General features: G+C 75.1%; 200 protein-coding genes, 4 tRNA genes, 1 other RNA gene and 5 pseudogenes (1 of these 210 only partly in view). 90 read left to right on the top strand and 120 right to left on the bottom strand.

The genetic code is table 11. The annotated features are described in order from the left end of the window. Positions 1-140 precede the first annotated feature (140 nt). From nirD to ACF053_RS07645, 3 genes are read right to left on the bottom strand one after another with little or no spacing between them, the layout of a single operon-like run. Entirely contained in the window at positions 141-464 is a 324-nt protein-coding gene (gene nirD, locus ACF053_RS07635; protein WP_391953003.1) for a nitrite reductase small subunit NirD, read from the bottom strand. Next, positions 461-2,995 carry a nitrite reductase large subunit NirB gene (gene nirB, locus ACF053_RS07640; RefSeq protein WP_391953004.1) on the bottom strand — a complete coding sequence of 845 codons (2,535 nt, stop codon included), beginning with the start codon at positions 2,993-2,995 and terminating at the stop codon, positions 461-463. The genes nirD and nirB overlap by 4 nt, the downstream gene beginning before the upstream one ends. A gap of 1 nt (position 2,996) precedes the next feature. Then, complete coding sequence (locus ACF053_RS07645) at positions 2,997-4,175, bottom strand: NAD(P)/FAD-dependent oxidoreductase (protein WP_391953005.1); 1,179 nt, start codon at positions 4,173-4,175, stop codon at positions 2,997-2,999. 342 nt (positions 4,176-4,517) lie between these two features. On the opposite strand from ACF053_RS07645, the gene ACF053_RS07650 reads away from it, so the two are divergent. Next, positions 4,518-5,297, top strand: a complete 780-nt coding sequence (locus tag ACF053_RS07650) for a sulfite exporter TauE/SafE family protein (protein ID WP_391953006.1) — start codon at positions 4,518-4,520, stop codon at positions 5,295-5,297. Between the two features lie 58 nt (positions 5,298-5,355). Here the strand turns inward: ACF053_RS07650 and ACF053_RS07655 are convergent, their stop codons facing one another. Further along, a complete protein-coding gene (locus tag ACF053_RS07655) occupies positions 5,356-5,991 on the bottom strand; it encodes a class F sortase (RefSeq protein ID WP_391953007.1) in 636 nt (211 codons plus the stop codon). A gap of 220 nt (positions 5,992-6,211) precedes the next feature. Beyond that, positions 6,212-6,781: a hypothetical protein gene (locus tag ACF053_RS07660; RefSeq protein ID WP_391953008.1), complete on the bottom strand. Its 570-nt coding sequence runs from the start codon at positions 6,779-6,781 to the stop codon at positions 6,212-6,214. A 228-nt stretch (positions 6,782-7,009) separates the two neighbouring features. Here ACF053_RS07660 and ACF053_RS07665 point away from each other — a divergent pair, with 228 nt between their 5' ends. The 5 genes from ACF053_RS07665 (at position 7,010) to ACF053_RS07685 (ending at position 14,563) form a co-directional block, all read left to right on the top strand. Continuing rightward, on the top strand, positions 7,010-7,606 hold the full coding sequence (locus ACF053_RS07665) for an NADPH-dependent FMN reductase (RefSeq protein WP_391953009.1): 597 nt from the start codon (positions 7,010-7,012) through the stop codon (positions 7,604-7,606). A 12-nt stretch (positions 7,607-7,618) separates the two neighbouring features. Then, positions 7,619-9,352, top strand: coding sequence for an ABC transporter ATP-binding protein (locus ACF053_RS07670; protein WP_391953010.1), 1,734 nt, complete (start codon positions 7,619-7,621; stop codon positions 9,350-9,352). Further along, the gene (locus ACF053_RS07675) at positions 9,349-11,304 is read left to right on the top strand and encodes an ABC transporter ATP-binding protein (RefSeq protein WP_391953011.1); all 1,956 of its coding nucleotides are present in this window, start codon (positions 9,349-9,351) and stop codon (positions 11,302-11,304) included. The genes ACF053_RS07670 and ACF053_RS07675 overlap by 4 nt, the downstream gene beginning before the upstream one ends. 143 nt (positions 11,305-11,447) lie before the next feature. Further along, a complete protein-coding gene (locus ACF053_RS07680; protein WP_391953012.1) occupies positions 11,448-12,158 on the top strand; it encodes a SanA/YdcF family protein in 711 nt (236 codons plus the stop codon). A gap of 329 nt (positions 12,159-12,487) precedes the next feature. Continuing rightward, positions 12,488-14,563: a molybdopterin oxidoreductase family protein gene (locus ACF053_RS07685; protein WP_391953013.1), complete on the top strand. Its 2,076-nt coding sequence runs from the start codon at positions 12,488-12,490 to the stop codon at positions 14,561-14,563. Here the strand turns inward: ACF053_RS07685 and ACF053_RS07690 are convergent. From ACF053_RS07690 to ACF053_RS07705, 4 genes are all read right to left on the bottom strand, one after another. Further along, the gene (locus tag ACF053_RS07690; RefSeq protein WP_391953014.1) at positions 14,523-14,960 is read right to left on the bottom strand and encodes a gamma-glutamylcyclotransferase family protein; all 438 of its coding nucleotides are present in this window, start codon (positions 14,958-14,960) and stop codon (positions 14,523-14,525) included. The two genes, ACF053_RS07685 and ACF053_RS07690, sit on opposite strands and share 41 nt — an antisense overlap. Continuing rightward, a complete protein-coding gene (gene cutA, locus ACF053_RS07695; RefSeq protein ID WP_391953015.1) occupies positions 14,957-15,277 on the bottom strand; it encodes a divalent-cation tolerance protein CutA in 321 nt (106 codons plus the stop codon). The genes ACF053_RS07690 and cutA overlap by 4 nt, the downstream gene beginning before the upstream one ends. 103 nt (positions 15,278-15,380) lie before the next feature. Next, complete coding sequence (locus ACF053_RS07700) at positions 15,381-16,193, bottom strand: arylamine N-acetyltransferase family protein (protein ID WP_391953016.1); 813 nt, start codon at positions 16,191-16,193, stop codon at positions 15,381-15,383. Between the two features lie 219 nt (positions 16,194-16,412). Further along, the gene (locus ACF053_RS07705) at positions 16,413-17,156 is read right to left on the bottom strand and encodes an aquaporin (protein WP_391953207.1); all 744 of its coding nucleotides are present in this window, start codon (positions 17,154-17,156) and stop codon (positions 16,413-16,415) included. Between the two features lie 135 nt (positions 17,157-17,291). Between ACF053_RS07705 and ACF053_RS07710 the strand changes: the two genes are divergently transcribed. The 6 genes from ACF053_RS07710 (at position 17,292) to ACF053_RS07735 (ending at position 25,137) form a co-directional block, all read left to right on the top strand. Further along, complete coding sequence (locus ACF053_RS07710; protein ID WP_391953017.1) at positions 17,292-18,092, top strand: hypothetical protein; 801 nt, start codon at positions 17,292-17,294, stop codon at positions 18,090-18,092. A gap of 128 nt (positions 18,093-18,220) precedes the next feature. Continuing rightward, entirely contained in the window at positions 18,221-19,015 is a 795-nt protein-coding gene (locus ACF053_RS07715) for a sirohydrochlorin chelatase (RefSeq protein ID WP_391953018.1), read from the top strand. A gap of 54 nt (positions 19,016-19,069) precedes the next feature. Next, a complete protein-coding gene (locus ACF053_RS07720; protein WP_391953208.1) occupies positions 19,070-20,458 on the top strand; it encodes a deoxyguanosinetriphosphate triphosphohydrolase in 1,389 nt (462 codons plus the stop codon). Between the two features lie 117 nt (positions 20,459-20,575). Continuing rightward, entirely contained in the window at positions 20,576-21,853 is a 1,278-nt protein-coding gene (locus tag ACF053_RS07725) for an NAD(P)/FAD-dependent oxidoreductase (RefSeq protein ID WP_391953019.1), read from the top strand. 39 nt (positions 21,854-21,892) lie between these two features. Then, the gene (dnaG, locus tag ACF053_RS07730) at positions 21,893-23,791 is read left to right on the top strand and encodes a DNA primase (protein ID WP_391953020.1); all 1,899 of its coding nucleotides are present in this window, start codon (positions 21,893-21,895) and stop codon (positions 23,789-23,791) included. A gap of 35 nt (positions 23,792-23,826) precedes the next feature. Beyond that, positions 23,827-25,137: an RNA polymerase sigma factor gene (locus tag ACF053_RS07735; RefSeq protein ID WP_391953021.1), complete on the top strand. Its 1,311-nt coding sequence runs from the start codon at positions 23,827-23,829 to the stop codon at positions 25,135-25,137. A 38-nt stretch (positions 25,138-25,175) separates the two neighbouring features. On the opposite strand, the gene ACF053_RS07740 is transcribed toward ACF053_RS07735, so the two are convergent. The 5 genes from ACF053_RS07740 to ACF053_RS07760 all read right to left on the bottom strand — a co-directional run bounded on the left by ACF053_RS07740 (position 25,176) and on the right by ACF053_RS07760 (position 31,154). Further along, complete coding sequence (locus tag ACF053_RS07740) at positions 25,176-25,517, bottom strand: hypothetical protein (protein WP_391953022.1); 342 nt, start codon at positions 25,515-25,517, stop codon at positions 25,176-25,178. A 27-nt stretch (positions 25,518-25,544) separates the two neighbouring features. Beyond that, positions 25,545-27,470 carry an ABC transporter ATP-binding protein gene (locus ACF053_RS07745; RefSeq protein ID WP_391953209.1) on the bottom strand — a complete coding sequence of 642 codons (1,926 nt, stop codon included), beginning with the start codon at positions 27,468-27,470 and terminating at the stop codon, positions 25,545-25,547. Then, positions 27,467-29,203 (bottom strand): ABC transporter ATP-binding protein, encoded by a 1,737-nt coding sequence (locus ACF053_RS07750; protein WP_391953023.1) that lies wholly within the window; start codon positions 29,201-29,203, stop codon positions 27,467-27,469. The genes ACF053_RS07745 and ACF053_RS07750 overlap by 4 nt, the downstream gene beginning before the upstream one ends. Before the next feature lie 147 nt (positions 29,204-29,350). Further along, positions 29,351-30,790 (bottom strand): FGGY family carbohydrate kinase, encoded by a 1,440-nt coding sequence (locus tag ACF053_RS07755; protein ID WP_391953024.1) that lies wholly within the window; start codon positions 30,788-30,790, stop codon positions 29,351-29,353. Positions 30,791-30,854: 64 nt separating this feature from the next. Further along, positions 30,855-31,154, bottom strand: a complete 300-nt coding sequence (locus ACF053_RS07760; RefSeq protein ID WP_058942219.1) for a hypothetical protein — start codon at positions 31,152-31,154, stop codon at positions 30,855-30,857. Positions 31,155-31,338: 184 nt separating this feature from the next. Between ACF053_RS07760 and ACF053_RS07765 the strand changes: the two genes are divergently transcribed. From ACF053_RS07765 to ACF053_RS07775, 3 genes are all read left to right on the top strand, one after another. After that, positions 31,339-31,411 (top strand) — tRNA-Asn (locus ACF053_RS07765). 5 nt (positions 31,412-31,416) lie between these two features. After that, positions 31,417-31,489 (top strand) — tRNA-Asn (locus ACF053_RS07770). Positions 31,490-31,666: 177 nt separating this feature from the next. Then, positions 31,667-31,740: transfer RNA gene (locus tag ACF053_RS07775), tRNA-Ile, on the top strand. A 738-nt stretch (positions 31,741-32,478) separates the two neighbouring features. Here the strand turns inward: ACF053_RS07775 and ACF053_RS07780 are convergent. Then, complete coding sequence (locus ACF053_RS07780) at positions 32,479-33,861, bottom strand: hypothetical protein (RefSeq protein WP_391953025.1); 1,383 nt, start codon at positions 33,859-33,861, stop codon at positions 32,479-32,481. Positions 33,862-34,211: 350 nt separating this feature from the next. Here ACF053_RS07780 and ACF053_RS07785 point away from each other — a divergent pair, with 350 nt between their 5' ends. Next, positions 34,212-34,406, top strand: a complete 195-nt coding sequence (locus ACF053_RS07785; protein WP_058942221.1) for a hypothetical protein — start codon at positions 34,212-34,214, stop codon at positions 34,404-34,406. A gap of 10 nt (positions 34,407-34,416) precedes the next feature. Here the strand turns inward: ACF053_RS07785 and ACF053_RS07790 are convergent, their stop codons facing one another. From ACF053_RS07790 to ACF053_RS07835, 10 genes are all read right to left on the bottom strand, one after another. Further along, positions 34,417-35,802 carry an MFS transporter gene (locus ACF053_RS07790; protein WP_391953026.1) on the bottom strand — a complete coding sequence of 462 codons (1,386 nt, stop codon included), beginning with the start codon at positions 35,800-35,802 and terminating at the stop codon, positions 34,417-34,419. Between the two features lie 124 nt (positions 35,803-35,926). After that, positions 35,927-36,496, bottom strand: coding sequence for a GNAT family N-acetyltransferase (locus ACF053_RS07795; RefSeq protein ID WP_391953027.1), 570 nt, complete (start codon positions 36,494-36,496; stop codon positions 35,927-35,929). After that, a complete protein-coding gene (locus ACF053_RS07800) occupies positions 36,456-37,418 on the bottom strand; it encodes a homoserine O-acetyltransferase/O-succinyltransferase family protein (protein ID WP_391953028.1) in 963 nt (320 codons plus the stop codon). Before ACF053_RS07800 ends, ACF053_RS07795 begins: the two co-directional genes overlap by 41 nt. Positions 37,419-37,446: 28 nt before the next feature. Then, positions 37,447-38,652, bottom strand: a complete 1,206-nt coding sequence (locus ACF053_RS07805) for an O-succinylhomoserine sulfhydrylase (RefSeq protein ID WP_391953029.1) — start codon at positions 38,650-38,652, stop codon at positions 37,447-37,449. A 23-nt stretch (positions 38,653-38,675) separates the two neighbouring features. Continuing rightward, positions 38,676-39,392, bottom strand: coding sequence for a TenA family transcriptional regulator (locus tag ACF053_RS07810; protein ID WP_058942226.1), 717 nt, complete (start codon positions 39,390-39,392; stop codon positions 38,676-38,678). A gap of 41 nt (positions 39,393-39,433) precedes the next feature. Then, positions 39,434-40,753 (bottom strand): aminotransferase class I/II-fold pyridoxal phosphate-dependent enzyme, encoded by a 1,320-nt coding sequence (locus ACF053_RS07815; protein ID WP_391953030.1) that lies wholly within the window; start codon positions 40,751-40,753, stop codon positions 39,434-39,436. 5 nt (positions 40,754-40,758) lie between these two features. Further along, positions 40,759-42,270, bottom strand: coding sequence for a hypothetical protein (locus ACF053_RS07820; RefSeq protein WP_391953031.1), 1,512 nt, complete (start codon positions 42,268-42,270; stop codon positions 40,759-40,761). After that, positions 42,267-43,841: an L-tyrosine/L-tryptophan isonitrile synthase family protein gene (locus tag ACF053_RS07825; RefSeq protein WP_391953032.1), complete on the bottom strand. Its 1,575-nt coding sequence runs from the start codon at positions 43,839-43,841 to the stop codon at positions 42,267-42,269. Before ACF053_RS07825 ends, ACF053_RS07820 begins: the two co-directional genes overlap by 4 nt. 9 nt (positions 43,842-43,850) lie before the next feature. Beyond that, entirely contained in the window at positions 43,851-45,146 is a 1,296-nt protein-coding gene (locus tag ACF053_RS07830; protein ID WP_391953033.1) for an MFS transporter, read from the bottom strand. A 312-nt stretch (positions 45,147-45,458) separates the two neighbouring features. Further along, on the bottom strand, positions 45,459-48,722 hold the full coding sequence (locus ACF053_RS07835) for an AfsR/SARP family transcriptional regulator (protein ID WP_391953034.1): 3,264 nt from the start codon (positions 48,720-48,722) through the stop codon (positions 45,459-45,461). Positions 48,723-49,017: 295 nt separating this feature from the next. Here ACF053_RS07835 and istB point away from each other — a divergent pair, with 295 nt between their 5' ends. After that, positions 49,018-50,346, top strand: coding sequence for an IS21-like element helper ATPase IstB (istB, locus tag ACF053_RS07840; RefSeq protein WP_391953210.1), 1,329 nt, complete (start codon positions 49,018-49,020; stop codon positions 50,344-50,346). A gap of 202 nt (positions 50,347-50,548) precedes the next feature. Here the strand turns inward: istB and ACF053_RS07845 are convergent, their stop codons facing one another. Beyond that, complete coding sequence (locus tag ACF053_RS07845) at positions 50,549-50,962, bottom strand: organic hydroperoxide resistance protein (RefSeq protein WP_391953035.1); 414 nt, start codon at positions 50,960-50,962, stop codon at positions 50,549-50,551. A 97-nt stretch (positions 50,963-51,059) separates the two neighbouring features. Between ACF053_RS07845 and ACF053_RS07850 the strand changes: the two genes are divergently transcribed. Continuing rightward, positions 51,060-51,569 carry a MarR family winged helix-turn-helix transcriptional regulator gene (locus tag ACF053_RS07850; RefSeq protein ID WP_391953036.1) on the top strand — a complete coding sequence of 170 codons (510 nt, stop codon included), beginning with the start codon at positions 51,060-51,062 and terminating at the stop codon, positions 51,567-51,569. A gap of 130 nt (positions 51,570-51,699) precedes the next feature. Here ACF053_RS07850 and ACF053_RS07855 read toward each other — a convergent pair whose 3' ends face one another. The 3 genes from ACF053_RS07855 to ACF053_RS07865 form a co-directional block, all read right to left on the bottom strand. Further along, entirely contained in the window at positions 51,700-53,049 is a 1,350-nt protein-coding gene (locus ACF053_RS07855) for a carboxyl transferase domain-containing protein (RefSeq protein ID WP_391953037.1), read from the bottom strand. Next, positions 53,042-54,628: an acyl-CoA synthetase gene (locus ACF053_RS07860; RefSeq protein WP_391953038.1), complete on the bottom strand. Its 1,587-nt coding sequence runs from the start codon at positions 54,626-54,628 to the stop codon at positions 53,042-53,044. Before ACF053_RS07860 ends, ACF053_RS07855 begins: the two co-directional genes overlap by 8 nt. A gap of 343 nt (positions 54,629-54,971) precedes the next feature. Continuing rightward, the gene (locus ACF053_RS07865; protein WP_391953039.1) at positions 54,972-56,015 is read right to left on the bottom strand and encodes a rod shape-determining protein; all 1,044 of its coding nucleotides are present in this window, start codon (positions 56,013-56,015) and stop codon (positions 54,972-54,974) included. A 271-nt stretch (positions 56,016-56,286) separates the two neighbouring features. On the opposite strand from ACF053_RS07865, the gene ACF053_RS07870 reads away from it, so the two are divergent. Then, complete coding sequence (locus ACF053_RS07870; protein WP_391953040.1) at positions 56,287-56,535, top strand: SCO4226 family nickel-binding protein; 249 nt, start codon at positions 56,287-56,289, stop codon at positions 56,533-56,535. 122 nt (positions 56,536-56,657) lie between these two features. Continuing rightward, positions 56,658-57,524, top strand: a complete 867-nt coding sequence (locus tag ACF053_RS07875; RefSeq protein ID WP_391953041.1) for an SCO2400 family protein — start codon at positions 56,658-56,660, stop codon at positions 57,522-57,524. 298 nt (positions 57,525-57,822) lie between these two features. Here ACF053_RS07875 and ACF053_RS07880 read toward each other — a convergent pair whose 3' ends face one another. Then, positions 57,823-58,284: a MarR family winged helix-turn-helix transcriptional regulator gene (locus ACF053_RS07880; protein ID WP_391953042.1), complete on the bottom strand. Its 462-nt coding sequence runs from the start codon at positions 58,282-58,284 to the stop codon at positions 57,823-57,825. A gap of 90 nt (positions 58,285-58,374) precedes the next feature. Between ACF053_RS07880 and ACF053_RS07885 the strand changes: the two genes are divergently transcribed. From ACF053_RS07885 to ACF053_RS07895, 3 genes are all read left to right on the top strand, one after another. After that, positions 58,375-59,394 (top strand): NADP-dependent oxidoreductase, encoded by a 1,020-nt coding sequence (locus tag ACF053_RS07885; protein WP_391953043.1) that lies wholly within the window; start codon positions 58,375-58,377, stop codon positions 59,392-59,394. Between the two features lie 64 nt (positions 59,395-59,458). Beyond that, on the top strand, positions 59,459-59,881 hold the full coding sequence (locus ACF053_RS07890) for an organic hydroperoxide resistance protein (protein ID WP_391953044.1): 423 nt from the start codon (positions 59,459-59,461) through the stop codon (positions 59,879-59,881). Between the two features lie 236 nt (positions 59,882-60,117). Continuing rightward, the gene (locus ACF053_RS07895; RefSeq protein ID WP_391953045.1) at positions 60,118-60,921 is read left to right on the top strand and encodes an EI24 domain-containing protein; all 804 of its coding nucleotides are present in this window, start codon (positions 60,118-60,120) and stop codon (positions 60,919-60,921) included. An 83-nt stretch (positions 60,922-61,004) separates the two neighbouring features. On the opposite strand, the gene ACF053_RS07900 is transcribed toward ACF053_RS07895, so the two are convergent. The 3 genes from ACF053_RS07900 to ACF053_RS07910 form a co-directional block, all read right to left on the bottom strand. Further along, positions 61,005-61,832 (bottom strand): carbon-nitrogen hydrolase family protein, encoded by an 828-nt coding sequence (locus ACF053_RS07900; protein ID WP_391953046.1) that lies wholly within the window; start codon positions 61,830-61,832, stop codon positions 61,005-61,007. 51 nt (positions 61,833-61,883) lie between these two features. Further along, the gene (locus tag ACF053_RS07905) at positions 61,884-63,305 is read right to left on the bottom strand and encodes a pyroglutamyl peptidase (protein WP_391953047.1); all 1,422 of its coding nucleotides are present in this window, start codon (positions 63,303-63,305) and stop codon (positions 61,884-61,886) included. A gap of 62 nt (positions 63,306-63,367) precedes the next feature. Continuing rightward, the gene (locus ACF053_RS07910; protein ID WP_391953048.1) at positions 63,368-63,952 is read right to left on the bottom strand and encodes a TetR/AcrR family transcriptional regulator; all 585 of its coding nucleotides are present in this window, start codon (positions 63,950-63,952) and stop codon (positions 63,368-63,370) included. 147 nt (positions 63,953-64,099) lie between these two features. Here ACF053_RS07910 and ACF053_RS07915 point away from each other — a divergent pair, with 147 nt between their 5' ends. After that, entirely contained in the window at positions 64,100-66,532 is a 2,433-nt protein-coding gene (locus ACF053_RS07915; RefSeq protein WP_391953049.1) for a beta-glucosidase family protein, read from the top strand. A gap of 16 nt (positions 66,533-66,548) precedes the next feature. Here ACF053_RS07915 and ACF053_RS07920 read toward each other — a convergent pair. Further along, positions 66,549-67,584: pseudogene (locus ACF053_RS07920) on the bottom strand (aldose epimerase family protein). 26 nt (positions 67,585-67,610) lie between these two features. Continuing rightward, entirely contained in the window at positions 67,611-68,489 is an 879-nt protein-coding gene (locus tag ACF053_RS07925; protein WP_391953211.1) for a GDSL-type esterase/lipase family protein, read from the bottom strand. A 274-nt stretch (positions 68,490-68,763) separates the two neighbouring features. Between ACF053_RS07925 and ACF053_RS07930 the strand changes: the two genes are divergently transcribed. Further along, positions 68,764-69,258: a DUF3145 domain-containing protein gene (locus ACF053_RS07930; protein WP_058942246.1), complete on the top strand. Its 495-nt coding sequence runs from the start codon at positions 68,764-68,766 to the stop codon at positions 69,256-69,258. Between the two features lie 120 nt (positions 69,259-69,378). Here the strand turns inward: ACF053_RS07930 and fabF are convergent, their stop codons facing one another. The 5 genes from fabF to ACF053_RS07955 form a co-directional block, all read right to left on the bottom strand. Continuing rightward, positions 69,379-70,641 (bottom strand): beta-ketoacyl-ACP synthase II, encoded by a 1,263-nt coding sequence (fabF, locus tag ACF053_RS07935; RefSeq protein ID WP_391953050.1) that lies wholly within the window; start codon positions 70,639-70,641, stop codon positions 69,379-69,381. Positions 70,642-70,707: 66 nt separating this feature from the next. Then, positions 70,708-70,956 (bottom strand): acyl carrier protein, encoded by a 249-nt coding sequence (locus ACF053_RS07940; RefSeq protein WP_058942248.1) that lies wholly within the window; start codon positions 70,954-70,956, stop codon positions 70,708-70,710. Positions 70,957-71,039: 83 nt separating this feature from the next. After that, a complete protein-coding gene (locus tag ACF053_RS07945; protein ID WP_391953051.1) occupies positions 71,040-72,041 on the bottom strand; it encodes a ketoacyl-ACP synthase III in 1,002 nt (333 codons plus the stop codon). A 23-nt stretch (positions 72,042-72,064) separates the two neighbouring features. Beyond that, positions 72,065-72,988 (bottom strand): ACP S-malonyltransferase, encoded by a 924-nt coding sequence (locus ACF053_RS07950; protein WP_391953212.1) that lies wholly within the window; start codon positions 72,986-72,988, stop codon positions 72,065-72,067. Positions 72,989-73,078: 90 nt separating this feature from the next. Further along, positions 73,079-74,263 (bottom strand): PucR family transcriptional regulator, encoded by a 1,185-nt coding sequence (locus ACF053_RS07955; RefSeq protein ID WP_391953052.1) that lies wholly within the window; start codon positions 74,261-74,263, stop codon positions 73,079-73,081. Positions 74,264-74,323: 60 nt separating this feature from the next. Between ACF053_RS07955 and ACF053_RS07960 the strand changes: the two genes are divergently transcribed. Beyond that, positions 74,324-75,016 (top strand): pirin family protein, encoded by a 693-nt coding sequence (locus ACF053_RS07960; protein ID WP_449336530.1) that lies wholly within the window; start codon positions 74,324-74,326, stop codon positions 75,014-75,016. 447 nt (positions 75,017-75,463) lie between these two features. On the opposite strand, the gene ACF053_RS07965 is transcribed toward ACF053_RS07960, so the two are convergent. Then, positions 75,464-76,297 carry a serine hydrolase domain-containing protein gene (locus ACF053_RS07965; protein WP_391953054.1) on the bottom strand — a complete coding sequence of 278 codons (834 nt, stop codon included), beginning with the start codon at positions 76,295-76,297 and terminating at the stop codon, positions 75,464-75,466. Between the two features lie 67 nt (positions 76,298-76,364). Between ACF053_RS07965 and ACF053_RS07970 the strand changes: the two genes are divergently transcribed. Both ACF053_RS07970 and ACF053_RS07975 read left to right on the top strand, forming a co-directional pair. Then, complete coding sequence (locus tag ACF053_RS07970; RefSeq protein ID WP_058942254.1) at positions 76,365-76,838, top strand: MerR family transcriptional regulator; 474 nt, start codon at positions 76,365-76,367, stop codon at positions 76,836-76,838. Next, positions 76,835-77,854, top strand: a complete 1,020-nt coding sequence (locus ACF053_RS07975) for an aldo/keto reductase (protein ID WP_391953055.1) — start codon at positions 76,835-76,837, stop codon at positions 77,852-77,854. Before ACF053_RS07970 ends, ACF053_RS07975 begins: the two co-directional genes overlap by 4 nt. Positions 77,855-78,201: 347 nt before the next feature. On the opposite strand, the gene ACF053_RS07980 is transcribed toward ACF053_RS07975, so the two are convergent. The 7 genes from ACF053_RS07980 to ACF053_RS08010 all read right to left on the bottom strand — a co-directional run bounded on the left by ACF053_RS07980 (position 78,202) and on the right by ACF053_RS08010 (position 85,890). Further along, complete coding sequence (locus tag ACF053_RS07980) at positions 78,202-79,395, bottom strand: acyltransferase family protein (RefSeq protein ID WP_391953056.1); 1,194 nt, start codon at positions 79,393-79,395, stop codon at positions 78,202-78,204. Further along, positions 79,392-80,423, bottom strand: coding sequence for an alpha/beta hydrolase (locus ACF053_RS07985; protein ID WP_391953057.1), 1,032 nt, complete (start codon positions 80,421-80,423; stop codon positions 79,392-79,394). Before ACF053_RS07985 ends, ACF053_RS07980 begins: the two co-directional genes overlap by 4 nt. Positions 80,424-80,705: 282 nt before the next feature. Continuing rightward, a complete protein-coding gene (locus ACF053_RS07990; protein WP_391953058.1) occupies positions 80,706-81,386 on the bottom strand; it encodes a response regulator in 681 nt (226 codons plus the stop codon). A gap of 19 nt (positions 81,387-81,405) precedes the next feature. Next, a complete protein-coding gene (locus ACF053_RS07995; RefSeq protein ID WP_391953059.1) occupies positions 81,406-82,782 on the bottom strand; it encodes a sensor histidine kinase in 1,377 nt (458 codons plus the stop codon). A gap of 107 nt (positions 82,783-82,889) precedes the next feature. Beyond that, on the bottom strand, positions 82,890-83,747 hold the full coding sequence (locus ACF053_RS08000; RefSeq protein ID WP_391953060.1) for a DUF4429 domain-containing protein: 858 nt from the start codon (positions 83,745-83,747) through the stop codon (positions 82,890-82,892). Positions 83,748-83,838: 91 nt separating this feature from the next. Continuing rightward, a complete protein-coding gene (locus ACF053_RS08005) occupies positions 83,839-85,047 on the bottom strand; it encodes an alpha/beta hydrolase (RefSeq protein ID WP_391953061.1) in 1,209 nt (402 codons plus the stop codon). 138 nt (positions 85,048-85,185) lie between these two features. Next, positions 85,186-85,890: a TetR/AcrR family transcriptional regulator gene (locus tag ACF053_RS08010; RefSeq protein ID WP_391953062.1), complete on the bottom strand. Its 705-nt coding sequence runs from the start codon at positions 85,888-85,890 to the stop codon at positions 85,186-85,188. A gap of 114 nt (positions 85,891-86,004) precedes the next feature. Here ACF053_RS08010 and ACF053_RS08015 point away from each other — a divergent pair, with 114 nt between their 5' ends. Both ACF053_RS08015 and ACF053_RS08020 read left to right on the top strand, forming a co-directional pair. Beyond that, positions 86,005-87,615, top strand: coding sequence for an MFS transporter (locus ACF053_RS08015; protein WP_391953063.1), 1,611 nt, complete (start codon positions 86,005-86,007; stop codon positions 87,613-87,615). 363 nt (positions 87,616-87,978) lie between these two features. Beyond that, positions 87,979-88,296, top strand: a complete 318-nt coding sequence (locus ACF053_RS08020; RefSeq protein WP_391953213.1) for a peptidase inhibitor family I36 protein — start codon at positions 87,979-87,981, stop codon at positions 88,294-88,296. Here ACF053_RS08020 and ACF053_RS08025 read toward each other — a convergent pair. After that, positions 88,277-89,131: a potassium channel family protein gene (locus tag ACF053_RS08025; protein WP_391953064.1), complete on the bottom strand. Its 855-nt coding sequence runs from the start codon at positions 89,129-89,131 to the stop codon at positions 88,277-88,279. The two genes, ACF053_RS08020 and ACF053_RS08025, sit on opposite strands and share 20 nt — an antisense overlap. Positions 89,132-89,212: 81 nt before the next feature. Further along, positions 89,213-91,960, bottom strand: a complete 2,748-nt coding sequence (gene aceE, locus ACF053_RS08030) for a pyruvate dehydrogenase (acetyl-transferring), homodimeric type (RefSeq protein ID WP_391953065.1) — start codon at positions 91,958-91,960, stop codon at positions 89,213-89,215. A gap of 434 nt (positions 91,961-92,394) precedes the next feature. Here aceE and ACF053_RS08035 point away from each other — a divergent pair, with 434 nt between their 5' ends. The 6 genes from ACF053_RS08035 (at position 92,395) to ACF053_RS08060 (ending at position 96,981) form a co-directional block, all read left to right on the top strand. Continuing rightward, positions 92,395-92,832: a DUF3052 domain-containing protein gene (locus tag ACF053_RS08035; protein WP_058944894.1), complete on the top strand. Its 438-nt coding sequence runs from the start codon at positions 92,395-92,397 to the stop codon at positions 92,830-92,832. A 103-nt stretch (positions 92,833-92,935) separates the two neighbouring features. After that, a complete protein-coding gene (locus ACF053_RS08040) occupies positions 92,936-93,394 on the top strand; it encodes a peroxiredoxin (protein WP_391953066.1) in 459 nt (152 codons plus the stop codon). A 206-nt stretch (positions 93,395-93,600) separates the two neighbouring features. Beyond that, on the top strand, positions 93,601-94,176 hold the full coding sequence (locus tag ACF053_RS08045; RefSeq protein ID WP_391953067.1) for a TerD family protein: 576 nt from the start codon (positions 93,601-93,603) through the stop codon (positions 94,174-94,176). A 137-nt stretch (positions 94,177-94,313) separates the two neighbouring features. Then, positions 94,314-94,889, top strand: coding sequence for a TerD family protein (locus tag ACF053_RS08050; protein ID WP_391953068.1), 576 nt, complete (start codon positions 94,314-94,316; stop codon positions 94,887-94,889). Positions 94,890-94,989: 100 nt separating this feature from the next. After that, positions 94,990-96,123, top strand: a complete 1,134-nt coding sequence (locus ACF053_RS08055; RefSeq protein WP_391953069.1) for a DUF475 domain-containing protein — start codon at positions 94,990-94,992, stop codon at positions 96,121-96,123. Between the two features lie 117 nt (positions 96,124-96,240). After that, on the top strand, positions 96,241-96,981 hold the full coding sequence (locus ACF053_RS08060) for a TerD family protein (protein ID WP_058944898.1): 741 nt from the start codon (positions 96,241-96,243) through the stop codon (positions 96,979-96,981). A 34-nt stretch (positions 96,982-97,015) separates the two neighbouring features. On the opposite strand, the gene ACF053_RS08065 is transcribed toward ACF053_RS08060, so the two are convergent. Further along, positions 97,016-98,089, bottom strand: coding sequence for a TerD family protein (locus ACF053_RS08065; RefSeq protein ID WP_391953070.1), 1,074 nt, complete (start codon positions 98,087-98,089; stop codon positions 97,016-97,018). Between the two features lie 296 nt (positions 98,090-98,385). Here ACF053_RS08065 and ACF053_RS08070 point away from each other — a divergent pair, with 296 nt between their 5' ends. The 3 genes from ACF053_RS08070 to ACF053_RS08080 all read left to right on the top strand — a co-directional run bounded on the left by ACF053_RS08070 (position 98,386) and on the right by ACF053_RS08080 (position 103,108). After that, a complete protein-coding gene (locus ACF053_RS08070; RefSeq protein WP_391953071.1) occupies positions 98,386-99,573 on the top strand; it encodes an HpcH/HpaI aldolase/citrate lyase family protein in 1,188 nt (395 codons plus the stop codon). A gap of 161 nt (positions 99,574-99,734) precedes the next feature. After that, positions 99,735-102,278, top strand: a complete 2,544-nt coding sequence (locus tag ACF053_RS08075; RefSeq protein WP_391953072.1) for a phosphoribosyltransferase domain-containing protein — start codon at positions 99,735-99,737, stop codon at positions 102,276-102,278. After that, complete coding sequence (locus ACF053_RS08080; protein WP_391953073.1) at positions 102,275-103,108, top strand: HAD family hydrolase; 834 nt, start codon at positions 102,275-102,277, stop codon at positions 103,106-103,108. The genes ACF053_RS08075 and ACF053_RS08080 overlap by 4 nt, the downstream gene beginning before the upstream one ends. A gap of 131 nt (positions 103,109-103,239) precedes the next feature. Here the strand turns inward: ACF053_RS08080 and ACF053_RS08085 are convergent, their stop codons facing one another. Then, positions 103,240-103,461 (bottom strand): FmdB family zinc ribbon protein, encoded by a 222-nt coding sequence (locus tag ACF053_RS08085; protein ID WP_391953074.1) that lies wholly within the window; start codon positions 103,459-103,461, stop codon positions 103,240-103,242. Between the two features lie 327 nt (positions 103,462-103,788). Between ACF053_RS08085 and ACF053_RS08090 the strand changes: the two are divergent. Then, positions 103,789-103,980: pseudogene (locus ACF053_RS08090) on the top strand (ATP-binding cassette domain-containing protein); the annotation flags it as partial. Positions 103,981-104,087: 107 nt separating this feature from the next. Here ACF053_RS08090 and ACF053_RS08095 read toward each other — a convergent pair. Together ACF053_RS08095 and ACF053_RS08100 are read right to left on the bottom strand one after the other, a co-directional pair. Beyond that, entirely contained in the window at positions 104,088-105,461 is a 1,374-nt protein-coding gene (locus tag ACF053_RS08095) for a hypothetical protein (protein WP_391953075.1), read from the bottom strand. A 76-nt stretch (positions 105,462-105,537) separates the two neighbouring features. Next, positions 105,538-106,263 (bottom strand): DUF4097 family beta strand repeat-containing protein, encoded by a 726-nt coding sequence (locus tag ACF053_RS08100; protein WP_391953214.1) that lies wholly within the window; start codon positions 106,261-106,263, stop codon positions 105,538-105,540. Positions 106,264-106,465: 202 nt separating this feature from the next. Between ACF053_RS08100 and ACF053_RS08105 the strand changes: the two genes are divergently transcribed. Continuing rightward, positions 106,466-106,540 (top strand) — tRNA-Val (locus tag ACF053_RS08105). An 81-nt stretch (positions 106,541-106,621) separates the two neighbouring features. On the opposite strand, the pseudogene ACF053_RS08110 reads toward ACF053_RS08105, so the two are convergent. Continuing rightward, positions 106,622-107,314 (bottom strand): annotated as a pseudogene (locus ACF053_RS08110) (tyrosine-type recombinase/integrase); the annotation flags it as partial. Between the two features lie 1,083 nt (positions 107,315-108,397). Here ACF053_RS08110 and ACF053_RS08115 point away from each other — a divergent pair. Beyond that, positions 108,398-108,718, top strand: a complete 321-nt coding sequence (locus ACF053_RS08115; protein WP_391953076.1) for a 4a-hydroxytetrahydrobiopterin dehydratase — start codon at positions 108,398-108,400, stop codon at positions 108,716-108,718. Between the two features lie 395 nt (positions 108,719-109,113). After that, complete coding sequence (locus ACF053_RS08120) at positions 109,114-109,677, top strand: RICIN domain-containing protein (protein ID WP_391953077.1); 564 nt, start codon at positions 109,114-109,116, stop codon at positions 109,675-109,677. Between the two features lie 208 nt (positions 109,678-109,885). Here ACF053_RS08120 and ACF053_RS08125 read toward each other — a convergent pair whose 3' ends face one another. Then, the gene (locus ACF053_RS08125; RefSeq protein WP_391953078.1) at positions 109,886-110,185 is read right to left on the bottom strand and encodes a DUF2087 domain-containing protein; all 300 of its coding nucleotides are present in this window, start codon (positions 110,183-110,185) and stop codon (positions 109,886-109,888) included. A 76-nt stretch (positions 110,186-110,261) separates the two neighbouring features. After that, positions 110,262-111,197, bottom strand: coding sequence for a peptidoglycan recognition protein family protein (locus tag ACF053_RS08130; RefSeq protein ID WP_391953079.1), 936 nt, complete (start codon positions 111,195-111,197; stop codon positions 110,262-110,264). A 392-nt stretch (positions 111,198-111,589) separates the two neighbouring features. Between ACF053_RS08130 and ACF053_RS08135 the strand changes: the two genes are divergently transcribed. After that, positions 111,590-111,937, top strand: a complete 348-nt coding sequence (locus tag ACF053_RS08135; RefSeq protein WP_391953215.1) for an endonuclease VII domain-containing protein — start codon at positions 111,590-111,592, stop codon at positions 111,935-111,937. A 463-nt stretch (positions 111,938-112,400) separates the two neighbouring features. Here ACF053_RS08135 and ACF053_RS08140 read toward each other — a convergent pair whose 3' ends face one another. Further along, positions 112,401-112,883 carry a hypothetical protein gene (locus tag ACF053_RS08140; protein WP_391953080.1) on the bottom strand — a complete coding sequence of 161 codons (483 nt, stop codon included), beginning with the start codon at positions 112,881-112,883 and terminating at the stop codon, positions 112,401-112,403. A gap of 1,164 nt (positions 112,884-114,047) precedes the next feature. Between ACF053_RS08140 and ACF053_RS08145 the strand changes: the two genes are divergently transcribed. Further along, positions 114,048-114,122, top strand: a complete 75-nt coding sequence (locus ACF053_RS08145; protein WP_391953216.1) for a 50S ribosomal protein bL37 — start codon at positions 114,048-114,050, stop codon at positions 114,120-114,122. 19 nt (positions 114,123-114,141) lie between these two features. Here the strand turns inward: ACF053_RS08145 and ACF053_RS08150 are convergent, their stop codons facing one another. Next, positions 114,142-114,690 (bottom strand): flavoprotein, encoded by a 549-nt coding sequence (locus ACF053_RS08150; protein ID WP_391953081.1) that lies wholly within the window; start codon positions 114,688-114,690, stop codon positions 114,142-114,144. A gap of 209 nt (positions 114,691-114,899) precedes the next feature. Here ACF053_RS08150 and ACF053_RS08155 point away from each other — a divergent pair, with 209 nt between their 5' ends. Then, on the top strand, positions 114,900-115,160 hold the full coding sequence (locus tag ACF053_RS08155; protein ID WP_391953082.1) for a DUF2277 domain-containing protein: 261 nt from the start codon (positions 114,900-114,902) through the stop codon (positions 115,158-115,160). Here the strand turns inward: ACF053_RS08155 and ACF053_RS08160 are convergent. From ACF053_RS08160 to ACF053_RS08190, 7 genes are all read right to left on the bottom strand, one after another. Then, positions 115,114-115,737, bottom strand: coding sequence for a DedA family protein (locus ACF053_RS08160; RefSeq protein ID WP_391953083.1), 624 nt, complete (start codon positions 115,735-115,737; stop codon positions 115,114-115,116). The genes ACF053_RS08155 and ACF053_RS08160 overlap by 47 nt on opposite strands. A gap of 135 nt (positions 115,738-115,872) precedes the next feature. After that, positions 115,873-116,316 carry a DoxX family protein gene (locus ACF053_RS08165; RefSeq protein WP_391953217.1) on the bottom strand — a complete coding sequence of 148 codons (444 nt, stop codon included), beginning with the start codon at positions 116,314-116,316 and terminating at the stop codon, positions 115,873-115,875. A gap of 62 nt (positions 116,317-116,378) precedes the next feature. Next, positions 116,379-118,358, bottom strand: a complete 1,980-nt coding sequence (locus tag ACF053_RS08170; protein WP_391953084.1) for an FAD/NAD(P)-binding protein — start codon at positions 118,356-118,358, stop codon at positions 116,379-116,381. 39 nt (positions 118,359-118,397) lie between these two features. Then, positions 118,398-120,143, bottom strand: a complete 1,746-nt coding sequence (locus ACF053_RS08175; RefSeq protein ID WP_391953085.1) for an alkaline phosphatase D family protein — start codon at positions 120,141-120,143, stop codon at positions 118,398-118,400. Between the two features lie 117 nt (positions 120,144-120,260). Beyond that, positions 120,261-120,470, bottom strand: a complete 210-nt coding sequence (locus tag ACF053_RS08180; protein ID WP_391953086.1) for a DUF397 domain-containing protein — start codon at positions 120,468-120,470, stop codon at positions 120,261-120,263. Between the two features lie 39 nt (positions 120,471-120,509). Further along, the gene (locus tag ACF053_RS08185; RefSeq protein WP_391953087.1) at positions 120,510-120,719 is read right to left on the bottom strand and encodes a DUF397 domain-containing protein; all 210 of its coding nucleotides are present in this window, start codon (positions 120,717-120,719) and stop codon (positions 120,510-120,512) included. Further along, entirely contained in the window at positions 120,716-121,543 is an 828-nt protein-coding gene (locus ACF053_RS08190; protein WP_391953088.1) for a helix-turn-helix domain-containing protein, read from the bottom strand. The genes ACF053_RS08185 and ACF053_RS08190 overlap by 4 nt, the downstream gene beginning before the upstream one ends. Positions 121,544-121,650: 107 nt before the next feature. Here ACF053_RS08190 and ACF053_RS08195 point away from each other — a divergent pair, with 107 nt between their 5' ends. Genes ACF053_RS08195 through ACF053_RS08205 form a run of 3 tightly spaced genes read left to right on the top strand, consistent with a single transcriptional unit; the run spans position 121,651 to position 122,602 of the window. Continuing rightward, positions 121,651-121,920, top strand: a complete 270-nt coding sequence (locus ACF053_RS08195; protein WP_391953089.1) for a hypothetical protein — start codon at positions 121,651-121,653, stop codon at positions 121,918-121,920. Further along, a complete protein-coding gene (locus ACF053_RS08200) occupies positions 121,917-122,174 on the top strand; it encodes a DUF7848 domain-containing protein (RefSeq protein ID WP_391953090.1) in 258 nt (85 codons plus the stop codon). Before ACF053_RS08195 ends, ACF053_RS08200 begins: the two co-directional genes overlap by 4 nt. After that, positions 122,171-122,602 (top strand): hypothetical protein, encoded by a 432-nt coding sequence (locus tag ACF053_RS08205; protein WP_391953091.1) that lies wholly within the window; start codon positions 122,171-122,173, stop codon positions 122,600-122,602. The genes ACF053_RS08200 and ACF053_RS08205 overlap by 4 nt, the downstream gene beginning before the upstream one ends. A 472-nt stretch (positions 122,603-123,074) precedes the next feature. Here the strand turns inward: ACF053_RS08205 and ACF053_RS08210 are convergent, their stop codons facing one another. Then, positions 123,075-123,731 (bottom strand): HNH endonuclease family protein, encoded by a 657-nt coding sequence (locus ACF053_RS08210; protein WP_391953092.1) that lies wholly within the window; start codon positions 123,729-123,731, stop codon positions 123,075-123,077. Positions 123,732-123,919: 188 nt separating this feature from the next. Between ACF053_RS08210 and ACF053_RS08215 the strand changes: the two genes are divergently transcribed. Beyond that, on the top strand, positions 123,920-124,672 hold the full coding sequence (locus ACF053_RS08215; protein WP_391953093.1) for an ABC transporter permease: 753 nt from the start codon (positions 123,920-123,922) through the stop codon (positions 124,670-124,672). 524 nt (positions 124,673-125,196) lie between these two features. Then, on the top strand, positions 125,197-125,781 hold the full coding sequence (locus ACF053_RS08220) for a TMEM165/GDT1 family protein (protein ID WP_391953094.1): 585 nt from the start codon (positions 125,197-125,199) through the stop codon (positions 125,779-125,781). 30 nt (positions 125,782-125,811) lie between these two features. Here the strand turns inward: ACF053_RS08220 and ACF053_RS08225 are convergent, their stop codons facing one another. Together ACF053_RS08225 and ACF053_RS08230 are read right to left on the bottom strand one after the other, a co-directional pair. Further along, the gene (locus ACF053_RS08225) at positions 125,812-126,492 is read right to left on the bottom strand and encodes an HAD-IA family hydrolase (protein ID WP_391953095.1); all 681 of its coding nucleotides are present in this window, start codon (positions 126,490-126,492) and stop codon (positions 125,812-125,814) included. Positions 126,493-126,782: 290 nt separating this feature from the next. Continuing rightward, complete coding sequence (locus ACF053_RS08230) at positions 126,783-128,066, bottom strand: peptidoglycan-binding domain-containing protein (RefSeq protein ID WP_391953096.1); 1,284 nt, start codon at positions 128,064-128,066, stop codon at positions 126,783-126,785. 164 nt (positions 128,067-128,230) lie between these two features. Here ACF053_RS08230 and ACF053_RS08235 point away from each other — a divergent pair, with 164 nt between their 5' ends. After that, positions 128,231-130,276, top strand: a complete 2,046-nt coding sequence (locus ACF053_RS08235) for an MDR family MFS transporter (protein ID WP_391953097.1) — start codon at positions 128,231-128,233, stop codon at positions 130,274-130,276. Between the two features lie 13 nt (positions 130,277-130,289). Here the strand turns inward: ACF053_RS08235 and ACF053_RS08240 are convergent, their stop codons facing one another. From ACF053_RS08240 to ACF053_RS08280, 9 genes are all read right to left on the bottom strand, one after another. Continuing rightward, complete coding sequence (locus tag ACF053_RS08240) at positions 130,290-130,817, bottom strand: GNAT family N-acetyltransferase (RefSeq protein WP_391953098.1); 528 nt, start codon at positions 130,815-130,817, stop codon at positions 130,290-130,292. A 4-nt stretch (positions 130,818-130,821) separates the two neighbouring features. Beyond that, positions 130,822-131,505, bottom strand: coding sequence for an O-methyltransferase (locus ACF053_RS08245; RefSeq protein WP_391953099.1), 684 nt, complete (start codon positions 131,503-131,505; stop codon positions 130,822-130,824). 216 nt (positions 131,506-131,721) lie between these two features. After that, complete coding sequence (locus ACF053_RS08250) at positions 131,722-132,129, bottom strand: aggregation-promoting factor C-terminal-like domain-containing protein (protein WP_391953100.1); 408 nt, start codon at positions 132,127-132,129, stop codon at positions 131,722-131,724. Positions 132,130-132,371: 242 nt separating this feature from the next. Beyond that, positions 132,372-133,340 carry an ECF transporter S component gene (locus ACF053_RS08255; protein ID WP_391953101.1) on the bottom strand — a complete coding sequence of 323 codons (969 nt, stop codon included), beginning with the start codon at positions 133,338-133,340 and terminating at the stop codon, positions 132,372-132,374. Continuing rightward, a complete protein-coding gene (locus ACF053_RS08260; protein ID WP_391953102.1) occupies positions 133,304-135,172 on the bottom strand; it encodes an ABC transporter ATP-binding protein in 1,869 nt (622 codons plus the stop codon). Before ACF053_RS08260 ends, ACF053_RS08255 begins: the two co-directional genes overlap by 37 nt. Before the next feature lie 9 nt (positions 135,173-135,181). Then, entirely contained in the window at positions 135,182-136,276 is a 1,095-nt protein-coding gene (locus ACF053_RS08265; RefSeq protein ID WP_391953103.1) for an energy-coupling factor transporter transmembrane protein EcfT, read from the bottom strand. Next, a complete protein-coding gene (locus ACF053_RS08270; RefSeq protein WP_391953104.1) occupies positions 136,273-136,992 on the bottom strand; it encodes an SCO2322 family protein in 720 nt (239 codons plus the stop codon). Before ACF053_RS08270 ends, ACF053_RS08265 begins: the two co-directional genes overlap by 4 nt. Beyond that, positions 136,989-138,281 carry a prenyltransferase/squalene oxidase repeat-containing protein gene (locus ACF053_RS08275; RefSeq protein WP_391953105.1) on the bottom strand — a complete coding sequence of 431 codons (1,293 nt, stop codon included), beginning with the start codon at positions 138,279-138,281 and terminating at the stop codon, positions 136,989-136,991. Before ACF053_RS08275 ends, ACF053_RS08270 begins: the two co-directional genes overlap by 4 nt. A gap of 583 nt (positions 138,282-138,864) precedes the next feature. After that, positions 138,865-139,452 (bottom strand): TetR family transcriptional regulator, encoded by a 588-nt coding sequence (locus ACF053_RS08280; RefSeq protein ID WP_391953106.1) that lies wholly within the window; start codon positions 139,450-139,452, stop codon positions 138,865-138,867. Between the two features lie 243 nt (positions 139,453-139,695). On the opposite strand from ACF053_RS08280, the gene ACF053_RS08285 reads away from it, so the two are divergent. The 3 genes from ACF053_RS08285 to ACF053_RS08295 are packed head-to-tail and all read left to right on the top strand — an operon-like array spanning position 139,696 to position 142,875. Then, entirely contained in the window at positions 139,696-141,015 is a 1,320-nt protein-coding gene (locus ACF053_RS08285; protein ID WP_391953107.1) for a glycosyltransferase family 4 protein, read from the top strand. Between the two features lie 58 nt (positions 141,016-141,073). Further along, on the top strand, positions 141,074-141,808 hold the full coding sequence (locus ACF053_RS08290) for a class I SAM-dependent methyltransferase (RefSeq protein ID WP_058943494.1): 735 nt from the start codon (positions 141,074-141,076) through the stop codon (positions 141,806-141,808). Next, on the top strand, positions 141,805-142,875 hold the full coding sequence (locus ACF053_RS08295) for a prenyltransferase (protein WP_391953108.1): 1,071 nt from the start codon (positions 141,805-141,807) through the stop codon (positions 142,873-142,875). Before ACF053_RS08290 ends, ACF053_RS08295 begins: the two co-directional genes overlap by 4 nt. Before the next feature lie 83 nt (positions 142,876-142,958). Here the strand turns inward: ACF053_RS08295 and ACF053_RS08300 are convergent, their stop codons facing one another. The 3 genes from ACF053_RS08300 to ACF053_RS08310 all read right to left on the bottom strand — a co-directional run bounded on the left by ACF053_RS08300 (position 142,959) and on the right by ACF053_RS08310 (position 145,530). After that, positions 142,959-143,816, bottom strand: a complete 858-nt coding sequence (locus ACF053_RS08300; RefSeq protein ID WP_391953109.1) for a DUF5336 domain-containing protein — start codon at positions 143,814-143,816, stop codon at positions 142,959-142,961. A gap of 99 nt (positions 143,817-143,915) precedes the next feature. After that, positions 143,916-144,839 carry an N-acetylmuramoyl-L-alanine amidase family protein gene (locus tag ACF053_RS08305; protein WP_391953110.1) on the bottom strand — a complete coding sequence of 308 codons (924 nt, stop codon included), beginning with the start codon at positions 144,837-144,839 and terminating at the stop codon, positions 143,916-143,918. Between the two features lie 10 nt (positions 144,840-144,849). Then, positions 144,850-145,530, bottom strand: a complete 681-nt coding sequence (locus tag ACF053_RS08310; protein WP_391953111.1) for a class I SAM-dependent methyltransferase — start codon at positions 145,528-145,530, stop codon at positions 144,850-144,852. 143 nt (positions 145,531-145,673) lie between these two features. Here ACF053_RS08310 and ACF053_RS08315 point away from each other — a divergent pair, with 143 nt between their 5' ends. From ACF053_RS08315 to ACF053_RS08325, 3 genes are all read left to right on the top strand, one after another. Next, positions 145,674-147,224 (top strand): MFS transporter, encoded by a 1,551-nt coding sequence (locus ACF053_RS08315; protein ID WP_391953112.1) that lies wholly within the window; start codon positions 145,674-145,676, stop codon positions 147,222-147,224. Between the two features lie 349 nt (positions 147,225-147,573). After that, positions 147,574-148,323, top strand: a complete 750-nt coding sequence (locus ACF053_RS08320; protein WP_391953113.1) for a GNAT family N-acetyltransferase — start codon at positions 147,574-147,576, stop codon at positions 148,321-148,323. A 296-nt stretch (positions 148,324-148,619) separates the two neighbouring features. Beyond that, positions 148,620-149,516, top strand: coding sequence for a MaoC/PaaZ C-terminal domain-containing protein (locus ACF053_RS08325; protein WP_391953114.1), 897 nt, complete (start codon positions 148,620-148,622; stop codon positions 149,514-149,516). Between the two features lie 287 nt (positions 149,517-149,803). On the opposite strand, the gene ACF053_RS08330 is transcribed toward ACF053_RS08325, so the two are convergent. Further along, positions 149,804-150,976, bottom strand: coding sequence for a hypothetical protein (locus ACF053_RS08330; RefSeq protein ID WP_391953115.1), 1,173 nt, complete (start codon positions 150,974-150,976; stop codon positions 149,804-149,806). Positions 150,977-151,442: 466 nt separating this feature from the next. Between ACF053_RS08330 and ACF053_RS08335 the strand changes: the two genes are divergently transcribed. From ACF053_RS08335 to ACF053_RS08345, 3 genes are read left to right on the top strand one after another with little or no spacing between them, the layout of a single operon-like run. Further along, positions 151,443-152,282 carry a Nif3-like dinuclear metal center hexameric protein gene (locus tag ACF053_RS08335; protein ID WP_391953116.1) on the top strand — a complete coding sequence of 280 codons (840 nt, stop codon included), beginning with the start codon at positions 151,443-151,445 and terminating at the stop codon, positions 152,280-152,282. Then, on the top strand, positions 152,279-153,022 hold the full coding sequence (locus ACF053_RS08340) for a zinc ribbon domain-containing protein (RefSeq protein ID WP_391953218.1): 744 nt from the start codon (positions 152,279-152,281) through the stop codon (positions 153,020-153,022). Before ACF053_RS08335 ends, ACF053_RS08340 begins: the two co-directional genes overlap by 4 nt. Before the next feature lie 17 nt (positions 153,023-153,039). Beyond that, positions 153,040-154,470, top strand: coding sequence for a bifunctional RNase H/acid phosphatase (locus ACF053_RS08345; RefSeq protein ID WP_391953219.1), 1,431 nt, complete (start codon positions 153,040-153,042; stop codon positions 154,468-154,470). 88 nt (positions 154,471-154,558) lie between these two features. Here ACF053_RS08345 and eda read toward each other — a convergent pair whose 3' ends face one another. Both eda and yaaA read right to left on the bottom strand, forming a co-directional pair. Then, entirely contained in the window at positions 154,559-155,218 is a 660-nt protein-coding gene (gene eda, locus ACF053_RS08350) for a bifunctional 4-hydroxy-2-oxoglutarate aldolase/2-dehydro-3-deoxy-phosphogluconate aldolase (protein ID WP_391953220.1), read from the bottom strand. Positions 155,219-155,433: 215 nt separating this feature from the next. Continuing rightward, a complete protein-coding gene (gene yaaA / locus ACF053_RS08355; RefSeq protein ID WP_391953117.1) occupies positions 155,434-156,216 on the bottom strand; it encodes a peroxide stress protein YaaA in 783 nt (260 codons plus the stop codon). A 95-nt stretch (positions 156,217-156,311) separates the two neighbouring features. Here yaaA and ACF053_RS08360 point away from each other — a divergent pair, with 95 nt between their 5' ends. Continuing rightward, a complete protein-coding gene (locus ACF053_RS08360; RefSeq protein WP_391953118.1) occupies positions 156,312-157,778 on the top strand; it encodes an RNB domain-containing ribonuclease in 1,467 nt (488 codons plus the stop codon). Here the strand turns inward: ACF053_RS08360 and ACF053_RS08365 are convergent. Together ACF053_RS08365 and ACF053_RS08370 are read right to left on the bottom strand one after the other, a co-directional pair. After that, entirely contained in the window at positions 157,729-158,544 is an 816-nt protein-coding gene (locus ACF053_RS08365; RefSeq protein WP_391953119.1) for a hypothetical protein, read from the bottom strand. The two genes, ACF053_RS08360 and ACF053_RS08365, sit on opposite strands and share 50 nt — an antisense overlap. Beyond that, complete coding sequence (locus ACF053_RS08370) at positions 158,541-159,347, bottom strand: MerR family transcriptional regulator (RefSeq protein ID WP_391953120.1); 807 nt, start codon at positions 159,345-159,347, stop codon at positions 158,541-158,543. The genes ACF053_RS08365 and ACF053_RS08370 overlap by 4 nt, the downstream gene beginning before the upstream one ends. Positions 159,348-159,424: 77 nt before the next feature. Between ACF053_RS08370 and rnpB the strand changes: the two genes are divergently transcribed. Beyond that, positions 159,425-159,823: RNase P RNA component class A (rnpB, locus tag ACF053_RS08375), an RNA gene on the top strand. Positions 159,824-159,936: 113 nt separating this feature from the next. Here the strand turns inward: rnpB and ACF053_RS08380 are convergent. After that, positions 159,937-160,602 (bottom strand): class I SAM-dependent methyltransferase, encoded by a 666-nt coding sequence (locus ACF053_RS08380; protein WP_391953121.1) that lies wholly within the window; start codon positions 160,600-160,602, stop codon positions 159,937-159,939. A gap of 74 nt (positions 160,603-160,676) precedes the next feature. On the opposite strand from ACF053_RS08380, the pseudogene ACF053_RS08385 reads away from it, so the two are divergent. Both ACF053_RS08385 and ACF053_RS08390 read left to right on the top strand, forming a co-directional pair. After that, positions 160,677-160,952: pseudogene (locus tag ACF053_RS08385) on the top strand (XRE family transcriptional regulator); the annotation flags it as partial. A gap of 404 nt (positions 160,953-161,356) precedes the next feature. Further along, positions 161,357-161,680, top strand: coding sequence for a nuclear transport factor 2 family protein (locus tag ACF053_RS08390; RefSeq protein ID WP_391953122.1), 324 nt, complete (start codon positions 161,357-161,359; stop codon positions 161,678-161,680). Positions 161,681-161,817: 137 nt separating this feature from the next. On the opposite strand, the gene ACF053_RS08395 is transcribed toward ACF053_RS08390, so the two are convergent. Together ACF053_RS08395 and ACF053_RS08400 are read right to left on the bottom strand one after the other, a co-directional pair. Beyond that, positions 161,818-162,699, bottom strand: coding sequence for a PhzF family phenazine biosynthesis protein (locus ACF053_RS08395; RefSeq protein WP_391953123.1), 882 nt, complete (start codon positions 162,697-162,699; stop codon positions 161,818-161,820). Between the two features lie 110 nt (positions 162,700-162,809). Then, positions 162,810-163,562, bottom strand: a complete 753-nt coding sequence (locus ACF053_RS08400) for an SDR family oxidoreductase (protein WP_391953124.1) — start codon at positions 163,560-163,562, stop codon at positions 162,810-162,812. A 96-nt stretch (positions 163,563-163,658) separates the two neighbouring features. Here ACF053_RS08400 and ACF053_RS08405 point away from each other — a divergent pair, with 96 nt between their 5' ends. Further along, positions 163,659-165,284, top strand: coding sequence for an alkaline phosphatase D family protein (locus ACF053_RS08405; protein ID WP_391953125.1), 1,626 nt, complete (start codon positions 163,659-163,661; stop codon positions 165,282-165,284). 97 nt (positions 165,285-165,381) lie between these two features. Here ACF053_RS08405 and ACF053_RS08410 read toward each other — a convergent pair whose 3' ends face one another. Further along, positions 165,382-166,386, bottom strand: a complete 1,005-nt coding sequence (locus ACF053_RS08410) for a Gfo/Idh/MocA family protein (RefSeq protein ID WP_391953126.1) — start codon at positions 166,384-166,386, stop codon at positions 165,382-165,384. 64 nt (positions 166,387-166,450) lie between these two features. Between ACF053_RS08410 and ACF053_RS08415 the strand changes: the two genes are divergently transcribed. The 3 genes from ACF053_RS08415 to ACF053_RS08425 all read left to right on the top strand — a co-directional run bounded on the left by ACF053_RS08415 (position 166,451) and on the right by ACF053_RS08425 (position 169,987). Continuing rightward, positions 166,451-167,842, top strand: coding sequence for a multidrug effflux MFS transporter (locus tag ACF053_RS08415; protein WP_391953127.1), 1,392 nt, complete (start codon positions 166,451-166,453; stop codon positions 167,840-167,842). Between the two features lie 568 nt (positions 167,843-168,410). Next, on the top strand, positions 168,411-169,415 hold the full coding sequence (locus tag ACF053_RS08420) for a small ribosomal subunit Rsm22 family protein (protein ID WP_391953128.1): 1,005 nt from the start codon (positions 168,411-168,413) through the stop codon (positions 169,413-169,415). An 83-nt stretch (positions 169,416-169,498) separates the two neighbouring features. Then, positions 169,499-169,987, top strand: coding sequence for a hypothetical protein (locus ACF053_RS08425; protein ID WP_391953129.1), 489 nt, complete (start codon positions 169,499-169,501; stop codon positions 169,985-169,987). A gap of 190 nt (positions 169,988-170,177) precedes the next feature. On the opposite strand, the gene ddaH is transcribed toward ACF053_RS08425, so the two are convergent. Next, complete coding sequence (gene ddaH, locus ACF053_RS08430) at positions 170,178-171,086, bottom strand: dimethylargininase (RefSeq protein ID WP_391953130.1); 909 nt, start codon at positions 171,084-171,086, stop codon at positions 170,178-170,180. Between the two features lie 82 nt (positions 171,087-171,168). On the opposite strand from ddaH, the gene ACF053_RS08435 reads away from it, so the two are divergent. Together ACF053_RS08435 and ACF053_RS08440 are read left to right on the top strand one after the other, a co-directional pair. Beyond that, positions 171,169-171,792, top strand: coding sequence for a TetR/AcrR family transcriptional regulator (locus ACF053_RS08435; RefSeq protein WP_391953131.1), 624 nt, complete (start codon positions 171,169-171,171; stop codon positions 171,790-171,792). Between the two features lie 206 nt (positions 171,793-171,998). After that, positions 171,999-172,748, top strand: coding sequence for a bifunctional DNA primase/polymerase (locus tag ACF053_RS08440; protein ID WP_391953132.1), 750 nt, complete (start codon positions 171,999-172,001; stop codon positions 172,746-172,748). A 201-nt stretch (positions 172,749-172,949) separates the two neighbouring features. Here ACF053_RS08440 and ACF053_RS08445 read toward each other — a convergent pair whose 3' ends face one another. After that, positions 172,950-173,900 (bottom strand): hypothetical protein, encoded by a 951-nt coding sequence (locus ACF053_RS08445; protein WP_391953221.1) that lies wholly within the window; start codon positions 173,898-173,900, stop codon positions 172,950-172,952. Next, positions 173,818-174,765: an FTR1 family protein gene (locus tag ACF053_RS08450; protein WP_391953133.1), complete on the bottom strand. Its 948-nt coding sequence runs from the start codon at positions 174,763-174,765 to the stop codon at positions 173,818-173,820. The genes ACF053_RS08445 and ACF053_RS08450 overlap by 83 nt, the downstream gene beginning before the upstream one ends. Positions 174,766-175,233: 468 nt before the next feature. Here ACF053_RS08450 and ACF053_RS08455 point away from each other — a divergent pair, with 468 nt between their 5' ends. After that, positions 175,234-175,923 carry a PhzF family phenazine biosynthesis protein gene (locus ACF053_RS08455; protein WP_391953134.1) on the top strand — a complete coding sequence of 230 codons (690 nt, stop codon included), beginning with the start codon at positions 175,234-175,236 and terminating at the stop codon, positions 175,921-175,923. Positions 175,924-175,932: 9 nt separating this feature from the next. Here the strand turns inward: ACF053_RS08455 and ACF053_RS08460 are convergent, their stop codons facing one another. Further along, positions 175,933-176,604, bottom strand: coding sequence for a biliverdin-producing heme oxygenase (locus tag ACF053_RS08460; protein WP_391953135.1), 672 nt, complete (start codon positions 176,602-176,604; stop codon positions 175,933-175,935). A 172-nt stretch (positions 176,605-176,776) separates the two neighbouring features. After that, on the bottom strand, positions 176,777-177,634 hold the full coding sequence (gene map, locus ACF053_RS08465; protein ID WP_391953136.1) for a type I methionyl aminopeptidase: 858 nt from the start codon (positions 177,632-177,634) through the stop codon (positions 176,777-176,779). Positions 177,635-177,693: 59 nt separating this feature from the next. Here map and ACF053_RS08470 point away from each other — a divergent pair, with 59 nt between their 5' ends. After that, positions 177,694-177,933 (top strand): hypothetical protein, encoded by a 240-nt coding sequence (locus tag ACF053_RS08470; protein WP_391953137.1) that lies wholly within the window; start codon positions 177,694-177,696, stop codon positions 177,931-177,933. A gap of 141 nt (positions 177,934-178,074) precedes the next feature. On the opposite strand, the gene ACF053_RS08475 is transcribed toward ACF053_RS08470, so the two are convergent. Both ACF053_RS08475 and ACF053_RS08480 read right to left on the bottom strand, forming a co-directional pair. Then, positions 178,075-179,340, bottom strand: coding sequence for an MFS transporter (locus tag ACF053_RS08475; RefSeq protein WP_391953138.1), 1,266 nt, complete (start codon positions 179,338-179,340; stop codon positions 178,075-178,077). Between the two features lie 45 nt (positions 179,341-179,385). Further along, a complete protein-coding gene (locus tag ACF053_RS08480) occupies positions 179,386-179,997 on the bottom strand; it encodes a hypothetical protein (RefSeq protein ID WP_391953139.1) in 612 nt (203 codons plus the stop codon). A gap of 91 nt (positions 179,998-180,088) precedes the next feature. Here ACF053_RS08480 and npdG point away from each other — a divergent pair, with 91 nt between their 5' ends. After that, positions 180,089-180,808, top strand: a complete 720-nt coding sequence (npdG, locus tag ACF053_RS08485; RefSeq protein WP_391953140.1) for an NADPH-dependent F420 reductase — start codon at positions 180,089-180,091, stop codon at positions 180,806-180,808. A gap of 355 nt (positions 180,809-181,163) precedes the next feature. Continuing rightward, positions 181,164-181,334: a hypothetical protein gene (locus ACF053_RS08490; RefSeq protein WP_198549400.1), complete on the top strand. Its 171-nt coding sequence runs from the start codon at positions 181,164-181,166 to the stop codon at positions 181,332-181,334. On the opposite strand, the gene ACF053_RS08495 is transcribed toward ACF053_RS08490, so the two are convergent. Then, positions 181,324-182,157 carry a site-2 protease family protein gene (locus ACF053_RS08495; RefSeq protein WP_391953141.1) on the bottom strand — a complete coding sequence of 278 codons (834 nt, stop codon included), beginning with the start codon at positions 182,155-182,157 and terminating at the stop codon, positions 181,324-181,326. The genes ACF053_RS08490 and ACF053_RS08495 overlap by 11 nt on opposite strands. A gap of 56 nt (positions 182,158-182,213) precedes the next feature. On the opposite strand from ACF053_RS08495, the gene ACF053_RS08500 reads away from it, so the two are divergent. After that, positions 182,214-186,002 (top strand): AfsR/SARP family transcriptional regulator, encoded by a 3,789-nt coding sequence (locus ACF053_RS08500; RefSeq protein ID WP_391953142.1) that lies wholly within the window; start codon positions 182,214-182,216, stop codon positions 186,000-186,002. A 5-nt stretch (positions 186,003-186,007) separates the two neighbouring features. On the opposite strand, the gene ACF053_RS08505 is transcribed toward ACF053_RS08500, so the two are convergent. From ACF053_RS08505 to panB, 3 genes are all read right to left on the bottom strand, one after another. Then, the gene (locus ACF053_RS08505) at positions 186,008-186,907 is read right to left on the bottom strand and encodes an ABC transporter permease (RefSeq protein WP_391953143.1); all 900 of its coding nucleotides are present in this window, start codon (positions 186,905-186,907) and stop codon (positions 186,008-186,010) included. Further along, positions 186,904-187,899: an ATP-binding cassette domain-containing protein gene (locus ACF053_RS08510; RefSeq protein WP_391953144.1), complete on the bottom strand. Its 996-nt coding sequence runs from the start codon at positions 187,897-187,899 to the stop codon at positions 186,904-186,906. The genes ACF053_RS08505 and ACF053_RS08510 overlap by 4 nt, the downstream gene beginning before the upstream one ends. Positions 187,900-188,184: 285 nt before the next feature. Next, positions 188,185-189,072 carry a 3-methyl-2-oxobutanoate hydroxymethyltransferase gene (gene panB, locus ACF053_RS08515; protein WP_391953145.1) on the bottom strand — a complete coding sequence of 296 codons (888 nt, stop codon included), beginning with the start codon at positions 189,070-189,072 and terminating at the stop codon, positions 188,185-188,187. A gap of 142 nt (positions 189,073-189,214) precedes the next feature. On the opposite strand from panB, the gene ACF053_RS08520 reads away from it, so the two are divergent. From ACF053_RS08520 to ACF053_RS08540, 5 genes are all read left to right on the top strand, one after another. Next, entirely contained in the window at positions 189,215-190,834 is a 1,620-nt protein-coding gene (locus tag ACF053_RS08520; RefSeq protein WP_391953146.1) for a DHA2 family efflux MFS transporter permease subunit, read from the top strand. Positions 190,835-190,925: 91 nt separating this feature from the next. After that, positions 190,926-191,708: a TetR/AcrR family transcriptional regulator gene (locus ACF053_RS08525; protein ID WP_391953147.1), complete on the top strand. Its 783-nt coding sequence runs from the start codon at positions 190,926-190,928 to the stop codon at positions 191,706-191,708. 322 nt (positions 191,709-192,030) lie between these two features. Beyond that, positions 192,031-192,978 (top strand): endonuclease/exonuclease/phosphatase family protein, encoded by a 948-nt coding sequence (locus ACF053_RS08530; protein WP_391953222.1) that lies wholly within the window; start codon positions 192,031-192,033, stop codon positions 192,976-192,978. Positions 192,979-193,139: 161 nt separating this feature from the next. After that, a complete protein-coding gene (locus ACF053_RS08535; RefSeq protein WP_391953148.1) occupies positions 193,140-193,985 on the top strand; it encodes a DUF998 domain-containing protein in 846 nt (281 codons plus the stop codon). Continuing rightward, positions 193,982-194,839 carry an alpha/beta fold hydrolase gene (locus ACF053_RS08540; RefSeq protein ID WP_391953149.1) on the top strand — a complete coding sequence of 286 codons (858 nt, stop codon included), beginning with the start codon at positions 193,982-193,984 and terminating at the stop codon, positions 194,837-194,839. The genes ACF053_RS08535 and ACF053_RS08540 overlap by 4 nt, the downstream gene beginning before the upstream one ends. A gap of 193 nt (positions 194,840-195,032) precedes the next feature. Here the strand turns inward: ACF053_RS08540 and ACF053_RS08545 are convergent, their stop codons facing one another. Both ACF053_RS08545 and ACF053_RS08550 read right to left on the bottom strand, forming a co-directional pair. Continuing rightward, the gene (locus ACF053_RS08545; RefSeq protein ID WP_391953150.1) at positions 195,033-195,452 is read right to left on the bottom strand and encodes a CBS domain-containing protein; all 420 of its coding nucleotides are present in this window, start codon (positions 195,450-195,452) and stop codon (positions 195,033-195,035) included. 104 nt (positions 195,453-195,556) lie between these two features. Beyond that, the gene (locus ACF053_RS08550) at positions 195,557-196,654 is read right to left on the bottom strand and encodes a PP2C family protein-serine/threonine phosphatase (protein WP_391953151.1); all 1,098 of its coding nucleotides are present in this window, start codon (positions 196,652-196,654) and stop codon (positions 195,557-195,559) included. 147 nt (positions 196,655-196,801) lie between these two features. Between ACF053_RS08550 and ACF053_RS08555 the strand changes: the two genes are divergently transcribed. Further along, positions 196,802-198,163, top strand: coding sequence for a glutamine synthetase family protein (locus ACF053_RS08555; protein WP_058944461.1), 1,362 nt, complete (start codon positions 196,802-196,804; stop codon positions 198,161-198,163). A gap of 377 nt (positions 198,164-198,540) precedes the next feature. Here the strand turns inward: ACF053_RS08555 and ACF053_RS08560 are convergent, their stop codons facing one another. The 4 genes from ACF053_RS08560 to ACF053_RS08575 form a co-directional block, all read right to left on the bottom strand. Continuing rightward, complete coding sequence (locus ACF053_RS08560) at positions 198,541-199,539, bottom strand: tyrosinase family protein (protein ID WP_391953152.1); 999 nt, start codon at positions 199,537-199,539, stop codon at positions 198,541-198,543. A gap of 1 nt (position 199,540) precedes the next feature. Further along, positions 199,541-199,876, bottom strand: a complete 336-nt coding sequence (locus tag ACF053_RS08565; protein ID WP_391953153.1) for a hypothetical protein — start codon at positions 199,874-199,876, stop codon at positions 199,541-199,543. Positions 199,877-200,202: 326 nt separating this feature from the next. Further along, positions 200,203-200,634 (bottom strand): VOC family protein, encoded by a 432-nt coding sequence (locus ACF053_RS08570; protein ID WP_391953154.1) that lies wholly within the window; start codon positions 200,632-200,634, stop codon positions 200,203-200,205. Continuing rightward, entirely contained in the window at positions 200,631-202,709 is a 2,079-nt protein-coding gene (locus ACF053_RS08575) for a PIG-L family deacetylase (protein WP_391953155.1), read from the bottom strand. Before ACF053_RS08575 ends, ACF053_RS08570 begins: the two co-directional genes overlap by 4 nt. Positions 202,710-203,042: 333 nt before the next feature. Here ACF053_RS08575 and ACF053_RS08580 point away from each other — a divergent pair, with 333 nt between their 5' ends. Next, positions 203,043-206,030 (top strand): bifunctional [glutamine synthetase] adenylyltransferase/[glutamine synthetase]-adenylyl-L-tyrosine phosphorylase, encoded by a 2,988-nt coding sequence (locus ACF053_RS08580; RefSeq protein ID WP_391953156.1) that lies wholly within the window; start codon positions 203,043-203,045, stop codon positions 206,028-206,030. Between the two features lie 292 nt (positions 206,031-206,322). Here ACF053_RS08580 and ACF053_RS08585 read toward each other — a convergent pair. The 3 genes and pseudogenes from ACF053_RS08585 to ACF053_RS08595 all read right to left on the bottom strand — a co-directional run. Then, a pseudogene (locus tag ACF053_RS08585) lies at positions 206,323-207,085 on the bottom strand (phosphatase PAP2 family protein); the annotation flags it as partial. Between the two features lie 60 nt (positions 207,086-207,145). Continuing rightward, positions 207,146-208,216 carry a LacI family DNA-binding transcriptional regulator gene (locus ACF053_RS08590; protein ID WP_391953157.1) on the bottom strand — a complete coding sequence of 357 codons (1,071 nt, stop codon included), beginning with the start codon at positions 208,214-208,216 and terminating at the stop codon, positions 207,146-207,148. A 25-nt stretch (positions 208,217-208,241) separates the two neighbouring features. Next, positions 208,242-210,110, bottom strand: a complete 1,869-nt coding sequence (locus ACF053_RS08595) for a glycoside hydrolase family 13 protein (protein ID WP_391953158.1) — start codon at positions 210,108-210,110, stop codon at positions 208,242-208,244. Between the two features lie 379 nt (positions 210,111-210,489). On the opposite strand from ACF053_RS08595, the gene ACF053_RS08600 reads away from it, so the two are divergent. The 4 genes from ACF053_RS08600 to ACF053_RS08615 all read left to right on the top strand — a co-directional run bounded on the left by ACF053_RS08600 (position 210,490) and on the right by ACF053_RS08615 (position 215,531). After that, complete coding sequence (locus ACF053_RS08600; protein WP_391953159.1) at positions 210,490-211,767, top strand: extracellular solute-binding protein; 1,278 nt, start codon at positions 210,490-210,492, stop codon at positions 211,765-211,767. A gap of 77 nt (positions 211,768-211,844) precedes the next feature. After that, positions 211,845-212,831 carry a carbohydrate ABC transporter permease gene (locus ACF053_RS08605; protein ID WP_391953160.1) on the top strand — a complete coding sequence of 329 codons (987 nt, stop codon included), beginning with the start codon at positions 211,845-211,847 and terminating at the stop codon, positions 212,829-212,831. Then, entirely contained in the window at positions 212,828-213,769 is a 942-nt protein-coding gene (locus ACF053_RS08610; RefSeq protein WP_391953161.1) for a sugar ABC transporter permease, read from the top strand. The genes ACF053_RS08605 and ACF053_RS08610 overlap by 4 nt, the downstream gene beginning before the upstream one ends. Before the next feature lie 109 nt (positions 213,770-213,878). Then, complete coding sequence (locus tag ACF053_RS08615) at positions 213,879-215,531, top strand: glycoside hydrolase family 13 protein (RefSeq protein WP_391953162.1); 1,653 nt, start codon at positions 213,879-213,881, stop codon at positions 215,529-215,531. A gap of 80 nt (positions 215,532-215,611) precedes the next feature. Here the strand turns inward: ACF053_RS08615 and ACF053_RS08620 are convergent, their stop codons facing one another. The 4 genes from ACF053_RS08620 to yczE all read right to left on the bottom strand — a co-directional run bounded on the left by ACF053_RS08620 (position 215,612) and on the right by yczE (position 219,341). After that, positions 215,612-215,986, bottom strand: a complete 375-nt coding sequence (locus tag ACF053_RS08620) for an RNA polymerase-binding protein RbpA (RefSeq protein WP_058941040.1) — start codon at positions 215,984-215,986, stop codon at positions 215,612-215,614. A gap of 277 nt (positions 215,987-216,263) precedes the next feature. Further along, entirely contained in the window at positions 216,264-217,628 is a 1,365-nt protein-coding gene (locus ACF053_RS08625) for an MFS transporter (protein ID WP_391953163.1), read from the bottom strand. Between the two features lie 40 nt (positions 217,629-217,668). After that, complete coding sequence (locus tag ACF053_RS08630; RefSeq protein WP_391953164.1) at positions 217,669-218,448, bottom strand: glycerophosphodiester phosphodiesterase family protein; 780 nt, start codon at positions 218,446-218,448, stop codon at positions 217,669-217,671. Next, a complete protein-coding gene (gene yczE / locus ACF053_RS08635; RefSeq protein ID WP_391953165.1) occupies positions 218,445-219,341 on the bottom strand; it encodes a membrane protein YczE in 897 nt (298 codons plus the stop codon). Before yczE ends, ACF053_RS08630 begins: the two co-directional genes overlap by 4 nt. A gap of 100 nt (positions 219,342-219,441) precedes the next feature. Between yczE and ACF053_RS08640 the strand changes: the two genes are divergently transcribed. After that, positions 219,442-220,947, top strand: coding sequence for an SCO1417 family MocR-like transcription factor (locus ACF053_RS08640; protein ID WP_058941037.1), 1,506 nt, complete (start codon positions 219,442-219,444; stop codon positions 220,945-220,947). A gap of 340 nt (positions 220,948-221,287) precedes the next feature. On the opposite strand, the gene ACF053_RS08645 is transcribed toward ACF053_RS08640, so the two are convergent. Together ACF053_RS08645 and ACF053_RS08650 are read right to left on the bottom strand one after the other, a co-directional pair. Further along, positions 221,288-222,853 (bottom strand): hypothetical protein, encoded by a 1,566-nt coding sequence (locus ACF053_RS08645; protein WP_391953166.1) that lies wholly within the window; start codon positions 222,851-222,853, stop codon positions 221,288-221,290. 47 nt (positions 222,854-222,900) lie between these two features. After that, the gene (locus tag ACF053_RS08650) at positions 222,901-223,095 is read right to left on the bottom strand and encodes a hypothetical protein (protein WP_228975262.1); all 195 of its coding nucleotides are present in this window, start codon (positions 223,093-223,095) and stop codon (positions 222,901-222,903) included. Between the two features lie 225 nt (positions 223,096-223,320). Between ACF053_RS08650 and ACF053_RS08655 the strand changes: the two genes are divergently transcribed. Both ACF053_RS08655 and ACF053_RS08660 read left to right on the top strand, forming a co-directional pair. After that, on the top strand, positions 223,321-223,713 hold the full coding sequence (locus tag ACF053_RS08655; protein WP_391953167.1) for an ankyrin repeat domain-containing protein: 393 nt from the start codon (positions 223,321-223,323) through the stop codon (positions 223,711-223,713). Positions 223,714-223,991: 278 nt separating this feature from the next. Further along, complete coding sequence (locus ACF053_RS08660) at positions 223,992-225,410, top strand: HEAT repeat domain-containing protein (protein WP_391953168.1); 1,419 nt, start codon at positions 223,992-223,994, stop codon at positions 225,408-225,410. Between the two features lie 622 nt (positions 225,411-226,032). On the opposite strand, the gene ACF053_RS08665 is transcribed toward ACF053_RS08660, so the two are convergent. The 4 genes from ACF053_RS08665 to ACF053_RS08680 all read right to left on the bottom strand — a co-directional run. Beyond that, a complete protein-coding gene (locus ACF053_RS08665) occupies positions 226,033-226,908 on the bottom strand; it encodes a 5-oxoprolinase subunit C family protein (protein ID WP_391953169.1) in 876 nt (291 codons plus the stop codon). Next, on the bottom strand, positions 226,905-227,522 hold the full coding sequence (gene pxpB, locus ACF053_RS08670) for a 5-oxoprolinase subunit PxpB (protein WP_391953170.1): 618 nt from the start codon (positions 227,520-227,522) through the stop codon (positions 226,905-226,907). The genes ACF053_RS08665 and pxpB overlap by 4 nt, the downstream gene beginning before the upstream one ends. Further along, the gene (locus ACF053_RS08675; RefSeq protein WP_391953171.1) at positions 227,519-228,283 is read right to left on the bottom strand and encodes a LamB/YcsF family protein; all 765 of its coding nucleotides are present in this window, start codon (positions 228,281-228,283) and stop codon (positions 227,519-227,521) included. Before ACF053_RS08675 ends, pxpB begins: the two co-directional genes overlap by 4 nt. Before the next feature lie 67 nt (positions 228,284-228,350). Beyond that, positions 228,351-228,805, bottom strand: the end of a protein-coding gene (locus ACF053_RS08680; protein WP_391953172.1) for an MFS transporter. 880 nt of this gene lie beyond the right edge of the window; the window shows 455 of its 1,335 coding nt (coding positions 881-1,335); its start codon lies beyond the right edge, outside the window — the gene reads right to left on this strand; it ends in the stop codon at positions 228,351-228,353.

Genomic DNA, 228,805 nt, shown 5'->3' on the forward strand with positions numbered 1-228,805 from the left:
GTGCGGGTGTATGGCCCTCGCGGCGTTGGGGGCGGCCCTGGGCGCCCCCGCCCCCACCCCGGCGGCGCCGGCACCGCGCCCCCCCGGGGCCGGGCGCCGCCGGGATGGCACGGGCGACCGACCGGTCGCGCGGGCCGGTCTCAGGCCGCCCGGACCGGGTACACCGCCACCGACACCTCGTCGTCGTCCAGGCAGCGGCCCGTCTCCAGGTCGAAGCGCTGCTTGAGCAGCGGCGACGCCACGAACGTCCGGCCCTCCGCCGAGCCGACCAGGCCCCGCGAGAGCACCTGGGCGCCCGTGAAGGGGTCCCGGTTGTCGATCGCGTACAGCCGGCCGGAGCGGTCCCGGAAGAGCGCCGCCTGCCGGCCGTCCGGCAGCAGGGCCGCCATGCCGCGCCCCGGCGTCAGCGCGGCGGTGTCGCAGATCGGCAGCCAGTCGTCGGCGTGCGAGAGTTCCAGCTTCATCGGGCGGACACCCCTTCCAGGGTCAGGACGGTCAGGTCGGGCTTGATCTGGCCGCGCTCCGGCACGAACCGCACGGACGGGTCCGGGGCCTCGGGCGCGTTGACGAAGGAGACGAACCGGGCCAGCCGCTCCGGGTCGTGCAGCGTCTCGGACCACTCGTCGCGGTAGGCGTCCACGTGCCGGGCCATCAGCGCGTCCAGCTCCTCCCCGATGCCGAGCGAGTCCTCGACCACGACCTCCCGCACGTGGTCCAGGCCCACCCGCTCCACCCACGGCGCGGTGCGCTCCAGCCGCTCGGCGGTGCGGACGTAGTACATGAGGAACCGGTCGATCAGCCGGATCAGCTCCGCGTCCGAGAGGTCCTTGGCGAGCAGGTCGGCGTGGCGCGGGGACGCGCCGCCGTTGCCGCCGACGTAGAGGTTCCAGCCGTTCGCCGTGGCGATCACGCCGAAGTCCTTCGACTGCGCCTCCGCGCACTCGCGCTGGCAGCCGGAGACCGCCGACTTCAGCTTGTGCGGCGCCCGCAGGCCCCGGTAGCGCAGCTCCAGGTCGATGGCCATCCGCACCGAGTCCTGCACGCCGTACCGGCACCAGGTCTGCCCCACGCAGGACTTCACCGTCCGCAGGGCCTTGCCGTACGCGTGGCCCGACTCGAAGCCCGCGTCCACCAGGCGCGCCCAGATCGCCGGCAGCTGCTCGACGCGCGCCCCGAACAGGTCGATGCGCTGCCCGCCGGTGATCTTCGTGTAGAGCCCGAAGTCACGCGCCACCTCACCGATGACGATCAGCTTCTCCGGGGTGATCTCGCCGCCCGGGATGCGCGGCACGATCGAGTACGAGCCGTTGCGCTGCATGTTGGCGAGGAAGTGGTCGTTGGTGTCCTGGAGCGCCGCCTGCTCGCCGTCGAGGATGTGGCCGTGCGACAGCGACGCCAGGATCGAGGCGACGGTCGGCTTGCACACCTCGCACCCCTCGCCGCCGCGGGCCCCCTCGCGCCCGTAGCGGTCGAGGAGTTCGGCGTACGAGGTGATCCGCAGGACCTGCACGATCTCGTACAGCTCCTGGCGCGTCTTGGCGAAGCAGCCGCACAGGCCGCCGTCGCCGGTCTTCGGCAGGAGCTGCTGGAGCACCTTCACGCAGCTGCCGCAGCCGGTGCCGGCCTTGGTGCACTTCTTCACCTCGGGCAGCGTGGTGTGCTCGCAGATCGCGCCCTTGGTGACGTTGTGGCAGGAGCAGATCACCGCGTCGTCCGGCAGCGACTCCGGGCCCAGGGCGACGGGCGCGCCGGCGCCGGCCGGCAGGACCAGCTGCTCGGGGGAGACCGGCGGTACCGACCCGGTCAGCGGGCGCAGCATGCCGTACGAGTCGGCGTCGCCGACGAGGACGCCGCCCAGCAGCACGCCGTCGGGCGAGACCACCAGCTTCTTGTAGACCCCGGACCGCGAGTCGGAGTAGACGACGTCCAGGCAGCCGTCGGCCGTGCCGTGCGCGTCACCGAACGACGCCACGTCCACGCCCAGCAGCTTCAGCTTCGTCGACAGGTCCGCGCCGGTGAACGCCGACTCCCGCTCGACGATCGCGTCGGCGGCGGTCAGCGCCATCTCGTAGCCCGGCGCGACCAGTCCGTACACCCGGCCGTCCGCCGCGAGCGCGCACTCGCCGATCGCGTACACCGCCGGGTCGGAGGTCCGGCACCGCTCGTCGACGGCGATGCCGCCGCGCTCGCCGACGGCCAGCCCGCAGTCCCGGGCCAGTTGGTCACGGGGGCGGACGCCCGCCGAGAAGACCACCAGGTCGGTGGCGAGCTCGGAGCCGTCCGACAGCCGCATCCCGGTGACCGCGCCGTCGGCGCCGACGACGACCTCCTGCGTGCCCACACCGGTGTGGACGGCCAGGCCCATGCCCTCGATGGTGCGCAGCAGCGCCGCGCCGCCGCCCTCGTCCACCTGCACCGGCATCAGCCGGGGCGCGAACTCCACGACGTGGGTGTCCAGGCCGAGCCCCTTGAGCGCGCCGGCCGCCTCCAGTCCGAGCAGACCGCCGCCGACGACGGCGCCGGAGCGGGCCGTCTTCGCGTACTCCTCGATCGCGAGCAGGTCCTCGATCGTGCGGTAGACGAAGCAGCCGGTGGCGTCCTTGTTCGGGACCGGCGGTACGAACGGGTAGGAGCCGGTGGCCAGCACCAGCGTGTCGTACGTGACGGTCATCCCGGACCGGGCGGTGACCGTGCGGGCCGCCCGGTCGACGGAGACCGCCGGGTCGTCGGTGTGCAGCTCGATGCCGTGCTCCGCCATGAACCCCTCGGGCACCATCGACAGGTCGTCGGGGGTGCGGCCCGAGAAGTACGAGGTCAGCTGGACCCGGTCGTACGCGGGGCGGGGCTCCTCGCAGAGCACGACCACGCGCGTCCGCTCGGTCGCACCGCGCTCGGCGAGCGCCTCCAGGAAGCGCTGGCCGACCATGCCGTGGCCGACGAGGACGATGGTGTGCGGGTGCGCGGGCGGGATCGCAGCCCCGGGCGTGTTCGGCATGTCAGGAGCCTCCGTCATGGGTGAGCAGGTGGAGCAGGGGCGCGTCCGGGAGGGCTTCGTCGCCCTCCCACGCCCGGGCGAGCGTGCCGACCGGGCCGAGGTCGCCGACGAGCACGCCGCCGACCAGCCGGTCGCCGCGGACGACGACCTTCCGGTAGGCGCTGCGGGTCGCGTCGGTCAGCCGCACGGTGTCGTCGCCGGGCCGCGGGACGGCCTCGCCGAACGCCGCCAGTTCGAGCGCGTCCATGCTGAGCCGGGTCAGCGCGCGGGTGCCGCGGTAGGCGGCGGTGCCGCCGGTGAGCACGTCCGCGAGGACGTCGGCCTGTTCCAGGGCGGCGCCGGCCAGGCCGTAGAGTCGGCCGTCGTGCTCGGCGCAGTCGCCGACGGCGTGGACGTACGGGTCGGAGGTGCGCAGCCGGTCGTCCACGACGATGCCGCGCCGCACGTCCAGGCCCGCCGCCACGGCGAGGCCGGTGCGGGGCCGGACCCCGCAGGCCAGCACCACGACGTCCGCGTCCAGCACGAACCCGTCGGCGAGTTCGACGGCCGCCACCGCCCCGGACGTGACCTTCAGCCCGCGCACCCGGCACTCGGTGTGGACCTCCACCCCGAGCGACACCAGGTGGCGGCGCAGCAGTTCCGCGGCCTCCGGGTCGAGCTGGCGTTCCATCAGGTGCTCGCCCTGCTGGGCCAGCACCACCTCGGCGCCCCTGGTGGCCAGCGCGCGGGCCGCGGAGACGCCCAGCAGGCCGCCGCCGATCACCACCGCGCGGACCCCCGGGCGCACCAGCCCGTCCAGCGCCAGACAGTCGTCGAGCGTCCGGAAGGCGTGGACACCGGCCGGGAGACGGCCGTGGCCCAGACCGCGCAGCGGTGGCAGCACCGGGTTGGAGCCGGTCGCCAGGACCAGCCGGTCGTACGCGACCGTGCTGCCGTCCCCGCAGTGCACGACGCGGGCGGCCCGGTCGATGCCGGTCACCCGCACCCCGCGCCGCGCCGGCTCGCCCGCCGGCCGCGGCAGGGCGATCACCTCGGGCCCGTACCGGCCGGCCAGGACGTCCGCGAGCAGCACCCGGTTGTACGGGGCGTGCGGCTCCTCGCCGAGCAGGGTGACGGGCAGCCGTTCGGCGAGGCGGGCCCCCGCCGTACCGCCGCCGACCACCACGATCCGTGAACTCATGTCCGCCAGCGTGCGTCGGCGGTGTTACCCGGCGGGACCCCGTGTGTTTCGCGCGGGGAAAGCCGCCCTCAGCGGCGCGGGTGGCCGCCGGTGAGGGACGGCGGCGCGTGCCGTGGCCGGGGCGGTGGTCGGGCGGGGCGGGGACGGGGCGGTGGTGCTCGGCCGGGGCGGTGGGCCTGGGCGCATGGCGGCGGCGCTCGACCGGGGCGGTGCGCCTTGGCGCGGGGCGGCGGCGCTCGCGCGGGCGGGGCGGTGGGGCCGGGTGCGGGGCCGCGGTGACCGGGTGGCCGGGGCGCGGGGGCCCGGGGTGCGGGCCGTGGGGCCGCACATAGGGTCATGCTCATGCCTGACCTCCCCCTGACCGTCCTCGCCCTCCTCTGCCTGGCCGCGCTGCTGGCGGGCTGGATCGACGCCGTGGTCGGCGGCGGCGGGCTGCTGCTCCTGCCCGCGCTGCTGCTGGGCGCGCCGCACGTGCCCGCCGCCCAGTGCCTGGGGACCAACAAGGCGGTGGCCATCGTCGGTACGACCGGCGCCGCCGTGACCTACGTCCGGCGCGCCCCGGTACGGGTCGGGCTCGCCGTGCGGATCGGGCTCGCCGCGCTCGCCGGGTCGATGGGCGGGGCGTTCTTCGCGGCGGGCCTCAGCAGCGAGGTACTGCGTCCGGTGATCCTCGTGGTGCTGCTGGGCGTCGCGGCGTTCGTGCTGCTGCGGCCGTCCTTCGGCACGGGCCCCGCGCCCGAGGGGCCCGTGCGGCGGGCCCGGATCGTCGCCGCGGTCGTCCTCGTGGGCGGCGGGATCGGCTTCTACGACGGGCTGCTCGGGCCCGGCACCGGCACGTTCCTGGTGCTGGCCCTCACGGCGGTGCTCCACCTCGACCTCGTCACGGCGTCCGCCACGGCGAAGGTGGTCAACGTCTGCACCAACGCCGGCGCGCTGGCGATGTTCGCCCACCAGGGCAACGTGCTGTGGCGGCTGGCGGCGCTGATGGCGGTCTTCAACCTCGTGGGCGGCATGCTCGGCGCGCGGATGGCGCTGCGCAAGGGCGCCGGGTTCGTCCGCGGGGTGCTGCTGGTGGTGGTGTTCTCCCTGGTCGCCAAGTTGGCGTTCGACCAGTGGGCGTGACGGCCGGCCGGACGGCGGCGGGTGGGCGCGACGGCCGGGTGCCGGGCCGCGCGTCCGGTCAGCGGGCGCCGATGAGGTGGGCGTACGCGACGACGTTGCCCTGGTAACCGGTCTTCGGCGAGAAGCCGCCGCCGCAGGTGATGAGGCGCAGCTCGGCCCGGTCGGACGGGCCGTAGACCTTGTCGTCGGGGAAGGCGTCGTTGTCGTACACCTCGACCGCGTCGACGGTGAACACCGCCGTGCGCCCGTCGGCGCGGGCCACCTCCACGCGGTCGCCCTTGCGCAGCGCGCCCAGTGCGTAGAAGACGGCGGGGCCCTCGGCGTTGTCGACGTGCCCGGCCATGATGGCCGTGCCCCGGGCGCCGGGCCGGGTGCCGTCCCGGTACCAGCCCGCGAGGTTGCGGTCACCGGCGGGCGGCACGTCGAGGCTGCCGTCGCGGGTCAGGCCCAGCCCCATGACGGGGGCGTCGACGCGCATGCGGGGGATGCGGACGCGGACGGGGGCCGCGGGCGGCAGCGGGTCGGCCGCGGCGGGCGTGTGCCAGCCGGGTCCGGCGGCGAACGCCTCGGCGGCCGACGGGACCGGGGGGCGGACGTCCCCCGAGCCGCTCTGCACCAGCCACAGTCCGACGCACGCCGCGACGGCTATGCCCCAGCCCCTGGCGCGGGCCGGGGTCTCGGTGGGGCTGCTCATGGGTCCTCCGCCGGGGGTGCCTCCAGGGGTCGGACGCCTCCGCGGGGGCGGGACCGCCCGCCCGGCCCGGGAGGGTCCCCCCGCCCCCGCCGCGGTCTCGGGGGCCGCGCGGCGGGAGCGGGGAGTTCACGGGGTGCCCGCCGGTCGGCGGGACGCCCCGAGGGGGCGGGCGGCCGCCGGGTGGGGGACGGGCGGCCGCCCGCGGGGGGAGGGGTCTCGGTCAGCCGCCGTGGCCGCCGCTCGCCCGGCGGCGCCGCAGCCACACGCCGGCCACGGCCGTGCCGGCCAGGACGGCTACGCCCGTCGCGATGCGGGCGGCGTCGGGGCCGACGCTGCCGCCGACACCGGTCTTCACGTGGCCGTGCGGTCCCTGGTGGGTGGGGTGGTGCGTGGGCTGGTGCGTGGGGTGGTGGGTCGGGTGGTGGGTCGCTCCGCCGCCCTGCTTGACGACCAGGTCACCCGTGGCCGTCTTGCCGTTGTCGCACGCCACGCCGATGCCGTAGGTGCCCGGCTTGGTGTGCTCGGGGACGCGGAAGCGGCCCGTGGCCAGCCCCTTGGGGCCCTCGGGCCGCAGCTTGAACTCGGCAGCGCCGAGCGCCTGCGCGTCCCCGATGCCGTGGCCGTCCCCGCACGCCCGGGTGCTGACGGTGACGGTCGTGCCCGGGTTCGCCACGGCCGGGGACACCTCCAGCCTCTCGAAGTCGCCGGCGTACGCCGCCGGGGCGGCCAGGGCGCCGAGGCAGACGGCCGCCAACGCGGTACCGGTCAACGAGCGGGCAGTGGTGCGCATGGGGGGCCTCCGGGCAGCGCTTCGGTCGGGCGTCCTGTCTCCGAGGTAAGGCCGGGGTGACGGTCCGCGCCTGCTGATGTGCCGTCAGGCAGTGCGCCGCACGGGCGGTCGGGACGGACGTCGGCGCAGGTCACCGCGGGTGTGCGGGGGCGGTGGGGGCGGTGTTCCGAACGGGTGATGCCGACGGCGCTTGACCTGAAGTTTGGTTGAGGTGTGAGGCTCGTCCGCATGCAGACCACCACACCTGACACGCCCCTGAACCTGGCCGTCCTCCTCGGCAGCAACCGCGAGGGCCGCTTCGCCCCCGTCGTCGCCGACTGGTTCCTCGCCCACGCCCGCGCCCACGCCGACTTCACCGTCGACCTCGTCGACGTCGCCGACGCGGACCTGCCGACCGCCCTCTCCCACGCCCCCGGCCCCGCCGTGCGCGCCGCGCTCGCCGAGGTCGGCCCCCGGCTCGCCGCCGCCGACGCCTTCGTGGTCGTCACCCCCGAGTACAACCACTCCTACCCGGCGTCCCTCAAGGCCCTGGTCGACTGGCACTTCGCCGAGTGGCGGGCCAAGCCCGTCGGCTTCGTCTCGTACGGCGGCGTCTCCGGCGGCCTGCGCGCCGTCGAGCACCTGCGCCAGGTCTTCGCCGAACTGCACGCGGTCACCGTCCGCGACACGGTCTCCTTCCACAACGCGGGCGCCCTGTTCGACGCGGACGGCACACTGCGGGACCCCTCCGGCCCCGACGCCGCCGCGAAGAAGGTGCTCGACCAGCTCGCCTGGTGGGCCGGCACCCTGCGCGCCGCCCGCACCGCCCGTCCGTACGCGGCCTGAGGGGCGACGACCGTGCTGCTGTCCCTGCTCCGCGCCCGCATCCGCCCCTACCGGCGGTTACTCGCCCTCGTCGTCGTCCTCCAACTCGTCCAGTCCCTCGCCGGGCTCCTCCTGCCCACCCTCAACGCCGACCTCGTCAACGGCGGCGTCCTGCGCGGCGACACCGGGCACGTCCTCGGCACCGGTGGCGTCATGCTCGCCGTGACCCTGCTCCAGGTCACCGCGGCCGGTGCCGCCGTGTTCGCCGCGGCCCGCGTCGCCATGGGCGTCGGCCGCGACCTGCGGGCCGAGGTCTTCCGCCGCGTCCAGGAGTTCTCCGTACGGGAGGTGGGCCGCTTCGGCCCCGCCTCCCTCATCACCCGCACCACCAACGACGTCCAGCAGGTCCAGACGCTGACGGTGCTCGCCCTGACCACCCTGGTCGCGGCGCCGCTGATGTGCTTCGGCGGCACCGCCCTGGCGCTCGCCCAGGACGTGCCCCTCGCCCTGCTCCTGCTGCTGTTCGTGCCCGTGCTGGCCGGTACCGTCCTGCTCGTCGTCCGCCGCATGCCGCCGCTCTTCCGCACCACCCAGGAGCGCGTCGACCGGGTCAACCAGGTCCTGCGCGAGCAGATCGGCGGGGCCCGGGTCGTCCGCGCCTTCGTCCGCGACGACCACGAGCAGCGCCGGTTCGGCGCCGCCAACGACGCGCTGACGGCCGTGTCCCTGCGGGTGGGCCGGCTGACGGCGCTCATGTACCCGCTCGTCATCGTCGTGTGGGAGCTCGCCACGGTGGCCGTCCTGTGGGCCGGCGGCCACCGGCTGGAGGACGGCACCCTGCGGGCCGGCGCCCTCATCGCCTTCCTGGGCTACCTGCTGCAGATCTTCATGGCCGTGATGATGACGATGTTCCTGCTGATGCAGCTGCCGCGGGCCGAGGTCAGCGCCGGACGCATCCGCGAGGTCCTCGACACCGAACCGGCCGTAGCGCCGCCCGCCGCCCCGGTGCGCCGCCTGCGCGACCCGGGCCACCTGGAGGTCCGCGACGTCCGCTTCAGCTACCCGGGCGCGGAGGAGCCCGTCCTGCGCGGCGTCTCGCTCACCGCCCGCCCCGGCCGCACCACCGCCGTCATCGGCTCCACCGGCAGCGGCAAGAGCACCCTGCTGAGCCTGGTGCCGCGGCTGTTCGACCCGACCGCGGGCGAGGTCCTGATCGGCGGCGTCGACGTCCGGGCACTCGACCCGGACCTGCGCGCCCGTACCGTCGGCCTCGTTCCGCAGAAGCCCTACCTGTTCTCCGGCACCGTCGCCTCCAACCTCCGCTACGGCCGGCCCGACGCCACCGACGAGGAGCTGTGGCACGCCCTCGGGGTCGCCCAGGCGCGGGAGTTCGTCGAGGCGCTCCCCGGCGGCCTCGACGCCCCCGTCGAACAGGGCGGCACCAACCTGTCCGGCGGCCAGCGCCAACGCCTCGCCATCGCCCGCACCCTGGTCGCCCGGCCCGCGGTCTACCTCTTCGACGACTCCTTCTCGGCGCTCGACAACCGCACCGACGCCCTCCTGCGCGCCGCGCTGGCGGAGGAGACCGCGGACGCCACCGTCGTCATCGTCGCCCAGCGCGTCGCCACCGTCCGCGGCGCCGACCGGATCGTCGTCCTCGACGGGGGCCGCGTCGTCGGCACCGGCACCCACGAGGAGCTGCTGCGGGACGACCCCACCTACCGGGAGATCGTCCTCTCCCAGCTCACCGAGGAGGACGCCGCATGAGCCGCCCCGCACCGCGCGCCACACCCGAGCGGCGCGCCGTCCCCGAGCAGCGCACCACGTCCGGGCGGCCCGCCTCCTCCGCGCCACCGCGCACGTCCCCCGAGCGGCGCGGACCGGCGGCCGGGGCGCAGCAGCGGGGCCCCGGCTCGCCGGCCGCCCCCGCCCTGGAGCGGTCGCTCGACTTCCGCCGCTCCGGGCTGCGCCTGCTGCGTACCTTCGCGCCGGAACGCGCCCTGCTGCTCGGCTCGCTCGCCGCCGCCACCGTGTACGTCGCCCTGGCCGTCCTGATCCCGAAGCTCCTCGGCGACGCCACCGACCTCGTCGTCTCGGGGGCCGGCACGCCCGGCGGGGTCGACTTCCGGGCCGTCGCCCGGCTCCTCGGCACCGTCGTGGCCGTGGCCGCCGCCTCCGCCGTGTTCGCCTGGGTGCAGGCCCGGCTCGTCATGACCGCCGTCCACCGGGCCGGGCACCGGCTGCGGGCGCGGGCGCAGGCCAAGCTGTCCCGGCTGCCGCTCGCGCACCTGGACCGCCAGCCCCGGGGGGAGGTGCTCAGCCGGACCACCAACGACATCGACAACGTCGTCCAGACCATGCAGCAGGCGTTCATCCCGATGACCCGCGCCCTGCTCACCGTCGTCGGCGTCCTGGTGATGATGGTGTGGATCTCCCCGCTCCTCGCCCTGGTCGCCCTCGGCACGGTGCCCGTGTCCGTCCTCGTCGCGGCGCGGATCGGCCGGCGCGCCCAGCCGCAGTTCGTCCGCCAGTGGGCCGTCACCGGCCGGCTCAACGGCCACATCGAGGAGATGTACTCCGGCCACGCCGAGGTGCGGGTCTTCGGCCGCGGCCGGGAGGCGGTGGAGACGTTCGACGCCCTCGGCGAGGAGCTGTACCGGGCGGGCTTCCGCGCCCAGTTCGTCTCCGGCCTGATCCAGCCCGCCATGACCTTCGTCGGCAACCTCAACTACGTCCTGATCGCCGTCGTCGGCGGGCTGCGCGTGGCGACCGGGACGCTCTCCATCGGCGACGTGCAGGCGTTCGTCCAGTACTCCTACGAGTTCAACGGCCCGGTCAACCAGATCGCCGCCATGGCGAACCTCCTCCAGTCCGCCGTCGCCTCCGCCGAGCGCGTCTTCGAGCACCTCGACGCCGAGGAGGAGACCCCCGACCCCGCCCCGACCGCGCGGCCCGGCGACTCCCGGCCGCGCCGGGGCAAGGGCCGCGTCGTCTTCGACCGGGTCTCCTTCCGCTACGACCCCGCCCGGCCCCTCATCGAGGACCTCTCCCTCACCGTGGAACCCGGCCGCACCGTCGCCATCGTCGGCCCCACCGGCGCGGGCAAGACGACCCTGGTCAACCTGCTCATGCGGTTCTACGAGACGACGGGCGGCCGCATCCTCCTCGACGGCACCGACATCACCGCCGTACCGCGCGGGGAGCTGCGCGCCGGCATGGGCATGGTCCTCCAGGACACCTGGCTGTTCGGGGGCACGATCGCGGAGAACATCGCGTACGGCGTCCCCGGGGACGTCCCGCGCGAGCGGATCGTCGCGGCCGCCGTGGCCGCCCACGCCGACCGCTTCGTCCGCACCCTGCCCGACGGCTACGACACGGTCCTCGACGAGGACGGCGTCGGTCTCAGCGCGGGCGAGCGGCAACTCCTCACCCTCGCCCGGGCTTTCCTCACCGAGCCGTCCGTCCTCATCCTGGACGAGGCGACCAGCGCCGTCGACACCCGCACCGAGGTGCTGATCCAGCGCGCCATGGCCGCTCTGCGCGAGGGCCGCACCTCCTTCGTCATCGCCCACCGCCTCTCCACCGTCCGGGACGCGGACGTGATCCTGGTGATGGAGGCGGGCCGCATCGTGGAGCACGGCGGCCACGACGAGCTGCTGGCGGCCGGCGGCGCCTACGCCCGGCTCCACGCCGCGCAGTTCGCGGCGGCGGCCACGTGACCCGGGGCGCCCCGCGGACCGGAGCGACACAGGTCACACCCGCCGCCCGCCTCCCCGGTGAACCGGGGAGGCGGACGGCGCGTCGGACAGGGCGGGAGGGGGCGGGCGCGGTGCGCGCACCGCCGACGACGGGAGGGGTCTCGATGCGGCGCACGACACAAAGGACGCCGGACGGCACCCGCCGCGGCCGGCGACGGCTGGTGCGGGGCGCGGTACTGGCCTGCGTCCTGGCGCTCGCACCGGCGACCTGGCTGCACACCAGCACCGCCGGCAGCCTGCGCACCACCGCCGACGTCCCCGCGCGCGACGTCGCCGTGGTCTTCGGCGCCGGGCTGTGGAAGGGCCGCCCGACCCCCTACCTCGCCCACCGCCTGGACGCCGCCGCCGAGCTGTACCGCACCGGCAAGGTGAAGGTCGTCCTCGTCACCGGCGACAACGGCCGCGTCGAGTACGACGAGCCCGACGCCATGCGCGCCTACCTCGTCGAGCACGGGGTGCCGACGACCCGCGTCGTCAGCGACCACGCGGGCTTCGACACCTGGGACTCGTGCGTCCGCGCGAAGCGGATCTTCGGCGTCGACCGGGCGGTCCTCGTCACCCAGGACTTCCACATCCGCCGCGCCGTCGCCCTGTGCCGGGCGGCGGGCGTCGACTCGTACGGCGTCGGCGTCGCCGAACCGCGCGACGCCGTCTGGTACCAGGGCCAGGTCCGCGAGCTGGCCGCCGCGGGGAAGGCGGCCGCGGACGTGGTGCTGCGGCCGGACCCGACGTTCCTCGGCCACCGGGAGCCGGGCGTGGCGCAGGCCCTCGCCGCGACCGACCGACCCGCGGCCGACCGGCCCGACGCCGATTGACCCGCCACCCGACGCCGCCTCCCGGCACCGCGCCGCCCCCAGTCTCCCGCCGGCGGCCTCCCGTCCAGCCCCGTGCCGCCGGGCCCCTGGGCCCTCGCCCCGTGCCCCCGTGCCGTGGGCCCGGGCCCGTGACGCCGTGTCGAGAGTCCCCGCCCCTGCCACCCGGCCCCGAGCCCCTGGGCCCCGGGCCCGAGCCTGCGGGCCCCCGGCCCGTGCCGAGCCGGGCCAGGGGCGCTCACCGCCCGCGCCCCCGCCGCCGGAGCGCGACGTACCGCCTGCGTAATACACGGGCACCCTGGCCGTAACACGCGCCCCGCAGGCTCGACGGCATGCTCGCCACCACCTCCACGCACTGCCCGTACTGCGCCCTCCAGTGCGGGATGGACCTCCGCCCCACCGAGGGCGGCGGCGTCGACGTCGTGGAGCGCACGGACTTCCCCGTCAACCGGGGGGCGCTGTGCGGCAAGGGACGTACCGCACCCGCCGTGCTCTCCTCCCGGGTCAGGCTGACCGGGCCGCTCGTCCGGAGCCCCGCCACGGGCGGACTCGAACCGGCCACCTGGGAGGAGGCGCTGCGCGCCGTCGCCGACGGGCTGCGGCGCACCCGCGCCGCGCACGGCCCGGACGCCGTCGGCGTCTTCGGCGGCGGCGGGCTCACCAACGAGAAGGCGTACGGCCTCGGGAAGTTCGCCCGGCTGGTCCTCGGGACCTCGCAGATCGACTACAACGGCCGCTTCTGCATGTCGTCCGCGGCGGCCGCGCACACCAGGGCGTTCGGCCTGGACCGGGGGCTGCCCTTCCCGCTGGAGGACCTGCCCCGCACCGGCTGCGTCATCCTGGTCGGCTCGAACCTCGCCGAGACGATGCCGCCCGCCCTGCGGTACCTGACCGAACTGCGGGAGAACGGCGGCAAGCTCGTCGTCGTCGACCCGCGCCGCACCCGCACCGCCGAACAGGCCGACCTGCACCTCGCGCCCCGCCCCGGCACCGACCTCGCCCTCGCCCTCGGGCTGCTCCACCTCGTCGTCGCCGAGGGGCGCGTGGACGAGGAGTTCGTCGAGAGCCGCACCACCGGCTGGGCCGGGGCCCGCGCCGCCGCGATGTCCCACTGGCCGGCGCTGGTCGAGCGCATCACCGGCGTGCCGGTGACCGCGCTGCGCGAGACGGTACGGATGTTCTGCGACGCGGAGAGCGGCATGGTGCTCACCGCCCGCGGCCCCGAGCAGCAGTCGAAGGGCACCGACACCGTCGGCGCCTGGATCAACCTCTGCCTGGCCACCGGCCGCGCCGGACGCCCCCTGTCCGGGTACGGCTGCCTGACCGGGCAGGGCAACGGCCAGGGCGGGCGCGAGCACGGCCAGAAGGCCGACCAGCTGCCCGGCTACCGCAAGCTGGACGACCCGGCAGCGCGCGCCCACGTCGCCGCCGTGTGGGGCGTCGACCCCGAGACCCTGCCCGGCCCCGGCCGCAGCGCGTACGAACTGCTCGACGCGCTCGGCACGGACGTGCGCGCGCTGCTGCTGATGGGTTCCAACCCGGTCGTCTCCGCGCCGCGCGCCGCGCACGTCGAGGAGCGGCTGCGGTCACTGGACTTCCTCGCCGTCGCCGACGTCGTGCTGTCGGAGACGGCCGCCCTCGCCGACGTCGTGCTGCCCGTCACGCAGTGGGCCGAGGAGACCGGCACCACCACCAACCTGGAGGGCCGGGTCCTGCTGCGCCGTCGGGCGCTGACCCCGCCCGACGGCGTGCGCACCGACCTGGAGGTCCTGAACGGCATCGCCGCCCTGCTCGGCTGGGAGAAGGGCTTCCCGACCGACCCCGAGGAGGTCTTCGACGAGTTGCGCCGCGCCTCCGCGGGCGGCGCCGCCGACTACGCGGGCATCAGCTACCGGCGCATCGTGGAGGAGGACGGCGTCTTCTGGCCCTGCCCCGACCCCGACCACCCGGGGACGCCGCGGCTCTTCCTCGACCGGTTCGCGACCCCCGACGGCCGGGCCAGGTTCGTCCCGGTCACCCACCGCGCGGCCGCCGAGGAGACGGACGACGAGTACCCCGTGGTGCTCACGACGGGCCGGGTCGTCTCCCAGTACCAGTCGGGCGCCCAGACCCGGCGGGTCGCCGAGCTGAACGCCGCCGCGCCCGGGCCGTTCGTGGAGCTGCACCCGCGGCTCGCCGAGCGGGTCGGGGTCGCCGACGGCGAGCCGGTGGTGGTCGTCTCGCGGCGCGGGCGGGCGGTCGCCCCGGCCCGCGTCACCACGTCGATCCGGCCCGACACGGTCTTCATGCCCTTCCACTGGCCGGGCGAGGGCCGCGCCAACACCCTCACCAACCCGGCGCTCGACCCGACGTCCCGCATGCCCGAGTTCAAGGTGTGCGCGGTGCGCCTGGAACCGGCCGGCGACTGAGCCAGTCGCCGCCCGGGATCGGCGCCCCGGGCACGGTGCGCGGCGCCGGGACGTACACCCAGGCCCGGACCACGGCCCCGTCCCGCAGCCGCACGGTGTCGCAGGGACGCCGCTCGTAGAGGTTCAGCGGGTGGCCGGGCCCGAGGTACTCCTCCAGCCGGTCCAGCTCCGACAGCAGCTCCCCGTACGCGCCGGGCGCGGCGTGCACCAGGTCGCCGGCCACCTCCCCGGGGCCGCCGGGCACCGCGTACGGGTAGCCGGGACCGTCGTGCAGGGCCGCGCCGGGCAGCCGGGCCGGCTCCACGGCGGCGGTGCGGCCCGCCAGGAACCGGCCGTGGTTGACCTCGCCGGGCCGGAGCGTCCCGTACACGAAGAACGGCAGCTCCCCGGCGCTCACCCGGCCGTCTCCCGCTCGACCCACGCCAGGTAGCCGGCGTCGCCCCGGACCACCGGCGTGGCGATGATCTCCGGGGTGTCGTAGTCGTGGTGGGCGCGGAGGTGGGCCTCCAGCGCGTCGTAGCGGGCGCGGGCCGTCTTGAACAGCACCTGCCACTCCTGGGCGCTCTCCACGGCGCCCTCCCAGCGGTACACCGACGTCACCGGCCCGGAGACCTGCGCGCAGGCGGCGACCCGCGCCTCGACCGCGCTCCGCGCCAACCCCTCGGCCTTCGCCGCGGAGTCGGTGGTGGTCAGTACGGTCAGCACCTCGGTCACGCTCGTACTCCTCGGGTCGGGGACGTCCACCGCACCCCAGGATCCCACCGGTCGCCCCGGTCGCCCCGGTCGCCCCGGTCGCCCCGGACCCCCGGCCAGGGGCTCACGGGCGGGGGTGCAGCGGCACGGGCACCCGGTCCAGCCGCACCCCGAAGTGCTCGCGGTAGGCGGCGAGGAGTTCGCCGTCCCCCGCCAGCTCGTGTTCCTCCCGTGCCCCGCCGCCGGTGGTGATGAGCCTGCGACCGCTGAGCGTGACCCGGCCCTGCCCGGTCGGCAGCGAGCAGAGCGGCGCGCGCGTGAACGGCGACTCGGGAGAGGTGCGGTGCCACCACGCGCCCGCCGCGAAGTCGCGCAGGACGCGCGGCCGCGGCTCCAGCCGGTACCGGGGCGTGCCGTCCCGGACCACGTCGAGATCGCCGGCCGCGTCGGGCTCCGCGCTCGGGACGAGGCGGAACACCCCTGCGGGGTCCCGCTGGTCGCCCGGGTCGTCGAGCCGCAGCGGGAAGTGGCTGTGGTCGCCGAAACCCACGTCGGCCAGCCAGGCCCGGCCGCCGCCGTCCGCCGCCCGGACCCGCAGCGCGAGGTGGTCGTACGGGATGCCCGGACGGCCGTCCTCGCCGAACACCCGGGCCTGGAGCAGCTCCACCTCGTACCCGAGCGTGCGCAGCAGCGCCGCGAACGCCCCGTTCAACTCGTAGCAGAAGCCCCCGCGCCGCCCGTCCACGATCTTGGCGACGAGCGCCTCCTCCGCCAGTACGACGTCCTCGCCCAGGTGGATCGAGAGGTTCTCGAAGGGCACCGCCATCAGGTGGCGCACCTGGAGGTCGCGCAGGGCGGCCTCGGTGGGGCGGTCGGGCCGGTCGGCGCCGATGCGGCGCAGGTAGGCGTCGGTGCGCGCGGGCGACAGGGTGTCCATGGGGCCAGTGTCGCCGGGCGGTGCCGCCTCCCGCCATGGTCCTTCGGACCGAGGGCGGTGGACCGAGGGCACCGGACCGAGAGGCCGGGGTGAGGGCGCCGGACCGAGGGCGGTGGACCCAGGGTGCGGGGCGAGGGCGGTGGACCGAGGGTGGTGGGGGAGGCCGGCCGGGCGGTCCCGGCGGACGGCGCGGCGGAGGTCAGGCCGGGGCCGGCGAGGTCAGACTGGGGTCCCGGGGCCTTCCGGGCGGGGACCCGGCGGCGGGGTGGGGCGGCCCCCGTACACCACTCCGGCGAGGACGCCGCCCAGGACCGCCCCGGCGAGCTGGGCGGCGACGAAGCCGGGGAGGGAGCCGGGCGCGATCCCGGTGAACGAGTCGGTGAGCGACCGGCCCACGGTGGCGGCCGGGTTCGCGAACGACCCGGACGAGGTGAACCAGATCGCGGCCGCCACGTACGCGGCGACCGCCACCGGGGCGAGCTCCGTCCGGTCCAGCCGCTCCAGGCCGACGACCAGCAGGACGAGCCCGGCGGTGGCGACCGTCTCGCCGAGCAGCAGGTGCCCGTCCGAGCGCACCTGCGTCGCCCAGGACCAGCCGCTCCCGCCCGGGGTCCGCCCGAACATCGCCTCGGCGAGCAGCGCCCCGGCCGCCGCGCCCACCAGCTGGGCGGCGAGGTAGAGCCCCACCTCGCGCGCGGGGACGGGCGCCCCGCCGCGGCGGCGGTACCACCACGCGCACAGGGTGACCACGGGGTTGAGGTGCCCTCCGGAGACCGGGCCGAGCAGTGCGACGAGCAGACCGAGCCCGATCGCCGACGCGAGCGAGTTCGCCAGCAGCCGTACGCCGACGTCGTCGCTGAGACCGGCGGCCTGGATGCCCGAGCCGACGACGGCGGCGACGAGCGCCCCCGTCCCGACCATCTCGGCGAGCACACGCCGCTGCAGCGCCACCGCCCCTCCCATGACCGTCACCGTCCCCCTCCGCGACCCACCCCCGGACCGATAGTGGAAAATATATTTCACCCAGCGGAATCGCAGCCAAGGGGGGGAGGTGAACAAGAGCATGCCCCCCGCCCCACCGCCTGGCACGATGCCCGGGTGCAGACCGCCGCCCTCGACAACGCCCGGTGGTGCGCCGCCGTGTGCCGCGCCCGCGACCTGCCGCCCGGTACCTTCGGGGACCGCGCCTGGACCTCCGCCCGGCGCACCCCGCCGCTCTACCCGGACGCCGTCACCCTCCGCGCCGACGCGACCCCCGAGGACGTCCTCGGCGGGGTCGACCGCGCCGGCCCCGGCTGCTCGGTCAAGGACGGCTTCGCCGCGCTCGACCTGGCGCCTCACGGCTTCCGCGTCCTCTTCGAGGCCCGCTGGATCCACCGCCCCGCCGGCCCGCCGCCGACCGCCCCGCCGACCCCGTGGGAGCCGGTCCGCACCGCCGGAGCGCTCGCCGAATGGGAACGCGCCTGGAGCGGCGGCACCACCCCCGGCCCCTTCCGCCCCGCCCTCCTCGCCGATCCCGGCGTCACCGTCCTCGCCGGGCGCGCACCCGACGGCCGGATCACCGCCGGCGCCGTCCTCAGCCACGACCCCGACCCCGGCCCCGGCCACGACCCCGACCCCGACCCCGGCCCCGGCCCCGACCCCGGCCCCGGCCCCGGCCCCGGCTCCGACGCCGGGCCCGGCCACAGCGCCGGACCCGGCCACCGCACCGGCGTCGTCGGCGTCTCCAACCTCTTCGGCCCCGCCGCCGAGGCGTGGCCCGGCTGCCTCGCCGCAGCGGCCGCGCGCCACCCCGGCCTCCCCGTCGTCGGGTACGAACACGGCGACGACCTCGCGACGGCCCTCCGGTACGGCTTCACCGACGCCGGGCCGCTGCGGATCTGGCTCGCCGACGACTGACGGGCGCCCCGCCCCACCGGTGAGCGGGCGCCAAACCACTCGTGACCGCCGCGCAACACCCCGGCAACCTGCGCCCGTCAGGATCGACGTACGGTCCCCACCCCCGACGGAACGCGCAGGCGCCGCCCATGAGCTCACCCCACCGGCCCCCCACCCTGATCGCCGTCGCCCACGGCAGCCGAGACCCGCGGGCCCTGCCCACCGTGACCGCCCTGCTCGACCGGGTCCGCGCGCTGCGCCCCGGCCTGCCGGTCCGGCTCGGCCACATCGAACTGAACGCCCCGCTGCTCCCCGACACCCTGGACGCCCTGCCCGCGGGCGGCGACGCCGTCCTCGTCCCCCTCCTCTTCGGCCGCGGCCACCACGTCAAGCACGACCTGCCCCGCGCCGCCGAGGCCGCCGCCCCCCGCACCCGCGTGCGGGTCGCCGACCCGCTCGGCCCGCACCCGCTGCTCGCCGAGGCGCTGCACGACCGGCTCGTCGAGGCCGGCTGGCGCGACGCCCCGGCCACCCGCCGCCACGCCGGGGTCGTCCTCGCCGCTGCCGGCTCCCGCGACCCCGACTACGGAGCCGCCGACCTGCCCGGCGGCCCCGGCCCCACCGGCGGCATCCCGGCCCTCGCCGCCCTCCTCGGCGAACGCCTCGGCGGCGTACCCGTCGTGGCCGCCTACGCCTCCGCCGCCGCGCCGACCGTCCCCGACGCCGTCCGGGCCCTCACCGCCCGCGGCCGCACCCGGATCGCCGTGGCCTCCTGCTTCACCGCGCCCGGCCTCTTCGCCACCCGCAGCGCCGCCGCGGCGCCCTGGCTCGCCTCCGCCCCCCTCGGCCCGCACCCCGCGCTCGCCCGCCTCGTCCTGCACCGCTACGACCGGGCGCTCGCCCGCCGCGCGGAGTCCGTACCCCCCGCGTACGCCTCCGTCTGACGCACCGCGTGCTTCACCGTCACCCCCTGCGGTTACCTTCACTGCATGAACGGCATGGAAGGCACGACCCAGGCGACCGACGCGCACCAGACGACCGACCCGACCCGGACGAACCCCCCGAACCGGCCCGCCCGGCCCTCCGCCCCGGCCGGGTCCGCGCCCGCGTCCGGCCCGTACGACGAGACCGCCACCGAACGCTGGGCCGCCGAACCCGACAAGCGCCCCGGCCGCACCGCCTTCCAGCGCGACCGGGCCCGCGTCCTGCACTCCGCCGCCCTGCGCCGGCTCGCCGGCAAGACCCAGGTCGTCACCCCCGGCACCCTCGCCGAGTGGGACGCCAGCCCCCGCACCCGGCTCACCCACTCCCTGGAGTGCGCCCAGGTCGGCCGTGAGCTCGGCGCCGCCCTCGGCTGCGACCCCGACCTCGTCGAGGCCGCCTGCCTCTCCCACGACATGGGACACCCGCCCTTCGGGCACAACGGCGAGCAGGCGCTCAACGAGTTCGCCAAGGACTGCGGCGGCTTCGAGGGCAACGCCCAGTCGCTGCGGCTGCTCACCCGCATCGAACCCAAGCGGTTCGTCCCCGGCGGCCCCGGCGGCGAGCCCGTCAGCGTCGGCCTCAACCTCACCCGCGCCGCCCTCGACGCCGCCACCAAGTACCCCTGGCCGCGCGGCGCCCACCCCACCGACCCGCACTCGCCGAAGTTCGGCGTCTACGAGGACGACCTGCCCGTCTTCGACTGGGTCCGCCTCGGCGCCCCCGAGGGCCGCACCTGCTTCGAGGCGCAGGTCATGGACTGGTCCGACGACGTCGCCTACTCCGTCCACGACTTCGAGGACGGCCTCCACGCCGGCCACATCGACCCGGGCCTCCTCCTCTCCGCCCCCGAACGCGCCGACGTCTGGCGCGTCGCCGCCGGCCGCTACGTCCCGGCGGACACCGACCCCGAGGAACTGTCCGAGGCGCTCGACCGGCTCCTCGGACAGGAGTGGTGGCCCCACGGCTACGACGGCACCGCCCTCGCCCAGGCCCGGCTCAAGGACGCCACCAGCCAGCTCATCGGCCGCTTCTGCCTCGCCGCCGAGGCCGCGACGCGCCAGGCGTACGGATCGGGCCGGCTCACCCGGTACGGCGCCCGCCTCGTCGTCCCCCGCGAGACCCGCAACGAGTGCGCGGTCCTCAAGGCCGTCGCCGACCGGTACGTGATGCAGCGCGCCGAGCAGGCGGCCCTCCGCGCCGACCAGCGCGTCGTGATCGCCGAGCTCGCCGAGGCGCTCGTCCACCGCGCCCCCGACGACCTCGACCCCCAGTTCCGCGCCCTGTTCGAGGCCGCCCCCGACGACCGCGCCCGCAAGCGGGTCGTCGTCGACCAGATCGCCTCCTTCACCGACGCCTCCGCCCGCGCCCTGCACGCCCGCCTCACGGCGCCCCGGAGCCGGTAGGTCCTCTTCCCGCACCGACCCGCCGTGCGGGACCCTCCCTAGGGCGCCGCGGCCCCGCAGGAGGCCGGCGCGTAGCGTGGACAGGGACGTACGGTGCATTCCGGTGGGAGGCGACAAGTGGTCGACGCAGATGAGACCTTCGTCATCGTGGGCGGGGGACTGGCCGGCGCCAAGGCGGCGGAGACGCTCCGCGCCGAGGGGTTCTCCGGGCGAGTGATCCTCGTCGGTGACGAGCGCGACCACCCCTACGAGCGGCCACCGCTCTCCAAGGGCTACCTCGCCGGCAAGGACCCGCGCGACGGCGTCTTCGTCCACGAGCCCGCCTGGTACGCCCGGGCGGACGTCGAGCTGCACCTCGGGCAGCCCGTCACCGCCGTCGACCGCGAGCACCGGGCGGTCCGGCTCGGTGACGGCACCACCATCCACTACGACAAGCTGCTCCTCGCCACCGGCGCCGAGCCGCGCCGCCTCGACGTGCCCGGCACCGGCCTCGTCGGCGTCCACCACCTGCGCGGCCTCGCCGACGCCGACCGGCTCCAGGGGGTCCTCGCCGCCCTCGGCCGCGACAACGGCCACCTGGTCGTCGCGGGCGCGGGGTGGCTCGGCCTGGAGGTCGCGGCGACCGCGCGCGGCTACGGCGCCGAGGTCACCGTCGTCGAACCGGCCCCCACCCCGCTCCACCACGCGCTCGGCCCCGAGCTCGGCCAGTTCTTCACCGACCTGCACGCCGGGCACGGCGTCCGCTTCGCGTTCGGCACCCGCCTGTCCGAGATCGTCGGCCAGGACGGCATGGTGCTCGCCGCGCGGACCGAGGACGGCGAGGAGCACCCGGCGCACGCCGTGCTCGTCGCGGTCGGCGCCACCCCGCGCACCGCGCTCGCCGAGTCCGCCGGGCTCGCCCTCGTCGACCGCGCTCACGGCGGGGGCGTCGCCGTCGACGCCGCGCTGCGCACCTCCGACCCCGACATCCACGCCGCGGGCGACGTCGCCGCCGCCCACCACCCGCTCCTCGGCCTCCGGCTGCGCGTCGAGCACTGGGCGAACGCCCTCAACGGCGGTCCCGCCGCCGCCCGCGCCATGCTGGGCCGGAGCGTCTCCTACGACCGGGTGCCGTACTTCTTCTCCGACCAGTACGACCTGGGCCTGGAGTACTCCGGCTGGGCGCCGCCCGGCTCGTACGACCAGGTCGTGCTGCGGGGCGACGCCGGCCGGCGCCGGTTCCTCGCGTTCTGGCTGAAGGACCGCCGGGTCCTGGCCGGGATGAACGTGAACGTGTGGGACGTCACAGACCCGGTCCAGGCCCTGGTCCGGGCGGGCGCGGCGGGCACCACCGTGGACCCCGAGGCCCTGGCGGACCCGTCGACCCCCCTGGAGTCCCTGCTCCCACCCGCGTAGGCGGGGGCCGACCCCCCGGACCCCCCGTAGAATCTCTGCGTGGCAGGCAGGATCAACGATGACGACGTGAAGGCGGTACGGGACGCGGTCCCGATCGACGCCGTCGTGTCCGAGTACCTCCAGCTGCGCAGCGCGGGCGGCGGCAACCTCAAGGGCCTGTGCCCGTTCCACGACGAGAAGTCCCCCTCCTTCCAGGTCAGCCCCGGCAAGGGCCTCTTCCACTGCTTCGGCTGTCAGGAGGGCGGGGACACCATCGCCTTCGTGATGAAGATCGACCACCTCTCCTTCTCGGAGACGGTCGAGCGCCTCGCCGCCAAGGCGGGCATCACCCTGCGGTACGAGGAGGGCGGGTACAACCCCGGCCACCAGCGCGGCGAGCGGATCCGGCTGATCGAGGCGCACAAGGCCGCCGCCCAGTTCTACGTCGAACAACTCGACGGTGCCGAGGCCGAGATCGGCCGGGCGTTCCTCGCCGAGCGCGGTTTCGACCAGGACGCCGCCCGGCACTTCGGCGTCGGCTACAGCCCCGCCGGCTGGGACCACCTCACCCGCTACCTGCGCGGCAAGGGCTTCACCGACAAGGAGCTGCTCGTCTCGGGGCTCGCCCAGGAGAGCCGCCGCAACCCCATCGACCGGTTCCGCGGCCGTCTGATGTGGCCCATCCGGGACGTCGGCGGCGACGTCGTCGGCTTCGGCGCGCGCAAGCTCCGCGACGACGACAACGGGCCCAAGTACCTCAACACGCCCGAGACGCCGATCTACAAGAAGTCCCAGGTGCTGTACGGCATCGACCTCGCCAAGAAGGACATCGCCAAGTCCAGCCGGGCCGTCGTCGTCGAGGGCTACACCGACGTCATGGCCTGCCACCTCGCCGGGATCACCACCGCCATCGCCACCTGCGGCACCGCCTTCGGCGGCGACCACATCAAGATCCTCCGCCGGCTGCTGATGGACAACGGCTCGGCCCGCGTCATCTTCACCTTCGACGGCGACGCGGCCGGCCAGAAGGCCGCCCTGCGCGCCTTCGAGGACGACCAGAAGTTCGCCGCCGAGACGTACATCGCCATCGCCCCCGACGGCATGGACCCGTGCGAGCTGCGCCTCGCCAAGGGCGACGAGGCGGTCGCCGACCTCGTCGAGCCCCGCACCCCGCTCTTCGAGTTCGCGCTGCGCCAGATCGTGGGCCGGTACGACCTGGAGACCCCGGCCGGCCGCGCCGCCGCCCTCGACGAGGCCGCGCCGATCGTCGCCCGCATCAAGAACGTCGCCTCGCAGCACGAGGTCGCCGTGCAGCTCGCCGGCATGCTCGGCATCCTCGACACCCAGTTCGTCGTCAAGCGCGTCGCCCAGCTCGCCCGCTGGGCCAGGGACCGCGGCGGCCGCGGCCCGGCACCCGCGCGCCACGCACCCTCCGGCGAGGCCGCCGCGGCGCCGGTGGCCCTGTCCGGCCCCGCGCTCAACCTGCGCAGCCCGGCCCACCGCACCGAGCGGGAGCTGCTCAAGCTCGCCCTCCAGTACCCGGCCCTCGTCTCGCCCGCCTTCGACGCGTACGGCGCCGACGAGTTCACCGCCCCGCCGTACGCCGCGGTCCGCCGGACCATCGCCGAGGCGGGCGGCGCGGAACAGGGCGTCCACGACGCCGCCGGGTACGTGGCACGGGTCCGGGACGCCGCGCCCGACGACACGGTCCGCGCCCTCGTCACGGAGCTGGCCGTGGAGGTCATCCACGGGCGCACGGTCGACGAGACGTACGCGGGCGACCACCTCGTCCAGGTCCGCCTCCGCGCCGTCGACCGCCGCATCCGCGACGTCCAGGGCTCCCTCACGCGTCTCGGCGGGCAGGGCGACCCGGAGCGGTTCGCGGCCGTCCAGAACGAGCTGTGGGTCCTCCAGCAGTACGCGCAGTCGCTGCGCAACCGGGGCGCCGACGCCCTCTGACGGTCCCGCGGCCCCGTCCGGGGCCGTGTCCACCCGTGGTCGCGCCGTCACGCACCGGTCGCAAAAAGTGGGCGCACGACCCTCGTGGCGGTCATGTGTCGTACCCCACACTGGGGGCGCAGCCTCGGACCGGCACGGTGCACCGCGCGGCGGGCCCGCGCCGTCCCGCCGCCGTACGCCCCCGAACCGGCAGCGATCACCTGGAGGTCGCCCCCGTGCAGACCCGGACCCCGACCGATGTCGCCGACGTCATCCCCCTGGTGGGCCGGCCGCAGGACCACCCCGAAGCGCTGACGGGCGCCGTCCGGGACACCGCGGTCCCGGACGCCGCGGGTCCGGAGGCGGTCGTCCCGGACACCGCGGTCCCGGACGGGGTCGTGCCGGAGGCGGTCGTCCCGGACCTCCCGGCGCGCTCCGCCGCGGACCGGGCCGCCGGGCCGTCGTCCGACCTGTTCCGGCAGTACCTGCGGGAGATCGGACGCATCCCGTTGCTCACCGCCGCCGAGGAGGTCGAGCTGGCCCGCCGGGTCGAGGCGGGCCTCTTCGCGGAGGAGAAGCTCGCCCGCACCCCCGACCCGGACTCCCGCCTCGCGCACGACCTCGACACGCTCGTCGTCATGGGCCGCATGGCCAAGCGCCGCCTCATCGAGGCGAACCTGCGGCTCGTCGTCTCCGTCGCCAAGCGGTACGTCGGCCGCGGCCTGACCATGCTGGACCTCGTCCAGGAGGGCAACCTCGGACTGATCCGGGCCGTCGAGAAGTTCGACTACGCCCGCGGCTACAAGTTCTCCACCTACGCCACCTGGTGGATCCGCCAGGCGATGTCCCGGGCCCTCGCCGACCAGGCACGGACCATCCGCGTCCCCGTCCACGTCGTGGAGCTGATCAACCGGGTGGTGCGCGTGCAGCGGCGGATGCTGCAGGAGCGCGGGCAGGAGCCCACGGCCGTCGAGGTCGCCGCCCACCTCGACCTGCCGCCCGAGCGCATCGGCGAGGTGCTGAGGCTCGCCCAGGAGCCGGTCTCCCTCCACGCGCCGGTCGGCGAGGAGGACGACGTGGCCCTGGGCGACCTCATCGAGGACGGCGACGCGGCGTCCCCCGTGGAGTCCGCCGCGTTCCTGCTGCTCCGGGAGCACCTGGAGGCCGTGCTGTCCACGCTCGGCGAGCGCGAGCGGGAGGTCGTCCAGCTGCGGTACGGGCTGGTCGACGGGCGGCCCCGCACCCTGGAGGAGATCGGACGCCTCTTCGGCGTGACGCGCGAGCGCATCCGCCAGATCGAGTCGAAGACCCTCGGCAAGCTGCGGGACCACGCCTTCGCCGAACAGCTGCGCGGCTACCTCGACTGATCGCCCGCGCCCGGTCGGCACGGGCGCCGCACGGGCGGCTACCCGTCGGCCTCCCCGCGGTCGCGGCGGGTGGAGCCGCCGAACGCGACCCCGAGGACCATGCCGATCGGCACGCCGAAGGCGACGCCCATGGCCAGGTCGTCGGTGGCCACCCCGTAGACCAGGCCCGCCGCGATGCCCAGGGGCAGGCCGACCGCGAGCCCGAGCCCGCCGCCCTTCCCCGCGTCCCCGGCCTCGCCCGCCTCCCCGGCCCGTTCCGGTCCGCCGGCGGGTACCCCGTCCGGGCCCCCGTCCGGTGTGCCGTCCGGTGTCCGGGCGGGCGTGCCCTCCGGCGTCCCGTCCTCCGGTGTGCTGTGCTCCGGTCCCGAGCCCGTCGTCATGTCGTTCCCCCTTGCTGCCACGTGCGGTCAGTCGACCTCGGCCACGGCCTCGGCGAACTGCGCGGCGTACAGGCGGGCGTAGGCGCCCTCCGCCGCCAGCAGCTCGTCGTGCGTGCCCTGTTCGACGATGGAGCCATTCTCCATCACCAAGATCACGTCGGCGTCGCGGATCGTCGACAGGCGGTGGGCGATGACGAAACTGGTCCGCCCGTGGGCGAGCCGCGCCATCGCCTTCTGGATCAGCACCTCCGTGCGCGTGTCCACCGAACTCGTCGCCTCGTCCAGGACGAGGATCACCGGGTCCGACAGGAACGCCCGGGCGATGGTGATGAGCTGCTTCTCGCCTGCGCTGACCCCCGCCCCCTCGTCGTCGAGGACGGTGTCGTAGCCGTCCGGCAGCGTGCGGACGAAGCGGTCGGCGTGCGCGGCCCGCGCCGCCTCCTCGATCTCCGCGCGCGTCACCTCGCGGCCGGCGGCCGCCCCGTACGCGATGTTCTCCGCGATGGTCCCGCCGAACAGCCAGGCGTCCTGGAGCACCATGCCGATCGAGGAGCGCAGCTCCTCCCGTGACATGCGCGCCGCGTCCACGCCGTCCAGCAGGATCCGGCCGGACGTGACCTCGTAGAACCGCATCAGCAGGTTGACGAGGGTGGTCTTGCCCGCGCCCGTCGGACCGACGATGGCGACCGTCTGCCCCGGCTCCACCGACAGCGACAGGTCCTCGATGAGGGGCTTGTCCGGCTCGTACCGGAACGACACCGACTCCAGCGCCACCGCCCCGCCCAGCCGGCCCGGCCGCTCCAGCGCCGGCGACTCCGGCTGCTCCTGTGCGTCCAGCAGCTCGAAGACCCGCTCGGCCGACGCCACGCCGGACTGGAGCAGGTTCGCCATGGAGGCGAGCTGCGTCAGCGGCATGGAGAACTGCCGGGAGTACTGGATGAACGCCTGCACGTCGCCGATCGACAGCGTCCCGGACGCCACGCGCAACCCGCCGACCACGGCGACCAGCACGTAGTTGACGTTCGACACGAAGAACATCAGCGGCTGCATGAGCCCGCTGGTGAACTGCGCCCGGAACCCGGCCTCGAACAGCTCGTCGTTCTGCTCGCGGAAGTCCCGCGCCGCCTCCTCCTGCCGGCCGAAGACCTTCACCAGCGCGTGCCCCGAGTACATCTCCTCGACGTGGGCGTTGAGCCGGCCGGTCGCCTTCCACTGGCGGACGAACTGCGGCTGCGACCGCTTGCCGACCCGCGCCGCCACGACCACCGACAACGGCACGGTCACCAGCGCCACCAGCGCGAGCATCGGCGAGATCCAGAACATCATCACCAGCACGCCGAGGACCGTCAGCGCCGAGTTGATCAGCTGGCCCATGGTCTGCTGGAGCGTCTGGCCGATGTTGTCGAGGTCGTTCGTCGCCCGGCTCAGCACCTCGCCGCGCCGCGCCCGGTCGACGTAACTCAGCGGCAGCCGCTCCAGCTTCGCCTGCACGTCCTCCCGCAGCCGGTACACCGTGCTGTTGATGACCCTGATCGACATCCGGGTCGACACCAGCATGAGCAGCCCGGCGACGGTGTACACCGCCAGCGCCAGCAGCAGCACGTCACCGACGGCGCCGAAGTCGATGCCCCGGCCCGGGGTGAAGTCCACCCCGGACAGCATGTCCGCGAGCCCGTCGTCACCGCGCTCCCGCACCGCGGCGACGGCCTCCTCCTTGGTACCGCCCTCCGGCATGCCGCGGCCCACGACCCCGGCGAACACCAGGTCCGTCGCCCGGCCGAGGATCTTCGGCCCGACCACCGCCGCCGCCACGCTCAGCACGCCCGCCGCGACCATCGTCCACAGCGCCGCCCTCTCCTGCCGCAGCCGCGCCAGCAGCCGCTTGAAGGAGCCCTTGAAGTCGGTGGACCGGTCGCCCGGGCCCCCCGCACTCGGTCCGCCAGGAGCCATCAGGCCGCCTCCGCCTCGGTCAGCTGGGAGAGCACGATCTCCCGGTACGTCTCGTTGTCCGCCATGAGCTCGGCGTGCCGTCCCGTCCCCACGACCCGGCCCTCGTCCAGGACCACGATCCGGTCGGCGTCCCTGATCGTCGACACGCGCTGCGCGACGATCACCACCGTGGCCCCGGCGGTGTCCCGGGCGAGCGCCGCCCGCAGCCGCGCGTCGGTCCGGTAGTCGAGTGCCGAGAAGGAGTCGTCGAAGAGGTAGATCTCCGGCCGCTGCACCAGCGTCCGGGCGATGGCCAGCCGCTGCCGCTGCCCGCCGGACACGTTCGTGCCGCCCTGGACGATCGGCGCGTCCAGCCCGCCCTCGAGCCCGCGGACGAAGTCGGCGGCCTGGGCGGTCTCCAGCGCCTGCCACAGCTCGTCGTCGGTGGCGTCGGGCCGCCCGTAGCGCAGGTTGGTCGCGACCGTCCCGGAGAACAGGTACGGCCGCTGCGGGACGAGCCCCACCGTGCGGGCGATGACCGCGGGGTCCAGCTCCCGCACGTCGACCCCGTCGACCAGCACCCGGCCGCCCGTCACGTCGAACAGCCGCGGCACCAGACCCAGCAGCGTCGACTTGCCGCTGCCCGTCGAGCCGATGACCGCGGTGGTCTCGCCCGGCCCGGCCACCAGGTCGATCCCCCGCAGCACGGGCTCCTCCGCGCCCGGGTAGCGGAAGTCGGCGTCCCGGATCTCCAGCCGGCCGCGGACGGCGGCCGGCGTGGGCAGCGGCGCGACGGGCGGTCGCACGCTCGTCTCGGTGCGCAGCACCTCCTCGATGCGCTCGGCGCACACCTCGGCCCTCGGCACCATCATGAACATGAAGGTGGCCATCATCACGGCCATCACGATCTGCATCAGGTACGCGAGGAACGCGGTCAGCGCGCCGATCTCCATCCCGCCGTCGTCGATCCGGTGGGCGCCGAACCACACCACGGCGACGCTGGAGAAGTTGATGACCGTCATCACGGTCGGGAACATCAGCGCCATCAGCCGCCCCGCGGAGACCGACACGTCGGTCAGTTCGCGGTTCGCGCCCCGGAACCGCTCGCGTTCGTACGCGTCGCGGACGAACGCGCGGATGACGCGGTTGCCGGTGATCTGCTCGCGCAGCACCCGGTTCACCGTGTCCAGCCGCTCCTGCATGGTGCGGAACAGCGGCCGCATCCGGGCCACGACGAGCCCGACGGACACGCCCAGCACCGGCACCACGGCCACCAGCACGGCCGACAGCGGCACGTCCTGACCGAGTGCCAGGACGATCCCGCCGACACACATGATGGGCGCGGACACCATCAGCGTGAACGCCATCAGGACCAGCATCTGCACCTGCTGGACGTCGTTGGTGGTGCGGGTGATCAGCGACGGCGCCCCGAAGTGGCCGAGCTCCCGCGCCGAGAAGGACTGCACCCGGTCGAAGACCGCCGCCCGCACGTCCCGGCCGAGCGCGGCGGCGGTCCTGGCGCCGTAGTAGACGGCGCCGATGTTGCCGGCGACCTGTACCACGGACACCGCGATCATCACCGCGCCGTAGGTCAGGACGTAGCCGGTGTCGCCCACCACGACACCCTTGTCGATGATGTCGGCGTTGAGCGTCGGCAGGTAGAGGGTGGCGCCCGTCTGCAGCAGTTGGAGCGCCACCAGGAAGGCTATGGGCCGCCGGTACGGCGCCAGGTGGTTGCGGAGTAGTTGTCTGAGCACGGATTCAACTATCGCCCGCGGGCCCACCGCGTTACGACCGGGTTTTGGCCGGGTCCGCCGGGGTGCCCCACCGATCCGCTCGCCGGGACGCCCGCTGCCTCCCGCCGAGCCGCCCACGCGCCGAGCACTCCTCCGCTCCCGGCGCCCCTACGCGCCGAACGCCCCCGGGTGCAGCTGGTCGCGGGTCGCGCCGTACTGCTGGCGCACCGCCTGACCCACCGCCAGCTCCTCGCCCGGCTCGAAGACCTGCGCCGCGGCGCCCCGCCAGGCGGGCGGCGCCTGCGCGGTGAGCGTGCCGTGCGCGGCGCCGAGCGCCCAGGCGGCCTGGCGGGCGGCGCCCAGCGCCGTGTAGTCGGCGGGCTGCGGCACGACGACCTGCGCGCCGAAGATCGCGGGCGCCGCCGCCTGCACGGCCGGCAGCTCCGCCGCGGCACCGAGCAGGAACACCCGCCGCACCTCGGCGCCGCGCCGGCGCAGCACGTCCATCGCGTCGGCGAGGGAGCAGAGCATGCCCTCGAACGCCGCCCGGGCCAGGTGCTCGGGCTTCATCGACTCGCGGCGCAGCCCGCTCAGGGTGCCGGCCGTGTGCGGCAGCGGCGGCGTGCGCTCCCCCTCCAGGTAGGGGAGGAGCACCAGCCCGGAGGCGCCCGGCGTCGACTTCAGCGCCAGCGCCGACAGCTCCTCCAGGCCCTCCAGGCCCAGCATCTCCGCCGTGCCGCGCAGCGCGCGCACCGCGTTCGACGTGTAGACCACGGGCAGGTGGGTCCCCGCGGCGTCGGCGAACGCCGTGATCATGCCCTGGCCGTCGGTGAGCGCCGTGTGGTGGACCGCCATCACCGAGCCGGACGCCCCCAGCGACACCACGGCGTCCCCGAGGCCGAGCCCCAGCCCCAGGGCGGCGGCCATGGTCTCCCCCGTGCCCGCGGAGATGAGCAGCCCCTCGGGCGTCACGCCCGCCGCCTCCGCCGGGCCCAGCACCTCGGGCAGCGCCGCCCGGTGGCCCAGCGCGACCTCGACCAGGTCCGGCCGGTACGACCCGGTCGCCGCCGACCAGTAGCCGGTGCCGGACGCGCCGCCCCGGTCGGTGGTCCGCCGGGCGGGCCGGCCCAGCAGCTGCCACACCAGCCAGTCCTGCGGCTGGAGGACCGCGGCGATTCGCCGCGCGGCCTCCGGTTCGGTGCGGGCGAGCCACCGGAGCTTCGCGACGGGGTGCGCCGAGCCCGGCACGCAGCCCACGGCCTCCGCCCACGCCTGCCGTCCGCCCAGCGACTCGACCAGGTCCGCCGCCGCGACCTGCGCCCGCTTGTCGTTGCCGACGAGCGCGGCCCGCACGGGGGCGCCCTGGTGGTCCAGGGGGACGAGGCCGTGCTGCTGCGCGGCGACGCCGATGGCCTGCACCCCTTCGAGCAGCCCGCCCGCCGCGGCCTCGCCGAGCGAGAGCAGCCACGCCTGCGGGTCGACCTCGGTCGCCTTCGGTTCGAGGGGGTGCGCGGCGTACCCCTGGCGCAGGACGGCGCCCGTGTCCGCGTCGCAGACGACGATGCGCGTGGAACCCGACGAACTGTCCAACCCGGCGACTATCCCCATGAAGGAGATTCTGCCGTACTCCGACCCGGAACCGGCCCGTCGGGAACGTCCGCGCCCGGCCGGGTCAGGTGTTGCTCGTGCCCCACTCGTCCTCGGCGCCCTGGCCGCGGCCCCGCAGCGACCTGACCCGCTCGGAGACCGCCTCCGGCATCCGGTCGCCGACCCGCACGCTCACCGTGTGGTACGCCCGGCCCGCCACCTGCCGGCCGGTCTGCGTGGCCGACTCGGCGACGTTGCGCACGGCGGGGTTCGCCGAGAGCCGGCGTGCCGAAGCGCGCAGCTTCTCGTACTGTTCCCGGCCGGCCCTGGTGCCCAGGACGTACCCGACCGCCGCTCCGACGGCGAACGTGATCTTGTACCGCATGGCTGCCACCCTTCTCCGTAGGCGTCGCTGCCGGCCGCCTGCCCGCGGGGGCGGGGGTCACACCCGGCAGGCCGGGGCGGAACCGATTGGCGGAGCACCCCCCAGCTTGCGCTAATGTATGTGTCGCAGCGAGCGAGCGCCGCCCGGGAAGCCCCCGGTGGGTACGTTCGGTGCAACGCAGCAATCCCCTGTAGCTCAATTGGCAGAGCAGCCGGCTGTTAACCGGCAGGTTACTGGTTCGAGTCCAGTCGGGGGAGCGCGGTCCCCTGTAGCTCAATTGGCAGAGCATTCGGCTGTTAACCGGAGGGTTGCTGGTTCGAGTCCAGCCGGGGGAGCGGTGACGAGAGAGGGTCCTACGGGGCCCTCTCTCTTTTTCTTCCGGCGCGTCGGGAACCATCGGCGGGCCCCGGCAGTCCTTGAGGACGTGCGTTGCCGACCATCCGGAGCAGGAGATCGTATGAGCGGCTATGCTGCGGCAGACGGCGCGCACAAATGTGCGCGACGCGCCGCACGGGGCGGTAGCTCAGCCGGTTAGAGCAGCGGACTCATAATCCGTCGGCCGTGGGTTCGAGTCCCACCCGCCCCACCGTCGGCCACGCGGGCAGAAACCTATCGCCGCGCGTACGGGCAGGGGTGAGGGCCTCCACGGACCGCGTGGAGGCCCTCACTGTAGCCACGGAGCGGGGTCGGGCGGCCGGCGGCGTGCCGCGTGCCGCGCGACCGTCACCCCGTCGGACGCGTCACGCGAAGAGGCGGACGCTGTTCACCGGCGTGATGCCGATCGCCTGGTGGCTCCAGCTGTGGACGATGCGCCCGTGCAGTCGGCGCAGTTGTGGCGAAGCACATCCGGATCTCGGCGCCCGAGTGCGGGTCGTCGAAGACGATCTTCGCGCCGACCTGGTTGCTGAGGTTGTGGGTCCCGCGGGCGTACCGCCGGTGGCCGGCCGGCCTCACAGTCGGCCTGGCTCCGGTACAGGCATGCGTGGTCGACCTTGCAGCCCGCGCAGTCCCGCTGCGGCGCCCCCCGCCCGCCGGCCTGGCGGTGGCGGCGCCGGCGGTGATGACGCCGGTCGTCAGCACCAGTGCGACGGCGCCGCGCGCGATCTTCTCGGACAGGTCGTTCCGCCTCGACGCGTTCCGGCAGCGGCGTGGTCCTCCGCGGTGAGCCGCTGTGGGACCCGCGTCACCAGAGGTCCGGACGCCGCGGTACCTCACAGGTGCGAGGTCGACGGCCGGGGCGCCCGGCCGTAGCGGCCCCGCCCGGCCCGGCCTCCGCCCCGCCCGGCCCCGTCCCGGACCCGTCGACGGGCCCGGGTCCGGGTGCTCAGCGGCCCACGGCCTCCGCGCTGCGGGCGGAGTGCCGGTGCAGCCGGGCGAGGGCCTCCTGCACCCGGCTCACCGGCTCGTCGAGCCGCAGTCGGGCCCGGGCGTAGGAGTGGACGAGCCTGCCCAGCCCGTACAGGCCAGGTCCGAGGTGTTCGAGCAGTCCGGCCGTGACGAGTTCGGCGAGCCGGTCCGCGGCGTCCTGCGGGCTCGTGCCCGCGAGGCGGGCCGCGGTGCGCACGTCGGTGTAGGCGGCCGGCAGCAGGGTCAGCAGCCGCAGCAGGCGGCGCGCGTCGCGCGACACCCGCTGCTCGGAGGCGGCGAAGGCGCGGCCCATGCCGCCGCGCAGCGCGAGCGAGGCGACGACGTGCTCGTGGTAGTCGGCGAGCGGCCAGTCGGGGTGGGCGGCGATGTGCCGGCCGACGATCACCAGCGCCTGCGGGAGGTGGCCCACGGCCTCGCTGACCAGCGTCGCGGCGACCGGGTCCGCGTCGATGCGCCCCGCGCCCGCGGCGCCGCGCAGGATCCGCAGCGAGTCGGCCGTCTCGCACGGCGGGACCCGCACGCGTCCGCCGACCCCCGGACCGCCGAGCGGGCGCCGCGTGGTGATCACGGTGTGGCCCGCGCGGGGCCCGGGCAGCAACGGCCGTACCTGCTCGGCGTCGTAGGCGTCGTCCAGGATCAGCAGCGCCCCGGTGCCCGCCAGGAGGCGGCGCAGCAGGACGGTGCGGCGCTCCGTGGAGGCCGGTACGTCCGCCATGGGCGTGCCGAGGACGCGCAGCAGGTGGCCGAGGACGGTGAAGGGCGTGGCCGGGGGCGCCGCCGGGTGGGTGCCGTGGAGGTCGGCGACGAGGACGGGGCCCCGGGCGTGGCGCGTGGTGACGAGGTGGCGGCCGAGCTCGTGCGCGAGGGTGCTCTTGCCCGCGCCCACCGGGCCCTCCAGGACCACGGTGCGGCCATTGCCGGGGAGTTCCATGAGGCGCAGCGCCTCGTCCAGGAGGGGGCCGCGCACGAGGGTCCCGTCGGGCGGCGGCGGGATCTTGTCGGTGACCCGCACGCCGGGGCCGGAGGCCGCCTCGCCGAGGGCCGCGTGCAGCGCGCGGCTCCACGCGGCGAGCAGGTCCTGGTCGTCCATCGCCAGCGCGCGCACCACCGCCAGCAGAAGATCGGAATTCGGCCGACGGCGGCCCGTCTGGAAACAGTTCCCGACGGTCGAGCGGGCCGGCCACTCGCTTCTCGGTCGCCCCGCCCGCCGCCAGTCGCGGTGAACGCGGCGTGTTATCTCGGTGATGGACGGATTGCCGACTCGCATCTTCAGCGCACGCAGCTGGATGACGAACTCGTCAAGCGTCCGAATTCCGTCGAGTTCCGACGTCTGTGACACGCGGCCCGCTCCCTCCCCCGAAGTGTCAAGGCCGGTGATTGATGCGCGACTGCGCGTCACCGTACCGTACCCGTCGCCGCCGGCGTCAACCGTGATCCGCATGGTGAGAAGGGGATCGGGCGGTCCACCGACCGTAGGTCGACGGGATGTTGGTCGGCTGGGGGAGGGCTCGGGTTCCCGCGGTCCGATGAATTTTCCGGAGGCTTTGTATACGGCCGGGAGCGGGGCCGTGCGGGTGTCGGCGCGGGGGCCGGGAATGGGTCGGGCGCTGTTCCCCGGGCGGCGGCGGCCCGCCTAGTATCGCGTTACCGAGACCTTTTTCCGGCTGCGGGACTTCGAGGGGGAGAGAGATGGCGAGTTCCCGGTGGGCTCCGCCGCGGCAGTTGTTCGGCTTCGTCGCGCTGCTCGTGCTGTTGTTCTTCTGGGCGTATTACGTCGGCGTGCTGGCCGGCGTGGTGGCGCCCGGTCTCCGCCCCGCCGGGGCGGAGACCGGGGTCGAGCAGGGGGAGCGCAGGGAGCTGGACGGGCACGGCCACGGGATGTGACCGGCGCCGGTCAGCGCTCGGCGGCTCCCGCGTCGACCGCCTTGCCGTCGGCGGTCTTCCCGTCGGACGCTCCGGCGTCCGCGGTCTTCCCGTCGGGGGCCGGAGCGGCGGTGGCGCGCAGGACGCGCGGCAGCCACACCGCGATGATGACGGTGGAGACGAGCGCGATGACCGCGGAGAAGACGACCACCGGGTCGTACGACTGGAGCGTGTCGTAGCTGATGCCGCCGCCCTCGCTCGCGACGAACGCGCCGATCTGGTGGATGAACCACATGAGGCCGAGCGCGAGGCCCTTGGCGCGGGCGTCCAGGGAGTTGATCAGGTACATCGAGCTGGCCACCACGGTGCCCAGGTAGGTGATGCCGAAGAGCAGCCCGAAGACGTTGGCGGCGAGCGCCGTGGGCGCCGCCATGAGGATGACCAGGGACAGGGCGCGCACCAGGTAGCTGAGGACGAGCACCTTGACGCCGTGGCCGCGGTCGCAGTAGTAGCCGGCGATGAGCGCGCCCACGATCTCGGCGGCGCCGAGCAGCGCCACCGTGGTGCTCGCGACGTTCGCGCCCAGGCCGATGTGGTCCAGGTGGGCCACCAGGTGGACGTCGACGAAGGCCATCGTCACGCCGCAGCCGAAGAAGGCGAGGCTGATCGTCCAGAAGACCCGCGAGCCGAGCACCTCGGAGAGCATGCCCTGGCTGGACTTGCGCTGCGGGGCCGCGCCCTCCTGCGCCGGGACGCCGGCCGAGCCGCCCTCCTTGGGCAGGACGAGCAGCGCGACGACGGTGACGACGAGCAGGACCACGCCCAGCCAGCGGAAGACCGACCGCCAGACCGTCCCCTCGTCCAGCTGGATCCACAGGGGCAGCAGCGCCACGAAGCCGACGGCGGTGCCGTTCATGAGGATCGCGTAGGTGACGCCCCGGCGGTGCGGGGGGAACAGCTCGTCGACGAGGACGCCCAGCGGCACGTACGAGATCGCCGTGTACGAGATCGCCAGGCCCACCCCGTAGACCACCGTGAAGACGGCGAAGGACTGGGTGAAGCCGCCCGCCAGGAAGAGCACACCGCCGAGGACGAGGCCGCCGGCGAGGGACTTGCGCGCGCCGAACCGGTCGGCGACGAAGCCCATCACCGGCGACGCGACCGCGTACGTCAGCATGAACGCGGACGGGGCGATCGCGAACGTGCCGCGCGACACGTCGAAGTCCTCCGTCATGGAGACGTAGAACGCCGTGAGCGTGTTCTTGATCGACGAGGACAGCAGCGCGATGACGAAGCCCAGGGCCACGGCGACGAACAGCAGGGTCCGCCCGTGCCCGGACGCCCCGGCCGCCGCGGGCCCGCCGGGCGGGGGCGGTTCGGGCGTGCGCGTACTGGTCTCTTCCTCGAAGGGCGGCATGTCTCTCCCTGCCTGTGTCGTGGCCGGCGTCCCGGGCCCGTGGTGCGGTGGGTTGTGAATGTACGCGGTCAGACGCCGCGCGCCCCGTCCGTTCCGGCCGGTGGACGGGAGAACTGACGCAAAGTCAGCTCACGGCCGCCCCGCCGGACCGCGCCCGGGTCCGCTCCGCCACGGAGGCCGCCAGCTCGCGGACGCCGTGGCGCATGTAGTGGCCGCGGTACGACGTCCCGTCCACGCGCGCGTAGTCGTCGAGGACGCCGTAGGAGGTGAAGCCGAAACGCGACCACACCCGGTGCGCCTTGGAGTCCTCCCGGACGTCGATGGTGAGCGTCTCGACGCCCACCTCCGTCGCCTTGGCGCAGACCTGCTCGACCAGCTGGTAGACGGCCGACGTGCCGCGCACCCGGGGCTCCAGGTACGCCTTCATCACCTCGGCCAGGTGGCGGCAGTTGGGCATGCCGTTGGTCTTCATCACGCACATCGCCGCCACCCCCTCGCCGTCCTCGCCGATCAGGAGGTGACCGCCGCCGCCGGAGACGAGCTGCTCGACCCCGTCGACGAACCCCGCCTGCTGGGCCTCCGAGGGGGTCTCGGCGTAGCCGAGTATCCCGTCGTCCGCGGCGCTCGCCGCGAGCATCCTGGCGAGGTCCTTCTCATGCGCCCGTACGTCGACGGGCCAGTGCCATGTCAACACGCTGGTGCCCACTCCGCTCTCTCGAATCGTTGAGGGCCCGCACCCAGTCGGTGAAGAAGGCCCGTGAGTCCGCCAGCCAGCCGTCCTCGATCCCCTCGGCGGCGGCCCGGTCGGGGAAGCTCTTGAGCAGCTCGGGGTCGCGCTGCTCCCGGAGCTTCTCGGCGTACGCGAGGAGCGTGTCCTCGGCGTCCGCCGTCAGGTAGTCCTGCGGCAGGTCCGGCACGTGGTCGGCCTCGCCCCCGGCGTACCGGCGCAGGTCGCGCCGGTACTCGCTCAGCAGCGTCTCCCGCAGGTACTCGGGGTGGCCCTGGCAGAAGACGTGCCGCAGCCCGTCGTCACCGGTCGCCAGGGACCAGGCGCCGTCCTCGGTCTCCAGCGCGACGGTGACGCCCACGCGCCGCAGTTCCTCGGTCGGCATGGTGTTCCACCGCGAGTGCGGCACGCGCACGGTGTCCGGCAGACCGGCCGTGAGCGGGCCGCGGGTGCGCACGCGGTGGGTGTAGACGCCCTGCCGCTTGTGCGGCAGGCGGCTGCGGCTCAGCCCGTGCAGCAGGTGCAGCGCCGCGTGCGCCGACTGGCAGGAGTACACCGTCGACGCGACCCTCCCCGCCGTCTCCGCCAGGATCCGGTCGACCACCGCGAGGGCCGGTTCGGCCTCCACCGCGCGGTAGCGCGGCTCGCCGCCCGTGACGATCAGCCCGTCCAGCGACGGCAGGTCCTCCCAGGCGATCCCGCAGTCCGCGGTCGGGCGGGTCATGTCCGCCCCGTACGCCGTGACCTCCACGGGCAGGCCGAGCCGGCCGGCCGCGGTCTCCACGGCGGTGGCGAACATGTACCGCGCCCAGCTCTCCGGGGCGGGTGAGAAGAGGTCGACGATCCCGATGCGCAGTAAGCCGCCGGTCACGTCGGGTGTATCGGTCATGGTGCCCCCGTTCGGCTTCACTTTCATGTCACGACGACCGGGCGTCGACGGCGCGCAGCGCCTGGTCCAGGTCGGCCATCAGGTCGGAGACGTCCTCCAGGCCGACCGAGATCCGCAGCAGGTTGGGGGCGATGCCGGCGCGCTCCTTCTCGAAGAGCGACATCCGGCCGTGCGTCGTCGACGCGGGGTGGGTGACCATCGACTTGGTGTCGCCGATGTTCGTGGTGAGGGAGATGAGCGACAGCCTGTCGACCACGTTCCACGCGTCCCCCTGGTCCCCGCGCACGGTGAAGCTGACGAGCCCCCCGTGGCCGGACTGCTGCGCGTCGACCAGCTCCCGCTGCGGGTGCTTCTCCAGGCCGGTGTAGAAGACCTCCTCCACCGCCGGGTGCTGATCCAGCCACTCCGCCAGGAGCGTCGCGTTGCGCGAGTGCTCCCGCATCCGGATCGGGAGCGTCTCCAGCGACTTCAGGAAGACCCACGAGTTGAAGGCGCTGGGGCTGGGGCCGGCGGTGCGCAGCACCTCCGACACCGGCTTGAGCAGGTCCGCCCGCCCGGCGACGACGCCGCCCCCGCACCGTCCCTGGCCGTCGATGTACTTCGCGGCGGAGTGGATGACGAGGTCGGCGCCGAGCGCCAGCGGATTCTGCAGGACCGGCGTGCACAGGGTGTTGTCGACGACCAGCACGATGTCCCGCTCGGCCGCCAGGGCGGAGAGCGCGCGCAGGTCGGCGACGTGCATCATCGGGTTGGTCGGCGTCTCCAGCACGAACATCGCGGTGTTCTCCCGGACCGCGTCCCGCCACTGGTCGAGGTCCCGGACGTCCGCGACGGACACGGACACCCCGAACTTCTCCATGTACGTGCGGAAGAACCGGGGCGTCGTGCCGAACATCCCGTCACCGAGGACCACGTGGTCCCCGGCCGAGAGCAGCCCGAGCGCCACGGCCGTGTACGCCGCCATCCCCGAGCCGACCGCGACCGCGGCGTCGGCACCCTCCATGGCCGCGATCCGCTCCTCGAAGGCGGCCGTGGTCGGGTTGCTGAACCGGATGTAGACGTTCCCGGGCCGACGGCCGGCGAACTTCTCGGCGGCGTCCTCGGCGTCCGCGAACACGTAGCTCGCCGTGAGGGCGAGCCCTTCGCTGTGGAGATCCGACAGGTCCTGGTACTGGCCCGCGCGCACGGCGTGCGTGGCGAGGGAGTACGACCCGGGCGGCTGTTTCACGGGCATCCCTGCTCCTCCGTCGTCCGCGGTCAGAGCCGGCCGGCCTTGTACTCCTGGTAGACGCCCTCGTACATGTTGTAGAAGAGGTCACAGGTGTGGGAGACGGCGTACAGCGCCTCCTCCTGCATCTTCTCCGTGGTGCAGATGTCGGAGACCAGGTCCAGGCCGTGGCGGACGTGGTGGACGTCCTCCGCCTGGTGCACGGAGAAGAACAGCAGGTCCTCGTCCTTCAGGCCGTACACCCGCTTGAAGATGCTGTCGCGGGCCTCGGCGCCGCGCGTCTCCAGGTTCTGGCCCTCGCTGGCGATCATCACCGCGGCCGCACCGATGTGGTACGTCTCCGGGTTCTTGCACGCCTTCATGCGGTAGTCGATCAGCTCCTGCGTGTTCGGCAGGGCCGTCTCGGCATCGCGGGTCTCGTCGTCGATGCCGATGGCGCGGATGAAGTCCTGCATCAGCTCGACGTGGTTCTTCGTCTTCGAGATGCGGCCCGTCTCCTCCTCGTAGAGGTTGAAGAGCAGGCGGCGCTTGTGGCGGCCCTCCTTCGGGCAGAAGTAGAAGAGCGTCTCTATGTAGTCCAGGAAGTGCTTCGTCAGCTGGTAGCCCTGGAGCGCCACCTTCTGCAGCGTGTGCAGCTCGCTCTTCTCGGCGTCGAAGAGGATGTCGAACATCGGGTGGTTCAGGGTGAGCTTCTCGTGCAGCGTCTTCTCGAGCTGGTCGCGAAATTCCTGACGTTCCATCAGCATGTCGGCTCTCCTTTGTCGGTCGTCTGGGCCGGTCCCCAGCATCACGCCGGGGGCGGGACGTGCTCGTCTTCGTGGACGATCCTGGACGGCGCCGCCGCGTTCCGTTCGAGCGCGGCCAGCAGGACGCAGACGGCGAGGCCCTCCATCGCCTGCTCCAGGTCGTCCAGGGCGGGGTAGGTCGGCGCGATCCGGATGTTCCGATCGCGGGGGTCGGTGCCGTACGGGAAGGTCGCGCCCGCCGGCGTCAGCCGGATGCCCGCCCCGGCGGCGAGCTCGACCGTGCGCCGCGCACAGCCGTCCGGCACGTCGAGGCTGACGAAGTACCCGCCCCGGGGCTCCGACCAGGTGGCCACGCCCAGGCCGCCGAGCCGCTCGCGCAGCACCCGCCCCACCAGGTCGAAGCGGGGGCGCAGCAGGGCGCGGTGGGCGTCCATGTGCGCGCGCAGTCCGTCGGCGTCGCGCAGGAACAGCGCGTGCCGCAGCTGGTTGAGCTTGTCCGGGCCGATGGTGCGACGGGCGAGGTGGCCGGTCAGCCACTCCACGTTCGTGCGGGACGCCCCGAAGAACGCCACGCCCGCACCCGCGAAGGTGATCTTCGAGGTGGAGCCGTAGACCAGCGGCCGGTCCGGGTGGCCGTGCTCCGCGCACCGGGCGAGGACGTCGGGCGCCTGCGCGGGCTCGTCGGTGAGGTGGTGCACCGCGTACGCGTCGTCCCACAGGATCCGGAAGTCCGGCGCCGCCGCGTCGAGCGCCGCCAGCCGGCGCACGGTCTCCTCGCCGTAGACCGCGCCCGTCGGGTTGGCGTAGGTGGGCACGCACCAGATGGCGCGCACCTCCGGATCGGCGGCGGCGATCCGCTCGACCTCGTCCATGTCCGGTCCGTCGTCACGCATCGCGACGGGGATCATCTCGAACCCGAGCTTCTCGCAGAGCGCGAAGTGGCGGTCGTACCCCGGGACCGGGCAGAGCACCGCCGTCCGCCCCGCCGACCAGGGCCGCTCGGAGCCGGGGACGCCGAAGAGCGCCGCGTGCACCAGCGTGTCGTGCATCAGCGCCAGGCTGGAGTTGCCGAGGGCGAGGAGCTGCTCGACGGGGACGCGCAGGACGCCGGCGAAGATCCGGCGCAGCTCCACGAGCCCCGCCAGGCCGCCGTAGTTGCGGTGGTCGGCGCCCGCGCCGGCGGGGCCGAGTTCGGCCCCGCCCAGGTCGAGCATCGGGGTGGAGAGGTCCAGCTGGGCCGGGGACGGCTTGCCCCGGGTCAGGTCGAGGGCGAGCCCGCGGGCCACGAGGGCGTCGTACGCGGCCCGGGTCTCCTCCCGCAGTTCGGCGAGGCGGGCGGGGCTGGTGGTGCTCAGGGTCATGGCGCTCATCCGTGGTCGGGGTCGAGGACCTGGGCCAGCGCCCGGAGGACGCCCTGCTCGGGCCCGGAGGCGTAGCACAGCGGCAGGTCCTCGCGGACGAGCCAGTCGAAGAGGTCGGCGGCGGCCGCGTCGGCCCCGGCGGCGGTCGTGGCGGGCGTGGCGGTGCCCTCGTCTGCGGTGCCCGGGGCGGCGGTGGCGTCGGCGAGGAGCACCGGGGCGGCCTCGGGCGACCGCACCTGCGTCTCCGCCACCGAGGCGAACGTGACGGGCGCGTCCGGGGACACCCGGGCGACCACGTGCTGGGAGAGCTGGGCGCCGCCGCGGACACCGAGGGTCAGCACCGCCGGCACCTCCGGCCGGTCCGTCTTCTCGTGCACCGTCAGCCGCACCGTGTGCGGACCGGCGGTCCGGCCGGGCGCGTCCCGGTCGGCCCGCGCGATGGCCGTGTACCGGGCGGCCGCTGCCCGCCCCACCGCGAGGACGAACGCGATGGCGTCCTCCAGGACCTCCGGCCGGTCGCCGAACACCTCCAGCCAGCGGGCCTGGGCGGCGGGCGAGACCGCGCAGGTCACCGCGGCCCGCACCAGCAGCGGTACCCGCTCGTCGGGCGCCTCCCGCAGCCACTCGGCGACGTGCGGAGCCATGGGCACGCCGTGCGGCGCCTCACCGCCGGCGGCCAGCGGCAGCACCTGCGGCCAGTCGACGTTGAACAGCATCACCGGCATCTGCCCGGCGACGTCCTCGTCGGTGAGCGCGGCCAGGTGGCGGGCCACCCGCTCCTCGTGGCGCTCGTCCTCCGCCGCGTCCGACCGCATCACCGCCGCGTAGTCCAGGAACTCCGCCACGCCCGGGCCCACCAGGGCCGCGGCGATGCGCTGCCGCTGCGCGTCGTACTCCGCGAACGCCTGCGGACGGGCGTACAGGGCCTTGGCGAACCGGTTGCCGCCGGAGTACACCGTCATGCCGATCCGGTCGTCCTCGGCCAGCTCGCGGGCGGCCAGCACGAGCGCGAGCACCCGGCCCACCGCGTACACCTCGGCGAGGTCGGCCCACTGCCCGTGCGTCTTCAGCCCGCCGACCGTGCGCTTGGCCTGGCCCCACGCGAGTTCGAAGCGCAGCGGCTCCGACTCCGCGAGCGCCTCCACCACGCGGCGCTGCAGCGCCCGGGAGTCCAGTCGGCCCGCGTTGGCGCTGATCTGGTGGTTGCGGAACAACTCGGCGACCAGGGCGGCCCGCCGGTGCGCCGGGTCGTCCAGCCGGTCGTACAGGGTCTCCCCGGTCAGCACCTCCAGGGTGCCACGGGAACGCCGGACCATCGCCTTGGCCTGCCGCTCCACCCCCTCGCGCCAGCGCGGCAGCAGCTCCCCGCGCAGTTGATCGACCGTCAGCACGCAGCAGGGGTCGGGGGTCTGCGGGACGAAGGGGATGGCGTCGGGGCTCTCCCTGAGCAGCGCGGGCAGTCCGCTGCCGCTGACTATCCGGCCGGGCCGGGGGGAAGAGGTCGCGGTGGTCGTCATAGTTCCAGGGCCTCCAGGAGATGCGGAAAGGTGCCGTCGAGCAGCGGCGCCGGGTCGTCCACGTAGGCGACGGGCTGCTGTGTGCGCTCCAGCCGGGCCAGCGGCAGGAAGTGCGGCTCGCGCTCGGCGCGGTCGGCCGCGCCGTGGAGCAGAACCGGTGTCTCCCCGGCGGCCTCCCGCTCGATGCGGTAGCGGAAGGTGGGCCTGGCTCGACCGTCCAGCAGAGCGTATCCGCCCGTCGAGTGCTGCGCCGTCATGTTCGCGTCGCGCGATGCCGCCGTCGTGAAGTGCAGTTCACCGGGCTTCCCGTGGATGGTGAGCTTCACCGCGCGGGGCGCCGTCTCCCGCACCAGGTTCAGGTCCCGGTCGGTGAGCGAGATCGCCACGTAACGGCAGGCGGCCCGCCACGCCTCCTCCCGCAGGGCGTGGTGCAGCGCCGGATCCGCGGCGGTGCGCCCGTACGGCGCGGCCGGCCGCTGTCCGTCCGGGCCCGTCACCGGGCCCGTCCCCGTCAACGGCCGCCCCAGGTGCGCGACGTACTGCGCGTACGCCTCCTGGTACCCGTCGGAGTAGCAGGGGCCGTCCGGGAGGCCGGTGTGACCGGTGCCGAGCGCCGTGTAGTGCACGGACGTCGCGATCGACCAGAAGGTGTGCGCCAGTTGCTGCCCGGTGCCGCCCCCGTCGGCCAGCCGCGCGAGGCTGTCGCGCGGGGCGGCCGGGGAGAAGCGCCGGCCGTGCCGCTCGTGCAGGGCGGCCGCCTGACGGAGGTAGTACTCCTCGCGTTCGCGCAGGTCGGCGGCGCCGAGGCTGCCGGCGACCCACTCCTCGTAGTCCACCACGCGCAGGACGTCCTCGGCGTCGAGCTCGCGCACCCACCGGCGCAGGGTGTCCTGGTACGCGTCCACCACCGCGTCGGGCGTGCGGCAGGCGCGGTTGTACTTGTGGCCGTCCGCCACGACGCTGAAGCGGCAGCCCGTGGGGGAGAGGGCCGCGACGGTGTGGGCGAGCGCCGCGCACCGCGCCAGCGAGTGCAGCTCCGCGGTGTCGGGGGCGACGCCGCGGTTCTTGACCGGGGAGAACGGCTTGCGGGAGAAGAGGGGGAAGACCAGCTCCACCGGCTCGCCGTGCGCCAGGGCGTCCCGCACCCGGTCACGCAGCTCCGCGCGCCCCACGTGCTCGCGCTGGGTGCGGAACCACTTGTTGTCGGAGAGCGCCTCGGCCACGGCCTCCGCCGAGCCGACGCGCTTCACCCCGTACTCGGCCATCCGCTTGCGGGCCCGCGCCAGGGCGGTGTCGAGCCGCGCCGACGCGGTGCGGCTGACGGCCGCGCGCATCGCCGGGAGGACGCCCGCCATCCACTCCTCGGCGTCCAGGGTCACCGCGCGGGTGGCGTGGCGCCGGGCGGTGTACAGCTGGAAGGGCCGGGCGCGGACCGCGCGGATCAGCCGGTGGCCGTCGGATATCTGGCTCCTGCGCTGCTCGGTGGTGAGGTCGCGCAGCGACCGCTCGCGCCGGCTCGTCACGAAGCGGGTGGGCGCGGGGGCGGAGGTCTCGGGGGCGGTGGAGGTCATGACGGTGCCTCACTTCCTGGTGTGCGTGGTCGAGGGGGGCGCCGCCGCCGTGGCCGGGGCCGCCGTGTCGGGCGGCTCGCGCAGCAGGCGGACGACGACCGCGGCGACGGTGCCGACGGCGGTGAGCATCAGCCAGGCGGCGCCCCAGCCGGCGTGGTCGACGAGCAGTCCGAAGAGCATCGGTCCGGTGGCGCCGCCCAGCGAGACGCCCATCTGCGTCACCGCCGTCGCCCGCGCCGCCCGCCCGGGGAAGGCGGCCCCGGCGACGTAGTGGAGGAGTCCCGCCCACCCCCAGCCGCCGCCGAACGCGAGCAGACCGCCCACCGTCATCACCCACGGGCCGCCGCCGACGGCCAGCAGCAGCGTGCCGACGGCGCCCGCCAGGTACAGCTGCCACAGCAGGGCGCGCGGCGCGTACCGGCCCCGGTCGACGACGATCCCGGCGACGAGGCGCACCGCGATGTTGGTCGTGGAGCCGGCGGCGGCGAGGAGGCTCGCCCAGGTCAGCGCCATGCCCTCGTGGACACCGGAGGCGATGAGGAAGCCCCCGAGGGCGTTGCCCACCATCGCGCCGCACAGCCCGGCGACGGCCAGCCCGATCAGGTGGGCGTTCAGCCGCAGCGGCGGTGCCGGGGCCGCGGGCCCGCGCCGTCCAGCGGCCCCGCGACGGCGCACGACGAGGCCGGGGAGCGCGTAGGCCACGCACACGACCGCCGAGGCGGTGAAGACGGCCCGCCAGCCGTACGGCACGGCGAGCGCGGGCACGGCCAGGCTGCCGACCAGCGTCGACGCCGGGATGGCCGCCTGCTTCAGACCGAAGGCGAACCCCTGCGCGGACGGCGGACAGCGCTGCATGAGCAGGGAGTTCGTGTGCGGCTGGGTGTAGCCGTAGACCAGCCCGCCGAGCGCGGTGCCCAGTGCGAGCCCCCAGCCGCCGCACCAGGCCGCCACCGACAGGCCGACGGCGGTGACGAGCGCGGCCGAACCGACCGTCGTCTCCGCCGACACCGGCGTGTCGACCCGCCGGCTCAGATAGGCACCGGAGAGCGACGACAGCCAGTACGCCGCGAGGAGCAGCCCGGTGTCCCCGGCGTCCCACCCCAGCTCGCGGTTGACCAGCGTGCTCGTCGCCCCCACGAGGAACAGGGGCAGGGAGGTGAGCACCGTGATCAGCGCCACGCTCACGGCGGCCGCGGCCCCCGGTCCGCGGCGGCGCCCGCCCGCCGCGCGATCCCCGCCGTCCCGGCCCTGCCGGCCCTCCCGGCTGTCCTGGTCGTCCCCGCCGTCCCCGCCGTCCCGCCCCACGACCGCCCCTTCCCCGAGGCTCTCCGCGCGCCGCGCACCGGTCGGGGAAATACCCGTCGCATTCCGGATGCGCGAACGCTCCTTTTCCGCGGTCCCTTTTCGGACCCGCGGATTCGCGATCCATCATGAGCAGTTCGGAAAACGAGCGGCAAGCACGTTCAAGATGCATGTGCCAATTTTCGCCAAACCTGGTCCGACCAGCGGCGACGGAGCTGACATCGAGGAGGAACCGAATCGACAGACCCCCTTTCCGGCCGCGTTTCCGGCCGCCGGTGAACGGGCGGCGACGGGGCGCCGAGTGCGCCGCTGCGGTCAGGGAACGAGCGGGTAATGCGCGACGCCGTCGCCGGGGAACGCCGCCGCGGCCAGCGCGGAACCCGTGCCCGCCACCGCGGCGTCCGCCTCGGCGCGCAGCGCCTCCGCCGTGGCGCGATCACCGCCCCGGGCCACCAGGACCGCCGCGTGCGCGTAGCGGCAGCGCGCGTACCGCACCGGCGCGCCGAGCGCGAGGCTGAGCACCGCCGAGCGCTTCAGCAGCACGTACGCGGCGTCGGGGTCCCCGGTGTGCCCGCGGGCGGCGGCCAGGCAGAACAGCCCGCCCGCCTCCAGCAGCGGGTCCCGCACGGTGCGCGCCTGCTCCACGCACCGGTCGAGCAGGTACTCCGCCCCGGCCCAGTCGCCCCGCTCCAGGGCGATCCCGCCCAGCCCGAAGTAGGCGTGGCCGACCGCGACGACGTCCCCGAAGGCCCGCGCCGACTCCAGCCCGCGCCGGTACTGCGCCTCCGCCTCCACCAGCCGCGCCCGGCCGCGCAGCAGGGCCGCGGGCGCCAGCCGCGAGCGGTCCGCGGCCCGCCCGTGCAGCCGGCGCGTGATCTCCTCCGCCCGCCGCAGGTACGGTTCGGCGCCGTCCACGTCGCGCAGCTCCAGCAGGGTCTGCCCGGTCCACCGCAGCACCTGCGCCCGCGCCTCCTCGTCACCGGCGGCGCGCAGGGCCGGCAGGCAGCGCGCCCAGCGCTCCAGCGCCCGCTCGTACCGGCCCTGGTACCGGTCCGCGCGTGCCGCCTCGCGCAGCGCGAGCGCCGCGCCGTACGCGTCGGCCGCCTCCTCGAACGCGCGGTGCGCGTCCTCCAGCAGCGGTACGGCCTCGGCGTGCCGGCGCCGGGCCAGGTGCAGCTCGCCGAGCCCGAGGAGCATCGCCGCCGTGCCCCGGCGGTTGCCCGCCCCGCGCACGGCGCGCAGGGCGTGCCGGTGGGTCGACGCCCAGTCGTCGTGGTGACCGCGGGTGCGGAACAGGCAGCGGCAGACGGCCGCGAGGTCCCAGGCGTGACCGTCCAGCCCGTGGCCCGCCGCCTGGCGGACCAGCGCGGTGAGCGTCAGCCGCTCCGCCTCGTACCAGCGCAGCGGGTCCGCAGGCGGCGCGCCCGCACCGTCCGGCGCTCCGGCGGGCGGCCGGGCCGAGCGGCTGCGCACGGCGGTGAACTCGCCGCCGCACACCAGGTGGTGGGCCGTCTCGGCGTATGTGACGGCCGCCGCGGCCGTCCGGGCCAGGGCGGCCCGGCGGGACTCCTCCGTCTCCGAGCCGGCGGCCTGTTCGGCGGCGAAGAGCCGCACGAGCTCGTGCACCCGGTAGCGCAGCTGCCCCGCCCGGTCGGTGCCGACCACGTCGACCAGACGGGAGTCCACCAGCTCCTCCACCGCCGCCTCCGCCTCGTCGGGCGCGGCGTCGAGCAGGGGAGGGGCGATCCAGTCGGCGAAGTCGGGCGGGGCCAGCACGGCCAGCCGGCGCAGCAGCAGCCGCGCGGCCGGGCCGGTGCCGCGGTAGGAGAGGGCGACGCTGGTCCGGACGGCGAGGCTGTCGTACTCCAGCTCGTCCAGCCGCCGTTGCTCGTCGGCGAGGCGGGTGGCGGCCCGGTCGAGCGTCCAGTGGGGCTTGGCCGCGAGCTTGGCGCCGACGATGCTCACCGCGAGCGGGAGCCGGCCGCAGTGCTCCAGGAGCTGGCGGGCGGCCTCCGGTTCCACGGCGGGCCGGTCGGGACCGGCGATCCGCGCCAGCAGCTCCAGCGCCTGCTCCGGGGTGAACAGGCCCGGTTCGATCACACGGGCCGCGAACGACGTCGCCACCCGGGAGCGGCTCGTCACCACCACGGCGCAGCTGCCCGTGCCGGGCATGAGCGGCCGGATCTGTGCGGCGGACGCCGCGTCGTCGAGGATGATCAGCACACGTCTGTCGGCGAGCAGGGCCCGGTACGTCTCGGCGCGCTCCTCCAGGCCGTCGGGGATGGCGGGTCCCGGGGTGCCCAGTTCGCGCAGGAAGCGGGCCAGGGCCTCCTCGGGCGGTACCGGATCGGTGTGCAGACCCCGGAGGTTGATGTAGAGCTGGCCGTCGGGGAACGCCGGGCGGCACCCGTGGGCGACGTGGAGGGCGAGCGCGGTCTTGCCGGTGCCGCCCGCGCCCACGACCTCGGCGACCGGGACGTGCCCGGCCCTGGCGGGCCCCGTGCCGGCCGGATCGGCACGGCGCTCCCCGGGCGTGTGCGCCTCCGCCAGGACGGCGGCCAAGGCCGCCGCCTCGTGCTCCCGCCCGACGAACTCGGGCACGCCGCCGGGCAGCAGACAGGGCCCGACCGGCGGCGGGGGCAGGGTCGGGGCCGGGGGCGCCGACAGGGACGGGGATGGGGGCGGGGACGGGGCGGCCGCGGCGCCGTCCGGGGCGTCGGGGGCGGCCGGGGGGCCGGGGGCGGGGCGCGTGACCGCCGGGGCGGGCGGACGCGGCGGCGCGGGCGGTCGCGGTGGTGGCGCCGGGTGCGGGGGCAGGGTGCCGCGCAGGATCTCCTCGTGGAGCCGGCGCAGCTCCGGCCCGGGGGCGACGCCGAGCTCCTCGTCGAAGAGCCGCACCCCGTCCCGGTACAGCCGCAGCGCGTCGGCCTGCCGGCCCGAGCGGTACAGCGCGGTCATCAGCTGGGCGCGGGGACGCTCCAGGAACGGGCGCTCCTGGACGAAGGCGCTCAGCTCCGCGGTGAGCGCCTCGTACCGGCCGAGCGCCAACTCCAGCTCCGCCCACCGCGCGAGGAGGGCCACGCGCTCCTCCTCCCAGGCGCGGACCTCCGGCGCCCAGGCCCGCCGGCTCGTCCCCTCCAGGAGCGGCCCCCGCCACAGCGACAGCGCGCGGCGCAGCAGCCCGGCGGCCTCCTCCCGCTCGCCCTCCCCGGCGCGGACGCGCGCCTCGGCGGCGAGGCGGCGGACCAGGGCGGTGTCGAGCTCCGCGCCGCGGGTGCTGAGGAGGTAGCCCGGCGGGGTGGTGAGGATGAGGCCGTCCGGCGCGCCCGCCCGCGCGAAGCGGCGGCGCAGCAGGGACACGCAGACGGCGACCTGGTTGGCGGGGTCCGCGGGGAGCCGGTCCTCCCACACGCCGTCGGCCAACTGGTCCACGGAGACCGTGCGGTCGGCGTGGAGCAGCAGCGTTCCGAGGGCGTACCGCAGCCGGGGGGCCGTGAGCGGGAGCCGGCGGCCGGCCACGCGGACCTCCAGCGGCCCCAGCAGCCGGAACTCCGGGCCGCCGTCGGAAAGCAGCGCCATCTCGTGTCGCTCCCCTCGTCGGTGCTCCGCCCCGCCGAGCCACCGACGACGCATCGAACGCACCAGCAGCGACATTCGCACAACTGCCCTGGCGGCGCCAGCGTGATCCACGGAGAGAGACACGCCCCACTGCCGTCCGACTGAATGCCTATTAATCCCTACGAGTGGCAGGAATTCAGATTTTCTCCTGCGGCCCACGAGAATGGCGCTCCCCTCCCCGTCGCAGGAGATGCCGGTGTCCCGCCTCGACTCGTCCCCCTCCGCCGCCGCGCCCGCCCCGACCGCCACGTCGCACATGACGACCCTCGGCTACGCGCTCTTCGCCACCCGCTGGCTCCAGGCACCCCTGTACTTCGGCCTCGTGGCCGCCCAGGGCGTGTACGTCTACAAGTTCTTCAACGAGCTCTGGAAACTGATCGAGCACGTCCTGAGCGGATCCGCCGACGAGACGCACGTCATGCTCGCGGTGCTGAAACTCGTGGACGTCGTCATGATCGCCAACCTGCTCATCATGGTCATCGTCGGCGGGTACGAGACCTTCGTCTCCCGCATCGGCCTCCAGGGCCACCGGGACCAGCCGGAGTGGCTCTCCCACGTCAACTCCAACGTGCTGAAGGTGAAGTTGGCGACGGCGATCGTCGGCATCTCGTCGGTGCACCTGCTCCAGATGTTCGTCGACGTGCACCACACCCCGCGGCACGACCTGCTGTGGGGCACGGTCATCCACATGGCGTTCATCGTCTCGGCCCTCATCCTGGCGTACATGTCCGGGCCGATGACCGCCCACGAGCACGGCGGCCCCCGCCCCGACCACGCGGCGGAGCTCGGCCCCGCCCACCCCCGTACGGCCGGCACCGCCGACGTGGCCGGCACCGCGCAGACCGCCGGCGCCACCGGCGCTCCCGCCGGGCCGGTCGCGTGGGACGCCCCGACGGGCGGTACGGCCGCGGGCGGCGCGAAGGCGGGCGCCGCCCTCCGGCCCTTCCCGCGGCAGGCGGGCGCCGGACGGTACGCCGTCGGGGCGGAGGAGCGGATCGCGGCGGCGGGCTTCCCGGCCCGCAAGGAGCTGGAGACCTTCGACACCGGTCACCTGCGGGCGCCCGACCCGCTGGTCCTGGACCGGCTGGGCCGGCTCGACTTCGTCGCGCGCGGCGAGAACGTCGTCTTCCTCGGCGGCCCAGGCACCGGCAAGACCCACCTCGCCGTCGCGCTCGGCGTGCGCGCCTGCGAGGCGGGGCAGCGGGTGCTCTTCGCGACGGCGCAGGAGTGGGGTGCCCGGCTGCGCCGCGCCAAGGCCGCGGGCCGGCTCGACGAGGAGCTGGCGGCGCTGGACGCCTGTCCGCTGCTGGTCGTCGACGAGCTCGGGTACGTGCCGTTCGACGGCGAGTCGGCCAACCTCTTCTTCCAACTGGTCGCGCACCGCTACGAGCGCGCCTCCCTCCTCGTCACCACCGACCGGCCCTTCGGGCGGTGGGCCGAGGTCTTCGGCGACGGCGGTGTCGCCTCCGCGACCGCGGACCGGCTCGCCCACCACGCCGAGGTGGTCGCGCTGGAGGGGGAGAGCTACCGCACCCGCGGCCTGGAGGCCGCGGCGGTGGCCGGCTGGCCGGGCCCGGGCGTCTGAGGCCACCGGCCCCCCGGCCCGCCGGCTGCGGCCCGGGTGCGGAGCGGGACGCGCGGGAGCCCCGGACCCGACAGGTCCGGGGCTCCCGCGCGTACGTCAGCGGCTCGGCCCGCCCTCGGCCCGGCGCGTCGGCGGCTCCGCGGTGCGCGTCAGCGTGTGAGCGGGGCCGGTGGGGGCGAGGGGGTCGACGGGGCCGAGGGGGTCACTCGACCTCGATCTTCACGTCGATGTTGCCGCGCGTCGCCTTGGAGTAGGGGCAGTACGCGTGGGTCTTCTCCAGCAGGTCGCGCCCGGCCTCGCCCTGGAGGTGGTCCGGGAGCTCGACGCGCATGACGACGGAGAGGCCGAAGCCGCCGTCGGTGTCCTTGCCGATGCTCACCTCGGCGGTGACGGAGGCGTCCTTGACGTCGATCTTCTCCTGCCGGCCGATCGCCCCCATGGCGCTGGCGAAGCACGCCGCGTACCCGGCGGCGAAGAGCTGCTCGGGGTTGGTGCCCTCGCCGTTACCACCCAGGGCCTGGGGGAAGGCGAGCGGCAGGTCTATCCGGCCGTCGGAGCTGACGGCGCGGCCCTCGCGGCCGTTGGCGGTGGCGACAGCGGTGTACAGGGCGTCCATGGGAGTCCGGTCCTCTCGGTCGTGGAGTGGCGTCGAGATCATTTCTAGCAGGCAACTAAATTGCGCACAACTAAATTGGGGGGAGTAGCCTAGTGGGATGCACCACACCGACACGCACGGCGACGCCCGGGAGGACGAGGACTTCCTCCGCCTCGACCACCAGATCTGCTTCTCGCTGCACGCGGCGACCCGCGCCTTCAACGGCGTCTACCGTGTCGCCCTCAAGGACCTGGGGCTGACCTACCCCCAGTACCTGGTGATGCTGGTGTTGTGGGAGCACGGCGAACTGCCCGTGAAGCGGATCGGCGAGCACCTGCGCCTCGACTCCGGCACCCTCTCGCCGCTCCTCAAGCGGCTGGACGCGGCCGGGTACGTGGAGCGGCGCCGCAGCGCCGAGGACGAGCGGTCCGTCACCGTCCGGCCCACGCCCGCCGGCGCCGCCCTGCGCGAGCGCGCCGCCGGGGTCCCGCGCCGGATGGCCGAGGTGACGGGCATGTCCCTCGACGAGATGCGCGCGCTGCGCGCCCGGCTCAACGACCTCGCCGCCGTCCTGGACGCCGCGGCGCAGACCATGGGCGACGAGGAGCCGGTCGGCGGCCGGCGCTGAGCGCCGTGAGCCCCCGCCCGCGCGCCCGCCGCGACGGCGCGGGGCGGGGCAGGCAAGGCCGGCGCGGGGCGGGGCAGTGCGGCCCGGCCGTACGGTGGCCGGGCCGGGCACGGGCGTTCGTACGGCGCCGTCAGACGATGCCGCGCACGACCCCCAGCTCCACCAGGTCCTGCGGGCGCAGCCGCAGCTGTTCCGCCGTGCGCGCGGCCTCCTCGGCCGGGCGCTTGAGGATCGCCGCCGCGAGCTCCGGGGCGATCACCGAGAAGTAGCTGTCCGGCGTCACCCACGTGCGGCCCGGCGCCGCGAGCGCCAGCGCGCCGCCCGACCCGCCCTCGCCGACCACCAGCGTCGTCACCGGCACCCGCGCCCCGGCCACCGCGGCGAACGCCTCCGCGATCGACGCGCCCGCGCCCGCCCGCTCGGCCTCGGCGTCGTTCGCGGCGCCCGGTGTGTCCACCAGCGTCAGCACCGGCAGGCCCAGCCGGTCGGCGAGGCGGACCACCCGCGCCGCCGTGCGGTACCCGGCCGGGAGCGTCGCCGTACCGCACTGGGCCGCGTACACGACCCCGTGCCCGTCGCGCAGCCCCACGCCGCACAGCATCCCCGGGTCCGTGCCGCCGCACCGGTCGCCGACGAGCGGCAGCCGCTCCTGGAAGTAGGCGTCCAGGTACGCCTCCGCACGGGGCCGCTGGGGGGCGCGCGCCCGGCGCACCGCGTCCCAGCCGGTCACCGGCGGGCCGGCCGCCCCGCCCAGCGCCGGCGGCGGGGGCACCGGGCCCGGCGCCGGCCGGGTCAGGGCGGTCAGCCACCGCCCCAGCGTCGCGCGCAGCTCCCCGGCCGGCACCACCGCGTCGATCTGGCCCGCCGCGAGCTGGCCCTCCGCCGTGTACGCCGCCGGGTCGGCGTCCGCGGGCCGCACCCGCGCCCCGGCGAAGCCGACCTGCGCACCGGGCAGCGCCAGCAACACGTCCGCGCCCGCGCCGATCGTCGCCCAGCCGCCCCCGGTCGCCGGGTCCCGCAACACGGCGACGTGCGGCACCCCCGCCGCGCGCAGCAGCACCGTCTCGCGGGCCACCCGCTGCAACTGCGCCAGCGCGACCATGCCCTCCTGCATCCGGCTGCCGCCCGTCGCCACCAGCGACACCAGCGGGACCCGACGCTCGCGCGCGAGCCGGTACGCGGCGGTGATCCGGTCGCCGGTGCGCTCGCCCAGTGACCCGCCGAGGAAGCCGAACTCGAAGGCGAGGACGACGCACCGCACGCCCCCCACCTCGGCCTCCCCGTACACGGCGGACTCCGCCTCGCCCGTCCGCTCCCGCGCGCGGGCCCGTGCCTCCCCGTACCCGTCCCACCCCAGCGGGCCGTCCGCCGGGCCGGGGCCGGGGCCGGGGGGCGGCGGGGGCGGCGTGTGCTCCGTGAACCCCTCCGCGACCAGCGCTATCGCCGCGCGGGCGGTCAGCCGCGCCGCCGCCTCAGCCATGGAGGGCCCGCTTGAGCACCTTGCCCATGTCGTTGCGGGGCAGCGCGTCGAGGTAGCGGACGGCGCGGGGCCGCTTGTGCGGGGCGAGCTGCGCGGCGACGTGGTCCGCCAGCTCGGCCGCCGGCGGTGGCGCTCCCGGGTCGGTGGCCACCACCCACGCCACGACGCGTTCGCCCAGGTCGGGGTCGGGCTCGCCGGTGACGGCCGCCTCCCGCACCGCCGGGTGGGCGAGGAGGACGTTCTCGATCTCCCCGGCGCCGATCTTGAAGCCGCCGCTCTTGATCAGGTCGGTGGCCCTGCGCCCCACGAGCCGTACCGACCCGTCCGCGTCCCGCACCGCCATGTCGCCGGTGCGGAACCAGCCGCCGTCGAACGCGGCGGCGGTCGCGTCGGGCCGGTTCAGGTACTCCGTGAACAGGTTCGGGCCGCGCACCTGCACCTCGCCGATCGTCTCGCCGTCGTACGCGGTGACCGGCGTCCCGTCGTCGAGGACCAGCCGCAGCTCCACGCCCGGCAGCGGCGTCCCGACGGAGCCGGGGCGCTCCGGCTCGGCGCCCGGACGGACGCTCGTGTTCATCAGCGTCTCGGTCATGCCGTACCGCTCGACCACCCGCCGTCCCGTCGCGGCGGTGATGCGTGCGTGGTCGGGCAGCGGCAGCGCGGCCGAGCCCGACACGAGCAGCCGGGCACCCGCCAGCGCCCGGGCGAGCGCGGCGTCACCGGCGCCGGGGGCCGCGTCGGTGCCGCGCGGGGCCGAGCCGGCGCCGGGGGCCGTGTCGGTGCCGCCGGGGGGCGTGTCCCCACCGCCCGCGGACCCGTTCGCGGAGGGGGAGCCGGTCGGGGCGAGGGCCTCGGCGATCCGGTGGTACATCGTCGGCACGCCGAACAGCATCGTCCCGCCGTCGGCCAGGGCGCGCGCCACCCCGTCGGTGGTGAACCGGCCGAGGTGCCGGACGGCGCCGCCGCGGCGGAGGGGGCCGAGGACGCCCAGGACGAGGCCGTGCACGTGGAACAGGGGCAGCGCGTGCACCAGGACGTCGTCCGCCGTCCACGCCCACGCGTCGGCCAGCGCGTCGAGGGTCGTCGCCAGGGCGCGGCGTGGGAGGACGGCGCCCTTGGGCGGGCCGGTCGTTCCGGACGTGTACACGACCAGCGCGGGCGCGCCGGGGTCCGGTTCGGCGGGCAGCGGGCCGCCGGCCGCGGCGCCGTCGGGCGCCCCCGCCGTGACGTCGACGCGCGCCAGGCCGGCGAGCGGCGCCGGGAGCTCGTCGCCCGGGGCGGCCAGCACCAGGGCCGGTGCGCTGTCGCCGACGATGTGCGTCAGCTCGCGCTCGCCGGTGCGGGGGTTGAGCGGTACGGCCGGGACACCGGCGAGCAGCGCCGCGACCACCGCGACGCAGGTCTCCGGGGAGGGCGTGGCCCAGACCGCGACCCGCCCGGCGCCGGCCAGGCGCGGGACCACGGCGGCGGCCGCGGAGCGGAGCCCGCCGTAGGTGAGGGCGCGGTCGCCGAACCGCAGGGCGGGCCGGTCGTCGCCGTCCGGGCCGCCGGCGGTCAGGGCCGGAAAGAGGGAACTCACGGGGCCGTCCTCCTCGCATCGCTGCACAGGGTGTCCCGCCATGCTCCCAGGCGCCGCCCGGCCGCCCCCGACCCACCCGGTCCGCCGACCCCGGCCGCCCCCGACCCACCCGGTCCGCCGACCCCGGCCCCGACCCGCCCCACCCGGTCCGCCGGTCCTGGTCCGCCCGGCCACCGACCCCGGGCGCGCCTGGCGCCGGCCCGCCCTTCCGCGCGGGCGCGGCGCCAGGCGCGCCTCACCGCCGTAGGGCCGGGCCGCGTACCACCGCCCGGCCGGCCGCCGGGTCCGCCGCGTACCGCCGCAGCCCCGTGCCGTCGTACCTCCGCCCGGTGGCCGTCAGGGGCTACTCCGCGTCGGCCAGGGGGTTGAGGGTGAGCGGTTCGATCCGGCCCTCCAGCATCTCGCCCAGCCCGAGGACCGCGCAGACGTCCGGACGCTCGGCGATCCGCACCGGCATGCCCGTCCAGTCGCGCAGCATCTGGTCGAGACCGGGCAGCCGGGCGCTGCCGCCGACCATGGTGATGCCGCGCTCGGCGAGGTCGGCGACGAGGTCGGGCGGGCAGTCGCGGAGCACCTTGCCGATGCCGTCGAGCACGGCCGTCAGCGGGGTGTGGATGGCCTGGCGGACCGCGGCCGTGTCCACGAGGACGGAACGCGCCAGCCCGGTGGCGACGTCGCGGCCGTGGATCTCGGTCGACGCCGGGCCCTCGGCGGTCAGTCCGTTGCCGTGCAGGGCGAGCTGCAGGGGGCGCACGGACTGCGTCGGCAGCATCAGCTCGTGCTGGTGGCGCAGGTACTGGATGACGGCGTGGTCGATGGCGTTGCCGCCCACCGGGATGCGCTCCGCGGTGACGATCGAGCCGAGCGAGAGCACCGCGACCTGCGTCGTCGCCGCCCCGCACACGAGGATCATGGTCGCGGTCGGCTGGGCCACGGGCAGGCCGCAGCCGACGGCCGCCGCGATCAGGGTGTCCACCAGCTCGACGCGGCGGGCCCCCAGCCCGACCATCGTCTCGACGGTGGCGCGCTGGGCGAGCGGGTCGCTGTCGTGCGGGGTGCAGGCGGCCGCGCGCAGCAGCGGCTTGCGGCGCAGCTGGCGCCGGAGCTTCTCGCCGAGGAGGCTGCGGAGCATCCGCTGCGCCATCTCGATGTCGACGACGCTGCCGCCGGAGACGGGGCGGACGACCCGGATGTAGTGGGGCGTGCGCCCGGTCATCTTCTCCGCGAACTCGCCGACCGCGATCAGCGCGCCGGTGCGCGTGTTCACGGCGGCCACGCTCGGCTCGTCCACGACGAGCCCGGCGCCCTTGACGAAGACCCGGGTCCTGGCGGCCCCGAGGTCGACGGCGACGTGGCAGCGGCGCAACTGCTCAAGACTGACGGTCACGGCGGATCCTCCCGGGAGCGGTATGTGTCTGCATCGTCCGGCCGCCGGGGCCGGGGCGCGCGCTGGGCTGCGCCGGTGGGGGGACGGAGCTGACGGGGGGTCAGCCGGGTGGCCCAGGCCGCCCCCCCGCCCGACCGCCCGCGGCCCCGCCGCTCTGAGCCCCGCCCCGGGGGCGCCGCCCCGCCGCCCCCGGGGCCCCCGCGCGACGGGCGGGGGGCGCGGGCGCACCATGGAGGGAGGGGGACGGCTACCGGACGGAGGTACGGCTGCCATGGCCACGTACATGGACGTTCACCACGGTTTCGAGGGCATCACCGCCGACCAGCTGCGCCAGGCGCACCAGGCGGACCTCGCCCACGAGAAGGAGGAAGGCGTGCACTTCGAGCGGGCCTGGGCCGACCCGGAGTCCGGCACGGTGTACTGCCTGTCGTCGGCGCCCTCCAAGGAGGCGGTGCAGCGGGTGCACGAGAAGGCGGGGCACCGGGCCGACGAGGTCCACGAGGTGCCGATCACGGTCTGAGAGTGCGGCGCGCCCCCGCCCGGACCGTCGGGTGATCCGGTGGCGGAAGGCGTCCTTCCACACAGGATCCTCACAAGCTCTCCCGTCCGTGACGCCCTTCAGGCGCATAATCTGCGGGCGCCATGGATTACTGCCACCAGTGTCAGCGGCACCTCAACGGAGCTCTGGCCTGTGCCGGGTGCGGAACCCCCGTCGAGGAGCTCCGGCACGACGACCCCCAGCCGTCCGCGGCGGACCACGTCTTCGAGCTCGCTCGGGACGAGCAGGTGCCGCCCGCGGCGAGCGGGCGTGCCCAGGCGCGGCAGGCCCGCTCCGGCAAGGCCCGCTCCGGCAAGGCCCCGTCCGGCGGGGACCCGTCCGGGTCCCGGCGCGCCGGGCGGGCCGGAGGTCGACGCGCCCGGCGGCGGCGCGGCCGCAACGTCCTGCTGGGGGTCACGGGCCTGGTCCTGGCGGCGGGCGCCCTGAGCCTGGCCGAACTGGCGATGGAGCACCCGGCCGACGACGGCGCGGCCACCGCCGTGCGGCAGGAGGACGCGGCGCAGCCGGAGCCCCTGCCCGTCCTGACGCCGAGTGCCGGGCGGCCGGAGGGTCCCGACGAGGTCCGGGAGTCGCCGTCGGCGTCCGACCCCGGCGCCGACCCGTCCGCGTCGGCGGACGGCGCGGGCGCGGGCGCGGGCGACGCGACCGGCGGCCCCGACGGCACCGCCACCGCGCCCGGTGAGGGCGACGGGACCGGCGTGGACGGGGGAGCCGGGCAGGGGCAGGGCAAGGGAGGGCTGAAGAACCCGACCCGGCCGGGCGCCTCCCCGGACACGGACGCCCCGGAGCCTCCGCGGGACGCCCCCTCGGAGCCGGCCGAGGGCGACCCGGATCCGGACCCGACGCCCACCCCTCCGGCCGACGACCCGGCACCCGAGCCGCCGCCCTCGCCGTCCCCCGCACCCTCGCCGACGAAGAGCTGCACGCCGTGGCTGTGGTGGTGCTTCTAGCCTTCTAGCCCTCCGGCCCTCCGGCCTGGCGTCGCCGCTGCCGGGCCCGACCCCCGGGCGGCGGCAGCGCGCCCCGGACCGCCTTCCCGGGCTCCCGCGGCCGGCGAGCACCGGATGCCCGGCGGAGGACACCGTCGGGCCGGGGGCCGCCGAGCGTCGGACCCGGGGGAGGTCCGAGGGCCGCCCGCCGAGCGTCAGGCCGAGAGGAACCCGAGGGTCAGGCCGAGAGGGAGCCGAGCGCGGGCCGCCGGGCGGCAAGCCGGGGGCACCCGAGGGGCGGGCCCGCTGCCGCCCGGCGTCAGGCCCGGGGACCGCCGCCGAGACCGTCAGCCGGGGGCTCGCCGAGCATGCGGCGCAGCAGGTCGCGCAGCAGGGCGCGCTCCGCCACCGAGAGGCCCGCCAGCGGCTCCCGGGCGAAGTCCAGGGCGTCCCGCAGGCGGCGTGCGGTCGCGTGGCCCTCCTCCGTCGGCGCGGCCAGCTTCACCCGGCGGTCCGCCGGGTCCGGGCGCCGCTCGACGAGGCCGCGGGCCTCCAGGCGGTCGACGATGCCCGTCACGTTCGACGGCTCGCACCGCAGGGACACGGCGATGCGCCGCATGGGCAGCGGCTCCAGGGCGAGCAGGCTCAGCACCCGCGCCTGCGCCCCGGTCAGCGAGTGCTGCGCCGCGGCGTGCTCGTACTCCTCGTGGTAGCGCGCCACGACGGTGCCGATGAGTTCCACGACCTCGACGGTGACCGGGTCTGTGCGTGTACTGGGCATGCCCGCCAGCCTACCCGTTTACTTGACAACCTGAAATATCGAGGCGCATGGTTGTTTCAGCTAGTGAAACATCTTCTGGAGGTACGCAGCATGTCCGCACTCCCGACGTCCGGCCGTGAATGGCACCTCGTCGCCCGCCCGCACGGCTGGCCCGTCCCGGAGGACTTCGCGCTCCGCGAGGCCCCCGTCACCGCCCCGGGCGAGGGCCGCATCCTCGTCCGCAACCTCCACTTCTCGGTGGACCCGTACATGCGGGGCCGGATGAACGACGTGAAGTCGTACGTCCCGCCCTTCCGCCTGGACCACCCGATGGAGGGCGGCGCGGTCGGCGAGGTCGTCGCCTCCGCCGCCGAGGGCTTCGAGGTCGGCGACCACGTCCTGCACGGCCTGGGCTGGCGGGAGTACGCCGAGGTCGAGGCCAAGCGCGCCGCCAAGGTCGACGCCTCCCTCGCGCCGCTCACCGCCTACCTGGGCGTGCTCGGCATGACGGGCCTCACGGCGTACGCGGGCCTCTTCGAGACGGCCTCCTTCAAGGAGGGCGACGCCGTGTTCGTCTCCGGCGCGGCCGGCGCGGTGGGCAGCCAGGTCGGGCAGATGGCCCGGCTGAAGGGCGCCTCGCGGGTGATCGGCTCGGCCGGTTCCGACGAGAAGGTCAAGCGGCTGGTCGAGGAGTACGGCTTCGACGCCGCCTTCAACTACAAGAACGGCCCGGTCGGCGAGCAGTTGCAGGCCGCCGCCCCCGACGGCATCGACGTCTACTTCGACAACGTCGGCGGCGAGCACCTGGAGGCCGCGATCTCCTCCCTCAACGTCCACGGCCGCGCCACCATCTGCGGCATGATCGCCCAGTACAACGACACCGAGGCGACCCCGGCCCCGCGCAACCTCGCCCTGGTCATCGGCAAGCGCCTGCGCCTGCAGGGCGTGCTCGTCGGCGACCACGCCGCCCTCCAGCCGCGTTTCGTGGAGGAGGTCTCCGGCTGGCTGCGCTCGGGCGACCTGAAGTACGACGAGACGGTCGTCGAGGGCATGGAGAACGGCGTCGACGCCTTCCTCGGCATGCTGCGCGGTGCCAACACCGGCAAGATGATCGTTTCTCTCACCCGCTAGGCTCCCTCCAGGCCGTCGCGATCGTGGGCGCGAGTCGCGGCGCGACACAGGGAGGAACCCCTACATGTCCATCCAGCAGTCCGACGTCCTCTACACCGCGGTAGCCACCGCCGAGAACGGCCGGGACGGCCGTGTGGCCACGGACGACGGCGTGCTCGACGTGGTCGTCAACCCGCCCAAGGCGATGGGCGGCTCCGGCTCGGGCACCAACCCGGAGCAGCTGTTCGCCGCCGGCTACAGCGCGTGCTTCCAGGGCGCGCTGGCCGTCGTCGCCCGCCAGGAGAAGGCAGACGTGTCCGGCTCCCAGGTCACCGCCGAGGTGGGCATAGGCAAGAACGACGACGGTTTCGGGATCATCGTCAAGATCTCCGCGACCATCCCGAACGTCGACCCCGCCACCGCCAAGGAGCTGCTCGAAAAGGCCCACCAGGTCTGCCCGTACTCCAAGGCGACCCGCGGGAACATCACGGTCGAGCTCGCCGTCTGACGGACGGGCGCACGCCGCGCACGGGCGAGGGCCGCGTCCCCGGTACCACCGGGGACGCGGCCCTCCGTCGTCCGTCTCCCGCCCGCCCGCGTCTCCCGACCTCGTCCGCCTCCCGCCCCCGGTCCCGGTCCGCCGGCGGCCCTCCGCCGTCGCCGGCCCGTGTCCGGCGCATGCCGTCCGCCCCCGTGACGACCGTGACCGGAAACCGGCGGCGGGGCCCCGATAGGGTGACCCCCATGCGTGATCTTGCCAAGGGCTTCGGCTTTCTCCTGCAGGGACAGCGGTGGGTCGGCCGGCACGGCCGCTGGTTGGGCTTCGGGCTGCTCCCCGGCCTCGTCACCCTCGTCCTCTACGCCGGCGCGCTGGTCGGCCTGGCCTTCGGGGCCGACGACCTGACCGCCTGGGCCACCCCCTTCGCCGACGACTGGTCCTCGCCCTGGCAGGGACTGTTCCGCGGCTTCCTCACCGCCCTGGTCTTCGCGCTCGGGCTCTTCCTCGCCGTGATCACCTTCACCGCGGTGACGCTCCTGGTGGGCCAGCCCTTCTACGAGTCGCTCTCCGAGGAGGTCGACCGCTCGGAGGGCGGGCACGTCGCCGAGTCCGGGCTGTCCTTCGGCCGCGAGCTGTGGATCTCCGCCCGCGACAGCCTCCGCATCGTGGCGCGCGTGGCCTGCTACGGCGTGCTGCTCTTCGCCCTCGGCTTCGTCCCGGTCATCGGCCAGACCGTCGTCCCCGTGCTCGGCTTCTGCGTCTCCGGCTACTTCCTCACCGAGGAGCTCACGGCCGTCGCCTTCCAGCGCCGCCGCATCGAGCTGAAGGAGCGCCTGGCGCTGCTGCGCGGCCGGCGCATGATGGTCATCGGCTTCGGTGTGCCGCTGACCCTCGCGTACCTGGTCCCGTTCGTCGCGGTCTTCCTGATGCCCGGCGCCGTCGCCGGGGCCACGCTGATGGCGCGCGAGCTGGCGCCGGACACCCACCGGCCGGACCAGGAGCCCGCCCCCGCCGCGCAGCCCGGGGCGTACGGCCTCCACAAGGACTGACCCGCGTCCGCCCGCCGCGCCCACTCCCAGAGGCGCGGTGGCGGCGCCCGGCAGCAGACGGTCCTCCGCCCGCCGGTCCCCGCCTACAGGGGGACCGGCCCACCGGCCGCGCCGTGCCCACCGACCGCACCGTGCGCCCGACCCCCCGCGTGACCGGCCTGCGCGCCGACCACCCCGCCGGCCGCCCCGGTACGGACCTCCGCCCGGACCAGCGCCGGCGCGGTCGCGTCCGCCTCGGCCAGCAGACCGCCGTCCGGACCCCACACCGCGCTGCGCCCGCAGCCGGTCCACGGGCCGGCGGGGCCGACGTGGTTGGCGAGGACCACGTACATGCCGTGGTCGCGGGCGACGGCCGGATAGACCGTCGCCCGCTGCCGCACACCGTCCCCCGTCCCGTACAGGGAACTGGCCAGGTACACCCGGCAGCCGTCCGCCGCCGCCCGCTCGCCGACCTCCGGGAAGTGGTTGTCGAAGCAGGTGGCCAGCGCGAACCGCTGCCCGTCCAGCGTGAAGCGGCCGTCGCGGGTGCCCGCCGCGAAGACCTCGGCCTCCGCCTCGTACAGGTGCCGCTTGTCGTAGCGGGCGAGCAGCGACCCGTCCGGCCCGAACACGAACGACGTCAGGCAGGGCCGCCGGTCGCCCGGGGCCTCACCCGGTGCCGCGCCGTTGACGACGGCGGCGGCGCCCACCGCGCGGCACGCCTCCCGCAGCGGGTCGAGCCGCGGATCGTCGCCGTCGGTCCACAGCCGGCGGTCCCGGTCGACGAGCTCCGGCTCGTAGCCGGTGAGGGCGAGCTCGGGGAAGACCACCACCCGCGCCCCGGCCGCCCCGCGGAGCAACCCCGTCATGGTGCGGACGTTGGCCTCGACGTCCCCGGGTACCGCGCTGAACTGGGCCGCTGCCACGATCATGTCCCACAGTATGCCGCTCCCCGTCCGCGCGGCCCCGGCGGGCGACGGACGTCACCGCCGCACGCCGCCCGGACCGCCCGCGCCCTCAGCCTCCGCCACGCCGCCCGCGGCCCCCGCGCCGCCGCCCGCGCCCGCCGCGACGGCGATGACCGAGCGGACCTGCGCCGTGATCGCCGCCCGGTTCCGCAGGTACGCGGGGTCCTCCACCGCGTCCGCGTTGCCCGCGCCGAACTGCAGCACCGGCGTGTGCAGGTGCCCGCCCGGCAGCCCGGTCAGCCCCAGCCGGTCGCGCAGCAGCGTGGCGCGGTAGGCGATCTCGTTGGAGAGGTAGTCGCCTCCGCCGCCCGCGCGGGCCGCCGAGCCGGGCGTGGGCCCGTCGGGGCGGACCACCGGCTGGGCCGCTCCGGCGGGCACCTCGGTCACCGCCGTGTTGTCGTACACCGGGAACGGGCCCGTGGCGGCGGCCGTGACCGCGGCGTACGGCAGGCTGGTCACCGTCCACTGGGGCCGCGTGTCCGGGTCGTCGACCGGGACCGGGCCGGTCTCCGAGGCGTTCTCGTTGTCCGCGAAGCCGCCGCGCCACGCCCCGTTGTACCGCTCGACGTCGAAGCGGCCCACACGGCCCTGGCTGACGGTGGTGAACAGGTCCACGCGCGGCAGGTGCGGGCGCAGCGCCCGTTCCACGGTGCCGTCCGCGAAGTCCCGCCAGCGCACCGGGAAGACCATCGTCTCGACGCGCGCCCACCCGCCGTCCGCCGTGCGCACCAGCGTCCCGTCGAGGGCGAGGGCGGCGGCGCCCGACGGGTTGCCGATCCGGATGTCCCGGTCGAGCGTGAAGGGGTCGAAACCGGTCACCAGCACCCGCTTGACGCCCCGTCCGGCCGGGAAGCGGACGGTGTCCTGGCCCCGCGAGGCGGACTCCAATCGGTCGAGGAGCCGTTCGCGCGCCCCGGCCGGCAGGGCCGTGGCGGGCCCCCAGGCGCGCAGGGCGCGGGTCATGCCCAACCGTGCCCAGTACAGCGGCCGGTCGTCGTCCCGGGCGAGGTCACCGCCCACCGGGCCGCGCCCCTGCGCCCGGTCGACGGCCCGCCGCCACAGCTCCGTCCCGTGCCGTACGGCGATCCGCTCGGCCTGCGCGTAGGTCCGCGCGCCGCGCAGCGCGTCGGCGAACCGGGGCGCCGCGGTGTCGAACCCGGAGCGCCGCAGGATCTCCCGCGGCACGGGCCGGTCCAGCCGTGCCTCCTCGACGGTGGACTCGGCCGGGGCCCCGTCCGCACGCCCCTCGGCGGCGCCGCCCGCGCTCCCGCCCGTGCCCCCGGCCCCGTCACCGGCCCGGGAGGCGGGTGCGGGGAGCGTGGCGGAGGTGGCGGCGGAGGCGAAGGGGGAGGCGGAGGCGGGCGCGGCGCCGAGGGTGAGGGCGGAGGCGGCGGCCGTGAGGGCGAGACCGAGGGCGGTGGTGCGTATCCGTGACACGGGAGTCCTTCCGTCGGGTGGCCGCAGTATCGCCGCCGCCCGCACCGGGCGCCACCACGCGTCTACTTCACCTCCTCCCACCCCACCAGCACCATGAAGTCCCGGAACGCCGACGCCATGTCCACCGACTCGGGATCGAGCAGCCACTGGTACTGCAGCCCGTCCAGCACGGCCGTGAGCAGGGGCGCGGCCCGCTCCGGAGTGAGACCGCAGGGCAGCCGCTCACCGAACTCGGTCCGCAGCAACTCCGCCATGTCCGCCCGCACCGCGGTGTACCGCCGGACGAAGAACTCCCGAGCGGGGTGACAGTCCGTCACGCTCTCCCCGAGCAGCGCGGAGAAGGTCTGCACCATGCCCGGCCGCATCGCGTTGTACTCGACGAGGGTCGCCAGCAGGTCCAGCCGCCACCCGGACCGGCCGCTCGCGCCACCGCCGCCGGTGTCCCACCGGTCGCGCTCCTCCAACACCGCGACCAGCAGCGCCTCCTTGCCGGGGAAGTGGTGGAGCAGCCCCTGCTGCGTGAGCCCCGCCCGTTCGGCGACGGCGGCCAGGGACGCCCCCCGGTAGCCGCGTTCGGCGATGACCTCGAAGGCCGCGCGCAGGATGGCCTCACGGCGCTCCTCGCTCCTGGGCCTGGCAGCCGTCATGTCCGCGCTCCTCCCGTCGGTCCCGCAGCAGGACGGTACGGTATCCGGCCACGCTGGCATCACGAAGGAGTAACGACACCTACTGTCCGTCAGGTGGCCGGGTCACCATGGGTGCCGGCGACGCGGGACGGACCGGAAGGGACCACCATGACGGCGGACGAAGCGGTGGAGGCGGCGCTCGGCGCGCTCGACCTGGACACGAAGGCGCGCCTCCTGGCGGGCCGGGACATGTGGAGCCTCCCGGCCGTCCCGGCCGTGGGCCTGGCGTCGTTGGTCATGTCCGACGGCCCCGTCGGCGTCCGCGGCGTGCGCTGGACCGCCGACGACCCGTCCGTCACCCTGCCGTCCCCCACCGCGCTCGCCGCCGCGTGGGACCCCCGGCTCGCCCGCCGCGCCGGGCGGCTGCTCGCTCAGGAGGCCCGCCGCAAGGGCGTCCACGTCCTGCTCGCCCCGACGGTGAACCTCCACCGCTCCCCGCTCGGCGGCCGCCACTTCGAGGCGTACAGCGAGGACCCGTACCTCACCGGCGAGATCGGCACGGCCTACGTGCGCGGAGTCCAGGACGGCGGGGTCGCCGCCACCGTCAAGCACTTCGTCGCCAACGACGCCGAGACCGACCGCTTCACCGTCGACAACACCGTCCCGCCCCGGGCGCTGCGCGAGCTGTACCTCGCTCCCTTCGAGGCGATCGTCCGCGGCGCCCGGCCCTGGGCGGTCATGGCCGCGTACAACGCCGTCAACGGCGTCACCATGACCGAGCACCGGCACCTCCAGGTCGACGTGCTGCGCGACGAGTGGGGCTTCGACGGCGTCACCGTCTCCGACTGGCTGGCCGCCCGCTCCACGACCGGCGCCCTGCGCGGCGGCCTCGACGTCGCCATGCCCGGCCCCCACACCGTCTACGGCGAGGCCCTCGCCGCCGCCGTCCGGTCCGGGGAGGTCGACGAGGAGCTGGTGGACCGGGCGGTGCGCCGCGTGCTCCGCCTCGCCGCGCGCGTCGGCGCGCTGGAGGGCGCCCCACCGGCTGTCGCCGCACCCCCGCGGCACGTCGACGGCGAGGCGCTCGCCCGCGAGATCGCCCACCGCTCGTTCGTCCTGCTGCGCAACGCCGGCGGCGCCCTGCCCCTCGACCCGGCCCGCACCCGCCGGATCGCGCTCGTCGGGGCCGCCGCCCGCGACGCCCGCGTCCTCGGCGGCGGCTCGGCGCACGTCTTCCCCGCCCGGACCGTCTCGCCGCTCGACGGCCTCGCGGCGGCCCTGCCCGAGGGCGTCGCGCTCACGTACGCCGTCGGCGCCGACCCCGCCGACGAACCCGCCCCCGCCGCGGCCGGCTTCACCCTGCGCGCCGTCTGCCGCGACGCCTCCGGAGCGGTGCTCGCCGAGACGCCGCTGCCCTCCGGCCAGATCCAGTGGATCGCCACCGACCTGCCCGCCGGGGTCACCCACGAGACGCTCCACAGCGTCGAGATCACCGGCACGTTCACCCCCCGCGAGAGCGGCGCCCACGGCTTCGGCACCCGCGGCCTCGGCGGCCTCGCGCTGACCGTGGCCGGACGGACCCTCCACGACGGGGTGCAGACGGCGGGCGACGAGGGCGACCCGTTCGAGGCGTTCGCCGGCGCGCCCGCCGAACGCGGCACGGTCACCCTCGCCGAGGGCGTCCCCGTCGAGGTGTCCCTGCGCCACACCACGGGCGGCGGCCCCGAGTCACCGCTGCCCGCCGTCGTCTTCGCGCTGCTGCACCGCCCGCCGCGGCGCCACCCCGACGTGCTGATCGCCGAGGCCGTCGAGGCCGCCCGCGCCGCCGACACCGCCGTCGTGGTCGTCTCCACCACCGAACGCGTCGAGTCCGAGGGGTTCGACCGCGTCGACCTGCGGCTGCCGGGCCGTCAGGACGACCTGGTCCGGGCCGTCGCCGCCGTCAACCCCCGCACCGTCGTCGTGGTCAACGCCGGCGCGCCCGTGGAAACGCCCTGGCGGGAGGAGGTGGCGGCCGTGCTCCTCACGTGGTTCCCCGGCCAGGAGGGCGGCGCCGCCCTCGCCGACGTCCTCCTCGGCGCGCAGGAGCCGGGCGGCCGCCTCCCGACGACGTGGCCGGCCGCGCTCGCCGACGCGCCCGTCACCGACGTCACCCCCGTCGACGGCGAACTGCGCTACGCCGAGGGCCCCTACATCGGGTACCGGGCCTGGGACCGGGCGGGGGGACCCGCGCCCGCCTACCCCTTCGGCCACGGCCTCGGCTACACCACCTGGGAGTACGAGTCCCTGGACGTCACCCCCACCACCGCCCGGGTCCGCGTCCGCAACACCGGCTCCCGCCCCGGCCGCGAGGTCGTCCAGCTGTACGTCGCCCCCCGCGCCGACCGCGTCGAGCGCCCCGCGCGCTGGCTGATCGGCTTCGCGACGGTCGAGGCCGCGCCCGGCGCCGCCGCGGAGGCGGAGATCCGGCTGGCGCCCCGCCTCTTCGACGTGTGGGACGAGGAGACGGGCGCGTGGACCGCCGTACCGGGCCGGTACGAGATCCGCGCGGGCCGCTCCCTCACCGACGTGCGCCTGAGCGTCTGCCTGGAGCTCGACTGAGCCCCGGCCGCCGGGCTCAGCGCACCCCGAAGCCGTACTGCGTCCGAGACGCGTGGACCTCGCCCGGCCGCAGCACGGTGCTCGGGAACTCCGGCCGGTTCGGCGAGTCCGGGAAGGCCTGCGTCTCCAGGGCGACCCCGTCCAGGTGGTCCGGGGCGTACACCCGGAGCCCGGGCTCCGTCGTCCGCACCGTCACCGCCCGCCCCGTGGCGGGCGCGCACAGCTCGGCCACCGGCCCGGCCGTCCCGCCCGGGCCGGTGGCGACGACCCCGCCCGCGGCCCCACCCACGGCCACGCTCCCCGCCGTGCCCGCGGCCCCACCCACGGCCACGCTCCCCGCCGTGCCCGCGGCCCGGTCCAGGACGAAGTCGTCGTCGAGGCCGGTGCCCACGGGCCGCGGCGTGCGGAAGTCCAGCCGGGTGCCCGCCACCGGGGCCGGCTCCCCGGTCGGCACGCCCGTCGCGTCCGACGGCGTGTGGTGCGTGGCGGCGACCCACAGCTCGTGCGCCCCGCCGAGGTTCCCGTACGCGTGGTGGGTGGGGTTCACCACCGTCGGGGCGTCGGTCACCGCCCGGTACGCGACGCACAGCGCGCCGTCGCCGTCGCCGTCGCCGTCCAGGGTGTACGTCGCCGAGACCTCCAGCCGGCCGGGGAAGCCCTCCTCGCCGTCCGGGCTCACCCGGGACAGCCGCACTCCGGAGTCGACCTCCGTCGCCTCCCACACGTGCTTGTCGAAGCCCCGCTCGCCGCCGTGCAGACTGTGCGGGCCGCCGTTGCGCGCGAGCCGGTGGGTCCGCCCGTCCAGACGGAAGACGCCGTCCCGGATGCGGTTGACGTACCGCCCCACGAGAGCGCCGAAGTAGGGCTCCGGCCGCTCCTCGTACCCGGCGACGCCGTCGAAGCCCAGCACCACGTCCGCGACGGTCCCGTCCCGGTCCGGCCGCTCCACCGACCGCACGATCCCGCCGTACCTTGGGACCCGCGCGCGTCCCGGCCCGCTCCAGCGTCCAACGGTGCACCGCCGCGCCGTCGGAGAGCCGGCCCCACTCCACGACCGGTGTGATCGCGCCGGCCGAACCTACGCGGGCGGCTCCGCGGCCGTGACGGCGCGGTAGGCGATCTCCGCCAGCCGTCCCTGCCCGTCCCGGCTGGGGTGGAAGACGTCCCACGGGCTCAACTGGCCGCTGCCGAAGCGGTAGTCGAAGACGGCGCCGCCGTCGTGGCGGCAGCGCGCGTCACGGGCGCACACGTCGCGCAGCACGCCGTTGTACGCCACCACCCGCTCGCGCACGGCCGCGCGCCGGGCCGTGGCCGCCGCGCCGAGGTCGTTCGCGTCGGCGAGCATCGACCCGCACACGCCCATCGGCCACACCTGCCGGCCCACCGGGTGGTCACGGCCCGTCGACCACAGCCGGTGCAGGTCCGGCACGCTCGCCACGTACAACTGCGCCCCGGGCGCCGTCCGCCGCAGCGCCGCCACCGCCGACTCGAACGCCGCCCGGAAGTCGGCCACGGGCGTCATCAGGTCCACGGACGGGCGGCAGGCGTCGTTCGCCCCGACCATGACCGCGACCAGACCCGGCTCCTCCGCCGCGGCCAGCGCCATCTGCGCGGGCAGCTCCGCGACGCGGGCGCCCGACCGGGCCAGGTTCCAGCTGCGCGAGGGCAGGGCGGACGCGCCCAGCAGCCGCAGCGCGAGGCTGTCGACGCCGGCGTCGGAGCCGGTGGCCCACGACACCTCCGGGCAGTCCGCCAACACCCCGCACGCGTCGAAACCGCGGGTGATGGAGTCGCCGACCGCGGCGACCGAGGTCGGCCGGGTGTTCCACAGGGGCGTGGGGGAGGGGCTCGGCCGCGCCGCGGTGGCCCGCTGCCGCGCCCCGTCCGCCCCGCCACGGTCCGGGGAGGCGACACACCCGGACAGCGCCGCACCGCAGAACAGCGCCGCCGCGGCCACGACGGCGGCGGCTCGGCGCCCCCCGGACGGGCGTACGCGGGCGGGGTCCTGGCGAGTGAAAGCTTCGTGTCGAGGAGCCACGGGACCGACCGTACGTCATCCCAAGAGACCCGGCGCACGGTAGCTTTTCCCCGTCGAACCAGACGCGCCTGGCCGACCGGCTCCGGTAAATTACATCACGTCACAAGCTGTCCCTTTTGTGGAGTTTCGCTCCCGATGCTGTTTACTGAGGCCGCTGGGAAAAGGCGAACCTCGTCCCACCCTGGAGGTCCCGGTGACGACACGTGGAGTCCTGTACGTCCACTCCGCGCCGCGCGCGCTCTGTCCGCACGTCGAATGGGCGGTCGCGGGAGTGCTCGGCGCGAGGGTCCAGCTCGACTGGATCCGGCAGCCGGCCTCACCGGGCACCTGGAGATCCGAGTTCTCCTGGCGTGGTGAACCGGGCACGGCCTCCAAACTCGCCTCCGCGCTCCGCGGCTGGCAGATGCTCCGCTTCGAGGTGACAGCCGAACCCTGCCCCACCGCCGAGGGCGAGCGCTACAGCGCCACGCCCGTCCTGGGCATCTTCCACGCCGTCATCGGCATCCACGGCGACATCATGATCCCCGAGGACCGGCTGCGCGCCGCCCTCGCCCGCTCCGCCCAGGGCGAGACGCTCCTGGAGGCGGAGATCGCCAAGCTTCTCGGCAAGCCGTGGGACGACGAGCTGGAGCCCTTCCGGTACGCCGGCGAGGGCGCCCCCGTCCGCTGGCTGCACCAGGTCGTCTGACCGCCCGCCGGGCCACCCGGCGCCCGCCACCGCGCGCGTCCCCCCGACACGGAGGAAGGCCCCCGCCCAGCAGGGCGGGGGCCTTCCTCACGCACGGGCCGGGGTGTCCCGGGCGCGGGATCAGACCGTTCGGAAGGCGAGGACCACGTTGTGGCCGCCGAAGCCGAACGAGTTGTTGATCGCCGCGATCGTGCCCTCGGGCAGCGGACGGGGCTCGCCGCGCACGATGTCCGCGTCGACCTCCTCGTCGAGGTCGTCGACGTTGATGGTCGGCGGGGCCGTGCGGTGGTGCAGCGCCAGGACCGTCGCGACGGTCTCGATGCCGCCGGCACCGCCCAGCAGATGACCCGTCATGGACTTCGTCGCGGAGATCGCGACGTGCTCCAAGTCGTCACCGAGGACCTTGCGCAGCGCCTTCACCTCGGCGACGTCGCCCTGCGGCGTCGACGTGGCGTGGGCGTTCAGGTGCACGACCTCCGACGGCTTCAGGTCCGTCGAGTCCAGCAGGTTCTGCAGCGCGGCGGCGATGCCGCGGCCGGTGGGCTCGGGCTGCGCGATGTGGTGGCTGTCGGCGGACAGGCCCTGGCCCAGCGCCTCGCAGTACACGCGGGCGCCGCGTGCTGCGGCGTGCTCGGCCGACTCCAGGACGACCACGCCCGCGCCCTCGCCCAGCACGAAGCCGTCACGGCCCTTGTCGTACGGGCGGGAGGCCTTCTCGGGCTCGTCGTTGTTCTTGGACATCGCCATCATGTTGGCGAACGCCGCGATGGGCAGCGGGTGGATGGCCGCCTCGGTGCCGCCGGCGACGACCACGTCGGCGCGGCCGGTGCGGATCATCTCGATGGCGTAGCCGATGGCCTCGGCGCCCGACGCGCACGCCGACACCGGGGTGTGGACGCCCGCCTGGGCGTTCACCTCCAGGCCCACGTTCGCGGCGGGGCTGTTCGGCATGAGCATGGGCACCGTGTGCGGGGAGACCCGCCGGGAGCCCTTCTCCTTCAGTACGTCGTACTGGTCGAGCAGGGTCGTCACGCCGCCGATGCCGGAGGCGATGACGGAACCGAGGCGCTCCGGACTGACCTTCTCGTCCTCGCCGGCGGGGCCGGAGAAACCGGCGTCCGCCCACGCCTCGCGCGCCGCGATGACGGCGAACTGGGCCGAGCGGTCCAGCTTGCGGGCCAGCGGCCGCGGCAGGACGTCCAGCGGTTCAACGGCCACGCGGGCCGCGATCTGCACGGGCAGCTCGGCGAAGCGCTCGCCTTCGAGGGGCCGGACGCCGGAACGCCCGGCGACCAGACCCTCCCAGGTCGAGGCGGAGTCGCCACCCAGCGGTGTGGTTGCGCCGATACCGGTGACGACCACGGTGCGATTGGTCGGGCTCACAGGAATTCTTTCTCCACGTGTATGAGGTATGCGTGAATGCGGCGCCACCGCCGGGTGGCGATCCGATCAGGCCTGGTGCTTGAGGATGTAGTCGGCAGCGTCGCGGACCGTCTTGAGGCCCTTGACGTCGTCGTCCGGGATCTTCACGTCGAAGCGCTCCTCGGCGGCGACGACGACCTCGACCATGGACAGCGAGTCCACGTCCAGGTCGTCCGTGAAGGACTTGTCCAGCTCGACGTCCTCGGTGGGGATGCCGGCGATCTCGTTGACGATCTCGGCGAGACCCTCGACGATCTCTTCCAGGGTGGCGGCCATGTTGGCGCTCCTTCGGTGTGTAGCTCTGTGCTTCTCAGAGGATGTGACGGCGTCCGTACCGGTCGGAGGACCGGAACGTGTGCCTAGGGGAGGGTAACGACCGTCGCGGCGTAGACGAGCCCCGCCCCGAAGCCGATGACGAGCGCGGTGTCCCCGCTCTTCGCCTGCCCGGTCGCCAGGAGCCGCTCCATCGCGAGCGGGATCGAGGCGGCCGAGGTGTTGCCGGTGGTCTCCACGTCGCGGGCGACCGTGACGTGCTCCGGCAGTTTCAGCGTCTTCACCATCGAGTCGATGATCCGCATGTTGGCCTGGTGCGGGATGAAGACGTCCAGGTCGGCCGCGGAGATCCCGGCGGCGTCCAGCGCCTGCTGGGCGACCTTGGCCATCTCGAAGACGGCCCAGCGGAACACCGCCTGGCCCTCCTGCGTGATCGCCGGGAACTTCTCGACCGTGCCGTCACGGTAGTCCGTCCACGGCACCGTCTGCTTGATGGTCTCGGACTTGTCGCCCTCGGAACCCCAGACGGTGGGGCCGATCTCCGGCTGCTGCGCCGGGCCGACGACGACGGCGCCCGCGCCGTCACCGAACAGGAAGGCCGTCGCGCGGTCCTCCAGGTCGGTCAGGTCGCTCAGCCGTTCCACGCCGATGACGAGGACGTACGCGGCGGAACCCTCGACCACCATGCCCTTCGCGAGCGTCAGGCCGTAGCCGAAGCCGGCGCAGCCCGCCGAGATGTCGAACGCGGCCGGCTTGCTCGACGTGATCCGGTCCGCGATCTCGGTGGCGACCGCCGGGGTCTGCTTGAAGTGCGAGACGGTGGAGACGATGACCCCACCGATCTGGTCGGGGCTGATCCCGGCGTCCGCGATGGCCTTGCCCGCGGCCTCGACCGACATCGCGGTCACGGTCTCCTCGGGCGAGGCCCAGTGCCGGGTCGCGATGCCGGAGCGCGAGCGGATCCACTCGTCCGACGAGTCGATCTTCTCGAGGATCACCTCGTTCGGCACGACACGGGTGGGCCGGTAACCGCCGACACCCATGATGCGCGCGTACGGGGCGCCCTTGCTGGGCTTGATCTTCGCCATGCTCTACGGCTCCTTGCTCCGGTTCAGGAGGCGGCGCCGGCGTGCTCGGCGATGAGCGCGCGTGCCGCGTCGAGGTCGTCGGGGGTCTTGAGCGCGAGCGTCTTGACACCGGGCAGGGCGCGCTTGGCGATACCGGTCAGCGTGCCGCCCGGGCACACCTCGACCAGCGCCGTCGCACCCAGCCGCTGGAACGTTTCCATGCAGAGGTCCCAGCGGACCGGGTTCGCGACCTGACCCACGAGACGGGTGACGACGTCGGCACCCGAGGCGACGGTCCGCCCGTCCTTGTTGGAGACGTAGGCGACCTTCGGGTCCGCCGGGGACAGGCCGCGGGCGGCCTCCTCCAGCTTCGCCACGGCGGGCGCCATGTGGTGCGTGTGGAACGCGCCGGCGACCTGGAGCGGGACCACGCGGCGGACGCCCTCGGGCTTGTCCGCCTCCAGCGCGGCCAACTGCTCCATGGTGCCGGCGGCGACGATCTGGCCGGCGCCGTTCACGTTCGCCGGGGTCAGACCGAGCTTCTCCAGATGCGGGACGGTGACCTCCGGGTCGCCGCCGAGCAGGGCCGACATACCGGTCCGGGTGACGGCGGCGGCCTCGGCCATCGCCACACCACGGGTCCGGACGAGCCGCAGCGCCGCCGTGTCCTCGAGGACACCCGCGAACGCGGCGGCGGTGATCTCGCCGACGCTGTGGCCCGCGACGGCGCCCGGCGCGACCTCGCCGAGCGCGGCGGCGGACAGCAGTCCGGCGGCCACCAGCAGCGGCTGGGCGACCGCCGTGTCGCGGATCGCCTCCGCGTCGGCCTTCGTGCCGTAGTGGGCCAGGTCCAGTCCGATGGCCTCCGACCACGCGCCGACACGGTCGGCGGCGCCCGGAAGATCGAGCCAGGGAGTCAGGAAGCCGGGCGTCTGAGCGCCTTGGCCGGGAGCGACGAGTACGAGCACCCTCACACTCTCTCTTGTGGACGGTCCTCTACGCCCGTGGGGACTAGGACGAAGAACCGTCGGGTGAATTGTTGGTCCCCCACAAAAGCCTTAGGACTGGGTGTCGCCGTCGGCCAGACGCCCCAGGATCAGCGCGATCCGCAGCGTGAACGCCGACCGTACATCGGACGGTGACCACCCGGTGACATCGGTCACACGACGGAGCCGGTAGCGCACGGTGTTCGGATGGACGAAGAGCATCCGGGCCGCCCCCTCCAGGCTGCTCGCCTGCTCCAGGTAGACGCTCAGGGTCTCCAGGAGCGCCGAGCCGGCCTCCTCCAGCGGTCTGTAGATCTCCTCCACCAGCTGCTCCCGGGCGGCCGGGTCCGAGGCGATGGCCCGCTCCGGCAGGAGGTCGTCGGCGAGGACCGGACGCGGTGCGTCCTGCCACGCCGAGCACGCCTTCAGGCCTGCGGCCGCCGCCTGCGCGGACCGCGTCGCCGCCAGCAGGTCCGGCACCACGGGCCCCGCCACGACGGGCCCCGCCGCGTACGGGCCGATCAGCGCCTTCGCGACGGCCAGCGGGTTGTCGCTGCCGCCCGCGATGACCACCAGTCGGTCGCCGAGCACACCGGTCAGGACCTGCAGCTTGGCGTGGCGGGCCGCGCGGCGGATCGCCTCCACGGTCAGCTCGCTGTCCCCGTCCGGCGCGGTGCCCAGGATCACGCACACGTGCTCCGGGGAGTTCCAGCCGAGCGCGGCGGCCCTGCTGACCGCGCCCTCGTCCGCCTCGCCGGACAGCACCGCGTTGACGACGAGGGACTCCAGGCGCGCGTCCCACGCGCCGCGCGCCTCGGCGGCCTGCGCGTAGACCTGCGCCGTCGCGAAGGCGATCTCCCGGGCGTAGACCAGCAGTGCCTCGCGCAGCACCGACTCGTCACCGGGAGCGGCGACCTCCTCGATCGCCGACTCCATCACCTCGATCGTGGTCCGCACCATCTCGACGGTCTGGCGGAGCGTGATCGCCCGGGTCAGCTCGCGGGGAGCCGTGCCGAACACGTCGGTGGAGATCGCCTGCGGGGTCTCGGGGTGCCGGAACCACTCGGTGAACGCCGCGATGCCGGCCTGCGCGACGAGGCCGATCCAGGAGCGGTTCTCCGGGGGCATCGCCCGGTACCAGGGCAGCGCCTCGTCCATGCGGGCGATGGCGTTGGCGGCGAGCCGTCCGGAGGACTGTTCGAGGCGTTTCAGGGTCGCTGGGTGCGGGTGGGCGTCGTTCGCTGCTGGTTGGGGCACGGGACAAGACTGCCTTATCGGGACGGCGGCCCGTCCAGCCGGTCTACCGTTGGCCCCGTGATGTCCATACACAGGGCCGCCGACCGGTACCCCGGAGGCGACGCGGCCGCCGGGATCGAGACCCGGCACGCCTTCTCGTTCGGCCCGCACTACGACCCGGACAACCTGCGCTTCGGGGCGCTCATCGCCTGCAACGAGGAGCGCCTCGCGCCGGGCGCCGGCTTCGACGAGCACCCGCACAGCCACACCGAGATCGTCACCTGGGTCGTCGAGGGCGAGCTGACGCACCGCGACTCCGCCGGGCACGCCACCGTCGTACGACCCGGCGACGTCCAGCACCTGAGCGCCGCGGCCGGCGTCCGGCACATCGAGCGCAACGACGGCGCCGCCCCGCTGACCTTCGTGCAGATGTGGCTGGCACCACTGGAGCCCGGCGGCGAACCGTCGTACGGCATCGTGCGGGGCCTCGCCGACGCCGCCCCGTACGCCCTGCCGGCCGCGGGCGCGGTGCTCCACGTGCGCCGCCCCGCCGCGGGGGAGCGCACCGCCGTCCCGGACGGCGACCTCGTGTACGTGCATGTGGTGCGCGGCCGGGTGCAGGTGGCCGGCGAGGGCGCGGCCGAGGAGCTGGGCGCGGGTGACGCGGCCCGCATCACCGGGGCGCGCGGCGTGGAGCTGGCGGGGGTGCCGGGGGCCACCGGGGCGACGGCGGCCGAGGTGCTGGTGTGGGAGATGTCCCACCCGGCGCGCTGACGAGGCGGGCAGGGACGGGCAGGCTACTGGCTGACGGTGCTGACGGTGCTGACGGTGCTGACGGTGCTGACGGGGTGCATCGTGCGGACCGGGCCGGCCGAACCGTCCGGGGCTGGGAGCCGGCCGGGGCCGGGCGTTCAGGCCGCCGGCGGTGGAGAGCCGAGGGCCGGCCGGGCCCTCCTGGCCGGGCCCTCCTGGCCGGGACCTCCTGGACCCGGCGCCTCGCGGGCGCCCGGTTTCTCGTGGGCCCCGGTGCTTCGTGGGACCGGCGGCGCCAGGGAGGTCCGGGCCTCCGGGGTCGCGGGGCCAGGGCAGGCTGCGGCCCGGAAGGCATCCTGAGGCCTGGGAGGCCTGGGAGACCTGGAAGGCCCGGAAGGCCTGTGGGGTCCGGGAGGCTGGGGGCTCGGCGGGCGTGGGACTGTGGTCTGGGAGGCCGGAGGCGCGGGGTCAGGCGCGGGTGGTGCCGCCGGAGCGCAGCTCGGCGAGGACCGCGTCGGTGAACGGCGGCCACGCCTCGACCGCCCACGGTCCGAAATCGCGGTCGGTGAGCGCCACGCACGCCGCCCCGGCGTCCGGGTCCACCCACAGGAACGTCCCGGACTGCCCGAAGTGCCCGAACGTCCGCGGCGACGACGAACCACCCGTCCAGTGCGGCGTCTTGCCGTCCCGGATCTCGAAGCCGAGCCCCCAGTCGTTGGGCCGCTGATGGCCGTAGCCGGGAAGGATGCCGGTCAGGCCCGGGTGTACGACCGTCATGGCCTCCAGCACCGTGCGCGGATCCAACAGCCGCGGCGCCTGTACTTCCGCCGCGAACCGCACGAGGTCGTCCACGGTCGACACGCCGTCCTTCGCGGCCGACCCGTCCAGGGTCGTCGCCGCCATCCCGAGCGGCTCCAGCACCGCCTGGCGCAGGTACTCACCGAACGGGATGTCGGTCGCCTTCGCCACGTGGTCCGCCAGCACCTCGAAACCGGTGTTGGAGTAGATCCGGCGCGCGCCCGGGGCGGCCATGACCCGGTCCTCGTCGAAGGCGAGACCGGATGTGTGCGCCAGCAGGTGCCGGATCGTCGCGCCCTCGGGCCCGGCGGCCTCGTCCAGCTCGACCGCGCCCTCCTCGTAGGCGACGAGCACCGCGTACGCCGCCAGCGGCTTGGTCACCGAGGCGAGCGGGAACCGGTGCGCCGTGGGGCCGTGCGCCCCCACCACGGTGCCGTCGGCACGGACGACTGCGGCGGCCGCGTTCGGCACGGGCCAGTTCTCGATCATCGCCAGGCTCTGCATGCGGACGAGATTACTTGCTCGCCGCGGCACTTGCTTCGAGTGCACTCCAAGGTCCTAGCGTGGGGGCATGACGGTGATCGAGAGCACTCCGCCGGCCACCCCCACCACCAGCGACGTCTGCACCGCCCCACCACCCGCGCACCCTCGCCCCGACGGGCAGGACCGCTACACCATCAGCGAGGTCGCGGCGTGGACCGGCCTCAGCGCGCACACCCTGCGCTGGTACGAGCGCATCGGGCTCATGCCCCACGTCGACCGGTCGGCCACCGGCCAGCGCCGCTTCACCAACCGGGACCTGGACTGGCTCGTCCTGGTCGGCAAGCTGCGGCTGACGGGCATGTCCGTCGCGGCGATGGTGCGCTACGCGGAACTCGTCCGCGCGGGTCAGCACACGTTCGACGAGCGGCGCGCCCTGCTGGAGGCCACCCGCCGCGACGTGCTCACCCGCATCGCGGAACTCCAGGAGACCCTCGCCGTACTCGACATGAAGATCGACATCTATGCGGGCGCCCGACCGGCGCCGGAAAGGGCAGCACGATGACCTCCGGACAGACGATCCCCCAGGTACGGCTCGGAGCGACGGGGCCGGTGGTCGGCGTCCAGGGCCTCGGGGCCATGGGCATGAGCGAGTTCTACGGCGACACCGACGAGGCCGCCGCCCGCGACACCCTCGACGCGGCCCTCGAAGCCGGCGTCACCCTCATCGACACCGCCGACATCTACGGCCGTGGCGCCAACGAGGAGTTCCTCGCCCCCTTCGTCGCCGCCCACCGCGACGAGATCACTCTCGCCACCAAGTTCGCCGTCGTCCGCACGGACGACCCCGCCCACCGCGGCCTGCGCAACGACCCCGCCTACATCAGGTCCGCCGTCGAGGGCAGCCTGCGCCGCCTCGGCGTCGACGTCATCGACCTCTACTACATGCACCGCCGGGACCCCTCCGTGCCCCTCGCCGAGTCCATCGGCGCCATGGCCGACCTCGTGCGGGAGGGCAAGGTGAAGCACCTGGGCCTCAGCGAGGTGACCGGCGACGAACTGCGCGAGGCCCACGCCGTACACCCGATCGCCGCCCTGCAGTCCGAGTGGTCGCTGTTCTCCCGCGACGTCGAGCAGAGCGCCGTCCCCGCCGCCGCCGAACTCGGCGTCGCCCTCGTCCCCTACTCGCCGCTCGGCCGTGGCTTCCTCACCGGTGCCTTCACCGACGCCTCCAAGGAACTCTCCGAAACCGACTACCGCTACGCCCACCCCCGCTTCTCCGGCGACAACGCCCGCCGCAACGCCACCCTTCTCGAACCCGTCCGCTCCATCGCAGCCGCCCACGGCGCCACCCCCGCCCAGGTGGCGCTGGCGTGGGTGCACCAGCGGGCGGCCGTACACGGCCTGGCCGTCGTCCCCATCCCCGGCACCCGCAAGCGCAGCCGCCTGTCGGAGAACACCGCCGCCACCCACCTCGTCCTCACGGACTCGGAACTCGACCTGCTGGAGCCCATCGCCGACCAGGTCGCCGGCAGCCGCTACGCGGACATGTCCAGCACCTCAGCCGCCCGCGAGAAGTAACCCACCGACCGACCCCCGCCCCATCGGCCGCACCGCCCTGTCGCCCCACCGGCCGGACTGACCGCACACGGCACCACCACACGGCCGAACCGCCCCGTGCCCCACCGGCCGGACCCGCCACGCGGCACCTGACCGAACCGCCCCGCGCCCTGGGGGCCGTCGGGCCACACCACGTCCCACCGGGCCGGGTGCGTCCGCGGCGGGCCCGCCAGGCCGGCCCCGCCCCCGGGCTTACCGCCGCCCGCCACGGGGCCGGGCCCGCCGGGGGCTGCGGGGGATCGGTCACGGACATCGTCGCGGACGGCGGCGGGTCCGGCACGGTCTGGTCGCCAGCCTCCGTGGGCGGCTCACGTCAGGCCGAGGGCGAAGGCCGTGAAGCCGGCCGCCAGGACGCCCGCCGCCGCCCGCCCCGCGCGGGTGGCCCGGGTCCAGGGGGATTCGAAGACCCGCGCGTAACGGGCTATGAGAACCAACAACACGGCGAACAGTGGCATCCACGCCAGCCGCGCGAACACCCAACCGACAGTGTCCGGCGCGGTCGTCAGACCGGGCACCGCCCCGGCGGTCAGCGAGGCGGGCACGGCCGCGGCCAGCATCGCCGTCTGGTGCCAGCACAGGATGGTCATCGCCGACAGATTGACCACCACCACCGGCGCCCACAGCGCCGGCCGGCGCAGCAGCGCCCCCATGCGGTCCTTCAGGAGGATCGCGGCGCCGCTCTGGGCCGCCGCCAGGGCCAGGACGAGGAGCGAGGGCGGGTGGGAGTTGGTGCGGTCCTGCCCGGGGACGCCGACCATCGACGCCGGGTAGTGGAAGACGGCGATCAGGGCCGCGAAGAGCGCAACTCCGCCCACGAGCAGCACCCACGCCTCCCGCCGGCCGATCCGATGCTCCGCCCAGGACACCCCGAGCTGGTAGGCGAACAGCCAGCCCGGCAGGAGATTGATCAGGCTCAGCCACGAGGGCACGGCGTCTGCGTACGGGCCGTACCGGAGGAGGTCCACCATGGCCACCGAGGTGAGCAGCGGCGCGGCGGCCCACGGACCCATGCGGCGGGCGGCCCACACGCAGCAGGGCGTGAGCGCCGTGACGGCCGTGTACACGCCCACGAACCACAGCGGTTGGATCACCAGCGTCGCCCCCGTGCGCAGGGTGTCACCGGGCACGCCCAGGGCCGAACCGGCCGCTATCAGCGCCGCCCAGACCGCGGTGACCCCCAGCACGGGCCGCCCGAGCCGGGCGATCCTGCCGCCCAGCCACGCGCCGGTGCCGCCGGGGCGACGACGGTAGGAGAGCACGGACGCGTAGCCACCGACGAGGAAGAAGATGCCGAGCATCTGCAGGACCCAACTGGCGGGTGCCAGGAACCCGAACGTCGACAGGGGGCTGGCGTTGTGGATCCCCCCGTCACCGTCGAGGGTGAAACCGCCGAGCAGCCAGTGCCCGGTCGGCACGGCGAGCAGGGCGAGGGCACGCAGGCCGTCCACGGCGCGGTCCCGGTGGGCGGGCGTGCGGAGCTCGATGCGGTCGACGAGTTTCATGACGCGCCCCCCTGGGCGATGGTGGCGAACGCGCGGAGCGAGCTGGTGCCGGGTGCGAAGTAGCCGCTGTGTCCCCGGGCGTCCTCGGCGGGTATCCGTCGGGCGCCGAACGGCTCCGAGGCCGGGTCGTCACCGTGGCCCAGGCCCAGGAACTCGACGTGCGGCACCTTGGAGATCCAGTCGGTGGGGTCCTTGGCGACCCACACCCGCGCCGACGTGTGCAGGTCCCGGACGTTGGCGGCGCGCATCCCGGGCGAACCGAACGCCACCAGGTCCTTCGCCTTCAACCGCGGTGCGGCCAGCCCGCACACGACGGAGCCGTAGCTGTGGCAGAACAGGGAAGGCGCGGCAATCCCCGTGGCGGCCAGCCCGTCGGTGAGGCGTGTCAGCCGCTTGGCGCCCGCCTCGGCGAGGGCGCCCGTCGCGGCGTCGAGGCCGACACCGACCGGTGTGGTGTACCCGGCCCAGGCGATGACAGCCGTCCGGCCATCCGTCGCGGTGCGCAGCTGGCGGGCCATCCCGGCGGGTGTGCCGTAGGGATCGTGGGCCCGGTCGTAGGAGCCGGCGTCGATGTCGGAGCCCGGGACCACGACGGCGACGTGGCTGCTGCGCTGCAGGTCTCCGAAGACTTCGGCGACCAGGCCCCGGCCGCGGGGGTCGAAGGAGAGTATCCGCCGGTCCGCCAGGTGTGCGTAGCGCGCGTCACGACTCACCGAGAGGGTGTTGGCCTCGTACCGCAGGGTCGGCGGGGCGCCGTCGAGATTGCCCACCACGCCCGGGTGACGGCGTACCAGTCGCTGCCGTTCCTCCTCGTCGAGGCTGTGGAAGAACGCGGCCACCTCCGCCGGCGCGGCCTGCACCGGGTCGGGGAGCGGCCGCCCGAGCGAGGTGTCGGCCCGCCATGCCGAAATGCCGGGCGGCGGACCGGTCATGGGCTGCTGCGCCGATCCGGACGCCCATCCCGCGGTCCCGGTGACGACGGTCATCGCCAGTGCCGCGGCCACCAGGGTCCTCTTGTAACGACGCATGCCGCCCCCTTGTCCTCTGCTCGTCGGTGTGACGTGAGGAAGGTAGGAAGACGGCACCCGGTTGATCGTCACCCTGCGGAGCCAACTGCGTGGTCATACCGGGGTAGGGGGTGTCCTACGACGCGCACGTCCGACCGGCGCGTGCTGTGCCGGGACGCGAACCGCGCATGCCTCGGCGCGTGGGGCCGGCGTCGTCGGACGTGCGGCGCCGTCGCCGATGTGACGGCGCGACGAGGGGGCGCCCCGTCGGAACCCGACGGGGCGCCTCAGCGTGCTGCCGCGTTAGGCCGCGTCTCCGGGGGTGACGAGCGCCGACTCGTACGCGAACACGACGGCCTGGGCGCGATCGCGCAGCCCGAGCTTGGCCAGGACCCGGCCGATGTGCGTCTTCACCGTCTGCTCCGCGAGGACCAGGTGCGCCGCGATCTCCTGGTTCGACAGGCCGCGGGCGACGAGTTCGAGGACTTCCGTCTCCCGCGGCGTCAGCCCGTTCAGTTTGACCGCCCGTTCCTTGCGCGGAGCGGGACGCTGGGCGGCGAAGTCCTCGATCAGCCGCCGGGTCACAGACGGGGCCAGCAGCGCTTCACCGGCTGCCACGACCCGGACCGCGGAGATCAGGTCCGCCGGCGGCGCGTCCTTCAGCAGGAAGCCGGAGGCGCCGGCGCGCAGCGCCTCGTACACGTAGTCGTCCACGTCGAAGGTGGTCAGCATGAGGACCTTCGGCCGGTGCGTCACCCCGGGCGGCGGGTTGAGCAGTTCGCGCGCCGCGGCGAGCCCGTCCATCTCCGGCATCCGCACGTCCATCAGAACCACGTCGGGGTGTGTGGAGCGTCCCACCGCGACACCGGCCCGACCGTCGGGCGCCTCGCCCACCACGTCGATGTCGGGCTGCGCCGCCAGCAGCGCGGCGAACCCCGCCCGCACCATGGCCTGGTCGTCGACGATGATCACGCGGATGGTCACGGAGGTCCCTTCTGACCGTTCAGGGCAGCGGTACGACGAGCGGCAGCCGTGCCGCCACCCGGAATCCGCCGTCAGGCAGCGGCCCGGTGTCGAGCCGCCCGCCGGTCAACCGTACGCGCTCCCGCATGCCGACCAGGCCGTGCCCCGTGCCGGACGTCTCCAGGGGGGAAACCGGCTCCGTGGGCGGACCGTTGACCACCAGCACGATCAACCATTCCAGGTTAGGGGACCGGGAGATCGACACCCGGGTCCGCGCGCCCGGCGCGTGCCGCACCACGTTGGCCAGGGCCTCCTGCACTATCCGGTACGCCGACAGGTCCACGGCCTGCGGGACGGGTCCCACATCCGCGGCCAGCGTCAGCTCCACGGGCAGTCCGGTGCGTATCGTCGCCTCGATCAGCTGCTGCACCCGGTCGATGCCCGGCTGCGGAGCCCGCTCGCCCTCGGTGTTCTCGCTGCGCAGCACCGCCAGCAGCCGCCGCATCTCGGTCAGGGACTCCCGTGCGGACGCCGCGATCGAGGAGAACTCCTCCCGCGCCGCGTCCGGCAGCCCCTGGATGCGGTAGGGCGCGGAGTCCGCCTGCACGGTGATCACGGACATGTGGTGGGCCACGACGTCGTGCAGCTCCCGGGCGATGCGCGTCCGCTCCTCCAGCAGCGTCCTGCGGGAACGCTCCGCCTCGCTGATGGTCTCCTGCTCCTCGAGCCGCCGCTGCGCCACCCCGTGCTCGCGGAGCATGCCGGTTATGAGCAGGACGGCGCCGCTGAGGACGAACATGATCAGGTGGATGACGTCACCGCGGTTCTCGGTGAACAGGGCGAAGCCGAACCCGACCGCACCCGTCACGAGCCACACCCCGACCAGGGTCCGCCGCTGTTCGCGCAGGCCCACGGCGAGCATCAGCGCGAGGTAGCCGACCACGACCATCGGTGTCCACGGCCAGGGTCGGTTCGGCGGGAGCTCCGCGTGGAGCGTCGCGAGGGCGGCCACCACATCGGCGGCGAAGACGATCCACCAGGCCTGGAGGGGGCGGGAGACCGCCATGAGCAGCGGCGCCGTCTGCGCGGTGGCCAGCAGGCCGGCGATGCCGCCGTTCACGTCGTAGTCGTTGATGAGGACGACGACCGTCACCGGCAGCAGCGACGCGACGAAGGCGAGGGCGACGACGTACGGGACGAGCCGCACCCAGCGCGACGAGGCCTGCCCGAGCAGCGGCGCCCCCGGCTCCGTGGGCGTCGCCAGGGCGGCGCCGAGCGCCCGTGACGCTTCCCGCGCGAAGTGCCGCCCGCGGACCAGGGCCGATACGGGGCCGCCGGGCGGCGGCCCCGCCGCGCGCCCGACGTGGGCGGGCAGCGGGCCCCGTGGCGGCGAGGGGGGTGGGGTGGAGGTGCTCATGGTCCTGCCAGCCTAGGCAGGGGCCGTTCGGCGGGGCGTCATACCAGGGAGCCAGTTCACGACCTCATACCCCGGTATGACAGCACCGCCGATCCCCCGCCCGCCGGCTACAGCTCCGCCAGCAGTTCGGCCTTCTTCGCCGAGAACTCCTCGTCCGTCACGAGACCTGCCTGGTGCAACTCGCCGAGGTGTCTGATGCGGTCCGCGATGTCCGCCGGGTCGCGCCGCCCGCCCACACGGACCGGCACCGGTACCGCGCCGTTCGTGGTCCGCACGGCCTGGAGGACGGCGGCGGCGAACGGCAGCGACTCGTGCACCAGCCCGTACCCGAGGCCGAAGACGACCGCCGCCGGGTCCTGGTCGGCCTGCGCGGGGCGCGGCTCGTCACCGCGTCGGACGAGCCGCAGGTAGCCGTCGAGCACGTCCGGCGACCGCCACTCCACACCGCTGAGGTCGCTGACGGCGAACGTCTGGTCGCCGGCTTTCCACTTGGCGGTCGAGGCGCCCGTCCAGAACCATCGGAACGACACGTTCCGGCCATCGAAGGACGCCTTGCCGTCGTAGGCCTTGAAGTGCAGGGGCGGCTCGGGGACGGTCACCAGGAACCGCTCGGCCGGCTCGTTCCGCTCGCGGCCGAGACAGGCGCGCAGCTCGTGCGCGTAGTACTCGGCGAGCGTCTCGCGGTCGGCGGGCAACACCAACCGATAGGGGTCGCAGCCCTCTTTGAGCTGGCCACCGGCCACTTCCATCAACGGATCGGCGCCCGCGCGCGGCACGGCGTGGAGCACGACCGTGCCCCGCCTGCCCGGGGCGAGCGTCACCGACGCCAACGCCTCGTGCGGGATGCGTCTTTCGCGCAGCGTCTGGAAGAGCTTCGGCGCGCGGATCCCCCGTTCGAAGCGGATGAGCACGGCGTCGGGTTCGAACTCCCAGGTGGCATGATTTCCGGCCAGCACATCACCCATGCGCCTCATCGTATGCGGCGTGCGCCCGCGCGTCGCCCCTGGAAGAGAAGCGGAAACGGACTACTGTGTCCGACTTCTACGCGGGTGGGAGTCAAGCGGCGCCGGAGGATCCACTGCGGCAGGCGTCGTCCGCGCCGGCGCAGCTGACGCTTCCGTACGCGCCGACCCCGATCCGCGCGAAGTTGCGCAGGCTCTCCGTGCCGGGCAGGAAGTACCCGCCGTGACCCGCGGCGCCGGTGGCGGACAGCAGTCTCGCGCCGAACTCGGGGGCCACCGGGTCGGTGCCGTGCCCCAGCCCGCCGACGTCCAGGTAAGGCACGTCGGCGATCCAGTCGTCGGCGTCCCGCATGGCCCACACCCGGGCCCCGGTGTCGAGCGCGGCGGCGGTCTCGGCCCGCATGCCCGGGCTGCCGGCGACCGCGATGTCGGTCACCCGGCCGGGCAGTCGGCGCGCCGCGAGGCCGCACACCACCGAGCCGTAGCTGTGGCAGAACAGCGAGACCCGCGACGAGCCGGGCAGCGCCTCGGCGAGCGCCACGAGCCGCAGGGCACCGCTCGCCGCGAGCCGGCCGGTCGCCGCGTCCACGCCGACACCGCTCGGGGCGGTGTAGTCGGCCCACGCGATGACGGCGGTGCGGACGCCGGGCGCCGCCTCGCGTTCGGCGGCGTGGAGCGACTCGGCCATGCCGTACGGAGCCGTGTACCTGCGGGCCGTCCTCTGATACGTCAGCAGATTGGTGTCCACGCCCGGGACGACGACGGATATCCGCTCCGCGCGCACCAGGTCGCCGAAGACCTCCGCGACCCGGCCCTGCCCCGACGGGTCGAACGCGAGGACCTGCCGGTCCCGGGACAGCAGCGCCTCGAACCGGTGTGCCCTGCGGACGGCCTCGCGGTGTCCTTCGGTCGAGAGGCCCCGGTCGCCGACGCGGACGCGCTCGGCGGCGAGGGCGTGGCGGAGCGTGATCCGGTTGGCCCGGTAGCGCAGGGCCACCGGCGCTCCGTCGAGGTTCCCCACGATGAGGGGGTGCCCGTCGGCGAGTCGGGTCCGCTGCGCGGGGCGCAGTGCGGCGAAGAACGCCGCGACCGCCGCCGGCGGGGCGGTCGGCTCCGGCAGGGCCCGACCGTCGAGCCGGTCGGTGCGCCACGCCGCCGTCGCGGCGGCCCAGGTGTCCCGGGGCGCACCGCGCGGGCGTTTGCCGCTGGTCCAGCCGGTCGTCGCGAGGAGGACGAAGACCACCGAAAGGGCGAGCACGGTGCGCCAGCCGGTGAGTCGGCGGAAGGCGAGAGGAGGAGTCACTACGAGACACCCTAGGAGACGAGCAGCGGGGCTCGGAACCTGAGTGACACACATCACGGTTCGAAACGGTTTTTCGGGGAAGGCCTCGTCCTGCTGCTGGTCCGCGTCACGCGGCGCGGGTCGGCCGCCGCGGTGCGGTCACCGGGCGTCCGTGCCCTCCGTGCCGGTGCGCGCCGCCTGCGCGGCGGTTTCGCGCCAGTCTCCCGCGAGCGCCGGACCGATGTGGTCGAGGTAGTCCGCGGTCAGGGCGCGCATCGCCTCCAAGGTGGTCTCCCGGCCCTGCACCCACAACTGTCCCGTCACGCGCATGACGCCGCTGAAGGCGGCGACGGCGACGCGCGGACGGGGGTCGGTGTCGACGTCCAGCCCCTCCCGCTCCGCGATGAGCCGGGCGATGTACTCCTCCATCTCGAAGGAGCGCCGCAGGTGGACGGCGAGCAGCGGTGGCGTCGACTCGATCACGTGGAGCATGCGCAGGTACACCTCGACGGGGACGACCTCCGTGATCGCCTCGCCGATGGTGTCCCACGCCTCGAGGACGGAGTTGCGCAGGGCGTCGAACGGGCCCTCCGTCGCCGGGCGGTCGCGCAGCGCCGCGACGAAGTGCCGCTCGACCATCTGCTGGACGGCGAAGGCGGCGTCCTCCTTGCTGGCGAAGTACCGGAAGAAGGTGCGCTGCGAGACCTGCACGGCGTCGGCGATCTCGTCGACGGTCGTCTGCTCGTACCCCTGGGTGGTGAAGAGTTCCAGTGCGGTGCGCAGCAGGGCGGCGTGGGTGCGCTGCTTCTTCCGCTCGCGCAACCCCGTGGCGGAGCCCGTCCCGGTCGGCTGCTCAACCGTCACTTCATGGTCCTCGTTTCGCCTCTTTCGCAGCTCAGCCTATCTGTGAGCGACGTGACAGCTATCGTCGCGCCAATTGCTTTGTCAATTGTCAGCGACTGACATTAGCCTCGCGGTATGACTGGTCAGACCACCATCCAGAAGTCTCCGCAGAACCCGGAACCCGTGCCCGAACCGGCCAGGGGCCTGCGGGGCCACCCGTGGCTCACGCTGTTCAGTGTCGCCGTCGGTGTGATGATGGTCGCGCTCGACGGCACCATCGTGGCCATCGCCAACCCGGCGATCCAGCGGGACCTCGGTGCGACGCTCGCCGACGTCCAGTGGATCACCAACGGCTACCTGCTCGCCCTCGCCGTGGCCCTGATCACGGCCGGCAAGCTGGGCGACCGCTTCGGCCACCGCCAGACCTTCCTCATAGGCATCGCCGGTTTCGCGGCGTCGTCCGCTGCGATCGGCCTCTCGGACTCGATCGCCCTGGTCATCGGCTTCCGCGTGCTCCAGGGCCTCTTCGGTGCCCTGCTGATGCCCGCCGCCCTCGGTCTGCTCCGCGCCACCTTCCCGGCCGAGAAGCTCAACATGGCCATCGGCATCTGGGGCATGGTCATCGGAGCCTCCACGGCGGGCGGCCCGATCGTCGGCGGTCTCCTCGTCGAGCACGTCAGCTGGCAGTCGGTCTTCTTCATCAACGTGCCGGTCGGCGTGGTCGCACTCGTCCTCGGCTTCGTGATCCTCAAGGACCACCGGGCGGCGAACGCCCCGCGCTCCTTCGACGTCGTGGGCATCGTGCTGCTCTCCGCCGCCATGGCCGCCCTGATCTGGGGCATCATCAAGGCCGGTGAGAGCTGGGGCTGGGGCAGCGGCAAGACGTGGGGCTTCCTGCTCGGCGCGGTGGTCCTCTTCGGGCTCTTCGCCCTCTGGCAGCAGAAGGTGCGCGAGCCGCTCGTGCCTCTCGGCATGTTCCGCTCCGTCCCGCTCTCCGCGGGCGTCGTCCTCATGGTCCTCATGGCCTTCGCCTTCATGGGCGGCCTGTTCTTCGTGACGTTCTACCTCCAGGGCGTCAAGGGCCTCAGCCCGGTCGACAGCGGCCTGCGCCTGCTGCCGCTCACGGCGATGATGATCGTCTCCTCGCCGCTGGCGGGCGCCCTCATCACCAAGTTCGGGCCGCGCATCCCGCTGGTCGGTGGCATGGTCTTCACCGCGGCCTCCATGTTCGGCATGCTCACGCTCACCCCGGAGACGGGTACTTTGTCCACGTCCCTGTGGTTCGCCCTGCTTGGCCTCGGCCTCGCCCCGGTCATGGTGGGCGCGACGGAGGTCATCGTGGGCAACGCTCCGATGGAGCTCTCCGGTGTGGCCGGCGGCCTCCAGCAGGCTGCCATGCAGGTCGGCGGCGCGCTCGGCACGGCGGTGCTCGGCGCCGTGATGTCCTCCAAGGTCAACTCCGAGTTCGGGGAGAACTGGAAGGAGGCCGGCATCCCGGTCCCGCCCGCGCCGCAGCTCGAGCAGGCCGCGGAGTTCGGCACCGTCCCGGCGGAGCTCGCCAAGGCGCCGGGGATGACCCCGGACGTGCTTGCCGCGATCACCAAGGTCATCCAGGACACGTTCATGTCCGGCATGGGGCTCGCCTTCACCGTCGCCGGGGTCGTGGCGCTCGTCGCGGCCTTCGTCGCGACGTTGACCAAGCGCGGCGTCAACGCGGACGCCGGCGGGGGCGGCGTCCACATCTGAGGTGGCACCGCCGCGCACGCCCCCTCGCGTCGTCGGGCGGGAACGCGATACGTGACGCGGTGAGGCGTCCGGGCCCCGGCACATCCGTGCCGGGGCCCGTTGCGTACGCCCTCTGCCGTTCCGTCCCCCTCCTCGCCGACATCGGCCCAGCGGCGGGGAGAGCGCGTTCCCTCGTCCGAGTGAACCCGACCGTCAGCCCTTCCCTACCGTCGTCACGCAGAGTCAAGCTATGGCGAGACCGAACACGGAGCGTCATCAGTGCGGGGGTAGATCCACATGCGTATGTCCTCTCGGCAGTCCTCTCGACCCTTCTTCACCGTCGCGGCCCTCGGAGTGAGTGCGGTGACCATCGCCGCGCTCTCCATGTGCGTGCCGCCGGCGGACGCCGCGCCCCCCGCCCTCGGGCCCTGCGACAGCGGGCAGCTGTGCCTGTGGCCCAAGGAGCAGTTCAAGGGCGCGCGGCAGACGCACGAGCTGGCCTCGACGGACATCGAGAGCTGCGTCGCGCTGCCGGCGGGCACGTCCGCCGGGGCGCTTGCCAACCGCACGGGGCGGCCCGTCACGACGTACCAGTCGGCCACCTGCGCCGAGACGGGCGAGTTCGAGACCTACCCCGGCAGCGGTACGTGGGTGCCGCGCTCGCCCTACCAGGTGCGGGCCTTCAAGATTTGGGAGAACTGACCCCGGCGTCCGGGCCGGTTCCGGCGTCCGGGACCGGCATGGGGCCCGGGCCGCGTGGCGTCGGGGCGGTCCCCGGGCCGTCCCCGCCCGGGTCGGACGGCGGAACGGGCAGACCGGTCGAGAGGCGGGCGACCTCCGCGCGGAGCTCGCGCACCTCCAGGGTCAGCACCTCCAGGAGGGCGTTCATGCGGCGCTCCTCGGCGTCGTCCCGATCGAAGCGCGAGATGAACCAGGCGGCGATGTTCGCCGTGACCACACCCAGCAGCGCGATGCCCGACAGCATCAGCCCCACCGCCAGCAGCCGGCCGAGCCCGGTGGTCGGGGCGAGGTCGCCGTAGCCCACGGTCGTCATCGTCGTGAACGACCACCACACCGCGTCGCCCAACGTCCGGATGTTCCCACCCGGCGCGTCCCGCTCGACCTGGAGCACCGCGAGGGAGCCGAACATCAACAATCCGGCGACGGAGCCCGCCACGTACGTCGTCAGCGTGACCTGCGAGGCCATCCGGGCCCGCCGGCCCACCAGCAGGAGCGTCGAGACCAGCCGCAGCAGCCGCAGCGGCTGGAACAGCGGAAGCGCGACCGCCAGGAGGTCCAGCCAGTGACTGCGCACGAAGAGCCGACGCGACGGAGCGAGCCGGAGCCGCACGACGTAGTCGACGGCGAACGCCGCCCACACCACCCACTCCACACCCATGCACACCGCGTTGACCCACGGCCCCGCCTCCGTGGCGACGATCGACACCGCGTACGCGACACCGAACGCCACCGCCAGGGCGAGCAGGGGTCCCTGTGTGCGCTGCTCCCACCGGACCTGCGCCGTCGGTTCCTTCATGCCGCGCATAGTAGGCGGCGGCCGGCGGCCCGGACGCCGTCGCGCCCGGCCCACCGGCCGCCGTACCGTCCGTACCGCCTGTCAGGCGTCGCCGCCCTCCGGGCCCGGGTCGGCCGCCGACACGTCGAGCAGCTGGTAGCGGTCCACCGCCTGCTTCAGCGCCGAGCGGTCCACCTTGCCCTGCCGCGCCAGCTCCGTGAGCACCGCCAGCACGATCGACTGCGCGTCGATGTGGAAGTAGCGGCGGGCCGCGCCACGGGTGTCGGCGAAGCCGAAGCCGTCCGCCCCGAGCGAGTTGTACGGGCCGGGCACCCACCGGGAGATCTGGTCGGGGACCGAGCGCATCCAGTCGGAGACGGCCACGAAGGGCCCCTCGGCGCCCGAGAGCTTCCGCGTCACGAACGGGACGCGGGCCTCCTCCTCCGGGTGCAGGAGGTTGTACTCCTCCGCCTCCACCGCGTCGCGGCGCAGCTCGTTCCACGACGTCGCCGACCACACGTCCGCCCGGACGTTCCACTCCTCGGCGAGGATGCGCTGCGCCTCCACGGCCCAGGGCACCGCCACGCCGGACGCCATGATCTGCGCCGGGACGTCCCCGGACTCCCCGGCACGGTACCGGTGGATGCCCTTGAGGATGCCCTCCACGTCCACGTCGGCCGGCTCCGCCGGGTGCTGGATCGGCTCGTTGTAGACGGTCAGGTAGTAGAAGACGTCCTCGCCGTGCGGGTGCTCCTTCGACGAGCCGTACATCCGCCGCAGACCGTCCTGGACGATGTGGGCGATCTCGAACCCGAACGCCGGGTCGTACGCGACGCACGCCGGGTTCGTCGAGGCCAGGAGCTGGGAGTGGCCGTCCGCGTGTTGCAGGCCCTCACCGGTCAGCGTCGTGCGGCCGGCGGTCGCACCGAGGACGAAACCGCGCGCCAGCTGGTCGGCCATCTGCCAGAACTGGTCACCGGTCCGCTGGAAACCGAACATCGAGTAGAAGACGTAGACCGGGATGAGCGGCTCGCCGTGCGTCGCGTAGGCGGAGCCGGCGGCGATCAGCGAGGCGGTGCACCCCGCCTCGGAGATGCCGTCGTGCAGCATCTGACCGGTCGGCGACTCCTTGTAGGCGAGCAGCAGCTCCCGGTCGACCGCCTCGTACTGCTGGCCCAGCGGGTTGTAGATCTTGGCGCTCGGGAAGAACGAGTCCATGCCGAACGTGCGGTACTCGTCCGGCGCGATCAGCACGAACCGCTTGCCGATCTCCTTGTCCCGCATCAGGTCCTTCAGCAGCCGTACGAACGCCATCGTCGTGGCGATGGACTGCTGACCGGACCCCTTCTTCACCGCCGCGTACGTCTTGTCCTCCGGCAGCGCCAGCGGCCGCGACCGCACGACACGGGTCGGGACGTACCCGCCCAGCGCCTTGCGGCGGTCATGCATGTACTGGATCTCCTCCGAGTCGCGCCCCGGGTGGAAGTACGGCGGGAGGCCGGAGTCCAGCCGACTGTCCGGGATCGGCAGGTGCAGCCGGTCGCGGAAGCGCTTGAGGTCGTCCACCGTCAGCTTCTTCATCTGGTGGGTGGCGTTGCGGCCCTCGAAATTGGGGCCGAGGGTCCAGCCCTTGACCGTCTGCGCCAGGATCACCGTCGGCTGGCCCTTGTGGGCCTTGGCCGCCGCGTACGCCGCGTAGATCTTCCGGTGGTCGTGCCCGCCGCGCCCCAGGTGCAGCAGCTGCTGGTCGCTCATCCCCTCGACCATCGCGCGCAACCGGTGGTCGTCGCCGAAGAAGTGCTCCCGGATGTAGCCGCCGGTCTCGGTGGCGTACGTCTGGAACTGCCCGTCGGGCGTCGTGTTCATCTTGTTGACCAGGGTCCCGTCCCGGTCCTGCGCCAGCAGCGGGTCCCAGGAGCGGTCCCAGATCAGCTTGATCACGTTCCAGCCGGCGCCGCGGAAGACCGACTCCAACTCCTGGATGATCTTCCCGTTGCCGCGGACCGGGCCGTCCAGGCGCTGCAGGTTGCAGTTGACGACGAAGGTGAGGTTGTCCAGCCCCTCGCGGGCGGCGATGGTGAGCTGGCCCAGCGACTCCGGCTCGTCCATCTCGCCGTCGCCGAGGAACGCCCACACGTGCGACCGCGACGTGTCGGCGATGCCGCGCGCCTCCATGTAGCGGTTCATCCGCGCCTGGTAGATCGCGCCCAGCGGGCCGAGGCCCATCGAAACGGTCGGGAACTCCCAGAAGTCCGGCATCAGCCGGGGGTGCGGATACGACGACAGGCCGTTCGGGTACTTCGACCGCTCCTGGCGGAAGCCGTCCAGCTGCGGCTCGCTCAACCGGTCCAGCAGGAACGCCCGGGCGTAGATGCCGGGCGAGGCGTGCCCCTGGAAGAAGATCTGGTCGCCGCCGTCGCCCTCGTCCTTGCCCCGGAAGAAGTGGTTGAAGCCCACGTCGTACAGGGAGGCCGACGAGGCGAAGGTGGCGATGTGCCCGCCGACACCGATGCCGGGGCGCTGCGCGCGGGAGACCATGACGGCCGCGTTCCAGCGCGTGGCGTTGAGGATCCGGCGCTCGATCTCCTCATTGCCGGGGAAGAACGGCTCGTCCTTGGTGGCGATCGTGTTGACGTAGTCCGAGCTGCGCATCTCGGGCACGGCCACGCGCTTCTCGCGGGCGCGCTCGATGAGGCGGAGCATGAGGTAGCGAGCCCTCTCGCGCCCCCGCTCGTCGACGGCGGCGTCGAGGGAGTCGAGCCATTCCTGGGTCTCTTCCGGATCGAAGTCCGGGACCTGGCTGGGAAGGCCGCCAATGATGATCGGGTTGCGATCGGATCCGGAAGCCACGCTGTTCCTTCGCTGTTCGAGGTGGTCACGGGAGGTGCCGTGAGGACTGGATTGCGGTCGGGATGTCGGCTCTGCGGTCGGCGTCGCCACCATCGTGTACCCCGTGGGCGCGCCCGTCATCTCTACCCTGGGGTAACCGGCACCCTCCGGCCGTCCGCACACGCAGCCGGGTGCGGGCGCCGGCCCTGGTCCACGCCCCCGAGGGGCACCCGCGTCATACAACCCCCTAAAGTGGGTCAAGAGGTGTGGTGTGTGTCAGAAGGCGGAGAGGGTGGGTACCCGGAGTTGCGGCAAGACGGCCCCAAAAGTCACCGTTTCGGCGGTCTAGGTCGCCGGGTACTTGCGCGATCCGTCCAGCACGTGTGGACTACGCCCAATGCCACGCGCACGCGCGCGGCCCGAGTACTTTTCCACCCATGATCAGGAGGCAAGCCGTGAGCGCGACCGCGGACCACGCGGAGGAGCGGACCAACCCAGCCGCAAGGCTGGGGTTCGAGCCCGGACAGGTGGTCCAGGAGATCGGCTACGACGACGATGTCGAGCAGGAGCTCCGTGAGGACATCGAGGCTGTCATCGGCCAGGAACTCGTCGACGAGGACTACGACGACGTCGCAGACGCCGTGGTGCTGTGGTTCCGCGACGACGACGGCGACCTCACGGACGCACTGGTCGACGCCATCGGCCTGATCGAGGAGGGCGGCCAGATCTGGCTGATGACGCCCAAGACCGGTCGTGACGGCTACATCGAGCCCAGCGACATCAACGAGGCCGCGCAGACCGCGGGCCTGTCGCAGACCCGGAGCATCAACGCGGGCAAGGACTGGGTCGGCACTCGCCTGGTCAGCCCGAAGGCGGCGAAGTCGAAGCGCTGACCGCCGGCTCCCAGAGTCGAGGGGCCCCCGCCGAGCGATCGGCGGGGGCCTTGTTGCGTAGGGTGGGTCCCCAGCGATCCGCCCACCGAAGGGATGCGTTCACATGGCGATCGAGGTCGGCACGAAGGCCCCGGACTTCGAACTGAAGGACAACCACGGACGCACCGTGCGTCTCGGCGACTTCCGCGGCGAGAAGAACGTCGTGCTCCTCTTCTACCCGTTCGCCTTCACGGGGGTCTGCACGGGGGAACTGTGCGCGCTCCGTGACCAGCTGCCGCGCTTCGTCAACGAGGACACCCAGCTGCTGGCCGTCTCCAACGACTCCATCCACACCCTGCGCGTCTTCGCCGAGCAGGAGGGCCTGGAGTACCCGCTGCTCTCGGACTTCTGGCCGCACGGCGAGGTCTCCCGGGCGTACGGCGTCTTCGACGAGGAGAAGGGCTGCGCCGTCCGCGGCACCTTCATCATCGACAAGGACGGCGTCGTGCGCTGGACCGTCGTCAACGGCCTGCCGGACGCGCGGGACATCGACGACTACATCAAGGCCCTCGGCGAGCTCTGAGGTCGATGAGGCCCGAGGGGCGCCGGGTGGCCATCGTGTCAGCCGGGGCCCCCGTAGCCGCATGATCGTCCGTGGGTGCGCCCGCCGCCGCCGATTCATCGGTCCAAAGGCCTGCTCACGGCGGGAACCGGTCACTAGGATCCACTCGTTGATCCGATGCCAACGCACGACGGGGGCGCTGCCCCTGGAAACCAATGGAGGGACTCGTGGGAGTCAGCCTCAGCAAGGGCGGGAACGTCTCGCTGACCAAGGCCGCGCCCAACCTGACCGCGGTCACGGTCGGCCTCGGCTGGGACGTCCGCACCACCACCGGTACGGACTTCGACCTGGACGCGAGCGCTCTGCTGCTGAACGACCAGGGCAAGGTCGCCAGCGACGGCAACTTCGTCTTCTTCAACAACCTGAAGAGCCCGGACGGCTCCGTCGAGCACACCGGCGACAACCTCACGGGTGAGGGCGAGGGCGACGACGAGCAGATCAAGGTCAACCTCGCGTCGGTGCCCGCCGACGTGGACAAGATCGTCTTCCCGGTCTCGATCTACGACGCCGAGAACCGCCAGCAGTCCTTCGGCCAGGTGCGCAACGCCTTCATCCGCGTGGTGAACCAGGCGAACAACGACGAGCTCGCCCGTTACGACCTGAGCGAGGACGCCTCGACGGAGACCGCCATGGTCTTCGGAGAGCTGTACCGCCACGGCGCGGAGTGGAAGTTCCGCGCCATCGGCCAGGGCTACGCCTCGGGCCTGCGCGGCATCGCGCAGGACTTCGGCGTGAACGTCTGAGCCGTACCGGAGCTCCGTCCGGCGCCGCGCCACCGGGTGCGGCGCCGGACCTGCCCCTGCACACGCCGCACGTCACACGGGCACCGCGCGGCACACGACGCACCACACGCAGTACGTCACCGGGGAGGATCATCGTCATGGGCGTCACGCTCGCCAAGGGAGGCAACGTCTCCCTCTCCAAGGCCGCACCCAATCTGACGCAGGTGCTGGTCGGACTCGGCTGGGACGCGCGCTCCACCACGGGAGCGCCCTTCGACCTCGACGCCAGCGCGCTGCTCTGCCAGTCCGGCAGGGTCCTCGGCGACGAGTGGTTCATCTTCTACAACAACCTCGTCAGCCCCGACGGATCCGTGCAGCACACCGGCGACAACCTCACCGGTGAGGGCGACGGCGACGACGAGTCGCTCATCGTGGACCTCAGCCAGGTACCGCTCCACTGCGACAAGATCGTCTTTCCGGTCTCGATCCACGACGCGGACAACCGCGGTCAGACGTTCGGCCAGGTCAGCAACGCCTTCATCCGGGTCGTCAATCAGGCCGACGGCCAGGAGCTCGCGCGCTACGACCTGAGCGAGGACGCCTCCACGGAGACCGCGATGATCTTCGGTGAGCTCTACCGCTACGGCGGGGAATGGAAGTTCCGGGCCGTGGGTCAGGGGTATGCGTCCGGCCTCCGGGGCATCGCTCTAGACTTCGGGGTCAATGTTTCCTAAAGCTCGTCTCAGGGTTCGTTCACGACCCGGCGCACTCGGCGTGGAGGAGCCCCTCCCGCAGGATTCGCCCGGGGGGACCCCCAACATGATTGGGTAGTCAGTGGTTCTGAAAACCTTCGGCTGGTCGTTCGCCGTCACGGCGCTCGGCCTTGCTTTCGCCGCCTGGCAGTGGGGGTGGGAGGCGTTCGGGATCGTACTGATCCTGTCCATCCTCGAGATCTCCCTGTCCTTCGACAACGCGGTCGTCAACGCCGGAATCCTCAAGAAGATGAACGCCTTCTGGCAGAAGATCTTCCTGACGATCGGCATCCTGATCGCGGTGTTCGGCATGCGGCTGGTCTTCCCGGTCGTCATCGTCGCGATCAGTGCCAAGGTCGGCCCCATCGAGGCCGTTCAGCTGGCTCTCGACCAGCCGAAGCAGTACGAAGACCTCGTCACCGACGCCCACGCGGCCATCGCCGCCTTCGGCGGCATGTTCCTGCTGATGATCTTCCTCGACTTCATCTTCGAGGAGCGCGAGCACAAGTGGCTGGCGTGGCTTGAGCGCCCGCTCGCCAAGCTCGGCAAGGTCGACATGCTGTCCGTCTGCATCGCGCTGATCGTCCTCCTGCTCACCGCCATCACCTTCGCCACCGAGGCCCACACCAGCACCGGGCACGTCGACAAGTCGGCCACGGTGCTGCTCTCCGGTGTCGCCGGTCTGATCACGTACCTGGTCGTCGGCGGCCTCTCCGGCTACTTCGAGGACAAGCTGGAGGAAGAGGAGGAGCGCGAGCACGAGGAGGAGGAGCAGGCCAAGCGCGCCGGCAAGCCGGTGTCCGCGGTCGGCCTCGCCGGCAAGGCGGCCTTCTTCCTCTTCCTGTACCTGGAGGTCCTCGACGCGTCGTTCTCCTTCGACGGTGTCATCGGCGCCTTCGCCATCACGAACCACATCTTCTGGATGGCGCTCGGCCTCGGCATCGGCGCCATGTACGTCCGGTCGCTCACCGTCTACCTGGTCCGCCAGGGCACGCTGGACGACTACGTCTACCTGGAGCACGGCGCGCACTACGCCATCGGCGCCCTCGCCGTGATCCTGCTGATCACCATCCAGCACGAGATCAGCGAGCTCATCACCGGCTTCATCGGCGTCTTCCTCATCGCCGCCTCCTTCCTTTCCTCCGTCCGCCGCAACAAGCGGCTCACGGACGCGGAGGGGGCCGGGGAGAAGTCCGGGGTCCCGTCCGGAGTGTGACGACCACTGCATGAGACCGGGGTGTGACCACCCCGGTGATGCGGAACGCTTCTCAGCGGGGCGGCCGGGTGCTCCCGGCCGCCCCGCGCGCGCATCCGAACACCGTGGGGGTGGGGCATGGCCTTCTGGGACAACCTGGTACCGAACAGGACGGCGCAGTTCGACTCGGGCAGCGCCGTCACCAACGCGATCGACCTCACGCGGCGCCGCCCGTCGGTCTCGCTCACCAAACAGGGCGCCGCGACCGGCAACCTCCGCGTCAACCTCTCCTGGAAGATGCGGACGTCGGATCTCGACGGCCGGTCCCGGCGGAGCGGCCGGCTGCTGCGGCACCCGCTGCGGTTCTTCCAGCCCGAGCCCGTCCAGGCCCACACGCAGGGCGTGGCCACCGTCGACCTCGACATCGGGTGCCTGTACGAGTTGAGCAACGGCGCCAGGGGCGTCGTCCAGCCCCTCGGCGGCTTCTTCGGCGACCTCAACGACCCGCCGTACGTGAAGTTGAGCGGCGACGACCGGTTCGGCTCACCCTCCGGCGAGACGATCTTCGTCAACCTCGATCACCGCGACGACATCAAGCGCCTGCTGTTCTTCGTCTACATCTACGACCAGACCCCCGCCTTCGACCGCACGCACGCCACCATGACGCTCTACCCGAGCAACGGCCCGAGGATCGAGATCGAGCTCGACGAGCGCGCCCCCGAGGCCCGCTCCTGCGCCGTCTTCCTGCTGGAGAACGTCAAGGGCGAGCTCGTGGTGCGGCGGGAGGTCAAGTTCGTCTACGGCTTCCAGGGCGAGCTGGACCGGATGTACGGCTGGGGCATGCAGTGGGGCCGCGGTTTCAAGGCGGGCAAGGCGTGACGTCCCCGCCCGACCGGCCGCGGCGCCCCGGGCGTCAGGGGCGCTGGAACTGCGGCCCCATGGGCGGCAGCCGGAATTCGGGGTCCGGGATGGGTGGCGCGGCCCCCGCGCCCGGGTGGGCCGCCGCGCCCGTCGGGTGCGGATAGCCGTACGCCGGCTGCCCCGCGCCGCCGGGCTGCGGGTACCCGTACGACGGCTGGGCCGCGTCGGGCCGCGGGTACCCGTAGGACGGCTGCGGGTAGCCGTACGAGGGCGGCACGGGTGGCGGCGGAGGTACGACGCCCAGCGCGGGCGCCCCCGTGGCACCGGGGAAGCCGGGCACGGCACCGCCCGGGGCCGGCGCGGCGGACCCGGGGGTACCGGAGGGACGCGGCGGGGCCGGCATGGCCTGGGTCGCGTCGTCGGGGTTCGCGCGCGGTGCCGGCGGGAGATCCGAGGCGTCCGACGCGGGGCCGGTCGGGTCCGACGCCGGGCCGGTCGGGTCCGACGGCAGGTCGGGGGACGGCCCGTCCGACGGGCCCCCGGCACCTTCAGCCGCGTCCGCGTCCGCGCCGTCGCCTTCCTCCTCCTCGACGGAGATGCCGAACGCCGTGGCCAGCCCGATCAGACCCGTCGGGTAGCCCTGTCCGACCGCGCGGAACTTCCACCCCTCGCCGCGGCGGTACACCTCGCCGCAGATGATGGCCGTCTCCTCGCCCGTCTCCGGCCGCACGCGGAACGACGCCAGCGCCTCGGCGCCCTCGCCCGCGGCCGCGTCGAAGAGGAGGATCCGCAGGTCGGGAACGTGCTCGAACGAGGCGCCGTCCGATGATGCCGCGATCACCACCTGGTCCACCGACGCGTCGAGCGTCGCCAGGTCCGCCTCGACCGTGTCGGTGAGCCCGTCCTCCACCCGCTTCTTCGGCAGGCGCCGGACCAGGCCCGACGGGTGCCGCGGCTGGTTGTAGAAGACGAAGTCCTCGTCGGAACGCACCCGCCCGTCCGGGCCGAGCAGCAGGGCCGAGGCGTCCACGTCGGGGACCCCCTGGCCAGGGGTCCAGCACAGTACGGCCCGTACGGCCGCGGCGTCGAGCGGGACGTTCGAGCCCTTCGGCATCTCGTGCGTCATGCCCGTCATCCTGCCTGGCCACCCGCCCGGGGGACAACGCGGGGGCCGTTCCCCGGCATGGCGCGCCCCGCGCCGCGGCGCGGAGGCACCCGGTCCGCCGCGGCACGGGCACGCACCGGGCCGCGACAGGGAGCGGCACCCGGAGGGCATCGCGACGTCACCCGGCGTTCACATCGACAGGGAACCGGCGACACTTGTCCTTACGTACTATTACCGGCCACATGTCATCGGCGCCGCGGGGCAGAACACCACGGCAGAACACCACGCACAACACCACGGCAGTACGGGGAAACCGCATGCGTCATTTCGGGCACATCTCGCCTGCTGCTCGGGCCAGGCTGTTCCACCGGGAGCCCTGCGCCTTCGACAGCGGGTCACCCGCCCGTGTCCTGGCGTCCGCCCTCGGCGCCACCCTCTACAGCCCCGCCACCCGCCCGGCGCTCGCCGACGACGTGAAGAAGCAGGTCGGACGGGGTGTCGTGTCGATGGTGGTCTGCCTGGAGGACTCCATCGCCGACGCCGACGTCGAGCGCGCCGAGGAGAACCTCGTCCGCCAGTTCACCGACCTGGCCGCGAGGCCCGGCGAGCTGCCGTTGCTCTTCGTCCGCGTCCGCGAGCCCGAGCAGATACCGGACCTCGCCCGCCGGCTCGGACCGGCGGTACGGCTGCTGTCCGGATTCGTACTGCCGAAGTTCACCGAGAAGCGCGGTACGCCCTTCCTGGAGGCCATCGCGGCGACCGAGAAGGAGCCCGGCACTGCGGACGCCCTCGGCGGCCGCCCGCTGTACGCGATGCCGGTCCTGGAGTCCCCGGACCTCCTGCACCTGGAGACCCGCGCCGACACCCTCGCCGGGATAGCCCGCTCGGTCACCGCCTACCGGGACCGCGTCCTCGCGCTCCGGCTCGGCGTGACCGACTTCTGCTCCGCGTACGGGCTGCGCCGCACCCCCGACATGACCGCGTACGACGTGCAGGTCGTCGCGCACGTCATCGCCGACGTCGTCAACGTGCTGGGCCGCGCGGACGGCTCCGGCTTCACCATCACCGGACCGGTCTGGGAGTACTTCCGGCTCCAGGAGCGGATGTTCAAACCGATGCTGCGGCGCAGCCCCTTCACCGAGGGCCGCGCCGACGCCCTGCGCACGGCGCTCATCGAGCACGACCTGGACGGTCTGCTGCGGGAGATCGAGCTCGACCGGGCCAACGGCCTGCTCGGCAAGACCTGCATCCACCCCTCCCACGTGCAGCCGGTGCACGCCCTGTCCGTGGTGAGCCACGAGGAGTACAGCGACGCCCGGGACATCCTGCGCCCGGAGCGCACCGGCGGCGGGGTCATGCGCTCCGCCTACACGAACAAGATGAACGAGGTGAAGCCGCACCGCGCCTGGGCGGAGCGGACCCTCCGGCGCGCCGAGGTGTTCGGCGTGGCCAAGGCAGACGTGGGGTTCGTCGAACTGCTCGCCGCGGGCCTGACGGTACCGTGAGCGGCGCGCCGCCCCGGCCGGCGGGCGTCCCCGGACCGGCGGGCGTCCCCGGACCGGCGGGCGTCCCCGAACCGGCCGGGGCTGCCGAACCGGCCGGGGCTCCCGAACCGGCCACCGGCCACCGGTACCCGACAGAGAAGAGGCACGTCATTCACAGCGCGGTGTGGACCGGGACATGGGTCGCCGAGAGACTCGGGGTCGAGCTCGCCGCACGGCGGGGCGACGACGAGGGACTGCGCGGCCTGCTGGGGCTCGCCCTGCGGGACAACCCCAAGCGGGCGCACCTCCTCGTCTCCTCGGTGCTCGGCAAGCACGTGCCGCAGAGCCCGGCGGTGGTCCGGAGCACCGGCCACGAGCTGGGGCGCCGCGTCCGCGCGCTGCTGGGCGACGCGGAGGCGCGGCGGGCGGTCGTCGTCGGGTACGCGGAGACCGCGACCGGCCTCGGCCACTGCGTCGCCGACGGGCTGGCGCACGCCCCGTACCTGCACTCCACGCGCCGTCCCGTACCCGGGGTGGCCCGGGCGGCAGGCTTCGAGGAGTCGCACTCCCACCACACCTCGCACCTCCTCCTCCCCGAGGACCCCGGGCTGCTCGCCGGGGCGGGGCCGCTGGTGCTGGTGGACGACGAGTTCTCGACCGGCAACACCGTGCTCAACACCGTGCGGGCGCTGCACGAGCGGTACCCGCGTGACCGGTACGTCATCGTGGCGCTCGTCGACATGCGGTCGGACGCGGACCAGGGCCGGCTGGCGGAGTTCGCCGAGGAGATCGGCGCCCGCGTCGACCTGGTCGCGCTCGCCGCGGGAACGGTACGACTGCCCGAGGGCGTCCTGGAGAAGGGCCGCGCCCTCGTGGCCGCCCACACGGTGCCCGCGCCCGTCGTCTCCGGCGACACGGGCGCCGTACGGCGGGTGGACCTCGGCTGGCCGGCCGGGCTCCCCGACGGCGGCCGCCACGGCTTCACCCCCGCGCACCGGGCCCGTCTCGACGCGGCGCTCCCGGCGATGGCGGCCCGCCTGGCCGCGGCCCTCGACCTGCCCGCGGCGCCGGCGTCCGGATCCGTGCCCGGTGCGGCCAGGCCCCGGTCGGTGTCCGGTGCGGCCGTGCCCCCGTCCGCGATCCGCACCGACGCCCCGGCGCCCGGGCCGGTCGCTCCCGCGGGGTCCGGGGGGCGCCGCCCCCGCGTCCTCGTCCTGGGCAGCGAGGAGCTCATGTACGCCCCCCTCGCCCTGGCCGCCGCCCTGGAAGACCTCGCCCCCCACGCCGACGTGCGGTTCTCGACGACCACCCGCTCGCCCGTCCTCGCGGTGGACGACCCCGGCTACGCCATCCGCACCCGCCTGGTCTTCCCCGCCCACGACGACCCCGCCGACGGGCCGGGCGACCGCTACGCCTACAACGTCGCGGGCGCCGGCTTCGACGCCGTCGCCCTCGTCGTCGACTCGACCGGCGACACCCCGCCGCTCCACGCCCCGGACGGCCTGCCGGCGCAGCTCGCCGCGCACGTTCCGCGCGTCGTGCTCGCCGCCGTCCCCTCGTACGTACCGGAAGGAGCGGGCATGCTGCCCGACCCCCTGCGCGGACCCGCGTTCTCCTCCTACGCCCCCGAGGAGGTCGGCTGGCTCCTCCAGGACCTGTCGGACGTCGAGCTCGAGGCGCCGACCGAGGAGCGCGAAGAGGCCATCCAGAGCGGCGGCGCCCACTACGCGGAGTCCCTGCCCGTCGAGTACCAGCCCAGCGACCGGTACCAGAAGCTGTTCCACACCGCCCTCGACGGCTCCGCCGCCCGGATCGCCCACGCGGTGGGCGTGGTCACCGAGACCGTGCTCGCCGAACGGTCCCCGCGCCCCGTGCTGGTCTCCCTCGCCCGGGCCGGCACCCCCGTCGGCGTGCTGATGCGCCGCTGGGCACGCCACCGGCACGGGCTGGACGTGCCGCACTACGCCGTGTCCATCGTCCGGGGCCGCGGCATCGACACCAACGCGCTGCGCTGGCTGCGCGCCCACCACGACCCGCGGGACGTCGTCTTCGTCGACGGCTGGACCGGCAAGGGGGCGATCACCCGCGAGCTGGCGGCGGCCCTCGCCGACTTCCCGGACTTCGACCCGGAGATCGCCGTCCTGGCCGACCCCGGCTCGTGCGTCCGCACCTACGGCACCCGCGAGGACTTCCTGATCCCCTCCGCCTGCCTCAACTCCACCGTCTCCGGCCTCGTCTCGCGCACCGTCCTGCGCGCCGACCTCGTCGGCCCGCACGACTACCACGGCGCGAAGTACTACCGGGAACTGGCGGACACGGACGTCTCCGTCGCGTTCCTCGACGCGGTCGCGGACCGCTTCGACGAGGTCGCCGGGGCCGTCGCCGCGGACGCCGCCCGGCTCCTGGCCGCCGACCGCACCCCCACCTGGGAGGGATGGGCGGCCGTCGAGCGGATCAGCGAGGAGTACGGCATCCACGACGTCAACCTCGTCAAGCCCGGCGTCGGCGAGACCACCCGCGTCCTGCTGCGCCGCGTCCCGTGGAAGGTCCTCGCCCGACGCGGCGCCGGCCCCGACCTGGACCACGTACGGCTGCTCGCCGAGCAGCGCGGCGTACCGGTGGAGGAGGTGGACGGCCTGCCGTACACCTGCGTCGGGCTGATCCACCCGCAGTACACGCGGGGCGCGACCGGCGCCGACGGCCGGGCGGCGGTGACCGCGCCGTGACCACCGCCCGGCCCACGCTGGTCGCCAGCGACCTCGACCGCACGCTGATCTACTCGACGGCGGCGCTCGCCCTCACCGCCCCCGACGCGGAGGCCCCCCGCCTGCTCTGCGTCGAGGTGTACCAGGGCAAACCGCTGTCGTACGTCACCGAGACGGCCGCCGAGCTGCTGGCCGAACTCGCCCGCTCCGCCACGTTCACGCCGGTGACCACCCGCACCCGCGAGCAGTACCGGCGCATCCGGCTGCCCTGCCCGGAACCCCGGTACGCGATCTGCGCGAACGGCGGCCACCTGCTCGTCGACGGCGAGTCCGACCCGGACTGGCGGGCGACCGTCGCGGCCCGCCTCGCCGACGAGTGCGCCTCCCTGGCGGAGGTGCGGGCGCACCTGCTCGCCGCCGCCGACCCCGCCTGGTTGCTCAAGGAGCGCGTCGCGGAGGACCTCTTCGCGTACCTCGTCGTGGAGCGCGCCCTGCTGCCGGACGGCTGGCTCGCGGAGCTGGCCGCGTGGGCGGAGGGCCGCGGCTGGACGGTCTCCCTGCAGGGACGGAAGGTGTACGCCGTGCCGAAGCCGCTGACGAAGAGCGCCGCGGTACGGGAGGTGGCCCGCCGTACCGGGGCCGCCACGGTCCTCGCGGCGGGCGACTCGCTCCTCGACGCGGACCTGCTGCTCGCCGCCGACCGCGCGTGGCGGCCGAGCCACGGCGAGCTGGCGGACACCGGCTGGCGCGCCGGGAACGTCGAGGTCCTCGCCGACCGGGGCGTCGCGGCGGGGGAGGAGATCCTGCGCCGGTTCCTGGCGGCGGCCCGCCCGGTCCGCGCGGCGGCCTGACGAGGCCGGCCCCGGCGCATCACCGTCCGAGGCGGGTATCACGGCGTGGCGGCGGGTCCGGCGTTACGGCGTAGGGCCACCGTTTCCGGCGGGAGCCCTGCCGGAAACGGTGGCCGGTGGCCGGTGGCCGGTCAGCCGCAGCAGCCGCCTCCGCAACACCCCCCGCCACCGCCGCCGCCTGCGGGACGAGCGGGTGCGGACGCCGCCGTACCGCCGACCGCGACCGTCGACAGCAGCTTGACCGTGTCGTCGTGCCCGGCGGGGCAGTCGGCGGGGGCGGAGGATTCCGCCATGGGGCGGCTCAGTTCGAAGGTGTCGCCGCAGGTGCGGCAGCGGTACTCGTAGCGAGGCATGCGCACAGGTTATCGGCCGGGCCCCCGCCCCGGCACGGCCGCGCGGCGACCCGGTACGGCTCGCGCGCGGCGACCCGGTACGGCTCCGGGGCGTACCGCCCGGGACGCGGGGCCGCCGCGTGCGGTGACGGCCTTGCACAGCCGGGACCTGGCCGCCGGGCCCGGCAGCCGGTGGCAGCAGTCGGAGCAGCCGGTGGCGGCAGTCGGAGCAGCCGGTGGCCCGGCAGTCGGGGCAGGCAGCGGGCCGGGCGATCGGACCGCGCGGCCGGAGCCGAGCCGGGAGGCCGATCAGGCTCCGGTCGGGCCCGGGACAGGCCCCGGTCGTGCATCGGGCCGGGGCCTGTCCCGGGCACCGTCACCGGCTTCCTCGGGCCCAACGGCGCCGGCAAGTCCGCCACCCTGCGCATGATCCTCGGCCTCGACGCCCCCACCAGCGGGCACGCCACCGTCAACGGCCGCCCCTACGCCGCGCACCGGGCGCCGCTCACCCAGGTCGGCGCCCTGCTGCAGGCGCGCGCGGGACAGGCCCCGGTCCGGCGTCGGATCGGCCCGGGCCGGGAACAAACCCGGGTCGGGCATCGGTCGGCCCCTGGGGCGGGCCCGCGACAGGCGCGGTCAGGCATCGGTCAGGCGCCGCCCGCGCCCCCGCCCCGCTCCTCGCGGATCCGTTCCACGACCCGCCCGACCGCCGCCCGTACCGCGTCCGTCTCGATCAGGAAGTGCCAGTAGTCGGGGTGCCGCTCCTCCAGCCCGCCGACGGCCCGCTCCAGACGGGCGACCGCGTCGTCGAGCGGCCCGGCGTGCCGGGGGTCCGGCGTGTGGCGCCCCTCCATCGCGAGCCGCTGCGCATCGCGGATCGTGAACCGGGTGCGCTCGATCTCCTGCTGGGGGTCCTTCGACACGGCGTCGAGCCGCCGCAGCCGGTCGCCGGCGGCGGACACGGCCTCGTCGGTGGCGTTGAGCAGGGCCCGCACCGTGCCGAGCAGGGCCGTCGCGTCGGGCCAACGCTGCTCCTCCCGCGCCCGCGCCGCCTCGGCGAGCTTCGCCTGCGCCCGCCCCACGCTCTCGGCGGCCTGCGCGGGCACCGTCTGGAGGTCCTGCCAGCACGCCGCGCTGTAACGGCGGCGCAGCTCGCTCAGTACCGGCTCCACCGAGGTGGCCCGGTGCGCCAGGGCCTCGGCGCGCGTCCGCAGCGACACCAGGCGCCGGTCCGTCTCGGCGGCCCGCTCCGGCAGCCGCTCGACCTCCGCCCGTACCGCCTCCGCCTCGCGCAGCACCCGGTCGGCGCGCTCCAGGGTCTCCGCGACGCCGTGCCTGCCGGCGCCCTCGTTGAGCCGGGTCAGCTCGGGCGCGAGGGCGGCGAGCCGGGCCGCCGCGTCGTCGGCGCGCAGACCCCGGCCGCGTACGCCGTCGAGGGCGTCACCGGCGGCGCGCAGCGCGGCACGCGCCCGCTCGACCGCCGGGGCCAGCCGCGCCAGCTGCGTCTCGGCCGTGTCGAGGAGCGGCGCGAGCCCCTGCTCGAACCGCTCCAGCTCGCCCTTGACCCGGACCAGCTCCTCCTTGGCCCGCGTCAGATCGGCGCGGGCCCGCACGGCGACGGAACCCTCCAGGTCGACCCGGTCCAGGTCGTAACCGTCGACGGCCTGGATGTACGCGTGGCTCACCTCGTCGATGCGCCGCCCGAGCGCGGCGAACTCGTCGGCGACCCGGCGCGCGGCGGGCGAGGCGTCCACGGCGGCGATCGTCTCGATGGAGATCCGCAGGCCCCGCTGCGCGGTGTCCAGCTCGTAGAACGCGGCCGCCGCGTCGTCCTTCGCGGCCTGCGCGTCGGCCCGCTGGCTCTCGGCGCGCCCACCGCCGAACCAGCGCCGCGTGCCGCCCGCGCCGCCCCCGCCACCCCCGGCGAAGCTCGCCGCCGAGGCGGCGACCAGCAGCGACAGGGGCAGCAACACGAGGGCGAGCACATCGTTCGTGTACCGCCGTGTGCCTGTCCCCGTCACATTCGCTCCCCGTACCGCGCGTGTCCGAACCGACCCGGTTCATTCTCCCACCAGGTACGACGAACGGGAGAGCGGATCAGTTCGCCGTGCGGACCGTCACGTCGCCGTTCTCGCTGCGCGCGGTGACGGCGCGGGGGCTCGCCGGGTCCCGGGGCACGTCGGCGCGGACGTCACCGTTGTCGCTGCCGGCGTCCACGGCGTACGCCCCGGAGCCCGCCGGCAGCTCGACGACGACCCCACCGTTCTCGCTGCGCCCCTCGACCCGGTCCGGCGCGGCGCGCAGACCGAGGTGGACGTCGCCGTTCTCGCTGCGCGCGGTCACGGCCTTCGACGCGGCGCCCTCGACGCGGAGGGTGCCGTTGTCGGTGTGCAGATCGAGCGGCCCGCGGGCGTCCCGTACGGCCAGGTCGCCGTTGTCGGTGCGCAGGGTGAGCGCCGCGGTGAAGCCGTCGGCGGTGACGGTCCCGTTGTCCCCCCGGAGCGTCACGGCCACGCCGCGCGGGACCTTCACCTCGTGGCGGGCCCCGCAGTTCTCGACGAGCGCCTCGCACCGGACGCGCAGGATGAGCGTTCCGTCGTCCATGCGCCAGCTCGCCTCGGGCCCGTTCCCGGCCACGACCCACCCGTCGACCTGCCGCGCCACCTCGACGTCCGCCACGTCGGCCGGCACCAGCTCCACGTCGGAGTCCCCGGCGTCCACGGTCAGCGTCGCCCCGTCGAACGGGAACGCCTTCCGCTCCACCGGCGCCCCCGCCACGTCGACACCCCCGCAGCCGGCGACCCCGACCGCGAGACACACCACCAGCAACGCGCGGACGGTACGACGACGAACACGATCTGCGACCACGACGACTCCCCCGGAAACGACCACCGACAACGCCCTCACGGTACGGCCGGCCCCACCCGCCCACGATCCGGCGGCCCACCGCCCGGGGGTGGGGCCAGCCCCCGCAACGGTTTGCGAACCCCACCGGTGCGCGATGTACGCTGTTGCCTCACTCCACGGGTGCGTAGCTCAGGGGTAGAGCGCTGCTCTTACAAAGCAGATGTCGGCGGTTCGAAACCGTCCGCGCCCACCAGCGAAAAGACCCCCAGCCGACGACGGTTGGGGGTCTTTGACATCCGGCTTCGACATCAACGGCGCCGGTCAACGGCGCCGGTCAACGGCGGCCAGGGCGCCTCCTGAGCAGCCGGTCCATGTGGCTGACGGCCTCACGCTGGGTGTCCTGCACGACGTGCGTGTACACGTTCATGGTCACGGCGATCTGGCTGTGACCGAGGATCTCCATGACGACGCGGGGCGCGACCCCGGCGGCGGTCAGCAGCGAGGCGCAGCCGTGCCGGGCGTCGTGCAGCCGGATCACCCGAAGGTCGGCGGAGCGGGCGACACGGGTGAACGACCGGTACAGGTTCCGCGGCTCGATCGGCCGCCCGGTCCGGGTGGTGAAGACATAGCCGGTCTCCTCCCACGCGGCGCCGGCCTTCTCGCGCATGGCCAGCTGGCGGAGGCGCTGCCAGCGCAGCGGGGCGATGCAGATGGCGGGCAAGGGAAGGGTCTGCTTCCGGCGGCGCCCCTTGGGATCATCCTCGTAGGTCTCTCCGCCGACTCGCTGTCGCTGGGTGCGGACGCGGATCTCCCGCCGGTCGAGGTCGACGTTCTCCCAGCGCAGGCCGACGATCTCACCGCGCCGGAAGCCGAGGGCGATGGCGAGGACGAAGGCCGCGTAGAGCGGATCGGTCCGGGCGGCGGCGAGGAAGTCGAGCGTGTCGTCCAGCGACCAGGGCGACAGGTCACGGGCCTCCACCGAGGGCGGTTCGACGAGCGTCGCAACGTTCCGCGTGACCACTCCTTCAGGGGCCGTTCGCCTGCGGTGGGTGTGGGATTTGAACCCACGGTGACTCGCGCCACGACGGATTTCCAAACTGGTGCCTTCGCCACGACCTGGAACCTGGCAACACGGGGCCGGCGCACGGCACCTACAGGGAAGACGCCCAGACGACAATCCCGATGGGAGTGAGGCCGCATAGGAGGCCGAGGCCCAGGCATGCATAGGCCAAAGCCTTGAACGCCTTGTGTCTCTGGGCTCGACATGCAGCAAAGCATGTGAAGCTGACGACGGCGAGGCACGGGAGGATGATGAAGAAGAACCCCAGCGCTGCCATGATCCCCCCGATCGTGCGGCCGCCGTACAGCAGGAAAGTAGCAACCACCGTAACCACCGCGACCGCAGTCGCCCGCCACCGCCCCCATGCAGCCGCTCGACCAGCCTTGCAGACCTCGGCGACCTCCCGCCCGTAATGCGCATCGAGGGGGCGACTGACATCCACAGCTGACATCCACGACGCCGGACGAGAGCGTATGCGAGCGCTCCCGTCCGGCCGCAGCAATGCCCAGGCCACCCCGCCAAGATCAGCTCGAACTTACACAGCAGATGTCGGCGGTGCGAAAGCGTCCGCGCCCACCCCCACGAAGGCCCCCGGTCGATGACGGCCGGGTGCCTTCGCCATGCCGGTCCGGTACGGCGGAGTGGCCGCTCGACGGCGTGAGGACGACCGGCGGGGACGCTCCCGCCTTGCCGGGGCGACGCTCCGACCAACACGGACCCGGACCGGTGGTCGGACGCCCGGGGGCGGACCAGTGGACCGCCAGGTCGTTCGTCTGCGTGGAGGTGGATCGAGCCGGAGCGGCAGGCAGTGCGTCGTGCTCGGCGGGCTCCGCGCGGTCGGGGCCTCTCGTCTGGGGACCGAGGAGTCGCCGAAGTGGTCGGCGTGGTCGAGGTGGTCGGCCTCTGCCGCGGGGGCAGGTCCTTGGCGGGGAGCGGCGTGGGTGGCAGGCTGCTTGGGGCCGTGGTCGAGCCGCACGTGGGGGTGCAGTCCCGGCGCGACGGCTGGTGGGTCAGGCAGGGTCAGGGGGCTTGCACAGGAGGGGAGTTGGCGTGGGGGATGTGCCGGTGGCGTTGACGGGCGCCGAGGTCGACGTCGCGCTGCGGGAGGTGCCGGGGTGGCGGCGGGTGGGCAACGAGATCAGCCGGTCGTACGCCATTGGGTACCACGGCGGTGTGGCGATGATCGTGCACGTGGCGGACGTCGAGCGGGCGGTCGGGCACCACGCCGACATCGACCTGCGGTGGGGGCGCGTCCGGTTCGGGATCACCACCCATGACGCCGGGCACCGGCTCACCGCCGCCGACTTCGACCTCGCCGCGCGGATCGACGCGGTCGCCCGGGCTCACGGCGCGGAACCCCTGGACGTCTGAGCCCGGGGCGGGGAGTGACGAGGGGCCCTCGCGGGACGCGGGACGCGGGTCGTGGGACGCCGGTCTTGGTCGTGGTCGCGGTTGCGGGGGTATGGGCGGGCGCTGATAGTGGGAAGGCGGCCGCGCCCTCATACGCGGCTCCTCGGCGGGCCGTTCGTGCGGCGCCGGGGTGTGGACCCGGCTGCCGGACAGCCGGCCACAGCGACGGGAGTCCTGGACGGGGAGCCACTTCGCCGATCGGCGGATCCGGGGCGGCGGTGCCGCTTCGCAGCTCCACCGCTCCACATCCGCCGTCGGGCGGTGTACCGCCGGTGTGTCGCCGTCCCCACGGACGGGACGGACGGCCGCGTCAGCGCCCTTCCGGCACCCCCGCAGGATCCGAGAGGAGCACTCTCATGCGCATGTACACCCGGGCCCGCCGCCTCCTGACCGTTCCCACGGGTCTCGCGGTCGCGGGCGTCCTCGTCCTCCCCGCCCCCGTGGTCGCGCAGCCGGCCCCGGACAGCGCCGCACGGCTCGCGGGGAACGGAGCCGTCCAGATGATCGACGTGCAGACGCGCAAGTGCGCCACCGTGGCCGGAGGGACGTCGACCGAGAACAACGTCGAGCTCGTCCAGTTCACCTGCGACACCCACCCCTCGCGCCGCTGGCGGCTCGCGAACTGGAACGGCAACTCGTACCAGCTCGTCAACGTCGGCACCCGCAAGTGCATGACCGTCGCCGGCGGCGTCTCCCGGGAGAACAACGTCCAGCTCGTGCAGTTCACCTGCGACACCCACCCCTCGCGCCGCTGGCGCGTCGTCAACTGGAACGGCAGCTCCTACCAGGTCGTGAACGCGGGCACTCGCAAGTGCGCCACCGTCGCCGGCGGCACGTCGACCGAGAACAACGTCCGGCTGGTGCAGTTCACCTGTGACACCCACCCTTCCCGCCGCTGGACCCTCCGCATCGCGGGCTGACCTCCGGGTCTCCGCCGGGCACACCGCGGGCCCCCGGCCGTACGACACCGACGGCCGGGGGTCCGACATCGGTCCGTTCCCGTGACCCCGCGCACGGGTCCGTTCCCGGGGAGCCCGCGCACGCGGCGGGAGGCGCGCGGGGTGACGGCGTGGCGCCCGGAGCCGCCGCCCGGCCGGTGCGGTACGGCCCCGACGTACGCGCGTGGGCTCAGGCCGTCGGCGGGAGGGTGGTGGTCGCCGCGCGGTGGTATGTGCGGCCGTCGCGCGTACGGGACAGGTGACCTGCGACGACGAGGTAACGGCGGAGTGCCGAGCAGTCGTCGTGGACCGTGCGCAGCGCCTCGTTCACCTCCGGCTCGCTGTACGGGCGGCCCTCCTCGAAGAGGGTTTCGGTGAGGTGGGCGAGCAGTTGTTCGCGGCGGGCCGGCCGGCGGGGGATGGCGGTGAGGCGGCCCGATCCGTCGAAGAGGGCGGACACGCCGAGTGACGAGGTCGTATGCGCGGACATGGCCGCAGCCTCGCAGCGGGTCCGCCCGCCCCGCAACGGGTTTACCCGCCCGTGGCGGCCGGGGACCGCCGCGGGTTCACAGCTTCCAGAACGGCCCCGACACCGCGCGGTGCAGCAGCCGCACGGGGCGGCTGTCACGGGTCCTCGCGCGGACCATGAAGCGCAGGTGGCGGCCGGCTCCGACGTCCGCCGTGCACGCGAACTGGTGCCCACCCGGGCCGTATCCGCGGACCGGCAGGTGCAGGGAGCGGTCGCCGCCGTTCTTGTCGGTCGTGTAGAAGCAGCCCTCCACGACGGTGTCGGGAGCCGTGGCGTCGTCGAGGACGAGGTGGACGACGGTGTGCTGGCGGACCGGGCCGACGAGCAGGACGGCGGTGCGGAAGGAGAGCCCGGTCCAGTTCCCGGACGTGAGCTCCATGTCGGTGGCGTTCGACTCGTGCAGCATCTCCGGCACGGGATCCTCCTCGGGCGGTAAGGGTGACGGCGACTGGTTGGCGCGGTTGACGATGCCGGGGAAGACGACCTTGCGGAACTGGTTCACGCGGGCGTCACCCGGGCAGGACGTCCCGCCCGACGACCACGCGGAGTGCAGCCGGTGGTAGCCGTAGCCGGGATCGCCGGCGGAGCGGCAGATCCGCAGGGGCAGGCCGTGCCGCTGGTGCAGCCACACCCCGAGCCGGATCAGCTGCTCGATCTGCCGGTCCGTCCACGGGTCGGTGTGCTTCAGGTTCGACGCCGTCTCGATGGAGACCGCGCCCGTGCCGTCCGGGCGGCGGTTCGCGGCGTAGTTGGAGTCGGCGCGGGTCTCGGTGCCGATGTACTGGGCCAGATCGCCCTCGTAACCGAGCCCGAAGTGGGATTCGAGCGAGCTGGTCTTCCAGTACTCGTAGAGCCGTTGCGCGGTCCACGGCGCAGCAAGGCTGTGCAGGATGAACTGCGTCGGCCTGATAGCGGGTTGCTGATCGCTTTCAGGCTGAAGCTCCAGCTTCTTCGCGAACGGGCACCAAGCCATCAGGGTGCCTCCTTCTGACTCGAACACATTTGTTGGGTGATGTCGACTTGGGCGAGTTCATCTGCACTGTTGAGGGTTGCGACCGCCCGGTACGGGTGCGTTCCCGGGGGTGGTGCGCCATGCACTACCAGCGGTGGCAGCGCCATGGAGACACAGGACCTGGGATCGCGCATCGGGTACATGGCAGCGCGGCAACGGAGTCCCGACGGTGCGAGTTTCCCGGATGTACGCGGAAGTACATCAGCAAGGGGCTGTGTGCGAGCCACAATTGGCAGCGCAGCGTGGGACGTGAGCTGACTGCCCTGCCGGACCGGCGGTCCGCCAGACCTCATGACCGAAACTCGCGGGGCGAGAAGCAGTGCCGCACCTGTCTGCTCTGGCTCCACCCCGACATGTTCAACCGGAACGCCAAGGCCAAGGACGGATTGCAGGGGAACTGTCGAAGCTGCGGAAGGGACGTGCAGCGCAAGGCGCTGTACCGACTGCCCCCGGGCCGCTACGCGGAGATGCTGGCGAGTCAAGGGGGCGTGTGCAGCATCTGCAAGCAGGCCGACAGCGAGGGGCTCGCTCTGTCCGTTGATCACGGTCATGACTGTTGCCCGGGTTCTTCCGGCATCTGTGGGAAGTGCGTCCGCGGTCTGCTGTGCCGGGCGTGCAACCACGGACTCGGGAACTTCCGTGATGATCCGGAACTCCTGCGCGCCGCAGCGGCGTACCTCGAGCGGTATGCCTCCCGGTAACCGCTCGAGGTTCCTTCCCGCCCCTCGCTGTCGCGCCAGTACTCGTACATGCGGCGCGCCGTCCACGGGGCCGCGACGCTGTGGAGGATGAACTGGGTTGGCCGGATGGCGGGTTGTCCGTCCGACTCGGGCTGTAGTTCCATACGCGTAGCCCCTGGATACCAGGCCATCCGTTCCTCCTTGGGGCGTGCGGTGGTGCTCGTGGCGGGGGGCGGGGCCCTTGCAGCGGGCGCCTGACAGTGAGTTGCCCGGCATGGGCGGTCGTCACGCGGCCCGGCGAGGAATTGCCACGGAGGAGTACGGCGCGGGGGGAACGACTGTTCACCGGTGGGCGGCAGGGCTGATCGCCGGTGCGGGGTACGGGCGTTCACCTGATGGTGGGCGCGACGGGTCACCGATGCGTGGTGCGGCGCCCGGCCGGGGTGGTGCGGTGGTACTCCGTGGCGCGGGGGCGGGCCGTGGTTCAGCGGGACCAGCGCGCGGTCCCGTGCGCGTACCCGTACTGGCGGCCCGCCGCGTACCCGCTCGTGCGGAACGGCCGTCCGCCGTCGTCGATCCGCAGCGCGCCGCGCCGGTCCCCGCTGCTCCCGTCCACCGCGAGGTACCACTCGCAGTCGCTCCACTCCGCTTCGAGGTGCCACTCGCAGCCGCACCGCGCGGCCGTCGCCTCCAGGCGCACGACGAGCGGGTCGTCGACCCGCACCCGGTACGGGAGCCGGGTCGGGGGCAGCGGCCGTCCGCCGTCCGACCCGTCGGTGGGACGCGCCAACGGCCGCCGGGCGTCCGGGTCCAAGGCGTGGAAGGCGGGCGTCGGCATCCCGCCGCAGCCGTCGTCCATCGCGTACGCGCGCCACTCCAGGGGCGCCCGGCGGGCCACCACCCGCGCGGACGGCCGCTCCACGACGACGGTCGCGGTCCGGTCGGCGGCGGTGAGCTTCGCCCGCACGATCGTCCGGCACGGCGACGCCGTCCTCGCCGAGGCGGCGCGCGAGGGCCGCGGGGCAGGCTCGGGCCGGTGCGCCGTCCGCCGCTGCCCGCGGTTCACCCGCGACCCGACCGTCGCCCGGTGGGGGCCCGACGGGAGGGCGCCGCCCGGCGGCTCCGCTGCGAGCTGCGCCCGGTGGCGCGGCGGTGGACGGGCGGCGCGGCCGTCCGGATCCGCCAGCGCGGGAGACGGCGGGGGTGCTTCCGGCCTTCCGCCGCCGTACCGCCGTGCGGCAGGTCCGAGTCGCGGGGGGAGCGGCGGGGTGGCGGGCCTCCCAGGTGGGTGGCCGGGGGCGGGCCGGTGGGTGGGGTCCGTGAGTGGCCCGGGGGGTGGGGCCGCGGGCCCGGGCCGCGGGGCGGCGGACGACCGGTGCGGGCGTGCCGGATCGCGGGTGTACGCCCGTGCCACGGCGCGGCGGCGCACGGCGCGCCGCCGCGCCGTGCCGTGCGCCCGGCCCCGCGCCCGGGACCCGCCCCTGTGATCACCGCCGCTCCGGAGCGCACCGGGTCACGCCGGGTGCGCCTTCCCCCGTCCGGCACGGCGGGCGCACCCTGCTGACGGGGACGAGGGGGGACGAGGAGAGGCGGGTACGGCATGGCGCGGACACAGGACAGGTGCGGGGCGGTCACCAAGCAGGGGTGGCGGTGCCGGCGGTTGGCGATGGTCGGCGCGGCCGGGTGCCATCTGCACCGGGCGGACTGGGCGACGTACGCGATGGACCGGCTGCGGCAGACCGCCGAGCGGTCCGGCCGGCCGGGCGCGGCGCAGGCCCCGGCCGAGCAGGCCGTCGTGCCGGTTGCCCGGGCCGTTCCGCGGGTCCCCCGGCAGGTCGTCGGACCGGGGGGCCGGTCGACGACCCAGGCGGGGGCCGGGCAGGCCGCTCGCCCGGCCGCAGGAGCGGGGGCAGGACCGGGTGGCGGGCCGGCTGCTCGCGCGACGGCGGGAGCGGGGGCAGGACCGGGTGGCGGGCCGGCTGCTCGCCCGGACGCCCGCCCCGCCGTCGGGTCGTCCGTCCCGGGGGGACGGGAGCGGCGCGCTGGTGCGGGAGCGAGCCCCCGAACCTAGACTGACGGGTGCCCGGAACGCCCGGGTACGCCCCGTTGTGGGGCGGGAGGGAGGTACGCGATGTCGAAGCGAGGCAACAAGCGGCGCGCCCGCAAGGGCAAGAAGGCCAACCACGGCAAGCGTCCCAACACCTGAGCGGCTCCGCCCGGCGGCGTCAGACCGCCGGGCGTGCGGCCTCCACCGCGTCCAGGGCCGGACCCCACGCACACCGGTCCGGCCACTGCGGGCCGGGCACGTCCGTCGTGGGGCCGCCCTCGCCGTGGAGGACCACCACCCCCGCCGACCGCAGCGTCTCCAGCGCCCTGTCGAAGCGGGGGTGCCGTGCGTGTGCGGCGCTCACGCACGGTACGGCCACGGTCGGCACGCCCCGGCCGGCGCACTCGGCGGCCACGCCGACCGCGAACGTGCCGGTCAGGCCGAGCGCCCAGGCGTTGACGCTGTGGAAGGTCGCCGGGGCGAAGAGCAGCGCGTCCGCCGCGGGCCAGACCTCCGGTTCGCCGGGTCGGGGGTACGCGCCGCGCACCGGGTGGCCGGTGAGCGCGGCCAGGCCGTCCAGGCTCGGCTCCAGCCAGTCCGCCGCGGTGGGGGTCAGTCCGAGGCAGACGTCCCAGCCGCGCGCCTGGGCGTCCTCGATCACACCCGCCACGTCGAACACGGGCAGGGCGGCGGAGCAGAACAGGTACAGGGTCCTCGTCGCGATCATGGAGCTCATCTGATCACATGCCGGACGGGTGCATCCTGGAGTCGGGACCCCTTCCGGCTGTCTGGCCGCCTGGGCGTCCCGCAGCCCGCCCGCCCGACCGTCGACGGCCCCGGAGCCCGATGGCCCCGGAGCCCGATGGCCCCGGAGCCCGACGGCCCCGGAGCCCGACCGTCCGCCGTTCACCGCCCGCCCGAGGACCGAGGACCGGTATGTGCCGCAGCATCAAGACCCTCCGCCCGCCCGTGCTGCCCGAGGAGGCCACGGAGGACGACATCCACGCCGCCGCGCTCCAGTACGTGCGCAAGGTCTCCGGGTTCCGCGCGCCCGCCGCGCACAACCGGGAGGTGTTCGACCGGGCCGTCGCCGAGGTGGCCGGGGCGACCCGGCGGCTGCTCGACGACCTGGAGGTCCGGGGCGCCGCCCCTAGGAAACGGGAGCCGGAGCCGGCGCGGGCGCCGGGCGGCGCATGACGTACGCGGCAAGGCTGCCCGCCAGGAACAGCGCGACGACGGAGACCGCCGCGCTGAACCACGTCGCGCCCAGCCACTGGCCGCCGAAGTAGCCGAGGCCGACGCTGTACGAGGCCCAGGCCACCCCGGCCAGGACCGACCACGGCACGAACTCGCGCGCCCTGCGCCGGGCCGCGCCCGCGCCGAGCGACACCACCGACCGCCCCGCGGGGGCGAACCGGGCGATGACGACGAGGGCGCCGCCACCGCGGCCGAGGGCCGTGCCGAGACGTTCCTGCGCGGTCGTCAGCCGACGGGAGCGGGCGATGGCCCGGTCCAGGCGCGGGCCGCCCCGCCAGGCGAGGCGGTACGCGGCCAGGTCGCCGAGGACGGAGGCGGTGGCCGCGCACAGGGCGAGGGCGACGAGCGAGACGCCCCCGGGCGCCGCCGTCGCCGTGGCCGCGGTCGCCGCGGTCGCCGCCGTGATCACCAGGACGCCGCTGGGCAGGAGCGGGACGAACACGTCCAGCAGCACCGAGGCGGCCACCGCGGCATAGATCCACGGGCTCGCCGCCAGCCACCCCACGCTCTCCAGCACCTTTTCTCCCCGCTTCACCCCTGAGAACCGGAACAGCGTACGCCTCACGGCTCCCCCCGACGCACCGGAGGGCACGGGGTGGTGACCCCGTGCCCTGCGCCGCCGCCCGGGTGGGGGCGGGTGTCCGGACGCGGGTCAGGCGGCGACCGTCGCGCGGGCCCGCCCGGCCTCCTGCTCGCGGGAGCGGAACAGGGCGTCCAGCGCCAGGGCGCCGGGGCCGGTGAAGACCAGCAGCAGCAGGGCCCAGCAGAACAGGGCCGCCGTCTCGCCGCCGTTCTGCAGCGGGAACAGCGCCGACGGCTGGTGCATCTTGAAGTACGCGTAGGCCATCGCGCCGGAGGAGACGAAGGCGGCGGTACGGGTGCCCAGGCCCACCAGGATCAGCGCGCCGCCGACCAGCTCGATGACGGCCGCGTACCAGAACGGCCAGGTGCCGGCCGGGACCGTGGCGCCGCTGCCGTTCGCCCCGCCGAGGACGCCGAAGAGCTTGGCGGCGCCGTGGCAGAGGAAGAGCAGGCCGACGACGATCCGGAACAGTCCGAGCGCGTACGGCTGGGACTGCTGGAGGCGGCTGGTGATTCCGGGCATGGGGGCTCCTTCGGCGGGGGGACGTGACCGACGAGCCACCACGTTAGGCGCGCCTAAGGAGTACTTGCAAGTTCAACATTCGGCCGTCTCCCGTACCGGGGCGGGAGCGCGGGCGCCCTCCGGGTCGCCGCGCGCAGGGCGCCACGGGCCACCGCGTCCGCGTCCGACAGGGTCACCGAGTCCACGCCCGGCCGGGCGCCCGCGGCCGTCACCCAGTGCACGCCCTCCGTCGGCACCCCCAGCGCGAACCGCCGCGGGTGCGGGACGCCCCGGGCGTCGACCAGGTGGTACGGGCGCCCGGTGACGTCCAGTCCGCCGGTGTCGTAGCCGTCGACGACGTGGGTGCGGCAGCCGCCGCTCGCCAGCAGGTGCGCGAGGAGCGCGTCGTCCGCGCGCCGCAGGTCGGGGTGGGGCAGCCGCGCCTCGATCAGCGTCGTCGCCGCGACCGCCGAGCCCGGCACCCGGGGCGACACCCCGACGAACGCGCCCGGCTCGTCGCGGACCTCCATGCCCGGGCCCACCACGTCCAGGACTCCCGCCTCGACCAGCGCGGCCATCTCCTCGACGCGGCGCCGGGGAGGACCGATCGACAGGAACGCGTTGAGCGGCGTGTACCGGCGGTCCAGGTGGTCGCGGCGGGACCCGCCCGGCAGCCCGGCGTGGTCCACGACCGCCCGCACCTCGTTGCGGATGTCGCGCAGCACGTCCAGCGCGGCCTTCACGGGGCCCGAGACGTTGCCGAGCGCCGCCTCCGCCGCGTCCGCGCGCAGCCGCTCCAGCAGCCAGGCCCGGTGGGCGGCCGGGGAGCGGAACGTTTCTCCCGCCGCCGGGTCCGCGACCCGCTCCCAGCACCAGCGGTCGGCGGGGTCGACGCCGTACGCGTCCAGGGCGGCGTCGCGTGCGGCGCCGTCGCGGAAGGCGAGGAAACGGGAGCGGAAGCGGGACGTGTCCCGCTCGCCCCGCCGGCGCAGCAGGGCCTCGTAGTAGACGGTCTCCACCTCCAGCTCGACCAGTGGCCGGATCTCGCCGTCGAAGTCCGGTGGGTCGCCGCCCTCGGCGCGCTTGCGGAACGCCTCGACGACGTCCGGGGTGAGCAGGAGCGGCCGGTGCCGCCGGGACGCGCCCTTCTCGTTGTCCCCGCGCGCCTGGTACGGCACGCCGCGCCGGGACCCGGCGTACAGGCGCGGCTCGCGGCCGGAGGGGCGGTACGTCAGGGTCCCCGCGCCGTCGCGGACGAACCGGCCGCCGCGTCCTTCGGTGAGCAGCGCCATGTGGTCGAAGAAGGTGAGGCCGAGGCCGCGCAGGAGGACCGGTTCGCCGGGCGCGAGGGGGGAGAGGTCGAGGTCGGCCGGGTTGGCGGGCGGGAGGTGGCGCAGGCCGTGCCGGGCGGCGTGCGCGGCGAGCCGGGTCCGCTCCGCGTCGGGGGTCTCCGGCAGGTGCCCCTGGGCGAGGACCACCGCGCCGAGGCCGGTCAGCACGGTGCCGTCGTCGAGGGTCAGCCGCTGCCGCGGGGCGTCCTCCCCGGCCGCGCCGGGAGCGGGCGCCTCGTCCTCCAGGCGGACCGCGCGGGCCCGGTGGACGTGGACGGCCGTTCCCGGCGGCGCCCCGCGCAGGGTCCGGGCGAAGGCCCACGCCAGGTACCGGCCGTACAGCGCCCGGGGCGGGTAGTCGTCGGGGCCCAGGGGGTGGCCGTGGGCGACCGCCCACGCGTGGAGGCTCGGGCCGGGGCGTACCGGGCCCTCGCAGCGGACGCTGTCGTCGGTGAAGACGGTCACCTGGCAGGCGACCGTGTTCATCAGCAACGCGCCCGCCTGGTCGGTCCGCCACACGCGGCCCGGCCCGGCGGGCGAGGGGTCGACGACGTGGACGACCGGAGCGGCCCCCGGGGCCAGTTCCGGAACGGAGGCGCAGAGCCTCTCCAGGACCGACGTGCCGCGGGGACCGGCGCCGACGAGGGCTATGGCAGGGGGGACGGAGGACAAGACGAAGACTCCCGGAGGGTGGGGCGGGAAGCGGATCGTGCGGGCCATCATGCCCCTCCGGCGACCCCGCCCGAACCTCCGGGGTGAACGTTACCTTCCGTGAATCCGCGCGGACGTGACCCGTTCACCGGGCCGTTCGTCCACCCACGCCCGCTCGTGCACGGTCGTCAGACCGCCGCCCCTACGGGCGCGTTCCAGGCGCAACCGCGCGCTCCGCCCGTGCAGGGTCAGCGTCATCAGCTGGTTGCCGAACCACGGGCCGCCCGTCCTGGCCCAGCCGGTCTCCGCCGCGCCCACCCGGCCGTGCCGGGCCAGCGCCCGCCCCAGCCACCGGCCCGCCCGGCTCCAGCCGAAGCGGAATCCGAGCCGCAGGACGTACGGGATGCGCTGGTGGACCGGCGAACAGGTCAGTTGCAGCACCCGCGCGCCGTCAGCCGCGGCCGGCTCCCGCTCGGGCTCCGCCACGTACGCGTGGTGCACGTCCCCCGAGAGCACGGCCACCGTCGCCGGGGCGTCCGGGCCCAGCGCCGCGTCCGCGAGCAGCCGCGTCAGCCACGCGAACGACGCGGGGAACGCCGCCCAGTGCTCCAGATCCGAGTGGCGGCGCGCCGACTCGCCCACGCGCGCCCAGCGTTCGCCGCGCTCGCCCCGGCACAGCGCGGCGTTCCACCGCTCGGCGTCGTGCACGAGCGGCGGCAGCAGCCACGGCAGCGCACTGCCGACCAGTACGTGGTCGCGGTCCTCCCGGCCGGCCAGCACCTGCTCGCGCACCCAACGCGCGTCCTCCTCGCCGAGGATGGCCCGCTTCTGCTCGTCCAGCACCCGGCCCGCGCGCGTGTCCACCATCACCACCCGCGTGCGCCCCAGGTCGCGCCGGTAGCTCCAGCGGATCCGAGCCGGGTCGACGTCCGCCTCCTCGGCGAACCGGCGCAGCGCCGCCGTCCCGTCACCGGCCGCGCACACCTGCGCGTAGAGCCGGTCGGCGGCCAGCTCCGCGGGGGAGAGGTTGCCCAGGTGCTGGTGGACCCAGTACGCCATCAGGCCGCTCGTCAGGCGCTCGCGCCACCACGGGGTGCGGCGCATCTCGGAGAGCCAGGAGGCGCTGGTGTTCCAGTCGTCGATCACGTCGTGGTCGTCGAAGATCATCATGCTGGGCACGGTGGACAGCAGCCAGCGCACCTGCGGGTCGAGCCAGGACTCCCGGTAGAGGCGGGTGTACTCCTCGTAGTCGGCGACCTGCGCCCCCGGGGGCTCGGAGAGGTCGCGGCGGGCCGCCAGCCACCGCCGGGTGTCCTGCGACGGCCGGTCCGCGTACACCTGGTCGCCCAGCAGGAGCAGCACGTCGGGGCGGTCCGCCGCCGGGTCGGCGGCGAGCCGGGCGGCGAGCGCCCCGAGGGCGTCGGGCCCGGCGGGCCGCCTGCCGGTCGCCCCCGTCGCCGCCCAGCGGCACGAGCCGAAGGTGACGCGCAGCGGCTGGTGGGCGATGCCCGGCCCGGCGTCGGCGCCCGGGGTGCCGGGGACGGAGAGGGTGCTCGGCGGGAGGGGCGAGCCGGGCGGCGGCCAGACGCGGTGGCCGTCGAGCAGCACCTCGTACGCCGTGGTCGTGCCGGGCGCCAGACCGGTGACCGGGACGAGCGCGTAGTGGTGGCCGGCGACCTGGAAGGTGCGGGCGCGGCCGCCCGCGCCGTCCGCGCACCGCACCTCGGCGGTGCGCGGCCGGTCCGCCTCGATCCAGATCGTCGCGGTCGGCGCGTACGGCTCCCCGTCGGCCGTACCGGCGCCGTCCGGCCACTCCACGTACCTCAGCAGCGGTCCCAGCCGCAGTCCGGCACCCATGGCCCGGCCCCCCTCCGTCACCCCGCCCGTACGGTACGGGACCCGTACGGTACGGGGCGTGGGCGCGGCAGGCCATCCGCCGTGGTGGCAACGGGGGTTGGGCGCGTGGCGCGGTGGTCACACGGCGTCGAGGTTTCCGCTCTTGACGCCCGCCACGAACGAGGCGAACGCTCCGGTGGAGACGTCCAGGACCGGTCCGCCCGGGTCCTTGGAGTCACGGACGGGGACGACGCCGCGCGAGCGGGCGAAGTTGGCGGCGACCTCGACGCACTGGCCGCCGTTGCCGCTGTAGGAGGACGTGAACCACTGCGGGTCTTCGGTCGTCACGGGGTGCCCTTTCGCTGTGCCGTGCCGTGCCGTGCCGTGTCAGGCGGCGTCGAGGTTTCCGCTCTTGATGCCCGCCACGAACGAGGCGAACGCTCCGGTGGAGACGTCCAGGACCGGTCCGCCCGGGTCCTTGGAGTCGCGGACGGGGACGACGCCGCGCGAGCGGGCGAAGTTGGCGGCGACCTCGACGCACTGGCCGCCGTTGTTGCTGTACGAGGACGTGAACCACTGCGGGTGCTCGGTCGTCACGGGGTGCCCTTTCGTAACTGATTGATCATGGCCACGGATGCCGCCTGGGACAGGGCTTCGGCCTGCAACTGATGGTAGGCCCCCAAAATGGGCACCACAGAGGGGGTTTCCCGGTCGAGGTGTCCCCGCTGTGAGGATTCCGCGTACGACATGAGCGACCGGTCCGGCAGCGTCAGCACGGTTATCGGTAGATCGAACGGGCGGCGAACTCCCATGTCGAACGGTGCCACCTGAAGCACGGTGTTCGGCAGCTCGGCGAACTCCACCAGGCGGGCCAACTGCGCCTCCATGACCGCAGATTCTCCGATGGGGCGACGGATGCAGCTCTCGTCCAGCACCACCAAGAGCAGTGGCGGCGGTGTCCGTGCGAGGGCCGCTTGCCGCTCCATGACGAGTGCGACCCGCTCGTCTGCCTGGTCCGGTGTGATCGCACCCCGCTTGACGGCGCTTTCGGCGAGGGCCGACGCGTAGGCGGGTGTCTGCAGGAGGCCATGGATGACGCCGACCTCGTAGAGCCGGATCTCTGCTGCCCGGCTCTCGTGGCCCAGGTACTCCGGAAACCCTTCCAGCAGCGCGCCGTGCCGGATCTCGCGCCACTCGCGCTCGAACGTGTCACCGGTGCCGAGCGCAGCGTCCGCGCTCCGCGCGAGTCGCAAGGTTGGCATCTTGCGACCTGTTTCAACAGACGAAATATGCGTGCTGGAATATCCCATCCGGCCGCCCAATTCGTCCTGCGTCCAGCCGCGCTCACTGCGGGACCTGCGTAGGCGTGCTCCGAACGCAGCTTGCGGCGAGCTGTCCGGGTTCAACTCCTTGACGTTCAACGGGGTAACACCAACTTGTCGTCCTCTCCTGACACGTTGAATGGTTCCCGACTCTAGGTCAATGCTGAGCCGCCCTGGTAGTGGAACGACTACGGAGAGGAGTGGCAGTGTCCGAACGTTCCGAAGGTGGCGTGGCCGCGGAGGGTCGTGAAGCGCCACACGCCCCGACCCCCGGCACGCTCGTGGTGGACACCGGCCGGGCCGACCGGCTGGGCGAGTTCCGGGGGGTCGCCGGCCCCTACTGGTCGCTGCGTCCGGTCGGGGGCGGGCCCGAGTGGGAGGCCGAGCCCGGGGCCGTCCGTCGGGCGAGCCGCGCGGAGCGGCTGCACGCGGAACTCGAACGATGGAACGCCCGGAGCCGGGGTGAGCGGCTGTGACGCGGACGTACCGGCTCGTGCGCCACCGGCTCGCGCCGCACCGGGACGAGGGCGCCCCACCGCTCACCCACCGGTTCCGCTGTACGGCGCTCGACGGCGACGGTACGAAGTGCGGCGCGGAGTCGGCCGCGTTCGGGAACGCCGGCGACGCTCAGCCGTGGACGTTCTCGCATCTGCGCGACCACCCCGGCCACACCACGTTCCTCGAAGTGATCGAACGCCCGTGGGTGCCGCTGCGTGAGGAGCGGCCGTGAACGGCGGGACCGTCCCGGCGGGCTACCGGTCCGAAGTGCTCGCCGAGGGGCCCGTGTACGGCACGGGCCGGGTGGTGCGGTACGTCCTCGGCGCCTTCCGCACCATTTCCCCGGTCCTGGCGCTGCGATGGCTCCGCGGCGAGGCCCTGCGCATCGCGGACCGGCTCGACCCCGACCCGTCCCGCTCGGCGTGGGTGCGCCCTGCCGTGCGCGTGGTGAGCGTGCCCGTGCCGGATTGCCCCGCGCGACTCCGGGCGTGGGCCACCGCCCCTGACCGGCAGCGCGCGGCGCGCGAGCGCATCAAGAACGGGCATCCGCTGTCCGTCGAGGTCCCGGATGTGGACTGCGCGTACATCCTGTCGGCCTGGCCGGTCCGGCTGTCCGCCGACGAGTCGGCCGGGACGGCGCCCGAGCCCGCAGCCCAGTGAACCGGTGGGCCCCCGTGCCCCCTGCCGTGCTCGGGGGAAGGCGCGCGGAGGTAGCGCCGCCCCGCGCGGAGCGGCCTGCTCGACGACCGGGGTGAGCCCCGGCCGGGAGCCGGGCGGCCGCACGCGCGCCGCGTTCGCCGGTGACACGTTCCGGCAGCGCCTCCCGGCGCCTCGCCGGTCCCGGCTGCCTCCGGCCCCTGATCACCCGCCCCCACCACATAGGACCCCGGACCGGACAGCGCGGGGCCCGTGACTCGCTCTGTGGTGGGGGCGGGTTCCCATCCCGGGTGGTTGCCGGCCCCCGGGGCCGCGGGATCGCCGACGGCTGACCCGTGACACGCCCGGCGCGGCGAGCGCCCCGTCCGGCGAGTCACCCGCCGTACCGGTACGGCACCCCGGCCGGGGCGGGAGCCGTACCGGTGCGGGGCGCATGACGGGAGGAGGGGGCGGGCCGAGGGTCGGGGCCGCGCGGTCAGCAGGCGTTGAGGGTGGACTGCAGGGCGGTCTTCTCCGCCGTGTCCACCGACAGGCCCCAGTGGTGCTTCACGTGCACCCACATGCGGGCGTAGGTGCAGCGGTACGCGGTGCGCGAGGGCATCCACTCGGCGGGGTCCTGGTCGCCCTTGGCCTGGTTGACGTTGTCCGTGACGGCGATGAGCTGGGGGCGCGTCAGGTCGTTGGCGAAGGCCCGGCGATCGGTCGTGGTCCACGCGTTCGCACCCGAGCGCCACGCCTCGGCGAGCGGGACGACGTGGTCGATGTCCAGGTCGGAGGCGACGGTCCAGGTGGCGCCGTCGTACTCCGAGTACCAGCGCCCGGCGACGGCCGCGCAGCCGGCGTCCTGCTCGACACCGGTGCCGTCGCGGTGGAGGACGACCTCGCGGGTGTTGCAGGTGCCGTACTGGGTGATCCAGTGCGGGAAGGCCTCCCGGCTGTACCCGGAGGAGGAACCTTCCGCCCGGACCGCGAGCTGGCCCAGGTACGTGCGGGCGGTGGAGGCGCTGACCGGGGTGGGCGGGGCCGCCTGGGCGGTGGGCGCGGTGGCCAGCAGGCCGGTGGCGGCCAGGGCGGCGGCGAGCGTGGCGACGGCGGCGCGGCGGAGGGGTTGACGCGCGTAGACACGGGACATGCGTACTCCCAGCAGGGGTGAGGGCTCGACCGGGCCGCCCGGAAGGGCGGCTCGGCCATCGTGGTGGCGCCGGGTGTCGCGGGGGTGGGCGCCAGGTAACAGCGTGACGACATGCACACGTCACGACAAGGTCCTTGTCGACTTGATGACAACCCGCCAGATGTCCGTGTGCGCCCTAGGGTTGGGGTGTGCTGCTGACCGTCGACCTCGCTTTCGGCGCCGTCCTCGCCGTCCTGCTCGCCGTCGCGGCGGCCGTCGTCGCCGTCGCCCGCCTGCGCCCGCCCCGGGAGGTCGCCGTCGCGGGGGTGCGCGCCGCCGTGCAGCTGGCCGCCGTGTCGCTGGTCATCGGCTGGGTGGTCCGCGCCGTACCGCTCCTCCTGCTCTTCCTCCTCGTCATGTACGGGGTCGCCGCACGGACCGCCGGCCGGCGCCTCACCGCCAACCGCACGTGGCGCTGGGCCGCCCTGCCCATCGCCGCCGGGGTGGCGCCGGTCGTGGCGGCGCTGGTCCTCACCGGACTGGTGCCGGTCAGGGGGATCACGCTGGTCCCCGTCACCGGGATCCTCGTCGGCGGGGCGCTCACCGCGACCGTCCTCGGCGGGCGGCGCGCCCTGGACGACCTGGCCGCCCGCCACGGCGAGGTGGAGGCGGGGCTCGCGCTCGGCCTGGCGCCCCGCGACGCCCGGCTGGAGGTCGCGCGGGCGGGCGCCGCCGACGCGCTGCTGCCGGGACTGGACCAGACCCGGACGGTGGGGCTCGTCACGCTGCCGGGCGCCTTCGTCGGCATGCTCCTGGGCGGGGCGTCACCCCTCCAGGCGGGGGCGGTCCAGCTGTTCGTGCTGGTCGCGCTGATGGCGGTGCAGGCCGTGGCGGTGGCCGTGGTGCTGGAACTCGTGGCGCGCGGCCGGTTGCACCGGGCGGAGGAGGCCGCCGCCGGTTGAGTGAGGGGCGCCCGCGGGAGGGGCCGGCGGCCGGGGGAGGGGGCTTCCGCGCGGGAGGCCGACGGGCGCGGGGGAGGGGCGTTCGTGCGGGAGGCCGAGGGGGGCGGGGGTGTTCGCGGGGGCGGTCGGCCGAGGCGGTCGGCCGAGGCGGCGGGGCGAGGCCGGTCGGGTGCGGGCGGGCGACTGGGGGAGTGGGGGCCGGGCGTCCGGGCGGGTCGGGCGGCCGGGGCTGATCCCGGTGCCGGCGGGCACCGGGGGTCGGGGTCGCCACGGGTGCCGATCGGAGGTCGCGTACCCTGGACGGAGCAGAAGGGGAGTAGCTCTTCGCCGGACCGTCGACATACTGCTGGGCCTCGTGCCCGGCCGGCGCCCGGAGGCGGACCTCGCGAGAGGCGCCGCCAGCGAGACCTTCGGCACCAACGGAGTCATGTACCCATGGCCCCGGCGTGCCGAAGCGACCCCGAAATCGCGCCAGCGAAGGTCCCTCGGTACGGCGGAGCCCGACCGATTGAGGAACCCAGCCCGTGCTCAGCCTGACGATCACGACGATCACCTTCGGTGTCGTCTTCCTCGCCGAACTCCCCGACAAGACCGCGCTCGCCGGTCTGATGCTCGGCACCCGCTACCGCGCGTCCTACGTCTTCGCGGGCGTCGCCGCCGCCTTCGCCGTCCACGTGGCCCTCGCCGTCGCCGCGGGCAGCGTCCTCACGCTCCTTCCGCACCGGCTGGTGCAGGCGTTCGTCGGCGTGCTGTTCCTGGCGGGCGCGGCGGTGCTGCTGCTGAAGAAGGACGACGGCGAGGAGGAGGAGCTCAAGGCCCCCGCCGACCAGTCCTTCTGGAAGGTCTCCGGCGCGGGCTTCATGCTGATCCTCGTCGCCGAGTTCGGCGACCTGACGCAGATCATGACCGCGAACCTCGCCGCCCGCTACGACGACCCGCTCTCCGTCGGCCTCGGCGCGGTCCTCGCCCTGTGGGCGGTCGCCGCCCTGGGCATCCTGGGCGGCCGGACCCTCATGAAGTACGTCCCGCTGCGGCTGATCACCAAGGTGGCCGCCGGCCTGATGCTGGCGCTCGCGGGCTTCAGCTTCTACGAGGCGCTGGTCGGCTGACGCGGCCCGGCGGCCGGCGGCCCCGGGGCGTCAGGCCGCCGGGGCGGTGACGTGGAGGTGGAGCACGCCGTCGGCGCCCGCCTCCACGCGCAGCCGCGTCAGGTCCGCCACGTGCACGTCCGGTGCGAACGCCGCGGCCCGGGGGCCGACGCCCACGACGCGCATGCCCGCCGCCCGGCCGGCGGCGACGCCCGCCTCCGAGTCCTCGAACACCACGCACTCCGCCGGGGCGAAGCCCAGCTCCGCCGCGCCCTTCAGGAAGCCCTCCGGGTCGGGCTTGCTGGCGCTGACGCACTCGGCGGTCACCCGCACCTCCGGCATGCGCAGCCCGGCCGCTCCCATCCGCGCCCGCGCCAAGGGGGCGTCGGCGGAGGTGACCAGGGCGTGCGGGAGGGCGGCGATCGACGCGAGGAAGTCCGGGGCGCCGGGTATCGGGACGACGCCGTCGAGGTCGGCCGTCTCCTCGGCGAGCAGCTCGCGGTTCTCCGCGTGGTTGAGCTCCATGGGCCGGTCGGGCAGCAGGGCGGCCATCGTGGCGTACCCCTGGCGGCCGTGCACGACCTTCAGCGCCTCCTGCGGGTCCAGCCCGTGCCGGAGCGCCCAGCGCCGCCAGACGCGCTCCACCACCGCGTCGGAGTCGACGAGCGTGCCGTCCATGTCGAGCAGCAGCGCCCGGGCGGTGAGGACGTCGGTCGTGGGGGTGGCCGTCATGGGGTCTCCAGGCGCGAGGGGGTACGCAGTGGGCCCGCCCGCCGGTCAGGGAGTACGGGCGGGACCACTTTGTTCCTGCACCATACAAAACGAAGGGCGGGCGGCGCCACCCGGCCCCCGTCCCGCACCCGTGCGGGGGTGCGGGACGGGGGCCGGGGTGCCGGGCGACGCGCGGGGCGACGGGCGGGGCGCCGGATCGGGGCGCGGGCCGGCCGGCGGGCCCCGGGTCGCGTGCTCCGGGCGGTGGGCGGCGGGGGCGGGCGCGCAGCCCGAACGGCGGGGTGGCCCGGTCAGTGTCCCGAGGTCTCGGCTTCCAGGGCGGTGCGCGTGTCCGCGCCGTAGACGCCGCTCGGGTCGGTCGTGATGCCGCGACCGGACTGGTACGCGGCGACCGCGCGCTCGACGTCCTTGTCGTAGCGGCCGTGCGGGGGGCCGTCGTACAGACCCACCTGGCGCAGCCGGTGCTGGAGGTCGGAGACGGCCCGGCCCCGGTCGCCGCGGCTGAGGACGGGCCCGCCGGTCGCCTCGGAGGTGGACGCGTCGGGCGAGGGCGGGGGCCGCTCGTCCACCGGCGCCGAGCGCCCCGGGGACGCGGCGGCCGAGTCGGGGGCGGCGGCCGTGTCCGGCGCCGTCGCCTCCGCCGAGCCCCCCGAGGAGCCGGCGCCGGACGGGCGCCCCGGCGCCGACGGCTCGGACGTCGACGGCCGCGCGCTCCCCGACGGCGCGCCGCTCGCCTCCGGCGTCGGCGTCCCGGTGACGGCCTCGGGCCACGGCGGCACGCTGGGCCGCGGGTCGGGCGCCACCCGGTCGGCCGAACCGTCCCCGTCGAACAGGCCGCCCGCGAAGGCAGCCACCCCCACGACCGCGACGACGGCCACCAGCACCCCGGCGACCGGTCCCGGCGCACGGGAGCCCCGCCGTCCGCGCGCCTCCACGCGCCGCCGCGCCCGCCCAGGCCGGGGCGGGGCGGCCGCGTGCGGCGGGGTGACGTCGACGAGCCCGGCGTCGTGCACGGCCCCGGCACCGTCCGGGAGGCCGGCGTGCGGAGCGGTGGCGGGGGCGTGAGGGCCGGCGTCGGCGCGGGCCTGGCCCTGCGCCTGGGGGAGCGGCCCGGGGTGGGCCTGGCTCCGGTCCTGGGGGAGCGGCCCGGGGTGGTGCCCGGCGTCCGGGAGCCCCCCGTACCCGCCGTGCCCGATCGGCCCCGTGGCACCGCCGTCGCCGTACCCGGCGTCGCGGCCCGCGCCCCACAGACCCGCACCGCCGTCCGCACCGCCGCCCGAGCCGTACCCGCCGCCCGCACCCGCACCCGCGCCGGCACCCGCGTCCAGGTCCGGCGCGGACCCGTCCGGGCCGAGGCCGCCGCCCACGCCGGACCCGCCGCCCGCACCCGTACCCGTACCGGTACCCGCGTCCGCGCCGGGCGCGGGGGAGGGGCGGAGCTGCACGTACGGCCGTATCCGCAGCGGTTCGAACGCGTCCGGCGCGGGGCCCGGGCCGTGGGCGGTGGCGCAGGTGCAGCCCGCCGTCCGCGCCGCCGCGGGCGCACCGCACCCAGGACAGACCTCTCCGGCCACTGCGGGTTCCTCCCCTGACGGCGCTGCTGGCTGAAAAACGACCCCCGTGAACGCAGCGATTATGCAGGTACGACGTGACGTTCCCAACAGTCCGCGTCCCGCTCGGCAGGCCATAACCGGCCAGACCGCCCACGATGGATGGGGAGACAGCGAGGGAGGCGCCCATGACGCGGCCAGTCGGCACCCCGGCCACCACCCCGGCCCCCGGCGCGGGCTACGACCGGCGGACGGTCCTGGTGCCCATCGGGGCCCTGCTCCTCGGCATGCTGCTCGCCGCGCTCGACCAGACCATCGTGTCGACGGCCCTGCCGACGATCGTCAGCGAGCTCGGCGGCATGGACCACCTCTCCTGGGTCGTCACCGCCTACATGCTCGCGGCCACCGCGGCCACCCCCCTGTGGGGCAAGCTGGGCGACCAGTACGGCCGCAAACGGCTCTTCCAGACCGCGATCGTGATCTTCCTGCTGGGGTCGGTGCTCTGCGGCATCGCGCAGGACATGCCGCAGCTCATCGCCTACCGCGCCGTGCAGGGCCTGGGCGGCGGTGGGCTGATGGTGCTGTCCATGGCGATCGTGGGCGACCTCGTCGCCCCCCGCGACCGCGGCAGGTACCAGGGCGTCTTCGGCGCCGTCTTCGGCACGACCAGCGTCCTCGGCCCGCTCCTCGGCGGGGTCTTCACCGAGCACCTCTCCTGGCGCTGGGTCTTCTACATCAACGTGCCCGTCGGCATCGTCGCGCTCTTCGTGATCGCCGCGGCCCTGCACATCCCGTCCCACCGCGCCCGCCACACCATCGACTACGCGGGCACCTTCCTCATCGCCTCGGTCGCCACCTGCCTCGTCCTCGTCGCGTCCCTCGGCGGCACCACCTGGCCCTGGGGCTCCGCCCGCATCATCGGCCTCGCGGTGCTGGGCGCCGTCCTGCTCGTGGCGTTCGTGTTCGTCGAGCGGCGCGCGGCCGAGCCGGTGCTGCCGCTGAAGCTGTTCCGGATCCGCACCTTCACCCTCGTCTCCGTCATCAGCTTCGTCATCGGCTTCGCGATGTTCGGCGCCATGACGTACCTGCCGACGTTCCTGCAGGTCGTCCAGCGCGTCAGCCCCACCATGTCCGGCGTGCACATGCTGCCCATGGTGCTCGGCATGCTCCTCACCTCCACCGCGTCCGGCCAGCTCGTCAGCCGCACCGGCCGCTGGAAGGTCTTCCCGGTCGTGGGAACCGCCCTGACGACCGTGGGCCTGCTGCTGCTGCACCGGATGGAGCAGACGAGCCCCGTGTGGGAGATGAGCCTGTACTTCTTCGTCTTCGGTGCCGGCCTCGGCCTGGTCATGCAGGTCCTGGTGCTCGTCGCGCAGAACTCCGTCGGTTACGAGGACCTCGGCGTCGCCACCTCCGGCGCCACCTTCTTCCGCTCCATCGGCGCGTCCTTCGGCGTCGCCGTCTTCGGCACGATCTTCACCAGCCGCCTCACCGGCAAGCTCACCGACGCCCTCGCCGGGCAGGACGTCCCGCCGGGCGTCGACGCGCGGGCCGTCTCCGCGGACCCGCGCGCCATCGCCGAGCTGCCGCCCGCCCTGCGCCCGGCCGCGCTCGACGCGTACGCGACCTCCATCACGGACGTCTTCCTCTACGCGTCGCCCGTCGTCCTGCTGGCCTTCGTGATCGCCTGGTTCCTGCGCGAGGACCGGCTGCGCGGCTCGGTCACCGCGCCCGACCCCAGCGAGACGCTCGCCTCGAACCCGGTCCACCGCTCCTCGTACGACGAGTGCGCCCGCGCCCTGTCCGTGCTCGGCTCCCGCGAGGGCCGCAGGGCCGTCTACGTCCGGATCACCGAGCGCGCGGGGCTCGACCTGCTGCCCGCCGCCAGCTGGCTGCTGCTGCGCATCCGGCGCCACGGGACGGTCGAGCCCGCGCGGCTCGCCGAGGTCACCCCCGTACCCATCCGGATCATCACGGAGGCGTCCCGGCAGGTGGAGGAGCGGGGGCTGGCCCGGCGCGAGGGCCTGCAGCTGTTCCTGACCGAGCGGGGCCTGGAGGTGGCGACCCGGCTCGCGCACGCCCGTGAGGAGTCCCTCGCCGAGCTGCTCGGCGACTGGTGGGGGCCCGACCGGCCGACCGACCTGATCAAGCTGGTGGAGGAGCTGACCGCCGAGCTGAACGGCTCGACCCGGGAGCACCCCAGGGGCGAGCCGCCACCCGACCACCGCCTGTAGGGGCGGCGGGTCCTCAGGGCCGTTCCAGCTCCTTGCCGTACCAGACCTCCATGTACGGGCCCTCGCAGTAGGCGGGTATCTCCGCGTAACCGTGCCGGGCGTACAGGGCGCGGGCCTCCACCAGGTCCAGGCGGGTGTTCAGGACCATGCGGCGGGCGCCGAGGTCCAGGGCCGCCGCCTCCAGCGCCGCCAGCAGCAGTCCGGCGCCGCCGGTGCCGCGGAAGGCGGGGCGCACGAAGACCCGGGTCAGCTCCGCCCGCCCGGCGTCCAGCATCAGCACGCCGCCGCAGGCCGCCGGCTTCCCCCCGTACCGACCCACCAGGAACGCGCCGGTCGGTGGTGCCAGGGCCTCCACGCCGTCACCGGCCAGTCCTTCGTCGACCTCCGCGGCGGTGGCGGGCCGCCGCCAGTACCGGCTGGCGACCTCGTCGTAGTAGTCGCGGCGCAGCGCCTCGGCGTCGGGGGTGGCGTGGTGCTCGGGGCGTATCTCCCAGCCGGCGCCGCGTTCGGCGCCCCGGTCGGCGCGGATCGTCGTCGCCACGGCCTCAGGACACCACCCGGGCGACGAGCATGCCGTCGTACCCCTTGGTGCCGACGGTCTGGAAGGCCGTGGCGTCCAACCGCGGGTCGCGCGCGACCAGGTCGAACATGTCGCGCGTGCCGCGCGTGGCCTCGTCGGCCGTGCCGGTGTCGAGGACGGTGCCGCCGCGCACCACGTTGTCGACGACGATCACGCTGCCCGGCCGGGTCAGCCGCAGCGCCCACTCCACGTAGTGCGGGTTGTTCTTCTTGTCCGCGTCGACGAAGACCAGGTCGAAGGGGCCCGCCCCCTCCGCCTCCAGCTCCGGCAGGGTGTCGAGGGCCGCGCCCGTGCGGACCTCCGACACCGCTTCGAGGCCCGCGCGGGCCAGGTTGCGCCGGGCGACCTCGGCGTGCGCGGGGGAGTACTCCAGTGTGACGAGCCGGCCGCCCTCCGGCAGCGCCCGGGCCAGCCAGATGGAGCTGTACCCGCCGAGGGTGCCGATCTCCAGGATCGTCCGGGCGCCCTGGATCCGGGCGAGGAGGTGCAGCAGCTTGCCCTGGTTGGCCGCCACGGCGATCTGCGGCAGACCGGCCTCGTCGCTCGCGGCGAGCGCGGCGGTCAGGGCCTCGTCGGCGGGGCAGAGCAGGTCGGTGACGTACGCGTCGACGGCGCTCCAGCGGTCCTGGTCGTGCGTTTCCTGAGTCATGGTCAGGAAACTAGCCGACCACCCCCGCCGCCGGGGCGGCGGCCCGCCTCCCGCTCCCGGACCGCGCCCGCACGCCGCACCCGCCACGAGCCGCACCCGCCGCGGACCCGCGCACCCGCCACGAAGCCCGTGCGCGCCGCAGGCCCCCGGCGAACGGAGTCGCCGGGGGCCTGCGTCAAGCGGGTGCCGGTGGGGCGCCGCCGGGGCGGCCGCCGATCAGTACCAGTGGTTGTCCTGCCAGAACTTCCACGCGCCACAGGGGCTGCCGTAGCGGTCGTTCATGTAGTCCAGGCCCCACTCGATCTGGGTGGCCGGGTTGGTCTTCCAGTCCGTGCCGGCCGACGACATCTTCGACGCGGGCAGGGCCTGGACCAGGCCGTAGGCGCCGGACGAGGCGTTGGTGGCCGTGTGGTCCCAGCCGGACTCGTGCTGGACGATCTTGCTGAAGCACTGGTACTGGCCGGCCGGGACCATCTTCTTGGCGATCGTCTGCGCGGAGTTCGGCGCGGCCGACGCCGGGGCCGTCACCGCCATCACGGCGCCCGACGCGCCCAGCAGCACGGCTGCGGTGGCGACGGCGGACTTGCTGCGGGCGGTGGCACGGCTGGAGATGGAGCGGAACACGTGGATGACCTCACGTCGGGGACGGGACTGTCGCAGGCATGCCGGAACCAAGGTCCCGGTGCGCCCGGGGTCTCGGGGAGGCTCGCCATGAGGCACTTCGGCAGGACCGCGAGGCGGTCGCGCTGCCGTCGGTGCCCGGCGACGTCATCAACGAAAGCAGGCCGGGAGGGACCTGGCAACGCCCCCCGAGTACGAGGCGGGGCCGGAGACGGCCGCCGTGCCCCCGTCCGGCGCCGGGGCGATCAGTGCAGGTCGCCGCGGGGAGACCGGCCCTCCGCCGACCCCTCCCCGCGCCCCCTAAGGAGGGTCGTATGTGACGTGGGTCCTGTGGGGGGCCTCACCCGGAACGACCCCCGATGAGGCTTTTCGTCGCCTTCGAATGTGACCTGGGCCTCGAAAGCGGCCCGTCGAGTCGCACGCCGGAGCGCCTTCAGAACCGTGGAACCGATGGTCACCGTGAGCACCACGGTCAGCGCCGCGCGCCCCAGGTCCCACCCCATCGACGTCGCCAGGCAGTACGCCCCGAACCGCACCAGGTTCGCCTGCAGCGGCTCACCGGGGTGGAAGGCGATCCCGCTGGAACCGGCCGGCAGGGCCAGCACCCACCCCTGGAGGTTCATGGCCGTCCCGTACGCGAAGGCGGCCGCCGCGCCGTACGCCGCCAGCAGCCCCAGCTCCCCGCGCCCGCGCAGCCCGTCGCGCCCCGGCAGCAGCCCGGCGCCCATGGTGAACCACGCCATCGACAGCATCTGGTACGGCATCCAGGGCCCGACCCCGCCGGTGAGCAGCGCCGACGCGAACATCGTCACCGCGCCCAGCACGAAGCCGAACCCGGGCCCCAGCACCCGGCCGCTCAGCACCATCAGGAAGAACATCGGCTCCAGGCCCGCCGTGCCCGCGCCCAGCGGCCGCAGCGCCGCTCCCACCGCCGCCAGCACGCCGAGCATCGCCACCGCCTTGGCGTCCATGCCCGAGTCGGCGATCGTCGCCACGACCACCCCGACGAGCAGCGGCAGCAGCACCGCGAACAGCCACGGCGCGACCCCGGCGTGCGCCGCCGCCAGGCCGGACGCGTCGTCCGCCAGCAGCGGCCAGCCGAACGCGGCCACCCCGACCGCGCTGACCAGCACCAGCGCGGCCACCGAGCGCGGACCGAGCCGCACGGGCCGGGCCGTCACAGCGCCGCCTCCACCTGGGCGACGGTCAGCCACGGCAGCGGCGCCAGCACCTTCGCCACCTGCGGGGCGAACGCCGGCGACGACACGACGACCTCGTGCGTCGGCCCGTCCGCGACGACCTCCCCGTCGGCGAGGATCACCACCCGGTGCGCCAGCTCGGCCGCCAGCTCCACGTCGTGCGTGGCCAGCACGATCGCGTGGCCCCGCGCCGCCAGTCCGCGCAGCACCTCCACCAGGCGGGCCTTCGCGGCGTAGTCCAGGCCCCGGGTCGGCTCGTCGAGCAGCAGCACCCGGGGCCGGCCGGTCAGCACCACCGCCAGCGCCAGGGCCAGCCGCTGCCCCTCGGAGAGGTCCCGGGGGTGCGTGCCGTCCGGCACGCCGGGCAGCAGCGCGGCCACCAGCTCCCGGCAGGCGCCGGGAGCGGCCCCCGCGTCGGTGTCGGCGGCCGCGCACTCGGCGGCCACCGTGTCCGCGTACAGCAGGTCGCGCGGCTCCTGCGGGACCAGGCCGACCTCCCGCACCAGCTCGCCCGGCGCGGTGCGGCCCGGGACCAGGCCGCCCACGACGACCCGACCGGACGCGGGCGCCACCATCCCCACCAGAGCGCCCAGCAGCGTCGACTTCCCCGCGCCGTTGCGGCCCATCAGTGCCACCGTCTCGCCCGCCCGCACCTCCAGGTCCACGCCCCGCAGGGCCTCCACCCGCCCCCGGCGCACGGCGAGCCCCCGCACGTCGACCACGGCGGCGCGGGCGTCACCACGGGCGGCCTCCGCGGCTCCCGGCCTGGCGGCCTCCGAACCGGGGGCCTGCGCCGCCGCGGCCGTCCCGCGGCCCGCGCCCCGGCGCCGGAACGGCCAGCGCGAGCGCCGCCCCTCCGGCACCGGTACGGCGGCGGACGCGGCCACGCCGGACACGGACCCGGACGCGGCCCCAGGCGGGGGTACGGGTGCGGACGCGGGCTCCGGCGCGGACGCCGCCGCGCGCACGGGCCCGGCCACGAGGGAGGTGGGCGCGGTCAGGGACGGGGGGACGGGCGGCGTGGGCGAGGCGCCCGCCAGGCGTGCCCGCAGCGGAGCCGCCCGCCGGCGCGCGTCGCGCACGGTGAGCGCCGGCGGGTTCCAGCCCGCCAGCCGCGACAGGCCGACCACCGGCGGGTGCACGGGGGAGACCCGCATCACCTCGGCCGGCGGGCCGACCAGGACGGGGGTGCCGGGCCCGCGCAGCAGCGCCACCCGGTCCGCGTACTGCACCACCCGCTCCAGCCGGTGCTCCGCCATCAGGACGGTCGTCCCCAGGTCGTGCACCAGGCGCTGGAGCACCGCGAGGACCTCCTCCGCGGCGGCCGGGTCGAGCGCCGACGTCGGCTCGTCCAGGACGAGGACCTTCGGGTGCGTGGTGAGGACGGAGCCGATGGCGACGCGCTGCCGCTGCCCGCCCGACAGGGACGCGATCGGCCGGTCCCGCAGGTCCGCCAGGCCCAGCAGGTCGAGCGTCTCCTCGACCCGGCGCCGCATCACCTCGGGCGGCAGGCCCAGCGACTCCATGCCGTACGCGAGCTCGTCCTCGACCACGTCCGTGACGAAGTGCGCCGACGGGTCCTGCCCGACGGTGCCCACCACGTCGGCCAGTTCGCGCGGCCGGTGCGTGCGCGTGTCCCGCCCGTCGACCGTGACCCGGCCGCGCAGCGTGCCGCCCGTGAAGTGCGGCACGAGCCCCGACACGGCACCCAGCAGGGTCGACTTGCCGGTCCCGGACGGGCCGACCAGCAGCACCAGCTCGCCCTCGGGGACCGCCAGGTCCACGTCGCGCACGGCGGGCGCGGCGGCGTCCTCGTAGGTCACCGTGACGTTCTCGAAGCGGATCACCAGGACTCCTCAGCGGTCTTTCGGGACGGGCGCGACGAACGCGGGCAGCAGGCCCACCAGCACGGACAGCGCGGGCCACAGCGGCAGTCCGGGCGCCTGGAGCGGCGTGACCCCCGGCCGCAGCGCCTCCGCGTCCGGCCCGGCCGCCGCCACCGCCACGAGCACGGCCACCGCGGCGCCCGACGCGGCCACCAGCCACGTCCGCACGCCCCACCGGTCGGGCCGGTACCGGGTGCGGGGCGTGCGCCGCCCGCCCAGCCACAACCCCGCCAGCGCGGCGGCCGCACCGGCCGCCAGCAGCGGCACGCCGTACCCGGCGCCCTCCACCGCGAGCAGCCCGTACGTGCCGGCGCACACCCCGAGCAGTCCGCCCAGCGTCAGCACGGTCGTCGTGTGCCGCACCGCCGCCGGAACCGCCGCCGTGCGCCCGTAACCCCGCGCGTCCATCGACGCCGCCACCGCCACCGACCGCTCCAGCGCGCCCTCCAGCACGGGCAGCCCGATCCCCAGCACCGCCCGGACCCCGCCCGCCGGCCGGCCCCGCAGGCGCCGGGCGGTCCGCAGCCGCGCCACGTCGGCCACCAGGTTCGGCGCGAACGTCATGGCGACGACCACGGCCACCCCGGCCTCGTACAGCGCGCCCGGCAGCGACTTGAGCAGCCGCGCGGGGCTGGCGAGGGCGTTCGCGGCGCCCACGCACACCAGCATGGCGGCCAGCTTCGCCCCGTCGTACACGGCGAACACCAGCTGCTCGGCGGTGACGCGGCCGCCGATCCGCACGCCCTGGGCCCACTGCGGCAGCGGCACCTCGGGCAGCGTGACCAGCACGTGCGTACCGGGGATGGGGGAGCCGAGCACCATGGAGAACACGACCCGGATGACGACCACCGCCAGCCCCAGCTTGAGGAAGGCGCCGTAGGAGCGGGCCCAGGGCGCGTCCGTGCGGCGCGCGGCCACCACGTACCCGGCGACCGCCACGAGCAGCCCCAGCAACAGCGGGTTGGTGGTGCGGGACGCGGCGGTGGCGAGGCCGAGCGCCCACAACCACCAGGCGCCCGCGTGGACGGCGTTGGAGCGGTGCGCCTCGGGAGCGCGCAGCCTCATGGGCGCCCGCGGCGACGGGCCCGTACGAGGGCGGCGGTGCCGAGCGCGGCGACGGCGGCCGCCCCGGCGAGGAGGCCCACCGACGGGCCCCCGCCCCCGTTCCCGGCCGCGTCCCCGGCGGCGGTCCGCCCGGCGGGGGAGGGGTCGGTGGTGCCCGGTGTCCGGGACGGCGTCGCGGGCTGCGCCACCTGCTCGCCGCAGCCCTGCCGCGGGTAGCCGGAGATGGCGCACAGCAGCGCCTGCCCGTCGTAGCGCAGCGGCGCCGCGACGGCCGCGAGGGCCTCCGCGCCGGTCGCGTCGGGCCGTACCCGCGCGCACGCGGTGCGCGCCGCGGGCGGGGTCTCGCCGCGCGGCGCGTCGGCGGCGGTGCCGAAGTCGACGACGACCGCGACGCGCTTGCTGCCCTCGGCGGCGGGCGTGCCCGCGCAGACGGTCGCGAAGTCGGGCGCGCGACGGGGCCGGTCGGCGTCCTGGCTGTCGGTGCTCACGGCGAAGCGGTACCCGTGGACGGCGCCGTCGGCCGGGCGGGTGGTGGCCGGCCCCTGGGTGGCGTACGCCCACGTGCCGCCGGTGCCGCCCTCCCAGAACGACCAGTAGCGGTACCCCGCGGCCTGGGCCGTGCCGGCCGCGCCGAGCACCGCCGGCACGGCGAGGAGCGCGGCGGCGGCGGACGCGGCGAGCGGCCGGCGCGCGCGGCCCGGGAGCGTACGGGTCACGGCTTGCGCTTCCCGCCGCGGCCGCTGAGCAGGAAGCCGACGCCGATGCCGGCGACGAGGAAGACCGCGACGAGCAGCCAGACGGGGAAGCCGGACTCCTCTTCCTTCTTCGCCGTCTCCTCCTTCTCGGCCTCGCCCCGGTCGCGGGTGTCGGGCGTCGACGCGGGCTTCGGCCCGGTGGCGTTGAGCTGCGCGACGAGGTCGGCGCCGCCGAAGGCGCGGGGGTCGGCGCCCGCCGTGTGCGCGGCCAGGACGAGCTGTGCGTACGCGGCCGGCCCGCCCTCCTTCGCCCAGGCGGCGGAGTTCCCCTCCAGCCACGTGACGGCGCGCGTGGCCGCCTCGCGGTGGCCCGCGGCGGCCAGGGAGAGGGCGGCGTCGGCGGTGTTGCCCACGTCGGGCTGGGCGGCGGTCGTGGTGGTCCCGGGCATCGGCGGCAGGTCGAGGTGGCCGGTCTTCGCTACGGCGGCGGCCAGGTGCGCGGCGCCGTTGCGGGCGGCCCGCTCGGCGGTCGGCTTCGCGGCGTCCACGCAGGTGGGCTCCTGGTCCGGGGTGACGCCCCGCACGAGGGCGTGCTTGCCGAGGCCGGCGAGGACCGCGGCGGCGGTCGCGTCGTCGTTGGCGCGGAGCGTGCCGTCCTTCTCGGGCTGGTAGGCGAAGGCGCCGCCGCCGGGCTTCGCCGAGCAGGGCAGCGCGAAGGTGAGCAGCGCGTCGTACGGGCTCTTCCCGCCGGCCGCCCGCACCGAGCCGGGCTCCTCGCCGACGGCGGCGAGCGCGCTGACGACGAGCGCGGTGGAGTTGGCGTCACTGGGGGAGCCGGGGTTGTAGCCCCAGCCGCCGTCGTGGTTCTGCACGCGCTTCAGCCACGCCGTGGCGTCCTCCCGGGCCTGCCGCGTCCGGTCCTCGTGGCTGTCGACCCCCTTCAGCGCCTGGAGGGCGACGGCGGTGGCGTTGGTGTCCAGGGGCTTCCCGGCCGGGCAGTCCCCGGCGGTGTCGGCACGGAAGGAGGGGAAACCGCCGTCGTCGCACTGCTGGTCGAGCAGCCAGGCGACGGCCTGTCCGGCGGGTTCGACACCGGTCGCCTGCTGGGCCATGAAGGCCAGCGACTGCCGCCACACGCCGTCGTACGTGGGGTCCTTGGCGCCGTACAGGCCGGCCGGGACGGCGGGGGCCGAGGGGGACGGCGCGGGCGACGGGGCGGCGTGCGCGGCGGGGGCGACCGCTCCGGCGCCACCCGCCAGCAGGACGGCGGTGGCGGCGAGCGCCGTGGCGCCGCGGCGAACGGTGGTCATGGCGGGGTGCCTCTCCTCCGGGGGGCCGGGCGCCGGGGCACTCGGGCACCGGGCTCGGCTCCGTACTTCCTCGACGGTGCCGGTCACCGGGCGGGTCCCGGGACGCGAGCCGGTCACGACCGGTACCGAGCCGGCTCGGCGGAGCGGCTCGCCGTGCGGGCCCCCCGTTCGGCGGAGCCGGGAGCACGGAGGAGGGACGTCGCCGGAATTGCACCGGCTTCCCCCCGTACGGGCATGAAGCGACGGCCACACTTTACCCGTGGGTCACCTGGCGCCCCCGGGCCCTCCCGGTGCCGCGGCACCCCGTGCCGTATCCGCCGTACCCGCCGCGGCCGTATCCGCCGTGCCGGGCCGCCGCGCCCCGTCGCGCCCGTCACCCGGTCCGGCGTCGCCGCACCGTCGCGTCCCGGGCGGGCGGGTCCTGCGGTCGGGCGTCGTCCCGCGCCGCACCGTGCCCACCCGTCCCGCCCCGGCGGGACGCGTGCCCACGGCGGGGGCGGCGGCCACCCCGGCTCGGGCGGGGTGGCCCGGCCCGGCCACCGGGCGGTCGGGCGACCCGGGGGCCCGTCCGGCGGCCAAGCCGTCAGGCGATCAGGCGGCAGGCCGTTTCGATGTCCGTCCGGACCTGGGTGATCGACGCCCGTCCGGAGAGCCAGGTGATCAGGGCCGAGTGCCAGGTGTGCTCGATGACGCGCACGGCCGCCAGCTGCTCCGGCGTCGGCCGCTCCTGCCCCATGGCGTCCAGGATGATCGCCGTGGTCTGCCGGGAGACGGCCTCGACCTCCGCGCTCACCCCGCGGTCGGCGAAGATCAGCGCCCGCACCATGGCGTCGGCGAGCTGCGGCTCGCGCTGGAGGGCGCGGAACGCCCGCATCAGCGTCTCCGCCACGCGCTCGGCCGCGGTGTCCCCGGCCGGGGGGCGCCGGCGGAGCGTCGAGTGCAGGTCGTCGAGCTGGTCCTGCATCGTCGCCACCAGGAGGTGGACCTTGGACGGGAAGTACCGGTACAGCGTGCCCAGCGCGACCTCCGCCGCCTCCGCGACCTCCCGCATCTGCACCGCGTCGAAGCCGCCCCGGCCCGCCAGTCGCGCGCTGGCCTGGAGGATGCGGCGGCGGCGCGCCTCCTGCCGCGCGGTCAGGTGGGGCGCTGCCTGCCTGCCTTCCGCTGTCATGGGTCCCCGTCGCTCCGTGCCGTCGGACGTGTCCGCGCCGTCGTGTTCCGTGCGGTGGTGCGCGCCAGTATGGCCGCGTCCCCGTGGTGGCGGGAATCACCTGTTCCGGCCCTCACAGCGGCGCTACCTGCCGGTAGATTCGATGCTCCTCCGAGGGATCTGGAACGACCGACTCTGAAACTTGTTCTAGATTAGCGCGACCGGTTACGCTCCGCCGAAACGCAGGGATGGAAGGGGCCGCGAGTGACCGCTGAGGCCATAGCGTCAGGCCCGCGTGCGGGCGCAGCCGCCGACGGAGACCACCCGCTGCGCATCGCCCTCCTCACGTACAAGGGGAACCCGTTCTGCGGCGGCCAGGGCGTCTACGTCCGCCACCTCTCGCGCGAACTCGCCCGGCTGGGCCACCGCGTCGAGGTGATCGGCTCCCAGCCCTACCCGGTCCTCGACGCCGTCGGCGAGGGCGTCACCCTCACCGAGCTGCCGAGCCTCGACCTCTACCGCCAGCCGGACCCCTTCCGCACGCCCGCGCGCGGGGAGTTCCGCGACTGGATCGACGCGCTGGAGGTCGCCACCATGTGGACGGGCGGCTTCCCCGAGCCGCTCACGTTCTCGCTGCGCGCCCGCCGCCTCCTCGCCGCCCGCCGCGGCGACTTCGACGTCGTCCACGACAACCAGACCCTCGGCTACGGCCTCCTGGCCCCGCTCGGCGCCCCGCTCGTCACCACGATCCACCACCCGATCACCGTCGACCGGCGCCTGGAGCTGGCCGCCGCCCCGAACGCCAGGCGCCGTCTGTCCGTGCGCCGCTGGTACGCCTTCACCCGCATGCAGAAGCGCGTCGCCCGGCGGCTGCCGTCCGTCCTCACCGTCTCCGGCTCCTCGCGCCGGGAGATCGTCGACGACCTCGGCGTGCGCCCCGAACGGATCCACGTCGTCCACATCGGCGCCGACACCTCCCTGTGGTCCCCCGACCCGTCGGTCGCCGAGGTGCCCGGCAGGATCGTCACCACCTCCAGCGCCGACGTGCCGCTCAAGGGGCTCGTGCACCTCGTCGAGGCGCTCGCCAAGCTGCGCACCGAGGTCCCCGACGCGCACCTCGTCGTCGTCGGCCGCCGCGCCGAGGACGGCCCCGTCGCCCGGGCCATCGAGCGGTACGGACTGGACGGCGCCGTCCGCTTCGTCAAGGGCGTCAGCGACACCGAGCTCGTCGACCTCGTGCGCAGCGCCCAGGTCGCGTGCGTGCCCTCCCTCTACGAGGGGTTCTCGCTGCCCGCCGCCGAGGCCATGGCCACCGGCACGCCGCTCGTCGCCACCACCGGCGGCGCCATCCCGGAGGTCGCGGGCCCGGACGGCGAGACCTGCCTGGCCGTCCCGCCCGGCGACGCCGGCGCCCTCGCCGCGGCCCTCGGCCGCCTGCTCGGACCCGGCGGTGCGGAACTGCGCGCCCGTCTCGGGGCGGCCGGCCGCGCCCGGGTCCTGGACCGCTTCACCTGGGCCCGCGCCGCCCAGGGCACGGTGGAGCGCTACCGCGAGGCCGTCGCCGCGCACGGAGCGCGCCGATGACGACCACCCCCCTCGCACCCCCGTCCCCCCTCACGGACCGTGAAAGCAGGCCCCGCACGTGCTGACCGTCGACTTCACCCGCTTCCCGCTCGCCCCCGGCGACCGCGTGCTCGACCTGGGCTGCGGCGCCGGACGGCACGCCTTCGAGTGCTACCGGCGCGGGGCCCGGGTCGTCGCCCTCGACCGGAACGCCGAGGAGATCCGCGAGGTCGCCAAGTGGTTCGCCGCCATGGAGGAGGCCGGTGAGGCCCCGGCCGGGGCGACGGCCACCGCCATGGAGGGCGACGCCCTCAACCTGCCCTTCCCCGACGCGTCGTTCGACGTCGTCATCATCTCCGAGGTGATGGAGCACATCCCCGACGACAAGGGCGTCCTCGCCGAGATGGTCCGCGTCCTCAAGCCGGGCGGCCGCATCGCCGTCACCGTGCCCCGCTACGGCCCCGAGAAGGTCTGCTGGGCGCTGTCCGACGCGTACCACGAGGTCGAGGGCGGCCACATCCGGATCTACAAGGCCGACGAACTCCTCGGCCGGATCCGCGAGGCCGGCCTGCGCCCCTACGGCAGCCACCACGCGCACGCCCTGCACTCCCCGTACTGGTGGCTGAAGTGCGCGTTCGGCGTCGACAACGACAAGGCGCTGCCCGTCCGCGCGTACCACAAGCTGCTGGTCTGGGACATCATGAAGAAGCCCCTGGCCACGCGGCTCGCCGAGCGGGCGCTCAACCCCGTCCTCGGCAAGAGCTTCGTGGTGTACGCGACGAAGCCCCACCTCCCGGCGGGCACCGCGCTGTGACGTCGCCCGAGCGGACCGAACTCCTCACCCTGCCCGGGGTGCTGACGGCCGAGCAGGCCGGCGAGACCGTCGCGGGCATCCTCGCCGCGCAGCGCGACAGCGGCGCCATCCCCTGGTTCCGCGGCCACCACCTCGACCCGTGGGACCACACCGAGGCCGCCATGGCCCTGGACGCCGCCGGCGAGCACGACGCCGCCGCCCGCGCCTACGCCTGGCTGGCCCGCCACCAGAACGCCGACGGCTCCTGGTACGCGGCCTACCACGACGGCGAGGCGGACCGGCCGACGGACCGGGCCCGCGAGACCAACTTCTGCGCCTACATCGCCGTCGGCGTCTGGCACCACTACCTGAGCACCGGCGACGAGGCGTTCCTCGACCGCATGTGGCCCGCCGTGTACGCCGCCGTCGAGTTCGTCCTGCGGCTCCAGCAGCCGGGCGGGCAGATCGGCTGGAAGCGGGAGGCCGACGGCACCCCGGTGACGGACGCCCTGCTCACGGGCAGCTCCTCCATCCACCAGGCGCTGCGCTGCGCGCTCGCCATCGCCGAGGCGCGCGGGGAGCCGCAGCCGGACTGGGAACTGGCGACGGGCGCCCTGGCGCACGCCGTGGCGCACCACCCCGAGCGCTTCCTCGACAAGGGCCGCTACTCGATGGACTGGTACTACCCGGTGCTCGGCGGGGCCGTGACCGGCGCCGCGGCCCGGGAGCGCATCGACGCCCGCTGGGACGACTTCGTCGTGCCGGGCCTCGGCGTGCGGTGCGTCGTCCCCAACCCGTGGGTGACGGGCGGCGAGAGCTGCGAACTGGCCCTGGCGCTGTGGGCGATCGGCGAGTCCGACCGGGCCGTGGACGTGCTCCGCTCCATCGGCCACCTGCGCGCCGAGGGCGGCATGTACTGGACCGGGTACGTCTTCGAGGGCGAGCGGGCGTTCTGGCCCGAGGAGTTGACGACCTGGACGGCCGGGTCGCTGCTGCTGGCCGTGGCGGCGCTCGGCGGCGACGAGGCCACGGCGGCGGTGTTCGGCGGCGAGCGGCTGCCGCGCGGCCTGGTCCCCGACTGCTGCTGAACCCGGGCCGGCCCCGGACGTGACGAGGGCCCGTCCCCGCACCTCGGTGCGGGGACGGGCCCTGACGTCGTACGGGGCGGGGGTCAGCCGCGCTGGATGCCCGTGGTGTCCTGCAGGACGCCGCGGCGGCCATCCTGCGTCTGCGCCACCAGGGCGGCGCCGCGCTGCTCGACCGCCAGGTACCAGGTGCCCGGCGCCAGTTCGGCGATCGGCGTCGGGGAGCCGTCCTCGGCGTACAGCGGACGCGCGACGGGCACGGCGAACCAGAACGGGGCGAAGTCCCCGGCCGGAGCGGCCTGCTGCGCGGGAGCGGGCGCGGCGGACTGCTGGTCCGGCTGGTGCGGGGCGTCCGGCTGACCGGGCTGGCCCGGCTGCGGGGCACCGCCCGGGTAGCCGTAGCCACCGGTGCCGCCCTGCGGCGCGCCGTACGGCTGGCCGGCGCCCGGGTAGCCGTAGCCGGCGCCGCCCGTCACGCCCGGCTGGGCGCCGTACGGCTGCGGGGCCTGCGGCCGCGGGGCGCCCATCAGCGGCGCCTTGAGCGCGCCGACGAGCGGCGAGGCCACGGCGCCGGCGGCGAGCACGATCGTCGCCAGGAGGCCCAGGATCATCCCGGCGCCCGCGGAGCTCATGTCGATGATGGTCCAGAACGCCGTCCACAGCGAGAAGACCGCCAGGGCGACGCCGAACTGCCCGAGGTCCAGACCGGCCACCTTGCGGCCCGGCAGGGCCCGCGCGACGACGATCAGGGCCGCGGCGATGACACCGGCGAGGAACATGCTCATCAGCAGGCCGAGCGTGTCCCAGGCGTTGGTCTCGTAGCGCCCGCAGTCGACTCCGGTAGGACAGTCGATGCTGGCCAGGTTGAGGAACGAGGCGATGAACAGCACCACCGCTGCTCCGATCACCACGCCATCGCCTCGAGTGAGGGAGCGGATGTTCACGTGAGAAGTCCTTCGTCGGTTCGTGTCGTCGTCGTCAGGGGTGGCGCGAAGCACGCGGGGGCGGCCCCATCGTACGGACGAATGTATCGTCCGCCCGACCTACCCGAGCAGGTAGGTGCTGATGCCGTCCGCGATTCCCTGGGCGGCTTTCTGCCGCCACGTCGCATCGGCCAGCAATGCGGCGTCGTCCGGGTCACGCATGTTGCCGCATTCGACGAACACCTTGGGCACGGTTGACAGATTCAGTCCGCCGAGGTCGTCGCGGACGTCCAATCCCGTGCCCCCGCCGAGGTAGTTGGCCGGGGCGGATCCGGTCGCCCGGGCGAACGCGGCCTGGATGCGCTCGCCGAGCGTACGCGACGGGCCGACGATCGGCGCCGTGTCGGCCGCACCCGCCTTGACCAGGGCGGGGAGGATCACGTGGTGGCCGCGGTTGCCGGCCGCCGAACCGTCGGCGTGCACGGAGACGACGGCGTCGGCCCCCTCGCCGCCGCCCGCCGCGTTGCCGATCCGGGCGCGCTCGTCGACGCACGGCCCGAAGGGCCGGTCGGCGTCGTGGGTGAATTCGACGGTGGCGCCCTTCCCTTGCAGGACGGTGCGCAGACGACGTGAGACGTCGAGGGTGAATGCGGCCTCGGTGTAACCGGCGTCGGTGGAGGTGCCGGTGGTGTCGCATTCCTTGCGGTGGGTCCCGACATCCACCGTTTCATTGATCTCTGCGGTGTGCTGAAAATTCCCCGGATTGTGACCTGGGTCGATCACCACGACCTTGCCGGCGAGCGGCGCCGCGCCCGACCGGGTCGACGCGGACGGCCCCGGTCCGGTCGCGGCGGACGTCGCCGGCGCGGCGGGGGCGGGCGAGCCGTCCGCGCCGCGGCCGACGCCCGGCCGGCCGTCCGCCGGTCCGCCGGAGAACATCCCGGTGAGCGGCCCGGCGAGCGCGGCGGCCGCGGCGAGGGGGACGGCGGCCAGGAGGACGGCCTTGGTCAGGCGGCGGCGCTTGCGCGTGTCATCGTCGTACACGCGGGCGAGCCTAAGCGGTGGCGGTGGTTCCGGCCCGGTCCCCTGCGGCCGTTCGGCGCAGTACCCGCAGCGAGTCCGTCACCGACACCTCGGTGAAGCGGCCGGACTCCAGCGCCCGCAGGTAGATCCGGTACGGGGCCTGACCGCCGTCCGCCGGGTCGGGGAACACGTCGTGGATGACGAGCAGCCCGCCCTCGGCGACCTTCGGCGCCCACCCCTCGTAGTCGCCGGTCGCGTGCTCGTCGGTGTGGCCGCCGTCGACGAAGACCAGCCCGACCTCCCCGGCCCACACCCGGGCGACCTGCGGCGACCGCCCCACGACGGCCACCACGTGCTCCTCCAGGCCCGCCGCGTGCAGCGTCCGCCGGAAGGTCGGCAGCGTGTCCATCAGGCCGACCTCGGGGTCCACGACGGTCGGGTCGTGGTACTCCCACCCGGGCTGCTGCTCCTCGCTGCCCCGGTGGTGGTCGACGGTGACGGCGACGGTCCCGGCCTCGCGGGCCGCCTCGGCCAGCAGGAGGGTGGAGCGCCCGCAGTAGGTGCCGACCTCCAGCAGCGGCAGCCCCAGCCGGCCGGCCTCGACGGCCGCCGCGTACAGGGCGAGGCCCTCGCGGACGGGCATGAACCCCTTCGCGGCCTCGAACGCGGCGAGCGTGCGCGGCGTGGGCCGCGGGGTGGGAGCGGCGCTCATGGGCGGGGTCCTCCAGGTGGTGCGTACGGGTGGGGCCCATCGTGCCGCACGCCCGGCGCCCGTACCGGCGCGGGTCCCGCGGCCCGCGGCAGGGGTCCCGTACTCCCAAGTCGGGATGTACGGGGCGCTGCCCAGCTGCGACCATGACACGCATGGCCCAGCCCCGCACGGACACCGACGCCACCCCCACCGCCGCCGAACCCGCCCCGCTCCCCGCCCGCCCCTGGGCGGTGATCCTCTCCGCCTGCGCCGGGACGTTCCTCGTCGTGCTCGACGTGTCCGTCGTCAACGTCGCCCTGCCCTCGATGCGCGCGGACCTCGGCCTGTCGGCGCCCGCCCTGCAGTGGGTGGTGAACGCCTACGCCATCGCCTTCTCCGGTTTCATGCTGCTCGGCGGGCGGGCCTCCGACCTGTTCGGGCGGAAGCGGATGTTCCTGCTGGGCCTGGGCGTGTTCACGATCGCCTCGGTCGCGGGCGGCCTTGCGCAGGAGGGCTGGCAGCTGCTCGCCGCGCGGGCGGCCCAGGGGCTGGGCGCGGCGGTGCTGTCACCGGCGACGCTGACCATCGTGACGAGCGCCGTGCCGGAGGGCCCGGCGCGGACGCGGGCCATCGGCACCTGGGCGGCGGTCGGCGCGGGCGGCGGCGCGGCCGGCGGGCTCGTCGGCGGGCTCCTCACCGATCTGCTCGACTGGCGCTGGGTCCTGCTGATCAACGTGCCTGTCGGTGCCCTCGTCCTCGTCGCGGGCGCCGTGTGGATCCGGGAGGCCCGGACCGGCGCGGGGCGCCGCCTGGACCTGCCCGGCGCGGTCCTCGCCACCGGCGGCCTCGCGGCCTTCGCGTACGGCGTCGTGCAGACCGAACAGGCCGGCTGGACCACGGCGCGGACGCTGCTGCCGCTGCTCGGCGGCCTGGCGCTGCTCGGCGCGTTCCTGGTGGTGGAGGACCGGACGGCGGAACCGCTCGTCCCGCTGGGGGTGTTCCGGGTGCGGGCGGTGTCGGCGGCGAACGCCGCGCTGTTCGTGATCGGCTCCGCGACGTTCTCGTCCTGGTTCTTCATGACGGTCTACGCCCAGAACGTGCTCGGCTACGACCCTCTCCACGCGGGTCTCGCGCTCATGCCCAGTTCCCTCGGTGTGGTCCTCGGCTCGAAGGTGGCGCCCCGTCTCATGCCGCTGTTCGGCGCGCGCCGGCTCGCCGTGGGCGGCGCGCTGACCACGGCGGCGGGCTTCGCCTGGCAGTCGCTGCTGGATGTCGACGGGCAGTACCTGACGGCCATCATGGGGCCGGGCGTGACGATGATGGTCGGTGTGGGGCTCGTCCTCACCCCGCTGGCCGCGATGGCCACCTCCGGTGCCGCCCCCGGCGACGCCGGGCTCGTCTCGGGCCTGGTGAACACCTCCCGCACGATGGGCGGCGCGGTCGGTCTCGCCGTCCTGTCGACGGTCGCCGCCGCCGGCGCCGCCGGGGCCGCCACCCCGGAGGCCCTCACCGACGGGTACGCCCTCGCCTTCCGCACCGGCGCCGGGATCCTCCTCGTGGCCGCCGCCCTGATGCTCCTGTGGCTCCCGCGCCCGGTGGTGCCCCTCCCCGCGCAGAGCCGCACCCCGGCCGCCGTCCAGGCCCCCGGCCCGGCCCCCGTCCCGGTCCAGGCGCAGCCGCCGAGCCGGGCCAGGGACGCGAAGCGGACCCGGTGACGGTCCCGGCCGGGGCCGTCGGGCGGACGTCGCGACGGCCCCGGCCGGCCCGGTCGAAAACGGCGTTGCGGACCGTCCGCCGGCCGTGCGAGGCTCGGCGCCGCGGCCCCGCACGGAGGCCGACCCGACTTCCACCCCGAGGGATTGAAGCCCATGATTGCGGCGTCCACCAGCGGCCGCCGTCGGCGCTGACCGTTCGACACGGCGGCCCCACGTCCGCGGTGCCCGCGCCCCGGCGGCGCGCACCGCTCGCTCCCGCGCGCCCGCCCCCGCCCGCGCGCCGTCGGTGACGGCGCACGGACCGCGGGCGGCGTGCTTCCCGAGACACCCAACGTGAGGTCACACCACCGTGGACAACCACGTCCAGAGCTTCGCCGTAGCCAACCTCCGCCGCCGGCCCGTGGTCGTCGAGACCGGGGGCTTCGTCATCGGCGTCGATCCCACCAGCACCAGCCCGTACCTCAACTACGCCACGCCCCTGCCCGGTTCGCGGCCGACCGCCGAGGACGTCGCCGCGCTGGTCGGGGCGTTCCGCGAGCGGGGGCTCAAGCCCCGCCTGGAGTTCGCGCCCGACGCCGCCCCCGAGGTGGAACCGTCCCTGCGCGCCGCGGGGTTCACCACCGAGGCGTCGCACACCTACCTCGTCTGCACACCGGACACCTTCGCCCCGCCCGTCTCCGCCGTCCCGGTGGAGACCCCGGCCACGGACGAGGAGTACGCGGCGGTCGACGCGGCGCTCTGCGAGGCGTACGACCACGCCTTCCCCGCCTCCCCCGAGGGCGCGGCCCGGCTGCGCCGCATCGAGGAGCGGGGCGGCGCCGTCCGCTTCGTCCGCACGCCCGACGGCGGGTGCGCGGCCGCCGCCACCTGCTCGGCCCCGGCCGAGGGCACCGCCGAGGCGGCCGGCGTGGGCACCCGCCCCGCGTTCCGCGGCCGCGGCCACGCCGGCGCGGTCACCGCCGGCGTCACCGGGGCGCTGTTCGAGCGGGGCGCCGGCTCCGTGTGGCTGGAGTACGGGGGCGAGGGCTCCCGGCGCGTGTACGAGCGCCTGGGCTTCCGCCCCCGGGGCACCCGCCTCTACCTCGCCCTGGAGGACTGACCCACCGCCCGGGAGGCCCCGCGCGCACCCCGCGCGGGGCCCTCCGGCCCCGGGGGCCCGCGCGGCCTCCTTCCCACCGGGGGCGCCGGACGCTATACAGGAGGCCGCCATCCGGCCACCCGACCGCCGCACCCCGCGACCGCCGCACCCCGCGACCGCCGCACCGGGCGGCGGCCGTACCGGGCGGCGGCGCCACCGCCGTACCGCCGGGCGATCCCGCCACCGCCGGGCCGCCGGGCGACCGCCCCGCCGCAGAGCCGCCGCACAGTCCCGCCACCGGGAACGGAGCGCCCCGCATGCCCATCGACGTCCGGCGGGCCCTCACCGCCGCGCCCCGCTCGGCCGCCGTCACCTGGGACGCCACGGACGTCCAGCTCTACCACCTCGGCATCGGCGCCGGCGTCCCCGCCACCGACCCCGCCGAACTGCGCTACACGCTCGAATCCCGGCTGCACGTGCTGCCCGCCTTCGCCACGGTCGCCGGGGCGCGGTCGGGCGTCATCTCCGCGCTGTCCGCGCCGGGCGTCGACGTCGACCTCGCCGCGGTCCTCCACGGCGGGCAGCGCCTCGACGTGCACCGGCCCGTCCCGGTGAGCGGCCGCGCCGTCACCACGTCCCGGGTGACCGCCGTGTACGACAAGGGCCGGGCCGCCCTCGTCGTCCTGCGGTCCGAGACCGCCGACGGCGACGGGCCGCTGTGGACGAGCGAGGCGGAGGTGTACGTCCGCGGCGAGGGCGGGTTCGGCGGTGAACGCGGCCCCGCCCGCCCGGCCGCGGCACCGGACCGCGCGCCCGACCGGACCGTGGAGCGGCCCGTACGGGAGGACCAGGCGCTCCTGTACCGGCTCTCCGGCGACCGCAACCCGCTCCACGCCGACCCGGAGTTCGCCCGGCGCGCCGGCTTCGACCGGCCCGTCCTGCACGGGTTGTGCACCTACGGCATGACGCTGAAGGCGGTCGTCGACACGGTGCTCGGCGGGGACGTCACCCGCGTCCGCGCCTACCACGCCCGCTTCACCGGCGTCGTGTACCCGGGGGAGACCCTGCGCGTCCGCCTCTGGGACGCCACCGACCGCCCGGACCGCACCGGGGCCGGGGCCGGTGTCCGGGTCGCCGTCACCGTCGCCGAGCGCGGCGACGCGCCCGTCCTGTCCGGCACGGTGGGGGAGGCGGACGGACCGGCCACGACGTGACGAGGGCCGCCCCGGACACCCGGGACGGCCCCGCATGTGCGGCCGACGACATCCCGCCGGCCGCCAGGACACGAACCTACGCCGCGGTGGCTCCGCGGCCGGACTCCCTGCGGTGGCGGCCGTGCGGCTGCGCCGTCGTGTCCTCCGACGGCGCGGGTCCCCCGCGGTGCTTTCCGGAGCCGCCGGCGTCCCCGTGCGGTCGCAGCGCGTGGGTCGTGTCGGTGCTGGCTTCAGACATGTGGTGAAGTCACCCCGTAATGATCGCTGTTGACATGCGGCCCGTGAGTCTAACCGGGCACCGGGCGCCCGGTGAGAGGTGCCTGTTGCAACGGCACCGGCCTGCACACCACAGGAGTCCCGGAGCGGCCGGACGGTTCCCCACCTGCGGGTTCCGCTTGTGCGGGGGTCGTGTCGGCAACCGGTACGAGCGCCTCCGCCGCGCCCTCGACGCGGGCCAGGCCGCACGGCGCCGACGCGTGCGCGTACGGCAGCAGCAGCACCCCGTCCCGCGTCCACAGCCCCGCCCCGGCCAGCCAGCCGTCGGGCGCCGGCAGGTGCAGCAGCCGCCGTGCCGCCGGCCGCCACACCCCCACCCAGCTGCCCGCCGCCGCGTCGACCCGGAACGCCACCGCGCACGTCTCCGGCGTGAGCACCTGCCCCGGCTGCACGGCGAACGGGGTCAGTACGCCGTCCGCCGACCGCAGGCACTCGGGGAAGCGCACCGGCCGCGCACTGCCCAGGACCCCCCACCCCAGCCGTTCCCGGCCCGGTGACGGGGCGTCCGAACCGATCAGCAGCAGTCCGCTGTCCAGGTCGGCGAGGAGCAGCCGGTCGCGGCTGTCCTCCGCGATCTGGAGCAGCGGGGTGACCTCGCCGCTCCGCGCCAGGTCGACGGCGACGGTCTTGACCGGCCCGCCGTCCGCCTCCCGGTCCAGCGCCAGCAGCCGGCCCTGCCGGTCCAGCCACACCCCGCCCGAGCAGCGCCCCCGCACCTCCGCGACGTGCTCGGGGCCGTCCGCGCCGCCCGCCACCCGCCAGACGGCCGTCGAGCGCGCGCCGACCGCCAGGGCGTACGCGCCCGTCCCGTCGGGGGCGGGCGGCAGCAGCCGCACCGACTCCGCCTCGACCGCGCCGAGCGGGAGCTCGCCCGTCTCCGGGCCCGTGGGGTAGAGGAGAGAGAAGGTGTGCCGTCCGGCGACGCGGCGCGCGATGAGCACCCGGCCGTCCACGAGCGGCAGCAGTTGGGCGTCGGGGTCCTCGGGTTGATCGAGCGGCAGGGGGACGGCGTAGGGCTCCGGTCCGTCGAGGGTCCAGCGCTCGGGGAACAGCGCCTCGCCGCGGCCGGCGAGCCGGGCCGCGTAGGAGCCGTCCGCCGCGACCGCGAACCGGGTCCCGCCGGCCGCGGCGCCGTCCTGCGCGGCGGCCTCGATGGCACAGGCCTCGATGGCACAGGCAGTCATGGCTCGTCACCTCCGGCCTCGAAGCTAGTTTTCGCACTCCCTGCCGAACCGTGCGAACCCGCCCGCTTCACACATAAGGGTGGCGGTCGAGGGGTTCGCCTGAGCGGGAGGGCGCCGATGTGCTCACCGTCGCCGCTGGTGGGCGGCGCGGCGGTACCGAACGGAACGGGCAAGTCCGGTCCGGGGGCGCCATCCGGGCCCCGGGGGCACGGGCCGCCCCGTGCGAACGGCACCGGCTCCTCACCCGAACGGCCGTGGCCGTGCGCCAGGGTCGCGGCGGGGACGGCGGGGCGGCGGGGGCGGGGCGGCCCTGACCCGTACCCGGGGCGCCGTACGGGCCCGCGGGGGCGGCCGCTGCGGTGCCTCCACCGGTCGCGGTGGGCCTGCGGGGGCGGCCGGGACGGTGTCCGGGGGGCCGTGTGGGGAGGGGATCCGTGCCTCCTTGCCTTGCGGGTAGCCTTGCCTCGTGCCACGTCTCACCGAAGTCCTCGCCGAGCTCGACGCCCTCTGGCCCCCCGAGCGGGCCGAACAGTGGGACGCCGTCGGCACCGTCTGCGGCGACCCGGACGCCGAGGTCGACCGCGTCCTCTTCGCCGTGGACCCCGTCCAGGAGGTCGCCGACGAGGCCATCGCCCTCGGCGCGCAGCTCCTGGTCACCCACCACCCGCTCTACCTGCGCGGCACCACGACCGTCGCGGCCTCCCACTTCAAGGGCCGCGTCGTGCACACCCTCATCAAGCACGACGTCGCCCTGCACGTGGCGCACACCAACGCCGACACCGCCGACCCCGGCGTCTCCGACGCCCTCGCCGGCGCCCTCGACCTGCGGGTCGTCGGCCCCCTCGTACCGGAGAACGGCCTCGGCCGGATCTGCGAGCTCGACCCCCCGGAGACCCTGCGCGCGTTCGCGGCCCGCGCCGCCAGGCGGCTGCCCGCCACCGCGCAGGGCATCCGCGTCGCGGGCGACCTCGACGCGCCCGTGCGCCGGGTCGCCGTCAGCGGCGGCTCCGGCGACAGCCTGTTCGACGCCGTGCGCGCGGCGGGCGTCGACGCCTTCCTCACCGCCGACCTGCGCCACCACCCGGCGTCGGAGGCCACCCAGCACACCCCGCTCGGCCTCGTCGACGCGGCCCACTGGGCCACCGAGTGGCCCTGGTGCGAACTGGCCGCCGCCCAGCTCGACGAGATCTCCGACCGCCACGGCTGGAACCTGCGGGTGCACGTCTCCAAGACGGTCACCGACCCGTGGGCCGCCCACCACACGTCCCCCGTCGCTCATCACACCTCCCCAGGAGCCCCCAACTGAACGCCGCGCCCGCCGACCAGATCCGCCTCCTCGACGTCCAGGCCCTCGACACGCGCCTGTCGCAGCTCGCCCACAAGCGCAGGACCCTGCCCGAGCACGCCGAGATCGAGGCGCTGACCAAGGACCTCACCCAGCTGCGCGACCTGCTCGTCGCCGCGCAGACGGAGGAGGGCGACTGCGCGCGCGAGCAGACGAAGGCCGAGCAGGACGTGGACCAGGTCCGCCAGCGCTCCGCCCGCGACCAGCAGCGCCTCGACTCGGGCGCCGTCTCCTCCCCGAAGGACCTGGAGAACCTCCAGCGGGAGATCGTCTCCCTCGCCAAGCGCCAGGGCGACCTGGAGGACGTGGTCCTGGAGGTCATGGAGCGCCGCGAGTCCGCGCAGGAGCGCGTCGAGGAGCTGACCGCGCGCGCCGCCGCCGTCCAGGCCAAGGTCGACGACGCCACCGGCCGCCGCGACCGCGCCCAGCAGGAGCTGGACGCCGAGACCGCCTCCGTCACCAAGGAGCGCGAGCTGGTCGCCGGCTCCGTGCCGGCGGACCTGATGAAGCTGTACGAGAAGATCCGCGGGCAGCAGGGCGGTGTGGGCGCGGCCCGCCTGTACCAGCGCCGCTGCGAGGGCTGCCACATCGAGCTGAACATCACCGAGGTGAACGAGGTCCGCGCCGCCGCGGCCGACTCGGTCCTGCGGTGCGAGAACTGCCGCCGCATCCTGGTCCGCACCTCGGAGTCCGGCCTGTAATGAGCGGTGGGGAGCGGCTGTCCGAGCTGATCGTCGAGGCCGACGGCGGCTCCCGGGGCAACCCCGGCCCGGCCGGGTACGGCGCGGTCGTCCTCGACCCGGTGTCGGGGGAGGCGCTCGCCGAGGCGGCGGAGTTCATCGGCGTGGCCACGAACAACGTCGCCGAGTACAAGGGCCTGCTGGCCGGGTTGCGCGCCGCGCGCGAGCTCGCGCCGGACGCGTCGGTCCGGGTGCGGATGGACTCCAAGCTGGTCGTCGAGCAGATGTCCGGCCGCTGGAGGATCAAGCACCCGGACATGAAGCCGCTCGCCGCGGAGGCCGCGCGGATCTACCCGCCCGGGCAGGTCACGTACGAGTGGATCCCGCGCGAGCGCAACAAGCACGCCGACCGGCTCGCCAACGAGGCGATGGACGCGGGCCGCGCGGGACGGCAGTGGCAGCCGTCCGCGTCGCGCGCCGCGCTGGACGCCGGCGCGGCACGCGTGGTCGGCGACGCGACGGCGGGCGCGGCGAAGGCCCGCGCGGCGCTCGCGCACGCGGCGGCGCCACCGGTGGGCGGCCCCGTGACCGGCCCGGGCACGGGCCCCTCCTCCGGTACGGGGGCCCTGTCGGGCCCCGCGGCCGCGGCCGCCCCGGCGGCCCCCGGGGACGCCACGGCCCCCGCCGGCCCCGCGGCCCCGGCCGGCTCCGCGGCCTCGTCCGCCCCGGCGGCCCCCGCCGAGGCGGCCGGGGCGGAGCCCGCGCCCGCCACCGTCGAGCCCGCGCCCGCCGCCGGGGCGTCGCCCGCGACGCCGCCCGTCGGCTGGGCCGCCCCCGCCGACCTCGGGGCCCCCGCCACTTTCGTCCTGCTGCGGCACGGCGAGACGGCGCTCACCCCGCAGAAGCGGTTCTCCGGCAGCGGCGGCACCGACCCCGAGCTGTCCCCGGCCGGGCTGCACCAGGCGCGGGCCGTCGCCGCGGCGCTCGCCGCGCGCGGCACCGTCCAGGAGATCGTCTCGTCGCCGCTGCTGCGCTGCCGCCAGACCGCCGCGACCGTCGCGGAGCGCCTCGGTCTCGACGTGCGCGTCGACGACGGCCTGCGCGAGACGGACTTCGGGGCGTGGGAGGGCCTGACGTTCGCCGAGGTGCGCGAGCGGTACCCCGACGACCTCGACGCCTGGCTGGCCTCGCCGAAGGCCGCGCCCACGGGCGGTGGCGAGTCGTTCGCGGCGGTCGCGCGCCGGGTCGCCGCCACCCGCGACCGGCTGACGGAGCGCCACGCGGGGCGCACGCTCCTGCTCGTCACGCACGTGACGCCGATCAAGACCCTCGTCCGCCTCGCCCTGGGCGCCCCGCCCGAGGCGCTGTTCCGGATGGAGCTGTCCGCCGCGTCCGTCTCTGCCGTCGCCTACTACCGCGACGGCAACGCCTCCGTCCGGCTGCTCAACGACACCTCCCACCTGCGCTGACCCACCCGGAGAGCCGCATGCGGCGTCCGCCCGCGCCACCGGGCCGGGCCGCGGGCAGCAGCGACCCGCCCCGCGCCGCCGCCCCGCCCTACCGGGTGGCGTCGTCCGCCGCCGCGCCCGGCCCCACCGCGAGGGCCGCCGCCCCGCGCGCCAGGGACTCGATCCGTGCCCAGTCGCCGGCCGCGAGCGCGGCGGGCGGTGCCACCCAGGTACCGCCCACGCAGGGAACGTTCGGCAGCGCCAGGTAGCCGCGCGCCGACCCCGGTGTGATCCCGCCCGTCGGGCAGAACCGCGCCGTCGGCAGCGGTCCGGCCAGCGCGGCCAGGTACGCGCTGCCGCCCGCCGCCTCGGCCGGGAAGAACTTCATGTCGCGCACGCCCCGCTCCAGCAGGGCCACGACCTCCGAGACGGTCGAGACCCCCGGCAGGTACGGCACCCCCGACGCCTCCATCGCGGCGAGCAGCCCGCCCGTCCAGCCGGGGCTCACGAGGAACCGCGCGCCCGCCGCGACCGCCTCCTCGACGGCCCGCGGCGACACCACCGTGCCCGCGCCGACCAGGGCCCCCGGCACCTCGCCGGTGATCGCCCGGATCGCGTCGAGCGCCGCGGGCGTCCGCAGGGTCACCTCGACCGCCGGCAGACCACCCGCCACCAGGGCGCGTGCCAGGGGGACCGCCCCGGCGGCGTCCTCGACGACCACCACGGGCAGCACGGGCCCGCCCAGCGCGGGCAGCAGTTCCGGCGTCATCACGCCCGGCATCCTGCCCGCGCCCGCCCCACCCCGCAACGAGCGTTGCACCCCGTGCAACAGGCGGCGCAGGGGGCAAGGCCGACACAGGCGCCACGGCCGGTACGGGCACCACGGGCGGCATAGCCGGTACTGGCACCACGGGCGCTCACGGCCGGCACAGGCGCCACCGCCGGCACAGCGGCACCGGCGGCCCGGCAGCCGGACCGCGCGGCTCAGTGCACCTCGTCCACCAGCACGTCCAGCGACCACGCCTTCCCGGCCTTCTCCGGCGCAGCGCACTCCACGACGTACCCGAGGTCGCGCAGCGCCTCCAGCAGCTCGGCCGGCCCCGCCGGCGCGGCGCCCGCCTCCAGCAGGCTCCGCACGATCCGGCCCTTGGTCGCCTTGTTGAAGTGGCTGACCACCTTGCGGGTCGGCGCGTGCAGCACCCGCACCGTCGCCGTGCGCCCGGCGACCTCGCCCTTCGGCCGCCACGCCGCCGCGTACGCCGCCGACCGCAGGTCCAGCACCAGCCCGTCGCCGGCCGCCTCCGGCATGACCGCGGCCATCGGGCCGCGCCAGTACGCGCCCAGCGCGCCGAGCCCCGGCAGGCGCACGCCCATGGAGCAGCGGTACGACGGGATCCGGTCGTCGACCCGTACCGCGCCCCACAGGCCCGAGAAGACGAGCAGCGACGACCGGGCCCGCTTCCGCGCGGCCTCGTCCAGCGTCGCGAGGCCCAGCGCGTCGTACAGGACGCCCGTGTAGACCTCGCCCGCCGGACGGGCGCCGGCCTGGAGCAGCCCGGCGTTCTTGGCGACCTCGCCCCGCAGTCCCTCGCTCAGCCCCAGCACCTCGCGCGCCTTCTCCTCGTCCGCCGCGCACAGCTCGACCAGCTCCGCGAGCACGGCCGCCCGCGCCCCGGCCAGCCCCGGCAGCGACAGCGACTCCGGCCGCAGCGGCGCGCCGCGCCCCGAGGCGGCCTTGCCCTCCGACGGCGGCAACAGCACGAGCACGGTGGTTCTCCTCACGTACGGGTGGACCGGGGGTGCGGCCCCGGCCGCCCAGCGTACAAAGTGCCGCACCCGGCCGGGCGCCCTACGCTCGGCGTATGCCCCGCCGCCAGGTGCACGTGACCGGCACCGCCGAGGCCGCGCCCCTGCGGGCGGCCCTCGGCGCGCTGCGCACCGCCCTCGGCGTCCCGAGCGGTTTCCCGCCGGACGTCCTCGCCGAGGCGGAGGCCGCCGCCCGCTCCCCGCACCCGCCGGGACTCCCGCCGGACGGCCGTGCCGACGCCACCGGCCTGCCCCTGTTCACCGTCGACCCGCCGGGCTCCGCCGACCTGGACCAGGCCATGCACCTGGAGCGCCGCGCCGGCGGCGGCTACCGCGTCCACTACGCCATCGCCGACGTCGCCGCGTTCGTCACCCCGGGCGGGGCCGTCGACGCGGAGGCGCACCGCCGCGTGCAGACCCTGTACTTCCCCGACGGCCGCGTCCCCCTGCACCCGCCCGTCCTCTCCGAAGGCGCCGCCAGCCTCCTGCCGGACCGGACGGTGCCCGCGCTGCTGTGGCGCGTCGACCTGGACGCGCACGGCCGGAACGTCGCCACCGACGTGCACCGCGCGCTCGTCCGCAGCCGCGCCCGCCTCGACTACGCGACGGTCCAGCGGCTGATCGACACCGGCACCGCCGAGGAGCCCCTCGCGCTGCTGCGCGAGATCGGCCGCCTCCGGGAGGAGCAGGAGGTGGCACGCGGAGGCGTCTCCCTGCCCGTCCCCGAACAGGAGGTGACCGAGAGCGACGGCGGGTACCTCCTGGAGTACCGCCCCCCGCGCCCCGCCGACGCCTGGAACGCCCAGATCTCCCTCCTGACCGGCATGGCCGCCGCCGACCTGATGACCGCGGCGGGCACCGGCGTCCTGCGCACCCTGCCCGCGCCCTCCACCGACGGGGCGGTGGCCCGGCTGCGCCGCTCCGCCGAGGCCCTCGGCGTCCCCTGGCCGCACCACGTGTCGTACGCCGCGCTCGTCCGCGGCCTGGACCCGGCGGAGCCCCGGAACGCCGCGTTCCTCCAGGACTGCACCACCCTGCTGCGCGGCGCCGCGTACACCGTCTTCACCGACGGGCGGGTGCCGTCGCCGGCGGTGCACGCCGCCGTCGCCGACGAGTACACCCACTGCACCGCCCCGCTGCGCCGCCTCGTCGACCGGTACGCCGGGGAGCTGTGCGTCGCGGCGGTCGCGGGCCGGGAGCCGCCCACGTGGGTGCGGGAGGCGCTGCCGGCGCTCCCGGACCGGATGGCGGAGGGCGCCCGCCTCGCCAACCGGGTCGAGCGGGAGTCCGTGGACGTGGTCGAGGCCGCCCTCCTCATGGACCGGGTGGGCGAGGTGTTCACCGGGACGGTCGTCGACGTCCGCGACGGAGACCCGAGGACGGGCACCGTCCACCTGCACGCGCCGGCGGTCGTGGCCCGCCTGGAGAGTCCGGACGCGGCGCTGCCGCTGGGGGAGCGGATCGAGGTGCGCCTCACGCGGGCGTACCCGGGGCGGGAGAAGGCGCTGTTCGTGCCCGCGTGAGCGCCGCCAGCAGGGCGCGCGGCTCGTCGGCGTGGCACCGCACCACCCGTACCTCCCGCCGCCGGCCCAGCAGGCCGACGGCCGTCACGGGCGAGGACAGCTCCAGCGTGAGCGACGTCTGCCCCCCGACGACGAGGTCCAGCTCCCCGTCGGCCTCCGGGTGCGTGAACACCGGCTCGTACCGGACCGCGGCCAGCGCGTCCAGCGGCACCGCGAGGTCCACGTGGCACCCCTGCCGCAGCCGCAGCACCCGCCCCTCCAGCAGGTGCGGCCGGGTGACCGCCGCCGCGTGGAGACCCAGCACGAAGAGCACCGTGTACACGTCCAGCACCAGGAACACCTCATGCACCACGGGTACGTCCCGCAGCAGCCAGGACATGCCGACCGTCTCGACGACGCAGACGAACGCGAACCCGTACATCAGCGGTGCCTGGTCCCGCGCGTGCCCGAACCCCTCGACCCCCGCCCGCACCCCGTGGCGTCCGCGCCGCACCCACCGGACGAGGGAGGCCAGCAACCCCAGCTCGTGCCCGACCAGCCGAACCGCCGGCTCCGGGACGACCTCGTACAGCGCCGCACGCGCGGCCAGCCCCCGGCGCCGGGCCGACCGGTACGCCAGCGCGCCCAGCAGCAACACCACGACCGCGAGCACCTCCACTGCGTGCAGCACGGCCGCCGGTATCCGCACCCCGGCCGCCAGACAGCCGACGAGCACCAGTTCACCGGGGAGCACCATCCAGCCCAGGCCCCGCACCAGCCGCCTCACCGCTCGCCCCCGGCCGCCCGCTCCGCCGCGAGGCGCATCGCCCGGCGGACCACCTCGACCTGGGCCGGCGAGAACTCCGCGAACAGCGGCCCCTCGAAGACCCCCGCCCCAGCCCCCGCCCCCGGATCGAGGTCGCCGACCTCCGCCGCCACCTCGTCCGGCAGCAGCTCGGCGAGGAGCCGCGCGACCGCGGGCACCCGCGGGTCCCCGGCCCCCGCGCCGTTCAGCTCGTCCAGCCGCGCGTACACCTCGTACGCCCGCCGCATCACCTCCGGCTCCGCCACCGCCTCCCGCACGGCCCCCAGCAACCGCGCCCCCTCCTCACCGCTGCCCATGGTGTCCATCAGCGTGAGCACCTCGCGGTCGACGCGGGCCATCCGCGGTTCGGGCCCGGGCAGCCCCGCGCTGGTGCGCGCCATGTCCGCGAAGAGCGCCGTCAGCTCCGGTGACACCGGCCCCTCGGCGGGGAGCCGCCCCGCGCGGGCCTGCGCCAGCAGGACGGCCAGCCGCTCGCGACGCTCCCGGACCTCCGTCTCCTGGCGGGCCAGGTCCGCGTCGAGCTCCTCCAGCACCTCGGCCAGCTCCCGCCCCGAGTCGTCGGCGAGCACGTCGCGCACCTCGTCCAGGGACAGCCCCAGCTCGGCCAGCCGCCGCACCCGCGCCAGCAGCACGGCGTCCCGCAGCGTGTACGCGCGGTACCCGTTGGCCCGCCGCGGCGGCTCGGGCAGCAGCCCGATCCGGTGGTAGTGGCGCACGGCCCGCGTGCTCACGCCGACGAGCCCGGCGATCTCTCCGATCCTCATGCGCCCAGTACAGACGTTGACGCCGCGACAAGGTCAAGCGGCGCCGCCGCGGCGGGTACCATGGTCCGCACGGCAGACGAGCCGGGCGGGCGGCCGCGTGGGGATCGAAGGATCCCCCCGAGGAACGTCCGGGCTCCACAGGGCAGGGTGGTGGGTAACGCCCACCCGGGGTGACCCGCGGGACAGTGCCACAGAAAGCAGACCGCCGGGGGCCTCGGCCCTCGGTAAGGGTGAAACGGTGGTGTAAGAGACCACCAGTGCCCAGGGTGACCTGGGCAGCTCGGTAAACCCCACCCGGAGCAAGGTCAAGAGGGGACACCCCGGTGTCCCTGCGCGGACGTTCGAGGGCTGCCCGCCCGAGTCCGCGGGTAGACCGCACGAGGCCGGCGGCAACGTCGGCCCTAGATGGATGGCCGTCACCCCGACGACCGCGAGGTCCCGGGGAACAGAACCCGGCGTACAGCCCGACTCGTCTGCCGCTTCGGATCCTGCTGAGTGAAACCGCAGGTCAGCACGGTGTGAGGTGTGCGGCGAAACCGCAGGGGCCCCCACGCGCGTGGTCACCGCCGGGGCGCACGCGGTGCGACCGTCACCCGACGCCTCGCACGAGGAGCGTCCCCGTGCGCTTGCCGGTCGGCGGCGCGATGACGTCGGCCGTCACGTTCGTGAACCCCGCCCGTTCCAGGATGGCCACCCAGGTCTGCGGCTCGTAGTCCCAGCGCTTCACGTACAGCGGCTCCGCGCCCCTCTCCGGCGGCTGCATCCGGGATGCCTGAGGGCCGTAGCAGCCCACCAGAGCAGGAGGACTGTGGGAGAACGCGAACACACCACCGGGCGCGAGGCGCGCGCTGACCAGCGGCAGCAGCACGGCGGGGTCGGTGAACCAGGCGGCTCCGAACACGGAGAAGACGGCCGCGTAGTCCTCCGTCCGGGCGGAGAGGAAGTCCTCGGCAGCCGCCTCCCCGACACTCAGGTACGGCCAGCGACCGCGAGCCTTCGCGATCTGCACGGGCGAGATGTCCCCACCGACCGCTTCGGCTCCCAGCTCGACAAGGTGGGCGAGGTTTCCTCCACTGCCGCAGCCAAGGTCGAGGACGCGTGCACCGGCAACGTCGCCGAGGATCTCCTCGTCCGGTCCGTGATCCGGCCACTGCGTCCAGTTGAACCACGTGGACGCCCCGGCCGCGTTCGTCTCCTTGCGGCCCGACGCGGCCGCGCCCCACACGTCCCACGCACTGACGTCCTGCTCTCGCACCGGTCCTCTGATCCTGTCGCTGTACGGGTCGGCCCTTCCCCCTCGGCCTGAGGGGGAGGGCACGACGGCTGCCTAACCCGGACGGCCCGCTCGCCCTGGACCTGACCATCGACCGCAGCCTGGTCACCGGCTCGTGGGTCGAGCAGACCGCCGCCGACGGCTACTACCAGGGCGCCCGCTACCACGGTGCGATCCAGATGCTCGTGGAGCCGACTGGCCGCCGCATGGCGGGCAAGGGGGTCGGCTTCGGCAAGGACTTCGACGTCAACACCGGTCCCTGGGAGCTGAGGCTCCTCGACACGTCCACGTCGAAGGCAGCGCTCCGGGAGTACAGCCGCCCGCCGCGGTAGGCCCGGGAGAGCATCCCCGGGGGTGGCGGGCCGACCGGTCCCACCCCGCCCCGGAGGAAGCGGCCGTAACCGCCCCGGGGTTGCCGACGCGCCGCATGGCGAGCCCCCGCGTCTTCCCGTCACCCTTGACGCCCTTCTCACTGACGTCGGCCGAGTGGTCGTCGACTGCCCTGACGGGGTCGGCGATCTCGCCGTGGAGGCCATCGACAGCGCGCCCGTCATCGCGCCCGGCGCCCGGCGGTTCCGCCGGACGTCCTCCCCGGTGTGCGTCGCGCCCCCGGGGCCTCGGCCGCCTTCCCCGTGTCGTCCATGGGGGTGAGGCTCCCCCGTGGCACCCGGCGGAAGGTGGCGGCCGGGGTGTATCCGGTGGGGCGCACATCCGTTTTCGTCCCACCGGAGGTCCCGTGCCCATCCCCGTCGACAAGCTCACCGACCCGGCCGTCCGCGCCTTCGTCGCCGCGCTCAACTCCCATGACCGGGCGGCCTTCCGCGCCGCGCTCACCGCGGACGCCACGATGGCCGACGACGGGGCGGACCGGGACCTGGAGGAGTGGACGGACCGGGAGATCTTCGCCACGCGCGGTCACCTGGACGTCGAGGCGCAGAAGGGCGGTGGACGCGACCTGGTCGCCCGCTACCGCAACGACGCCTGGGGCGAGATGCGCACCCAGTGGCACTTCGTCGTCGAGGACGGGAAGGTCGCCCGGTTCGAGACCGGCCAGGCGTGACCGCCGGCCACACCGGGAGGCGGGGCGGGGAGGCGGGGGAGCGGAACCGGGGCCTCGCGCGTACTCGTGCCCGTGCCCGGGGCGTCGCCCGCGCCCGGGGCTCGGCTCACGTGCGGGGTCCCGCCCCGGGCTCGGGGTCAGATGCGGGTGCCGGTGCCAGAGACCCGTACCCGACGGTCGTCGGCGCGCAGCTCGACCGTCAACTCGCCCGGCCTGCCCAGGTCCTCCCCCTGGTACAGGGTGAGGACCGCCGCCTCCGGCACCAGGCCCAGCTCACGGGCGTACGCGCCGAAGGCGGCCGCCGCCGCGCCCGTCGCCGGGTCCTCCACGACGCCGCCCACCGGGAACGGGTCCCGGACGTGGAACACCGTCGGCGACTCCCGCCACACCAACTGCACGGTCGTCAGGTCCAGCCGCAGCATCAGCGCGGCGAGCCGGTCGAAGTCGTACGCCAGGCGTGCCAGCCGCCCGCGGGTGGCCGCCGCCAGCACCAGGTGCCGGGCGCCCGCGAAGGCGATGCGCGGCGGCAGGGCGGGGTCCAGGTCCCCGGCCGGCCAGTCCAGCGCCGCGAGGGCCTCCGTGACGTCCTCGGCGGCCACGTCGTCGACGCGCGGTTCCACGCTGGTGAGGGTGGCGCGCAGCGCGCCGTCCCGCTCGGTCACCGTGACGGGCACCGGCCCGACCGGCGTGGCGAACACCAGGGCGCCCGGCCCGATCCGCTCGCCCAGCGCGACGGCCGCCGCCACGGTGGCGTGCCCGCAGAACGGCACCTCGGCGCGCGGGCTGAAGTAGCGGATGGTGAACGCCCGTCCCGGCTCGCCGGGCAGCCCCTCGGGGGGCGGGGTGAGGAAGGCGCTCTCGCTGTACCCGAGTCGGGCGGCCACGGCGAGCATCCCGTCGTCGTCGAGCCGGGAGGCGTCCAGGACGACCCCGGCGGGGTTGCCGCCCCCGGGGTCGGCGGAGAACGCGGTGTAGTGCAGGACCTCGGGTGCGGTGGTGGTTCCTTCGCCGGTCGTCATGCCGGTGCCAACCGGCGCGCACCCGCTTCTTGGTCCCCCGGCTTCGGCGGGTGCGGCGGGTGCGACGGTGGCAGGGGCGGTGCGGTGCGGCCGTACCGCCCCGTAGCCGGTCAGCCCCGGCCGAGGTACGGCATCGCGGTCGCCATGACCGTCACGAACGGGATGTTCGCCTCCAGCGGCAGCGACGCCATGTGGACCACGGTCCGCGCCACGTCCGCCGCGTCCATCACCGGTTCGGCGGCCGTCGTGCCGTCGGCCTGGAGGATGCCCGCCTCCATGCGGCGGGTCATGTCGGTCGCGGCGTTACCGATGTCGATCTGCCCGCACGCGATCCGGTACGGGCGGCCGTCCAGCGCGAGCGACCTCGTCAGTCCCGTGACGGCGTGCTTCGTCGCCGTGTACGCGACCGAGTGCGGGCGCGGCACGTGCGCCGAGACGGAGCCGTTGTTGATGATGCGGCCGCCCTGCGGGGACTGCTCCCGCATCTGCCGGTACGCCGCCTGCGCGCACAGGAACGCGCCGGTGAGGTTCACGTCCACCACCTGCCGCCAGGTCGCCGCGTCCAGCTCCTCGACGGGCGTGCCGCCCCCGGCGAAGGTACCGGCGTTGTTGAACAGCAGGTCGACCCGGCCGAACCGCTCGCGCACCGCCGCGAACAGCGCCGCCACCCGGTCCGGGGACGTGACGTCCGTGGGGACGCACAGCGCCCCGCCGCCCGCCAGCCCCGCCGTCTCCGCCAGGGGCCCGGGCCGCCGCCCGGCGAGGGCGAGCGACCAGCCGTCCTGCGCCAGGGCCACCGCCACGCTCCGGCCGATGCCCGAGCCGGCCCCGGTCACCACCGCGATCCTCCGCTCAGCGTCCATGGGGGCGCAGCGTACGGCAGTGTCCGGCACCCGGACCTCATGTGACCGCCATGCGGATGTCGTGTTCCGGACAATCCGACGGGGTGCACTGGGGCGATGACGTCCGACGACTCCCCGTTCCGCGCGGCCGCCCGCCACTTCGGCCGGCGGGGCTTCCTCACCGGCACGGGCGCCGCCGCCGCGCTCGCCTTCGCCGTCGGCCTGCCCGCCGCCGGCGCCGCCCAGGCCGCCGAACTCGACGCCCGCAAGATCACCGAGGACCCGTTCACGCTCGGTGTCGCCTCGGGTGACCCGCTGCCGGACGCCGTCCTGCTGTGGACCCGCCTCGCGCCCCGCCCGTACGAGCCCGGCGGCGGGCTGCCCGCCGCGCGGGTCGCCGTCCGGTGGGAGCTCGCCCACGACGAGCGGTTCACCCGCGTCGTCCGGCGCGGCCACGCCACCGCCCACCCCGAGCTGAACCACACCGTCCACGTCGAGGTGCCGCACCTCGAACCGGGCCGCGCCTACCACTACCGCTTCCGCGCCGGCGGCTGGACCAGCCCGCCCGGCCGCACCCGCACCGCCCCCCACCCCGGTGCCCGGCCCGCCTCGCTGCGCGTCGCCGCCGTCTCCTGCCAGGCGTACCACGACGGGTACTTCACCGCCTACCGCCACCTCGCCGACGAGCCGGACCTGGCCGCCGTCGTCCACCTGGGCGACTACCTCTACGAGTACGCGGTCGACGCCACCGGCGGCGCCCGCGCCTACACCGACCGCCGCCTGCCGGCCCACTTCGCCCGCGAGACGGTCACCCTGGAGGACTACCGGCTGCGCTACGCCCTCTACAAGACCGACCCGGACCTGCGGGCCGCGCACGCCGCGCACCCCTTCGTCGTCACGTGGGACGACCACGAGACGGAGAACAACTACGCCGGCGACCGGCCCGAGAACGACGTGCCGCCCGAGGAGTTCCTGCTGCGCCGCGCCGCCGCGTACCGCGCGTACTGGGAGAACCAGCCGCTGCGCCGGCCCCAGCGGCCGTCCGGCCCCGGCATGCGCCTGCACCGCAGGCTGCGCTTCGGGCGGCTGGCGCAGTTCGACGTGCTCGACACCCGCCAGTACCGCTCCGACCAGGCGTACGGCGACGGCTGGCGCGTCCCCGGGCCCGAGTCGGAGGACCCCGCGCGCACCATGCTCGGGGCCGAGCAGGAGCGCTGGCTGCTCGACGGGTGGCGGACCTCGGACGCCCTGTGGAACGTCGTGCCGCAGCAGGTGGTCCTGGCGCGGCGGCGGAACGTGCCGGGCCCCGGGTACAAGCTCTCCATGGACGCCTGGGACGGCTACCCGGCCGCCCGCCGCCGCTTCCTCGACGGGGCGCGCACGGCCGGCGCCGACAACCTCGTCGTCCTCACCGGGGACGTCCACGTCGGGTACGCCCTGGACCTGAAGGCCGACTTCGACGACCCCTCCTCGCGCACCGTCGGCACCGAACTCGTCGCCACCTCGATCACGAGCGGCCGGGACGGCACCGAGCGGCCCGCGAACTGGGGCGACCTCACGGCGGCCAACCCGCACCTGCGCTTCTACGACGGCCGGCGCGGCTACCTGCGCGTCACCTTCGACGAGCGGCTGACCCGCGCCGACTTCCGGACGGTGAGCGCCGTCACCACACCCGGCGCGCCCGTCACGACGGCCGCGTCGTTCGTGACGGAGGCGGGCGCGCCCGGCCTGGTGCCCGCGTAGGGCGGCGGTGCGGGGCGGGCGTCCCGCCGGGCGGGCGGTACGGCGTCCCGCGCCGGCGGGCGGGTGGCCGCCCGCACCGTGGGTCCGTGCCGCGCGGCTACTCGCCGGGGTAGCGGACGCCGACGCGGTCCCGCACCGCGTCGAGCGTCCGCATCACCGCGAGCGTGCCGTCCAGCGGCACCAGCGGCGACTCGGTCGCGCCGGCCCGCAGGCAGCGCATCACCTCCGCCGCCTGGTGCTGCATCGAGTCCCGCCGTCCCGCCGCCCGGAACTCCTCCGGCTCCCGGCCGTCGCGCAGCAGCGTGAACGCCTCCGGGTGGAAGAAGCCGCGCGGGAACTCGATCCGGCCCGACGTCCCCGTCACGGACGCCGTCTGGGGGGTGTCCGCCACGACCGAGCACGACAGCAGCGCCGTCGCCCCGGAGTCCCAGCCCAGCAGCACGCCCGTGTTCAGGTCGACGCCCTCCGGGGAGAGCAGCGCCTGCGCCGCCACCCGGTCCGGCTCGCCGAGCAGCAGCTGCGCGAACGCCACCGGGTACACGCCCAGGTCCAGCAGCGCCCCGCCGCCCGCGGCCGGGTCGCGCAACCGGTGTCCCGGGTCGTCGGGGCCGACCAGGCCGAAGTCCGCGTGGACCGTGCGCACCTCGCCGATCGCCCCGTCCCGCACCAGCTCCACCAGCCGCCGCACGAGGGGGTTGCAGTACGTCCACATGGCTTCCATCAGGAACACCCGGCGCCGCCGCGCGAGGGCCACCAGCTCGGCGCCCTCGCGGGCGTTCAGCGTGAACGGCTTCTCGCAGAGCACCGCGCGGCCCGCCTCCAGGCACAGCCCCGCCGCGGCCCGGTGCGCGGCGTGCGGCGTCGCCACGTACACGACGTCGACGTCCTCGTCCGCCGCGAGCGCCGCCCACGACCCGTGGGCGCGGGGTATCCCGAACCGTTCGGCGAAGGCCTCCGCCGAGGCGGCCGACCGCGACGCCACGGCGACGACCTCCGCCCCGTCGCCCATCTCCAGCAGGTCACGGGTGAACCTCGCCGCGATCCCGCCCGTCGCCAGCACACCCCAGCGCACCGTTCCCGACACTCCCGGCCCCCTAGCCATTGAGGTTTAAACCACTGTGATCGAGCTGAGAGCATAGGGGGCGCCACCCAGGACAGGAGATGAGATGCCGGAGCCCGGCCCGAGCACCCGAGGACACATACCGACCACCCACCCGAACGGCACCGGGACCGGCACCGGGGCCACCACCGGCACCGGCGGCGGGACCCCGAGCGGCACCGCGGCCGAAGCGCCGACCGGCGCCCCGGCCCGCACCACGACCGGCGCCCCGGCCGCCCCGGCGGTGACCGCCGCCCGCCGCGCCGGACTCCTCGTCACCCTCGTACTCGGCGGGCTCACCGCGCTGCCGCCGCTGTCCATGGACATGTACCTCCCGGCGCTGCCGGAGGTCACCGGCTCCCTGCGGTCGCCCGCCGCCACGGTCCAGCTCACCCTCACCGCCTGCCTCGCCGGCATGGCGCTCGGCCAGCTGGTCGTCGGGCCGATGAGCGACCGGTGGGGGCGCCGCCGGCCGCTCCTGGTCGGCATGGTGGTGTACGTCCTCGCCACCGCCGCGTGCGCGCTCGCGCCGAACGTCGCCCTGCTCATCTCCTTCCGCCTCGCCCAGGGGCTCGCCGGCGCGGCCGGCATCGTCATCGCCCGCGCCGTGGTCCGCGACCTGTACGACGGCGTGGAGATGGCCCGCTTCTTCTCCACGCTCATGTTGATCTCCGGCGTCGCCCCGGTCATCGCCCCGCTCATCGGCGGCCAGATCCTGCGGGTCACCGACTGGCGCGGCGTCTTCCACGTGCTGACCGTCGTCGGCCTGCTGCTCACCCTCGTCGTGTGGCGGTGGTTGCACGAGACGCTGCCGCCCGAGCGACGGCACGGCGGCGGCGTCGGCTCCGCGCTGCGCACCATGCGCGGGCTCCTCGCCGACCGGGTCTTCACCGGCTACATGCTCTCCGGCGGCCTCGCCTTCGCCGCGCTCTTCGCGTACATCTCCGCCTCGCCGTTCGTCGTGCAGGAGATCTACGGCGCGTCCCCCCAGACGTTCAGCCTCCTCTTCGGCCTCAACTCGATCGGCCTGGTGGCCGTCGGCCAGATCAACGGCAAGCTGCTCGTCGGCCGGGTCAGTCTCGACAAGGCGCTCGGCGTCGGCCTCGCCGTGATCACCCTCGCCGCCCTCGCCCTGCTGCTGATGACCAGTGGCGTCTTCGGCCGGCCCGGACTGGTGCCGATCGCGGCGGGCCTGTTCGTGCTCATGTCCGCGATGGGCCTGGCGATGCCGAACACCAACGCCCAGGCGCTGATGCGCACCCCGCACGCCGCCGGCTCTGCGTCGGCGCTGCTGGGGACGTGCTCGTTCCTCATCGGCGCGGTCGCGTCGCCGCTCGTCGGCATCGCGGGCGAGCACACGGCCGTCCCGATGGCCGTGGTGCAACTGGTGTGCGCGCTCGGCGCGCTGGCCTGCTTCCTCGGCCTGTGCCGCCCGTGGCGGACCGCCCGCACCCGGTGACCGCACCGCACCCGGCCGGGCCCGGGCGGCCGGGCCCGGCGTGATCACCGGGGTCGGGTGACCACCGGGCCCCGCGTGACCACCGGCTCTGGCAAGACCACCGGATACGGCGTGCCACCGCCGTCGGGCCCGGTCGCCCCACCCCGGTACGGCCACGGCCCCGCACGCCCCCGACGCCGGCACGGCCTCCGCGCCGGGCATGCCCGGGAGTGCGGCCCGCGGGGGGCCCGGTGCCCGGTCACCGGCGACCGTGGACCGGTGAGGTGTCGTGCCCGGTCAGGGATGCGGTGGCCCACGACCGGTGGTCCGCGGCCACGGCGGGCTTGCTCCCGGCCGGCGACCGGTGAGGTGTTCACGGCCGCTTACCGCTGACCCCTGGCCGGCGGCCTGGACCGGTCGGGCGGCCAACGGCCGGTGACCGGCGACCTGGACCGGTCGGGTCGCCGGTGGCGCCCGCCCGCCGAGGGCCGCCCGCCTGGGGCCGGCCGCCGGTGGCGCCCGCCCGTGGCCGGCGGCCGGTGGCCGCACCGGGCCGGAGCGTCCCGCCCGGCGCGCCTACGATGGGTCGGTGAACGCCTCCCCCCGCACCCCGGACGCCCTGCGCGCCGCCCTCGCCGGGCTGCTCGACGGGCTGCCGCCGACCAAGGCGGCCCAGGCCGTCGACCGGCTCATCGCCAACTACCGCGGCACGACCCCCACCGACGCGCCCGTCCTGCGGGACCGCGCGGACGTCGCCGCGTACGCCGCGTACCGGATGCCCGCCACGTTCGAGGCCGTCCGCTCCGCGCTCGCCGCGCTGCGCGACGCCGCCCCCGACTGGACGCCCGCCACGCACACCGACGTCGGTGGCGGTACCGGCGCGGCCGCCTGGGCCGTCGCCGAGGCGTGGGAGGAGGCGGGCGACGACGGTGCCCCGCGCACCACGGTGCTCGACTGGGCGGAGCCCGCCCTCGCGCTCGGCCGCGAACTGGCCGACGCGTCCGGGCTGCCCGCGCTGCGCGCCGCCGAATGGCGCCGGGCGAGGATCGGTTCGGCCCTGCGGCTGGACGCCTCGGACCTCGTCACCGTCTCGTACGTGCTCAAGGAGCTCACCCCCGCCGACCGCGACGCCCTCGTCGACGAGGCCGCCCGGACCGCCCGCGCCGTGGTGGTCGTCGAGCCGGGGACGCCCGACGGGTACGAGCGGATCATCGCCGCCCGCGACCGGCTCGTCGCCGCCGGGCTGCGGGTGGCCGCGCCCTGCCCCCACAGCGGGGCCTGCCCGATCGAGCCGGGCAGCGACTGGTGCCACTTCTCCGCGCGCGTCAGCCGCTCGTCGCTGCACCGCCAGGTGAAGGGCGGCTCCCTGGCGTACGAGGACGAGAAGTTCGCGTACGTGGCGGCGACGCGGTTCCCGGCCGAGCCGGTGGCCGCCCGCGTGGTCCGCAGGCCGCAGATCCGCAAGGGGCAGGTCCTGCTCGACCTGTGCACCACCGACGAGGGGCTGCGCCGCGACACCGTGACCAAGCGGCACGGCACGCGGTACAAGGAGGCCAGGGACGTGGAGTGGGGCGACGCCTGGCCGCCCGCCTGACGGGTGACGGGCGCCTGCCGACCGGGTGGGTCGGGCGGCGCGCCCGCTGTCCCGGTCCGTCCCGGCAGGCTGGGGTGGGGGGCATGACACGCCTCGTTGGACGCGGACTGGCGGCGCCGCTCGTGGCAGCCGCCCTCCTGACCGCCCCCGCCACCGCCCACGCCACCGCGCCCGCGCCGAAGGAGGCGACCCGGACCATCGAATGGGTCGCCGTCCTCAAGAGCCACACCAAGCCCGCGAGGGTGCGCGAGGGCGCCGACTGGACCACCTACGCCCACCTCCACCTGAAGGCCCGCGACGGTCGGCCCGGCAAGAAGATCGGCGACACCACCGCCCACTGCGCGGCGGCCTTGGTGAACCAGCGCGGCCACGTCACGCAGTGCTCGCGCGTGCTGCGCACGGACGCCGGGCACCTCGGCCTCACGGAGACGATGGACCGCTACGGCAAGGGCCCTCACTCCGCGCCCGCGGCCGTCACCGGCGGCACCGGCGCCTACGCGGACGCGGAGGGCGAGGCCACCGTCGTCCTGCACGGTGACACCGCCACGTTCCGCATCGTCCTCGACGACTGAGACACCCGGGACGCCCGGACATCCCTGACGCCTCGGGCACGGGCACCCCAGGACCCGGGACGCCCGGACACCCCGGACGCCTCGGGCGGCCCGGAGGCGGTGGTGGCGCCACCGCCCCGGGCCGGGCCGCGATCCGCACCGCGCACCGCACACCCCGCGAACAGCGGGCCGCGACGCGCCGTCCGCCGGATCAGGCGCCGGGCGGCGCCCCCCGCAGCTCCTGCGTGCAGCACTTCACGCTGCCGCCGCCCTTCAGCAGTTCGCCCAGGTCCATCCCGACCGGCTCGAAACCGCGACGCCGCAGCTGCTCGAAGAGCCCCACGGCCGCCTGCGGCAGCACCACGTGCCGGCCGTCGCTCACGGCGTTCAGTCCCAGCGCCGCCGCGTCCGCCTCCTCGGCGATCAGCGCGTCGGGGAAGAGCCGTGCCAGGACCGCGCGGCTGCCGGGGGAGAAGGCACCCGGGTAGTACATGATCTCGTCGGCCGCGTCGTCCAGGACGCACAGGGCCGTGTCCAGGTGGTAGTAGCGCGGGTCCACCAGGTCCAGGCCGATCACCGGCCGGCCGAAGAACTCCTGCGCCTCGTCTCCCGCGAGGGAGGTCGAGCGGAAGCCCCGCCCGGCCAGCAGGTACGAGGCCGTGACCGCGAAGTCCCCCTCGCCCTCGTTGACGTGCTCGGGCACGTGGACGTCCGTGAAGCCGTGGGCGCGGAACCAGTCGCGGTGGGCCTGCGCCTCGGCCGTCCGCTCGGGGTAGAGGAAGCGCGCCCCCAGCACTCGCCCGTCGACGACGGTGGCGCCGTTCGCGGCGAACACCATGTCGGGCAGGTCCGGGCGCGGCTCCAGCAGGTCGACGGTGTGACCGAGGGCGCGGTAGCGGTCCCGCAGGTCCTCCCACTGGGCCAGGGCGAGCGGCAGGTCGACCGGTTTCGCCGGGTCCATCCACGGGTTGATGGAGTACGTCACCTTGAAGTGCACGGGTGGGCACATGAGGTAACGGCGAGGTGATGCGTCACGAGGCAAAGAAGGCTCCTCACGAACGGCCGGCGCACGCGGTGTGCGCGCACCGCCATGGTGCGCCGTCCGGAGCCTCCCGCGCATCGGACCGTACGGGTGGTTGCCCGGAAAAGCTCCGTCACGCGGGACGGACCGTGCCGCTCCGCGCCGTTGGTACATTCCTGCCATGGCCGAGACCACGGCGGCGTCCGGGAGGACGCCCGACTCCACGCGCCGCAGCGAGCGCTCCCGCCGCGCCATCTTCGACGCGGCCCTCGCCCTCGTCGGCGAGGTCGGTTTCGCCCGGACGACCGTCGAGGGCATCGCCGCCCGCGCCGGGGTCGGCAAGCAGACCATCTACCGCTGGTGGCCCTCCAAGGCCGCCGTCCTGCTCGACGCCTACCTGGACCTGGCGGCCGGGGCGGCCGGGGACGGCGAGGCCGCCCTGCCGGACACCGGCGACCTCGCGGCCGACCTCCGCACGGTCCTGCGCGCCACGGTCGACGAGCTGAACGACCCCCGTTACGAAGCCCCGACCCGCGCCCTCACCGCCGAGGGCGTCGTCGACCCGGTCCTCGGCGCCCGGTTCGTCGAGCGGCTGCTCGAACCGCAGCTGGAGCTGTACGCGCGGCGGCTGCGCGCCGCCCAGGACGCCGGGGACGTGCGCCCCGACGTGGACCCGCGCGTCGCCCTGGAGCTCTTCGTCGGCCCGCTGACCCACCGCTGGCTGCTGCGCACCCGGCCCCTCACCCACGCCTACGCCGACGAGCTCGTCGGTTACGCCCTGCGGGGCATCGCCGCACGCCCCTGAGCGCCCTTCCCGACACGTGGACCTCCTCACGGTGAACGCCAGACGAACGGCGGGCATACCCCGACAAAACCCGGCAACCCGAACGGTCCGGCGGCCCTTCCGCCCACGGCGCCCGTCCCCAGGTTGGGAAGACCTGTCACCTGCGGTGCGCGATGGTGGGACCATGGCAGGGACCACAGGGGCTCGTATCAGGTGTGAGGGGATAGATGGGCGACGGTATCGGCCGCTACCGCGGCACGGAGAGCAAACTCGCGCAGTGGCTGCGCCGCCGCCCGAGGAAGCCCGCTGCCGACGTCCCGAGCCGGGAGGAACTCCTCCGGGCCTCGGCCGCCGCCGGACTGCCGCTCGCCCCCGCCGCGCATCCGGTCGGCTACCGCTGTTCCTGTGAGCGCATCGGCTGCCCGACGCCCGCCCGCCATCCGCTCTCCTTCGCCTGGCAGACGCAGTCGACCACCGACACCGAGCAGATCGAACGGTGGGCGCAGGGCCAGCCGCAGGCCAACTTCATCACCGCGACCGGCATCGTCCACGACGTCCTCGACGTTCCGCTGGAGGCCGGTCGCGCCGCGTTGGAGCGGCTCCTCGCGGAGGGCGTCGAGGTGGGCCCCGTGGCGGAGTCCGGGGAAGCGCTGGGCGGCGGCCGGGCGCTCTTCTTCACGGCCACGCGCGGCACGCCCGAGGACGAGGACGAGTGGTGGCCGTGCGAGCTGGACTGCCACCCCGAGACCATGGACGAGCACCCCGGCCTGCGCTGGCACTGCCGAGGCAGCTACGTCCTCGTCCCGCCGGCCCGGCTGCCCGGTGACCGTGCCGTGCAGTGGGTCCGCGGGCCCGAGCACCCGCTGCCGGACCCGCTGACGCTGCTGGAGGCGCTCACCGACGCCTGCGCCCGCCACGCCGACCGGTACGACGAACACGGCGAGCACCACGCGGTGGCCTGGCCGCTGACCCGCTGACCCGCTGACCCGCTGACCCGCTGACCGGCTGGGGGCCGTCGCCCGCCGGCCCGCCGCCCGCCGGTCCGTGCCGAGGGGCGCGACCGACCGCTCCGCTGACCGCCGAGGCCGTGACGGACTGACCCGCCCAGGCGGCGTCCCGGCGTCCCGGCGGTGGTCCGCCCGGCGGTGGTGCGCCGGGACGGCGGGTGCGGGACGGGGTCAGGAACCCTTCAGCGCCGTGACGCCCTGCATGCGGTTGACCACCCTCACCCGGTCGCCCTCGGCCCCGGCCGGTGCGACCCGCGCCGTGAGGCCCGCCACCCACTCCTTGGTCAGGGTGTTGCGCACGTCCCCGCTGAGCAGCGGCTTCTCCGCCGGGGTCACCTTCGGCCGGTACCCCTGCGCGGCCGTGCGCCGCTCGTAGAAGCGGGACGAGAAGAAGACCAGGGCCCCGCCGTCCTCGGTGACGAGGCCCACCGGCGCGAACGGGCCCGAGTCCAGCGCCTGGTCGGCGAACTGGAGCGCCAGCCCCGGCCGGTTGGCGATCCTCGTCCGGTTCTCCCGCAGCCCGGACGTGTGCGGGCCCGCGGCGAACACCTTCGGCTCGCCGGTCTTCAGGTACGCCGCGTACTCCCGGCTCAGGGTGGCGGGGGCCGCCGCGAGGGAGGCGCCGTCGGCCGGCGCGGCCTCCGCCCAGCCGTCCGCGTCCCGGCGGAAGGCGGGGACGTCGCCGGGGGCGAGGACGGCCAGGTGCGCCGCCTCCCACATCCGGTCGGAGCCCTCGCGCACGAACAGCAGCACCCAGCGGCTGTCGCCGGCGCCCCGGTCGGTGTCCAGGTTGGAGTCCGCGTCCGCGACGAACCAGCGCGGCCAGCCGGCCTTCTTCGGGATGGCCCACCGGACGTCGGACAGCTCCAGCGGCTTGTGGTCCGGGTTGCCGTCCGGGTGCGTCACCGAGCGGGCCTTCAGTCCGGCCTGGTTTATCGCCCCGAGCGAGCCGGTCACCCGGTGCGCGTCGAGGGACGGGTCGTACGCCCGGTCCGCGGCGTTGTACGCGGTGGTGAACTCCGCGAGCGCCCGTTCCGCCTCATCCGGCGTGGCCGTCGGTACCACCGCCCGCTCGCCGTGCACCGTCACGCACCCGCTCGCCGCCAGGGTCAGCGCCGCCACCGCCGCCACCGCGGCGAGCCGCCTGCGGCCCCGCGCCCGGCCCAGCCCCTCCACCAGCCCTCGCATCGGTTCTCTTCTGCTCCTCGACCCCGACCGGCAACGACCGACCGAACCCTACCGGGGCCGGTGCGCGGACGAACGCCGGGACCAGGAAGAGCACCCACACCGCGACCTGGAGCACGGACGGGTCCGGCCGTACCCCGAACGCACCCTCCAGCAGCGCCCCCGGCCAGCGCTCCGGCGACACGGCGCCGCCCAGGTCGAACGCCCGGCCCGCCCAGCCGCCGCCCGGCGCCACCGCGTCCTGCAACTCCCGCACGCCCTGCGCCAGTACCCCGGCCGCCACCACCAGCAGCGCACGGCCCGTCCAGGCGGCCGAACGGCGCGGTGGCAGGCGCCGTACGCCGGCGTGGACCGCCCAGCCGAGCAGTGCCGCGACCGCGAGGCCCAGCAGCACCATCCCCAGCGGGCCCGCCGATCCGGCTCCGTCACGGGCGGCCGACACCGTCGCCCACACGAACACGGCCGTCGCCAGGCCCTCCCGCGCCACCACGAGGAAGGCCGTGACCGCCGCGAACCCGGGGCGCACCCCGCCCGGCCGCAGCACCGCCAGGGCGACGCACGCGACGGCCGCGACGGACGGGACGCCGCCGAGGACCCGCCACGCCGTGGGCGTCAACTCCCGCGGTCCGAACTCCAGCACGGCGCCCAGGGCCAGGACCGCGACCGCCCCGGCGGCGGCCCCGCGCCACAGCGCCCGCGACCGGTCGCCCCGCCCGTCGCGTACGAGCCAGACGGCGAGCAGGCCGAGGAGCAGGGCGGTCTCCAGGCCGCCGCGCAGCCCTGCCAGATGGGAGCCGAGCACAGGAGGGGCCTTTCGGGTCGTCGGCCGTCACCGCGGTCGCGCGGTCCGGCGGATGTCGGTGGGGCGGTCGGTGGGATGGTCGTCGGTCGGTGGGCAGCCGTCGGCCGGTCACCATGGTCGGCGGTCGGCGGTCGGCGGTCGGCGGTCGCCGGTCGGCGGTCGCCGGTCGGGCGTCGTGCTGCCCGGCGGGCGGGGCGGCCGGCCACCCGCCCGCCCGGTCGTCGGCCACCGGCCGGAGCCCGCGAGCGTCCCGCCCGCCTACGGGCCGAACACCCGTCACCCGCAGGTCCCGGCGCGGTGGTTCGGGACGCGGGCGGTGTGCCGGGGCGGGCGGCGGTCCGTCCGCACACGGTAGCGAGCGGCCGCCGCCCCGCCGGCCGGCGGGGTCGGGAGGCGGCGTCCGGCGGGGTCGGGAGGCGGCGTCCCGTGTACCGGCCGGGCGGCCGGGTGCCGTGTTTGAATGCCCGGGTGAACACGGCACACGACGTCCTGGCGGTCTTCTGCGGCCCCGACGGGCGGCACGGCAACCGGCTCGGCGTCGTACGGGAGGGCCGCCACCATCCCGACGCGGGGTCCCGGCAGGTCCTCGCCAAGGAGCTGGGCCACCCCGGCACGGTGTTCGTCGACGACCCGGAACGGGGCGTCCTCGACATCCACGCGCCCGGCGCCCGCCTGCCCTTCGACGCCCATCCGGTCCTCGGCGCCGCCTGGCTGCTGGACCTGGAGGTGCTCGACCTGCCCGTCGGTGAGGTGTGGGCCCGTCACGACGGGGAGTTCACCTGGATCGAGGCCCGTCCCGAGTGGGCGCCGCCCTGCGAACTCGTCCGGTACGCGTCGGCGGCGGAGGTCGACGCGCTCGACGTGCCGCCGCCGGGGGCGCCCGGCGGCGCCGGAGTCCTCCCGGACGGGCCCGGGGGGACGGTCTACGCCTGGGCGTGGGAGGAGGAGGCCGCGGGTCGCGTGCGTGCCCGCGCCTTCCCCGGGCGAGGCGAGGGCGCGGGCGAGGACGGGGCGACGGGCGCGGGGGCGCTGCTCCTCACCGCCCTGCTCGGCCGCGCCCTCAACATCGTCCAGGGCGCGGGCGCGCAGATCGTGACCGCCCCGGGCCCCGACGGCGTGGTGGAACTGGGCGGCAGGGTCCGCCGGATCGGCGCGTGAGCACCGCGCTCACGCGCTGAGCGGGAACTCCCCGGCCAGCTCGCTGAAGACGGCGGTGTTGTGGGCGAAGGCCCGCTTGCACTCGTCCACGATCCGCTGGCGCTCCAGGTCGTCGGCGTTCACCCGGTCCAGCAGGTCGCGGTAGTCGCGCTTGAAGGCCGCGGGATTGCCGATGCCCTCGAAGACGTAGAAGCGGACGCCGTCGCCCTTGCGGGCGAAGCCCCAGGCGCGCTCCGCCCGGTCGCGGATGACCTGTCCGCCGGAGAGGTCCCCCAGGTAGCGCGTGTAGTGGTGGGCGACGTACCCCGCGGGCCAGGTGCGGGCGCACTCCTCGACGCGGGCGGCGTACGCGGCGGTGGCCGGCAGGGCCGAGACGCGGTCCCGCCAGTCGGGCCCGAGGAGGTGGGCGAGGTCCCGCTCCAGCGCCGGCGCCCGGAACAGCTCGCGCCGTACGAACGGTCCGGCGACGGGGTCGTCTGCGAGGCGGTCCGCACCCTCCTCCAGTGCCCGGTACACGAACCACAGCTGCTCGGTGTAGCGGGCGAAGGCGTCCACCCCCAGGCGGCCGCCGAGCATGTCGCCCATGAAGGAGGAGGTCTCCGCCTCCGTGTGCGCCGCGTGGGACGCGGTGCGGATCAGGGTCGAGAACGGGGTGGCGGGTGCGGTGGCGCTGGCGTCCAAGGCGGGCCTCCGGGACCGAGGGGTGCGTCGGCGTGACGGACGAGCGGGGCGGTGACCACCGGAAGCGCGCTGTGCGCGCGGCCCGCCGCCACCACCCCGATCTTCCTGCTTAGGCTTACCTAAGTCAACGCTTTCCGACGTCCTGTCGGTAAAACGGTACCCCTCTCCGGCGTCAGGGCAACGTGAGGATGTCGGCCCCGGTGTCCGTCACCACGAGCGTGTGCTCGAACTGGGCGGTCCGCTTGCGGTCCTTCGTCACGACGGTCCAGCCGTCGTCCCACATGTCGTACTCGTGGGTGCCGAGGGTGAGCATCGGCTCGATCGTGAAGGTCATGCCCGGCTGCATCACGGTCGTCGCGTGCGGCGAGTCGTAGTGCGGGACGATGAGGCCGGAGTGGAACGAGGTGCTGATGCCGTGCCCGGTGAAGTCCCGCACGACGCCATAGCCGAAGCGCTTGGCGTACGACTCGATGACCCGGCCGATGACGTTGATCTGCCGGCCCGGCCGGACCGCCTTGATCGCGCGGTTCAGCGCCTCGCGGGTCCGCTCGACGAGCAGCCGCGACTCCTCGTCGACGTCCCCGCAGAGGTAGGTGGCGTTGTTGTCGCCGTGGACGCCGTGGATGTACGCGGTGACGTCGAGGTTCACGATGTCGCCGTCGCGCAGGACCGTGGAGTCGGGGATGCCGTGGCAGATGACCTCGTTGACCGAGGCGCACAGGGACTTGGGGAAGCCCCGGTAGCCGAGGGTCGACGGGTAGGCGCCGTGGTCGCACATGTACTCGTGCGCGACGCGGTCGAGCTCGTCGGTGGTGACGCCCGGCGCGATGTGCTTCGCGGCCTCCTCCATCGCGCGCGCGGCGAGGGAGCCGGCGAGGCGCATCCGCTCGATGGTGTCGGAGTCCTGGACCTCGGGGCCGTCGTACGGCGCCGGCGCGGGCTTCCCGACGTACTCGGGGCGGCGGATGGATCCGGGGACGGAACGGGTGGGGGAGAGCTCCCCTGGGACGAGCAGCGACTGGCCAGACATGCCAGCGAGTCTAACCAGGGCCCGCGGGGGCACCATGGCGACAGAGGAAGGAGCGGGACATGGCCCTGTTCAAGAAACGCACGGCGGGCAAGCCGGGCGAGTGGTACTACTGCCTCCAGCACGGCAAGGTCGAGGAGGGTCCCGACTGCCCGGCGAAGGACCGGTTCGGTCCGTACCCGAGCCGGCAGGAGGCGGACCACGCGATGGAGACCGCCCGTGAGCGCAACCTCCAGTGGGAGAACGACCCCCGCTGGCACGACGGCGGTACGGGGGCGTCCGCCCCGGACCGGGAGGGCTGACCGTCCGGTGCGCCGCCGCACGGAGGCCCGTCCGTCCGCCGCGGTGCGGCCGTCCACCGCGGCGTGTCCGTCCGCCGCGGCCCGTCCGTCAGCCGCCCGTCGGCGGGACCTCCGGTCCGCCCGGCGGGGGCGACGGGCCCACTACGCGGCGGCTTCGCGGCGGCGGCGGGCGTCCTCGTCGGTCGCCGCGTCGTACGTGACGAGCTTCGGCAGCGCCGCCGCCAGCAGCGCCACCGCCGCCACGCACGCCACGCCGCCGCCCCAGACGGCGGGCCGCGTCCCGGTCCACCCGGCCATCGCCCCCGCTCGGACCTGGCCCAGCTGCGGGCCCACGCTGTACGACAGCACCTCGATGCCCGCCAGCCGCCCCCGCAGCTCGTCCGGGATCGTCTGGTTCCAGATCGTCGACCGGCCCAGACCGCTCAGCATGTCGCCCGCGCCCGCGAACGCCAGCGCCAGCAGGACCAGCCACACGTTCTCCAGCCACCCCGCGGCGGCCACGGCCAGCCCCCACCCGGCGGCGCCCACCACCACCATCAGCCCGTGCCGCCGCACCCGGGACGTCCAGCCGCTCGTCAGGCTGAGCAGCACCGACCCCACCGACCCCGCCGCGTACATCAGCCCCAGCGACCATTCCGCGTCCAGCTCGTCCGCGAGGAACGGGAACAGCGTGTGCGGGAAGGCGAGCAGCATCGCGGCCAGGTCGACGGCGTACGTGCCGAGCAGCACCGGCCGCGACCAGGCGTACCGCGCCCCCTCGGCGATCCCCCGCAGGGACGGCTTCGCCGAGCCCCGCGCGGGCGGGGCGGGCGACAGGCGCAGGCACAGCAGCACCGAGACGGCGAAGCAGCACACGGTCGTGGCGTACGCCGCCCCGTGACCCGCGTAGGCCACGACGAGCCCGGCGAGGGCCGGGCCGGCGATGGCACCGAGCTGCCAGCGCAGCGCGTTGAGCGCGGCGGACGCGGGGAGCTGGGCGTGCGGCACGATCCTCGCGATGAGCGAGTCCAGCGCGGGCCGCTGCAGCCCGGCCATGGCGGAGACGCCCGCCGCGACCACGTACAGCGGCCACAGCATCGGCCGGGGCGCGAGCGCGTTGAGGAGCAGCACCAGGGCCAGCAGGCCGAGGACCGCCTCGGTCGCCAGGATCACCCGGCGCCGGTCCACCGCGTCCGCCAGCGCGCCCCCGTACAGACCGCACACCACCAGCGGCACCAGCTCGACCGCGCCCATCGCGCCGACCGCCAGCGGCGAGTCCGTGAGGTCCTTGATCTGCAACGGCAGCGCGACCATCGCGGTGAAGCTGCCGAAGTACGCGACGAGGCCCTGCACCCACAGGAGGCGGAAGTCCCGGGAGGAGCGCCACGGCGACAGGTCGGGCAGCACGGCGGACAGCTTCGAGGTCACGGGGCGCCATGCTGGGCCCCGGTCGCCGCCCCCGGCAAGCCGTTTTCACCAGCGCTCGGGCGGCGGGGACGTCAGGTGGTCGGCGAGGCGGGAGAGCCGGTCGCGGAACCGGGTGCGCCGGCCGCGGGGCGCGGGCAGGCCGTTCTCGCCGGCCGCCGCGCTCACCAGGTGCTGCACCGTGTCCAGGTCCACTCCGCCCGAGCGCTCCGGGTCGACCGTGAGGCACTCGTGCGCCAGGCCCTGCACCTCCGGGACCCCGCCGTCCAGGGACAGCACGGTCGCGCCCGCCCGCCGCGCGTCGTGGACCCGCTCCAGCAGGCCGTCGTCCGGCCGGTCCGGCGCCACGAGCAGCAGCGTCGCCCCCCGGCCCGCCACCTCCAGCCGCCCCGGCCCGACCGACAGGTGCGCCGGATCGGCCGGGCTCACCCGGTGCCGCACGAGGGTGGGCGCCAGCTCCGGGCGTCCCGACCACATCGCCTCGTCCACCAGGTGCGCGGCCAGGTGCCACGGCTCGTACGCGGCCGTGCCCACCAGCAGCAGCCCGCCGCCCTGCGGCACGACCGACGACCGCAGCGCCCCGGCGAACCCGCGCGCCGCGGCCGGCCACGCGGTCCCGGCCAGCACTTCGCGGAGCAGGGCGACCCGTACGGCATCCATGGCGCCGCATCCTGCCCCGGCGGGCGGCCCGGCGCGCGGCCACCGCGGACCTGTCACCCGTACGGGCGCGGTGGCACGTAGTGTCACCTCCATGACTGAGACGGAGACCAAGAAGGCCCGCGACCCCTGGGAGCTGCCCGACGTGTCGGGCCTCGTCGTCGGCGTCCTCGGCGGCACCGGCGACCAGGGCCGCGGCCTCGCCTACCGGCTGGCCCGCGCCGGGCAGAAGGTGATCCTCGGCTCGCGCGCCGCCGACCGCGCCCGTGAGGCCGCCGCCGCGCTCGGCCTCGGCGTCGAGGGCGCCGACAACGCCGAGTGCGCCCGCCGCAGCGACGTCGTGATCGTCGCGGTGCCGTGGGACGGCCACGCGGTGACCCTGCGCGAGCTGCGCGAGGAGCTGCGCGGCAAGCTCGTCGTCGACTGCGTCAACCCGCTCGGCTTCGACAAGCAGGGCGCCTACGCCCTCACGCCCGCGGAGGGCAGCGCCGCCCAGCAGGCCGCGGAGCTGCTGCCGGAGTCGCGCGTGACGGCGGCGTTCCACCACCTGTCGGCGGTGCTGCTGCGCGACGAGACGATCGAGGAGATCGACACCGACGTGATGGTGCTCGGCGACAAGCGCGCCGACACCGACCTCGTGCAGGCGCTCGCCGCCCGCATCCCCGGCATGCGGGGCGTCTACGCCGGCCGGCTGCGCAACGCCCACCAGGTGGAGTCGCTCGTCGCGAACCTGATCTCCGTCAACCGCCGCTACAAGGCCCACGCGGGGCTGCGCGTCACCGACGTCGACGGAGCGGGCGCGCCCGGCGCCTGAGCCGCGCCCCACACGGCCGCCCCGGGGGCGCGCCGTCGTGGGCCCCGCCGTCGCAGCGCCTCGCCGTCGTGGGCCCCGCCGTCGTGGGCCCCGCCGTCGTGGGCCCCGCCGTCGTGGGGCCGACACCGGCCGGCCCGCGCCCGTCGGCTCGTGACCGGCGCGGGACACGGCCGCTGGATTCCGCGCCCGGTGGGTCCGCGCCGCCGGCCGGGCCGCCGCCCGCCGCGTGCCGGCCGGCGGGCAGCCCGTCCGGTCGCGTACCGGGTGGCGTCCGTGCGCCCGCGCGGAGGGCACCGGCGGGGATGGGGGACACTGGTCGGGCACCGTTCACCCCACCGGACAGGAGCCGACCCCCATGCCCCGCCTCGCCCTCTACACGCTCGTCGTGTGCGTCCTCGCCGCCGCGGCCGCCGTGGTCTCGTTCGTCCAGGGCAGCTGGCTCGGCATCGTGTGGGTGCTGCTGGCCGGCGTCTCCTCCAACATGAGCTGGTACTACTGGCGCCGCTCCCGCCAGGTCACCGGCTGACCCCCGGCACGGCCCCGCAGACCGCGCCCGGCTCCTGCCAGAAGCGGTAGAGGTCCAGCCCGCACCACGTCTCCTCCGCGCCCACGCCGAGCGTGCCGAGCACCCCGTGGACGAGGCCGAAGAACGCCTGGTTCACCTCCGGCGAGAACAACAGCACGAACACCGCGAGCAGCCCGTACGGCGCGAACGGCTCGACCGCCCGCCGCGCCCGCTCCGACAGCCACGGCTCCAGCACCCCGTACCCGTCCAGGCCCGGCACCGGCAGGAGGTTCAAGGCCGCCGCCGTCACCTGGAGCAGCGCGACGAACGCGAGGGCGGCGCGGAAGGCGCCCGGGACCCCGTCGAGGGCGCCCAGCCGGAACGGCGCGGTGCACACGGCCGCGAACAGGACGTTCGCCAGGGGCCCCGCCGCCGACACGAGACTGTGCCGGATCCGCCCTGGGATGCGGTGACGTTCGACGTAGACGGCGCCACCCGGCAGGCCGATGCCGCCCATCACCAGGAACAGCACCGGCAGCAGCACGCTGAGCACCGGGTGCGCGTACCGCAGCGGGTCGAGCGTCAGGTAGCCCTTGGCCGCGACCGACGCGTCCCCCGCGTGCAGCGCGGTCCGGGCGTGCGCGTACTCGTGGAGGCAGAGGGAGACCACCCAGGCGCCGGTGACGGCGAGGAACACGGCCACGCCCCGCCCCACGCCCCCGGACGCGGGCCCGGCCCCCGACCACACCGCCCAGCCGGCGGCGGCCGTCACGCCGGCGACGGCGAGGAACACGGGGCTGACGGCGCGGTCGCCACGGCGGCGGCGCCGGACGGCGGTTGCCATGCGGACCCTCCTCGGCCGGGGCGTCGACCGTACCCCGCGTCGCGCAGAATGGGCCCGTGCAGATCTCCGTACTCGGCCCGACGCAGGTCCACCGCGCGGACGGTACCCCCGTCCCGGTCGGCGGGGCACGGCTGCGCGCGCTGCTCACCGTCCTCGCGCTGCGCCCCGGGCGGGCCGTGCCGGTCGGGCTGCTCGTCGACGAGGTCTGGCACGGTGACGAGCCGCCCGCCGACGCCGTGGCCGCCCTGCAGGCACTGGTCGGCCGGTTGCGCCGGGCCCTCGGCGCCGGCGCGGTGGTGTCGGCGTCCGGCGGTTACCGGCTGGACGCCGCGGCGGACGACGTGGACGCGCACCGGTTCGAGCGGCTCGTCGCCGACGGCGTCCGCTGCCTGGACGCCGGCGACCCGGCCGAGGCGCTGCACGTGCTGGACGAGGCGCTCGGCCTGTGGCGGGACCCGGTCCTGGCGGACCTGCCCGGCCGGGCGGGGGAGACCGCGCGCTGGACCGCCCGGCGCGCCACCGCCGTCCGCAGCCGCCTCACGGCACTGGCGGCCCTGGGCCGCGCCGAGGAGGCGCTGCCGGAACTGACCGCCCTGTGCGCCACCGCCCCGCTCGACGAGCCCCTGCACGCGCTGCACATCCGCACACTGCGCGACGCGGGCCGCCCGGCCGCGGCCCTCGCCGCGTACGAGGCGGTCCGCCGTGACCTGGCCGGCCGCCTGGGCACCGACCCGGGCCCGGAGCTGCGCGCCCTCCACGCGGAACTGCTGGCCCCGGCCCCGGCTCCGGCCCCGGGCGCGGACCCGGCCCCGGCTTGGGCCCCGGCCCGTGGCCCGGCCCCGGCCCCGGGCCTCCCGCCGGCCCCTGGGCCGGCCCCCGCGCCGGGTCCGCCCCCGGCCCCCGCACCGGGTGTGGCCGGGGTGCCCGGACCGGGCGGTGCGCCCGAGGCGGACGGCGTGCCCGGTGGGCCGGGCGCGCTGCCCGGAGCGTCCGGCGGGAGTGGCGAGCCCGGTGGGCACGGGGCCGCCCGGCCGGTGCCCGGCCCGGACGCGCCGGCGCCCCCGGGGGGGCCGGCCGCCTTCGACGGGTCCGCCGAGGGACAGTCCGGAGCGGCGCCGCACGGCCAGGCTGCGCGCGCCACGGGGGCGGCCCCCGCCGACCCGACCACCGAACGGCCGCCCGGCACGGGGACGTACGGCACGGGAACGTACGGCGCCGTGCCGTACCCCGCGGGGACGGCCGCGGACGCGTCCCCCCCGGCGGCGGCGCCCGCCACCCACCCCGAGCCCCGCCGCGACCCGGGCGCCGAGCTCCGCCGCGACCCGGGTCCCGGGGCCCCGCCCGGGAACCTGCGGGCGCGGCTGACCAGCTTCGTCGGGCGGGACGAGGACATCGGCGCCATCCTCGGGGACCTCGACCGGGCGCGGCTCGTGACGCTGCTCGGGCCCGGCGGAGCCGGCAAGACCCGGCTGTCCCAGGAGGCCGCCGAGCGCGGCGCCGACCGGTGGCCCGACGGGGTGTGGGTGGTCGAACTGGCCCCGGTCGCCGACCCCGACGCCGTACCCGAGGCCGTGCTGACCGCGCTCGGCGCGCGGCAGACGGTGCTGCGCGGCGCGGGGGCCGAGGAGCTGCGCGCCGCCGAACCCCGCGGCAACGACCCCCTCGTCCGGCTCGCCGAGCACTGCGGCCCACGCCGCCTGCTGCTCCTGCTCGACAACTGCGAGCACGTGGTCGGTGCCGCCGCCCGCCTCGCCCACCACCTGCTGGAGCGCTGCCCCGGCCTGACCGTGCTCGCCACCAGCCGCGAGCCCCTCGCCGTCGGCGGGGAGGTCGTGCGCCCGGTCGAGCCGCTGCCCGCCCCCGTGGCCCTGCGCCTGCTCGGCGAGCGCGGGGCCGCCGCCCGGCCGGGGTTCGCCACCGGGAGCGACCCCGAGGCGTGCGCCGAGATCTGCCGGCGCCTGGACGGCCTGCCGCTCGCCATCGAACTGGCCGCCGCCCGCCTCCGCTTCTTGACGCCCCGTCAGATAGCGGACCGGCTCGACGACCGCTTCCGCCTCCTCACCGGCGGCAGCCGCACCGTCCTGCCCCGCCAGCAGACGCTGCGGGCCGTCGTCGACTGGTCCTGGGACCTGCTGGACGGACCCGAGCGCGCCGTGCTGCGCCGCCTGGCCGTCTTCTCCGGCGGCTGTGCCCTCGACGCCGCCGAGGCGGTGTGCGCCGCCCCCGACACCCTCGACCTGCTCGGCTCCCTCGTCGACAAGTCCCTCGTCGTCGCCTCGCCGGGCGACGACGGCGAGATGCGCTACCGCCTCCTGGAGACCGTCGCCGAGTACGCCGCCGAGCGCCTCGACGAGGCCGCCGAGCGCTCCGCCACCGAGCGCCGCCACCTCGTCCACTACCGCGAACTCGCCCGTACCACCGATCCGTTGCTGCGCGGTGCGGGCCAGCGTGCCGCCCTGGCCCGGCTCCAGCGCGAGTACGGCAACCTCCGCGCCGCCCTGCGCCGCGCCGTCGCCGCCCGCGACGAGCAGGAGAGCCTCTGCCTCGTGCTGTCCCTCGCCTGGTACTGGCAGATGCGCGACCTGCGCTCCGACGCCCGGCAGTGGTCCGAGGCCGCGGCCGCGCTCGGCCCCGACCCGTTCGTCCCACCCGTCGCCCCCGTCCCGCCGATCGCCGAGCGCTGCACCGACGCGCCACCCCCCATGGGCCGCGAACTCCTCACGGAAGCGCGCCGGCAGGTCCGGCTCGTGCACATGGTCAACATGGACCACGAGCAGGCCGCCTGGGCCACCACCGGCCGCGCCCTGCTGGAGCGGGCCGCGCGGGCGTACCGGCCGGGGCTGCCCCAGGGGTGCCGGATGCCCGGCTTCCTGTGGATCCTCGCCGTCCTCCTCTCGGGCGACGGCTCCCGGCTGCACGCGCTCCTCGACTCGACCGTCGACACCGCCCGCGCCCTCGGCTACGACTGGGACCTCGCCCACGCCCTCCAGTGGCGCGCCAACGTCCTCGCCAACCGCAGCTCCCTGGCGGCCGAGGCGTGCCGGGACGCCGACGAGGCGTTGGAGATCTTCCTCCGCCTCGGCGACTCCTGGGGCGCCGCCGAGGCGCTCGCCGCCCGCGGCGAGGCCCGCGAGAACCGCGGCGAGTACGCGGGCGCCGCCGCCGACTACCAGGCCGCCGTCGGCCACGCCGAACGGCTCGCGGCCCAGGCCCAGGTGCTGCTGCTGCGCACCCGGTACGCCGGCGTCCTCCCCGAACTGGGCCGTGCCGAGGAGTCGGAGGCCATCCTGCGGGACGTCCTCGCCAGGGGGCGGGGCGCCGGCCACGAGGCGGGCCCCGCGGCCCGGCTCCACCTCTCCGTGCACCTCGGCCGCACCGGCCGCACGGCCGAGGCGCGCGAGCTGCTCGGCATCCTGCGCGAGGAGTTCGGCACGCAGACGCTCTCGCTCTTCGATGGCTTCACCCTCGGCTGCCTCGCCTGGCTGGACACCCTGGAGGGCCGGCACGCCGAGGCGCTGGACCTCGCCACGCGGGCGCTGCGCAGGTGCCGCGAACCGCTGTCCATGATGGTCGCGCCGCAGATGGCGGCGGGCCACCTGGTCACGGCCGCGCGGGCGCTGGCGGGCCTGGGCGGCGGCCGCGCCCGTACGGCGGCGGTCCTGCTCGGCGCCCACCCGGGTCTGCTGCCGGAGGGCCACGTGGCGTCGTCGATGGAGCGCGACGCCCTGGCCGCGGCCGAGGCCGCCGCCCGCGCGGCCCTCGGCGGGGCCGCCTTCGACGCCGCGTACGCCGAGGGCGGCGGCCTCGGCTTCGACGAGGCCGCCGCCCTGCTCGAAGGGGCGTGACGCGCTCACGCGTGCCGGCGGAACCGGGCGACCGCCAGCGGGGCCGTGACCAGCGTGATGGCCGCCGCCCAGCCGAGGGTCATCCACACCGATCCGGCGACCGGGCCGCCGTTGACGAGGTTGCGCGCCGCGTCGGCCAGGGCGGAGAGCGGGTTGCAGTCGGTGAAGGCGCGCAGCCAGTCGGGCATCGACTCCGGCGGCGCGAAGATCGACGACCCGAACTGCAGCGGCATCAGCACGAGCATGGCCACTCCCTGGACCGTCTGGGCGGTCTGGAGGCTCAGCCCCAGGAGGATGAAGATCCACATGAGGGAGGTGCCGAAGAGCACCGACAGGCCCACCGCCGCCAGCAGGTGCAGCGGCGAGGTCGCGACCTCGAAGCCCAGCGCGAACCCCATGGCGAGCAGGATCGCGGTGGCGACCACCATCCGGCCCGCCTCCACGATGATCCTCGCGACGAGGACGGACGACCGGGCGATCGGCATGGTCCGGAACCGGTCCATGACGCCCTTCTTGACGTCGTCGTTGATGCCGGTGCCCATGCCCATGGCGATGTTGAGGCCCATCATCGCCATCAGGCCGGGGATCAGGTAGTTCACGTAGTCCTGCTGGTTGCCCTTGCCGGAGATCGCGCCGCCGAAGACGTGCACGAACAGCAGCGTGAGGACGACCGGCATGAGCAGGACGTCGAACATCGCCTCCGGGTTCTGCTTGATCTGCAGGACGTTGCGGCGGGTCAGCGCGCCGATGTGCCGCAGGTGGGCGCGTGCCCCGATGCGGCCCTCGCCGGTGGGCCGCGCCGGGGCGGGGCGGCGCGGCGGCACCGGGGCGCGGACGGCCCGCGTCGCGGCCGTCGCGGGCGTCGGGGACGGTGACGGTGTCGCGGTGTTCGTGCCGGTGCTCATGCGGCCACCTCCTGGGGGTGCTCGTCGGACTGCGGGGTGGCGCGTTCGCCGGTGATCGCGAGGAACACCTCGTCCAGGCTGGGCAGGTGCGTCCCGATGTGGGCGATGCCGTGGCCGCCCGCGGCCAGCAGCCCGACCACGGCGGTCAGTTGACCGTCGCTGAGGACGGGCACGTACAGCCGGCCCTCGTCGTGGACGACCGTGGCGCCCGCGGGACCGGCCAGCCCCGACTCGTCGAGCGCCCGTGCCATGGCGGGCAGGTCGCCCGGGTCGACGGGCCGGACCTGGAGGGTGCGACCGCCGACCTTCGCCTTCAGCTCGTCCACCGCGCCCCGGGCGATCACCCGGCCGCGGTCGACGACCGTCAGCTCGCTCGCCAGCTGCTCGGCCTCCTCCATGTACTGGGTGGTGAGCAGCACGGTGCTGCCCTCCTGGACCATGCGCCGCACCTCGTCCCACACCTCGTTGCGGGTGCGCGGGTCGAGGCCGGTGGTCGGCTCGTCCAGGTAGAGCACCGCGGGCCGGCCGATCATGGAGGCGGCCAGGTCCAGGCGGCGCCGCATGCCGCCCGAGTACTGCGCGGCGGGCCGGCGGGCCGCTTCGGTGAGCGAGAACCGCTCCAGCATCTCGTCGGCGCGCGCCCGGGCGTCCCGGCGGGACAGGTCGAGCAGCCGGCCGATCATGTAGAGGTTCTCCCAGCCGGAGAGCTTCTCGTCCACGGAGGCGTACTGGCCGGTCAGCCCGATGGCGCGGCGCAGTGCGCGCGGCTGGCGCAGCACGTCGCAGCCGGCGACGGTCGCGGTGCCGGCGTCGGGGACGACCAGGGTGGACAGGCAGCGGACGAGCGTGGTCTTGCCGGCGCCGTTGGGCCCCAGCACGCCGAGGACGGTGCCCTCGCGCACGTCGAGGTCCACCCCGTCCAGCGCCTTCGTCGCGCCGTAGTGCTTGACGAGGCCGCGTACCTCGACGGCGTTGGTGTCGGATCGTGTCATGCCCCCAGGGGACCAGGGCGCGCCGACAGGCCCCCGACAGCCCGCCGACAGCCCGCCGACAGATCCTCGCAGCCCACCGACAGACCCACCGGCGGGGCGCCGAGAGGCCACCCGCGGGCCACCCGCCGGCCACCGGGGCGGGCCGCCGAACGGGCCACCCGCGGGACGCCGGCGGCGGGGCGACGGGCCGGGACGCCCGACAGCCCGCCGATGGGGGAAGTCGGCGGGCTGTCGTCCGTACCGCGGTGGCCGGAGGGGAACGGTCCCCCTGGAGGAACGGTTCCGCTAGTGGAAGCTGTGCTCCTCGGCGGGGAACGCCCCGCCGGCGACGTCGTCCGCGAACGCCTGCGCCGCGTCGCCCAGCGTGCGGCGCAGGTCGGCGTACTGCTTGGTGAACCGCGGCACCTTGCCGCCGGTCAGTCCGGCCATGTCCGTCCAGACCAGCACCTGCGCGTCGGTGCCCGCGCCGGCGCCGATGCCGATCGTGGGGACGTGCAGCGACCGGGTGACCTCCGCGGCCAGCTCCGCCGGCACCAGTTCCAGCACCACGGCGAACGCCCCCGCGTCCTGGGCGGCCTTGGCGTCCCGCAGCAGGCGGTGCGCGTCCTCGTCGGCGCGGCCCTGCACGCGGTACCCCATGGTGTTCACGGACTGCGGGGTCAGGCCCAGGTGCGACATCACGGGGATGCCGGCCTGTACCAGCGTCTCCGTCTGCGCCAGCGACCGTTCGCCGCCCTCCAGCTTCACCGCGCCCACGCCGGCCTCCTTGACCAGCCGCGTCGCCGACCGCAGGGCCTGTACCGGACCCTCCTGGTACGAGCCGAACGGCAGGTCGCCCACGATGAGCGCGCGCCTCGTGCCGCGGACGACGGCCGCCGACAGGATGGCCATCTCGTCCAGCGTGACCGGCACGGTGGTGTCGTAGCCCAGGTGGCAGTTGCCCATCGAGTCGCCGACCAGCAGGACCGGGATGCCGGCCTCGTCGAAGACGGACGCGGTCATCGCGTCGTACGCCGTGAGCATGGGCCACTTCTCGCCGCGCTGCTTGGCGGCGGCGATGTCGTGGACGGTGACGCGGCGCGTGCCCGTGCCGCCGTACAGCGCCTTGGGGTGCTTGCCCCCGGCGTCCCCGCCGCTGTCCCCGGACGGTTTCGGGGCAGGCTGAAGCGTCATGTGGATCGGCTCCTTCGTCATCTCGAGGCGCCCTGACGGCGTCCCCGGACCACGTCCATGGTGGCACTTCGTGCCGCACCGGGGGAAGTGGGGGGAGTAATACGAGACGGCGACGTATCGGTATCCGGCCTACGGTGGATCCATGGACCGGCCCCCGCGCCCCCCGCGCGACCCCCGCCCCCTCCACCCGGCCGTCCCGGCGGACGTCCACCGCCGCCGCTGGGTGATCCTCGCGGTGCTCATGCTCAGCCTGCTCTTCGTCGTGCTGGACAACTCGATCCTCAACGTCGCCGTCAAGACCATCGCCGGCCCGCCGCCCACCGGGCTGGGTGCCACGCAGAGCCAGCTGGAGTGGGCGATCAACGCCTACGCGCTGGTCTTCGCCGGACTGCTGTTCACCGCGGGCCTCGTGGGCGACCGGCTCGGCCGCCGCCGGACGCTGCTGTTCGGCACCGTCGTCTTCGGCGTCTCCTCGGCGCTGGCCGCCCTCGCCGACTCGCCCGTCGAGCTGGTCGCCTACCGCGCGGTGATGGGCTTCGGCGCGGCCTTCGTCATGCCGGCCACGCTCGCCATCCTCATGAACGTCTTCGAACGGGACGAACAGCCGCGGGCCATCGGCGTGTGGGTCGGCGCGGTCGGCGTGGCCATCGCCGTCGGGCCGGTCACCGGCGGACTGCTCCTGGAGCACTTCTGGTGGGGCTCCATCTTCCTGGTCAACGTCCCCGTGGTGATCGTCTCGCTGATCGCCGTCGTCGCCGTGGTGCCGGAGTCGCGCGACCCCGCGCCCGGCCGGACCGATCCCGGTGGGGTGGTGCTGTCGATCGTCGGCCTGGTGCTGCTGGTGTTCGGCATCATCCGCGGCGGTGAGCTGGCCGACCTGACCGACTGGACGGTGGTGCTGCCCGTCGCGGGCGGCGTCCTCGTCCTCGCCGCGTTCGTCGCGCACGAGCGGCGCACCGCCCACCCGGCGCTCGACATGGCGTACTTCCGGCAGCCGGTCTTCTCCGCGGCCGTCGGCGGGATCGCCCTCGTGTTCTTCGCCCTCATGGGCGTCACCTTCGTCTCCGTCTTCTACCTGCAGAGCGTGCGCGGCTTCAGCCCGCTCGAGGCGGGGCTGCTCCTGCTGCCCCTCGCCGTGACGCAGCTGCTGTTCGCCCCGCGCTCCCGGCTGGCGGTGCGGCGCTTCGGGGCGCGTGCGGTGTGCGCGTCCGGGCTGCTGCTCGTCGCCGCCTGCCTGGCCGCGTTCACCGGCTTCGACACCGGCACGCCGGTGTGGGTCGTCGAACTCGTCCTGTTCGCGCAGGGCGCGGGCATGGCGCACGTGATGCCGCCGGTGACGGTGGCCGTCATGCAGGCCCTGCCCCGTGAGAAGGCCGGGTCCGGCTCGGCGGTCAACAACACCTTCCGGCAGATCGGCGGGGCCCTCGGCGTCGCCGTGCTGGGCTCGCTGCTGTCCGGGGTGTACCGGGACGGCATCGAGGGGCACCTCGCCCCCGTACCGGCGGCCGAGCGCGCCGGCGCGGGCGAGTCCGTCGAGGCGACCCTGGCCGCCGCCCGGCAGCTCGGCGCGGCGGGCGAGGCGCTCGTGGCGCCCGCGCAGACGGCGTTCCTGCACGCCATGCACGTCACCTCCCTGTGCGCGGCCGCCGTCGCCGTCCTCGGCGCGTGCGTGGTGGGCGCCTTCCTGCCCGGCCGGGGCGCGGCACCCGGCGACCACGGGCGCGTGACGGGGGGCGGCGCGCGGGAATCCGTCCCCCGCTGACGCGGCCCGGTGGTCGGGGCCGAGCGCACGCCCCGACCACCGGCGCCACCCCGACCCGTCCGTACGTCCGTCCCGGCTGGAGGTGCAGCCCGTGCCCCCGCGACCACCCCGGCGCCCGCACGCCCCCCACGACGCCGACGCGCCCACCGGGGCCCCGACCCCGGCCGGGGCCCCGGGCCCACCGGCCCCGGCCCCGGGCCCGGCGCCGGCCGACGCGCCCGCCCCGGAGGCTCCTGCCTCCCCCGCCCCCGCCGCCCCGGCTCCCGCCGCCCCGCCCGTCCGGCGGGGCCGGCCGCGGAGCGAGGCGGCGGAACGGGCCATCCTCGACGCCGCCGTACGGCTGCTGGAGGACGGCGTCCCGCTCGCCGAGCTGTCCATGGAGCGGATCGCCCGCACCGCCGGCGTCGGCAAGGCCACCGTCTACCGCCGCTGGCCGGGCAAGGAGGAGCTGTTCGTCGACCTCATCCGGTCCGCCGAGCCCGCACAGCCCGAGCTGCCCGGGACCTCCGTGCGCGACGACCTCGTGGCGCTCCTGGAAGCGGTGCGCCGGCGCGGCGCCGCCAAACGCTCCTCCGCCGTCCTGCACACCGTCTTCGCCCAGCTCCGCGGCTACCCCCGGCTCTGGGACGCCTACCGCCGCGCCGTGCTCCAACCGCACCGCCGCGCCACCCTCGACGTACTGCGGCGGGGCGTCGGGACCGGTGAGATCCGCCCCGACGCGGACGTCGAGCTGCTCGGCGACCTGTTCGTGGGCCCCGTCCTGCTCCGCGCCTTCGTCGCCCCGGACACCCCGCTCGACGAGGACCTGCCCGCCCGGGTCGTCGACGCCGTCCTCGCCGGCGCGGCGGAGGACCCGCCCGCCACGGGCCCGTGAGGACCACCCCCGCCGGCCGGTGGCACCGCCCGCGGACCCGCGCGTACCGCCCCGCCCCCCCCCGCCCGGCCCGTGGCGGCCCCGGGTCGGAAGTGTGCGCGTTTCGTCACAACCGGCGCATCGACCGCAACCCCAGGAACCCCGCCCGGTGGCGGGTTCGTCCCTGACTCCGTACGGCCGTTCCGTGATCGCCTAGGGTCGTGGTCCGGTACGGCGGAAACCAGCAGCACGTGAGGACGAGGGAATGGCGCAGGCGGACGACATGACGGAGACGGGGAACGGCACCGCGGAAGAGCGGCGCGCCGGATCCCGGGTCCGCTCGGTGGTCGACCGCTGGCGGCGCGACCCGGGGATCTGGCGGCGCGGCACGGTGGTCTCGGTGTCGGCGCTGCTGCTCGCGCTCCTGATGGTGCTGCACCGCCACATCCCCAACGACATCGGCAACACGGGCAGCCTCATCGAGACGTTCCTGCCCTGGTTCGGCCTCTTCGTCCCGGTCCTCGCGGGCCTGGCCCTGCTGCGCCGCTCCGCCACCGCCCTCATCGCGGTCCTCGTCCCGGCGATCGTGTGGGCCAACCTCTTCGGCGGCCTCGTCACCGACAAGAGCGGCACCGGCGGGGACCTCACGGTCGTCACCCACAACGTCAACGCCGACAACCCCGACCCCGAGGGCACGGCCCGCGCCGTCGCCGGGTCCGGGGCGGACGTGCTGGCCCTGGTGGAGCTCAAGCCCGGCATGGTCCCGGTGTACGAGGCGGCGCTCGCCGACGCCTACCCGCACCACTCCGTGCGCGGCACGGTCGGCGTGTGGAGCCGGTACCCCCTGGGCGACAGCCGGCCGGTCGACATCCGCATGGGCTGGACCCGCGCGATGCGCACCACCGTCGCCGCCCCGGACGGACCGGTCGCCGTGTACGTCGCCCACCTGCCGTCCGTGCGGGTCAAGCTGAAGGCCGGCTTCACCGCCAACCAGCGCGACCGCAGCGCCGACCAGCTCGGCCAGGCCATCGCCCAGGAGCCCGAGCGCCGCGTCATCCTCCTCGGCGACCTCAACGGCACCATGAACGACCGCTCGCTCAACGCGGTCACCTCGCAGTTGCGCTCCACCCAGGGCGCGGCCGGCGACGGCATGGGCTTCAGTTGGCCGGCGGCGTTCCCGATGGCCCGCATCGACCAGATCCTGGTCCGCGGCGTCGAACCGGTCGCCTCCTGGTCCCTGCCCCGCACGGACAGCGACCACCTGCCCATCGCCGCCCGGGTCACCTTCTGACGCCCGGGCGCGGGGAGCGCGGCACGCGGGGAGCGGCGCAGGCCCCCGGGCCCGGGGCCGGTGGCGGCGGACACCTGCCGGGGGACGGCGGCGTACCCCCGCCCCCGAACCCGGCGGGCACCCCCCTTGCGGGGCGTGCGGGCCGCACCGATCATGGATCCATGACGCCGCCGCGCCCCCGCCGGACCGCTCGGCTCCGGTGCGTGGCCGTCCTCCTCGTCCTCGGGGCCCTGACCTACAGCGCCTGGCTCGCCGAACTTCCGCTGCACACGGGCCTGGACCCGGTGCAGTCGTACGTCAGCGAACTCGCCGCCACCGACCAGCCCCTGGGCACCGTCTTCCGCACCACCGACCTCGTCGCCGGGGTGCTGCTGCTCGCCGCCGCGCTGCTGGCCCTGACGGCGGTCGAGCGCCGCTTCTGGTCGGTGGCCGGCTGGGCGGCCCTCGCGGTGTTCGGGGCCGCCACCGCCGCCGACTCGCGGCTGCCGCTCAGCTGCGCGCCCACCGTCGACGCCGCGTGCGTCGCCCGCGAGGACGCAGGCCTGGTCCCGGCCACGCACACCGCGCACGCCGTGAGTTCCACGCTCGCCATGGCCGGCGCCGTCACGGCGGTCGTCGCGCTCACCGTCGCGGCCCGCCGCTACGGCTGGTGGCCGCTCCTCGCCCGTACCGGCCCGCTGCTCGTGCCCCTCGTCCTCGCCGCGACGGCCTGGACGCTCGCGGCGGTCACGGCGTTCGAGGCCGAGCGCGGCCACTGGGCGCTGGGCGCCGGTCAGCGGCTGCAGCTGCTGCTGCTCGCCCTCTGGCTGCTCCTGCTGGCCCGCACCCTGCCGCGGCCGCCCACCGGCGACCGCGGGCGGCCCGGCCGGGCGGAGCGGGCCTGCGACCGGCAGCGGCCCGGGCAGGCGGACGGGGCCGACGGGGCCGGACCCACCCACCGGGACGAGGCGGCGCAGCGGGGACGGCGGGTCGAGCCCACCGAGCGGCGGGCGGAGCGCGCGCGATGAGCGGGGCCCCGCCGGGGAGCCGCTTCGTCCGCGTCGGGGGAGTGCCCCACCACGTGACCGTCACCGGCAGCGGACCGGTGTGCGTGCTGAGCGCCGGGCTCGCGCTGTGCTGGTTCGACTGGGACCCGGTGGTGCCGCTGCTCGCCCCGCACCGCACGGTCGTCCGGTTCGACCGCCCGGGACACGGGCTGAGCGGCCCCGCCGCGGAGGCCCCCACCGCTCGGGGCGAGGCCGCGCGGGTCGCCGCCCTCCTGGACGCGCTCGGCCTGGCCGGGGAGCCCGCCACCGTCGTCGGCCACTCCCTCGCGGGCTTCCACGCCGAGGCGTTCGCCCGGCTGCACCCGGCGCGGGCGGCGGGGCTGGTCCTGGTCGACTCGTCCGTCGAGGAGGCCCCCCGACCCCCGCGCGCCCCGGCGCTGCGCACCGCCGCTGCGCTCGCCGCCGGCACGGCCCTGGCCGCCGTGGGCGCACCGGCAGCGCTCGGCCCGGCCGCCCGCCGCGCGGCGGTCCGCCTCTCCCGCGCGGGCCACGCGCCGGACCCGGCACCCGCCGAGCCGGTACGCCGCTGCTACCGCACCCGCCGGGTGCTGCGCGGCGCCTTGCTGGAGAACGCGCACTACACGGCGGTCGCCGCCGAACTGGCGGCGGTGCGCGCGCGGTACCCGCTCCCCGCCGGGCTGCCCGTCGCGGTACTCGCCGCGCCCGGTTCCCCGCGGGCGGACGACCGCTGGACGGCCCGTCAGCGGGACCTCGCGCGGGCCCTGGACGCCCGCCTCACCGTCGTCCGGGGCGCGGGCCACCTGATGATGCTGGACCGTCCCGACGCGGTCGCCGGGGCGGTCCTGCAGCGCTGAGGGGCCGTATCGGTGCGGGGCCGCGTACCGCCGATCCGTACCGCACCGCCGAAGCGTCCCGTACCGCCGCGGTCGGAGCGGGGGCACCCAGGGGCGGCGGTGCGGCCGGCCGCGGTCTCCCCGCGGGTGCGCCCGCCCCGCCCCAGCGCCCTGAGCGCGGTGGGGCGGGGCGGGGCGGGCGGGACCCTCGGGGTCAGGCCCGGGCGTACACGCCCTGGGCGAACTCCGCGACCTTGTCGTCGGGCAGGTGCCGGGCGAGGTCCGCCTCGCTGATGATGCCGACGAGCCGCTTGTTCTCGATGACCGGCAGGCGCTTGATCCGGTGGCCCTGCATCTCGCGCAGCACCTCGTCCACGTCCGCACGCGCGTCGATCCACCGCGGCGTGCCCTCCGCGACGTCGCCGCACGTGACGCGCGACGGGTCGCGGCCCGCCGCCACGCACTTGAGGACGATGTCGCGGTCCGTGACGATGCCGCAGAGCCGCTCGTTCTCGTCCGCGATGGGCAGCGCGCCGACGTCGTGCTCGCGCATCAGCTGCGCGGCGCGGTCGAGGGTCTCGTGGGAGGGGATCCAGTGGGCCCCGGGGTGCATGATGTCTCGGGCGGTGGTCATGAGGGTGCGTACCTCCGTGGAACGGCGTGCGTCGTCTCCCCGAGCACCTCCATTCTGGACGCGGCCCCCCGGCGCCGCGACCGGGCGCGGGCCGCACGGGGGCCTCACTCGCCGCGCGTCACCCTCAGCGCGAGCAGCGCCACGTCGTCGGCGACCCGGCCCGTGTACGACGACAGGTCGCGCCACACCGCACGCACCAGGGCCACCGGGTCGAGGTCCGGCACGATCCGTTCCGCCAGCGGGTAGAACACCCCGTCCGCGTCCCGCGCCTCCGTCACCCCGTCCGTGTGCGCGAGCAGCACGCACGACGGGTCCAGCGGCACCGTCGCGGTCCCCGGCGCCCGGAAGTCGGCCAGGCCCAGGCCGAGCGGCGGGCCCGGCTCCATCGCCACCTCCCGCACGCCGCCCTCCGTCACCAGCAGCGGCGGCGGATGGCCGCAGCTCAGCACCCGCGCCGCGACCTGCCCGCCCTCCCCGTCCCCGCCGGGGCAGCCGCCGTCGCCCGGCAGCTCCACCAGGACGGCCGTCGCGAACAGCTCCGACTCCTCGTGCCGCGCCGAGTCCACCACCAGCCGGCGGTCCAGCCGGGCGGCCACCCCCGACAGCTCCGGCTCGTCCAGCACCGCCTCGCGGAAGGTGCCGAGCAGCGCCGCGACCGTGGCGACCGCCGACAACCCGTGCCCTTGTACGTCCGCCACCACCGCCCGCACCCCGTACGGCCCGCTCTGCACGTCGTACAGGTCGCCGCCCACCAGCGCGGTGCGTTCCGCGGCCCGGTACAGCGCCCCGCACCGCACCCGCCCGACCCGCGGGGGCAGCGGCGGCAGCACCGCGAACTGCGCGGCCTCCGCGACCGTCCGCACCGACACCAGCTGCGCGTCGCGCCGGGCCCGCACCCACGCCAGGAACGCGCTCACCGCCCCGATCAGCGCGAACGCCAGCACGTCACCGCCCGTCACGTGCGCGGCCCGCACCTCCGGCACCAACAGCAGCCCCGTCATCACCGCCGACACCAGGGACGTCCCCCACACCCCGTACACCAGCGACGTCAGCGGCGCCACGACGGCGAAGGCGAACCCCAGCTGCACCGTCTCCGGGGTGGCCAGCTGGGCCGTGAGCACCGCCGCCAGCAGCAGCCACGGCATCAGGCGCAGCCAGCCGGGCGGCCGGGCACCGGGCAGTACGGCAGCGGCACGGTCCATGGCCCCAGTCTGCGCGCACCCGCCGACGCCCGCCTCCACGCCACCTGACGTTACGCACGCCACACCGGGCCAGGCACTATGGGTTCGCAACGCGCACGAAACCGTGTGGTGGCATGCTGGCCCTGATCAGCGAGGATGGGTGTGGAAATGGACAAGCAGCAGGAATTCGTGCTCCGAACGCTCGAGGAGCGCGACATCCGCTTCGTGCGCCTGTGGTTCACCGACGTGCTCGGCTTCCTCAAGTCGGTCGCGGTGGCCCCCGCCGAACTGGAGCAGGCCTTCGACGAGGGCATCGGCTTCGACGGATCCGCCATCGAGGGCTTCGCGCGCGTCTACGAGTCCGACATGATCGCCAAGCCGGACCCGGGCACCTTCCAGATCCTGCCGTGGCGGGCCGAGGCCCCCGGCACGGCCCGGATGTTCTGCGACATCCTCATGCCCGACGGCTCCCCGTCGTTCGCCGACCCCCGCTACGTCCTCAAGCGCATCCTCGCCAAGACCTCCGACCTGGGCTTCACCTTCTACACCCACCCGGAGATCGAGTTCTTCCTGCTGAAGGACAAGCCCGTCGACGGCACCCGCCCGACCCCCGCCGACAGCTCCGGCTACTTCGACCACACCCCGCAGAACGTCGGCATGGACTTCCGCCGCCAGGCCATCACGATGCTGGAGTCGATGGGCATCTCGGTGGAGTTCTCCCACCACGAGGGCGCCCCCGGCCAGCAGGAGATCGACCTGCGCTACGCCGACGCCCTGTCCACCGCCGACAACATCATGACGTTCCGCCTGGTCATGAAGCAGGTGGCGCTGGAGCAGGGCGTGCAGGCGACGTTCATGCCCAAGCCGTTCTCGGAGTACCCCGGCTCCGGCATGCACACCCACCTCTCCCTCTTCGAGGGCGACCGCAACGCCTTCTACGAGTCCGGCGCCGAGTACCAGCTCTCCAAGGTCGGCCGCTCCTTCATCGCCGGCCTGCTGCGCCACGCCGCGGAGATCTCCGCCGTCACCAACCAGTGGGTCAACTCCTACAAGCGCATCTGGGGCGGCTCCACCCGCACCGCCGGGTCCGGCGGCGAGGCGCCCTCGTACATCTGCTGGGGCCACAACAACCGCTCCGCGCTGATCCGCGTCCCCATGTACAAGCCCGGCAAGACCGGCTCCTCCCGGGTGGAGGTCCGCTCCATCGACTCCGGCGCCAACCCGTACCTCACCTACGCCGTCCTCCTCGCCGCGGGCCTGAAGGGCATCGAGGAGGGCTACGAGCTCCCGGCCGGCGCCGACGACGACGTGTGGGCCCTGTCCGACGCCGAACGCCGCGCGATGGGCATCGAACCCCTCCCGCAGAACCTCGGCGAGGCCATCTCCCTCATGGAGCGCAGCGAACTGGTCGCGGAGACCCTCGGCGAGCACGTCTTCGACTTCTTCCTCCGCAACAAGAAGCAGGAGTGGGAGGAGTACCGCTCGGAGGTCACCGCCTTCGAACTCCGCAAGAACCTGCCGGTGCTGTAAGCCCAGGTCAGCGCAGGTACAGCCCTGAAACGACGATCAGGGCCAGCGGCTGTCGGCCGCTGGCCCGAGTCGGGCCCTCGCCCGGCGCGGCGGCCTGGTGCGGGTGGACCGGGACGCGTTCGAAGCGGTCATCCGCGCTACCAGGGCATCCTGAAGCAGGACGTGCGAACGGCCGGGGCACGCTTGCGGCCAGGACACCTACCGCCGGCCTCCGGAACGCTCCGCGGACCACGTCGGTCCCGGGCGACGAGGTGGAGCGGACACCGTCCTGGTCGTGGTGCGGGGGCCGAGCGGTGCGGGCAGCTCGGAAGCGCAGACGCGGACGGGGTCGCCCGGTGCGCCGCCCCTGCAGTCGTTCTCAGGAGCGGCGGCCGCGCTCAGGGCAGCACGTCGTAGGTGCAGACCGAGGAGAAGTCGAGTACGGACCCCGGCGTCGCGGACGGCCCCAGCGGCGAGACGATTTCGTCGTCGATCCGCTCGCCTTTGAACGTGTTCGCCGGAAAGCTCATGTCGGGGGAGTAGATCCGGCCGAACCGGTTCATCCATCCCTCCCACATCCGGTCCACGTTGCAGTGGTGCAGGTAGAACGCAGGGTCGTTGGGAGAGGTGCCGAAGGCCATGTCACCGCTGATCCACACGTGGACCTGGTTGTGCATGTGGACCGGACGGAGAGGATCGCTCGGGGTCCAGCCTTCGAGCAGGTTGCGGAAGCCCTGCGAGGAGACGTCGAAGTTGCGGGTGTCGTAGCGGTCCACCGGCTGACTGCCGTTCGGCGGCGCGTAGGCGAGCGTGCTCTTGACCTCGGCGCTGGTCGGCAGAACGGGCCAATCCGCGGCGAAGGACCGGCTCAGGCCGCGGAGCGGGTCGGCCTGGACGGGCATCCCGCTGGGATCGCTTTCGATGCGAACGGTGAAGGTCGACGGATCGGCCGGATCGAAGGCGAACCTCCCGGTGCTGACCGGGTCGCCGTCCCCGCCGAGGTAGTCCTCGGCGAAGATGGTGGCATGGGTGGGCGAGCCGAGGTCGCCGTCGGCCGCCCAGTCCCAATAGGGGAGAGCGAAGCCCGGCTTGTCCAGGATCTTCCCGATCTTCGCCTCCAGCAGGCCAAGCATCACTCGGTGCCAGGGCAGGAAGATCGGCCCGGCGTGGGCGGCGTTGCGGTCGTTGGGATTCCCACCCGGTGGGATCGGGGTCATCATCGTCCAGCAGTGCCAGATCACGAACATGTCATAGGTGTGCACGGGAACGGCCGGCCCTGGGAGGCCGAGCTGCCGGGTGGTGAAGCCGCTCTTCTCTTGCTTGAGCGCAAGGACGCCCTCGATGTAGTCGTCCCGCGCGGCGGCGTCGGTGAGGATGTTCTTTCGGACGACGGACATCTCATCGGTCCTTCGGGAAGTACTTGGGGTACTTGCGGATCAGTGCCTGGACCGTTTCCACCGCCGAGGCGAACTGGTAGGTCGGCAGGCCATGGCAGGACAGCGTGCCGTCGTCGTGCACCTTGAGCCCGACCGCGAACGGCCGGCCGTCCACGGTGATCTCGTAGGTGGTGACAATCTTGATCTTGTGGCCTTCGTACTCCGCCTCGCGGACGGATGCCACGCGGCCGTGGTGGCCCATGTGGTCATGCGAGGGCTTGATGCTCGCGAGATGGTTTCCGAACGTTTCAGGGGCCATGCCGGCGGCCAGGTCTGCTGGAGTGATGGTCGGGTCCATGTCGACATCCCAGGACGTTGCGGTACCGGCGCGCCGCCGGACTGCGGACGCCGTCCCCCTCTCACCATCCCGCCGGAACGGGAACCGCGCCGCTCGGGCGCCCGGCCGATCGCGTCGCCGCCTGCCGTCCCACACGGAGATCAGAGCTGACCGACCCTCCGCCCCCGAGAAGAGTCGCGCTTCCCTCGCTCCCAGCGCCGGCGGGGTCACGGCCTTCGAGCTCCGCGGGAACCTGCCGGTGCTGTAGGCGGACGGTCCGCGCGCCCCCGCCCGGTACGCGCCCCCGTCCGGTGGGGGCGCGGGCCGGGCGGGACGGGTCGCGGCGGTTACCGGTCGGCGAGTTCCGAGGGGACCTCCTGGACGGACCAGCCGTTGCCGTCCGGGTCCTGGAAGAAGAGCCACGCGTTCCACGTGCCGCCCTTGCCCTCCGACCAGCCGCCCGGGCCGAGGTGCCGTACGGCGCTGACCTCGACGCCCCGGGAGAGGAGCTCCTCGCGGGCCGCCTCGATGTCGACCACGCACAGCTGCAGGCCGTGCACCGTGCCCGGGGCCGGGCGGTGCTGCTCAGGGGCCGGGGGCATGCCGCTGTGGAGGGCGATCGAGCAGCGCGAGCCCGGCGGGGTCAGCTGGATGACCCGCACCCCCGGGGCGACCTCCGTGTCCACGTCGACGTGGAAGCCGCACCGGTCGGCGTAGAACTCCTTGGCCCGGTCCAGGTCCGACACGGGCAGGTTGACCACTTCCAACGTCCAGTTCATGGACCGATTCTGGTCGGCCCGCCCGTGGCCGTCCACAGCAGCCGGCCGTCGAGCCCCACGACCGCCACTCCGTCGGCCACCCCCGCCGGGGCGCCCGCGAAGAGCGGCCCCGCCGTGCTCCACGCGCCGCCCCGGGCGGCCGGGGCCGTGGCCAGGCCGCCCGCGCGGCCGCGTGCGGCGAGCCGCCCGCCCTCGGCGCTGACCGCCCCGTACCCCCCGGAGCCCGGTACGTCCCGGACGGCCGAGGGCCGGCCGGAGCCCGCCGCGAAGCGGGCCACGCGCACGTCGCCCGAGTCGGGCCTGCGGAACCACAGCCCCACCCCGTCGCCGTCCGGCGCGGCGCCCAGCGCGACCGTCGTCGCCGGCAGCCCCGTCGCCACCGGCCCGGTGGGCGTCCCGCCGCCGGCGCCCCGCGTCCAGGCCAGCACCGAGTCGGCCGTGGCGGCGAAGACGTACCCGCGGCCCGCGGCGTCCGCCACCGCCACGGGGTCGCCGTGCACCCCGCTCCCGCCGGCGACCGCCCACCCCGACCAGTCGCCGCCCGCCGTACCGGAGGTCACCGTCAGCCGGTGGCGCGCGTCCCGCACGAACACCGACAGGGCGCCGGCGCGGTCCACGAGCACGGCCGGGCGGCTGATGTCGGACGTGCCCGCCGCGTCGTCCGGCTCGGGCGTGCCCAGCGACCGCCACGGCCCGAACGGCCCGCCCGGCGCGCCCTGGACGACGTACCCGACCTCACGGCGGTACGGGTCGAGCCGGGTGCGCGAGCCGAAGGCGGCGACGCGGCCGTCGGGCAGCGCCACCGTGGTCACGGACCCGTCGAGCCCGCCGCCCGGCAGCAGCAGGGGCCCCGTCCAGGCGGCGCCGACGGGCTTGCGCCACACCGCCAGCCGTCCGTCCAGCACCCCGAACGCGTACAGCGTGCCGTCGCCGTCGCGCCGCAGCCAGGAAGTGGACTCGCCACGCGTGTAGCGGATCGACTGCGCCCAGTCGCGCCCGGCCGGCCGGGCCGCCACCTTGCGGTCGCCGCACCCCGCCGGGTCCCCGCAGTGGTCCTCCAGGTCCAGCCAGGCGTAGGTCTCCAGCGACCGCAGCTTCTCCCGCGCCGTCGCCGGGTCGAGGCTGTGCGGCAGACCGCCCGTGGCGTACCCCAGGTACGTCTGCACGCCGGTCGCCGGATGCCCGGGCGTGCGCGCGTACCGCTCCAGCGCCGCCTGGGCGAACCGCGCGCCGTACATGTGGTCCTGGTGGTCGGAGAGCGCGCCGTCCCCGTCCCGGACGCCCGGCGTCGGGTCCAGGGTCCGCACGAACGTCGGCCGGAACCGCTCCAGGAGTCCCGCCACCGTCGCGACGACCTCGTCCTTCGTGTACGCGAAGCCGTCACGCACCGGCGAACCGGCCGCGAGCTGCGACCCGAGCTCCGGCACGCGCCCGTCCCACAGGCCGCGCAGGCTGTCCGGGCGGTCGCCCGCGACGCTGCCCGCCTCGCGCAGCTGCACCCACACCAGGCTGACGCCCGGCCGCGCCCGCAGCGTGTCCAGCTCGGCGCGGGCCCCGCCCGCGGTGGTGACGGCGGTGCGGTCCCAGGGGCTGGTGCGGTTGCCGGTGGCCATCTCCGCGTACGCCGCGCGGATGCCGTTCTGCCGGGCCTCCGCGTACGCCGCCTTGTCGGCGGGCGGCTGCGGGTCCTGGCTGCGGGCGTTGCGGCCGTCGGACTCTCCGGCGGTCAGGTACACGGAGGTGAGGCTGCGGCCGGCGGCGATGGTGCGGGCGGTGTCGGGGTTCATGAAGAACAGGTCGTCGTCGGGGTGGGACACGATCTGCATCACCGCGCCGCCGTCCGTCCGGACCGGCTTGACCGCCACCTCCTCCGGTACGCCCCGGCTCGGGACGTCCGAGGCGGTCGAGGCACCGCCCGCCAGCAGCAGCGCCCCGGACGTGACCCCGGCCAGGACGGCCAGGGAGCCGGCGGCCAGGGCGGCCCGGCGGGGGAGGAGTCGGACGGGACGCGACACGCTGGCGCCTTTCGGGAGGTCGAGGAGGGAACCGGAGGAGAAGAGGGGGAATGTGGGCAAGCGGTTCATCCCGGCCGATGTGCGCTGCCTCACGCCCGCGCGCACTGGCCACGGCCAGGCGGCAGGCGGTCCCGGGCGCCCCCTGCGCCCGCCGTCGCAGGCGGCCGGCCCCTCGCGCCGCCGCCCGCCGCCCGCCGCCCGCCGTCCTGACCGCCCGCGACCCTCGCGCCCCGCAGCTCACGGCCTGGGCCTGTCGCCTCGCGGCCCGCCGCTCACGACCGGGCCCCCGTGCCGCGCCGTCCACCACCCCGGCGTACCGCCGTCCACGTAGCGCGCGTGACGTGGGCCGATAGGCTCGACCGGAGCGTGGTGCGAGCGGAGGGAGTGGCCGACATGACGACGGCGCCGGGGCGTAGGAGCAGTACCTTCACGCGGCTGCTGCGGCACGGCTTCATCGACGCGTCCGCAGCCGAGCGGCTGCTCGACGTGCCGGCGCTGGCCCCGGTCCGCTCCGACCCGGTCCTCCTGGACGCCCTCGGCGCGACCGCCGACCCCGACCTGGCGCTGCGCGGGCTGGTCCGGCTCGCCGAGGCGCAGCCGGGCGGGGCGCAGGAGCTGCTGTCCACCCTGGTCGCCGCGAAGCCGCTGCGGGACCGGCTGCTCCGGGTGCTCGGCGCCTCCGAGGCGCTCGGCGACCACCTGGCGCGCCACCCCCTGGACTGGCGGGCCCTCGTCACGTACGAGCCGGCCGACCTCCACCCGGGCGTCGCCGAGTTCGAGCGGGACCTCGCGGGCGCCACCGACCCGGTGTCGCTGCGCGTCGCCTACCGGCGCAGCCTGCTGGCCATCGCGGCACGTGACGTGTGCGGCACCACGGACGTCGCCGAGACCGCCGCCGAGCTGGCCGACCTGGCGACGGCGACCCTCCGCGCGGCGCTGGGCATCGCGCGGGCGGCGGCGCCCGACGACGCCGCGCGGTGCCGCCTCGCCGTCATCGCGATGGGCAAGTGCGGCGGCCACGAGCTGAACTACGTCTCCGACGTGGACGTGATCTTCGTGGGGGAGGCCGCCGAGGGCGGCGACGAGCGGGAGGCGCTCCAGGCGGCCACGCGCCTCGCCTCCCACCTGATGCGGATCTGCTCGGAGACCACCGTCGAGGGCGCGATCTGGCCCGTCGACGCCAACCTCCGCCCCGAGGGCCGCAACGGCCCCCTCGTGCGGACGCTCTCCAGCCACGTCGCCTACTACCAGCGGTGGGCGAAGACGTGGGAGTTCCAGGCGTTGCTCAAGGCCCGCCCGGTCGCCGGCGACGCGGAGCTGGGCGCCGCCTACGTGAAGGCGCTGTCACCGATGGTGTGGCAGGCCGCCGAGCGGGAGAACTTCGTCGCCGACGTGCAGAAGATGCGCCGCCGCGTCGTGGACAACATCCCGCCGGCCCAGATCGACCGCGAGCTGAAGCTGGGCCCGGGCGGCCTGCGCGACGTCGAGTTCGCCGTGCAGCTCCTCCAGCTCGTCCACGGCCGCAGCGACGCCACGCTCCGCAGCGGCAAGACCCTCGACGCGCTCGCGGCGCTCGCCGCCGGCGGATACGTGGGACGGGTGGACGCCGCGCAGCTCGACGACGCGTACCGCTTCCTGCGCACCATGGAGCACCGCATCCAGCTGTACCGGCTGCGCCGCACGCACCTGGTGCCGGAGGGCGACGAGGACCTGCGCCGGCTGGGCCGCTCGCTGGGCCTGCGCACGGACCCGATCGCGGAGCTGAACCGCGAGTGGCGGCGGCACGCGTCCGTCGTGCGCCGCCTGCACGAGAAGCTGTTCTACCGGCCGCTGCTGGACGCCGTCGCGCAGCTCGCCCCGGGGGAGATCCGGCTGCGCCCCGAGGCGGCGGGCGAACGCCTGGAGGCGCTCGGCTACGCCGACCCGGCGGCCGCCCTGCGCCACCTGGAGGCCCTGTCGTCCGGCGTGACCCGCAAGGCCGCCATCCAGCGCACCCTGCTGCCCGTCCTCCTCGGCTGGTTCGCCGACTCGGCCGACCCCGACGCGGGCCTCCTCGGCTTCCGCAAGGTGTCGGACGCGCTCGGCAAGACCCCCTGGTACCTGCGGCTGCTGCGGGACGAGGGCGCGGCGGCGGAGAACCTGGCCCGTGTCCTGTCCGCCGGCCGCCTCGCCCCTGACCTGCTGCTGCGCGCGCCGGAGGCGGTGGCGATCCTGGGCGCCCCCGAGGGGCTGGAACCGCGCGGCCGCGGCCACCTGGAGCCGGAGGTCCTCGCGGCGGTGGGGCGGGCGGACGGCGCCGAGCAGGCCGTCGCGGCCGCCCGCGGGGTGCGCCGCAGGGAGCTGTTCCGTACGGCCGCCGCCGACATCGTCGCCTCGTACGGCACCGAGGAGGTCCCGGCCGACGCGGACGCGGGCGCGCTGGTCGACCGGGTCGGGCAGGCCCTCACCGACCTGACCGCCGTGACCATCGCGGGCGCGGTGCGCGCCGCCGTGCGCGCCGAGTGGGGCGACGAGCTGCCGACCCGCTTCGCGGTGATCGGCATGGGCCGGTTCGGCGGCCACGAGCTGGGCTACGGTTCCGACGCCGACGTGCTGTTCGTGCACGAGCCGCGCGAGGGCGTCGACGAGCAGGAGGCGGCCCGGGCCGCGAACCGGGTCGTCGCCGAGATGCGCCGGCTGTTGCAACTGCCCACCGCCGACCCGCCGCTGCTCATCGACGCGGACCTGCGGCCGGAGGGCCGCAGCGGGCCGATGGTGCGCACCCTGAAGTCCTACGAGGCGTACTACCGGCGCTGGTCGCTGGGGTGGGAGAGCCAGGCGCTGCTGCGCGCCGAGCCGATGGCCGGCGACGCCGACCTGGGGCGCCGCTTCGTCGAGCTCGTCGATCCGCTGCGGTACCCGGCGAAGGGCCTGGACGAGGCGGCGGTACGGGAGATCCGCCGGCTGAAGGCGCGGATGGAGAACGAGCGCCTGCCCCGGGGCGCCGACCGCACCCTCCACACCAAGCTGGGCCGCGGTGGCCTGTCGGACGTGGAGTGGACGGTGCAGCTGCTCCAGATGCGGCACGCCCACGAGGTCCCCGGCCTGCGCACGACCCGCACGCGCCCCGCGCTCGCCGCGGCCCGCGAGGCCGGGCTGATCAGCGAGCGGTACGCGGCGACGCTGGAGGAGGCGTGGGTGCTGGCGACCCGCGTGCGCAACGGCGTGATGCTGGTGCGCGGCCGGGCCGGCGACACCTTCCCCTCGGACGCGCGGGAGCTGGGGGCCGTCGCCCGGTACCTGGGGTACGGACCGGGGCACGTCGGCGAGATGGTCGACGACTACCGGCGCACGACGCGCCGGGCCCGGGCCGTGGTGGACGAGTTGTTCTACGGGGCGTGAGCCGCGCCGACGGCCGGGGCGGGGCCCGCGTCCACGGCGGTCGCCCCCGGGGTGGTGACCGCTCCCGCGGCGGCGTCGGGGGCCACGGCGGCGTCCGGGGCCGCCACGGCGTCGAGAGCGGTCACGGGGACGCCCGCGGCGGGGACGCCCACGGCCGGCTGGGACATGGCCGGCTGGGACACGGCCGCCTCGGACACGACGGGCTCGGCCGCGACCGGCCCGGACGCGGCCGGCTCGGGGACGCCGTCGGCCGGGGCGGGCACACCGGCTCCGCGCCCGGGGCGGGGGCCGGCGTACCGGGGCAGCCGGTGCGGCAGCGCCCCGTACCAGGCGGAGACCACGGCCAGGCCGAAGCCGACGCACAGCAGGCCGCCCACGGCGTCCATCCAGAAGTGGTTGGCGGTCGCGACGATGACGACGAGCGTGGCCGTGGGGTACAGCAGGCCCAGGATCCGCGCCCAGGGCGCCTTGGCGAGGGCGAAGATCGCCAGCCCGCACCAGAGGGACCAGCCGATGTGCATCGACGGCATCGCCGCGTACTGGTTCGACATGTTCTTCAGGTCACCCGAGGCCATCGAGCCCCAGGTGTGGTGGACGAGCACCGTGTCGATGAAGTTCTCGCCCTCCATCAGCCGCGGCGGCGCGAGCGGGTACAGGTAGTAACCGAGCAGGGCCACGGCGGTGGTGGAGAACAGCACCATGCGGATCGCCGCGTAACGGCCCGGGTGCCGACGGTAGAGCCAGACCAGCACACCGATGGTGACGGCGAAGTGGAGCGTGGCGTAGTAGTAGTTCATCGAGACGATCAGCCAGTCGACCGAGTCCGCCGCGTGGTTGACCGTCTTCTCGAAGGCCAGGCCCATGCTGTGCTCGACGCGCCAGATCCAGTCGGCGTTGCGCAGGGCCTGCGCCTTCTGCTCCGGTACCGCATTGCGAATGAGCGAATACACACCGTAACTGACCGCGATGAGCAGGATTTCGAACCAGATGCGAGGGTGCCGCGGGGACCGCAGCCGCTGCCACGCGGCCCGGCCCTCCGCCGAACGGCCTGGCATCGTGGTCAAAGTCCTGTCAGTCATGGGCCATGAGTCTGCCAGAAAGGTCCTTCAGGTCGATCATCCTTCAATCGGATTCTCGACGCCATCCGTCCGCCTTTCGGAGGACCTCTGGCCCTGGGGTCCGGAGGCCGTCGATCCCCGCACGACCAGTTCCGGCATGAACACGAACTCGCTGTGCGGCGCCGGCGTCCCGCCGACCTCCTCCAGCAGGGCCCGCACCGCCGCCTGTCCCATCGCCTGCACCGGCTGGCGGATGGTGGTCAGGGGCGGGTCCGTGAAGGCTATGAGCGGGGAGTCGTCGAAGCCGACGACGGAGACGTCCCGGGGGACGTGCAGCCCCCGACCGCGCGCGGCGCGGATGGCGCCCAGCGCCATCATGTCGCTGGCGCAGACCACGGCCGTGCAGCCCCGCTCGATGAGGGCGCCGGCCGCCGCCTGTCCGCCTTCGAGCGTGTACAGGGAGTGCTGGACCAGCTCCTCGGCCTGCTCGGCGGAGAGGCCCAGCCGTTCGCGCAGCCCGTCGCGGAAGCCCTCGATCTTGCGGAGCACGGGGACGAACCGCTTCGGGCCGACGGCCAGACCGATCCGGGTGTGCCCGAGGGAGACGAGGTGCGTGACGGCCAGCTTCATCGCGGCGCGGTCGTCGGGCGAGACGAACGGCGCCTGGATCTGCGGCGAGAAGCCGTTGATCAGCACGAACGGGACGCCCTTGCCGCGCAGCTGGTCGTAGCGCTGGGTGTCGGCGGTGGTGTCGGCGTGCAGGCCGGAGACGAAGATGATCCCGGAGACGCCCCGCTCGACGAGCATCTCGGTCAACTCGTCCTCGGTGGAGCCGCCCGGTGTCTGCGTGGCCAGGACGGGGGTGTACCCCTGCCGGGTCAGGGCCTGCCCGATGACCTGGGCCAGCGCCGGGAAGATCGGGTTGTCCAGCTCCGGCGTGATCAGGCCGACCAGCCCCGCGCTGCGCTGCCGCAGCCGCACCGGGCGCTCGTAGCCGAGGACGTCCAGGGCGGCCAGGACGGACTGGCGGGTGGCCGCGGCCACACCGGGCTTGCCGTTGAGCACGCGGCTGACTGTGGCTTCGCTGACCCCCGCCTGGGCTGCGATGTCGGCTAGCCGCGCGGTCATGTGGTGCGACTGTACCGGGCGCACGTCAGATTGCCCACCACGAGCAGGAGTCCGGAGCGACCACGACGGACGTCTCCCCGGCCGGGGTCCCGGCCTCTCCGGCGCCCGCCCCCGCCTCCCCGGCCGCGGTCCCGCCGGGCGCCCCGCCGCAGGCCCCGCCGGGCACCCCCGGGCCCGTCGCGGCGGGGGCGCTGGAGAGCAGCAGCCGGCCCTCCGGCCCGCCGGGGCGGGGGATCTCCACCGCGCGGTCGGTGGTGTTGGCGACGCACACCACCCCGCCGTCGCCGTCCGCCGAGCGGCGCCGGAACGCCAGCAGTCCCGGCGGCACGGGCAGCCAGTCGAGTCCGCCGTCGCCACCGCCCGCCCCGAGAGCCGGGTGCGCGCGGCGCGTGGCGAGGGCGGCGCGGTACAGCTCCAGCGTCGACGCCGGGTCGCCGGTCTGCGCCTCGACCGACAGCCCGCCCCACTCCGCGGGCTGCGGCAGCCAGCTGCCGCCGGGGCCGAAGCCGTACGACGGACCGCGCGCGCTCCAGGGGATCGGCACCCGGCAGCCGTCGCGCAGGCCGTCCTGGCCCTGGGTGCGGTGGAACGCCGGGTCCTGGCGCACCTCGTCGGGCAGGTCCGTCACCTCGGGCAGGCCCAGCTCCTCGCCCTGGTACAGGTAGGCGGAACCGGGCAGCGCCAGCATGAGCAGCGCCGCCGCGCGGGCCCGGCGCAGGCTGCCGTAGCGGGTGGTGTGGCGGACGACGTCGTGGTTGGAGAGGACCCACGTCGTGGGGGCGCCGACCGACGTGGTCGCCCGGAGCGAGTCGTCGATCACGCGCCGCAGCGTCCCGGCGTCCCAGGGGGCCTGGAGGTACGCGAAGTTGAACGCCTGGTGCAGCTCGTCGGGGCGTACGTACAGGGCGAGCCGCTCCGCCGAGGGCGCCCACGCCTCGGCGACCGCGATGCGCCGGCCGTCGTAGGAGTCGAGGAGGCGCCGCCAGCCGCGGTGGATCTCGTGCACGCCGTCCTGGTCGAAGAAGGGCAGCCGCTGCGAGCCGATCAGCCGGGCCTGCTCGCGCCGGCCGATGTCGGGCAGCCCGGCGGCCTTCACCATGCCGTGGGCCACGTCGACGCGGAACCCGTCGACGCCGAGGTCGAGCCAGAACCGCAGCACCGAGTCGAACTCCGCGCGCACCGCGGCGTTCTCCCAGTTGAGGTCGGGCTGCTGCGGGGCGAAGAGGTGCAGGTACCACTGGCCGTCCGCGACCCGCGTCCAGGCGGGCCCGCCGAAGACGGACTCCCAGTCGTTGGGCGGCAGGGAGCCGTCCGGACCCCGGCCGGGGTGGAAGTGGTACCGGTCGCGGCCGTCGCCGGCGAGGGCCTGCCGGAACCAGGGGTGCCGGTCGGAGGTGTGGTTCGGCACGATGTCGACGATCACCCGCAGACCCAGCTCGTGGGCGGCGCGCACGAGGTCGTCGGCGTCCGACAGGTCGCCGAAGAGGGGGTCGACGGCGCGGTGGTCGGCGACGTCGTAACCGCCGTCGGCCTGGGGCGAGGCGTAGAAGGGGGTGAGCCACACGGCGTCCGCACCGAGCCGGGCGAGGTGCGGCAGCCGTTCCCGCACTCCGCGCAGGTCCCCGACGCCGTCGCCGTCGCTGTCGGCGAAGGAGCGGACGTACACCTCGTAGATGACGGCGTCGCACCACCAGCCCGGACGGGCGGGCGGCCGGGGGCGCCGCTCCCGGGGGGCCGGGGGCGCCGACGGCTCCGGGGACGCCGGGGGCTCCTGGGGAGCGACGGGCGCGGGAGGCTCGGGGAATCCGAGGGGCCCGGAGGATTCCGGGGCCTCCCCTGACCGCCGGGGCTCCGGCGCCGGCTGGGCGGTGCGGTGGGTGAGCTCGTGGGCCATGTGCGCGGGCTGCCTCTCGGTCGTACGGCGCGGGCCGCGGGCGGCCGGCGGTTCCAGGCCGGAATGCAAGGGTCCTGCAAGGCTTTACGGAAAGGCTTGCAGGAGCCTTCGTGACGCCGCAAGCCCCGGCCGGGGGCCTGTGGGAGCGCATCGGGGGCGCCCGCGGCAGGCGTGTCAAGCGATGCGTCGGCAACTGTCGGGACACGTCGATGTAACGATCCCTCCGCCTTGCAGAAAATTGCCGCAAGGTCTTTCGGCTCGTTTTCATCCCTGTTACGTTCCTGGCAACCCGGCGCGCCGCGAAGGAGCGGTCGGCAGGTGGCAAGTCTTCGCAAGGTCTTCCGCCTCGGTCTTCCCGGGATCAGTTGAAGGAGTTCACATGCGGCGTGGCATAGCGGCCACCGCGCTGGTCGCGAGCCTGGCCCTCGCGGCGACGGCCTGCGGCGGCGACAGTGGGGACAAGGCGAGCGGCGGCCCGGTCACCATCACCTGGTGGGACACCTCGGACGCCACGAACGAGGCGCCGACCTACAAGAAGCTGATCGAGAAGTTCGAGGCGGCCCACAAGGACGTCAAGGTCAAGTACCAGAACGTCCCGTTCGCCGAGGCGGAGCAGAAGTACAAGACCGCCGCCCAGGCCGGCAACGCCCCCGACGTCCTGCGCGCCGACGTCGGCTGGACGGCCGGCCTCGCCCAGAACCAGTACCTCGCCCCGCTCGACGGCACCCCGGCCACCAAGGAGATCGCCTCCTTCAACCAGGGCCTGGTCGAGGGCGCCAAGGTCGACGGCAAGCTCTACGGCGTCCCGCAGGTCACCGACGCCCTCGCGCTCCTCTACAACAAGCAGGTCTTCGCGAAGGCCGGCGTCCAGCCGCCGAAGACGTGGGCCGAGCTCTCCGCCGCCGCGAAGACCATCAAGCAGAAGACCGGCGTCGACGGCATCTACCTCAACCCGGACAGCTACTTCGCCCTGCCGTTCCTGTACGGCGAGGGCGGCGCGATGGTCGACACCGCCACCAAGAAGATCACCGTCGACGACGAGCCCGGCAAGAAGGCCGTCCAGACCGTCGTCGACATGGTCAAGAGCGGCGTCGCGGTCAAGCCGGACTACACCGACGGCTACAACAACATGCAGGCGGCCTTCAAGGACGGCAAGGTCGCCATGGTCATCAACGGCCCGTGGTCCACGGCCGACGACCTGACCGGCAAGGCGTTCAAGAACAAGGACAACCTCGGCGTCTCCCCGGTCCCGTCCGGCTCCACCGGCAAGGCCGGCACGCCCACCGGCGGCCACAACCTCGTCGTCTACAACGGCGCCGACGCCCCGCACAAGGAGGCCGCCCAGAAGTTCGTGGCGTTCATGACCTCCGCCCAGTCGCAGGAGTTCGCCGCCACCGAGACGGGCGTGCTGCCGACCCGCGACGACGCGTACACCATCAAGGTCGTCGCCGACCCGATCCGCGCGGCCTTCAAGAACGTGCTCGCCGACTCCACCGCCCGCCCGGCCGTCGCCGGCGTCAGCGACATGTTCACCGAGTGGACCAAGCAGTACATCGAGACCCTCAAGGGCAACACCACCGTCGAGAAGGGTCTCGACACCACCGCCGACAAGTGGAAGACCAACATCAGCTCCCTCAAGGAGTACTCGGTCGACTGAGCCCCCTCGGCCCGGACCGGCAGCCGACAGGGCGCCGGTCCGGGCCGGACCCGTACGCACTGAGGGAAAAGACTTCCATGAAGACAGCCACCGCAGATCCCGCCACGGCCGTGCGGCCTGCCAGGGCCGGGCTGCTCACCCGCATGAAGCGCTCCTACGACCGGCACTGGTACGCCTGGGCCATGGTCCTGCCGGTGGTGCTGGTCATCGGCGTGCTCGTCGCCTATCCGCTGGGCCGCGGCGTCTACCTGTCGTTCACCGACGCCAACGAGCTCAACGTCGCCAAACAGCTCGGCGCGACCGAGATCCCCGCCACGTACCAGTTCGTCGGCCTCGACAACTACTGGCGGGTGCTGTCCGGCGCCGACGGCGAGTTCTACCCGAAGCTCCTGTGGACCGTGGTGTGGACCGCGTCCTGCGTCTTCTTCCACTACACCATCGGCCTCGGCCTCGCCCTGCTGCTCAACCGCAAGGTCAAGGGCCGCTCGCTCTACCGCGTGCTGCTCATCCTGCCCTGGGCGGTGCCCCCCTTCGTCGCCACCTACGTCTGGCGCATGATGTACAACTCCGAGTCGGGCGTCTTCAACGCGATCCTCGGGCAGTTCGGCTTCGGCCCCGTCGACTGGCTCGGCGACACCTTCATGCAGAAGGTCGCCGTCATCGGCGTCAACGTCTGGCTCGGCGTGCCGTTCATGATGGTCGCCATCCTCGGCGGCCTCCAGTCCATCTCCGGCGAGCAGTACGAGGCCGCCGAGATGGACGGCGCCAGCCCCTGGCAGCGCTTCCGCCACGTCACCCTGCCCGGCCTGCGCCCCGTCAGCGCCACGGTGATCATGCTCGGCACGATCTGGACGTTCAACATGTTCCCGATCATCTACCTGATGCTCGGCGAGGCGAACGCCCTGCACAGCGAGATCCTCGTGACGTACGCCTACCGCCTGGCCTTCGGCTCGGTGCGCGACTACGCGGCCGCCGCGACCTACGGCATCCTCATCCTCTCCATGCTCGCCGTCTTCGCCGTCTTCTACCGCAGGCTGCTCAACCGCCAGGAGGCCGCCCGATGAGCACGGTGACCGAACCCCGGAAGAACACCGTGACCGCACACGCGCCCGGCACGGCGGACACCGCCGGCGCCGGCTCCGGCTCCGCAGGCCGGCCCCGCAGGGTCCGCGGCCGCGGGGAGCGCTCCCCGCTCGCCTCGGCCGGACTGCACGCCGCGCTGGTCGTCGCCAGCCTCGTCGCCGTCTTCCCCATCGCGTACATGGTCTTCATCTCGCTGCGCGGCCGGTCCGGCTGGACCAGGCCGACCAGCGCCGAGGGCGGTCTGGAGATCAGCAACTACGCGTACGTCCTCACCGAGACCGAGTTCCCGCGCTGGTTCGCCAACTCGCTGATCGTGGCCGCCGGCACCACCGTCGTCGGCGTCTTCGTCGCCGCGTCCACCGGCTACGCCATCTCCCGGATGCGCTTCCCCGGCCACCGGTCGCTGATGTGGGTGCTGCTCCTCACGCAGATGTTCCCGGTCGCGGTGCTGATCGTCGCGCTCTACAACATCCTCGGCGGCATGGGCCTGCTCGACTCCCACCTCGGGCTGGTCCTCACCTACTGCTCGGTGTCGGTGCCGTTCTGCGCCTGGATGATGAAGGGCTACTTCGACACCATCCCGCACGAGATCGACGAGGCCGGCCGCGTCGACGGGCTCACCCCCTTCGGCACCTTCTACCGGCTGATCCTGCCGCTGGCGAAGCCCGGCCTCGCGGTCACCGCCTTCTACTCCTTCATCACCGCGTGGGGAGAGGTCGCCTTCGCCCGCGCCTTCCTCTCCACCGACTCGATGCTCACCCTCTCCGTCGGCCTGCAGAGCTTCATCGGCCAGCACAAGGCGGAGTGGGGCTACCTCACAGCCTCCGCGGTGATCATCTCGATTCCGGCGGGCCTGGTGTTCCTCCTGGTCCAGCGGAACCTCGTCGCCGGTCTCACGGCGGGCGGCACCAAGGGCTGAGCCCGCCCGGCCCCGCCCGGCACCACGCGCCCAGACGGCGGTGCCGGTCCGGCTCGACGCGCAGTCGCCGGACCAGGCGCCGCCCCCACCCACTCCACCCAGGGAAGACATGACCCAGCACCTCGCCGCCCCCGCCGCCCCGACCACCGGCACGGACTCCGGCTGGTGGAGAGAAGCGGTGATCTACCAGGTCTACCCGCGCAGCTTCGCCGACGGCAACGGCGACGGCATGGGCGACCTCCAGGGCATCCGCAGCCGGCTGCCGTACTTGAGGGAGCTCGGCGTCGACGCCGTCTGGCTGAGCCCCTTCTACGCCTCCCCGCAGGCCGACGCCGGGTACGACGTCGCCGACTACCGGGCCATCGACCCCATGTTCGGCACCCTGCTCGACGCCGACGCGCTCGTCCGCGAGGCCCACGAGCTCGGCCTGCGCATCATCGTCGACCTCGTCCCCAACCACTCCTCGGACCAGCACGAGTGGTTCCAGCGCGCCCTGCGCGAGGGGCCCGGCTCCCCGCTGCGCGAGCGCTACCACTTCCGCCCCGGCAAGGGCGCGAACGGCGAACTGCCGCCCAACGACTGGGAGTCCATCTTCGGCGGCCCCGCCTGGACCCGCGTCGAGGACGGCGAGTGGTACCTGCACCTGTTCGCCCCCGAGCAGCCCGACTTCAACTGGGACCACCCGGCCGTCCGCGACGAGTTCCGCTCCATCCTGCGCTTCTGGCTCGACATGGGCGTCGACGGCTTCCGCGTCGACGTCGCCCACGGCCTCGTCAAGGCGCCCGGGCTGCCCGACATCGGCGCCCACGACCAGCTGAAGCTGCTCGGCAACGACGTGATGCCCTTCTTCGACCAGGACGGCGTCCACGAGATCTACCGCAGCTGGCGCGCGGTCCTGGAGGAGTACGACGGCGAGCGCGTCCTCGTCGCCGAGGCGTGGACGCCCACCGTCGAGCGCACCGCCAACTACGTGCGCCCCGACGAGATGCACCAGGCGTTCAACTTCCAGTACCTGGGCACCCACTGGGACGCCGCCGAGCTCCGTTCCGTCATCGACGCCTCGCTCGCGGCGATGCGCCCGGTCGGCGCGCCCGCCACCTGGGTGCTCTCCAACCACGACGTCACCCGCCACGCCACCCGCTTCGCCAACCCGCCCGGCCTCGGCACCCAGCTGCGGGAGCCCGGCGACCGCGAGCTCGGCCTGCGCCGCGCCCGCGCCGCGACGCTCCTGATGCTGGCGCTGCCCGGCTCGGCCTACGTCTACCAGGGCGAGGAGCTCGGCCTGCCGGACGTCACCGACCTGCCGGACGAGGTCCGCCAGGACCCGTCGTTCTTCCGCGCCACCGGCCAGGACGGCTTCCGCGACGGCTGCCGCGTGCCGATCCCGTGGACGGTCGGAGGCGACTCGTACGGCTTCGGCTCCGGCGGCAGCTGGCTGCCGCAGCCCGCCACCTGGGGGGCGCTGAGCGTCGAGGCCCAGACCGGCGCGGCCGGCTCCACCCTGGAGCTGTACCGCAGCGCCCTGCGCGTCCGGCGCGAGCAGCCGGGGCTGGGCGCGGGCGAGGAGCTGCGGTGGCTGGACGCGCCCGAGGGCGTCCTGGCCTTCCGCCGCGAGGGGTTCGTGTGCACCGCGAACACCACCGGCGCGCCGGTCTCCATCGACGTCCCCGGCCGGATGCTCCTCGCCAACGAGCCGGTCCGCACCAGCGTCACCGGCACCGTGGAGCTGCCCGCGGACACGACGGTCTGGTGGGCGGTGTGACCCTCCCGCTGTCGCGGGGGGGGGGGGGGCGGCGGCCCCCCCCCCCCCGCGGCTGTGATGGGTGACCGGGTGCTAATCGGTCACGCGGACTTCCTGCTGTCGCGCGGGTGCACCGCGATGTTCATGGCGCCGGAGCGCAGGACCGCCAGCCGTTCGGCCAGCACTTCCTCCAGCTCCTCGCGGGTGCGCCGCTCCATCAGCATGTCCCAGTGCGTACGCGCAGGCTTCGCCTTCTTCTCCTCGGGGCCGTCCCCGTCCACCAGGAGTGCCTGGTTTCCGCAGACCTTGCACTCCCACTCCGGCGGGATTTCCGCCTCGACCGAGAAGGGCATCTCGAACCGATGCCCCTTCTCGCATGCGTACTCCACCGCCTGGCGCGGGGCCAGATCGATGCCGCGGTCGGTCTCGTAGCTGGTCACCACGAGGCGCGTGCCGCGAAGAGCTCGCTCACTCATGAATCGTGCCTCCCGGGCTTGTCGCCCACAGGACAGGTGTCGCTGTCGTCGTCATCCGGTCAACGGCCGGTCGGCGGTAAAGATTCCCGTTGCGGGTCATGCGTCGCCCGTCGTGCCGCCCCTTGTTGTACCCACCAATGCCCGGTTTGTCACATCTGGCAGAAGATGTCACCCAGCGTTCCCGGTACCCGAGCACGCAGTAACGGTCCGCCTGGCAGGCCAAAGGCGTACACTAGCGGCCTTTCACTTCGCCGTCTAAATCCGGACCGGTTTCCGCTCAGATCCGTTCCGGTACGGGGTTGCCCGCAGCGGCCACCGCACGTCGTACCGGTACCCGCGCGAGCAGCACGAAACCCACCGAGAAGAACAGCACCAGGGAGACGATCGCGTCCCGGTAGCTTCCGGTCAGCTGGTAGGCGAGTCCGAACACCAGCGGCCCCAACCAGCTCAGACCGCGGTCGCTCATCTCGTACGCCGAGAAGTACTCCGCCTCCTTGCCGCGCGGCACCAGGTGCGAGAACAGGGAGCGGGAGAGCGCCTGGCTGCCGCCCAGCACCAGCCCGATCGCGGCCGCCAGCCCGTAGAACCAGACCGGCTCGCCGGCCGGCAGGAAGTACCCGGCCGCCAGGATCAGCGTCCACACCGCCAGTGAGCCGAGGATCGTCCGCTTCGCCCCGTACACGCGGGCCAGCCGGCCCATCCCCAGCGCGCCGGCCACCGCCAGCACCTGCACCAGCAGCACGGCCGTGATCAGCGTCGTCTGCTCCAGGCCCAGTTCCTCGGAGCCGTAGATCGACGCCTGGGAGATCACCGTCTGCACCCCGTCGTTGTAGACGAGGTAGGCGAGGAGGAACGACAGCGTCAGCGGGTGGCGCCGCATGTCCCGCAGGGTCGACACCAGCTGGCGCCACCCGGGCCCGACCGACCCCCCGCCGTCGGCCGGGGTGACCCTCCGGTCGCGCAGCCGCCGCAGCGGCACCAGCGTGAACGCGCCCCACCACAGGCCCGCCGACGCCAGGCAGATCCGCACCGCGGCGGACTCGGTCAGGCCGAACGACGCGTGGCCGGAGTACAGCACCAGGTTCAGGACGAGGACGAGCGCGCCCGAGGTGTACCCGAACGCCCAGCCCCGCGACGACACCGCGTCGCGCTCCTCCGGCCCGGCGATCTGCGGCAGGTACGCGTTGTACAGGGCCATCGACACGGCGAGCGCCGCGTTCGCGACGACCAGCAGCAGCGCGCCCAGCAGATAGCGCTCGCCGTCCAGGAAGAACATGCCGGTCGTGGCGCCGGCGCCGACGTACGCCGCGGTGGCCAGCAGCGGCTTCCTGCGTCCCGTCCGGTCCGCCACCGCGCCGGCCAACGGCATCACCAGCACCGCGAGGACGATGGAGGCCGAGACGGAGTACGCGAAGAGCGACCCGGCGCGGACCGGGACGCCGAGCGGGTGCACGAAGCCGTCCGGGTCGGCCGCGGCCTTGGCCACCGAGGTCAGGTACGGGCCGAGGAACACCGTCAGGACGCTCGTCGAGTAGACCGAGCAGGCGAAGTCGTAGAAGTACCAGCCGCGCTGCTCGCGGCGGCGGTCGGGCGGCGGCACGTCGCCGGCGCCGGCCTCCCGGTCGGTGGTCTCGGCGGTCACACGCGCCCCCTCGTTCGTCCCGGCCCCGGCCCACCCGGGGTCAGAGCCACGCTCCCCGGTCGGTGAGCACCGTGCGCAGCGTCTCCAGATGATCGGTCATGATGCCATCGACGCCCAGGTCCAGGAGAGCCGTCATGCGCCGCGGATCGTTGACGGTCCACACGTGCACCTGGAGTCCGCGTGCGTGGGCCTCCCGCACGAAGCGCCGGTCGACGACCCGCACCCCGCCCTGCGTCTCCGGCACCTGGGCGGCCACCGCCCCCGCGCGCACCGCCGCCGGGATCCCGTACGAGCGCAGCCGCAGCGCGACCACGCCGCGCACCCCGTACGACGTGGCCAGCCGCTCGCCCGCCGCCCTGCGCGCCCGGGCCACGCGGCCCTCGTCGAAGGAGCCCACGCACACCCGGTCCCACGCGCCGGTCCGGCGGATCAGCGAGAGGAGCGGCACGAGGGCCGACTCCGCCTTCAGGTCGACGTTCCAGCGGGCCTGCGGGAACTCCTCCAGCAACTCCTCGAAGAGCGGCAGCGGCTCCCGGCCCGCGACCCGCGCCCGGCGCACCTCGCTCCACGGGAGGCGCGCGATCCGGCCGCGCGCGTCCGTCACGCGGTCGAGGGTCGCGTCGTGGAACGCGACGAGCCGGCCGTCGGCCGTCGTGTGCACGTCCGTCTCGAAGTAGCGGTATCCGGCCTCGGCGGCCCGCCGGAACGCGCTCGCGGTGTCCTCCAGGCCGTCCGCCGCGCCGCCCCGGTGGGCGAACGGTATGGGGGAGGGGTGGTCCAGGTAGGGGTGGCCCGGTCGGGGGCGCGGCAGTCGAGTCACCGCGGCAGTATGACCCGGTCCGGTGGCCCGGCGGCGACCGCGGGGCGGTCGCCGGGAGTACCGGAGGTGGCGCCCGCCGCACCGGTGGGGGCGGGCGCGTCGGCGGGGGTTTCGGCGGGGTCGGCGGGGTCTCCGGGGGCGGGGGAGGGGGTGCTGGGGACGGCGCGGCCGGCCGGGACCGTGAACAGGCGCAGGGAGAGCTGGGCGAGCGGTCCGATGGCGAACGCGTACAGCAGCGTTCCGACGCCGACGGAGCCGCCGAGGAGGAAGCCCGTGGCGACCACGCCGACCTCGATGAGGGTCCGGATCAGCCGCAGCGAGCGGCCGGTGACCCGGTGCAGCCCGGTCATGAGGCCGTCGCGGGGCCCGGGTCCGAAGCGGGCGGCGATGTAGAGGCCCGTCGCGGCGCCGTTGAGGACCACCCCGGCGACCATCAGCGCGACGCGCGCCCCCGTCCCGTGGACGTCCGGGAGGAGGGCGAGGGTGCCGTCCATCGCGGCGCCGATCAGCAGGACGTTCGCCACCGTGCCGAGCCCCGGCCGCTGCCGCAGGGGGATCCAGAGCAGCAGCACGACCCCGCCCATGAGTGTCACGACGACGCCGATGGACAGGCCGGTCAGCCGGGCCAGGCCCTGGTGGAGCACGTTCCACGGTTCGAGGCCGAGACCGCTGCGGACGAGGAGGGCCGAGCTGGCGCCGTAGAGGAGCAGGCCGGCGGTGAGCTGGACGAGACGGCGCGGTATCCGCCGCCCGTGCCGCCCGCCGGCGGGTCCGCCCGCGGGCTCCCCGGCGGGTTCGCCCGGCAGTCCCCCGGCGGGTTCGTCGGTGCTCCGTGCCGGGTGGTCCGATGTGGACCCCTCCGTCGACTCCGGTGTGGACGTCGGACTGGACATGTGTGCCCCCGGGCTCTGGTGTGGTGGACTGGCCTGTGACACTCTCTGGCCGAGGATCGGCCGCCAACCATGGCCAATCCGAGGAAGGTGGACTGAAGTCATGGCCCAGTGGACTTCGGCGGTGGGCCCCGCCCAGCTCGCCCGGCAGTTGACCGTGCAACAACCCCGGCCCGCGGGCCCCGGTACGCGCAAGCCGCCCGCCTACCGTGCCCTGGCGGACGGCATCCGCCTGCTGGTGCTGGAGGGCCGGGTGCCCGTCGCCGCGCGGCTGCCCGCGGAACGGGAGCTCGCGCTGGCGCTCTCCGTGAGCCGCACCACCGTCGCCGCCGCCTACGAGGCGCTGCGCGCGGAAGGGTTCCTGGAGTCGCGGCGGGGGGCCGGCAGCTGGACCACCGTGCCGGCCGGCAACCCCCTGCCGGCCCGCGGCCTCGAACCGCTGCCGCCCGAGTCGCTGGGTTCCATGATCGACCTGGGGTGCGCGGCGCTGCCCGCCCCCGAGCCCTGGCTCAGCCGCGGCTTCCAGGGTGCCCTGGAGGAGCTCCCGCCCTACGCCCACACCCACGGCGACTACCCGGCGGGCCTCCCCGCGCTGCGGCGCACCCTGGCCGAGCGGTACACGCGGCGCGGCATCCCCACGATGCCCGAGCAGATCATGGTGACGACCGGCGCGATGGGCGCGATCGACGCGATCTGCCACCTCTTCGCCGGCCGCGGCGAGCGCATCGCCGTGGAGTCGCCGTCGTACGCCAACATCCTGCAGCTGATGCGGGAGGCCGGCGCGCGCCTGGTGCCCGTCGCCATGGCGGAGGGGCTGTCCGGCTGGGACCTGCCCCGCTGGCGCCAGGTGCTCCGCGACGCCGCGCCCCGGCTGGCGTACGTCGTCGCCGACTTCCACAACCCGACGGGTGCCCTCGCCGACGAGGACCAGCGCCGGGCGCTGGTCGACGCGGCGCGGTCGGCCGGGACGGTCCTCGTGGTCGACGAGACCATGGCGGAGCTGCACCTGGAGGACGACCTGGAGATGCCGCGGCCCGTCTGCGCCTTCGACCCGGCCGGCAGCACGGTGCTGACGGTCGGCTCGGCGAGCAAGGCGTTCTGGGCCGGCATGCGGATCGGCTGGGTCCGCGCGGCCCCCGACGTCATCCGCTCCCTCGTCGCGGCCCGTGCCTACGCGGACCTGGGGACCCCGGTCCTGGAGCAGCTGGGCGTCAACTGGTTGATGCGGACCGGTGGTTGGGAGGAGGCGGTCACCCTCCGGCGCGCCCAGGCCCGGGAGAACCGGGACGCGCTGGTCGCCGCGGTGCGCCGGGAGCTGCCGGGCTGGGAGTTCGAGGTGCCGCTCGGCGGGCTGACGCTGTGGGTGCGCACCGGGGGCCTGTCCGGGTCGCGCCTGGCGGAGGTGGGGGAGCGCGTCGGCGTGCGCGTGCCGTCGGGGCCGCGCTTCGGCGTGGACGGCGCCTTCGAGGGGTACGTCCGGCTCCCGTTCACCGTCGGAGGGCCGGTCGCCGACGAGGCCGCCGTCCGGTTGGCCGCCGCCGCGGCCGCGGTGCGTTCCGGCGCCAGCGGGGGAGCGGCGGCGGAGGAGCCGCGGACGTTCGTGGCCTGAGCGCGCCTCGGGGGTGCGCCGGGGCGGGTGCTCCCCGTGCCCGTCGCCGCCCGGGGCGGCCCGGTGCTGCGTGCGGGCCGGGGTTCCGGGCGGGCGGGGACGACGCTCGGGGGTGCCGAGGGTGCCGCGCTCCTCGCTCCCGGCCACGGGTCGGCCGAGCGTTCCGGGCGTGCCGTGTGCTCCGGGCGGGCCGGGCTCCCCGTGCTCCGGCCGGCCGTACCGAGTACCGAGTACCGAGTACCGCGTGCGGCGGGCGCTCCGGGGTGCGGACGCCGGCGCCCGGGGACACCGGGGCGTGGGTCGGAGCGAGGGCCGGGGCGGGTCGTGCGCCGGCGCCGCGTCAGGCGGGGAGTGCCGGCTCGCTCGCCGGGAGCGGCGGCGCCGGTGCGGGAGGTTCCGCGGGGCGCACCGCGAGGAGGTCGAGCACGGCCCGGCGGTGGGGCTCGGGGGCCTCGTCGTCGTACGGGTCCGGTGTGGCCGGGACCTGGAGCCGCAGGACGGGGTCCGTGCCGAGGCGGACGTACCCGCGCCCCGGCGGCACCTGGGGCGGTGGCGTCGTGTGGGGCGGGGCGCCCAGGACCTCCTCGAGCTGTTCGGGCGTGGCCGCCCCGAGGGCGACGTGTGCGCGCGTGTGGGCCCGCACGGAAGCGCCGAGGGCGTCGACGGTGTCGAACTGCTCGCCCACCACGACCGTGACGTACGCCGCCCGGCCGTGCCGCAGCGGGACCTGGAGGAGCTCCTGGGGATCGGGGCGGCCCTCCGCCGCCGCCAGGTCCCCGAGGACGCCGAGCCGGTCGAGCAGGATCCACAGGGGCCGCCGCAGCTCCGCGGGGGCGGTCCGCCCCGCCTGCCGGGCCTCGTGGGCGACGGCGAGGCGCCGCTCGGTCGCGCGGACCGCCCACTCGAGCGCGTTCAGCGCGCCGACCGGCCCGCACTCCACGCCCAGCACGCCGTCCCGGCCGGACAGGCAGGCGTACTCGCCGCTCCCGCACCCCTCCAGCACCAGCACGTCCCCGTCGTGCAGCAGCGCCTGGAGGGCGATCGACCGCAGCAGGGTGCTGACGCCGGACCCGGGCTGCCCGACCACCAGCAGGTGCGGCTCCGTCGCGCGCGGCCCGGTGCGCCAGACCACGGCGGGGGCGTCGCGCGTCTCCTCGCCGTCCCGGACGGGGACCGTCCGCTGCACGGCGTCGGCGTCGGTGAAACCCAGTACCGTCTCGCCCGGCACCGTCACGAAGCGCTGCGCCGCCACCGACACCGGCAGGGCGGGCAGCACGCACATCACCAGCCGGTTGCCCTCCTCGTCCCAGTCGAAGAGGTACTCGCGGCCGCGCCCGCACTTGGCGTGCAGGACGTGCTCGATCCGGGCGCGCGAGACCGGGTCGCCGTCCGGGAAGTAGGCCGGGTACGCGATGCGCAGCCGGGTGGGCCGGCCGTCGGCGTCGAACGCGAAGTCGCTGAAGGCGCCGCTCCACTCCCCGCCGTGGGAGAAGAGCGGGCTCGGGTCGTCGGGCACCGAGAAGTACGGCACCAGGGCCTCGTACAGCGCCCGCAGCCGCGCGGTCTCGACCTCGTCGGGCCCCGTCCGCTCGACGGGGCGTTCCCTGCCCTTCCACGCCGCCGCCGCCATCAGCGAGATCAGCGCCAGCAGCGGCCCGTACGGCAGCAGGGCGACGACCAGCACGCCCGCGGCGGCCAGGAACAGCGTGGGACCGCGCCGTTCCTTGGGCATGGCCGCCCATCGGGCACGTCCGGCCGCCGCCAGCTTCCGCAGGCCGCGCGAGACCGTGATCAGCGGATGGAGGACGTCCGTGGCGTTGTCGGCGGCCGTGCGCGCGATCTCTCGGCTGCGAGTGATCGAGGCGCTGCCGCTGCGCAGGATGCGGGGGAGTGGTCGCCTGGCCACGTCGTCTCCTCGGGTCGTGGAAGGGGAGGGCGAGGGTCCGGGCGGCGTCAGAAGTTGATGCCGCCCAGCAGGCTGGCGAGGCTCTGCCCGCCCGCGGTGATGCTCGGCGCGATCGCGGTGCCCGCGAGGTAGAAGCCGAACAGCGCGCAGACCATGGCGTGGGACGCCTTGAGGCCGTCCTTCTTGAAGAAGAGGAAGACGATGATGCCCAGCAGTACCACGCCGGAGATCGACAGGATCATGAGGTTTCTCCTGGTTGAAGGGACAGTCACCATGAGGTGTTCCAGGCTCACAGGAAGCATCTATGTGATAAAAGGTGCAATCGGGTGAAGTTCGGGTGTTTTCACTTGACTGGCGCACGTCGGGATGCGGTCCGGTGGGGCAGTACCCTGTCGGTTCACTCGTACGGCTGACCTCGTCGTACGCACGGCAACGGAGCACGGACAGCACGGAAAGGCGGCCCGCCGATGAGCGACACCCCCGACCCCGAGGTGGTCGAACTCGCGTCGAAGATCTTCGACCTGGCACGCCGGGGGGAGACCGCGGCGCTTGCCGCCTACGTCGACGCCGGCGCCCCCGCGAACCTCTCCAACGACAAGGGCGACTCGCTCGTGATGCTCGCCGCGTACCACGGTCACGCCGCGACGGTGGAGGCCCTCCTGGCGCGCGGCGCCGACCCCGACGCCGTCAACGACCGGGGGCAGACCCCTCTCGCCGGCGCGGTCTTCAAGGGTGAGGAATCCGTCATCCGGGCACTCCTCGCAGGCGGAGCGGATCCGGAAGCCGGGACTCCGTCCGCGCTGGACACGGCCCGGATGTTCGGCAGGACGGAGCTCCTGGAACAGAACCGGAAGGGGTGAACGGCCCGGGAACGGGCAGCGAACCCCGGACGGACACGGCGCCGTAAATGTGGTCGCGGCGGAGAAAACGCTGGGTCATCATGACGACGGGCCCGCAGGGGGCCACCGATGAGAAGGCAGAGGCAGAGGAAGATGGTCGACACCAGGCAGAAGACGACGGGCGGCTCCTCATGTTGTTCCCGCGCGGCCTAGCCGATCACCGGCGACCAACCCACCCGGTTGCTTCGGGACACCTGACCGCGCTCGTTGCGTCGACAGCTTGATGTGAGGCGTTTTCCATGTTCGAACCAGTCATAGCGCCGAGCGGCACCCTGCTCGGTCTGCTGCAGAGGGGCCGCGGTGACGGCACGCTGCACGCGCTCGCCGCGCCCCGTGCCGAAGCCCTCGCCGCTCTCGACCACTGCGTGCTCCACGACCCCCGCCAGGACTGGCAGGTCGAGAACCGCTCCCTCTACTACGCCCGCCTCTACCTGGACCTGCACGGCGGTCTGGACGCGGTCGAGGCCCACCTGTTCGGTGTCGAGGACGCCCTCGACACCGAGGAGTGCCGGACCGGCCTCGCGCTGTCGGTGCTGGGCCACCTCGCCTCGTACGGCCGCCGCGACGCCCTCCAGCTGCTGCGCCGGTACACGGCGACCGGCACCAACTGGGCCTGGGCCCTCGACGAGCTGGCCCTCCGCGACGAGGACACCGCGCTGCGCGGCCTCGCCGACGCCGTCCTCGCCCGCTTCCCGGCCACGCCTGACGGGGAGGCCGCGCTGGCGGCCACGGTCCGCGACGCCTACGAGCCCCGCCCGTGGCGGCTGTGGGGCGACGACCCCCGCGACACCGTGGGCGGCCGTGTGCGCGCCGCCCGGGAACAGGGCTCCTTCGACCGCTGGCAGCGGCAGATGCGCCCCACCGGGCCGCGTCCCGGCTGGAGCGTCCAGGCCGTCTTCGACTGGGCGCAGGAGGGCCTGGAGCGCGGCAGCGTCCTGCACGGCCCGGCCGCCCGCTGCCTCAACGCCGTGGCGGGCCCCGACGACCGGCCCCTGATCCTGGACGCCGCCCGCAGCGGCCCCGACGGTGCCCGCTGCGCCTCCCTGCACTACCTCGCCGAGTCCCGAGACCCCGCCGTGCTCGACCTGATCGAGGCCGCGGCGGGCGACCCGTCCCGCACGGTCTCCGAAGCGGCCGTCGCCGCCTTCGAGCGCATGTGCGGCGAGGCCGCCGTCGACCGCGCCCGGGGCTGGGTGCACCGGCCCGACGCCCTCGGCGCCTCGGCCGCCGGCGTCCTCGCCGCCCGCGGCGGCGAACAGGACGCCCCGCTGGTCCTCGGCGCGCTCCGCCAGGCCGTCCGCACCGACGGCCCGGACGCGCCCTCCCTCTACCCGCTCGTCGACGGGGCCGGCCGCCTGGGCATCGGCTGCGCCGCGCCCGTCCTGCGCCACGTCTACCGCGAGACCGCCTCGTCCGAACTGCGCGGCCGCACCGCCCGCGCCCTCGCCGCCACCGACGCGACCTTCCCCACCGGCTTCGCCGTCGAGTGCCTGTGGGACTGCGAGGAGACCACCCGGGAGATCGCCGCCCTGCACGCCGAGACCGGGGACGTGCGCGTCGCCGAACGGCTGCGCCGGCTCGCCGCCGACCCCGTGGAAGAGGACGAGGTGCAGACGGCCGTCCGCAGCCGCATAGGCCCCGACGCGCCCGCCGTCTGACCCACCCGGCTCAGCGCCCCCACCCCCCGGCCGGCACACAGCCCGCCCGGCGGACGGAGCGCCCCCGGCGCCCAGCCCCACCCGGCGGGCGATCCTCCGGGCGGGCGGTCCTCCGGGCAGGCAGTCCGCCCGGTATGCAGGCAGTCCGCCCGGTACGCAGGCGCTCCTCCGGGCGCGCAGTGCTCCGGGCGGGTGTCCCGCCCGGCAGGCGGCGCCCGGAGCATACGGTCCCCGGCCGGGCGGCCCTCCGGATATGCGCCCGCAGCCGGGTGGTCCTCGGGGCATGCGGCCCGCCCGGTCGGCGGCCCGCCCGTCATGGGTGTTCCCGGCAGGTGGTCCCCGCCCGGCCCGCAGTCCGCTCGGCTGCGGTCTCCCCGGTACGCGGTCCGCCCGGCCCGCAGTCCGCTCGGCGCGCAGGGGCCGTCCGGTATGCCGCCGGGGGAGTGCCGGTACCGCGTGGTCCGGCAGTACGCCCCGGGGAGCGACGGCCACGGCATACCCCCCGGTGGACGCCGGGGCAGCTGCCCGGGGCCCGGTGCCCCGCAGGGGCGTCGGCCTTCGCTCCCGGGGCCCGGCGGAGGCGGAGGGGAGCCCTGGGCCCCCGCCGGGCCCCCGCCCGGTCTCACCGCACGCCGGCGCCCGCGCCCACGAACCGGACCGGCGTCCCCGGTCGCGCCTGCGCGGCCGCCGCCAGGTCGGGCTCGTGGACGACGGCCACCACCGGGTAACCGCCGGTCGTCGGATGATCCGCCAGGAACACCACCGGCAGGCCGTCCGGCGGCACCTGTACGGCGCCCAGCACCATGCCCTCGCTGGGCAGCTCCCCGGCCCTCGCGCGCTCCAGCGGGGGGCCCTGGACGCGCAGGCCGATGCGGTTGGAGGCCGCCGACACGCGGTACGGGCGGGAGGTGAGGGCGCGCAGCGCCCCGTCGGCGAACCAGTCGGCCCGGGGACCCCACCGCACCCGCAGGACCAGCTCATCGGGTACGCCCGGCCAGGGAGCCGCCTCGAAGTGGGCGCGCCCGGGCGGCTGGGCCCCCAGTGCCAGCACCGCCCCGTCCACGAGCGGCGCGGGCCCCAACCCCGACAACAGGTCCGTCGAACGGCTGCCCAGCACCGCTTCCGCCGCCACGCCGCCGGCGAACGCCACGTACGACCGCAGGCCCCGCCCGGCGGCACCCACGTCCAGTACCGCGCCGGCCGGGACCCGCACCGCAGCGCCCCACGCCGCCGGGCGTCCGTCCACGGTGACCGGGCAGGGTGCGCCGCCCACCGCCACGGCCACCGCGCACCGCGGCCGCACCGCGCAGCCGGTGAGCGTCGTCTCCAGGACGGCCGCCCCGTCGCCGTTGCCCACCAGCCGGTTGGCCAGGGCCGCGGCGTGCGGGTCGAGCGCGCCGGAACGGGGCACCCCGAGGTGGGCGTATCCGGCGCGCCCCCGGTCCTGCACCGTGGTGAGCGCCCCGGCGCGGACGACCGTGAAGGCCCGTTCCGTCACCCGGCCACCTCCACGAACCGCACCCGCGTGCCCGGTGCCAGCAGCGCCGCCGGCTGCCGCGCCGGATCCCACAGCACGGCCTCCGTCGTCCCGACGAGCTGCCACCCGCCGGGTGACGAACGCGGGTACACACCCGTGTACGGACCGGCCAGCCCGACCGAACCGGCCGGCACGGCGGTCCGCGGGGTGGACCGGCGCGGCACGGCGTACCGCTCCGGCAGTCCGGTCAGATAGGCGAAGCCCGGCGCGAACCCGCAGAAGGCCACCCGGTACTCGGCCCCCGCGTGGATCCGCGGCACCTCACGGGGCGCCACGCCCCACACCCCGGCCACCTCGGCGAGGTCCGGCCCGTCGTACCGGACCGGCAGCTCGACCACCGGCCGCGTGCGCCACCGCGGCGGCGGCACCTCCCACGCCGCCATCTCGGCGGCCAGCCGCCGGGGATCGGCCAGGCCGTCCAGCAGGACGGTCCGCGCCGCCGGGACGATGTCCCGCACGGCGGGCAGCGCCCCCGCCGCCCGTCGCCGCAGCAGCTCGGCGTGGAAGGCGCCGGTCTCCTCGCCGTCCCGGAACTCCAGCAGCAGCGCCCGCTCGCCCACCTCGAGGGCCCTCATGTGAACGCCTCCACCCGGACGCCGGCGTCCTCCAGCGCCGCCCGCACCCGCCGGGCCAGCTCCACGGCCCCGGTGGTGTCGCCGTGCACGCACAGCGAGCGGGCCCGGACGGGGACGGGCCGTCCGCCGTGCGAGGTCACCGTCCCGGACCGCGCGATGGCCACGGACCGCTCCACCACCTCCGCCGGGTCGTGCAGGACGGCACCCTCCTCCGTCCGCGGCACGAGGGTGCCTTCCGCCGTGTACGCCCGGTCCGCGAACGCCTCCGCCACCACCGGCAGCCCCACTTCCCCGGCGCTCCGGTGCAGCGCCGAACCGGGCAGGCACAGCAGGGGCAGCCCCCCGCCGGCCAGCAGCACCCCCTCGACCACGGCACGGGCCTGCACGCCGTCCCGCACCACGCGGTTGTACAGGGCACCGTGCGGCTTGACGTACGCCACCGCCGCCCCGGCCGCCCGCGCGAAGACGTCCAGCGCCCCGATCTGGTAGGCCACCTCGGCCGCCAGCTCGTCCGGCGGTACGTCCATGGCCCGCCGCCCGAAGCCGGCGAGGTCGCGGTAGGAGACCTGGGCGCCGATGCGCACCCCGCGCTCGGCGGCGAGGGCGCACACGCGGCGCATCGTCACCGCGTCGCCCGCGTGGAAGCCGCAGGCCACGTTCGCGCTGGTCACCACCGACAGGAGCTGTTCGTCGTCGGTCAGCCGCCAGCGGCCGAAGCCCTCGCCGAGGTCGGCGTTGAGGTCCATCGATGCCCGGGTCACGTCCGTCGACCCCTCCGGAATCCCGTTCGTACGGCAGGAGCGCGCACCGCTCCTCCTCCACCATCCGTCACGGCAGCTCCCGCCCGCGCGTCTCGGGCAGCCCGAGCAGCGCCAGCACGGCGATGCCGTACCCCACCGCCCCGAACACCAGGGCCCCGCCGACGCCCCAGCTCCCCGCGAGGAAGCCGACCAGCGTCGGGAAGAACGCCCCCACCGCGCGGCCCGTGTTGTACGTGAACCCCTGCCCCGTGCCACGCACCGACGTCGGGTAGAGCTCGGCGAGGAACGAACCGAAACCGCTGAAGATCGCGGACATGCAGAACCCGAGCGGGAAGCCGAGGACGAGCACCAGCCCGTCCGCCCCGGCGGGGATGTTCGTGTACGCCACGATGCACACCGCCGACAGGACGGCGAACAGCGCGATGTTCCGCTTCCGGCCGAGCCGGTCCGTCAGGTACCCGCCGGTCAGGTAGCCGATGAAGGCGCCGGATATGAGGAACGCCAGGTAGCCGCCGGTGCCGA

Origin of the sequence: Streptomyces kanasensis (assembly GCF_043077165.1) — a bacterium.
GTDB classification, from domain to species: domain Bacteria; phylum Actinomycetota; class Actinomycetes; order Streptomycetales; family Streptomycetaceae; genus Streptomyces; species Streptomyces changanensis.

Coding starts and splice junctions, on each gene's coding strand:
- ACF053_RS08660 (WP_391953168.1), top strand. CDS start 223,992: ATGTTCGAACCAGTCATAGCGCCGAGCGGCACCCTGCTCGGTCTGCTG.
- ACF053_RS07915 (WP_391953049.1), top strand. CDS start 64,100: ATGACGGCGGACGAAGCGGTGGAGGCGGCGCTCGGCGCGCTCGACCTG.
- ACF053_RS08015 (WP_391953063.1), top strand. CDS start 86,005: ATGACTGGTCAGACCACCATCCAGAAGTCTCCGCAGAACCCGGAACCC.
- ACF053_RS07995 (WP_391953059.1), bottom strand. CDS start 82,782: ATGAGCACCTCCACCCCACCCCCCTCGCCGCCACGGGGCCCGCTGCCC.
- ACF053_RS07685 (WP_391953013.1), top strand. CDS start 12,488: ATGCTCGCCACCACCTCCACGCACTGCCCGTACTGCGCCCTCCAGTGC.
- ACF053_RS07880 (WP_391953042.1), bottom strand. CDS start 58,284: ATGCCCAGTACACGCACAGACCCGGTCACCGTCGAGGTCGTGGAACTC.
- ACF053_RS07665 (WP_391953009.1), top strand. CDS start 7,010: ATGCAGACCACCACACCTGACACGCCCCTGAACCTGGCCGTCCTCCTC.
- ACF053_RS07870 (WP_391953040.1), top strand. CDS start 56,287: ATGGCCACGTACATGGACGTTCACCACGGTTTCGAGGGCATCACCGCC.
- ACF053_RS07800 (WP_391953028.1), bottom strand. CDS start 37,418: ATGACCGATACACCCGACGTGACCGGCGGCTTACTGCGCATCGGGATC.
- ACF053_RS07900 (WP_391953046.1), bottom strand. CDS start 61,832: ATGATCGTGGCAGCGGCCCAGTTCAGCGCGGTACCCGGGGACGTCGAG.
- ACF053_RS07875 (WP_391953041.1), top strand. CDS start 56,658: ATGGATTACTGCCACCAGTGTCAGCGGCACCTCAACGGAGCTCTGGCC.
- ACF053_RS08330 (WP_391953115.1), bottom strand. CDS start 150,976: ATGACTGCCTGTGCCATCGAGGCCTGTGCCATCGAGGCCGCCGCGCAG.
- ACF053_RS08565 (WP_391953153.1), bottom strand. CDS start 199,876: ATGGACCCGACCATCACTCCAGCAGACCTGGCCGCCGGCATGGCCCCT.
- ACF053_RS07945 (WP_391953051.1), bottom strand. CDS start 72,041: ATGGCGAAGATCAAGCCCAGCAAGGGCGCCCCGTACGCGCGCATCATG.
- ACF053_RS08570 (WP_391953154.1), bottom strand. CDS start 200,634: ATGAACTGGACGTTGGAAGTGGTCAACCTGCCCGTGTCGGACCTGGAC.
- ACF053_RS08505 (WP_391953143.1), bottom strand. CDS start 186,907: ATGAGCACCGGCACGAACACCGCGACACCGTCACCGTCCCCGACGCCC.
- ACF053_RS08580 (WP_391953156.1), top strand. CDS start 203,043: ATGACGACGGCGCCGGGGCGTAGGAGCAGTACCTTCACGCGGCTGCTG.
- ACF053_RS07820 (WP_391953031.1), bottom strand. CDS start 42,270: ATGACGACCACCGCGACCTCTTCCCCCCGGCCCGGCCGGATAGTCAGC.
- ACF053_RS08155 (WP_391953082.1), top strand. CDS start 114,900: ATGTGCCGCAGCATCAAGACCCTCCGCCCGCCCGTGCTGCCCGAGGAG.
- ACF053_RS08065 (WP_391953070.1), bottom strand. CDS start 98,089: ATGACGCACGAGATGCCGAAGGGCTCGAACGTCCCGCTCGACGCCGCG.
- ACF053_RS07960 (WP_449336530.1), top strand. CDS start 74,324: ATGTCCATACACAGGGCCGCCGACCGGTACCCCGGAGGCGACGCGGCC.
- ACF053_RS08480 (WP_391953139.1), bottom strand. CDS start 179,997: ATGGATGCCGTACGGGTCGCCCTGCTCCGCGAAGTGCTGGCCGGGACC.
- ACF053_RS08125 (WP_391953078.1), bottom strand. CDS start 110,185: ATGTCCGCGCATACGACCTCGTCACTCGGCGTGTCCGCCCTCTTCGAC.
- ACF053_RS08410 (WP_391953126.1), bottom strand. CDS start 166,386: ATGGCTAGGGGGCCGGGAGTGTCGGGAACGGTGCGCTGGGGTGTGCTG.
- ACF053_RS08600 (WP_391953159.1), top strand. CDS start 210,490: ATGCGGCGTGGCATAGCGGCCACCGCGCTGGTCGCGAGCCTGGCCCTC.
- ACF053_RS08325 (WP_391953114.1), top strand. CDS start 148,620: ATGCCCATCGACGTCCGGCGGGCCCTCACCGCCGCGCCCCGCTCGGCC.
- ACF053_RS07980 (WP_391953056.1), bottom strand. CDS start 79,395: ATGAAACTCGTCGACCGCATCGAGCTCCGCACGCCCGCCCACCGGGAC.
- ACF053_RS07675 (WP_391953011.1), top strand. CDS start 9,349: ATGAGCCGCCCCGCACCGCGCGCCACACCCGAGCGGCGCGCCGTCCCC.
- nirD (WP_391953003.1), bottom strand. CDS start 464: ATGAAGCTGGAACTCTCGCACGCCGACGACTGGCTGCCGATCTGCGAC.
- ACF053_RS08175 (WP_391953085.1), bottom strand. CDS start 120,143: ATGGGTGCCGGACTGCGGCTGGGACCGCTGCTGAGGTACGTGGAGTGG.
- ACF053_RS07805 (WP_391953029.1), bottom strand. CDS start 38,652: ATGCCCGTGAAACAGCCGCCCGGGTCGTACTCCCTCGCCACGCACGCC.
- ACF053_RS07650 (WP_391953006.1), top strand. CDS start 4,518: ATGCCTGACCTCCCCCTGACCGTCCTCGCCCTCCTCTGCCTGGCCGCG.
- ACF053_RS08085 (WP_391953074.1), bottom strand. CDS start 103,461: ATGCCTCGCTACGAGTACCGCTGCCGCACCTGCGGCGACACCTTCGAA.
- ACF053_RS08235 (WP_391953097.1), top strand. CDS start 128,231: ATGACGCGGCCAGTCGGCACCCCGGCCACCACCCCGGCCCCCGGCGCG.
- ACF053_RS07790 (WP_391953026.1), bottom strand. CDS start 35,802: ATGCCGCCCTTCGAGGAAGAGACCAGTACGCGCACGCCCGAACCGCCC.
- ACF053_RS07680 (WP_391953012.1), top strand. CDS start 11,448: ATGCGGCGCACGACACAAAGGACGCCGGACGGCACCCGCCGCGGCCGG.
- ACF053_RS08540 (WP_391953149.1), top strand. CDS start 193,982: ATGAGCGGGGCCCCGCCGGGGAGCCGCTTCGTCCGCGTCGGGGGAGTG.
- ACF053_RS07660 (WP_391953008.1), bottom strand. CDS start 6,781: ATGCGCACCACTGCCCGCTCGTTGACCGGTACCGCGTTGGCGGCCGTC.
- ACF053_RS08595 (WP_391953158.1), bottom strand. CDS start 210,110: ATGGCCCACGAGCTCACCCACCGCACCGCCCAGCCGGCGCCGGAGCCC.
- ACF053_RS07845 (WP_391953035.1), bottom strand. CDS start 50,962: ATGGACGCCCTGTACACCGCTGTCGCCACCGCCAACGGCCGCGAGGGC.
- ACF053_RS08310 (WP_391953111.1), bottom strand. CDS start 145,530: ATGAGCGCCGCTCCCACCCCGCGGCCCACGCCGCGCACGCTCGCCGCG.
- ACF053_RS08150 (WP_391953081.1), bottom strand. CDS start 114,690: ATGATCGCGACGAGGACCCTGTACCTGTTCTGCTCCGCCGCCCTGCCC.
- istB (WP_391953210.1), top strand. CDS start 49,018: ATGACGACCCTCGGCTACGCGCTCTTCGCCACCCGCTGGCTCCAGGCA.
- ACF053_RS08020 (WP_391953213.1), top strand. CDS start 87,979: ATGTGCGTGCCGCCGGCGGACGCCGCGCCCCCCGCCCTCGGGCCCTGC.
- ACF053_RS08360 (WP_391953118.1), top strand. CDS start 156,312: ATGCCCCGCCGCCAGGTGCACGTGACCGGCACCGCCGAGGCCGCGCCC.
- panB (WP_391953145.1), bottom strand. CDS start 189,072: ATGACGCTTCAGCCTGCCCCGAAACCGTCCGGGGACAGCGGCGGGGAC.
- ACF053_RS08555 (WP_058944461.1), top strand. CDS start 196,802: ATGGACAAGCAGCAGGAATTCGTGCTCCGAACGCTCGAGGAGCGCGAC.
- ACF053_RS07645 (WP_391953005.1), bottom strand. CDS start 4,175: ATGAGTTCACGGATCGTGGTGGTCGGCGGCGGTACGGCGGGGGCCCGC.
- map (WP_391953136.1), bottom strand. CDS start 177,634: ATGTCTGGCCAGTCGCTGCTCGTCCCAGGGGAGCTCTCCCCCACCCGT.
- ACF053_RS07760 (WP_058942219.1), bottom strand. CDS start 31,154: ATGCGGTACAAGATCACGTTCGCCGTCGGAGCGGCGGTCGGGTACGTC.
- ACF053_RS08225 (WP_391953095.1), bottom strand. CDS start 126,492: ATGACGGCCACCCCCACGACCGACGTCCTCACCGCCCGGGCGCTGCTG.
- npdG (WP_391953140.1), top strand. CDS start 180,089: ATGACTGAGACGGAGACCAAGAAGGCCCGCGACCCCTGGGAGCTGCCC.
- ACF053_RS08210 (WP_391953092.1), bottom strand. CDS start 123,731: ATGTCCCGTGTCTACGCGCGTCAACCCCTCCGCCGCGCCGCCGTCGCC.
- ACF053_RS08170 (WP_391953084.1), bottom strand. CDS start 118,358: ATGATGGCCCGCACGATCCGCTTCCCGCCCCACCCTCCGGGAGTCTTC.
- ACF053_RS08025 (WP_391953064.1), bottom strand. CDS start 89,131: ATGAAGGAACCGACGGCGCAGGTCCGGTGGGAGCAGCGCACACAGGGA.
- ACF053_RS07910 (WP_391953048.1), bottom strand. CDS start 63,952: ATGACGGCTGCCAGGCCCAGGAGCGAGGAGCGCCGTGAGGCCATCCTG.
- ACF053_RS08640 (WP_058941037.1), top strand. CDS start 219,442: ATGGCCCAGTGGACTTCGGCGGTGGGCCCCGCCCAGCTCGCCCGGCAG.
- ACF053_RS08135 (WP_391953215.1), top strand. CDS start 111,590: ATGTTCAACCGGAACGCCAAGGCCAAGGACGGATTGCAGGGGAACTGT.
- yczE (WP_391953165.1), bottom strand. CDS start 219,341: ATGTCCAGTCCGACGTCCACACCGGAGTCGACGGAGGGGTCCACATCG.
- ACF053_RS08510 (WP_391953144.1), bottom strand. CDS start 187,899: ATGACACGATCCGACACCAACGCCGTCGAGGTACGCGGCCTCGTCAAG.
- ACF053_RS08590 (WP_391953157.1), bottom strand. CDS start 208,216: ATGACCGCGCGGCTAGCCGACATCGCAGCCCAGGCGGGGGTCAGCGAA.
- ACF053_RS07785 (WP_058942221.1), top strand. CDS start 34,212: ATGGCGAGTTCCCGGTGGGCTCCGCCGCGGCAGTTGTTCGGCTTCGTC.
- pxpB (WP_391953170.1), bottom strand. CDS start 227,522: ATGAGGGCCCTCGAGGTGGGCGAGCGGGCGCTGCTGCTGGAGTTCCGG.
- ACF053_RS08435 (WP_391953131.1), top strand. CDS start 171,169: ATGGCCGAGACCACGGCGGCGTCCGGGAGGACGCCCGACTCCACGCGC.
- ACF053_RS07835 (WP_391953034.1), bottom strand. CDS start 48,722: ATGGCGCTGCTTTCCGACGGCGGCCCGGAGTTCCGGCTGCTGGGGCCG.
- ACF053_RS08395 (WP_391953123.1), bottom strand. CDS start 162,699: ATGACGACCGGCGAAGGAACCACCACCGCACCCGAGGTCCTGCACTAC.
- ACF053_RS08615 (WP_391953162.1), top strand. CDS start 213,879: ATGACCCAGCACCTCGCCGCCCCCGCCGCCCCGACCACCGGCACGGAC.
- ACF053_RS08280 (WP_391953106.1), bottom strand. CDS start 139,452: ATGACAGCGGAAGGCAGGCAGGCAGCGCCCCACCTGACCGCGCGGCAG.
- ACF053_RS08490 (WP_198549400.1), top strand. CDS start 181,164: ATGCCCCGCCTCGCCCTCTACACGCTCGTCGTGTGCGTCCTCGCCGCC.
- ACF053_RS07705 (WP_391953207.1), bottom strand. CDS start 17,156: ATGGGAGGGGCGGTGGCGCTGCAGCGGCGTGTGCTCGCCGAGATGGTC.
- ACF053_RS07985 (WP_391953057.1), bottom strand. CDS start 80,423: ATGCGTCGTTACAAGAGGACCCTGGTGGCCGCGGCACTGGCGATGACC.
- ACF053_RS08040 (WP_391953066.1), top strand. CDS start 92,936: ATGGCGATCGAGGTCGGCACGAAGGCCCCGGACTTCGAACTGAAGGAC.
- ACF053_RS08520 (WP_391953146.1), top strand. CDS start 189,215: ATGGACCGGCCCCCGCGCCCCCCGCGCGACCCCCGCCCCCTCCACCCG.
- ACF053_RS08400 (WP_391953124.1), bottom strand. CDS start 163,562: ATGGACGCTGAGCGGAGGATCGCGGTGGTGACCGGGGCCGGCTCGGGC.
- ACF053_RS07825 (WP_391953032.1), bottom strand. CDS start 43,841: ATGACCTCCACCGCCCCCGAGACCTCCGCCCCCGCGCCCACCCGCTTC.
- ACF053_RS08275 (WP_391953105.1), bottom strand. CDS start 138,281: ATGACCACCGTTCGCCGCGGCGCCACGGCGCTCGCCGCCACCGCCGTC.
- ACF053_RS07975 (WP_391953055.1), top strand. CDS start 76,835: ATGACCTCCGGACAGACGATCCCCCAGGTACGGCTCGGAGCGACGGGG.
- ACF053_RS07855 (WP_391953037.1), bottom strand. CDS start 53,049: ATGGCTGAGGCGGCGGCGCGGCTGACCGCCCGCGCGGCGATAGCGCTG.
- ACF053_RS08265 (WP_391953103.1), bottom strand. CDS start 136,276: ATGAGGCTGCGCGCTCCCGAGGCGCACCGCTCCAACGCCGTCCACGCG.
- ACF053_RS07755 (WP_391953024.1), bottom strand. CDS start 30,790: ATGGGGATAGTCGCCGGGTTGGACAGTTCGTCGGGTTCCACGCGCATC.
- ACF053_RS07940 (WP_058942248.1), bottom strand. CDS start 70,956: ATGGCCGCCACCCTGGAAGAGATCGTCGAGGGTCTCGCCGAGATCGTC.
- ddaH (WP_391953130.1), bottom strand. CDS start 171,086: ATGCGCGGGAGGCTCCGGACGGCGCACCATGGCGGTGCGCGCACACCG.
- ACF053_RS07895 (WP_391953045.1), top strand. CDS start 60,118: ATGCGTGATCTTGCCAAGGGCTTCGGCTTTCTCCTGCAGGGACAGCGG.
- eda (WP_391953220.1), bottom strand. CDS start 155,218: ATGACGCCGGAACTGCTGCCCGCGCTGGGCGGGCCCGTGCTGCCCGTG.
- ACF053_RS08060 (WP_058944898.1), top strand. CDS start 96,241: ATGGCCTTCTGGGACAACCTGGTACCGAACAGGACGGCGCAGTTCGAC.
- ACF053_RS08610 (WP_391953161.1), top strand. CDS start 212,828: ATGAGCACGGTGACCGAACCCCGGAAGAACACCGTGACCGCACACGCG.
- ACF053_RS08245 (WP_391953099.1), bottom strand. CDS start 131,505: ATGACTCAGGAAACGCACGACCAGGACCGCTGGAGCGCCGTCGACGCG.
- ACF053_RS07700 (WP_391953016.1), bottom strand. CDS start 16,193: ATGGACACCCTGTCGCCCGCGCGCACCGACGCCTACCTGCGCCGCATC.
- ACF053_RS08470 (WP_391953137.1), top strand. CDS start 177,694: ATGGCCCTGTTCAAGAAACGCACGGCGGGCAAGCCGGGCGAGTGGTAC.
- ACF053_RS07885 (WP_391953043.1), top strand. CDS start 58,375: ATGTCCGCACTCCCGACGTCCGGCCGTGAATGGCACCTCGTCGCCCGC.
- ACF053_RS07970 (WP_058942254.1), top strand. CDS start 76,365: ATGACGGTGATCGAGAGCACTCCGCCGGCCACCCCCACCACCAGCGAC.
- ACF053_RS08440 (WP_391953132.1), top strand. CDS start 171,999: ATGGGCGACGGTATCGGCCGCTACCGCGGCACGGAGAGCAAACTCGCG.
- ACF053_RS07965 (WP_391953054.1), bottom strand. CDS start 76,297: ATGCAGAGCCTGGCGATGATCGAGAACTGGCCCGTGCCGAACGCGGCC.
- ACF053_RS08535 (WP_391953148.1), top strand. CDS start 193,140: ATGACGCCGCCGCGCCCCCGCCGGACCGCTCGGCTCCGGTGCGTGGCC.
- ACF053_RS08650 (WP_228975262.1), bottom strand. CDS start 223,095: ATGATCCTGTCGATCTCCGGCGTGGTACTGCTGGGCATCATCGTCTTC.
- ACF053_RS08550 (WP_391953151.1), bottom strand. CDS start 196,654: ATGGACCGTGCCGCTGCCGTACTGCCCGGTGCCCGGCCGCCCGGCTGG.
- ACF053_RS08070 (WP_391953071.1), top strand. CDS start 98,386: ATGCGTCATTTCGGGCACATCTCGCCTGCTGCTCGGGCCAGGCTGTTC.
- ACF053_RS07715 (WP_391953018.1), top strand. CDS start 18,221: ATGAGCTCACCCCACCGGCCCCCCACCCTGATCGCCGTCGCCCACGGC.
- ACF053_RS08545 (WP_391953150.1), bottom strand. CDS start 195,452: ATGACCACCGCCCGAGACATCATGCACCCCGGGGCCCACTGGATCCCC.
- ACF053_RS08405 (WP_391953125.1), top strand. CDS start 163,659: ATGACGTCCGACGACTCCCCGTTCCGCGCGGCCGCCCGCCACTTCGGC.
- ACF053_RS08495 (WP_391953141.1), bottom strand. CDS start 182,157: ATGGCAACCGCCGTCCGGCGCCGCCGCCGTGGCGACCGCGCCGTCAGC.
- ACF053_RS08560 (WP_391953152.1), bottom strand. CDS start 199,539: ATGTCCGTCGTCCGAAAGAACATCCTCACCGACGCCGCCGCGCGGGAC.
- ACF053_RS08000 (WP_391953060.1), bottom strand. CDS start 83,747: ATGGGTGATGTGCTGGCCGGAAATCATGCCACCTGGGAGTTCGAACCC.
- ACF053_RS07810 (WP_058942226.1), bottom strand. CDS start 39,392: ATGCTGATGGAACGTCAGGAATTTCGCGACCAGCTCGAGAAGACGCTG.
- ACF053_RS07890 (WP_391953044.1), top strand. CDS start 59,459: ATGTCCATCCAGCAGTCCGACGTCCTCTACACCGCGGTAGCCACCGCC.
- ACF053_RS07655 (WP_391953007.1), bottom strand. CDS start 5,991: ATGAGCAGCCCCACCGAGACCCCGGCCCGCGCCAGGGGCTGGGGCATA.
- ACF053_RS08415 (WP_391953127.1), top strand. CDS start 166,451: ATGCCGGAGCCCGGCCCGAGCACCCGAGGACACATACCGACCACCCAC.
- ACF053_RS08050 (WP_391953068.1), top strand. CDS start 94,314: ATGGGCGTCACGCTCGCCAAGGGAGGCAACGTCTCCCTCTCCAAGGCC.
- ACF053_RS07850 (WP_391953036.1), top strand. CDS start 51,060: ATGCACCACACCGACACGCACGGCGACGCCCGGGAGGACGAGGACTTC.
- nirB (WP_391953004.1), bottom strand. CDS start 2,995: ATGCCGAACACGCCCGGGGCTGCGATCCCGCCCGCGCACCCGCACACC.
- ACF053_RS08370 (WP_391953120.1), bottom strand. CDS start 159,347: ATGAGGATCGGAGAGATCGCCGGGCTCGTCGGCGTGAGCACGCGGGCC.
- ACF053_RS08655 (WP_391953167.1), top strand. CDS start 223,321: ATGAGCGACACCCCCGACCCCGAGGTGGTCGAACTCGCGTCGAAGATC.
- ACF053_RS07720 (WP_391953208.1), top strand. CDS start 19,070: ATGGAAGGCACGACCCAGGCGACCGACGCGCACCAGACGACCGACCCG.
- ACF053_RS08605 (WP_391953160.1), top strand. CDS start 211,845: ATGAAGACAGCCACCGCAGATCCCGCCACGGCCGTGCGGCCTGCCAGG.
- ACF053_RS08425 (WP_391953129.1), top strand. CDS start 169,499: ATGACACGCCTCGTTGGACGCGGACTGGCGGCGCCGCTCGTGGCAGCC.
- ACF053_RS08130 (WP_391953079.1), bottom strand. CDS start 111,197: ATGGCTTGGTGCCCGTTCGCGAAGAAGCTGGAGCTTCAGCCTGAAAGC.
- ACF053_RS07740 (WP_391953022.1), bottom strand. CDS start 25,517: ATGACGACGGGCTCGGGACCGGAGCACAGCACACCGGAGGACGGGACG.
- ACF053_RS08315 (WP_391953112.1), top strand. CDS start 145,674: ATGACACGCATGGCCCAGCCCCGCACGGACACCGACGCCACCCCCACC.
- ACF053_RS07815 (WP_391953030.1), bottom strand. CDS start 40,753: ATGACCCTGAGCACCACCAGCCCCGCCCGCCTCGCCGAACTGCGGGAG.
- ACF053_RS08120 (WP_391953077.1), top strand. CDS start 109,114: ATGCGCATGTACACCCGGGCCCGCCGCCTCCTGACCGTTCCCACGGGT.
- ACF053_RS08620 (WP_058941040.1), bottom strand. CDS start 215,986: ATGAGTGAGCGAGCTCTTCGCGGCACGCGCCTCGTGGTGACCAGCTAC.